At 60.4% G+C, this 224,403-nt stretch carries 220 protein-coding genes, 1 tRNA gene, 4 pseudogenes and 1 riboswitch (2 of these 226 only partly in view); of the genes and pseudogenes, 113 read left to right on the top strand and 112 right to left on the bottom strand.

Annotation, left to right across the window (positions count from 1 at the left end; all coding sequences use genetic code 11):
• The 3 genes in view from BLU46_RS03855 to BLU46_RS03845 are tightly spaced (at most 12 nt apart) and all read left to right on the top strand, a layout consistent with a single transcriptional unit that may run on beyond the window.
• Positions 1–414, top strand: the end of a protein-coding gene (locus BLU46_RS03855) for a DUF4123 domain-containing protein (protein ID WP_093198777.1). 429 nt of this gene lie to the left of the window's left edge; 414 of the gene's 843 nt are visible here — the last part of the coding sequence; its start codon lies beyond the left edge, outside the window; the stop codon is at positions 412–414.
• Positions 407–1,201: a hypothetical protein gene (locus tag BLU46_RS03850; protein ID WP_093198772.1), complete on the top strand. Its 795-nt coding sequence runs from the start codon at positions 407–409 to the stop codon at positions 1,199–1,201. The genes BLU46_RS03855 and BLU46_RS03850 overlap by 8 nt, the downstream gene beginning before the upstream one ends.
• A 12-nt stretch (positions 1,202–1,213) precedes the next feature.
• On the top strand, positions 1,214–3,367 hold the full coding sequence (locus tag BLU46_RS03845) for a lipase family protein (protein WP_093198767.1): 2,154 nt from the start codon (positions 1,214–1,216) through the stop codon (positions 3,365–3,367).
• Positions 3,368–3,369: 2 nt separating this feature from the next.
• On the opposite strand, the gene codA is transcribed toward BLU46_RS03845, so the two are convergent.
• From codA to BLU46_RS03810, 7 genes are all read right to left on the bottom strand, one after another.
• Positions 3,370–4,605 (bottom strand): cytosine deaminase, encoded by a 1,236-nt coding sequence (gene codA, locus BLU46_RS03840; protein WP_093198764.1) that lies wholly within the window; start codon positions 4,603–4,605, stop codon positions 3,370–3,372.
• 27 nt (positions 4,606–4,632) lie between these two features.
• Positions 4,633–5,850 carry a PucR family transcriptional regulator gene (locus BLU46_RS03835; RefSeq protein ID WP_093198756.1) on the bottom strand — a complete coding sequence of 406 codons (1,218 nt, stop codon included), beginning with the start codon at positions 5,848–5,850 and terminating at the stop codon, positions 4,633–4,635.
• Positions 5,847–7,115, bottom strand: coding sequence for a cytosine permease (gene codB / locus BLU46_RS03830; protein ID WP_063031447.1), 1,269 nt, complete (start codon positions 7,113–7,115; stop codon positions 5,847–5,849). Before codB ends, BLU46_RS03835 begins: the two co-directional genes overlap by 4 nt.
• Positions 7,116–7,317: 202 nt before the next feature.
• Positions 7,318–7,941, bottom strand: a complete 624-nt coding sequence (locus BLU46_RS03825) for an NUDIX hydrolase (protein ID WP_093198753.1) — start codon at positions 7,939–7,941, stop codon at positions 7,318–7,320.
• Positions 7,942–7,951: 10 nt separating this feature from the next.
• The gene (locus tag BLU46_RS03820; protein WP_093198748.1) at positions 7,952–8,404 is read right to left on the bottom strand and encodes a GNAT family N-acetyltransferase; all 453 of its coding nucleotides are present in this window, start codon (positions 8,402–8,404) and stop codon (positions 7,952–7,954) included.
• Between the two features lie 93 nt (positions 8,405–8,497).
• A complete protein-coding gene (gene queD, locus BLU46_RS03815; protein ID WP_003190259.1) occupies positions 8,498–8,854 on the bottom strand; it encodes a 6-carboxytetrahydropterin synthase QueD in 357 nt (118 codons plus the stop codon).
• Between the two features lie 180 nt (positions 8,855–9,034).
• Positions 9,035–10,114 (bottom strand): patatin-like phospholipase family protein, encoded by a 1,080-nt coding sequence (locus BLU46_RS03810; protein WP_093198743.1) that lies wholly within the window; start codon positions 10,112–10,114, stop codon positions 9,035–9,037.
• A gap of 159 nt (positions 10,115–10,273) precedes the next feature.
• On the opposite strand from BLU46_RS03810, the gene BLU46_RS03805 reads away from it, so the two are divergent.
• The 4 genes from BLU46_RS03805 to BLU46_RS03790 are packed head-to-tail and all read left to right on the top strand — an operon-like array spanning position 10,274 to position 12,886.
• Positions 10,274–10,582 carry a PepSY domain-containing protein gene (locus BLU46_RS03805; RefSeq protein ID WP_093198738.1) on the top strand — a complete coding sequence of 103 codons (309 nt, stop codon included), beginning with the start codon at positions 10,274–10,276 and terminating at the stop codon, positions 10,580–10,582.
• On the top strand, positions 10,582–10,905 hold the full coding sequence (locus BLU46_RS03800) for a PepSY domain-containing protein (RefSeq protein ID WP_063031437.1): 324 nt from the start codon (positions 10,582–10,584) through the stop codon (positions 10,903–10,905). Before BLU46_RS03805 ends, BLU46_RS03800 begins: the two co-directional genes overlap by 1 nt.
• The gene (locus BLU46_RS03795; protein WP_017476155.1) at positions 10,905–11,573 is read left to right on the top strand and encodes a response regulator transcription factor; all 669 of its coding nucleotides are present in this window, start codon (positions 10,905–10,907) and stop codon (positions 11,571–11,573) included. Before BLU46_RS03800 ends, BLU46_RS03795 begins: the two co-directional genes overlap by 1 nt.
• The gene (locus tag BLU46_RS03790; protein ID WP_093198734.1) at positions 11,570–12,886 is read left to right on the top strand and encodes a sensor histidine kinase; all 1,317 of its coding nucleotides are present in this window, start codon (positions 11,570–11,572) and stop codon (positions 12,884–12,886) included. The genes BLU46_RS03795 and BLU46_RS03790 overlap by 4 nt, the downstream gene beginning before the upstream one ends.
• A gap of 133 nt (positions 12,887–13,019) precedes the next feature.
• On the opposite strand, the gene BLU46_RS33675 is transcribed toward BLU46_RS03790, so the two are convergent.
• Positions 13,020–15,167 (bottom strand): methyl-accepting chemotaxis protein, encoded by a 2,148-nt coding sequence (locus tag BLU46_RS33675; protein WP_093198730.1) that lies wholly within the window; start codon positions 15,165–15,167, stop codon positions 13,020–13,022.
• A gap of 247 nt (positions 15,168–15,414) precedes the next feature.
• On the opposite strand from BLU46_RS33675, the gene BLU46_RS03780 reads away from it, so the two are divergent.
• The 3 genes and pseudogenes from BLU46_RS03780 to BLU46_RS33455 all read left to right on the top strand — a co-directional run bounded on the left by BLU46_RS03780 (position 15,415) and on the right by BLU46_RS33455 (position 18,484).
• Positions 15,415–16,734 (top strand): Na+/H+ antiporter family protein, encoded by a 1,320-nt coding sequence (locus BLU46_RS03780; RefSeq protein ID WP_172834575.1) that lies wholly within the window; start codon positions 15,415–15,417, stop codon positions 16,732–16,734.
• Between the two features lie 70 nt (positions 16,735–16,804).
• A pseudogene (locus BLU46_RS33460) lies at positions 16,805–17,626 on the top strand (cache domain-containing protein); the annotation flags it as partial.
• A 36-nt stretch (positions 17,627–17,662) separates the two neighbouring features.
• Positions 17,663–18,484 (top strand): methyl-accepting chemotaxis protein, encoded by an 822-nt coding sequence (locus BLU46_RS33455; RefSeq protein WP_408003274.1) that lies wholly within the window; start codon positions 17,663–17,665, stop codon positions 18,482–18,484.
• Positions 18,485–18,543: 59 nt separating this feature from the next.
• Here BLU46_RS33455 and BLU46_RS03770 read toward each other — a convergent pair whose 3' ends face one another.
• The 23 genes from BLU46_RS03770 to BLU46_RS03650 all read right to left on the bottom strand — a co-directional run bounded on the left by BLU46_RS03770 (position 18,544) and on the right by BLU46_RS03650 (position 46,086).
• Positions 18,544–18,858 carry a helix-turn-helix domain-containing protein gene (locus tag BLU46_RS03770; protein ID WP_017476150.1) on the bottom strand — a complete coding sequence of 105 codons (315 nt, stop codon included), beginning with the start codon at positions 18,856–18,858 and terminating at the stop codon, positions 18,544–18,546.
• A 263-nt stretch (positions 18,859–19,121) separates the two neighbouring features.
• Positions 19,122–20,585: an NADH-quinone oxidoreductase subunit NuoN gene (gene nuoN, locus BLU46_RS03765; protein WP_017476148.1), complete on the bottom strand. Its 1,464-nt coding sequence runs from the start codon at positions 20,583–20,585 to the stop codon at positions 19,122–19,124.
• Positions 20,586–20,592: 7 nt separating this feature from the next.
• A complete protein-coding gene (nuoM, locus tag BLU46_RS03760) occupies positions 20,593–22,125 on the bottom strand; it encodes an NADH-quinone oxidoreductase subunit M (RefSeq protein ID WP_017476147.1) in 1,533 nt (510 codons plus the stop codon).
• Positions 22,126–22,174: 49 nt separating this feature from the next.
• Positions 22,175–24,028 carry an NADH-quinone oxidoreductase subunit L gene (gene nuoL, locus BLU46_RS03755; protein ID WP_003219559.1) on the bottom strand — a complete coding sequence of 618 codons (1,854 nt, stop codon included), beginning with the start codon at positions 24,026–24,028 and terminating at the stop codon, positions 22,175–22,177.
• The gene (gene nuoK / locus BLU46_RS03750; protein ID WP_003219560.1) at positions 24,025–24,333 is read right to left on the bottom strand and encodes an NADH-quinone oxidoreductase subunit NuoK; all 309 of its coding nucleotides are present in this window, start codon (positions 24,331–24,333) and stop codon (positions 24,025–24,027) included. The genes nuoL and nuoK overlap by 4 nt, the downstream gene beginning before the upstream one ends.
• Positions 24,334–24,335: 2 nt before the next feature.
• Positions 24,336–24,839, bottom strand: coding sequence for an NADH-quinone oxidoreductase subunit J (gene nuoJ, locus BLU46_RS03745; RefSeq protein ID WP_017476146.1), 504 nt, complete (start codon positions 24,837–24,839; stop codon positions 24,336–24,338).
• 9 nt (positions 24,840–24,848) lie between these two features.
• On the bottom strand, positions 24,849–25,397 hold the full coding sequence (nuoI, locus tag BLU46_RS03740) for an NADH-quinone oxidoreductase subunit NuoI (protein ID WP_003174725.1): 549 nt from the start codon (positions 25,395–25,397) through the stop codon (positions 24,849–24,851).
• Between the two features lie 11 nt (positions 25,398–25,408).
• Entirely contained in the window at positions 25,409–26,416 is a 1,008-nt protein-coding gene (gene nuoH, locus BLU46_RS03735; RefSeq protein ID WP_003219563.1) for an NADH-quinone oxidoreductase subunit NuoH, read from the bottom strand.
• A complete protein-coding gene (nuoG, locus tag BLU46_RS03730) occupies positions 26,413–29,127 on the bottom strand; it encodes an NADH-quinone oxidoreductase subunit NuoG (protein WP_093198720.1) in 2,715 nt (904 codons plus the stop codon). The genes nuoH and nuoG overlap by 4 nt, the downstream gene beginning before the upstream one ends.
• A 135-nt stretch (positions 29,128–29,262) precedes the next feature.
• Positions 29,263–30,618 (bottom strand): NADH-quinone oxidoreductase subunit NuoF, encoded by a 1,356-nt coding sequence (gene nuoF, locus BLU46_RS03725; protein WP_093198717.1) that lies wholly within the window; start codon positions 30,616–30,618, stop codon positions 29,263–29,265.
• The gene (gene nuoE, locus BLU46_RS03720; RefSeq protein WP_003219568.1) at positions 30,615–31,112 is read right to left on the bottom strand and encodes an NADH-quinone oxidoreductase subunit NuoE; all 498 of its coding nucleotides are present in this window, start codon (positions 31,110–31,112) and stop codon (positions 30,615–30,617) included. Before nuoE ends, nuoF begins: the two co-directional genes overlap by 4 nt.
• A 2-nt stretch (positions 31,113–31,114) precedes the next feature.
• Positions 31,115–32,899 carry an NADH-quinone oxidoreductase subunit C/D gene (gene nuoC / locus BLU46_RS03715; protein WP_093198713.1) on the bottom strand — a complete coding sequence of 595 codons (1,785 nt, stop codon included), beginning with the start codon at positions 32,897–32,899 and terminating at the stop codon, positions 31,115–31,117.
• Between the two features lie 72 nt (positions 32,900–32,971).
• Positions 32,972–33,646: a NuoB/complex I 20 kDa subunit family protein gene (locus BLU46_RS03710; RefSeq protein WP_003219572.1), complete on the bottom strand. Its 675-nt coding sequence runs from the start codon at positions 33,644–33,646 to the stop codon at positions 32,972–32,974.
• A gap of 10 nt (positions 33,647–33,656) precedes the next feature.
• The gene (locus BLU46_RS03705) at positions 33,657–34,070 is read right to left on the bottom strand and encodes an NADH-quinone oxidoreductase subunit A (protein WP_003219575.1); all 414 of its coding nucleotides are present in this window, start codon (positions 34,068–34,070) and stop codon (positions 33,657–33,659) included.
• A gap of 1,355 nt (positions 34,071–35,425) precedes the next feature.
• On the bottom strand, positions 35,426–36,751 hold the full coding sequence (gene aceA, locus BLU46_RS03690; RefSeq protein ID WP_003219577.1) for an isocitrate lyase: 1,326 nt from the start codon (positions 36,749–36,751) through the stop codon (positions 35,426–35,428).
• 494 nt (positions 36,752–37,245) lie between these two features.
• Complete coding sequence (locus BLU46_RS03685; protein ID WP_093198705.1) at positions 37,246–37,983, bottom strand: secretin N-terminal domain-containing protein; 738 nt, start codon at positions 37,981–37,983, stop codon at positions 37,246–37,248.
• A gap of 237 nt (positions 37,984–38,220) precedes the next feature.
• Entirely contained in the window at positions 38,221–38,643 is a 423-nt protein-coding gene (locus tag BLU46_RS03680; RefSeq protein ID WP_017479509.1) for a GNAT family N-acetyltransferase, read from the bottom strand.
• Positions 38,636–39,802, bottom strand: coding sequence for a ribosomal protein uL16 3-hydroxylase (locus BLU46_RS03675; RefSeq protein WP_093198701.1), 1,167 nt, complete (start codon positions 39,800–39,802; stop codon positions 38,636–38,638). Before BLU46_RS03675 ends, BLU46_RS03680 begins: the two co-directional genes overlap by 8 nt.
• An 84-nt stretch (positions 39,803–39,886) precedes the next feature.
• Positions 39,887–41,257, bottom strand: coding sequence for an adenylosuccinate lyase (gene purB / locus BLU46_RS03670; protein ID WP_017479511.1), 1,371 nt, complete (start codon positions 41,255–41,257; stop codon positions 39,887–39,889).
• A 124-nt stretch (positions 41,258–41,381) separates the two neighbouring features.
• The gene (gene hflD, locus BLU46_RS03665; protein ID WP_010172715.1) at positions 41,382–42,005 is read right to left on the bottom strand and encodes a high frequency lysogenization protein HflD; all 624 of its coding nucleotides are present in this window, start codon (positions 42,003–42,005) and stop codon (positions 41,382–41,384) included.
• Positions 42,002–43,126 carry a tRNA 2-thiouridine(34) synthase MnmA gene (gene mnmA / locus BLU46_RS03660; protein ID WP_093198696.1) on the bottom strand — a complete coding sequence of 375 codons (1,125 nt, stop codon included), beginning with the start codon at positions 43,124–43,126 and terminating at the stop codon, positions 42,002–42,004. The genes hflD and mnmA overlap by 4 nt, the downstream gene beginning before the upstream one ends.
• Positions 43,127–43,185: 59 nt before the next feature.
• Entirely contained in the window at positions 43,186–43,632 is a 447-nt protein-coding gene (locus BLU46_RS03655) for an NUDIX hydrolase (RefSeq protein WP_093198691.1), read from the bottom strand.
• A gap of 228 nt (positions 43,633–43,860) precedes the next feature.
• Positions 43,861–46,086, bottom strand: coding sequence for an NADP-dependent isocitrate dehydrogenase (locus BLU46_RS03650; protein ID WP_093198685.1), 2,226 nt, complete (start codon positions 46,084–46,086; stop codon positions 43,861–43,863).
• A gap of 494 nt (positions 46,087–46,580) precedes the next feature.
• Between BLU46_RS03650 and icd the strand changes: the two genes are divergently transcribed.
• On the top strand, positions 46,581–47,837 hold the full coding sequence (gene icd / locus BLU46_RS03645) for an NADP-dependent isocitrate dehydrogenase (RefSeq protein ID WP_003219599.1): 1,257 nt from the start codon (positions 46,581–46,583) through the stop codon (positions 47,835–47,837).
• 71 nt (positions 47,838–47,908) lie between these two features.
• Here icd and cspD read toward each other — a convergent pair whose 3' ends face one another.
• On the bottom strand, positions 47,909–48,175 hold the full coding sequence (gene cspD, locus BLU46_RS03640; RefSeq protein ID WP_063031411.1) for a cold shock domain-containing protein CspD: 267 nt from the start codon (positions 48,173–48,175) through the stop codon (positions 47,909–47,911).
• A gap of 218 nt (positions 48,176–48,393) precedes the next feature.
• Here cspD and clpS point away from each other — a divergent pair, with 218 nt between their 5' ends.
• Positions 48,394–48,762 carry an ATP-dependent Clp protease adapter ClpS gene (clpS, locus tag BLU46_RS03635; protein WP_003219604.1) on the top strand — a complete coding sequence of 123 codons (369 nt, stop codon included), beginning with the start codon at positions 48,394–48,396 and terminating at the stop codon, positions 48,760–48,762.
• A gap of 29 nt (positions 48,763–48,791) precedes the next feature.
• Positions 48,792–51,062, top strand: coding sequence for an ATP-dependent Clp protease ATP-binding subunit ClpA (gene clpA / locus BLU46_RS03630; RefSeq protein WP_010172706.1), 2,271 nt, complete (start codon positions 48,792–48,794; stop codon positions 51,060–51,062).
• Positions 51,063–51,298: 236 nt separating this feature from the next.
• Here clpA and infA read toward each other — a convergent pair whose 3' ends face one another.
• From infA to aat, 3 genes are all read right to left on the bottom strand, one after another.
• The gene (infA, locus tag BLU46_RS03625; protein ID WP_002553999.1) at positions 51,299–51,517 is read right to left on the bottom strand and encodes a translation initiation factor IF-1; all 219 of its coding nucleotides are present in this window, start codon (positions 51,515–51,517) and stop codon (positions 51,299–51,301) included.
• A gap of 100 nt (positions 51,518–51,617) precedes the next feature.
• Positions 51,618–52,325: an arginyltransferase gene (locus tag BLU46_RS03620; RefSeq protein WP_017479517.1), complete on the bottom strand. Its 708-nt coding sequence runs from the start codon at positions 52,323–52,325 to the stop codon at positions 51,618–51,620.
• Between the two features lie 55 nt (positions 52,326–52,380).
• A complete protein-coding gene (gene aat, locus BLU46_RS03615) occupies positions 52,381–53,061 on the bottom strand; it encodes a leucyl/phenylalanyl-tRNA--protein transferase (RefSeq protein ID WP_076016782.1) in 681 nt (226 codons plus the stop codon).
• 487 nt (positions 53,062–53,548) lie between these two features.
• On the opposite strand from aat, the gene BLU46_RS03605 reads away from it, so the two are divergent.
• From BLU46_RS03605 to cysG, 6 genes are read left to right on the top strand one after another with little or no spacing between them, the layout of a single operon-like run.
• Positions 53,549–55,957 carry a DNA translocase FtsK gene (locus BLU46_RS03605; RefSeq protein ID WP_063031405.1) on the top strand — a complete coding sequence of 803 codons (2,409 nt, stop codon included), beginning with the start codon at positions 53,549–53,551 and terminating at the stop codon, positions 55,955–55,957.
• Positions 55,958–56,014: 57 nt separating this feature from the next.
• The gene (gene lolA / locus BLU46_RS03600; protein ID WP_093198677.1) at positions 56,015–56,638 is read left to right on the top strand and encodes an outer membrane lipoprotein chaperone LolA; all 624 of its coding nucleotides are present in this window, start codon (positions 56,015–56,017) and stop codon (positions 56,636–56,638) included.
• A gap of 27 nt (positions 56,639–56,665) precedes the next feature.
• Complete coding sequence (locus tag BLU46_RS03595) at positions 56,666–57,988, top strand: replication-associated recombination protein A (RefSeq protein ID WP_093198674.1); 1,323 nt, start codon at positions 56,666–56,668, stop codon at positions 57,986–57,988.
• Entirely contained in the window at positions 57,988–58,362 is a 375-nt protein-coding gene (gene crcB / locus BLU46_RS03590) for a fluoride efflux transporter CrcB (protein WP_010172479.1), read from the top strand. Before BLU46_RS03595 ends, crcB begins: the two co-directional genes overlap by 1 nt.
• Before the next feature lie 16 nt (positions 58,363–58,378).
• Positions 58,379–59,659 (top strand): serine--tRNA ligase, encoded by a 1,281-nt coding sequence (gene serS, locus BLU46_RS03585; RefSeq protein WP_010172477.1) that lies wholly within the window; start codon positions 58,379–58,381, stop codon positions 59,657–59,659.
• Entirely contained in the window at positions 59,660–61,054 is a 1,395-nt protein-coding gene (gene cysG, locus BLU46_RS03580; protein ID WP_093198669.1) for a siroheme synthase CysG, read from the top strand.
• 129 nt (positions 61,055–61,183) lie between these two features.
• Here cysG and BLU46_RS03575 read toward each other — a convergent pair whose 3' ends face one another.
• From BLU46_RS03575 to BLU46_RS03545, 7 genes are all read right to left on the bottom strand, one after another.
• Complete coding sequence (locus BLU46_RS03575) at positions 61,184–62,179, bottom strand: glutathione S-transferase family protein (RefSeq protein ID WP_063031397.1); 996 nt, start codon at positions 62,177–62,179, stop codon at positions 61,184–61,186.
• Positions 62,180–62,267: 88 nt separating this feature from the next.
• Positions 62,268–63,269, bottom strand: a complete 1,002-nt coding sequence (locus BLU46_RS03570) for a glycosyl transferase family protein (protein ID WP_063031395.1) — start codon at positions 63,267–63,269, stop codon at positions 62,268–62,270.
• A complete protein-coding gene (locus BLU46_RS03565; RefSeq protein WP_093198666.1) occupies positions 63,266–63,601 on the bottom strand; it encodes a TusE/DsrC/DsvC family sulfur relay protein in 336 nt (111 codons plus the stop codon). Before BLU46_RS03565 ends, BLU46_RS03570 begins: the two co-directional genes overlap by 4 nt.
• The gene (gene tusB / locus BLU46_RS03560; RefSeq protein WP_093198663.1) at positions 63,598–63,891 is read right to left on the bottom strand and encodes a sulfurtransferase complex subunit TusB; all 294 of its coding nucleotides are present in this window, start codon (positions 63,889–63,891) and stop codon (positions 63,598–63,600) included. The genes BLU46_RS03565 and tusB overlap by 4 nt, the downstream gene beginning before the upstream one ends.
• On the bottom strand, positions 63,891–64,241 hold the full coding sequence (gene tusC / locus BLU46_RS03555; protein ID WP_017479529.1) for a sulfurtransferase complex subunit TusC: 351 nt from the start codon (positions 64,239–64,241) through the stop codon (positions 63,891–63,893). Before tusC ends, tusB begins: the two co-directional genes overlap by 1 nt.
• 1 nt (position 64,242) lies before the next feature.
• Positions 64,243–64,635 (bottom strand): sulfurtransferase complex subunit TusD, encoded by a 393-nt coding sequence (tusD, locus tag BLU46_RS03550; RefSeq protein WP_017479530.1) that lies wholly within the window; start codon positions 64,633–64,635, stop codon positions 64,243–64,245.
• Positions 64,636–64,724: 89 nt separating this feature from the next.
• A complete protein-coding gene (locus tag BLU46_RS03545; protein WP_003219636.1) occupies positions 64,725–65,396 on the bottom strand; it encodes a Bax inhibitor-1/YccA family protein in 672 nt (223 codons plus the stop codon).
• Between the two features lie 152 nt (positions 65,397–65,548).
• On the opposite strand from BLU46_RS03545, the gene BLU46_RS03540 reads away from it, so the two are divergent.
• Positions 65,549–65,639, top strand: a tRNA-Ser gene (locus tag BLU46_RS03540).
• A gap of 249 nt (positions 65,640–65,888) precedes the next feature.
• Here BLU46_RS03540 and BLU46_RS03535 read toward each other — a convergent pair.
• Positions 65,889–66,800, bottom strand: a complete 912-nt coding sequence (locus BLU46_RS03535; RefSeq protein WP_093210101.1) for a bifunctional GNAT family N-acetyltransferase/nucleoside diphosphate kinase regulator — start codon at positions 66,798–66,800, stop codon at positions 65,889–65,891.
• 513 nt (positions 66,801–67,313) lie between these two features.
• On the opposite strand from BLU46_RS03535, the gene BLU46_RS03530 reads away from it, so the two are divergent.
• From BLU46_RS03530 to BLU46_RS03520, 3 genes are all read left to right on the top strand, one after another.
• Positions 67,314–67,772, top strand: a complete 459-nt coding sequence (locus BLU46_RS03530; RefSeq protein WP_093198659.1) for an Hsp20 family protein — start codon at positions 67,314–67,316, stop codon at positions 67,770–67,772.
• 146 nt (positions 67,773–67,918) lie between these two features.
• A complete protein-coding gene (locus tag BLU46_RS03525; protein ID WP_093198654.1) occupies positions 67,919–68,254 on the top strand; it encodes a hypothetical protein in 336 nt (111 codons plus the stop codon).
• Positions 68,251–68,625 (top strand): hypothetical protein, encoded by a 375-nt coding sequence (locus BLU46_RS03520; protein ID WP_093198650.1) that lies wholly within the window; start codon positions 68,251–68,253, stop codon positions 68,623–68,625. Before BLU46_RS03525 ends, BLU46_RS03520 begins: the two co-directional genes overlap by 4 nt.
• Before the next feature lie 367 nt (positions 68,626–68,992).
• Here BLU46_RS03520 and BLU46_RS03515 read toward each other — a convergent pair whose 3' ends face one another.
• The gene (locus tag BLU46_RS03515) at positions 68,993–69,406 is read right to left on the bottom strand and encodes a hypothetical protein (protein WP_063031383.1); all 414 of its coding nucleotides are present in this window, start codon (positions 69,404–69,406) and stop codon (positions 68,993–68,995) included.
• Between the two features lie 202 nt (positions 69,407–69,608).
• Between BLU46_RS03515 and BLU46_RS03510 the strand changes: the two genes are divergently transcribed.
• Complete coding sequence (locus tag BLU46_RS03510; protein ID WP_093198641.1) at positions 69,609–70,064, top strand: hypothetical protein; 456 nt, start codon at positions 69,609–69,611, stop codon at positions 70,062–70,064.
• Positions 70,065–70,376: 312 nt separating this feature from the next.
• On the opposite strand, the gene BLU46_RS03500 is transcribed toward BLU46_RS03510, so the two are convergent.
• The 5 genes from BLU46_RS03500 to BLU46_RS03480 all read right to left on the bottom strand — a co-directional run bounded on the left by BLU46_RS03500 (position 70,377) and on the right by BLU46_RS03480 (position 74,011).
• A complete protein-coding gene (locus BLU46_RS03500; RefSeq protein WP_063031379.1) occupies positions 70,377–71,705 on the bottom strand; it encodes an OprD family porin in 1,329 nt (442 codons plus the stop codon).
• A gap of 234 nt (positions 71,706–71,939) precedes the next feature.
• Positions 71,940–72,194, bottom strand: a complete 255-nt coding sequence (locus BLU46_RS03495; protein WP_017477095.1) for a hypothetical protein — start codon at positions 72,192–72,194, stop codon at positions 71,940–71,942.
• Positions 72,195–72,234: 40 nt separating this feature from the next.
• Positions 72,235–73,227, bottom strand: a complete 993-nt coding sequence (locus BLU46_RS03490; protein ID WP_093198637.1) for a zinc-dependent alcohol dehydrogenase family protein — start codon at positions 73,225–73,227, stop codon at positions 72,235–72,237.
• 61 nt (positions 73,228–73,288) lie between these two features.
• Positions 73,289–73,591: an ArsR/SmtB family transcription factor gene (locus BLU46_RS03485; RefSeq protein WP_017477097.1), complete on the bottom strand. Its 303-nt coding sequence runs from the start codon at positions 73,589–73,591 to the stop codon at positions 73,289–73,291.
• Between the two features lie 87 nt (positions 73,592–73,678).
• The gene (locus tag BLU46_RS03480) at positions 73,679–74,011 is read right to left on the bottom strand and encodes a hypothetical protein (RefSeq protein WP_093198633.1); all 333 of its coding nucleotides are present in this window, start codon (positions 74,009–74,011) and stop codon (positions 73,679–73,681) included.
• A gap of 203 nt (positions 74,012–74,214) precedes the next feature.
• Here BLU46_RS03480 and BLU46_RS33145 point away from each other — a divergent pair, with 203 nt between their 5' ends.
• Entirely contained in the window at positions 74,215–74,412 is a 198-nt protein-coding gene (locus tag BLU46_RS33145; RefSeq protein WP_063031373.1) for a hypothetical protein, read from the top strand.
• Between the two features lie 56 nt (positions 74,413–74,468).
• On the opposite strand, the gene BLU46_RS03470 is transcribed toward BLU46_RS33145, so the two are convergent.
• Positions 74,469–75,029 (bottom strand): fasciclin domain-containing protein, encoded by a 561-nt coding sequence (locus BLU46_RS03470; protein ID WP_093198628.1) that lies wholly within the window; start codon positions 75,027–75,029, stop codon positions 74,469–74,471.
• A 190-nt stretch (positions 75,030–75,219) separates the two neighbouring features.
• Here BLU46_RS03470 and BLU46_RS03465 point away from each other — a divergent pair, with 190 nt between their 5' ends.
• The gene (locus tag BLU46_RS03465) at positions 75,220–75,969 is read left to right on the top strand and encodes a hypothetical protein (RefSeq protein WP_093198624.1); all 750 of its coding nucleotides are present in this window, start codon (positions 75,220–75,222) and stop codon (positions 75,967–75,969) included.
• A 13-nt stretch (positions 75,970–75,982) separates the two neighbouring features.
• Here the strand turns inward: BLU46_RS03465 and BLU46_RS03460 are convergent, their stop codons facing one another.
• From BLU46_RS03460 to xylA, 4 genes are all read right to left on the bottom strand, one after another.
• Positions 75,983–77,119 (bottom strand): sugar ABC transporter permease, encoded by a 1,137-nt coding sequence (locus BLU46_RS03460; protein WP_063031366.1) that lies wholly within the window; start codon positions 77,117–77,119, stop codon positions 75,983–75,985.
• Entirely contained in the window at positions 77,120–78,679 is a 1,560-nt protein-coding gene (gene xylG, locus BLU46_RS03455; RefSeq protein WP_093198619.1) for a D-xylose ABC transporter ATP-binding protein, read from the bottom strand.
• A gap of 68 nt (positions 78,680–78,747) precedes the next feature.
• Complete coding sequence (gene xylF, locus BLU46_RS03450; protein ID WP_093198614.1) at positions 78,748–79,749, bottom strand: D-xylose ABC transporter substrate-binding protein; 1,002 nt, start codon at positions 79,747–79,749, stop codon at positions 78,748–78,750.
• A gap of 57 nt (positions 79,750–79,806) precedes the next feature.
• Positions 79,807–81,123, bottom strand: coding sequence for a xylose isomerase (xylA, locus tag BLU46_RS03445; protein WP_017477105.1), 1,317 nt, complete (start codon positions 81,121–81,123; stop codon positions 79,807–79,809).
• A 153-nt stretch (positions 81,124–81,276) separates the two neighbouring features.
• Here xylA and BLU46_RS03440 point away from each other — a divergent pair, with 153 nt between their 5' ends.
• The 3 genes from BLU46_RS03440 to BLU46_RS03430 all read left to right on the top strand — a co-directional run bounded on the left by BLU46_RS03440 (position 81,277) and on the right by BLU46_RS03430 (position 85,108).
• Entirely contained in the window at positions 81,277–82,488 is a 1,212-nt protein-coding gene (locus BLU46_RS03440; protein ID WP_093198609.1) for a XylR family transcriptional regulator, read from the top strand.
• A gap of 54 nt (positions 82,489–82,542) precedes the next feature.
• Positions 82,543–84,693 (top strand): phosphocholine-specific phospholipase C, encoded by a 2,151-nt coding sequence (locus BLU46_RS03435; RefSeq protein WP_093198604.1) that lies wholly within the window; start codon positions 82,543–82,545, stop codon positions 84,691–84,693.
• A 139-nt stretch (positions 84,694–84,832) separates the two neighbouring features.
• Positions 84,833–85,108, top strand: coding sequence for a hypothetical protein (locus BLU46_RS03430; protein WP_017477108.1), 276 nt, complete (start codon positions 84,833–84,835; stop codon positions 85,106–85,108).
• Here the strand turns inward: BLU46_RS03430 and BLU46_RS03425 are convergent.
• Positions 85,099–86,814, bottom strand: coding sequence for an amidase (locus tag BLU46_RS03425; RefSeq protein WP_172834513.1), 1,716 nt, complete (start codon positions 86,812–86,814; stop codon positions 85,099–85,101). The two genes, BLU46_RS03430 and BLU46_RS03425, sit on opposite strands and share 10 nt — an antisense overlap.
• Positions 86,815–86,967: 153 nt before the next feature.
• Between BLU46_RS03425 and BLU46_RS03420 the strand changes: the two genes are divergently transcribed.
• Together BLU46_RS03420 and BLU46_RS03415 are read left to right on the top strand one after the other, a co-directional pair.
• Positions 86,968–87,273, top strand: a complete 306-nt coding sequence (locus BLU46_RS03420; RefSeq protein ID WP_093198599.1) for a putative quinol monooxygenase — start codon at positions 86,968–86,970, stop codon at positions 87,271–87,273.
• A gap of 86 nt (positions 87,274–87,359) precedes the next feature.
• Positions 87,360–87,614 carry a hypothetical protein gene (locus tag BLU46_RS03415; RefSeq protein WP_093198594.1) on the top strand — a complete coding sequence of 85 codons (255 nt, stop codon included), beginning with the start codon at positions 87,360–87,362 and terminating at the stop codon, positions 87,612–87,614.
• 14 nt (positions 87,615–87,628) lie between these two features.
• Here BLU46_RS03415 and BLU46_RS03410 read toward each other — a convergent pair whose 3' ends face one another.
• Positions 87,629–88,429 (bottom strand): SDR family NAD(P)-dependent oxidoreductase, encoded by an 801-nt coding sequence (locus tag BLU46_RS03410; protein WP_093198589.1) that lies wholly within the window; start codon positions 88,427–88,429, stop codon positions 87,629–87,631.
• Between the two features lie 120 nt (positions 88,430–88,549).
• On the opposite strand from BLU46_RS03410, the gene BLU46_RS03405 reads away from it, so the two are divergent.
• Together BLU46_RS03405 and BLU46_RS03400 are read left to right on the top strand one after the other, a co-directional pair.
• Entirely contained in the window at positions 88,550–89,074 is a 525-nt protein-coding gene (locus BLU46_RS03405) for a MarR family winged helix-turn-helix transcriptional regulator (RefSeq protein WP_063031350.1), read from the top strand.
• A 74-nt stretch (positions 89,075–89,148) separates the two neighbouring features.
• Entirely contained in the window at positions 89,149–90,477 is a 1,329-nt protein-coding gene (locus tag BLU46_RS03400; RefSeq protein WP_093198585.1) for an LLM class flavin-dependent oxidoreductase, read from the top strand.
• Between the two features lie 262 nt (positions 90,478–90,739).
• On the opposite strand, the gene BLU46_RS33020 is transcribed toward BLU46_RS03400, so the two are convergent.
• Genes BLU46_RS33020 through BLU46_RS33015 form a run of 3 tightly spaced genes read right to left on the bottom strand, consistent with a single transcriptional unit; the run spans position 90,740 to position 92,123 of the window.
• Positions 90,740–91,261 (bottom strand): hypothetical protein, encoded by a 522-nt coding sequence (locus BLU46_RS33020; RefSeq protein WP_172834512.1) that lies wholly within the window; start codon positions 91,259–91,261, stop codon positions 90,740–90,742.
• A 60-nt stretch (positions 91,262–91,321) separates the two neighbouring features.
• The gene (locus BLU46_RS03390) at positions 91,322–91,960 is read right to left on the bottom strand and encodes a helix-turn-helix domain-containing protein (protein ID WP_017477116.1); all 639 of its coding nucleotides are present in this window, start codon (positions 91,958–91,960) and stop codon (positions 91,322–91,324) included.
• Between the two features lie 4 nt (positions 91,961–91,964).
• Positions 91,965–92,123, bottom strand: a complete 159-nt coding sequence (locus BLU46_RS33015; RefSeq protein ID WP_167410161.1) for a hypothetical protein — start codon at positions 92,121–92,123, stop codon at positions 91,965–91,967.
• 217 nt (positions 92,124–92,340) lie between these two features.
• Here BLU46_RS33015 and BLU46_RS03380 point away from each other — a divergent pair, with 217 nt between their 5' ends.
• From BLU46_RS03380 to BLU46_RS03360, 5 genes are all read left to right on the top strand, one after another.
• The gene (locus BLU46_RS03380; RefSeq protein WP_093198578.1) at positions 92,341–94,488 is read left to right on the top strand and encodes a TonB-dependent receptor family protein; all 2,148 of its coding nucleotides are present in this window, start codon (positions 92,341–92,343) and stop codon (positions 94,486–94,488) included.
• A 423-nt stretch (positions 94,489–94,911) separates the two neighbouring features.
• Positions 94,912–95,757, top strand: a complete 846-nt coding sequence (locus tag BLU46_RS03375; RefSeq protein WP_093198573.1) for a DNA/RNA non-specific endonuclease — start codon at positions 94,912–94,914, stop codon at positions 95,755–95,757.
• Between the two features lie 257 nt (positions 95,758–96,014).
• Positions 96,015–96,560, top strand: coding sequence for a sigma-70 family RNA polymerase sigma factor (locus tag BLU46_RS03370; protein WP_063031339.1), 546 nt, complete (start codon positions 96,015–96,017; stop codon positions 96,558–96,560).
• On the top strand, positions 96,557–97,501 hold the full coding sequence (locus tag BLU46_RS03365; RefSeq protein WP_093198569.1) for a FecR family protein: 945 nt from the start codon (positions 96,557–96,559) through the stop codon (positions 97,499–97,501). Before BLU46_RS03370 ends, BLU46_RS03365 begins: the two co-directional genes overlap by 4 nt.
• An 89-nt stretch (positions 97,502–97,590) precedes the next feature.
• On the top strand, positions 97,591–100,080 hold the full coding sequence (locus tag BLU46_RS03360) for a TonB-dependent siderophore receptor (protein WP_093198566.1): 2,490 nt from the start codon (positions 97,591–97,593) through the stop codon (positions 100,078–100,080).
• 55 nt (positions 100,081–100,135) lie between these two features.
• Here BLU46_RS03360 and BLU46_RS03355 read toward each other — a convergent pair whose 3' ends face one another.
• The 3 genes from BLU46_RS03355 to BLU46_RS03345 all read right to left on the bottom strand — a co-directional run bounded on the left by BLU46_RS03355 (position 100,136) and on the right by BLU46_RS03345 (position 102,845).
• Positions 100,136–100,729 (bottom strand): LOG family protein, encoded by a 594-nt coding sequence (locus tag BLU46_RS03355; RefSeq protein WP_093198563.1) that lies wholly within the window; start codon positions 100,727–100,729, stop codon positions 100,136–100,138.
• Positions 100,730–100,812: 83 nt separating this feature from the next.
• Positions 100,813–102,225, bottom strand: coding sequence for a MocR-like pyridoxine biosynthesis transcription factor PdxR (pdxR, locus tag BLU46_RS03350; protein WP_093198559.1), 1,413 nt, complete (start codon positions 102,223–102,225; stop codon positions 100,813–100,815).
• 17 nt (positions 102,226–102,242) lie between these two features.
• Positions 102,243–102,845 carry an FMN-dependent NADH-azoreductase gene (locus tag BLU46_RS03345; protein ID WP_063031329.1) on the bottom strand — a complete coding sequence of 201 codons (603 nt, stop codon included), beginning with the start codon at positions 102,843–102,845 and terminating at the stop codon, positions 102,243–102,245.
• Between the two features lie 195 nt (positions 102,846–103,040).
• On the opposite strand from BLU46_RS03345, the gene BLU46_RS03340 reads away from it, so the two are divergent.
• The 3 genes from BLU46_RS03340 (at position 103,041) to BLU46_RS03330 (ending at position 104,632) form a co-directional block, all read left to right on the top strand.
• On the top strand, positions 103,041–103,487 hold the full coding sequence (locus BLU46_RS03340; protein WP_093210093.1) for a carboxymuconolactone decarboxylase family protein: 447 nt from the start codon (positions 103,041–103,043) through the stop codon (positions 103,485–103,487).
• A 68-nt stretch (positions 103,488–103,555) separates the two neighbouring features.
• On the top strand, positions 103,556–103,876 hold the full coding sequence (locus BLU46_RS03335; RefSeq protein ID WP_063031327.1) for a DMT family transporter: 321 nt from the start codon (positions 103,556–103,558) through the stop codon (positions 103,874–103,876).
• A 117-nt stretch (positions 103,877–103,993) separates the two neighbouring features.
• The gene (locus BLU46_RS03330) at positions 103,994–104,632 is read left to right on the top strand and encodes a hypothetical protein (RefSeq protein ID WP_093198556.1); all 639 of its coding nucleotides are present in this window, start codon (positions 103,994–103,996) and stop codon (positions 104,630–104,632) included.
• A gap of 62 nt (positions 104,633–104,694) precedes the next feature.
• Here the strand turns inward: BLU46_RS03330 and BLU46_RS03325 are convergent, their stop codons facing one another.
• Complete coding sequence (locus tag BLU46_RS03325) at positions 104,695–105,240, bottom strand: hypothetical protein (protein ID WP_093198553.1); 546 nt, start codon at positions 105,238–105,240, stop codon at positions 104,695–104,697.
• 213 nt (positions 105,241–105,453) lie between these two features.
• Here BLU46_RS03325 and BLU46_RS03320 point away from each other — a divergent pair, with 213 nt between their 5' ends.
• From BLU46_RS03320 to BLU46_RS03300, 5 genes are all read left to right on the top strand, one after another.
• Complete coding sequence (locus BLU46_RS03320) at positions 105,454–105,783, top strand: hypothetical protein (protein ID WP_172834511.1); 330 nt, start codon at positions 105,454–105,456, stop codon at positions 105,781–105,783.
• A 95-nt stretch (positions 105,784–105,878) separates the two neighbouring features.
• The gene (locus BLU46_RS03315; RefSeq protein ID WP_093198548.1) at positions 105,879–106,574 is read left to right on the top strand and encodes a fumarylacetoacetate hydrolase family protein; all 696 of its coding nucleotides are present in this window, start codon (positions 105,879–105,881) and stop codon (positions 106,572–106,574) included.
• Between the two features lie 36 nt (positions 106,575–106,610).
• Positions 106,611–107,510 (top strand): helix-turn-helix transcriptional regulator, encoded by a 900-nt coding sequence (locus tag BLU46_RS03310; protein WP_063031321.1) that lies wholly within the window; start codon positions 106,611–106,613, stop codon positions 107,508–107,510.
• Positions 107,511–107,600: 90 nt separating this feature from the next.
• The gene (locus BLU46_RS03305; RefSeq protein WP_093198545.1) at positions 107,601–108,047 is read left to right on the top strand and encodes a GNAT family N-acetyltransferase; all 447 of its coding nucleotides are present in this window, start codon (positions 107,601–107,603) and stop codon (positions 108,045–108,047) included.
• A gap of 4 nt (positions 108,048–108,051) precedes the next feature.
• Positions 108,052–108,312 carry a hypothetical protein gene (locus BLU46_RS03300; RefSeq protein ID WP_017477129.1) on the top strand — a complete coding sequence of 87 codons (261 nt, stop codon included), beginning with the start codon at positions 108,052–108,054 and terminating at the stop codon, positions 108,310–108,312.
• Between the two features lie 287 nt (positions 108,313–108,599).
• Here BLU46_RS03300 and BLU46_RS03295 read toward each other — a convergent pair whose 3' ends face one another.
• Positions 108,600–109,544, bottom strand: coding sequence for a GGDEF domain-containing protein (locus tag BLU46_RS03295; protein ID WP_093198542.1), 945 nt, complete (start codon positions 109,542–109,544; stop codon positions 108,600–108,602).
• 243 nt (positions 109,545–109,787) lie between these two features.
• Between BLU46_RS03295 and BLU46_RS03290 the strand changes: the two are divergent.
• Positions 109,788–110,035, top strand: a pseudogene (locus BLU46_RS03290) (DUF1652 domain-containing protein).
• Positions 110,036–110,039: 4 nt separating this feature from the next.
• Here the strand turns inward: BLU46_RS03290 and BLU46_RS33010 are convergent.
• Positions 110,040–110,183, bottom strand: a complete 144-nt coding sequence (locus tag BLU46_RS33010; protein ID WP_167410160.1) for a hypothetical protein — start codon at positions 110,181–110,183, stop codon at positions 110,040–110,042.
• A gap of 270 nt (positions 110,184–110,453) precedes the next feature.
• Between BLU46_RS33010 and BLU46_RS03280 the strand changes: the two genes are divergently transcribed.
• From BLU46_RS03280 to BLU46_RS03260, 5 genes are all read left to right on the top strand, one after another.
• Positions 110,454–110,774 (top strand): YXWGXW repeat-containing protein, encoded by a 321-nt coding sequence (locus tag BLU46_RS03280; protein WP_063031313.1) that lies wholly within the window; start codon positions 110,454–110,456, stop codon positions 110,772–110,774.
• Between the two features lie 47 nt (positions 110,775–110,821).
• On the top strand, positions 110,822–111,403 hold the full coding sequence (locus BLU46_RS03275; RefSeq protein WP_063031311.1) for an RNA polymerase sigma factor: 582 nt from the start codon (positions 110,822–110,824) through the stop codon (positions 111,401–111,403).
• A complete protein-coding gene (locus BLU46_RS03270; protein ID WP_093198538.1) occupies positions 111,400–111,831 on the top strand; it encodes a hypothetical protein in 432 nt (143 codons plus the stop codon). The genes BLU46_RS03275 and BLU46_RS03270 overlap by 4 nt, the downstream gene beginning before the upstream one ends.
• Positions 111,828–112,304 (top strand): periplasmic heavy metal sensor, encoded by a 477-nt coding sequence (locus tag BLU46_RS03265; protein WP_093198533.1) that lies wholly within the window; start codon positions 111,828–111,830, stop codon positions 112,302–112,304. Before BLU46_RS03270 ends, BLU46_RS03265 begins: the two co-directional genes overlap by 4 nt.
• A gap of 236 nt (positions 112,305–112,540) precedes the next feature.
• Positions 112,541–112,750 carry a YXWGXW repeat-containing protein gene (locus tag BLU46_RS03260; protein ID WP_081253176.1) on the top strand — a complete coding sequence of 70 codons (210 nt, stop codon included), beginning with the start codon at positions 112,541–112,543 and terminating at the stop codon, positions 112,748–112,750.
• Positions 112,751–112,823: 73 nt separating this feature from the next.
• On the opposite strand, the gene BLU46_RS03255 is transcribed toward BLU46_RS03260, so the two are convergent.
• Positions 112,824–113,765: a LysR substrate-binding domain-containing protein gene (locus tag BLU46_RS03255; RefSeq protein WP_093198529.1), complete on the bottom strand. Its 942-nt coding sequence runs from the start codon at positions 113,763–113,765 to the stop codon at positions 112,824–112,826.
• A 118-nt stretch (positions 113,766–113,883) separates the two neighbouring features.
• Between BLU46_RS03255 and BLU46_RS03250 the strand changes: the two genes are divergently transcribed.
• Genes BLU46_RS03250 through BLU46_RS03240 form a run of 3 tightly spaced genes read left to right on the top strand, consistent with a single transcriptional unit; the run spans position 113,884 to position 116,147 of the window.
• On the top strand, positions 113,884–114,888 hold the full coding sequence (locus BLU46_RS03250; RefSeq protein ID WP_093198524.1) for an aldo/keto reductase: 1,005 nt from the start codon (positions 113,884–113,886) through the stop codon (positions 114,886–114,888).
• A 16-nt stretch (positions 114,889–114,904) separates the two neighbouring features.
• Positions 114,905–115,702 carry an SDR family NAD(P)-dependent oxidoreductase gene (locus BLU46_RS03245; RefSeq protein ID WP_093198519.1) on the top strand — a complete coding sequence of 266 codons (798 nt, stop codon included), beginning with the start codon at positions 114,905–114,907 and terminating at the stop codon, positions 115,700–115,702.
• Positions 115,703–115,730: 28 nt separating this feature from the next.
• Complete coding sequence (locus BLU46_RS03240; protein ID WP_093198514.1) at positions 115,731–116,147, top strand: SRPBCC family protein; 417 nt, start codon at positions 115,731–115,733, stop codon at positions 116,145–116,147.
• 132 nt (positions 116,148–116,279) lie between these two features.
• On the opposite strand, the gene BLU46_RS03235 is transcribed toward BLU46_RS03240, so the two are convergent.
• Both BLU46_RS03235 and BLU46_RS03230 read right to left on the bottom strand, forming a co-directional pair.
• Entirely contained in the window at positions 116,280–117,677 is a 1,398-nt protein-coding gene (locus BLU46_RS03235; RefSeq protein ID WP_017477141.1) for a sensor histidine kinase, read from the bottom strand.
• Entirely contained in the window at positions 117,655–118,338 is a 684-nt protein-coding gene (locus tag BLU46_RS03230; RefSeq protein ID WP_003219726.1) for a response regulator transcription factor, read from the bottom strand. Before BLU46_RS03230 ends, BLU46_RS03235 begins: the two co-directional genes overlap by 23 nt.
• Positions 118,339–118,706: 368 nt before the next feature.
• Here BLU46_RS03230 and BLU46_RS03225 point away from each other — a divergent pair, with 368 nt between their 5' ends.
• The 5 genes from BLU46_RS03225 to BLU46_RS03205 all read left to right on the top strand — a co-directional run bounded on the left by BLU46_RS03225 (position 118,707) and on the right by BLU46_RS03205 (position 125,966).
• Complete coding sequence (locus BLU46_RS03225; RefSeq protein ID WP_003219728.1) at positions 118,707–119,612, top strand: hypothetical protein; 906 nt, start codon at positions 118,707–118,709, stop codon at positions 119,610–119,612.
• Between the two features lie 297 nt (positions 119,613–119,909).
• Positions 119,910–120,257, top strand: coding sequence for a hypothetical protein (locus BLU46_RS03220; protein ID WP_063031299.1), 348 nt, complete (start codon positions 119,910–119,912; stop codon positions 120,255–120,257).
• 96 nt (positions 120,258–120,353) lie between these two features.
• Positions 120,354–121,592, top strand: a complete 1,239-nt coding sequence (locus tag BLU46_RS03215; RefSeq protein WP_093198512.1) for a TolC family protein — start codon at positions 120,354–120,356, stop codon at positions 121,590–121,592.
• Positions 121,585–122,856: an efflux RND transporter periplasmic adaptor subunit gene (locus tag BLU46_RS03210; protein ID WP_093198509.1), complete on the top strand. Its 1,272-nt coding sequence runs from the start codon at positions 121,585–121,587 to the stop codon at positions 122,854–122,856. Before BLU46_RS03215 ends, BLU46_RS03210 begins: the two co-directional genes overlap by 8 nt.
• Positions 122,853–125,966 carry an efflux RND transporter permease subunit gene (locus BLU46_RS03205; RefSeq protein ID WP_093198504.1) on the top strand — a complete coding sequence of 1,038 codons (3,114 nt, stop codon included), beginning with the start codon at positions 122,853–122,855 and terminating at the stop codon, positions 125,964–125,966. Before BLU46_RS03210 ends, BLU46_RS03205 begins: the two co-directional genes overlap by 4 nt.
• A 136-nt stretch (positions 125,967–126,102) precedes the next feature.
• Here BLU46_RS03205 and BLU46_RS03200 read toward each other — a convergent pair whose 3' ends face one another.
• Positions 126,103–127,218, bottom strand: a complete 1,116-nt coding sequence (locus tag BLU46_RS03200; RefSeq protein ID WP_093198501.1) for a Gfo/Idh/MocA family protein — start codon at positions 127,216–127,218, stop codon at positions 126,103–126,105.
• 342 nt (positions 127,219–127,560) lie between these two features.
• On the opposite strand from BLU46_RS03200, the gene BLU46_RS03195 reads away from it, so the two are divergent.
• From BLU46_RS03195 to BLU46_RS03175, 5 genes are all read left to right on the top strand, one after another.
• Positions 127,561–128,601, top strand: coding sequence for a WD40/YVTN/BNR-like repeat-containing protein (locus tag BLU46_RS03195; RefSeq protein WP_063031293.1), 1,041 nt, complete (start codon positions 127,561–127,563; stop codon positions 128,599–128,601).
• Between the two features lie 15 nt (positions 128,602–128,616).
• Entirely contained in the window at positions 128,617–130,992 is a 2,376-nt protein-coding gene (locus BLU46_RS03190) for an efflux RND transporter permease subunit (protein ID WP_063031291.1), read from the top strand.
• 118 nt (positions 130,993–131,110) lie between these two features.
• Positions 131,111–131,407 (top strand): DUF5629 family protein, encoded by a 297-nt coding sequence (locus BLU46_RS03185; protein ID WP_010172342.1) that lies wholly within the window; start codon positions 131,111–131,113, stop codon positions 131,405–131,407.
• Entirely contained in the window at positions 131,394–132,569 is a 1,176-nt protein-coding gene (locus tag BLU46_RS03180; protein WP_093198496.1) for a lactonase family protein, read from the top strand. Before BLU46_RS03185 ends, BLU46_RS03180 begins: the two co-directional genes overlap by 14 nt.
• Positions 132,570–132,725: 156 nt before the next feature.
• On the top strand, positions 132,726–132,905 hold the full coding sequence (locus BLU46_RS03175; protein WP_017475510.1) for a hypothetical protein: 180 nt from the start codon (positions 132,726–132,728) through the stop codon (positions 132,903–132,905).
• A 136-nt stretch (positions 132,906–133,041) separates the two neighbouring features.
• On the opposite strand, the gene BLU46_RS03170 is transcribed toward BLU46_RS03175, so the two are convergent.
• From BLU46_RS03170 to trhP, 4 genes are all read right to left on the bottom strand, one after another.
• Positions 133,042–133,635 (bottom strand): glutathione S-transferase, encoded by a 594-nt coding sequence (locus tag BLU46_RS03170; RefSeq protein ID WP_093198491.1) that lies wholly within the window; start codon positions 133,633–133,635, stop codon positions 133,042–133,044.
• The gene (locus BLU46_RS03165; RefSeq protein WP_093198486.1) at positions 133,632–137,270 is read right to left on the bottom strand and encodes an AAA family ATPase; all 3,639 of its coding nucleotides are present in this window, start codon (positions 137,268–137,270) and stop codon (positions 133,632–133,634) included. Before BLU46_RS03165 ends, BLU46_RS03170 begins: the two co-directional genes overlap by 4 nt.
• Positions 137,267–138,508 (bottom strand): exonuclease SbcCD subunit D C-terminal domain-containing protein, encoded by a 1,242-nt coding sequence (locus BLU46_RS03160; RefSeq protein ID WP_063031283.1) that lies wholly within the window; start codon positions 138,506–138,508, stop codon positions 137,267–137,269. The genes BLU46_RS03165 and BLU46_RS03160 overlap by 4 nt, the downstream gene beginning before the upstream one ends.
• An 80-nt stretch (positions 138,509–138,588) precedes the next feature.
• Positions 138,589–139,908: a prephenate-dependent tRNA uridine(34) hydroxylase TrhP gene (trhP, locus tag BLU46_RS03155; protein WP_093198481.1), complete on the bottom strand. Its 1,320-nt coding sequence runs from the start codon at positions 139,906–139,908 to the stop codon at positions 138,589–138,591.
• Positions 139,909–140,057: 149 nt separating this feature from the next.
• Here trhP and BLU46_RS03150 point away from each other — a divergent pair, with 149 nt between their 5' ends.
• Positions 140,058–141,119, top strand: coding sequence for an AI-2E family transporter (locus BLU46_RS03150; protein WP_063031278.1), 1,062 nt, complete (start codon positions 140,058–140,060; stop codon positions 141,117–141,119).
• Here the strand turns inward: BLU46_RS03150 and BLU46_RS03145 are convergent.
• From BLU46_RS03145 to BLU46_RS03135, 3 genes are all read right to left on the bottom strand, one after another.
• Complete coding sequence (locus tag BLU46_RS03145) at positions 141,116–141,295, bottom strand: hypothetical protein (protein WP_017475504.1); 180 nt, start codon at positions 141,293–141,295, stop codon at positions 141,116–141,118. The two genes, BLU46_RS03150 and BLU46_RS03145, sit on opposite strands and share 4 nt — an antisense overlap.
• 100 nt (positions 141,296–141,395) lie before the next feature.
• A complete protein-coding gene (locus tag BLU46_RS03140) occupies positions 141,396–141,590 on the bottom strand; it encodes a hypothetical protein (RefSeq protein WP_003211226.1) in 195 nt (64 codons plus the stop codon).
• Between the two features lie 232 nt (positions 141,591–141,822).
• A complete protein-coding gene (locus BLU46_RS03135; protein WP_093198476.1) occupies positions 141,823–142,176 on the bottom strand; it encodes a hypothetical protein in 354 nt (117 codons plus the stop codon).
• Positions 142,177–142,417: 241 nt separating this feature from the next.
• Here BLU46_RS03135 and BLU46_RS03130 point away from each other — a divergent pair, with 241 nt between their 5' ends.
• Entirely contained in the window at positions 142,418–143,236 is an 819-nt protein-coding gene (locus BLU46_RS03130; RefSeq protein WP_093198471.1) for a shikimate 5-dehydrogenase, read from the top strand.
• Positions 143,237–143,334: 98 nt separating this feature from the next.
• On the opposite strand, the gene BLU46_RS03125 is transcribed toward BLU46_RS03130, so the two are convergent.
• On the bottom strand, positions 143,335–143,982 hold the full coding sequence (locus BLU46_RS03125) for a YceH family protein (RefSeq protein WP_063031273.1): 648 nt from the start codon (positions 143,980–143,982) through the stop codon (positions 143,335–143,337).
• A 126-nt stretch (positions 143,983–144,108) separates the two neighbouring features.
• Between BLU46_RS03125 and BLU46_RS03120 the strand changes: the two genes are divergently transcribed.
• On the top strand, positions 144,109–144,618 hold the full coding sequence (locus BLU46_RS03120; RefSeq protein WP_088423220.1) for a DUF1993 domain-containing protein: 510 nt from the start codon (positions 144,109–144,111) through the stop codon (positions 144,616–144,618).
• 71 nt (positions 144,619–144,689) lie between these two features.
• Here BLU46_RS03120 and sstT read toward each other — a convergent pair whose 3' ends face one another.
• Positions 144,690–145,910, bottom strand: a complete 1,221-nt coding sequence (gene sstT / locus BLU46_RS03115) for a serine/threonine transporter SstT (RefSeq protein WP_093198466.1) — start codon at positions 145,908–145,910, stop codon at positions 144,690–144,692.
• A 214-nt stretch (positions 145,911–146,124) separates the two neighbouring features.
• On the opposite strand from sstT, the gene BLU46_RS03110 reads away from it, so the two are divergent.
• On the top strand, positions 146,125–147,279 hold the full coding sequence (locus BLU46_RS03110) for an MFS transporter (RefSeq protein ID WP_093198462.1): 1,155 nt from the start codon (positions 146,125–146,127) through the stop codon (positions 147,277–147,279).
• 4 nt (positions 147,280–147,283) lie between these two features.
• On the opposite strand, the gene nhaR is transcribed toward BLU46_RS03110, so the two are convergent.
• Positions 147,284–148,186 (bottom strand): transcriptional activator NhaR, encoded by a 903-nt coding sequence (nhaR, locus tag BLU46_RS03105; protein ID WP_063031267.1) that lies wholly within the window; start codon positions 148,184–148,186, stop codon positions 147,284–147,286.
• Between the two features lie 134 nt (positions 148,187–148,320).
• On the opposite strand from nhaR, the gene BLU46_RS03100 reads away from it, so the two are divergent.
• From BLU46_RS03100 to mnmH, 4 genes are all read left to right on the top strand, one after another.
• Positions 148,321–148,584 carry a hypothetical protein gene (locus BLU46_RS03100; RefSeq protein WP_093198457.1) on the top strand — a complete coding sequence of 88 codons (264 nt, stop codon included), beginning with the start codon at positions 148,321–148,323 and terminating at the stop codon, positions 148,582–148,584.
• A 28-nt stretch (positions 148,585–148,612) separates the two neighbouring features.
• On the top strand, positions 148,613–149,359 hold the full coding sequence (locus BLU46_RS03095) for a TerC family protein (protein ID WP_093198453.1): 747 nt from the start codon (positions 148,613–148,615) through the stop codon (positions 149,357–149,359).
• A 133-nt stretch (positions 149,360–149,492) separates the two neighbouring features.
• Positions 149,493–150,527, top strand: a complete 1,035-nt coding sequence (gene selD, locus BLU46_RS03090) for a selenide, water dikinase SelD (RefSeq protein WP_017475494.1) — start codon at positions 149,493–149,495, stop codon at positions 150,525–150,527.
• Positions 150,527–151,630: a tRNA 2-selenouridine(34) synthase MnmH gene (mnmH, locus tag BLU46_RS03085; protein WP_093198448.1), complete on the top strand. Its 1,104-nt coding sequence runs from the start codon at positions 150,527–150,529 to the stop codon at positions 151,628–151,630. The genes selD and mnmH overlap by 1 nt, the downstream gene beginning before the upstream one ends.
• Before the next feature lie 129 nt (positions 151,631–151,759).
• Here mnmH and BLU46_RS03080 read toward each other — a convergent pair whose 3' ends face one another.
• On the bottom strand, positions 151,760–152,815 hold the full coding sequence (locus tag BLU46_RS03080; RefSeq protein WP_063034003.1) for a permease: 1,056 nt from the start codon (positions 152,813–152,815) through the stop codon (positions 151,760–151,762).
• A gap of 50 nt (positions 152,816–152,865) precedes the next feature.
• Positions 152,866–153,567 (bottom strand): hypothetical protein, encoded by a 702-nt coding sequence (locus tag BLU46_RS03075; RefSeq protein WP_063031257.1) that lies wholly within the window; start codon positions 153,565–153,567, stop codon positions 152,866–152,868.
• A gap of 217 nt (positions 153,568–153,784) precedes the next feature.
• Here BLU46_RS03075 and BLU46_RS03070 point away from each other — a divergent pair, with 217 nt between their 5' ends.
• From BLU46_RS03070 to hemB, 3 genes are all read left to right on the top strand, one after another.
• Positions 153,785–154,483, top strand: coding sequence for a glutathione S-transferase N-terminal domain-containing protein (locus tag BLU46_RS03070; RefSeq protein ID WP_093198443.1), 699 nt, complete (start codon positions 153,785–153,787; stop codon positions 154,481–154,483).
• A gap of 8 nt (positions 154,484–154,491) precedes the next feature.
• On the top strand, positions 154,492–155,334 hold the full coding sequence (locus BLU46_RS03065; RefSeq protein WP_093198439.1) for a PhzF family phenazine biosynthesis protein: 843 nt from the start codon (positions 154,492–154,494) through the stop codon (positions 155,332–155,334).
• Positions 155,335–155,457: 123 nt separating this feature from the next.
• The gene (gene hemB / locus BLU46_RS03060; protein ID WP_017475488.1) at positions 155,458–156,432 is read left to right on the top strand and encodes a porphobilinogen synthase; all 975 of its coding nucleotides are present in this window, start codon (positions 155,458–155,460) and stop codon (positions 156,430–156,432) included.
• A 41-nt stretch (positions 156,433–156,473) separates the two neighbouring features.
• On the opposite strand, the gene BLU46_RS03055 is transcribed toward hemB, so the two are convergent.
• Positions 156,474–157,088, bottom strand: a complete 615-nt coding sequence (locus BLU46_RS03055) for a LysE family translocator (protein ID WP_093198434.1) — start codon at positions 157,086–157,088, stop codon at positions 156,474–156,476.
• Positions 157,089–157,234: 146 nt separating this feature from the next.
• Here BLU46_RS03055 and BLU46_RS03050 point away from each other — a divergent pair, with 146 nt between their 5' ends.
• Positions 157,235–158,320 carry a DUF1615 domain-containing protein gene (locus BLU46_RS03050; RefSeq protein WP_093198429.1) on the top strand — a complete coding sequence of 362 codons (1,086 nt, stop codon included), beginning with the start codon at positions 157,235–157,237 and terminating at the stop codon, positions 158,318–158,320.
• A 93-nt stretch (positions 158,321–158,413) separates the two neighbouring features.
• A complete protein-coding gene (locus BLU46_RS03045; protein WP_093198424.1) occupies positions 158,414–158,833 on the top strand; it encodes a PaaI family thioesterase in 420 nt (139 codons plus the stop codon).
• Positions 158,834–158,893: 60 nt separating this feature from the next.
• On the opposite strand, the gene BLU46_RS03040 is transcribed toward BLU46_RS03045, so the two are convergent.
• From BLU46_RS03040 to BLU46_RS03030, 3 genes are read right to left on the bottom strand one after another with little or no spacing between them, the layout of a single operon-like run.
• Positions 158,894–160,075, bottom strand: a complete 1,182-nt coding sequence (locus BLU46_RS03040) for an acetyl-CoA C-acetyltransferase (protein ID WP_093198419.1) — start codon at positions 160,073–160,075, stop codon at positions 158,894–158,896.
• Between the two features lie 11 nt (positions 160,076–160,086).
• Positions 160,087–160,746, bottom strand: a complete 660-nt coding sequence (locus BLU46_RS03035) for a CoA transferase subunit B (RefSeq protein ID WP_017475483.1) — start codon at positions 160,744–160,746, stop codon at positions 160,087–160,089.
• A 31-nt stretch (positions 160,747–160,777) separates the two neighbouring features.
• Positions 160,778–161,476, bottom strand: a complete 699-nt coding sequence (locus BLU46_RS03030; protein WP_063031241.1) for a CoA transferase subunit A — start codon at positions 161,474–161,476, stop codon at positions 160,778–160,780.
• A 133-nt stretch (positions 161,477–161,609) separates the two neighbouring features.
• On the opposite strand from BLU46_RS03030, the gene BLU46_RS03025 reads away from it, so the two are divergent.
• Entirely contained in the window at positions 161,610–162,518 is a 909-nt protein-coding gene (locus tag BLU46_RS03025) for a LysR family transcriptional regulator (protein WP_093198416.1), read from the top strand.
• Between the two features lie 63 nt (positions 162,519–162,581).
• Here the strand turns inward: BLU46_RS03025 and BLU46_RS03020 are convergent, their stop codons facing one another.
• From BLU46_RS03020 to BLU46_RS02995, 6 genes are all read right to left on the bottom strand, one after another.
• On the bottom strand, positions 162,582–162,911 hold the full coding sequence (locus BLU46_RS03020; protein ID WP_063031237.1) for a hypothetical protein: 330 nt from the start codon (positions 162,909–162,911) through the stop codon (positions 162,582–162,584).
• Positions 162,912–163,435: 524 nt separating this feature from the next.
• Entirely contained in the window at positions 163,436–164,284 is an 849-nt protein-coding gene (locus BLU46_RS03015) for an NAD-dependent protein deacetylase (RefSeq protein WP_063031235.1), read from the bottom strand.
• Between the two features lie 14 nt (positions 164,285–164,298).
• On the bottom strand, positions 164,299–164,739 hold the full coding sequence (locus BLU46_RS03010; RefSeq protein ID WP_063031233.1) for a CBS domain-containing protein: 441 nt from the start codon (positions 164,737–164,739) through the stop codon (positions 164,299–164,301).
• A 135-nt stretch (positions 164,740–164,874) separates the two neighbouring features.
• On the bottom strand, positions 164,875–166,824 hold the full coding sequence (locus BLU46_RS03005; protein WP_063031231.1) for a DNA topoisomerase III: 1,950 nt from the start codon (positions 166,822–166,824) through the stop codon (positions 164,875–164,877).
• A 233-nt stretch (positions 166,825–167,057) separates the two neighbouring features.
• Positions 167,058–168,680 (bottom strand): MFS transporter, encoded by a 1,623-nt coding sequence (locus BLU46_RS03000; protein ID WP_010172258.1) that lies wholly within the window; start codon positions 168,678–168,680, stop codon positions 167,058–167,060.
• Positions 168,681–168,744: 64 nt separating this feature from the next.
• Entirely contained in the window at positions 168,745–170,388 is a 1,644-nt protein-coding gene (locus tag BLU46_RS02995; protein ID WP_093198411.1) for a GMC family oxidoreductase, read from the bottom strand.
• A 130-nt stretch (positions 170,389–170,518) separates the two neighbouring features.
• On the opposite strand from BLU46_RS02995, the gene BLU46_RS02990 reads away from it, so the two are divergent.
• Positions 170,519–171,409, top strand: a complete 891-nt coding sequence (locus tag BLU46_RS02990; RefSeq protein WP_093198406.1) for a LysR family transcriptional regulator — start codon at positions 170,519–170,521, stop codon at positions 171,407–171,409.
• Here BLU46_RS02990 and BLU46_RS02985 read toward each other — a convergent pair.
• From BLU46_RS02985 to BLU46_RS02970, 4 genes are all read right to left on the bottom strand, one after another.
• Complete coding sequence (locus BLU46_RS02985) at positions 171,406–173,265, bottom strand: DUF3857 domain-containing transglutaminase family protein (protein WP_093198402.1); 1,860 nt, start codon at positions 173,263–173,265, stop codon at positions 171,406–171,408. The genes BLU46_RS02990 and BLU46_RS02985 overlap by 4 nt on opposite strands.
• A 150-nt stretch (positions 173,266–173,415) precedes the next feature.
• Positions 173,416–174,513, bottom strand: a complete 1,098-nt coding sequence (locus tag BLU46_RS02980; protein ID WP_093198397.1) for a DNA alkylation repair protein — start codon at positions 174,511–174,513, stop codon at positions 173,416–173,418.
• A 172-nt stretch (positions 174,514–174,685) separates the two neighbouring features.
• Positions 174,686–176,032, bottom strand: a complete 1,347-nt coding sequence (locus tag BLU46_RS02975) for a glutamine synthetase family protein (protein ID WP_093198392.1) — start codon at positions 176,030–176,032, stop codon at positions 174,686–174,688.
• A gap of 23 nt (positions 176,033–176,055) precedes the next feature.
• Entirely contained in the window at positions 176,056–176,613 is a 558-nt protein-coding gene (locus BLU46_RS02970; protein WP_063031219.1) for a helix-turn-helix domain-containing protein, read from the bottom strand.
• A gap of 57 nt (positions 176,614–176,670) precedes the next feature.
• Here BLU46_RS02970 and BLU46_RS02965 point away from each other — a divergent pair, with 57 nt between their 5' ends.
• Entirely contained in the window at positions 176,671–177,063 is a 393-nt protein-coding gene (locus BLU46_RS02965; RefSeq protein WP_231988866.1) for a nuclear transport factor 2 family protein, read from the top strand.
• A 12-nt stretch (positions 177,064–177,075) separates the two neighbouring features.
• On the opposite strand, the gene BLU46_RS02960 is transcribed toward BLU46_RS02965, so the two are convergent.
• Positions 177,076–177,426, bottom strand: a complete 351-nt coding sequence (locus BLU46_RS02960; RefSeq protein WP_093198387.1) for a LemA family protein — start codon at positions 177,424–177,426, stop codon at positions 177,076–177,078.
• A 160-nt stretch (positions 177,427–177,586) separates the two neighbouring features.
• Here BLU46_RS02960 and BLU46_RS02955 point away from each other — a divergent pair, with 160 nt between their 5' ends.
• On the top strand, positions 177,587–177,895 hold the full coding sequence (locus tag BLU46_RS02955; protein WP_017475469.1) for an RcnB family protein: 309 nt from the start codon (positions 177,587–177,589) through the stop codon (positions 177,893–177,895).
• Between the two features lie 154 nt (positions 177,896–178,049).
• Entirely contained in the window at positions 178,050–179,240 is a 1,191-nt protein-coding gene (locus BLU46_RS02950; protein ID WP_093198382.1) for an MFS transporter, read from the top strand.
• A gap of 10 nt (positions 179,241–179,250) precedes the next feature.
• Here the strand turns inward: BLU46_RS02950 and BLU46_RS02945 are convergent, their stop codons facing one another.
• The 3 genes from BLU46_RS02945 to BLU46_RS02935 all read right to left on the bottom strand — a co-directional run bounded on the left by BLU46_RS02945 (position 179,251) and on the right by BLU46_RS02935 (position 181,412).
• Positions 179,251–179,520 (bottom strand): DUF1652 domain-containing protein, encoded by a 270-nt coding sequence (locus BLU46_RS02945; protein ID WP_003211585.1) that lies wholly within the window; start codon positions 179,518–179,520, stop codon positions 179,251–179,253.
• A gap of 11 nt (positions 179,521–179,531) precedes the next feature.
• On the bottom strand, positions 179,532–179,783 hold the full coding sequence (locus tag BLU46_RS02940; RefSeq protein ID WP_003211583.1) for a CsbD family protein: 252 nt from the start codon (positions 179,781–179,783) through the stop codon (positions 179,532–179,534).
• 132 nt (positions 179,784–179,915) lie between these two features.
• Entirely contained in the window at positions 179,916–181,412 is a 1,497-nt protein-coding gene (locus BLU46_RS02935; protein WP_003211582.1) for a PAS domain S-box protein, read from the bottom strand.
• A gap of 175 nt (positions 181,413–181,587) precedes the next feature.
• On the opposite strand from BLU46_RS02935, the gene BLU46_RS02930 reads away from it, so the two are divergent.
• The 14 genes from BLU46_RS02930 to BLU46_RS02865 all read left to right on the top strand — a co-directional run bounded on the left by BLU46_RS02930 (position 181,588) and on the right by BLU46_RS02865 (position 195,796).
• Positions 181,588–182,556 (top strand): hypothetical protein, encoded by a 969-nt coding sequence (locus BLU46_RS02930; protein ID WP_093198378.1) that lies wholly within the window; start codon positions 181,588–181,590, stop codon positions 182,554–182,556.
• Positions 182,557–182,642: 86 nt separating this feature from the next.
• The gene (locus tag BLU46_RS02925) at positions 182,643–183,446 is read left to right on the top strand and encodes an AraC family transcriptional regulator (protein ID WP_093198375.1); all 804 of its coding nucleotides are present in this window, start codon (positions 182,643–182,645) and stop codon (positions 183,444–183,446) included.
• A 135-nt stretch (positions 183,447–183,581) separates the two neighbouring features.
• Positions 183,582–184,400: an ABC transporter ATP-binding protein gene (locus BLU46_RS02920; RefSeq protein WP_063031207.1), complete on the top strand. Its 819-nt coding sequence runs from the start codon at positions 183,582–183,584 to the stop codon at positions 184,398–184,400.
• Complete coding sequence (locus BLU46_RS02915) at positions 184,397–185,161, top strand: ABC transporter permease (RefSeq protein ID WP_093198371.1); 765 nt, start codon at positions 184,397–184,399, stop codon at positions 185,159–185,161. Before BLU46_RS02920 ends, BLU46_RS02915 begins: the two co-directional genes overlap by 4 nt.
• Positions 185,162–185,185: 24 nt before the next feature.
• Complete coding sequence (locus BLU46_RS02910) at positions 185,186–186,226, top strand: ABC transporter substrate-binding protein (RefSeq protein WP_093198366.1); 1,041 nt, start codon at positions 185,186–185,188, stop codon at positions 186,224–186,226.
• The gene (locus BLU46_RS02905; protein WP_093198361.1) at positions 186,223–187,107 is read left to right on the top strand and encodes a PhzF family phenazine biosynthesis protein; all 885 of its coding nucleotides are present in this window, start codon (positions 186,223–186,225) and stop codon (positions 187,105–187,107) included. The genes BLU46_RS02910 and BLU46_RS02905 overlap by 4 nt, the downstream gene beginning before the upstream one ends.
• Complete coding sequence (locus BLU46_RS02900; protein ID WP_093198356.1) at positions 187,104–187,562, top strand: RidA family protein; 459 nt, start codon at positions 187,104–187,106, stop codon at positions 187,560–187,562. Before BLU46_RS02905 ends, BLU46_RS02900 begins: the two co-directional genes overlap by 4 nt.
• A gap of 220 nt (positions 187,563–187,782) precedes the next feature.
• Entirely contained in the window at positions 187,783–188,403 is a 621-nt protein-coding gene (locus tag BLU46_RS02895) for a transglycosylase SLT domain-containing protein (RefSeq protein WP_063031196.1), read from the top strand.
• Between the two features lie 22 nt (positions 188,404–188,425).
• Positions 188,426–188,767 (top strand): FKBP-type peptidyl-prolyl cis-trans isomerase, encoded by a 342-nt coding sequence (locus BLU46_RS02890; protein ID WP_167410185.1) that lies wholly within the window; start codon positions 188,426–188,428, stop codon positions 188,765–188,767.
• Positions 188,768–188,779: 12 nt separating this feature from the next.
• A complete protein-coding gene (locus tag BLU46_RS02885; protein WP_063034002.1) occupies positions 188,780–189,382 on the top strand; it encodes a GNAT family N-acetyltransferase in 603 nt (200 codons plus the stop codon).
• A gap of 573 nt (positions 189,383–189,955) precedes the next feature.
• On the top strand, positions 189,956–190,672 hold the full coding sequence (locus BLU46_RS02880; protein WP_010172203.1) for an MgtC/SapB family protein: 717 nt from the start codon (positions 189,956–189,958) through the stop codon (positions 190,670–190,672).
• Positions 190,673–190,964: 292 nt separating this feature from the next.
• On the top strand, positions 190,965–191,591 hold the full coding sequence (locus BLU46_RS02875) for a response regulator transcription factor (RefSeq protein WP_063031192.1): 627 nt from the start codon (positions 190,965–190,967) through the stop codon (positions 191,589–191,591).
• 1 nt (position 191,592) lies between these two features.
• Complete coding sequence (locus BLU46_RS02870) at positions 191,593–195,228, top strand: transporter substrate-binding domain-containing protein (RefSeq protein WP_093198352.1); 3,636 nt, start codon at positions 191,593–191,595, stop codon at positions 195,226–195,228.
• Positions 195,229–195,364: 136 nt separating this feature from the next.
• On the top strand, positions 195,365–195,796 hold the full coding sequence (locus BLU46_RS02865) for a chemotaxis protein CheY (RefSeq protein ID WP_093198348.1): 432 nt from the start codon (positions 195,365–195,367) through the stop codon (positions 195,794–195,796).
• On the opposite strand, the gene dkgB is transcribed toward BLU46_RS02865, so the two are convergent.
• The 4 genes from dkgB to BLU46_RS02845 form a co-directional block, all read right to left on the bottom strand.
• Positions 195,793–196,596 carry a 2,5-didehydrogluconate reductase DkgB gene (dkgB, locus tag BLU46_RS02860; RefSeq protein WP_093198344.1) on the bottom strand — a complete coding sequence of 268 codons (804 nt, stop codon included), beginning with the start codon at positions 196,594–196,596 and terminating at the stop codon, positions 195,793–195,795. The genes BLU46_RS02865 and dkgB overlap by 4 nt on opposite strands.
• A gap of 157 nt (positions 196,597–196,753) precedes the next feature.
• On the bottom strand, positions 196,754–197,674 hold the full coding sequence (locus BLU46_RS02855) for an ABC transporter substrate-binding protein (RefSeq protein WP_093198339.1): 921 nt from the start codon (positions 197,672–197,674) through the stop codon (positions 196,754–196,756).
• Positions 197,671–198,003, bottom strand: coding sequence for a (2Fe-2S) ferredoxin domain-containing protein (locus BLU46_RS02850; RefSeq protein WP_172834510.1), 333 nt, complete (start codon positions 198,001–198,003; stop codon positions 197,671–197,673). The genes BLU46_RS02855 and BLU46_RS02850 overlap by 4 nt, the downstream gene beginning before the upstream one ends.
• 11 nt (positions 198,004–198,014) lie before the next feature.
• Complete coding sequence (locus BLU46_RS02845; protein ID WP_093198330.1) at positions 198,015–199,949, bottom strand: TonB-dependent receptor plug domain-containing protein; 1,935 nt, start codon at positions 199,947–199,949, stop codon at positions 198,015–198,017.
• A gap of 94 nt (positions 199,950–200,043) precedes the next feature.
• Positions 200,044–200,252: riboswitch (cobalamin riboswitch) on the bottom strand.
• Positions 200,253–200,353: 101 nt separating this feature from the next.
• Between BLU46_RS02845 and lexA the strand changes: the two genes are divergently transcribed.
• From lexA to BLU46_RS02805, 8 genes are all read left to right on the top strand, one after another.
• A complete protein-coding gene (gene lexA / locus BLU46_RS02840) occupies positions 200,354–200,971 on the top strand; it encodes a transcriptional repressor LexA (RefSeq protein WP_063031178.1) in 618 nt (205 codons plus the stop codon).
• Positions 200,971–201,582 (top strand): translesion DNA synthesis-associated protein ImuA, encoded by a 612-nt coding sequence (gene imuA / locus BLU46_RS02835; RefSeq protein ID WP_017475309.1) that lies wholly within the window; start codon positions 200,971–200,973, stop codon positions 201,580–201,582. Before lexA ends, imuA begins: the two co-directional genes overlap by 1 nt.
• Before the next feature lie 7 nt (positions 201,583–201,589).
• Positions 201,590–203,005: a Y-family DNA polymerase gene (locus BLU46_RS02830; protein WP_093198325.1), complete on the top strand. Its 1,416-nt coding sequence runs from the start codon at positions 201,590–201,592 to the stop codon at positions 203,003–203,005.
• Complete coding sequence (locus BLU46_RS02825; protein ID WP_197680873.1) at positions 202,981–206,070, top strand: error-prone DNA polymerase; 3,090 nt, start codon at positions 202,981–202,983, stop codon at positions 206,068–206,070. The genes BLU46_RS02830 and BLU46_RS02825 overlap by 25 nt, the downstream gene beginning before the upstream one ends.
• Positions 206,071–206,183: 113 nt before the next feature.
• Entirely contained in the window at positions 206,184–207,893 is a 1,710-nt protein-coding gene (locus BLU46_RS02820) for an ATP-binding protein (RefSeq protein WP_063031172.1), read from the top strand.
• Between the two features lie 165 nt (positions 207,894–208,058).
• On the top strand, positions 208,059–210,587 hold the full coding sequence (gene uvrA / locus BLU46_RS02815) for an excinuclease ABC subunit UvrA (RefSeq protein ID WP_093198315.1): 2,529 nt from the start codon (positions 208,059–208,061) through the stop codon (positions 210,585–210,587).
• A 109-nt stretch (positions 210,588–210,696) separates the two neighbouring features.
• Complete coding sequence (locus BLU46_RS02810; RefSeq protein WP_063031168.1) at positions 210,697–211,122, top strand: hypothetical protein; 426 nt, start codon at positions 210,697–210,699, stop codon at positions 211,120–211,122.
• Between the two features lie 142 nt (positions 211,123–211,264).
• On the top strand, positions 211,265–212,059 hold the full coding sequence (locus BLU46_RS02805; protein WP_093198311.1) for a nitrilase-related carbon-nitrogen hydrolase: 795 nt from the start codon (positions 211,265–211,267) through the stop codon (positions 212,057–212,059).
• A 100-nt stretch (positions 212,060–212,159) separates the two neighbouring features.
• Here the strand turns inward: BLU46_RS02805 and BLU46_RS02800 are convergent, their stop codons facing one another.
• Positions 212,160–212,630, bottom strand: coding sequence for a hypothetical protein (locus BLU46_RS02800; RefSeq protein WP_093198306.1), 471 nt, complete (start codon positions 212,628–212,630; stop codon positions 212,160–212,162).
• Between the two features lie 116 nt (positions 212,631–212,746).
• On the bottom strand, positions 212,747–213,493 hold the full coding sequence (locus tag BLU46_RS02795; protein WP_093198301.1) for a BPL-N domain-containing protein: 747 nt from the start codon (positions 213,491–213,493) through the stop codon (positions 212,747–212,749).
• Between the two features lie 310 nt (positions 213,494–213,803).
• Between BLU46_RS02795 and BLU46_RS33140 the strand changes: the two are divergent.
• Positions 213,804–213,983, top strand: a pseudogene (locus BLU46_RS33140) (site-specific integrase); the annotation flags it as partial.
• Here the strand turns inward: BLU46_RS33140 and BLU46_RS02785 are convergent.
• Genes BLU46_RS02785 through BLU46_RS02770 form a run of 4 tightly spaced genes read right to left on the bottom strand, consistent with a single transcriptional unit; the run spans position 213,958 to position 214,974 of the window.
• Positions 213,958–214,209: a hypothetical protein gene (locus tag BLU46_RS02785; protein ID WP_093198295.1), complete on the bottom strand. Its 252-nt coding sequence runs from the start codon at positions 214,207–214,209 to the stop codon at positions 213,958–213,960. The pseudogene BLU46_RS33140 and the gene BLU46_RS02785 sit on opposite strands and share 26 nt — an antisense overlap.
• On the bottom strand, positions 214,206–214,451 hold the full coding sequence (locus BLU46_RS02780; protein ID WP_093198290.1) for a hypothetical protein: 246 nt from the start codon (positions 214,449–214,451) through the stop codon (positions 214,206–214,208). Before BLU46_RS02780 ends, BLU46_RS02785 begins: the two co-directional genes overlap by 4 nt.
• Positions 214,448–214,693 carry a hypothetical protein gene (locus BLU46_RS02775; RefSeq protein WP_093198286.1) on the bottom strand — a complete coding sequence of 82 codons (246 nt, stop codon included), beginning with the start codon at positions 214,691–214,693 and terminating at the stop codon, positions 214,448–214,450. Before BLU46_RS02775 ends, BLU46_RS02780 begins: the two co-directional genes overlap by 4 nt.
• Positions 214,690–214,974, bottom strand: a complete 285-nt coding sequence (locus BLU46_RS02770) for a hypothetical protein (protein WP_093198283.1) — start codon at positions 214,972–214,974, stop codon at positions 214,690–214,692. The genes BLU46_RS02775 and BLU46_RS02770 overlap by 4 nt, the downstream gene beginning before the upstream one ends.
• A gap of 260 nt (positions 214,975–215,234) precedes the next feature.
• Here BLU46_RS02770 and BLU46_RS02765 point away from each other — a divergent pair, with 260 nt between their 5' ends.
• The 3 genes from BLU46_RS02765 (at position 215,235) to BLU46_RS02755 (ending at position 217,623) form a co-directional block, all read left to right on the top strand.
• Positions 215,235–215,819 carry a hypothetical protein gene (locus tag BLU46_RS02765; protein WP_093198278.1) on the top strand — a complete coding sequence of 195 codons (585 nt, stop codon included), beginning with the start codon at positions 215,235–215,237 and terminating at the stop codon, positions 215,817–215,819.
• Between the two features lie 585 nt (positions 215,820–216,404).
• Positions 216,405–216,704, top strand: coding sequence for a hypothetical protein (locus BLU46_RS02760; protein WP_087694689.1), 300 nt, complete (start codon positions 216,405–216,407; stop codon positions 216,702–216,704).
• A 136-nt stretch (positions 216,705–216,840) separates the two neighbouring features.
• Positions 216,841–217,623, top strand: coding sequence for a DUF4253 domain-containing protein (locus tag BLU46_RS02755; RefSeq protein WP_231988865.1), 783 nt, complete (start codon positions 216,841–216,843; stop codon positions 217,621–217,623).
• 356 nt (positions 217,624–217,979) lie between these two features.
• Here BLU46_RS02755 and BLU46_RS02745 read toward each other — a convergent pair whose 3' ends face one another.
• On the bottom strand, positions 217,980–218,399 hold the full coding sequence (locus BLU46_RS02745) for a DUF6691 family protein (RefSeq protein ID WP_093210085.1): 420 nt from the start codon (positions 218,397–218,399) through the stop codon (positions 217,980–217,982).
• Positions 218,400–218,404: 5 nt separating this feature from the next.
• A complete protein-coding gene (locus BLU46_RS02740) occupies positions 218,405–218,839 on the bottom strand; it encodes a YeeE/YedE family protein (protein WP_093198273.1) in 435 nt (144 codons plus the stop codon).
• A 304-nt stretch (positions 218,840–219,143) separates the two neighbouring features.
• Between BLU46_RS02740 and yiaY the strand changes: the two genes are divergently transcribed.
• The gene (gene yiaY / locus BLU46_RS02735; RefSeq protein ID WP_093198267.1) at positions 219,144–220,292 is read left to right on the top strand and encodes an L-threonine dehydrogenase; all 1,149 of its coding nucleotides are present in this window, start codon (positions 219,144–219,146) and stop codon (positions 220,290–220,292) included.
• Between the two features lie 121 nt (positions 220,293–220,413).
• On the opposite strand, the pseudogene BLU46_RS32755 reads toward yiaY, so the two are convergent.
• Positions 220,414–220,608: pseudogene (locus BLU46_RS32755) on the bottom strand (methyl-accepting chemotaxis protein); the annotation flags it as partial.
• Positions 220,609–220,899: 291 nt separating this feature from the next.
• Between BLU46_RS32755 and BLU46_RS02725 the strand changes: the two are divergent.
• From BLU46_RS02725 to BLU46_RS02715, 3 genes are all read left to right on the top strand, one after another.
• The gene (locus tag BLU46_RS02725; RefSeq protein WP_157721260.1) at positions 220,900–222,366 is read left to right on the top strand and encodes a GIY-YIG nuclease family protein; all 1,467 of its coding nucleotides are present in this window, start codon (positions 220,900–220,902) and stop codon (positions 222,364–222,366) included.
• Between the two features lies 1 nt (position 222,367).
• A complete protein-coding gene (locus BLU46_RS02720; RefSeq protein WP_093198251.1) occupies positions 222,368–223,339 on the top strand; it encodes a hypothetical protein in 972 nt (323 codons plus the stop codon).
• Positions 223,340–223,781: 442 nt separating this feature from the next.
• On the top strand, positions 223,782–224,403 hold the 5' portion of the coding sequence (locus BLU46_RS02715) for a DUF262 domain-containing protein (RefSeq protein ID WP_093198247.1). 458 nt of this gene lie beyond the right edge of the window; 622 of the gene's 1,080 nt are visible here — the first part of the coding sequence; it begins with the start codon at positions 223,782–223,784; the stop codon falls past the right edge of the window.

Here is a 224,403-nt window from a genome sequence, read left to right as displayed (position 1 = left end):
ATCAGCGTGTGTTATTGGCAGGGTGAGCGTTGGTGCTGTGTCGATAACCCGGCTCCTGGGGCGTATCCGGTACCCGATCCTGCGCCGTGGCTGGAGGTGCCGAACCCACAGGCGGGCGCGATTCTGCAGGCCAATATCCTGCGTTATCTGCTGGCTGAGTACAGCGAGGCGCTCAGTCAACTGGCTGAATTTCAGAACCCGAGAATCTGGTTGGAACAGGTGCTGGAGCAAGCGCGGGCTTGGCAATGGGAGAGACCGGAACAGCTGGAGTTTTTGGTCGTGCGGCGGTTGGTGGAAGCCACTGGGGACGTGCTTATTCGATGGCAGCCGATGCGGGGGGAAGTGGCTGAGGATCATTTTCAGCGGGTGGTTGGGGAGTGGCGTCGGGTGGAGCGGGAGCAGCAGGATGCGTAGAGGATTTATGTTGAACGTGTGGCGAGGGGTATTCGTTTGCAGCGTGCTGACGGCTTCCGGTTGTGCGATGAAACCAGTGGATAGTTTCACACTGGAAGTCGACCTGCCGGCGAATTTTCGCTTCAAGAGTGATGCGGCTTATCGACCGGCAACAGGTGAGATCTGCACCTTACCCAAGCGCCGGGGCAAGCAGCCGGAGGACAAGGTTTTTGACACCCTTGGGAAGCCGGTCGCCAATCGGGTGAGCTTTGAAGTACCGCTGACGGAGGTGGTGGATGGGTGCCCGTTGGTGTTGCGCAGTATTACGTTTGATATGTATGCGAAGTGGGGAGAGCGGTCGGCGGATGTTGGGGGAGATTTTGCGTTCGTGAATGTGTTGGATCGGTTGGAAGAAGGTAGGGGCGGGATGCCTGAGTCGGGTGTTCAGGAGTTGCGGGGGCGGTGTCAGTGGTTGTTCCGGACGGTAGGTCCGCTGCATGCAATAAGAAAAATCCTGAAGTGCAATTCATTGGACGGTGGAGGGCGGCTACTCAAAGCGCGTGCGGGTGGAGTTTTGCAGCGAGACCAGTTAAATGGAAAAAACGTCCGCATCGTATTGGAGTTAATGCGCGAAGAGAGACCTTACATGGGTGATAACTGGGTTCGGTTCCCCAACGGGTGGAAGCGTTGCTTTGGGAAAAGTCAGGAAGATCAATTTGCCTTTTGCCGGGGAAATACCGCTGATTTTAAACCTTTTAAAATGCCCGACGGCCGCGAATGCATGATCTACCCAACCTGCACTGAATAAGGATATTCAGCCATGGCACTTGATGAATGGAAACAGCCTTTTTTTAGTGAATATATGCCTGCATGTCAGCTTCGTGGATGCTGGCTGAGTTTTGCTCTCGTTGACGAAACGGGCGACGGAAAAGCGTATGGCGGGCTTGCCTTTACAACGTTCGACAGCGGAGGGCAACGATACAGGGGACGGTTAAATGGAGAAGGTTATACGAAGTTGGAGAATCATTACCGGGGCCCGGTTGTCCTGATTTTTGATACTACCTATGTGGCGGCTGGCGCTGACTATTATGACTCTTTGCAACATCGTGATAGCTACCCTCTACCTATTACTGAACTGCAGGTTCGCGCGGAGCAAACCCGCTTTCTACACCCCGACGGCCAACGTGTGGAACGAAAGGTTACGAAGAGTCAGACGGACCACTTCTATCAGATTGAAGTGCGTGATCTGGTTCGACATTCCGCTCACTTGCCACCCTTGGCGTCCCGTACTCATCGGCCCCCCCGACATGCACTAAAAATGATGGCCGACCTTGGATTCGGGCCACCCCAGCCGACGTTGGTTGGTGTCGTTTTATTTCCCAACCGGCATACAGTACTTGAGGTTCGCCCATTGCGAGCACTGCGCCCTATGCTGTCCACCGAGGATCAATTCTGTGCCTTGAACCTCTATCAATTGGCACTGATGTCCACGTTGAGCTATTGCGATTTTGGACAGGAGCCTCCAACAAAACCCATCGATCAAGTCAGCTTTCCAATGGACCCCAGCGTTGGTCAATTCTTTGCCGACAGGCTATCGGGGTATCAGGAACCCTGGAAAGTCGATGTTGAGCTAGTGCAACACTTTTACCCGGTTTATGAAGACGTACCGTATTCCCGGCGTTTCGAAATTTTGCCCTTCGACCCTGATTTGTATCAGCAAAATCGCACTGAGTTGGGGACAGAGCAGGAACATCCGGCACGCGTGCATTTTTTTGACGATAAAAAGCACGGCACTGACACTCAGGCATATATCTGCCATCACGATGAAGTGATCCTTGTTGCTATAAGGGGCACGGCCAGTGGCGCCGATAAACTGCGGGATGCAAATGCCCATCAAGTGTCGTTTGTCGATGGTGTAGGCAAGGCTCATGAAGGCTTTCATCAGGCTTATCAGGCCATGCGTGATTTTGTAAGGCGCTACCTTGACCAATTTTATACAGGGCAGCGCATCGTGATTTGCGGGCACAGCCTTGGTGGTGCTATTGCCTTGTTACTGGCTGAGGGATTACGTCGAACTGAACATGCCCACTACAACATCCTCCTATATACCTACGGAGCCCCCCGAGCTGCCGACTCCGAATTCACCGACGGTGCCTCCGCTCTGGTGCACCACCGCATCGTCAATCACAATGACCCTGTCCCGAGTGTGCCTGCGCCCTGGATGAACACCACTGCCAAACTCTGGATCCCTGGCGCCGTGTTGCTATTCAGCAACCCTGCGCCCGGCGGTCTGCTGTTTGCCTTGGGCTTGGTCCGGCTGACCGGCAATCCTTACCAACACCATGGCGCGCAGCAACACTTCATGCCGGTCCTGCTACCGGACGGTACAGAGTCCTCGATCTTGTGGACCCCTGGCTGTGAATCCATCGAGGACGCGGCTTGCAAACGCGCATTGCGGCTCAATGGCGACATGCCGGATCGCGCCAACTTGATCAAACAGCTTGTTCAGAGTGCCCATCACTCCATGATCGTCAGCTATATCCCCGCCGCCTGGGCCACGTTGCGCCGTTGGCAGCAAACCCTCGATACCCATGGCACCCTCGTGACCTCCCGTGAATTTGAACTGATCGACAAAGCCCTGTTCACCATGCAGCACCAGTTACGGGAACAACGAAAAAAACTGGACCTACACCGTCCAGCCAACCAGCGTGGCTACGAACACCACGAGCCGTTGAGTCAGGAAGTCGATCGGCTGAAAGACAGTCGCGATCGTTTGGAAACCCTCCGCTGGCGCCGCCTCCAGGCCCGCGACGTCTATGGCAGCCACGCTTCATCCCCAACCCTGCAATCCAGCCTGAAGCGCTGGTTCGCCCACCCGCAAAACCGTGAGTTCACCCAAGTGGCGAGCATCCCGCCACAACCGGATGACGGCTGGGGAAAGCCGCAAACCCTCGATATCGACTCAATCGTATGAGCCTACAAAAACTCCACCTGCGCCGGCTGGCGCTTCATCAGCACTTTGCCTGCGCGAATCGAATACAGCGGCAATCCCTGGCTGCGAATCACTTCATAGTCGCTGTCCGCAGACAGGATCAACAGGTTCGCTGGACGTCCCGGTTCCAGGCCATAACGATCCCCCAAGGCCATGGCCTTGGCGCTGTTGTCGGTCACCAGGTCCAGTGCGCTTTGCAGGTTGCGGTAGCCGAGCATGTGGCAGATATGCAGCCCGGCTTCCAGCACCCGCAAAATATTGCCGTTACCCAGTGGATACCAAGGGTCGACGATGGAGTCCTGGCCGAAGCAGACGTTCATGCCGGCCTCCAGCAGTTCGTTGACCCGGGTCACGCCGCGGCGTTTGGGGAAGGTGTCGAAGCGGCCCTGCAGGTGGATGCTTTCGGTGGGGCAGGAGACAAAGCTGATGCCCGAATGCCCCAGCAGGCGGAAGAGCTTGGCGCAGTAGGCATTGTCGTAAGAGCCCATGGCCGTGGTGTGGCTGGCGGTCACGCGAGCGCCCATGTCGCGGCTGCGGGCTTCTTCTGCCAGCACTTCGAGGAAGCGCGAGTGCGGGTCGTCTGTTTCGTCGCAGTGCACGTCTACCAGGCAACCGGTGCGCTCGGCCAGGTCCATCAGGAACTTCACCGAACTCACTCCCTGGTCGCGGGTGTATTCAAAGTGCGGGATGCCGCCGATCACGTCGGCACCCAGGCGAATGGCCTCTTCCATCAACTCGCGGCCATTGCGGTAGGACTCGATGCCCTCCTGGGGGAAGGCGACGATTTGCAGGTCGATCAGGTGGCCGGTTTCCTCGCGCACTTCGAGCATGGCCTTGAGCGCGGTGAGGTCCGGGTCGGTGACGTCGACATGGGTGCGCACATGCTGGATGCCATGGGCGGCCAGGGTCTGGATGGTTTTTTTTGCGCGGGTCTTTGTGTCTTCCAGGGTGATGGTGGCCTTGCGTTCGCCCCAGCACTCGATGCCTTCAAACAGTGTGCCGCTCATGTTCCAGCGCGGCTCGCCAGCGGTCAGGGTGGCGTCGAGGTGGATGTGCGGCTCGACAAAGGGAGGTACCACCAGGTTGCCGGCGGCGTCCAGATCGTCGGGGCCGGCTATGGGAGCAGCGCCTTGTTGGGTGATGCTGGCGATCCGGCCGTGTTCCAGGTGCAGATCATGCAGGCCTTCACGGTTGCGCAGGCGGGCGTTGATGATGTGCATGGGCAAGTTCCTCTTGGCAAAAAACAGTCAGGCAGACAGCCGCCAGATCATCAGCGCGATGCCGATGTCCAGTCGGTCATAAGCATTGTCCAGGCTCAGGCCGCACAGGGCTTCGATGCGCTGGACGCGGTGCGTCAGGGTGTTGCGGTGAACCGCCAGCCGCTGGGCGGCGGCCACAAGGTTACCATTCTCGTGGAACCAGGCTTCCAGGGTTGGCATCAGGCTTGGGCCGTGGTGCACGTCGTGCCGCAGCAGCGGCCCCAGGCGTTCGTTGAGAAACTGGTCGAGCAGGGCGCGATCACGCACGCCGCTGAGCAACTTGAGTACCCCCAACTCATCGTAGACGCACAGCCCGGCGCGCTCACTGAACCGTCGCGCGGCGGCCAACGCCTGGCGCGCCTCATCCAGGGCCTGGACCAGGCGCGCGGGTGGGTGAGCGGCAGCACTCAGGCCAATAAACAGTTTCAACGGCGTCAGGCGCAGGTTCAGTGCTTTCAACCAGCCTGCCAACAACTGGCGGTTGGCCAATGCCGCACCGGCGTCCATCGCCGGCAACAGCAACGTCCATTGTCCGGCACGCCCCAGCACGGGCAAACGCGAAGGGTGCTGCGCCGAAAACTGGCGCAAACGCCGGGTAATGGCATCGTGCTGACGGGCAAGCTGTGCCTCCACCACCGGCGCCTCACCCTGGGCGAACAGTGCTTCGCTGCCGTCCAGTTGCAGCTGGACGAGCTGCCAATGTCCGGCCAACGGCATGTCCAGCTGCGCGGCGCGGTGCAACAGCAAATCCAGGGATTGGTAATCACCGGCCAGCAGGCGCTCCAGCACATCATGTCGCGAGCGCCCCAGCTGTTGCGACTGGATCAACGCCGACCCGATGGCCTGGGTCACCAGCACCATCTTCAACGAGTACGGCTGTTCGATCAGCGGCATGCCCGCCTCTTGCGCCGCTTCCAGCAGACGCTGGGGAATCGCGTGGATATAGTCCGGCCCCGTGAGGATCACCAGGCCGGCGACCTGGCGCTGACAGGCTTCGTCCAGCAGCTCCAGCAGATTGGCCTCATCCCGTGGGTGGTTGATGCCGGTGACAAACACCAGTTCGCCCCCCAGCACCCATTCTGCGATGCCGCTGTTTTCCGCGACATAGGGCCAGCGCACCGTATTCTCCAGGCCGGCTTCCCCGGCCCGCAGGCACATCGACTCCAGCCCGGGCAAGGCCAGCACATCGGCTATCGTCAGGCTCATGCCCGCACGTCAGCCAAGGGCGCCCGCACCCGTAGCACACTGGTCAGCACGATATAGGTCAGCGACGCCGCCACAATCCCCACCAGTGGAGCAACCCACGGCGAATGAAAGGCCAGCACCGTGCCCACGGCATAGGCGATCAGTCCTGGCCAGTTGAAAGCCGGCAGGCGCGTATCGGCCAGGCGTGGATAGTGGCCACGGTAGCGATAGAAAAAGTCCGCCATGATCACGCCGCCAATCGGTGGAATCACCGTGCCCAGCAGGATCAGGTAGGGCACCAGCATGTCGTACATGCCCAGCAGTGCCAGCAGGGTGCCGATCACCGCGCCGGCCAGGGTCACCGTTTTGCGGCGCTTGGTGCGCAGCAGGTTGCAGCCGGCGACGGCGAAGTTGTAGATGGTGTTGTCCTGGGTGCTCCAGATATTCAGCAACAACATTGCCATGGCCGCCATGGCAAAGCCTTGCAGCAGCAACACCTCGACCACGTCGGGCTGCTGGTAGACGATGGCGCCGTAGGCACCGATCAACACCATCAAGCCATTGCCGATAAAGAAGCCGATCAGGCTGGCCAGCACCGCGACTTTGGCCGAGCGCGAGAACCGCGTCCAGTTGGTGGCCTGGGTCGCGCCGCTGACGAAGGTGCCGAACACCAGCGTGATGGCGGTGGACATATCCAGTTCACCGGTAGGTACCACGGCCAGCAGCCCGTCCAATCCGCCGACTTTTACCGTGGCGACCCACATCGACAGAAACAGCAAAATGCCCATGGCCGGCACGGCGATGTAGGACAGAATCTCCAACCCGCGATAGCCCACATAGGCCGTCGCGCAGAACACCATGCCAAACAGCACCATCAACCCCAGTACGCTGCCCTGGCTCAACTCGAAATACTTGCCCAGTACCACGGCAGCAGTGGCGGTGCCCCAGGCGTACCAGCCGATCTGGGTGAAACCGAGGATCAAGTCGCTCAACTTGCTGCCCACTTCACCGAAGCAGAAGCGCCCCATCAGCACCGAGTTCAAACCGCTCTTGAACGCGATGTAACCCAAGCCTGCGGCGTAGATACCCAACAGCAGGTTACCCAGGGCCACGACGCCGAGCATCTGGGTAAAGCTGAAGGCCACCCCCAGCTTGCCGCCGGCGAACATGGTCGCGGTAAAAAAGGTAAAGCCCAGCAGCACCATGGCGGTGGAAGCCAGGCCTTTGCGGGCATGCATGGGCACCTCGCTGAGAGGGTAGTCATTGCCCGGTTCGTTCTGCGTCATGTGCCGTTCTCCCTGAATGAGTGACGCAGGCCTATTGCACCCGTCGTGCCAAGTGCAAGGCAGTGACAGGCGCACGGTCAGTACTGTGCAGGTTGCACAGTATTTATAGCCAAACAGGGGGTGTGCGCAGGAGGGATTGGTCTTTCTGCCCAGTCAGGCGCGAAAGCGGTGCAGCGGTGATACAAATTGGATCACCGGTTATTCAATCGAACAGGGTGTGAGTGGTCTCGCCGCGATGAAATGCAAAGGCCGCTTCAAGGTCGCTTTCAATGGTGCGGCCACGGGACAACGGCGGCAGGTCGTCGAGGCTGAAGAACCCGACTTCCGTGGTTTCGAACCCCGCTGTTGGTGCCAGTTGATCAACCCGTTCGCACAGAAAATAGAGTTTGTAGAAGTCGCGGATATCCGGCCGGTACAAGCCTTTGGCCTTATGGGTGACGCTGTACAGCGCCCTCGCGGTGACGGTCAGTCCGGCCTCTTCGCGGATCTCCTTGATGATGTTTTCAGCAGCCGACAAACCAATATCCGCATAACCACCAGGCAACGCCCAGCAGCCATCCGTCAGCTCGCGCACCAACAGGATCCGGTCGCCCTCAATCACCGCGCCCCGCACATCAATCATGGGCGTGGAATAGCGCTTGGCAAAATCCGGCACCAGCCCGGTGATGCGCTCCAGCGGCACCTCGCCCAACTGCGCCAGCATGCTGTGGGCAATCTGGGCGATTTCCTCGAGGCGCTCGCGCTCGAAGTCATCGGTACAGAAGTGCAGCCCCGTGGAGGCCAACGCTTGCAAACGCTTGGCCTGGGCCAGCCAGGTGTTTTCCATGGGAACTCCTTCAGTGCGAGGCGGTGAGCTCTTTTTGCATGTAAACCCGACGCAGACCGTTTTCTTCGGCGCGATGGGTTTCCACATACCCTTTGCGGGCGTACAACGCGATATTTTCGGTCATCGCTTCATTGGTATAGAGGCGGATGGAACCCTGCCAGGCCTGGCGTTCGGTGAACTCCAGCAGCAGGCGCCCGTAACCTAAACCCTGGGCGCCGGGGTCGACGGCCAGGTTATCCAGCAGCAGGTACTCGTCGTGATGGATCAGTACGACAAATCCATGCACCCGGCCCGCGCGCTCAAGCACGTGCACCCCTCCGGCTGCAACTTGGTGGCCATAGTCATCCAGTATCGGCCCTGGCTTGCGCCCGATTCGTTCGATGTAAGGGGAGTAGGCGGCGTAGACAATGGCCTCGATGGCGGCGATATCGTCAACGGTAGCGGGGCGGATAAGGGGTGGCATCGCAGCGTGCGCCTTCTGTGCAAGAGGCCCTGACTGTAAGGGACTTACCGACATAAAAAAACCACCGCAAGGGTGGTTTTTTACAACGCGGGCTTACTCGCCGCGATAGATGCAGCCGCTGGTGCAGGTCTCATGGATGCGAATCGCGCTGAGTTCCGGCAACAACGGTTTCAACTCATTCCAGATCCACTTGGCCAGCACTTCGCTGGTGGGGTTTTCAAGGCCCGGAATGTCATTGAGGTAGTTGTGATCGAGGCGTTCGTAGAGCGGCTTGAAAATCGCCTTGATCTCCGAGAAGTCACGGATCCAGCCGGTATGCGGGTCGAGGTCGCCGCTGAGGTGGATCGCCACCTTGAACGAATGGCCATGCAGGCGCCCGCATTTGTGGCCTTCCGGAACGTGGGGCAGGCGGTGGGCGGACTCGAAGGTAAACTCTTTGAAGATTTCCACAGGGTTTTTCAGCTCGGTGAGGTGTCTGGCAGGCGGCGAGTTTAACAGTTTGTCGCGGCCGCGCGCATACCGCGTAGCAGCTGTCGAGCCTTGGCGAGGCTGCGTTGACGGTTTGTCTGGCAAACCGAGGTGCTGCCGACGCAGCCTCGCTTGGGCTCGACAGCTGCTACGGAGAGGGCGCTAGAGGGCCAGCAGGCGTTCGCCCAATTGGCCGTTGTCGGCCAGTTGCAGAAACTCGTCCCCCAGCCGCTGGCTTTCGCTCATCGCGGTTTGCCAATATTTGTTGCGGCCCGGGTCATCGCCCATGAAGCGCTTGAAGTCGCTGCGGTCTGGCAGTTTGCCGTGGGGCAGGCGGGCCAGGTATTCCTTCGACGGTGCCAGCAGTAATACATCCTGCAGTCCCTGTTGATTCGCGCGGCGCCACGGCAAGCCCTTGTCGAACCAGCCGGGAATGACCCGGTCGGTGAAGTGCGGGTACAGCACGATGTCATCGCCGTGGTAGGGCAGGTCGAGGTGATAGTCCAGCAGGCCGCCATCGCGGTAGGTGCCAGCACCGGCGCCCGGCAGGTCGCGCACGCCTTGCATCACCATGGGGATCGAGCCTGACGCCAGCAACGCTTGGCGCAGGTTGCCCAGATCCAGGTTCAGGAAACTCGACGGGAAATCCTCCAGCGCATGCAGTGGTGGCGCCTGGCGTGGGTCGTGGACGATCAGCCGTTCGAAGTGCCGGGACAACCGTGCGCGGCCCCGCAGGTTGTCGGCGATTACCGAGGACAGCCCCAAACCGAGGCGACCGCGATGATCGTCGGCGAGCAGGCCATGGCTCTTGACCACCATGATGTTCAGCCGGTAGTTCGGGTTGTCGAGCACGCGGGCATCGCGGCCGGCCAGCAGGTCATCGAGCATGCGCACGCAACTCTGGCTGACTTCAGCCATGGTCACGCCTTTGGCAAAACTCTGTTCGTTGTACAGCCGGCCCAGGTCGAGCAGGCCTTGCACCGGGTCGGGCAGGCACGCACTGGCAAACCGCCAGGAACCAATCGAGGCGCCGATCAGTGCACGTTCACGTGGCGCGCGGGGCAGCCAGTCGCCGAACAGCGCCAGGTCCAGACCCTGGATGCCGAGGGCCTTGGGGCCGCCGGCGGCGCCGGGAAGGATGCCGACGTCCGCAGGCGCAAGCCCCTGCTCACGAATGCGTGTGAAGGCGCGTTTACCGGCCTTGAGGGTCAGGGCGGGGAACTTCATGTGGATAGCAGTCATACCGGTCTCATCGACAGCGAGCGGGGCAGTATAGGAAATCTTGCGCGGTTGCAGGCAAAGGTATTACGCAGAATTGCCATGGTGGCAATTCAGTTTCAGTTAAGTTGGATCCAGTACCGTGAGCCCCGTAGGCAAAATATCCTGAAACGGAGACTCACCATGAAATCCCTCACAGCCTTGATCGCCAGCAGTATCATCGTCCTCACCGCAGGCGTCGCCCAGGCTCGCGACCTGGGGCCGGACGAAGCACTGAAGTTGCGCGACGCTGGTACCATTGTGTCTTTCGAGAAGCTCAACGCCATCGCACTGGCCAAACATCCCGGCGCCACCGTGCATGAAACCGAGCTTGAAGAGGAATACGGCAAGTACCTTTATCAGGTGGAACTGCGCGACGCCCAGGGCGTTGAGTGGGACCTGGAATTGGACGCTGTGACCGGGACCGTCCTCAAGGATCATCAGGATACGTAATGAAGGTAAATCTACGCACCAGCGTTCAAGTGGCGCTGGTGCTCCTGGCATTTTGCTCAGGCCTGGCCGCGCGGGACCTGGGCCAGGATGAAGCGCTGCGCCTGCGCCAGAAGGGCGTCATTGCGCCGCTTGAACACCTGCTGGGCCCGGCTTTCGAGCGCTACCCGGGCGCCAAGTTGCTGGACGCCGAGCTTGAAGAGCACAAGGATCGACCTGTGCGCTATATCTATGAAATCGAACTGTTGACGGTGGAAGGCGTGGTGCGCGAGATCGAACTTGATGCCAACACCGGTGAACTGCTCAAAGACAAGGAAGACGACTGATGCGCCTGCTCCTGGTGGAAGACCACGTCCCCCTGGCCGATGAGCTGATGGCTGGGCTAAACCGTCAGGGCTATGCCGTGGACTGGCTGGCGGATGGGCGTGATGCGGTGTATCAGGGGCGCAGCGAGCCCTACGACCTGATCATCCTTGACCTCGGCCTGCCGGGTTTGCCCGGGCTTGAAGTGTTGACGCAGTGGCGTGCCGCCGGCCTGGCCACGCCGGTGCTGATCCTCACTGCCCGCGACTCCTGGGCTGAGCGCATCGAAGGGCTCAAGGCGGGCGCCGACGATTACCTGAGCAAACCGTTCCATCCCGAAGAACTGCACCTGCGTATCCAGGCCTTACTGCGCCGTTCCCATGGCCAGGCTAATCAGCCGACCTTGCAGGCCGCCGGCTTGCATTTGGATGAGGGCCGCCAGTGCGTGATGCGTGACGGCGAGGAGATTCAACTGACCGCCGCCGAATTTCGGCTGTTGCGTTACTTCATGCTGCACCCCGAGCAAATCCTTTCAAAAAGCCACTTGGCTGAACACTTGTACGATGGTGAGACCGAACGTGATTCCAATGTGCTGGAGGTCCACGTCAATCACCTGCGCCGCAAGTTGGGCCGCAGCGTGATTGAGACCCGGCGCGGACAGGGTTACCGTTTCGGCGCCAGCCCTGCATGAAGTCGATCCAGCGGCGCCTGAGCCTGGGGCTGATCAGCGTCATGGTGATCGTCGGCCTGGTGCTGGCGCAAACCAGCCTGTGGCTGTTCGAAATGGGCCTGCAACGCTACTTGGAATCGGGCTTGCGCAACGACAGTGAAAACCTTCTGGTCGCATTGGTGCGCGGGCCGGCTGGGGTGCAACTGGATGAACAGCGGTTGTCTCCTGCGTACCAGCGTCCGTTTTCCGGGCACTATTTCCGTATTGATTTTGCCGACACCCATTGGCGTTCCCGCTCGCTATGGGACCAGGAATTGCCGCAACTGCCTCACGCCGGGCTCAAGGGCAACCTGCAGTTGGGGCCGGAAGGCCAGCAGTTGCTGGTACTGCGTTCGGACTACAAGCGCTTTGGCCAATCGATTTCCATCAGCGTGGCCCAGGACTACACCCCGGTCAGGGAAAGCTTTCGCCTGATGCGCCAGATCGGGCTGGTGCTGGGGCTGGCGGCGCTGTTGCTGATCCTGATTCTGCAACGGGTCACCGTGCGCCGGGCCTTGCGCCCGCTGGAGACCGCGCGCAACCAGATCGCGCAACTGCAACAAGGCCAGCGCTCGCAACTGGACACCCAGGTGCCGGTGGAACTGGAGCCGCTGGTGGCGCAGATCAACCATTTGCTGGCCCACACCGAAGACAGCCTCAAGCGCTCGCGCAATGCCCTGGGCAATCTCGGCCATGCCTTGAAGACCCCATTGGCAGTGTTGCTGAGTGTGGCATCCAGTGAGCAGCTCAAGGACCAACCACAACTGAGCAAGCTGCTGCGCGAACAGTTGGAGCAGGTGCAACAACGGCTTAATCGCGAACTCAATCGTGCGCGCCTGGCCGGCGAGACGCTGCCGGGTGCCTTGTTTGATTGCGATGGTGAATTGCCGGGGTTGCTGGCGACTCTGAACATGATCCATGGCGAACACCTGGATTTGAGTTACCGCGTACCGCCAGGTTTACAGTTGCCGTGGGACCGCGAGGATTTGCTGGAACTGTTGGGTAACCTGCTGGACAACGCCTGCAAATGGGCGGACGCGGAAATTGTGTTGAGCATCAGTGAAACCCCGGAAGGCTTTCGGCTGGTGGTGGAAGATGATGGGCCGGGGATCCCTGAGAATCAGCGCGACCAGGTGTTCAGCCGAGGCACTCGGTTGGATGAGCAGACTGACGGGCATGGTCTGGGGCTTGGGATCGTGCGGGATATTGTTGAGGTGTGGGGCGGGGTGCTTCTGTTGCAGGAGAGCGAGCTGGGCGGGTTAAAGGTCGTTATCGACCTGCCACGGCGCCATTGAAAACAAACGTAGCAGCTGTCGAGCCCCAGCGAGGCTGCGTTGGCGGTGTGTCAGGTATACCGCCAACGCAGCCTCGCCAAGGCTCGACAGCTGCGGGATACTCGGGCTTATTGCCGGAGTATCCCGCAGCTCATCAAACCCTGAACTGGTCCATCAGGCTCTGCTGCTGATTCGCCAAGCTGTTCAACGCCTGGCTGACCCGCGCCGACTCATTCGCTTGCTCGGACAACGACTCCGTCACATCTCGAATGGTTGCTACGTTGTTGTTGATCTCCTCGGCCACCGCGCTTTGCTCTTCGGCGGCGCTGGCGATCTGCAGGTTCATGTCGCTGATCACCGTCACCGCATCGCCGATCTGGCGCAAGGCGGTCACGGCCTGGCCCACCTGTTCGACGCTGCCCTGGGCCTGCCGATGGCTGTTGCTCATGGAACCGACCACTTCCTGGGTACCGCTTTGCAGTTGCTCGATCACCAGGCGGGTTTCTTCAACCGACTCCTGGGTACGTCGCGCCAGGTTGCGCACTTCATCGGCGACCACCGCAAAACCGCGACCGGCTTCACCCGCACGGGCTGCTTCGATGGCGGCGTTCAGTGCCAGCAGGTTGGTTTGCTCGGCGATTGCACGAATCACTTCCAATACCGAGCCGATCTTCTCGCTGTTGGCGGCCAGCCCTTCAACTTGGGTCATCGCGGTGCTCATGTCCGCCGCCAAGTGGCCGATGCTGGTGGTGGTGCGGTCGATCACGGTCAGGCCTTCACGGGTGGCCTGGTCGGCATCGCGGGCGGCCTGGGCGGCTTGCGCTGCGCTGCGGGCAACGTCCTGGGCGGTGGCGCTCATTTCGTGGGAGGCGGTGGCCACCTGGTCGACCTGACGGTATTGCTGCTCCATGCCGGCACTGGTTTCAGTGGCAATCGCCGCCGACTGGTCGGCGGTGCCACGGGCGTCCTGCACCGAGCGTTTGACCTGGGCAATGATCGGCTGCAGCTTGTCGAGGAAGCGGTTGAACCAGCCAGCCAACTCGCCGAGTTCATCGTGCTTGTCGTAGGCCAGGCGCCGGGTCAGATCGCCTTCGCCACTGGCAATGTCTTCCAGCATGCGCGCCACGCCGAGGATCGGCCGGGTTACGCTGCGGGCCATCAGCCACACCAGCAACAGGCCGACGATTGCTGCCAGCAGGCCCAGGCTCAGTTCCAGCAGGGTGCCTTTGGCGTTGTCGGCATCCAGTTTGGACTTGAGGGCCTCAGCCGGGGCGACCAGGACTTTTTCCGGTACATCCAGCAGAACGCCCCACGGTTTGCCATCGGGGATCGGCTGGAACGGCGCGAGCACCTTGAGTTGATGGTCGGTGCGCACGCTGCGGGTCTGGGTGCTGGTGGAAAGCGAACTGATCAGCTGCGCGCCGTTGGCCGTGTCGACGGCGTCCAGGCGCTGGGCGAGTTTGCCGGCGTCCGGGCTGTAGCCGGCCAGCAGGCCCACCGGGCTGATGATGCTGACGCTGGTCTGGCCGTCATAGAGTTTCTGGCTGGCGCCCTGGCTGACGGCTTGCAGGCTGTTGAGGTTGATGTCCACCGACAGCGAGGCGATGACTTTGCCGTTGACCATCAGCGGGAAGACGATGCTGGTCATCAGCACCTTTTGTCCGTCGATCACGTAGAAGTAGGGTTCGATCACGCACGGCTTGAGGGTGGTACGCGGGCACGTGAACCAGGCGTTGGCTTTTTCGCCGCTGGGTCCGACGCTGGTGTCGGACATGTCGCTTTCGGGCAGCGACATTGAAGTCAGTTTGCCCGCAGTCGGCTGGGACCAGTACAGCGCAAAACGGCCTTTGTCGTTGCTGCCCAGCTCTTGCTGGTTGGCGAACAACTCGTCCTTGCCATCCAGTGCGTTGGCCTCGAACACCAAGGACAGGCCCAGCAGTTCCGGATTGGCCTGCAGTGCGGCCTTGACCTGGCGGGTCAGGTCTTCGCGCAGGTCGAAGGCATCCAGGAAGCGTTTCTCGGCCTGTTCGCGCAGGAACAGCACCTGCCGGGAAAAACCGTGGCCGTATTGATAGGCGTCCATGAACTGCTGGCGAATGCCCAATGCCTGCACTTCACCCTGGGCTTCAATGCGGGCCTGGGCGGCTTCGTCGAGCATTTCCATACTGGAAGCCTTGACCAGTTCGGAGCTCTGCGCCATGCGGTACAGCGAGAGACCTACCAGCAAGGTCACGATGCCCAGCAGGCAAAGACCGGCCAGCAGGGTAATTTTCCATTGAATGGACAGCTGTCTGAGCGACATGGAGCCTTCCTTAACTTTCGATACGACAGAGACGATCTGCCTGTATCGGCCGCACAGGATTTTTCTTTATTCAAACGATCAATTTAAACTCGTTTGCGACGCCGTTCTTTGACATGCCCGCCCACCTGCTGCAAAGTGCGCGCCCTCTAATAAAACTCCTTTAAAACCTGGTTTGCGGCAGCCGTTCCCGACAGTAGCCCGGGCAGGTGCGTGCTTTTTTTAGTTTTTCTGTCTTGAGGTAACGATGATTAATGCAGTAATCGCCGCGGTCGGCACGATGCTGGTGCTCAGCCTGTCCCGCGTGCATGTGGTGATCGCGATCATTGTCGGCGCCTTGGTGGGTGGCCTGACCGGCGGCCTGGGCATCGATGCAACGCTCAAGGCGTTCAACAGCGGGCTGGGTGGCGGTGCGACGGTGGCGTTGTCCTACGCGTTGCTTGGCGCGTTCGCCGTGGCGATTGCCAAATCCGGCCTGGCCCATGCGCTGGCGGACAAGGCCCTGTTGCTGGTGGATCGCCAGGAAGCCACGGGTGGTAGCCACGTCAAATGGCTGTTGATCGGCCTGCTCTGGGTCGTGGCCATCGCCTCGCAGAACATCCTGCCGATCCACATCGCGTTTATCCCGCTGCTGGTACCGCCGCTTTTATACGTGCTGACCAAACTGCAGCTGGACCGTCGGCTGATCGCCTGCGTCATGACCTTCGGCCTGATCACGCCGTACATGTTTCTGCCAGTGGGCTTCGGCAATATCTTCCTGAATCAGATCCTGCTGGCCAACGTGGCCAAGAGCGGCGTCGACATCAGCCACGTCAACGTCACCCATGCCATGGGCCTCCCGGCGCTGGGCATGGTGGTCGGCCTGCTGGTGGCGGTGTTTATCAGCTACCGCAAAAAGCGTGTGTACGACCTGGAGAAAATCGAGCGGGTCGAGCAGGTGGCGGTGCAATACAACCCGCTGACCCTGCTGGTGGCCGGCCTGGCGATTGCGGCGGCGTTCATTATCCAACTGTGGCTGGACTCGATGATCATCGGCGCCCTGGCCGGGTTCCTGATCTTTTCGGTGTCGGGGATTGTGCGCTGGCGCGATACGGATGACCTGTTCACCGAAGGCATGAAGATGATGGCGATGATCGGCTTCATCATGATCGCCTCGTCCGGCTTTGCCGAAGTGCTCAAGGCCACCGGTGAAGTACAGACACTCGTGCAAGACTCCGCGGCTTTCATCGGCCATAGCCGTGGTGTGGGCGCGCTGCTGATGCTGCTGGTGGGGTTACTGGTGACCATGGGTATCGGCTCGTCGTTTTCCACGGTGCCGATCCTCGCGGCGATCTTTGTGCCGTTGTGCGTGCAGTTGGGCTTCAGCCCGCTGGCCATCGTGTGCATCGTCGGCACGGCCGGGGCATTGGGTGATGCCGGCTCACCGGCGTCGGACTCCACCCTGGGCCCGACTTCGGGTTTGAACATCGACGGCCAGCATCACCATATCTGGGACACCGTGGTGCCGACCTTCCTGCACTACAACATTCCGCTGCTGGCGTTTGGCTGGTTTGCCGCGATGACGCTCTGACGGGATTGTCCTACAGATTTATTGTAACTAGCCGTTAACCTCTTAAGTTGTCCCTTAAGAGAGAAGAGCCATGCGTCTGAGTCTAAAGGCCAAAGTACTGTCCCTTGCTGTCCTGCCCGTGTTGTTGTTTGCCGTGATCATCAGCCTGACCACGGTCTGGATCCTCCGGGAGCAGGCTCGTAACGAGGTTGAAGAAACCCGTCAGAACTTGCTCAACGACGCCAAGACCACCTTGCGCGGTTACGTCGAGGTGGCCATGACCACCATCAAGCCGCTGTACGACGCTGCCGCCCAGGGCGACACGGCGGCGCGGGCACAGGTGGTCAAGCTGCTGTCCAACACCAGCTACGGCAAGGACGGTTATTTCTTCGGCTACGACTCCGAGACCATTCGCCTGTTCAAGGGCAACAGCCCGGACGGCGTCGGCAAAAGCTTCAAGGACAACCGCGACCCGAATGGCGTCTACGTCAACCGTGACCTGGTGAAAGTCGGCAAGGACGGCACCCACTACCTGCAATACAGCTCGACACAGCCCGGCCAGACCGAGCTGGTGCCCAAGCTCGGCTACACCGAATACCTGCCCAAGTGGGACATGGTGATTGGTACGTCGGTGAACCTGGACGGTATTGACGCCCAGGTCGCCGAGGTTCAGGCCAAGGTCGAGAAGCGCATGGAAGGCGTGGTGCTGAGTATTATCGGGATTGCCGTGGTAGTGCTGTTGGTGATCGCCGCCGTGGGCATGCTGGTGGCCAATACCATCCTGCGACCGCTGCACTTGATGAAGATCAACCTCGACGACATCGCGGCCGGTGAGGGTGACCTGACCCGCCGCCTGGCCATCACCAGCCAGGACGAACTGGGGGAACTGGCCGGTTCGTTCAACCGCTTTGTCGACAAGATCCACGGCTTGGTGCGCCAGATCACTGAAATGACCTCCCAGCTTACCGGCCTGGTGAGCCAGGTCGCCGACCAAGCCAATCGCTCGGAAAAAGCCATGGAACGTCAGCGTCACGAGACGGACCAGGTGGCTACTGCGATCAACGAAATGTCCTCCGCGGCCCATGAAGTAGCCCGCAGTGCCCAAGGCGCGGCGGTTGCGGCGCAGCAGACTGACGCCGAAGGCCAGGCCGCGAAAAAAGTCGTGGATGGCAGCATCGCGCAGATTCACGCGCTGGTGAGCGACATCCGCACCAGCGGCGTATCTCTGGACAGCTTGCAGCAGGACGTTTCCTCGATTGTCAGTGTGCTGGGGGTGATCCGCTCGATTGCCGAGCAGACCAACTTGCTTGCCCTCAACGCCGCGATTGAAGCCGCGCGGGCAGGGGAGGCCGGCCGTGGGTTTGCCGTGGTCGCCGACGAAGTTCGGGCGCTGGCCAGCCGCACCCAGCAGAGCACCCAGGAAATCCAGGGCATGATCGACCGCCTGCAAAAAGGCACCGAAGCCGCCGTGGAATCCATGCGCCGCTCCAGCGACGCCGGCGACGGGACTTCGGCCAAGGCTAACGAAGCCGGTGCGTCCCTGGACACCATGTCGCAACTGATTGGCACCATCAACTCAATGAACGCGCAGATCGCCAGCGCGGCGGAAGAACAAACCGCCGTGGCCGAAGAGATCAACCGCAGCGTGCATCAGATCGCGGTGGCGGTGGACAGCGTGGCCGATGAAACCCAACAGGGTGCCCAGACCTCCCGCAGCCTGGCGGACCTGGGGCACCGGTTGGGGCAGTTGGTGGGGCAGTTCAGGATTTGATTGCAGGCTTGAGCCATCGGCAACGTCCTGTTGCCGATGGGGCCGGCTAGATTGATCGATCAGGTCAACAGCGCCAAACGTTCCACCGTCTCCGGAAACTTCGCCACCAGCCGAATTAAGGTCGCCGCTTGAGCATTGGGTGTGGCCCGGCCTTGCTCCCAATTTTCCAGGGTCCGGGTGTTGGTGCGCAGGTACATCGCAAACACCGAGCGCGACAGATTGAGTTGTTGACGCACAGCGACTACTTCGTCGGCAGTGAGCGGTGCCAGCTTGCTCAACTGCACCTTGTGGCTGCGCAGCGTTACCTTGCCTTCTCGTTCATCTGCCAGCGCGTCGAGGCCTTCGACCAGTTCGGAAAAGATGTCACGTTTCATGGGTATGCCTACGTAGATTGCGTATAGGCCGGCAACTCTACGGTGGCGCTTGAGAGGGCGATATCAGTAGAGATTGTGTGTGGGGTCAGACAACTCCGCCGTTTCTGTAGGAGCGAGCTTGCTCGCGAAAAACTGAAAAGCGCTGCGTTGTTTCAGATACCCCACGTCATCGTTAACGACCATCGCGAGCAAGCTTGCTCCTACAGTGGAAAGCAAAACGGCGCCCGAAGGCGCCGTTTTGTTTACTGCATCTAACTAAGCGATCAACCCGCCATCACCGCATGCTGCACCAGGGTGAGCAACGGTTGTGGGTACACACCCAGGAAGAACGCCAGCAGGGCGATTGCCAGCAGCATCACGCCGCCTGCTTTCTGCTCCCAGTGCAACTCGGCGTCCACACGGCGCAGGTTTGGCTCGATCAGGTACAAGGTCACCATCACGCGCAGGTAGTAGAAAACGCCGATGGCACTGCCCAGTACCAGGGAGGCCACCAACCACCATTCGTGGGCTTCAACACCGGTCGCCACGATGTAGAACTTGCCGATGAAGCCAGCGGTCAGCGGGATACCGGCCAGGGACAGCATCATCACGGTCAGTACGGCAGTCAGGTACGGACGGCGCCAGAACAGGCCGCGGTATTCGTACAGGGCGTCTGCGTCACGGCCTTTGTAAGGCGAGGACATCAGGGTGATCACACCGAAGGCACCGAGGCTGGTGATCACGTAGGTGACCAGGTACACGCCGATGGCTTCCATCGCCAGGCCCTTGCTCGCCACCAGGGCGATCAGCAGGTAACCGAAGTGCGCGATGGACGAATAACCCAGCAGACGCTTGAGGTTGTTCTGGGTCAGCGCCAGCAGGTTACCGAACAGGATCGAGGCGATGGCGATGATGGTCAGCACGTTGCTGAGTACACCGGTGTTGGCCGCAGGGGAGATCTGGAACAGACGCACCATCACCGCAAACACGGCGACTTTCGACGCAGTAGCCAGGAACGCAGCCACCGGCGCCGGGGCGCCTTCGTACACGTCCGGGGTCCACAGGTGGAATGGCACCAGCGACAGTTTGAACGCCAGGCCGATCAGCATCATGGCCAGGCCCAGTTGGGCGATGGGCGCAGGGCTGCCGGAGGCTGCCAGGGCGTGACCGATACCGCTGAAGCTCAGGCTGCCGGCTTCTGCGTAGAGCAGGGCCATACCGAACAACAGGAACGCGGAACCGGCGGCCGACAGCACCATGTACTTGATGCCGGCTTCCAGGGAGCGCTTGTTGAAGAAGGCATACGCCACCAGGCCGTAGACCGGGATCGACAGCAGTTCCAGGCCGATGAACAAGCCGGCCAGGTGCTGCGCGCTGACCAGCACGATACCGCCGGTCGCAGCCAGCAGGATCAGCAGGTACAGCTCTTCGCGGTTGCCCGGGTAACCCGTGCCGCCTTCGCCGAGGTAGGCGTGGGCGAGGGTGACGCAGGCCAGTGTGGCCACGAGGATCAACGCGATATACAGCAGCGCGAAGTCATCGACCATCAACAGCGGCGTGACCGCCAGCGGTGCGACCTTGAGTGCCGGGATAATCGACAGCAAGGCCAGGTTCAAACCTGCCACGGAAATCAGGAAGGTCTGTGAGTGGTTGCGGCGCCACGCGATCGCCAGCATCACCACCACAACGGTGAGGCTGGAAATCAGCAGCGGCGCAAGCGCGATAAAGTGTTGGATCGTGAATTCCATAGCGCTCTTACCGGGCCGAAGCGAGTTGAGTGAAGGCGGTGCTGAACCATTGCTGCACGCCATGCATCGTTGCGGCAGAGGTATCCAGGAACGGTTGCGGGTACACGCCGATGAACACCAGCAGTACCGCAAGGCCGAGCACCATGATCAGTTCGCGACCGTCCATGCCGTGCAGCACGGTGTCGGACTTGGCCGGGCCGAAGTACGCGCGGTGGATCATGATCAGCGAGTAGACCGAACCGAACACCAGGCCGGAGGTAGCGATTGCGCTGATCCAAGGTGTATGCACGAAGGCACCCATCAGGATCAGGAACTCGCCGATGAAGTTACCGGTACCCGGCAAGCCCAGGGACGCGGCGGCGAAGAACAGGCTGATGGCCGGCAGGTAGGCGATACGCGACCACACGCCACCCATCTCACGCATGTCACGGGTGTGCAGGCGCTCGTACAGTTGGCCACTGAGGATAAACAGTGCCGCTGCCGACACACCGTGCGCCAGCATCTGGATCACCGCACCTTGCAGCGCCAGTTGGCTGCCGGAGTAGATGCCGATCAGTACGAAGCCCATGTGGGAAACGGACGAGAAGGCAATCAGACGCTTGATGTCGGTTTGGGCGAAGGCCAGGAACGCACCGTAGAAGATCCCGATCAGACCGAGGGTCATGGCGATCGGCGCAAACTCGGCCGAGGCATTCGGGAACAGCGGCAGGGCGAAACGCAGCAGGCCGTAGGCCGCCGTCTTCAACAGGATACCGGCCAGGTCCACAGAACCTGCGGTCGGCGCCTGGGCGTGAGCATCAGGCAACCAGGAGTGGAACGGCACCACCGGCAGCTTCACCGCGAACGCGATGAAGAAGCCCAGCATCAGGATGTACTCGGTGGTCAGGGACATCTTGGTTTTCAACAGGTCGGCGTAGTTGAACGTGATCACGCCCGTGCTGTTGAAGTTGACCAGTACCAGACCCAGGATCGCCACCAACATGATCAGGCCGGAAGCCTGGGTGAAGATGAAGAACTTGGTCGCCGCGTAGATCCGGGTTTTCTTGCCGTCCGAAGAACTGTGACCCCAGAGCGCGATGAGGAAGTACATCGGCACCAGCATCATTTCCCAGAAGAAGAAGAACATGAACAGGTCGAGGGCGAGGAACACGCCGACAACACCGCCCAGGATCCACATCAGGTTCAGGTGGAAGAAGCCCACGTGACGCTGGATTTCTTTCCAGGAGCAGAGTACCGAGAGGATACCCAGCAGGCCGGTCAGCAGGATCATCAACAGCGACAGGCCGTCGAGGGCCAGGTGCACGTTGATGCCGAAGCGCTGGATCCACACGTGCTTGAATTCAAGCGCGAAGGTTGGATCGACACCCGGTGCCGGAGCAAATGAATAGTCACCGTGGGCCCACAGCCAGAGGCCGAGCGCGAGTTCCAGGGACATGGTCAGCAACGCAATCCAGCGGGGGAGGGTGGCGCCGAAGCGTTCACCCATCCAGCAGAGCAGGCCGCCGATAAAAGGGATCAGGATTAGCCAGGGCAGAATCATGACGGGCTCGTTTCCTTTCGCAAGTTCGCAAAGTTCGCAATGTGCATAGTCAGACCGCGACCACGATGATGGCGCCGATTACCAGGACGGCACCGGCCGCCATGGAAGCTGCATACCAGCGCAATTGGCCAGTCTCGCTGCGGCTCAGGGCGGTGTGACCGGCCTTGGCGGCGCGCGGGATCAAACCGATGGTCTGGTCGAGCGGGTCTTTGCGCAGCACGTGGCTGATCGCAAGGTACGGCTTGACGAACAGTTTGTCGTAGATCCAGTCGAAGCCCCAGGCAGCGAACCACCAGGCCGAAAGGAAGCGGCCAATGCCACTGTTGGCGATGGCGGTGACGAAGCGGCGCTTGCCGAGGAACAGCAGGGCGGCCAACAGGATGCCGGCGATGGCGATGGCACCCGAGGCGATTTCCAGGCTGTGCTTGGCCGCTCCACCGGCATGCCCGGCACTTTCCGGCAGAACACCGGCCAGTGGCGGGGTGATCATGGCACCGACGAAGGTCGACAGGATGATCAGCACCGACAGTGGCAACCAGTGGGAAATACCGTGGCCTGCATGGGCTTCAGTCTTGGCTTCACCGTGGAACGTGATGAAGATCAGGCGGAAGGTGTACAGCGAGGTCATGAACGCACCCACCAGGCCGGCATACAGCAGGCCGTGGTTACCGCTGGCAAAGGCTTCCCAGAGGATTTCGTCTTTGGAGTAGAAACCTGCGGTCACCAGTGGCAGGGCCGACAAGGCCGCGCCGCCGACGATGAAGCTGGCATAGGCCAACGGCAGTTTCTTCCAAAGGCCGCCCATCTTGAAGATGTTCTGCTCGTGGTGGCAGGCAACGATCACCGCACCGGAAGCAAGGAACAGCAGGGCCTTGAAGAAGGCGTGGGTCATCAGGTGGAAGATCGCGCCGTCCCAGGCACCGACGCCCAGGGCCAGGAACATGTAGCCGATCTGGCTCATGGTCGAGTAGGCGAGGATACGCTTGATGTCGGTCTGAACCAGGGCCGCGAAGCCGGCCAGTACCAGGGTGACGCCACCCACCAGGCCCACCAGATGCAGAATCTCTGGCGCCAGGGTGAACAGGCCGTGGGTACGGGCAATCAGGTAGACACCGGCGGTCACCATGGTGGCGGCGTGGATCAGTGCCGAAACCGGGGTAGGGCCGGCCATCGCATCCGCCAGCCAGGTTTGCAGCGGCAGTTGCGCGGATTTACCGACAGCGCCGCCCAGCAGCATCAGGGTCGCCAGGGTGATCCAGAAGTCGCCGACCTGGAATTTCTGCGGTGCCAGCACCAGCAGTTCCTGGATGTTCAGCGTGCCCACCTGTTGGAACAGGATGAACAGGCCGATGGCCATGAACACGTCGCCGATCCGGGTCACGATAAAGGCTTTGAGTGCGGCGTTACCGTTGTTGCGGTTGCTGTAGTAGAAACCGATCAACAGGTACGAGCACAGGCCCACGCCTTCCCAGCCGAAGTACAGGAACAACAGGTTATCGCCCAGCACCAGGAACAGCATGCTCGCGATAAACAGGTTGGTGTAGGCGAAGAAGCGCGAGTAACCGGCTTCACCGCGCATGTACCAGGACGCGAATAGGTGGATCAGGAAGCCCACACCCACCACCACGCCGAGCATGGTGATCGACAGGCCGTCGACGTAGAGGGCGAAGTTGGGCTTGAAGCCCTCCACCGACATCCACTGCCACAGCACCAGGGTGTAGTGACCGCCTTCAGGTGGCGCAACGTTGAATTGCCAGATGACGTAGGCGGCGACGATCGCCGACAGGCCAATGGAACCCACGCCCACCAGGGCCGAGAGGTTTTCCGACCAGCGTCCACGGGAGAACGACAGCAGCAGGAAACCAATCAGGGGAAATACGAAAGTCAGAAAGATCATGTTCATCCGCGCATCTCACTGGCAGCGTCGATATCAAGCGTGTGGAAGCGACGATACAGTTGCAGCAGGATCGCCAGGCCAATACTGGCCTCGGCGGCTGCCAGGCTGATCACCAGGATGAACATCACTTGTCCATCCGGCTGGCCCCAACGGCTACCGGCCACGATGAACGCGAGTGCCGCGGCGTTCATCATGATTTCCAGGCTCATCAACACGAACAGAATGTTGCGGCGGACCATCAGGCCGACCAGGCCAAGGCAGAACAGGATGCCGGCGACCGCCAGACCATGCTCCAAAGGGATAGCAGGCATCGTCATTGCTCCTTGGCTTCGTTGCGGCCCAAGTGGAAGGCGGTGATGGCCGCAGCGAGCAGCAGCATCGAAGCCAGTTCGACCACCAGCAGGTACGGGCCGAACAGGCTGATGCCCACGGCTTTCGCGTCTACGGTGGTGTGGCCGATGGCCTGGCCGCTCTGGTGAGCGAACAGCACATACAGCAGTTCAGCCAGCAGCAGGGCTGCCAGGATCACCGGGCCGAGCCAGATGCCGGGCTTGAGCCAGACGCGTTCCTGGGCGACCGAGGCCGGCCCCAGGTTGAGCATCATCACCACAAACACGAACAGCACCATGATGGCGCCGGCGTAGGCGATCACTTCCAGCACACCGGCGAACGGTGCGCCGAGGCTGAAGAAGGTCATGGCCACGGCGATCAGCGAAATGATCAGGTAGAGCAGGGCGTGCACGGGGTTAGTGTTAGTGATCACGCGAAGCGTGGACACCACTGCAATACCCGATGCGAAATAGAAAGCGAATTCCATCTTTCTTCCTTAAGGCAGCAAGCTCTTCACGTTGATCGGCTCGGCTTCGTTTTGTGCGGCGCCTTTCGGCTTACCGGCAACGGCCATACCTGCAACACGATAGAAGTTGTAATCAGGGTTTTTACCGGGACCAGAGATCAGCAGATCTTCTTTCTCGTACACCAGGTCCTGACGTTTGAACTCGGCCATCTCGAAATCCGGTGTCAGCTGGATCGCGGTGGTCGGGCAAGCTTCCTCGCAGAGGCCGCAGAAAATGCAGCGCGAGAAGTTGATGCGGAAGAAGTCCGGGTACCAGCGACCGTCTTCGGTTTCAGCTTTCTGCAGCGAGATGCAACCCACCGGGCATGCCACGGCGCACAGGTTACAGGCCACGCAGCGCTCTTCGCCGTCGGGGTCGCGGGTCAGGACAATGCGGCCGCGATAACGCGGCGGCAGGTACACCGCCTCTTCCGGGTATTGCAGGGTGTCGCGTTTGCGAAAGCCGTGACCGAACACCATCACCAGGCTTCGCAACTGGGTACCGGTACCCTTAACGATGTCGCCAATATATTTGAACATGGGTCAAATCCTCACTGAACCGCGCCCGCTGGCGTGTTCAACAACACAACGGCAGCAGTCACCAGCAAATTGATCAGGGTCAGCGGCAGGCAGAATCGCCAGCTGAAATCCATCACCTGGTCATACCGTGGACGCGGGATGGAAGCGCGCAGCAGGATGAACAACATGATGAAGAACGCGGTCTTCAGGAAGAACCAGAAGAACGCCAGCTGCGGCAGGATGCCGAACGGACCGTGCCAGCCACCGAAGAACAGCGTGACCAGCAGGGCCGAGATCAAGATGATGCCGATGTACTCACCTACGAAGAACATGCCCCATTTCATGCCGGCGTATTCAATGTGGTAACCGTCGGCCAGTTCCTGTTCCGCTTCCGGCTGGTCGAACGGGTGACGGTGAGTCACGGCGACGCCAGCGATGAAGAAGGTGCAGAAGCCAAAGAACTGCGGAATGATGAACCACAGGTTCTGCGCCTGGTACTCGACGATGTCGCGCATGTTGAACGAGCCCACCTGCACCACGATGCCCATCAGCGCGAGGCCCATGAACACTTCGTAGGAGACGGTCTGGGCCGAAGCCCGCAAGCTGCCCAGGAGGGCGAACTTGTTGTTGCTCGACCAACCGGCGAACAGCACCGCGTAGACCGACAAGCCGGCCATGGCGAAGAAGAACAGCAAGCCGATGTTCAGGTCCGCCACGCCCCAGGTCGGGGTGATCGGGATGATTGCGAAGGCAATCAGCAAGGCGCTCATGGCCACGACCGGTGCCAGGGTGAAGATCACCTTGTCGGCAAACGGCGGGGTCCAGTCTTCCTTGAAGAACATTTTCAGCATGTCGGCGGCGATCTGGAACATACCAAACGGGCCAACGCGGTTCGGACCGTAACGGTCCTGCCACCAGCCCAGCAGGCGACGTTCGACGAAGCTGAGCAAGGCGCCCGCCACGACCACGGCCAACAGGATCACGATGGCCTTGACCACCGCGATGATCACGTCGATCACTTCAGGGGTGAACCAGGTCATTGAGCTGCCTCCTGCAGACCGTCAACGGTGAGGCCGAAGATCGCTGGAGGAATTCCCGCGAGGCCTTTTGGCAATGCAACCAGGCCAGCACCCAACTCTTCGTTGATGCGCAGTGGCAGACGCAGGGTCTTGCCGGCGACGTTCAAGCTGAGCAGGGCACCGTCGTTGACGCCCAGGCGGTCGGCTTCGGACTTGGCAACAGACACGTAGGCTTGTGGGATGCGCTCTTGTACCGGCGCGGCTTTGGAAGAGGTTTCTTCGCTGCCGAACAGGTGGAAGAACGGCACAACCTGCCAGGTGCCCTGGGCCGGATTGAATGGACGCGGAACGCTGGCGAACCAGTTCAGCGAGTCACCGGTGCTTTCGATCAGGCGGGTGCCCGGGTCGCCAGCGCGGATGTGACCACCGACTTCGTCCTGGAACTTGTTCCAGGCTTGCGGCGAGTTCCAGCCCGGCGACCAGGCAAATGGCACCTGCTGACGTGGCTCGACCGACCCCGAGTAACCTTCCATGGAGAAGGCGAACGCGGTGTCGTTGTCTTGTGGCGTACGTGGCTCATGCACGCTGATGTCAGCACGCATGGCGGTACGGCCGGAGTAACGCAGCGGTTCACGGGCCAGTTTCATGCCCTTGATGCGGAACGAGGCAGACGGTGCCGCGTCGACGATGCGTGCCAGTTGCGGTGCGGCTGCGGCTGTGGCGGCAGTCACGTGGTCGAGCTGGGTCCAGTCGATCGGCTGGTTCAGCAGGGTAGCGCGCAGGGCATGCAGCCAGCGCCAGCCTTCGTGAACCAGGATGCTGGCGTCCATGTACTTCGGATCGAATACCTGGAAGAAGCGCTGGGCGCGGCCTTCCTGGCTGACCAGGGTACCGTCGCCTTCAGCAAAGCTGGCGGCGGGCAGTACCAGGTGGGCGCGGTCGCTGGTGGCGGTTTTCTGGTGGTCGGCAACGATCACCACTTTGGCCGCGTTCAGCGCTGCGTCGATCTTGGCCGAATCAGTACGGGTGTACAGGTCGTTTTCCAGTACCACGATCGCATCGGCGCTGCCGTCGGTCACGGCTTGCAGGGCGGCGTCCAGGGACTCGCCACCGAGCATGGCCAGGCCAAGGCTGTTAGCCTCTGGCACGATCAGGCTGATGGAACCGTTCTTCTCGCGCAGCTTCAAGGCTTTGGCAATGTTGGCAGCGGCTTCGATCAGCGCCTTGGAACCCAGCGAGGTACCGGCAATGATCAATGGACGCTTGGCGGCTAGCAGGGCGTCAGCAATACGCTTGGCCAGTTCAACGGCTTCAGCGTCCAGGCCTTCAACGGCCGGCGCGCTGGCGTCGAGGGCGTGGGCCACGGCGAAACCGATGCGGGCCAGGTCGTCAGGCGCGGCGTGTACGCATTCTTCAGCGATGTCGTCGAGCTTGGTTTCAGCCAGGCTGGCGATAAACAGCGGGTTCAGCGCGTGCTGGCCGATGTTTTTCACCGCAGCGTCGAGCCAAGGCTGGACGCGCATGGCGTCGGCCATGTCTTCGGCCTTGCCTTTTACCGACTGGCGCAGGGACAGGGCCACGCGTGCAGCGGTTTGGGTCAGGTCTTCACCGAGGACGAAGATCGCATCGTGGTCTTCGATGTCGCGCATGTTCGGAACCGGCAGCGGGCTGTCGTTCAGAACTTGCAGCACCAGGCGGATACGCTCCAGCTCACCGGCTTCGATACCCGAGTAGAAGTGTTCGGCGCCTACCAGCTCGCGCAACGCGTAGTTGCTTTCGAGGCTGGCGCGGGGCGAACCGATACCGACGATGTTGCGACCGCGCAGCAGGTCAGCAGCTTTATCCAGTGCTTCGTCGAGGCTCAGCTTGGCGCCACCGGCCAGCAGTGGCTGACGTGGGCGGTCTTCGCGGTTGACGTAGCCATAGCCGAAACGGCCACGGTCGCACAGGAAGTACTGGTTGACCGAACCGTTGAAGCGGTTTTCGATCCGACGCAGTTCGCCGTAGCGCTCGCCCGGGGAGATGTTGCAACCGCTGGAGCAGCCATGGCAGATGCTCGGCGAGAACTGCATGTCCCACTTACGGTTGTAGCGCTCGGAGTGAGTCTTGTCGGTGAACACGCCGGTCGGGCAGACCTCGGTGAGGTTGCCGGAGAACTCGCTTTCCAGGGTGCCGTCTTCAACGCGACCGAAGTACACGTTGTCGTGGGCGCCGAACACACCGAGGTCGGTACCGCCGGCGTAGTCCTTATAGAAGCGCACGCAGCGGTAGCAAGCGATGCAGCGGTTCATCTCGTGGGAAATGAACGGGCCCAGTTGCTGGTTCTGGTGGGTGCGCTTGGTGAAGCGATACCGGCGCTCGTTGTGGCCGGTCATCACGGTCATGTCTTGCAGGTGGCAGTGGCCGCCTTCTTCACACACAGGGCAGTCGTGCGGGTGGTTGGTCATCAGCCATTCGACGACGCTGGCGCGAAACACTTTCGCTTCTTCGTCTTCGATGGAGATCCAGCTGCCGTCGGTGGCAGGGGTCATGCAGGACATCACGATACGACCACGGGTGTCGTTCTCGTCGGTGTACTGCTTGACCGCGCACTGGCGGCAAGCGCCAACGCTGCCAAGGGCGGGGTGCCAGCAGAAATATGGAATGTCGAGGCCTAGCGACAGACACGCCTGTAACAGGTTGTCTGCCCCATCGACTTCGAGCTCTTTGCCGTCTACGTGGATAGTGGCCATGGTTCAAAGTTCTTCGTTGGCCCGGTGTCAGCGGGCGTGGCTAATGGAATCTTGTTATTCATGTGCATCAACACAGCCTTGAAGGCGTCAGCACATGAGGAGGCGAAGGGCACGGACCCTTCGCCTTTTTAAGCGTTACGCGCCGACTACAATCGGCCTTGCCAGAGGCGGGACGGCGGCGCTGGTAGGCGCGATGCCGGCTTCGAACTCCGAGCGGAAGTATTTGATCGCGCTGCCCAATGGCTCCACGGCGCCCGGTGCGTGAGCACAGAAGGTCTTGCCTGGGCCGAGGAAACCGACCAGACCCAGCAGGGTCTCGATGTCACCCTCGCGGCCTTCGCCGTTTTCCAGGGCCATCAGCAGCTTGACGCTCCATGGCAAACCGTCGCGGCACGGGGTGCAGAAGCCACAGGATTCACGGGAGAAGAACTGCTCCATGTTGCGCAGCAACGACACCATGTTCACGGTGTTGTCCACGGCCATGGCCAGGCCTGTACCCATACGGGTGCCCACCTTGCCGATGCCGCCGGCGTACATTTGTGCGTCCAGGTGCTCAGGCAACAGGAAGCCGGTACCGGCGCCGCCTGGCTGCCAGGCCTTGAGGGTGTAGCCGTCGCGCATGCCGCCGGCGTAGTCCTCGAACAGCTCCCGTGCGGTCACGCCGAAAGGCAGTTCCCACAGGCCCGGGTTCTTGACCTTGCCGGAGAAGCCCATGAGCTTGGTGCCCATGTCTTCGCTGCCTGCGCGGGCCAACGATTTGTACCACTCCACGCCGTCGCCGATGATTGCCGGCACGTTGCACAGGGTTTCAACGTTGTTCACGCAGGTCGGCTTGCCCCACACGCCCACGGCGGCAGGGAAGGGCGGCTTGGAGCGCGGGTTGGCGCGGCGGCCTTCGAGGGAGTTGATCAGTGCGGTTTCTTCACCGCAGATGTAACGCCCGGCGCCGGTGTGCACGAACAGTTCGAAGTCGAAGCCCGAACCGAGGATGTTTTTACCCAGCAGGCCGGCTGCCTTGGCTTCTTCCACGGCACGGGTGAGGTGCTTGGCGGCGGTGGTGTACTCGCCACGCAGGAAGATGTAGCCACGGTAGGTTTTCAGTGCGCGAGCACTGATCAGCATGCCTTCGATCAGCAGATGGGGCAGTTGCTCCATCAGCATGCGGTCTTTCCAGGTGTTCGGCTCCATTTCATCCGCGTTGCACAGCAGGTAGCGGATGTTGATGGATTCGTCTTTCGGCATCAGGCCCCACTTGACCCCGGTGGGGAAGCCTGCACCGCCGCGGCCCTTAAGGCCTGCGTCTTTCACTGTCTGGACGATGTCGTCCTGGGCCATGTCGGCAAAGGCTTTGCGCGCGGCCGCGTAACCGTTCTTGGCCTGGTACTCGTCGAGCCAAACGGCTTCGCCGTCGTCACGCAGGCGCCAGGTCAGCGGGTGAGTCTCAGCCGTGCGCTTGATGCGGTTGGCAGGACCGAAGGAAGTCAGGGTCATGGGTAGCCCTCGAGCAATTGGGTGACGCCAGCAGGCTGCACGTCACCGAATGTGTCGTCGTCGATCATCAACGCCGGCGCCTTGTCACAGTTGCCCAGGCAGCACACCGGCAGCAGCGTGAAGCGGCCGTCCGGAGTGGTTTGGCCCAGGCCGATGCCCAGCTTGCTCTGGATTTCGCTGACCACGGACTCGTGGCCACCGATGTAGCAGACCATGCTGTCGCACACGCGAATGATGTGGCGGCCAACCGGCTGGCGGAAGATCTGGCTGTAGAACGTCGCCACGCCTTCAACGTCGCTGGCGGGGATGCCGAGGATCTCGCCGATGGCGTAGAGGGCGCCGTCGGGCACCCAGCCACGTTCCTTCTGGACGATCTTCAAGGCTTCGATCGACGCCGCGCGCGGGTCTTCGTAGTGATGCAGCTCGTGCTCGATGGCCGAGCGCTCGGTTTCACTCAAGGTGAAACGGTCTGTCTGGATAAGCGTGCTATTCATGCTTAGCGGTCCACGTCGGCCATAACGAAATCGATACTACCCAGGTACGCAATCAAGTCCGCGACCATTTCACCTTTGATCACCGAAGGGATCTGCTGCAGGTGCGGGAAGCTTGGCGTACGAATCCGGGTGCGGTAGCTCATGGTGCCGCCATCGCTCGTCAGGTAATAACTGTTGATACCCTTGGTCGCTTCGATCATCTGGAAGGACTCGTTGGCCGGCATCACCGGGCCCCACGAAACTTGCAGGAAGTGCGTGATCAGGGTTTCGATGTGTTGCAGCGTGCGCTCTTTCGGCGGCGGCGTGGTCAGCGGGTGATCCGCCTTGTACGGGCCTTCCGGCATGTTGCGCATGCACTGTTCGATGATCTTCAGGCTCTGGCGCATTTCTTCGACGCGCACGATGCAGCGGTCGTAGGCATCGCCGTTGGCCGCCAGCGGGACTTCGAATTCGAAGTTCTGGTAGCCGGAGTACGGGCGCGCTTTACGCAGGTCGAAATCGCAACCGGTGGAACGCAGGCCAGCACCGGTGACGCCCCATTCCAGGGCCTCTTTGGTGTTGTACTGGGCGACGCCGATGGTCCGGCCCTTGAGGATGCTGTTGTCCAGGGCGGCTTTCTGGTACTCGTCCAGACGCTTGGGCATCCAGTCGATGAATTCCTTGACCAGGCGCTCCCAGCCACGCGGCAGATCGTGGGCAACACCGCCGATGCGGTACCAGGCCGGGTGCAGGCGGAAGCCGGTGATGGCTTCGATGACCTTGTAGGCGCGCTGACGGTCGGTGAAGGTGAAGAACACCGGGGTCATGGCGCCGACGTCCTGGATATAGGTACCCAGGAACAGCAGGTGGCTGGTGATCCGGAAGAACTCGGCCATCATGATGCGGATGGTGTCGACCTTGTCCGGCACCTTGATGCCGGCCAGCTTCTCGACCGAGAGCACGTACGGCAGGTTGTTCATCACGCCGCCGAGGTAGTCGATACGGTCGGTGTACGGGATGAAGCTGTGCCACGACTGACGCTCGGCCATCTTCTCGGCACCACGGTGGTGGTAGCCGATGTCCGGCACGCAGTCGACGATTTCTTCGCCGTCCAGTTGCAGGATGATGCGGAAGGCACCGTGAGCCGAAGGGTGGTTCGGGCCCAGGTTGAGGAACATGTAGTCCTCGTTGGTGCCGGAGCGCTTCATGCCCCAGTCTTCCGGACGGAAGCGTGCAGCCTCTTCTTCAAGCTGTTGCTTGGCGAGGGTCAGGCTGAAGGGATCGAATTCGGTGGCGCGGGCAGGGAAGTCCTTGCGCAGCGGGTGACCTTCCCAGGTCGGCGGCATCATGATGCGCGTCAGGTGCGGGTGACCCGGGAAGTCGATGCCGAACATGTCCCACACTTCACGCTCGTACCAGTTGGCGTTGGGCCAGATACCGGTCACGGTCGGAACGCTCAGGTCGCTCTCGGAGAGGGCCACCTTGATCATCACGTCGCTGTTACGTTCCAGAGACATCAGGTGGTAGAACACGGTGAAATCGGCGCCGCTCGGCAGTCCCTGGCGCTTGGTGCGCAGGCGCTCGTCCACGCCATGCAGGTCATAGAGCATGACGTATGGCTTGGGCAGGTTGCGCAGGAAGCTCAGGACTTCGACGAGCCTGGCACGCGCCACCCACAGCACCGGCATACCGGTGCGTGTGGCCTGGGCGGTGAAGGCGTCAGGGCCAAAACGGTTATTGAGTTCGACGACCACATCCTGGTCGTCTGCCTTATAAGGCGGGATGTACAGAGCACTGCCTGTAGTCATGGTTTTTTATCGCTTTCGGTCAACGTAAAGAATGAAGCCAGGTTTTCGTTCTATAAAAGAAGCGGTTCTGGATCAGACTTCGTCGGGGCTGCGCAGGTTGGTTACCTGAATACGCTGTTCGCGGCGCTGTTCCTTTTGTGACGGCATCTCGGCGCGGTATACGCCTTGATCTCCGACAACCCAGGAAAGTGGGCGACGCTCCTTGCCAATCGATTCCTGCAACAGCATCAAGCCTTGCAGAAATGCTTCAGGGCGGGGCGGGCAGCCAGGCACGTAGACGTCCACGGGCAGGAACTTGTCCACCCCCTGAACTACGGAGTAGATGTCGTACATGCCACCGGAGTTGGCGCACGAACCCATGGAGATAACCCACTTTGGCTCGAGCATTTGCTCGTAGAGACGCTGAATGATCGGCGCCATCTTGATAAAGCAGGTACCGGCGATAACCATGAAATCCGCCTGACGCGGCGATGCCCGGATAACTTCGGCGCCAAAGCGCGCGATGTCGTGGGGCGCCGTGAAGGCGGTGGTCATTTCCACGTAGCAGCAGGACAGACCGAAGTTGTACGGCCACAGGGAGTTCTTACGTCCCCAGTTGACCGCGCCACTCAGCACGTCTTCCAGCTTGCCCATGTAGATGTTTTTGTGGACTTGGTCTTCTAACGGATCGGAAACGGTTTCCCGTTCGCCGATGGGGTACTGCTCGTTAGGAGCATCCGGGTCGATCCTGGTGAGATTGTATTGCATCGCCAAAGCCTCATTGTTTCAGCTTCGCTTGCCGCTTACGACGAGCTTCCGGAGCCCAGTCAAGGGCGCCTACTCGGAATAGGTAGACAAGGCCTGCCAACAGAATTGCTATGAAAACGAGGGCTTCGACGAATCCGGTCCAGCCGCTTTCGCGGACGGACACAGACCAGGCAAAGAGAAAAAGGGCTTCGATATCGAAGATCACGAAGAGCATCGCGACCAGATAGAATTTGGCTGAGAGCCGCAAGCGGGCGCCACCTGTAGGCAGCATGCCGGACTCGAACGGTTCATTTTTGCTGCGGCCCCAGGCTTTTGACCCGAGGAGGCTGGAGACACCGAGCATGAAGGCGCAGAGGCCGACAACACCGAGGAGGAAAATGGCAAAGCCCCAGTTGTGGGCCATGAGTCCTGTCGCTTCGGTCATGCTGGAAATCCTTAACAGAGAGCAAAGGTCTCTGAGCTCGAAAAAGTAACGATGCAGTGACGATATGTCGCAGCGCAATCAATCGCGGTGATTTTATGGCTAAACACCGGGCAAGTAAAATTCCTATAGCGAAATTATTCGATGGAATAAGGACATAGTGCACCTTCTTGGGGCTGTAGCCCTTGTGGGGCGGGCATTAGCGGGCATTTCACCAATTATGTTTTGTTTAAGCTGTAAAGAAGTTTTCATGCTCTAAATGATAATGAATATTGTTTGCGTGGGTTTTAAACAGCTGTTCGGGGTTTAGCGGAGGAAGTTGCTGTTACTTGTGCGGGTGGTGTTAGTTGGTAAAGCGGATCTTTTAACTGACTTTGCGGACGCGGATACCGCTCTGGATCAATGTTTTGGTCGAAATTTGGTTGTGGGGGGGGCTGTGTACATATCCGTTGCTGCGGTAACGGCGGCTTATGGTTCCGCTCTTACAGCGGCTCACTTTGGAAAAGCCCCAAAGTAAGCAAAGGGCTCTGCCCCGCCTGTCGGCGCCTCGCTAGGGCTCGGCGTTCCCTCACTCCGGCATTGCTCCGCGGGCCGCCGCGACGGGCCATCCATGGCCCGGCGCGGCTAAACCGGCGTCCTGCCGGTTTACCCGCTCCGCAATACCTGCGTTCGGCCTCGGGCTTATTGGGGCAGTCAGATCAAGATCAAAAGCAAGAGCACAGCGGCCTACCGGCCGGCTTGAGTGTTAAAAGCAAAGGCTAGATCCAGAGCGAAAGCCAAATCTGAAGCTGATGCAGCTCTGCTTTTCTGTGGGAGCTGGCTTGCCTGCGATGCAGACAACTCGGTGCATCAGGTACACCCAGTTGATGCCATCGCAGGCAAGCCAGCTCCCACATTTGACCGTGCCCGCTTTAGCTTTTGATTTGGCTTTTGCTCTTCAACACTCAAGCCGGCCGGGAGGCCGCTGTGCTCTTGCTGTTGATCTTGATCTTAGGCGCCCCGTTAAACCACGCTGGCCGAACGCAGGCTTTGGAGCGTGGGTAACCCGGCAGGACGCCGGGTTAGCCGTCCTGGGCCAAGGATGGCCCATGACGGCGGCCCACGGTCCAAAGCCGGAGTGAGGGCACACCGAGCCTAGGCGAGGTGCCGAGTGGTGGGGCAAGAGCGTTTTGCTTACTTTTGCGCTGTTCAAAAGTGAGCCGCTGTAAGAGCGGAACCAATAGAGGTCATCACCCAAATAACGGATATACACCCATTTCAGAGCCGCAAAAAAAACGCCCCGAACCAGTCGGGGCGTCAGATCATGCGGCACTGCGGTTAGGTCTTCCTTGGGGCCGCAGTGGCCGTGTACTCAGTATTTAGTGGAACTGCTCTTCTTCAGTCGAACCAGTCAGCGCAGTCACGGACGAGGTGCCGCCCTGGATCACGGTGGTCATGTCGTCGAAATAGCCAGTGCCCACTTCCTGCTGGTGCGCCACAAAGGTGTAACCCTTGGCAGCATCAGCGAACTCCTGCTCCTGCAGCTTCACGTAGGCAGTCATGTCATTGCGGGCGTAGTCATGCGCCAGGTTGAACATGCTGTGCCACATGTTGTGAATGCCGGCCAGGGTGATGAATTGGTGCTTGTAGCCCATGGCAGACAGCTCACGCTGGAACTTGGCGATGGTCGCGTCGTCCAGGTTCTTCTTCCAGTTGAAAGAAGGCGAGCAGTTGTAGGACAGCAGTTGGTCCGGGTATTCCTTCTTGATGGCTTCGGCAAAGCGACGAGCTTCGTCCAGGTCCGGCTTGGCAGTTTCGCACCAGATCAGGTCGGCGTACGGCGCGTAGGCCAGGCCGCGAGCGATCGCCTGGTCGAGACCGGCGCGCACTTTATAGAAGCCTTCCTGGGTACGTTCGCCAGTCACGAACGGCTGGTCGTACGGGTCGCAATCCGAGGTCAGCAGGTCAGCCGCGTTGGCATCGGTACGGGCCAGGATAATGGTCGGAGTGCCAGCAACGTCAGCAGCCAGACGAGCAGCCGTCAGCTTTTGAACAGCTTCCTGGGTTGGAACCAGTACCTTGCCGCCCATGTGGCCGCATTTCTTCACTGATGCAAGCTGGTCTTCGAAGTGAACGCCGGCAGCGCCCGCCTCGATCATGCTCTTCATCAGCTCGTAAGCGTTCAGTACGCCGCCGAAACCGGCTTCAGCGTCTGCAACGATCGGTGCGAAGTAGTCGATGTAGCCTTCGTCGCCCGGGCCTTTACCGGCTTTCCACTGGATTTGGTCGGCGCGGCGGAACGAGTTGTTGATGCGCTTGACCACGGTTGGCACGGAGTCCACCGGGTACAGCGATTGGTCGGGGTACATGGATTCAGCGGAGTTGTTGTCCGCTGCCACTTGCCAGCCGGACAGGTAGATCGCCTGGATACCGGCTTTTACCTGTTGAACTGCTTGGCCGCCAGTAAGGGCGCCCATGCAGTTGACGAAATCTTTTTCGGGACGGAAGGACGGCTTGGCACCTTGGGTGACCAGCTTCCACAGCTTCTCGGCGCCGAGTTTTGCAAAGGTGTGCTCAGGTTGAACCGAGCCACGCAGGCGGACGACGTCAGCAGCGGAATAAGCGCGGGTCACGCCTTTCCAGCGTGGGTTTTCAGCCCAGTCTTTTTCAAGGGCTGCAATTTGCTGTTCGCGTGTCAGTGCCATGGGGGAAAACCTCGTCGCATAGGTCTAGGTGGAAAATTCCATTTGCCAGCCACGTAATCACTGCGTGGTTATGGCTGCTCGCTGACCAGAAGCTTAGGCGGTCAAGTCAGGCTTGGCGGGGAAGGCGACGGGATGAACGAGTGGCGAGAGGGGGAGTTGAGCAGGTAGGGGCGAACTGCGAACAGTCTTCGGGCGTCGTGGGCCTTTGTACGATCCATCAGTGTGTTGCCGGGTTACCTGGTTAGCTTCCGTCCCTCGGGACAACTTCGTTCCAGTCGCAACCTCGTCAAACACACCTTGTGGGCGGTACAGACACGAATCGGCTCAGGTGGGTAGCTTAGAGCGACGATCCGAAGGCCCTTGCCAGGGCCCCTGATTAGCGGGAGCGAGGCCATCATGCCCATGCTTTTTTGGATCGTCAAATGTTTTGTAGTGCTTTTTTTAAAGCACTACATCTTTAGTCTAATACGACTCACCAGTCAGTTTTTGGTGCTTCAGTTCAGGGTCTCGACTTTGACCCGCAATGTCAGATCATCGCGCCCTTGAGTAGAGTAGCTGCGGGTTGTAGTGCTTTTGTCGGCCTGGGTCTGGCGATTGATCCCAGCCAGGGTGATCCACTCGCCCAAGCGTCCGCTGACGGTTGTGTCGGTACTTTGCACGTTCACTACATCGGGACGTTCCTGGCTCATGCGGTCACGATTGGTACTGATGCTCAGGTGAACGGTCTCACCGGTGACGCTGGCGGTGACGTAGAAGCCCTGAGTCACGTTGCGATACTGCGTCTGGTTCTGCGGGCGGCCGTAGGCATCAGGCTGGGTGGTGGTGAGCGGCACGCTCTGGCCGACCTGGATCAACGCGGGCACGCCTTCGCTGGCCTGGATTTGCTGGACCCCACCGTCGCGGCTCTCGGTGCTGTAGGTGATGACCTGAGTTTGATTGTTGCCGTTGCTTTGCTGGTTGTTCTCGTTGGTGTCGACGGTGATCAGCAGGCGCTTGGAAGGTGTATCCAGTTGCGCAAGCAAGGCGCGCAGGCCCTGGATCTTGTCGGGTTCTGCATTCACGATCAGTTGGTTGCCGTAGGCGCTGACGGTGCCGTCCTTGCCGATAAAGTTCTGCGCGACGGGCAACAGGTCAGCGCTGGTGCGGTTGCTCAGGGGCACGACTTCGGTGGCGGCCATCACCGAGAAGCTGGTGGCCAGGAGCAAAGTAGTGAGCAGGGTGCGTAGGGACATGTCCGTTATCTCTGCGAGTCATTAGGCTTGATAGTGCCAGTTTGTCGGCCTGGCGGGGTGCAAGTTGAATCCTAGACGGCAAAAGGCCCTGGCATCGGTGGATGGCAGGGCCTTTTGAGGTATTGCTGATACCGCCTTCGCGAGCAAGCCCGCTCCCACATTTGACCGCATTCCAAGGATGTACTGGATCGAATGTGGGAGCGGGCTTGCTCGCGAAGGGTGCGACTCGGTCTCGGATCAGCCCTCGCGCACCATATCAACGTGAGGAATCCCGACTTCAAGGAATTCATCGCTGACAATCTTGAAGCCCAGGCGCTCATAAAACGGCGCCGCATGGACCTGTGCACTGAGGATCTGCCGGGTCTGGCCGCGTTTCTCGGCCTCGCCGATCACGGCTTCCATCAGCTTGTCGCCGACCTTCAGGCCGCGCCAGTCCTTGAGGACCGACACGCGCCCGATCTCGCCGGTAGGCAGCAGGCGGGCGGTGCCGATGGGGAAGTCGCCTTCGAATGCCAGGAAGTGCACGGCACCGGCATCGTCAGCATCCCATTCCAGCTCCGGTGGAACCGATTGTTCAGCGATAAATACCGCCTCACGAATGCGCCGTATCTCGGCGATATCCTTTTGCCAGTCCGCGACACTTACGTGAATCTTATTCATCGGCAAACCCCAGGCTTCCTTGCTTGACCAGTTCCCACAGCAGGGCGCAGGCATCTTCGTCCGCCAGCCATGGGCCGAGATTGTCGATGTGCAATGCGTCGGCGGCGCACACCAGCTTCAGCAGTTCCCGCAGCTTGCCCGGCAACAGGCGGCTCTGGCCGCTGGCGAACAGCAGCAGGTCGTCGTCCACTTCGGACCAGGCCAGGCGTGCGCTTGGGTTGCGGATCAGCACGGCGCCGTCTTGCAGGCTGCCCAGCAGGTCTTCTTCTTCCACTTCCGGGCCGGCGACCAGTTCCGGGTAGCGCGGCTCCGTCATGAACTGGCCGAACCAGGTCAGCAGCATGCGCTCGTCGCTCATGTGCTCGGCCAGCAGGCTTTTCAGGCGGTCGAGGGCGTCGGCCTGGATCTGGTGCGGGTCGCTGACCGGCTGGGCATCGGCGTCGGTGTAGCGCTCTTCGTCAGTCAGGTACTGGCTGAGGAAGTCGGTGAAGTGGGTCAGCACTTCAGCCGCGCTCGGGGCGCGGAAGCCTACGGAGTACGTCATGCAATCATCCACGGCCACACCGCAGTGGGCCAGGCGTGGCGGCAGGTAGAGCATGTCGCCCGGTTCCAGCACCCATTCGGCGGTTTCTTCGAATTCGGCGAGGATGCGCAGGTCGGCGTGCTGCAGCAGCGGGCTTTCGGAGTTGCACATCTGGCCGATCTTCCAGTTGCGCTTGCCGGAACCTTGCAGCAGGAACACGTCGTAGTTGTCGAAGTGCGGGCCCACGCTGCCACCCGGGGCGGCGTAGCTGATCATCACATCATCGATGCGCCAGCTCGGCAGGAAACGGAAGTTTTCCAGCAGTTCGGCCACTTCCGGCACGAACTGGTCGACGGCCTGCACCAGCAGGGTCCACTCGCGCTCGGGCAGGGTGCTGAAGGCATCTTCGGCGAACGGGCCGCGACGCAACTCCCACGGGCGTTCGCCGTGTTCGATGATCAGGCGCGACTCGACTTCTTCTTCCAGCGCCAGGCCGGCCAGTTCGTCGGCGTCGATCGGGCTTTCGAAATCAGGAATGGCCTGGCGGATCAGCAGCGGTTTTTTCTGCCAGTAGTCGCGCAGGAACTCGCGTGCCGTGATGCCGCCCAGAAGTTGAAGAGGAATATCAGGATTCATGTGTAACCTATTGAAAAAAAGCACTTTTCAGACGGGAATAAAAACGCCCGGCGCTGCCGGGCGTCTCAAAGGGTCAAGCAGCTATCAGATGCGTTTGGCTTGGGCCACAGCGTTGCCGATGTAGTTAGCCGGGGTGAGCAGTTTCAGCTCAGCCTTGGCGGCGGCTGGCATGTCCAGGCCGTCGATGAAAGTTTGCAACGCTTCAGAGGTGATGCCCTTGCCGCGGGTCAGCTCTTTGAGCTTCTCGTACGGGTTTTCGATGTTGTAGCGGCGCATCACGGTCTGGATCGGCTCGGCCAAAACTTCCCAGCAAGCGTCCAGGTCAGCGGCGATCTTCTGCGCGTTGAGCTCCAGTTTGCTGATGCCTTTGAGGCTGGCTTCGTACGCGATCACGCTGTGAGCAAAGCCCACGCCGAGGTTGCGCAGTACGGTGGAGTCGGTCAGGTCGCGCTGCCAGCGGGAGATCGGCAACTTGCTGGCCAGGTGCTGGAACAGGGCGTTGGCGATCCCGAGGTTGCCTTCGGAGTTTTCGAAGTCGATCGGGTTGACCTTGTGCGGCATGGTCGACGAACCGATTTCACCGGCGATGGTGCGCTGCTTGAAGTAGCCCAGGGAGATGTAGCCCCAGATATCGCGATCGAAGTCGATCAGGATGGTGTTGAAGCGTGCAATGGCGTCGAACAGCTCGGCGATGTAGTCGTGGGGTTCGATCTGCGTGGTGTACGGGTTGAAGCCAAGGCCCAGCTCGTCTTCGATGAAGGCGCGGGCGTTTTCTTCCCAGTCGATCTCAGGGTAGGCCGACAGGTGGGCGTTGTAGTTGCCTACGGCGCCGTTGATCTTGCCCAGCAGCGGCACGGCGGCCACTTGAGCGATCTGGCGCTCCAGGCGGTACACCACGTTGGCCAGTTCTTTGCCCAACGTGGTCGGCGAAGCCGGCTGGCCGTGGGTGCGCGACAGCATCGGTACGTCGGCGAAACGGATCGCCAGTTCGCGGATGGCATCGGCCGTCTGGCGCATCAGTGGCAGCATCACGTCATCACGGCCTTCGCGCAGCATCAGGGCGTGGGACAGGTTGTTGATGTCCTCGCTGGTGCAGGCAAAGTGGATGAACTCGCTGACCTTGGCCAGTTCCGGCAGCTTGGCCGCTTGCTCTTTGAGCAGGTACTCGATGGCTTTAACGTCGTGGTTGGTGGTGCGCTCGATCTCTTTGACACGCTCGGCGTGCTCCAGAGCGAAGTTTTCCGCCAGGGCGTTCAGCACAGCGTTGGCTTCGGCGGAGAACGCCGGCACTTCGCTGATGCCAGGGTGAGCGGCCAGGCGCTGGAGCCAGCGCACTTCAACCAGAACACGAGCACGGATCAAACCGTATTCGCTGAAAATAGGGCGCAGGGCCTGGGTTTTGCCGGCGTAGCGGCCGTCAACAGGGGAAACCGCAGTGAGCGAAGAAAGCTGCATGGGGTGTTCTCGGACAGTCGGGCAACGAAATGGGGCGCGTATCATACATGAAAAAATCCGCCGGTCCGTTGCCAACTGACCGGCGTATTACGCGTGGGGCTATAAAAAAATCGGTTGCTGCGACTTATTCGTTGCGCATCAACGGGTAAAGCTCTTTCAGCAATTTGCGACGGCTGATGACCAACTGCCAGCGATGACCGCCCAACTGGCGCCACAACCGCGCCGAACGAATACCGGCCAGCAGCAGGGCACGGATTTTCGAGGCGTTGTTCGGTTGTTGCAGGTTGCGCATGTCGCCGTGCACCTGGATCCGCTGGCGCAAGGTGCTCAGGGTGTCCTGGTACAGCGCGCCACAGGCAGCGATCACGTTTTCGTGGGCCGGGCCGAAGTGTTCGACTTGGGACTGAATCTGCGGCAGGCGCTTGCCGATGGTTTCCAGCAAATCATCACGCTTGGCCAATTGGCGCTCCAGGCCGAGCATCGACAGGGCGTAGCGCAGTGGCTCGCGCTGCAAAGTGCTCGGGTCGCGCTCGAGGGCGCCGACCAGTGCGCGATAACCTTCACGCAGGGCCAGGTCGTCGCCGCCGTACACTTCCAGGGTGTCCTTCGGGTCGCGGATCAGCAGGCTGCCGAGCATGCAGGTCAGGCCCGCCTCAGTGACCTGGCCGGTCTTGGCGATCTTGTCCACCAGCACCGCGGCGAGAAACACGCCGCCCAGTGCCGTCAATTGCTCCTGGGTCGGGCTCATGCCTGGCTGCTCCAGGGTTCGGCAACTTCGATCACGCCGCCCCCCAGGCAAATCTCTCCGTCGTAGAACACTACCGATTGGCCCGGCGTTACGGCGCGCTGGGGGTCGTCGAAGGTGGCGCGATAGCCGGTGGCGGTTTTTTCCAGAGTGCAGGGCTGGTCGCTCTGGCGATAGCGCACTTTGGCGGTCAGGCGGCGCGGGCTGCTGAGGTCCACCGGGTTGACCCAATAGATGTCCGAAGCGAGCAGGGCGCGGGAGAACAGCCATGGGTGGTCATTGCCCTGGCCCACGATCAGTTCGTTGTGCTCCAGGTCCTTGACCAGCACGTACCACGGCTCTTCGCCGGCGTCTTTCAAGCCGCCGATACCCAGGCCCTGGCGCTGGCCGATGGTGTGGTACATCAAGCCGTGGTGACGGCCGATGATTTCGCCTTCGGTGGTCTTGATCTCGCCCGGTTGCGCCGGCAGGTACTGCTTGAGGAAGTCGCTGAAACGGCGCTCGCCGATAAAGCAGATTCCGGTGGAATCCTTCTTCTTGGCGGTGGCCAGGCCGTGTTTCTCGGCAATGGCGCGTACTTCGGGCTTTTCCAGCTCACCCACCGGGAAGAGGGTCTTGGCGATCTGTTCGCCGCCGACGGCGTGCAGGAAGTAGCTCTGGTCCTTGTTGGCGTCCAGGCCCTTGAGCAGTTCGGTGTGGCCATCGATGTCGCGACGGCGCACGTAGTGGCCAGTGGCGATCAGGTCGGCGCCAAGGATCATCGCGTAGTCGAGGAACGCCTTGAACTTGATCTCGCGGTTACACAGGATGTCCGGGTTCGGCGTGCGACCGGCCTTGTATTCGGCCAGGAAGTGCTCGAACACGTTGTCCCAGTACTCGGCGGCGAAGTTGGCGGTGTGCAGCTTGATGCCGATTTTGTCACAGACGGCCTGGGCATCCGCCAGGTCGTCCATGGCGGTGCAATATTCCGTTCCATCGTCTTCTTCCCAGTTCTTCATGAACAGGCCTTCCACCTCATAACCCTGCTCCATGAGCAGAACGGCGGAAACGGAAGAATCCACGCCGCCGGACATGCCGACGATGACGCGCTTCTTTTGTGTGTCAGAAGGGGCTGGATCACGCATAGGATTTCAACGGGTGTCTTTAAAAAGGACGCGATTCTAGCAGGCTCGCGTCTGCAAGGCTAAAGAGAAGGGCGGATCAATTCGAGGCTGTGGCGTTGGCCGGCCAGATAATCGTCGATACAGCGGATAATCAGCTCGCTGCGCCAGTCTTCGCGCAGAGTTATCAATTCATCGCGAGTCAGCCAGCGAGCGCGCACGATACCGTCGTCCAGTGGGTAGTCCGGGTGATGTTTCAGGGCCTTGGCGGTGAAGCACACGCGCTGATAGGTCACGCTATTGCTGGGAGCGGTGTACAGGTAAATCCCGACAATCCCGGTGGCTTCGACGTCCCAGCCGGTTTCTTCGAGGGTTTCGCGCACGGCGGCCTCGGTCAGGGTTTCGTTCGGGTCGAGGTGGCCGGCGGGCTGGTTCAGCACGGCGCGGCCGCCCTTGAGCTCTTCGACCATCAGGAAGCGGCCGTTGTCTTCGACGATGGTGGCGACGGTGATGTGGGGGAGCCAGGTCATAAAGTGCCTCGATTCAAGGTGTAACGCTGTGTTCAGGTGCGATTGCATTCAGTGTGGGAGCGGGCTTGCTCGCGAATTGGGCGTGTCAGTTAAAGAGATATTGACTGACCCACCGCTTTCGCGAGCAAGCCCGCTCCCACATTTTGATTGGGTTTCTTCAATAAAAATGCCATGTTCAGAAACAGAAACCCCGGCACAGGGCCGGGGCTTCTTTGCATCCTTACAACCTTACACCAGCGCAGCGATGGCCGCGTTGAGGGTGTTGCTTGGGCGCATGGCCTTGCTGGTCAGCTCGGCGTTCGGTGCGTAGTAGCCACCGATGTCCACTGGCTTGCCCTGGACGGCGTTGAGCTCGGCAACGATGGTTGCTTCGTTCGCGCTCAGGGTCTTGGCCAGTTCGCCAAACTGCGCTTGCAGTGCAGTGTCTTCGGTCTGGGCGGCCAGGGCTTGAGCCCAGTACAGCGCCAGGTAGAAGTGGCTGCCGCGGTTGTCGATGTTGCCGACTTTGCGCGATGGCGACTTGTTGTTGTCGAGGAACTGGCCGGTGGCCTGGTCCAGGGTCTTGGACAGCACCAGGGCTTTCGGGTTGTTGTAGTTCACACCCAAATGCTCAAGGGACGCGGCCAGGGCCAGGAACTCGCCCAGGGAATCCCAGCGCAGGAAGTTTTCTTCAACCAGTTGCTGTACGTGCTTCGGAGCCGAACCGCCGGCGCCGGTTTCGAACAGGCCGCCACCGTTCATCAGTGGCACGATCGACAGCATCTTGGCGCTGGTGCCCAGTTCCATGATCGGGAACAGGTCAGTCAGGTAGTCGCGCAATACGTTGCCGGTCACCGAGATGGTGTCCAGGCCCTTGCGGGTGCGCTCCAGGGTGAACTTCATCGCGTCGATCGGCGACATGATGCGGATGTCCAGGCCTTCGGTGTTGTGGTCTTTCAGGTAAGCCTGAACTTTCTCGACCACGACGCCGTCGTGCGCGCGCTGTGGGTCCAGCCAGAAAATGGCCGGGGTGTTGCTGGCGCGGGCACGGTTGACGGCCAGTTTGACCCAATCCTGGATCGGCGCGTCTTTGGTCTGGCACATGCGGAAGATGTCGCCGGCTTCAACAGCCTGTTCCATCAGCAGGTTGCCCTTGCTGTCGGTGACGCGGACTACGCCGTCAGCCTTGATCTGGAAGGTCTTGTCGTGGGAGCCGTACTCTTCGGCTTTCTTCGCCATCAGACCAACGTTTGGCACGCTGCCCATGGTGGTTGGGTCGAAGGCGCCGTTAGCCTTGCAGTCTTCGATCACCGCCTGGTAGATAGTGGCGTAGCAGCGATCCGGGATCACAGCCTTGGTGTCGTGCAGCTGGCCGTCGGTGCCCCACATCTTGCCGGAGTCACGGATCATGGCAGGCATCGAGGCGTCGACGATGACGTCGCTCGGCACGTGCAGGTTGGTGATGCCTTTGTCGGAGTTGACCATCGCCAGGGAAGGGCGAGCGGCGTACACCGCCTGGATGTCAGCTTCGATCTGCGCTTGCTGATCGCCAGGCAGGGCCTTGATGCGAGCGTACAGGTCGCCGATGCCGTTGTTCAGGTTGAAGCCGATCTGCTCCAGCACCACAGCGTGCTTGGCCAGTGCGTCTTTATAGAACTCGGCAACGATCTGGCCGAACATGATCGGGTCGGAGACCTTCATCATGGTGGCTTTCAGGTGAACCGACAGCAGTACGCCTTGTTTCTTGGCGTCTTCGATTTCAGCGGCGATGAAGCTGCGCAGGGCTTTCTTGCTCAGCACGGCGGTGTCGATGATCTCGCCAGCTTGTACGCTGGTTTTTTCTTTCAGGACGGTAGCGGTACCGTCTTTGGCGATCAGTTCGATCTTGACGGCATCAGCGCCTTCGATCTGTACGGCTTTCTCGCTGCCGTAGAAGTCGCCGTTGCTCATGTGGGCAACGTGGGACTTGGAGTCGGCAGCCCAGGCGCCCATTTTGTGCGGATGCTTGCGCGCGTAGTTCTTGACCGACAGCGGTGCGCGGCGGTCGGAGTTGCCTTCGCGCAGTACCGGGTTCACGGCGCTGCCCTTGACCTTGTCGTAACGTGCACGGGTTTCTTTTTCCGCGTCGGTGGTTACGGTTTCCGGGTAGTCCGGCAGGTCGAAGCCCTGGGCTTGCAGTTCCTTGATGGCAGCCTGCAGCTGAGGGGTCGAGGCACTGATGTTCGGCAGCTTGATGATGTTGGCTTCAGGGGTGACGGCCAGGTCGCCCAGTTCGGCGAGATGGTCCGGCACGGCCTTGGCGCCCAGTTGCTCGGGGAAGCTTGCGAGGATGCGCGCGGCCAGGGAAATGTCGCGGGTTTCCACGGCAATATCAGCGGAAGCGGTGAAGGCCTCTACGATAGGCAGCAGTGAATAGGTGGCGAGGGCTGGTGCTTCGTCGGTGAAGGTGTAGATGATCTTCGAGCGGGTGGGCATATTCGGATTAACTCTCTTCTTTGCTGAAAGCATGCGCAGAAACTCGAGATGCGCCGGGTAAAGCGCGTTCGTTCAAAGTCATCCATGAGCGAAATGTCGAAGTTTCTTCGCGGTGATGTTGGGTTGCATCAGTCGAGCGTCAAGCGGGTGAGCTACTGTAGTAACTCGGCTTTTCTGGCGGAGGGCGTCTGTCTAGAGCGGTCGGCCGTCGTGACTCTTTGGTCAGCGGCGGCATTATACATAGGTCGCTATGCTTACGCCGAGCCTTCATACAAAAGGTGTGTCGTCCATTGGTCTAAAGGTCGCAGGCAGCGGGTTGCGCCTAAAGTCGCATGACGTGCTCAAGATTGGCGCTTTTCCCTTTGCTTTCAAGCTTGTAGGCCACTAAATGTGCTGTTTTCGACGCAAATGTGCAGGGCCTGAGGTTTCAGTCCTCATTTATCTGGAGTAGGCTCGAACGCAGCCAGATGTTCAATCCATAGATGGAGTTCAGCATGGGATACAAGAAGATTCAGGTTCCGGCAGTCGGCGACAAAATCACCGTCAATGCAGACCATTCTCTCAATGTTCCTGACAACCCGATCATTCCTTTTATTGAGGGTGACGGTATTGGCGTCGACATCAGCCCGGTGATGATCAAGGTTGTCGATGCAGCTGTTAACAAGGCTTATGGCGGCAAGCGCAAGATCTCCTGGATGGAGGTTTATGCCGGCGAAAAGGCCACTCAGGTTTACGACCAGGACACCTGGCTGCCCCAGGAAACCCTGGATGCGGTCAAGGACTACGTGGTTTCCATCAAGGGCCCGCTGACCACCCCGGTCGGTGGCGGCATCCGTTCGCTGAACGTGGCCCTGCGCCAACAGCTCGACCTTTATGTGTGTCTGCGCCCGGTGCGCTGGTTCGAAGGCGTGCCAAGCCCGGTCAAGAAGCCCGGCGATGTGGACATGACCATCTTCCGCGAGAACTCCGAGGACATTTACGCCGGTATCGAGTGGAAGGCCGGCTCCCCGGAAGCGATCAAGGTCATCAAGTTCCTGAAAGAAGAGATGGGCGTTACCAAGATCCGTTTCGACCAGAACTGCGGGATCGGCATCAAGCCGGTGTCCCTGGAAGGCACCAAGCGCCTGGCGCGCAAGGCCTTGCAGTATGTCGTGGATAACGATCGCGACTCGCTGACCATCGTGCACAAAGGCAACATCATGAAGTTCACCGAAGGTGCCTTCAAGGAATGGGCCTACGAAGTGGCGGCTGAAGAATTCGGCGCGACCCTGCTGGATGGCGGGCCGTGGATGCAATTCAAGAACCCGCGCACCGGCAAGAATGTGGTGGTCAAGGACGCCATTGCCGACGCCATGCTCCAGCAGATCCTGCTGCGCCCGGCGGAATATGATGTGATCGCTACGCTTAACCTTAACGGTGACTACCTGTCCGACGCCCTGGCGGCGGAAGTGGGCGGTATCGGTATTGCGCCGGGCGCCAACCTGTCCGATACCGTGGCCATGTTCGAAGCCACCCACGGTACCGCGCCGAAGTATGCCGGCAAGGACCAGGTCAACCCGGGTTCGCTGATCCTGTCGGCGGAAATGATGCTGCGTCACATGGGTTGGACCGAAGCGGCCGACCTGATCATCAAGGGCACCAATGGCGCAATTTCGGCCAAGACGGTGACCTATGACTTCCATCGCTTGATGGACGGCGCCAAGTTGCTGTCGTCATCAGCGTTCGGGGATGCGCTGATTTCGCATATGTAGGCCTATAAGCAGGCATAAAAAAACCGGCCTGTTGATGGCCGGTTTTTTTTGAGCGTTTGCTCAGCGGCTGATCAGGCCGGCTGTTTTTGTGATTTTTGAGCGACGTCTTCTATAGTTGTGCTGGCGCTGACTGGAGCGCCGATATTCACCGCATGCAAGCCTTTGGGTCCCTGAATGATATCGAAGGAAACCGATTGCCCTGCCTTCAGTGTCTTGTAGCCATCCATTTGGATAGCGGAGTAATGCGCAAATAGGTCGTCAGTCTTGCCGTCTTCGTTGATGAAGCCGTAACCCTTGGCATTGTTGAACCACTTGACCTTACCGCTCGCCATGCCCATATCCCTCTGCACCAGACTCCATCACTGGAGTATCATCCAGTTTATCCGTCCTAACCCGAATAAATAAGGTTGACTGCGCGGACCTTTTTTACCCACTGTGGGTTCTATTGGTTGTAACACTGATTTGCCGATAGTCAAGGCGACCAGTCGGTCAGAGTTGAAAATCTGACAGGTCGCCCCCACCACTGTATTTGAACCACTGACGAACCTTTCTTTCCATGCATGCAATCAGCCAGATTCGACTAACATTCAATCAGGATCGCCCGGATCATCAAGAAGACGACGACGGTTCTGCAGGCATTGCTGTTCAGGAGGCCAAGCCTGCTTTACAGGCGCCGCCGATGTACAAGGTGGTTTTGTTTAATGATGACTACACACCGATGGATTTCGTCGTCGAAGTGCTCGAGGTGTTTTTTAACCTGAACCGCGAGTTGGCGACCAAGGTAATGCTGGCCGTTCACACAGAAGGACGGGCAGTATGTGGAGTGTTTACCCGCGACATCGCCGAGACAAAGGCCATGCAGGTCAACCAGTACGCCAGGGAAAGCCAGCATCCGCTACTCTGTGAAATCGAGAAGGACGGTTAACTCCGACCACTTGGGTATGAGGTGAAGCTATGTTAAACCGCGAGCTCGAAGTCACCCTCAATCTTGCCTTCAAGGAGGCCCGTTCGAAGCGTCATGAATTCATGACCGTCGAGCACCTGCTGTTGGCACTTTTGGATAACGAAGCTGCCGCCACCGTACTGCGTGCGTGTGGTGCCAATCTCGACAAACTCAAGCATGACCTGCAGGAGTTTATCGACTCCACCACGCCGTTGATCCCCGTTCATGACGAGGACCGCGAGACCCAGCCAACCCTGGGCTTCCAGCGGGTACTGCAGCGTGCCGTTTTCCACGTACAGAGCTCCGGCAAGCGCGAAGTCACAGGGGCCAACGTGCTCGTGGCGATCTTCAGCGAGCAGGAAAGCCAGGCCGTATTCCTGCTCAAGCAGCAAAGCGTTGCCCGTATTGATGTCGTCAACTACATCGCCCATGGCATTTCCAAAGTGCCGGGGCATGGCGATCACTCAGAAGGTGAGCAGGATATGCAGGATGACGAGGGCGGTGAGTCTTCTTCTTCGAGCAACCCGCTGGATGCTTATGCCAGCAACCTCAACGAACTGGCGCGCCAGGGGCGGATCGATCCGCTGGTAGGGCGTGAGCTGGAAGTTGAGCGCGTGGCGCAGATCCTGGCGCGTCGTCGCAAAAACAACCCGCTGTTGGTGGGTGAGGCGGGCGTGGGTAAAACCGCGATTGCCGAAGGCCTGGCCAAGCGCATTGTTGATAACCAGGTGCCAGACCTGCTGGCCAACAGCGTCGTCTACTCCCTTGACCTGGGCGCGTTACTCGCCGGGACCAAGTACCGTGGCGACTTCGAGAAGCGCTTCAAGGCGTTGCTCGGCGAGCTGAAAAAACGCCCGCAGGCGATCCTGTTCATTGACGAAATCCATACCATCATCGGTGCCGGTGCAGCTTCCGGTGGCGTGATGGACGCTTCGAACCTGCTCAAGCCGCTGCTGTCTTCGGGCGATATCCGTTGCATCGGCTCGACCACGTTCCAGGAATTCCGCGGGATCTTCGAGAAAGATCGCGCCCTGGCGCGCCGCTTCCAGAAAGTCGACGTGTCCGAGCCTTCGGTTGAAGACACCATCGGCATCCTGCGCGGGCTCAAGGGGCGTTTCGAAGCACACCACGGTATCGAGTACACCGATGAAGCGCTGCGTGCAGCCGCCGAGTTGGCGTCGCGTTACATCAATGACCGGCACATGCCGGACAAAGCCATCGACGTGATCGACGAGGCGGGTGCCTACCAGCGCCTGCAGCCGGTGGAGAAGCGTGTGAAGCGCATCGACGTGCCTCAGGTCGAGGACATCGTGGCGAAGATCGCGCGGATTCCGCCAAAACACGTCAACACGTCCGACCGGGAGCTGCTGCGTAACCTGGAGCGCGACCTCAAGCTGACGGTGTTTGGTCAGGATGCGGCCATCGACTCGCTGTCCACCGCGATCAAGCTGTCCCGTGCGGGCCTCAAATCGCCGGACAAACCGGTCGGTTCGTTCCTGTTCGCCGGGCCTACCGGTGTCGGCAAGACCGAAGCGGCGCGGCAGTTGGCCAAGGCCATGGGTATTGAGCTGGTGCGTTTCGACATGTCCGAGTACATGGAGCGTCACACTGTGTCGCGCCTGATCGGTGCGCCTCCGGGCTATGTCGGCTTCGACCAAGGCGGCCTGTTGACCGAGGCGATCACCAAGCAGCCGCATTGCGTTCTGCTGCTCGATGAAATCGAGAAGGCGCACCCGGAAGTCTTCAACCTGCTGTTGCAGGTGATGGACCACGGCACCCTGACCGACAACAACGGGCGCAAGGCGGACTTCCGCAACGTGATCGTGATCATGACCACCAACGCCGGTGCCGAAACGGCCGCGCGGGCTTCCATTGGCTTTACTCATCAGGATCACTCTTCCGACGCCATGGAAGTGATCAAGAAGAGCTTCACGCCGGAATTCCGCAACCGCCTGGACACCATTATCCAGTTTGGTCGCCTCAGTCATGAGGTCATCAAAAGTGTGGTGGACAAGTTCCTCACCGAGCTTCAGGCGCAGTTGGAAGACAAGCGCGTGCAGTTGGAGGTTACGGACGCGGCGCGCAACTGGCTGGCGGAAGGTGGCTACGACGCGGCAATGGGCGCTCGGCCAATGGCTCGCCTGATCCAGGACAAGATCAAGCGCCCACTGGCGGAAGAGATCCTGTTCGGCGAACTGGCAGACCACGGTGGCGTGGTGCATATCGACCTGAAGGACGGCGAGCTGACCTTCGACTTCGAGACCACGGCTGAAATGGCCTGATAGCTGACGCAACAAAACAAAAAGGCGCCGAGAGGCGCCTTTTTGCTGTCTTGAAACCGATGGAGATCAAATGTGGGAGCGGGCTTGCTCGCGAATGCGGTGTGCCAGTCGACACAATCAGTCACTGACACGCCGCATTCGCGAGCAAGCCCGCTCCCACAAGGGATTTCTGGTTTCAGGTAAATCGCGCGCGCACAAAAACGCCCGGCATAACCGGGCGTCTTGTATTGACTTGATTAACGGGCGCGGTAAGTGATGCGCCCTTTGCTCAGGTCATAGGGCGTCAGTTCGACGCGCACTTTGTCACCGGTAAGAATACGGATGTAATTCTTGCGCATCTTGCCGGAGATATGCGCGGTTACGACGTGCCCATTTTCCAACTCCACACGAAACATGGTGTTGGGCAGGGTGTCGACGACAGTGCCTTCCATTTCGAAGCTGTCTTCTTTCGACATGCAGTAAAGCCCTCGGTATCCAGTGAATGGCCCGGTGCAACTGCGCCAGGCAAAAGCGGCGTGCATTGTGCCCGAAAAAGGGTGTTTAAGCCAAGAGGTTCTAGTTCAAGGTGACCCATCTTTGGTTAATTAACAGCTCAATGGGCCGATATTGGGTCTTGTAGTTCATCTTTTTGCAGTTTTTTATCCAGTATCCGAGGTACACCGCCTCCAATTCCATGCGCAAGGCTTCGCCGATTTGCCACAGGATCGCAAAGCGTCCCAGGCTGCGACGCTCTTCGGCGGGCTCATAAAAGGTGTAGACCGCCGACAGGCCATTGGGCAGCAGGTCGGTGACGGCTACGGCGACCAGGCGCCCTTCAAGGCGGAACTCGTAGAAACGCGAGAAGGGCAGGTCGCGCACCAGGAAGGTGGAAAACTGGTCGCGACTGGGTGGGAACATGTCGCCGTCGGCATGGCGCTGTTCGATGTAGCGTTGGTAGAGGTCGAAATATTCTTCACTGAAGCCCGGTTTGGCAGCGGTGACGGTCAGGTCGGCATTGCGCTTGAGGATGCGTTTCTGATTACGGTCCGGCAGGAACTGCGCCACCGGGATACGCGCCGGTACGCAGGCGTTGCAGTTCTGGCAGTGCGGCCGGTAGAGGTGGTCGCCGCTGCGCCGGAAGCCCATTTCCGACAAATCGGCATACACATGCACGTCCATCGGCTGGCTGGGGTCGAGGAACAGCGTGGTGGCCTGCTCATCGGGCAGATAGCTGCAAGAGTGGGGTTGAGTGGCATAAAACTTCAAACGCGCCAGCTCGGTCATGATCAACCCTCGGATAAGCTTTGAAATAAGTGTAAGCCAGGTGCGGGGAAGTCGCCTAGGAAACCCATGGCGCAGAGCTGGTTTGGTCCAAATGGTCGCGCAGGTAGTTGGCAAAGTCGCTGCGGGGAATGGCGCGGGCGCCGAGGCTGTGCAGGTGGTCGGTGGGCATCTGGCAGTCGATCAGCACAAAGCCCCATGCCTGCAATTGCCTGACCAGGGTCGCAAAGCCGAATTTCGAGGCGTTGTCGGCGCGACTGAACATGGACTCGCCGAAAAACAACTGGCCCATCGCCAGGCCGTACAGGCCGCCAACCAGTTCGCCTTCGTCCCAGACCTCCACCGAGTGCGCATAGCCGCGCTGGTGCAATTGCAGGTAGGCGCTCTGCATGGCTTCGGTGATCCAGGTGCCATCGGCATAGCTGCGTGGCGCTGCGCAAGCCTGGATGACGGCGGCGAAATCCTGATCGAAGGTCACCGTGTAACGCTGCTGGCGCAACAGTTTGCCGAGGCTGCGGGAAACATGCAGCTCGTCGGGGAACAGCACGGTGCGCGGGTCGGGCGACCACCACAGGATGGGCTGGCCCTCCGAGAACCACGGAAAGCAGCCGTGGCGATAGGCCTGGATCAAGCGGTCGGCCGACAGGTCGCCACCGGCGGCGAGCAGGCCATTGGGTTCGCGCATGGCCTTTGCCAGCGGTGGAAACGTCAGGGTGTTGCGTTGTAACCAGGTCAGCATGGCATCCAGGCTTACGGAAGGGGAGGGCGGTAACGGCGATGTTGCCCGTTGCAAGAGCTGTGATTATTGTCGACGAAGCGCTCTGGGGCTACCCCGAACATGGGATCGGTGCAGATAAGCATGAACGGGTGTTTCTGCAACTCTATGCCGGGGGCGTGGTCGTAATCGCGTACGTCGGTCGGCAAGCTAGCCTGGATTGGCAAAAACAGCTCATAAGCCTTTGTCAGCAAAGACAATGCATGCTCAAATTGAACGTTATGAAACCGAAGATTGGCTATGCTATGTAACGTAGGTCCAAGTGCGTGGCATAGCGCACACAAACCCGTACAATGCGGCCATTCAGGCGTTATCGCCGTTTCATGAATCAGTTGCAGAGTGTTAAAAGTAGCTTCACTGGCACTCGTTCATTTTTTACCTGCTCGGATTGAGCAGTATTTTGCAGTCATTCAACAGATGGACGCGCTAAAGGCGCAGGAATAGACCCGTTTTGAAGAAATCCGCCGCAACACCTAAAGCCGCAGTCGTGCCCGCCTGGCGCCAGCACCTGCACTATCGACTCAAGGAAGGTGCACTGATCGCCATCGGCGCCCTGTGCCTGTTCCTGATGATGGCCTTGCTCACCTATGGCAAGGACGATCCAGGCTGGAGCCACAACAGCAAGATCGAAGACGTGCAGAACTTCGGTGGTCCTGCCGGCTCCTACAGCGCCGATATCCTGTTCATGGTGCTGGGTTATTTTGCCTATATCTTCCCGTTGTTGCTGGCCATCAAGACCTGGCAGATCTTCCGCCAACGTCATGAACCTTGGCAGTGGAGCGGCTGGCTGTTCTCCTGGCGTCTGATCGGCCTGGTGTTCCTGGTGCTGTCGGGCGCGGCCCTGGCCCACATCCATTTCCACGCACCTACCGGCTTGCCGGCCGGTGCTGGCGGCGCACTGGGCGAAAGCCTCGGCGACCTGGCCCGCAGGACCCTGAACATCCAGGGCAGCACCCTGATGTTTATCGCGTTGTTCCTGTTCGGCCTCACCGTGTTTACCGACCTGTCGTGGTTCAAGGTCATGGACGTGACCGGCAAGATCACCCTCGACCTGCTCGAACTGTTCCAGGGCGCCGCCAATCGCTGGTGGTCGGCCCGGGTCGACCGCAAGCGCATGGTTGCGCAACTGCGTGAGGTCGATACCCGCGTCAATGAGGTGGTGGCCCCGAGCACGCCGGACCGGCGTGAGCAAGCCAAGGTCAAGGAGCGCCTGATCGAACGCGAGCAGGCGCTGACCAAACACATGTCGGACCGCGAGAAGCAGGTACCGCCGGTGATCGCGCCTGCGCCGCCGAAGGCGCCCGAGCCAAGCCATCGCGTGCAGAAAGAGAAACAGGCGCCGTTGTTTGTCGACAGCGCCGTGGAAGGCACCTTGCCGCCGATCTCGATTCTCGACCCGGCGGAAAAGAAACAGCTCAACTATTCCCCTGAATCCCTGGCGGCCGTCGGCCACCTGCTGGAAATCAAGCTCAAGGAATTCGGCGTCGAAGTCTCGGTGGATTCGATCCACCCGGGCCCGGTGATTACCCGCTACGAAATCCAGCCGGCTGCCGGCGTGAAGGTCAGCCGCATTTCCAACCTGGCCAAGGATCTGGCGCGTTCGCTGGCCGTGACCAGCGTGCGGGTGGTGGAAGTGATTCCGGGCAAGACCACCGTCGGTATCGAGATTCCCAACGAAGACCGGCAGATCGTGCGCTTCTCTGAAGTGCTGTCGACCCCGGAATACGACAACTTCAAATCGCCGGTGACATTGGCCCTGGGCCACGACATCGGCGGCAAGCCGGTGATCACCGACCTGGCTAAAATGCCGCACTTGCTGGTCGCCGGTACCACCGGTTCCGGTAAGTCGGTGGGTGTGAACGCGATGATCCTGTCGATCCTGTTCAAGTCTGGCCCGGAAGACGCCAAGCTGATCATGATCGACCCGAAAATGCTCGAGCTGTCGATCTACGAAGGCATTCCGCACCTGCTGTGCCCGGTAGTGACCGACATGAAGGACGCCGCCAACGCCCTGCGCTGGAGCGTCGCCGAGATGGAGCGCCGCTACAAGCTGATGGCGAAGATGGGCGTACGTAACCTGTCGGGCTTCAACGCCAAGGTCAAGGAAGCCCAGGACGCCGGCACGCCGCTGACCGACCCGCTGTACAAGCGCGAAAGCATTCACGACGAAGCGCCGCTGTTGACCAAGCTGCCGACCATCGTGGTGGTAGTCGACGAATTTGCCGACATGATGATGATCGTCGGCAAGAAGGTCGAAGAGCTGATCGCCCGTATCGCCCAGAAGGCGCGGGCCGCCGGTATCCACTTGATCCTGGCGACCCAGCGTCCGTCGGTGGACGTGATCACCGGCCTGATCAAGGCCAACATCCCGACCCGCATGGCGTTCCAGGTATCGAGCAAGATCGACTCCCGTACCATCATCGACCAGGGCGGCGCCGAGCAACTGCTGGGCCACGGTGACATGCTCTACATGCCACCGGGCACCAGTCTGCCGATCCGCGTTCACGGCGCCTTCGTCTCCGACGATGAAGTGCACCGTGTGGTGGAGGCCTGGAAGCTGCGCGGCGCCCCGGAATACAACGACGACATCCTTGCGGGCGTCGAAGAGGCCGGCAGCGGCTTCGACGGTGGCAGCAGCGGTGGCGACGATGATGCCGAGACCGATGCGCTCTACGACGAAGCGGTGCAGTTCGTCCTTGAAAGCCGCCGCGCCTCGATCTCCGCCGTACAGCGTAAGCTGAAGATTGGCTACAACCGCGCTGCCCGCATGATCGAAGCCATGGAAATGGCCGGCGTGGTCACCTCGATGAACACCAACGGCTCGCGCGAAGTGATTGCGCCAGCGCAGATGCGTGACTGATTACGTGCCGCGTGGCAACACGCGGCACGCCTTGCAAACGAATCTAAGAGGACTCCCATGCGTCTTATCCGCATGCTGTTGTTGCCTGCATTGGCCCTGACTGCTGTTTCGGCTCATGCTGACCCGGCTTCCGTCGCCAGCCTGAAGAACCTGTTGGACAAATCCCAGACCCTGACCGCGCGCTTCTCCCAGCTCACGCTGGATGCCGGTGGCACCCAATTGCAGGAAACCGCCGGCGAGATGGCTGTGCAGCGCCCAGGGCTGTTCTACTGGCACACGGAAGGCAAAGCCGAGCAGACCATCGTCTCGGACGGCCAAAAAGTCACCCTGTGGGACCCGGACCTGGAGCAGGCGACCATCAAGAAGCTCGACCCGCGCCTGAACCAGACGCCAGCGCTGTTGCTGTCGGGCGATGTGTCGAAAATCAACGACAGCTTCGACATTACCTCCAAGCAGACCAGTAACGTGATTGAGTTCACCCTTAGGCCGAAATCCAAGGACACGCTCTTTGACACGCTGTCCCTGTCGTTTGGCAACGGCGTGATCAACAACATGCGCCTGGTTGACAGCGTCGGCCAGCGCACCGATATCCTGTTCTCCGGGGTCAAGGCCAACCAGCCGGTACCGGCATCCAAGTTCAAGTTCGACATCCCGAAGGGTGCCGACGTGATCCAGGAATAAACTGCCCAGAGGTTTCAAACGCTGCCCATGGACCTGTTTCGAAGTGACCCGATTGCTCAGCCTCTGGCGGCGCGCCTGCGCTCGACCAACCTGGACGAGTACGTCGGGCAGGAACACCTGCTCGCTCGCGGCAAGCCTTTGCGCGAAGCCCTGGAGCAGGGTGCGCTGCACTCGATGATTTTCTGGGGGCCGCCGGGCGTGGGTAAGACCACCCTGGCGCGGCTCCTGGCAAAAGTCTCGGATGCTCACTTCGAGACGGTTTCGGCGGTGCTCGCCGGGGTCAAGGAAATCCGCCAGGCGGTGGAAGTCGCCAAGCAGCAGGCCGGGCAATACGGCAAGCGCACCATCCTGTTTGTCGACGAAGTGCATCGCTTCAACAAGTCGCAGCAGGATGCGTTCTTGCCGTATGTCGAAGACGGCACGCTGATTTTTATTGGCGCCACCACTGAAAACCCGTCTTTTGAACTGAACAACGCCTTGCTGTCCCGGGCGCGTGTCTATGTGCTCAAGAGCCTCGATGAAGCCGCGATGCAGAAGCTGTTGCAGCGCGCGCTGACTGAAGACAAGGGCCTGGGCAAGCGCCAACTGAGTGTCAGCGAGGAAGGCTTCAAGATTCTGCTGACTGCGGCTGACGGCGATGGTCGACGTTTTCTCAATCTGTTGGAGAACGCGTCCGACCTGGCCGAGGATGGCAGCGAAATCGGTGTCGACTTGCTGCAAAGCCTGCTGGGCGACACCCGCCGGCGTTTCGACAAAGGCGGCGAAGCGTTCTACGACCAGATTTCCGCGTTGCACAAGTCGGTGCGCGGCTCAAACCCCGACGGCGCGCTGTACTGGTTTGCGCGGATGATCGACGGCGGTTGCGACCCGCTGTACCTGGCCCGGCGCGTGGTGCGCATGGCCAGTGAAGACATCGGCAATGCCGACCCGCGCGCGCTGAGCCTGTGCCTGGCCGCCTGGGAAGTGCAGGAGCGCCTGGGCAGCCCGGAAGGCGAGTTGGCGGTGGCCCAGGCCATCACCTATCTGGCTTGCGCGCCGAAAAGCAACGCGGTGTACATGGGCTTCAAGTCCGCCCTGCGTGCCGCCGCTGAGCATGGTTCCCTGGAAGTGCCGCTGCACCTGCGCAATGCGCCGACCAAGCTGATGAAGCAGCTGGGTTATGGCGATGAATACCGTTACGCCCATGATGAGCCGGACGCCTATGCGGCTGGCGAAGATTACTTCCCGGATGACCTTGCGCCGCAGCCGTTCTACCAGCCGGTGCCCCGCGGCCTGGAACTGAAGATCGGCGAAAAGCTCAATCACCTTGCCCAACTTGACCGGCTTAGCCCGAAACAGCGGAGAAAGTAGTGCTCAGAACGATTCTTGCCGTGTCCGTGGCCGGCATCGCTGGTACATTATTGCGTTTCGCCACCAGCACCTGGGTCAGCGCCAATTGGCCGAAGCATTTTTATGCGGCGACCCTGGCGGTCAATCTGGTGGGCTGTTTGATCATCGGCTTGTTGTACGGGTGGTTTCTGATTCGTCCGGAAGTGCCGATTGAGATTCGGGCCGGCTTGATTGTCGGCTTTGTAGGCGGTCTGACGACCTTTTCATCCTTTTCACTGGACACGCTGCGCCTGCTGGAAAGCGGACAGGCACCGGTCGCCTTCGGGTACCTGGCCATCAGCGTGTTCGGCGGGCTGCTCGCCACCTGGGCTGGCCTGTCCTTGACCAAACTTTGATAAACGAGAGACCGACATGCTCGATTCCAAACTGTTACGTAGCAACCTTCAGGACGTAGCGGACCGCCTGGCATCCCGTGGCTTCAGCCTGGATGTTGCGCGCATCGAAGCGCTGGAAGAACAGCGCAAGACCGTCCAGACCCGCACCGAAGCACTGCAGGCTGAGCGTAATGCGCGTTCCAAATCCATCGGTCAGGCCAAGCAGCGCGGCGAAGACATCGCGCCGTTGATGGCGGACGTCGAGCGCATGGCTGGCGAGTTGGCTTCCGGCAAAGTCGAGCTGGACGCGATCCAGACCGAGCTGGACTCGATCCTGCTGGGTATCCCGAACCTGCCACACGAGTCCGTGCCGATTGGCGAAGACGAAGATGGCAACGTCGAAGTCCGTCGCTGGGGCACGCCAAAAGCTTTCGATTTCGAGATCAAGGACCACGTTGCCCTGGGCGAATTGACCGGTGGCCTGGACTTCGAGACAGCGGCCAAAATGTCCGGTGCGCGCTTTGCTTTGCTGCGCGGCCCGATCGCGCGCATGCACCGTGCTCTGGCGCAGTTCATGATCAACCTGCACACCGGCGAACACGGCTACGAAGAGGCTTACACCCCGTACCTGGTTCAGGCGCCGGCGTTGATGGGCACCAGTCAGTTGCCGAAGTTCGAGGAAGACCTGTTCAAGATCAGCCGCGATGGCGAAGCCGATCTGTACCTGATCCCGACCGCCGAAGTGTCGCTGACCAACATCGTGGCCGGGGAAATCCTCGACGCCAAGCAACTGCCGATCAAGTTTGTCGCCCACTCGCCGTGCTTTCGCAGTGAAGCCGGTGCATCGGGTCGCGACACCCGCGGCATGATCCGCCAGCACCAGTTCGACAAGGTCGAGATGGTGCAGGTGGTCGAGCCGTCGACCTCCATGGAAGCGCTGGAAGGCCTGACCGCCAACGCCGAACGCGTCCTGCAGCTGCTGGAGCTGCCGTACCGCGTTCTGGCCTTGTGCACCGGCGACATGGGTTTCAGTGCCGTGAAGACTTACGACCTGGAAGTGTGGGTGCCGAGCCAGGACAAATACCGCGAGATTTCGTCGTGCTCCAACTGCGGTGATTTCCAGGCCCGTCGCATGCAGGCGCGTTTCCGTAACCCGGAAACCGGCAAGCCTGAGCTGGTCCACACCCTCAACGGCTCGGGCCTGGCGGTAGGCCGTACCTTGGTGGCGGTGCTGGAAAACTACCAGCAGGCTGACGGTTCGATCCGTGTACCTGAGGTGCTCAAGCCTTACATGGCGGGCGTTGAGGTCATCGGCTAAATGGAATTTCTGCCGCTGTTTCATAACCTGCGCGGCGGTCGTGTGTTGGTCGTTGGTGGCGGGGAGATTGCCTTGCGCAAATCCCGGCTGCTGGCCGACGCCGGCGCGTTGTTGCGGGTGGTTGCTCCCCAGATTGAAGACCAGTTGCGTGAACTGGTGCAGGGCAGTGGCGGTGAACTGATTTTGCGCGGTTATCAGGAGGCCGACCTCGACGGCTGCACTCTGATCATCGCCGCGACCGACGACGAGCCGCTGAACGCGCAAGTGTCCAGCGATGCCCGGCGTCGTTGCGTACCGGTCAATGTGGTGGATGCGCCGGCCTTGTGCAGCGTGATCTTCCCGGCGATTGTCGACCGTTCACCTTTGGTGATCGCAGTGTCCAGCGGCGGCGATGCGCCGGTGCTGGCACGCTTGATCCGCGCCAAGCTGGAAACCTGGATTCCGTCGACTTACGGTCAATTGGCCGGGTTGGCAGCGCGGTTTCGTAGCCAGGTCAAAGGTTTGTTTCCGGATGTGCAGCAGCGTCGCGCGTTCTGGGAAGACGTGTTTCAAGGTCCGATTGCTGACCGGCAACTGGCCGGGCAGGGCGATGAAGCCGAGCGTTTGCTGGTGGAGAAAATCAACGGCGCGCCGCCTCACGCACCGGGCGAAGTCTACCTGGTGGGGGCAGGCCCGGGTGATCCGGACCTGCTGACCTTCCGCGCGTTGCGCTTGATGCAGCAGGCCGATGTGGTGCTGTACGACCGTTTGGTGGCGCCGGCGATTCTTGAGCTGTGCCGCCGAGATGCTGAGCGGGTGTACGTCGGCAAGCGACGCGCTGACCATGCGGTGCCGCAAGACCAGATCAACCAGCAGCTGGTGGACCTGGCCAAGCAAGGCAAGCGCGTGCTGCGGCTCAAGGGTGGCGACCCGTTCATCTTTGGTCGTGGCGGTGAAGAGATCGAAGAGCTGGCGGCCCATGGCATCCCGTTCCAGGTGGTGCCGGGCATTACGGCAGCCAGTGGTTGCGCGGCGTATGCCGGTATTCCGCTGACCCATCGCGACTATGCGCAGTCGGTTCGCTTCATTACCGGGCACTTGAAGGACGGGACTTCGGACCTGCCATGGAGTGACCTGGTAGGGCCGTCGCAAACCCTGGTCTTCTACATGGGGTTGATCGGGTTGCCGATCATCTGCGAACAACTGATCCAGCATGGCCGTTCAGCGGATACGCCGGCGGCGTTGATCCAGCAGGGCACCACGTCCAACCAGCGGGTGTTTACCGGCACACTGGCTGACCTGCCACGCATGGTGGCGGAGCATGAAGTTCATGCACCGACACTGGTGATTGTGGGAGAAGTGGTGCTGTTGCGTGAGAAGCTGAAGTGGTTTGAAGGCGCTCAGTCGCAAGTCTGACAAGCGCGACGCATTCCAACTGTAGGAGCGAGCTTGCTCGCGAAAAACTCAAGGTCACCGCGCTCATTCAGCATGAGCGCGTTATCGTTGACGGCCTTCGCGAGCAAGCTTGCTCCTACAGGGCTTGGATCAACTCCAAATCCCTTTCCCGCTCAACCGCTCCCGATCATGCTCCGCCTCAAACGTCTGCAACGGCCCCTTCGGCACAATCCCCGTCGGATTAATCGTGCGGTGACTGGCGTAGTAATGCCCCTTGATGTGGGCAAAATCCACCGTCTCGGCAATCCCCGGCCACTGATACAGCTCCCTTAGCCAGTTCGACAAGTTCGGATAATCCGCAATCCGTCGCAGGTTGCATTTGAAGTGGCTGTAGTACACCGCATCAAACCGAATCGCCGTGGTGAAAAGCCTTACATCGGCTTCAGTCAGGTACTCCCCCGCCAAGTAACGATGCTTACCCAAGTGCTGTTCAAGGTGATCCAGTTCGGCAAACACATCATCAAATGCCGCTTCATACGCTTTTTGCGACGTGGCAAAACCTGCGCGGTATACACCGTTGTTCACGGCGGGATAGATCCGGTCGTTCAGTGCATCGATGGTTGAACGCTGGGCCTCGGGATAGAAGTCCAGTTGATTGCCGGTCAGTTCATTAAACGCACTGTTGAACATGCGAATAATCTCCGCCGATTCATTGCTGACAATCCGCTTGAGCTTCCTGTCCCACAACACCGGGACGGTAACGCGCCCGGTGTAGTTGGCGGAGTCGGCGGTGTAGCGTTGGTGCATGTAGGTGAAGTCGTCGAGTCTGTCGCCGCTGGAGCCGTGGGCCTTGTCGAAGGTCCAGCCGTTCTCGAGCATTAGCCAGCTGACCACGGACACATCGATCAGGCTTTCCAGGCCTTTTAGCTTGCGCAGGATCAATGTGCGGTGTGCCCAGGGGCAGGCCAGGGAGACGTACAGATGATAGCGACCGGCTTCAGCCGCGAAACCGCCTTCACCGGTCGGGCCGGGCTCGCCATCGGCGGTCACCCAGTTACGGCGTTGCGCCTGCTCCCGTTGGAAGGCGCCGTCTGCGCTACTTTCGTACCACTGGTCATGCCAGCGTCCTTCGATCAGCAAACCCATGACTGACTCCTTGGCTAATAAGCGTAGGAGTGCAGTCTAAAGGTCTGAGTTCGAACAAAAAGCGCAAAGGCTGGGGGTTAATGATCGACTAAATCGATTTGTCCCGGGCGTTCCAGTATTGCTGGGCCAGTTCAAACGCTTGCTCCCGCGGGTGACCGAGGCCGCGCAAGGCCAGGGCCATGGTGGCGATCAATGCCAGTTGCGGGTAGCTGTCCTGCACGTCGCCGCGCCATAACGCCTTGAGGTGCTCGGGCTCCAGGGCGGCAGGTTTGACGTGGCGCTGAGCGGAGAGGGCAGGCCACTCTTCATCCCAGCTTTCGCCGCCGGTGGTGCCGTACAGGTGGCTGATGGTGTCCGGGTTGATCTCGATTTCGCCGCCGTCACCCTTGACCACGATGGTGTTGTCACCGAGCAAGCCACTGGCATCGCGGTGCACGCCCTGGTAGCCCGGGTGGAAGATGCTTTGCAGGCCGCAGCGGGCGCTCAACGGGTTGAGGATGCGCGCCAGGGAGTGGATCGGCGAACGCAGGCCCAATGTGTTGCGCAGGTCGATCATGCGCTGCAGCTGTGGCGCCCAGTCTCCCAGCGGAATAAACGCCAGGTTGCCCTGTTCCAGGGCCGCTTCCACCTGTTGCCAATTCCGGCACAGCGGAATCTGCAAGCCGTCCAGCAATTGCTCGGTGTAGAGCCGACCTGCGGTATGTGCGCCGCCGCCGTGCATCAAGATGCGCACGCCGTTCTGTGCCAGGCACTTGGCTGCCAGCAGGTACCACGGCAGGTGGCGTTTTTTACCGGCGTAGGTAGGCCAGTCGACATCCACATTGAGTGACGGTGCATTCAAGCGTTCGCGCACGGCTTCGGTGAAACCGGCGAGTTCTTCCGGGCTTTCTTCCTTGTGCCGCAACAGCATCAGGAAGGCGCCGAGTTGGGTGTCTTCGACCTTCTCGTCCAGCAGCATGCCCATGGCTTCCCGGGCTTCCTCGCGGGTGAGGTTGCGGGCGCCGCGCTTGCCTTTGCCGAGGATGCGCACGAACGGCGCGAACGGGTGCTCGGCAGGGGTTTCAGTGATCAACGGGGCAAAATCAGTCATAAGCAATTCGTCGGCCTGGGCAGGCCCGCCAGCTTGGCGGCGAGTTTGGCGGGAGTGCCTTTGAACAGTCGGTTGAGGTGCAGGCTGTTGCCCTTTTCCGGGCCCAGCTTCAAGGCGGTGTACTTGATCAGCGGCCGGGTGGCGGGCGATAGCTGGAATTCGCTGTAGAAGCCCCGCAGCAGTTCGAGGATTTCCCAGTGTTCCGGGGTCAGCGCCAAGTCTTCTGAGGTGGCGAGGGCGTTGGCCACGTCGCTGGACCACGCGTTCAAGTCGACGAGGTAGCCGTCCTTGTCCAGTTCGAGGGTGCGTTCGCCTACGGTCAGGGTGTTCATAGCCAGGTGTTGACCTTGTCGTAATCGATCGACAGCTGGACGAAGGCCGGGTAATCGACGCTGGCGACCCAGGCAGGCACGGCGAGACTGCGCGCCTGTCTGTCTTCGGCCAGTACAAACACCTTTACGCCCTTGGCTTGCAGGGCCTGGCAGGGTGCGCTGGCGGGTTGCAAGGCGTAGGCACCGTCGCCACACAGCAGGATTGCATCCTGTGCGCCACAGAGGCGCAGGCAGCTGTCCAGCCGGCTATCGGTAAACGGGGAGTGGGAGACCACATGCAAAGTCGACATCAGAGGGTAATCACCTGGTCGTAACGGTCAATCATCTGTGAGATCTGTTCGCTGCTCAGCGGCTGCGCGTTGCCGGATGCGGTCAGGCCACGCTCGGTGAGGCTATGGCTGCAGGCAAACACATCCTCAACCCCAAACAACTCCAGGGCCTGGAGGTTGGCGCTGAGGTCTTTCTGTTGCACGGCCTTGGCGTCCTGGCTTGCGGCCAGTTGAAACACGCCGTCGTCCAGAAACAACAGGCCAATCGGCAAATCAAACGCGCCGCCAGCCAACACGATATCCAGCGCTTCGCGGGCACTGGGGCCGGACCACGGCGCCTGTCGGCTGATCACCAGCAAGGATTTCGACATGTCACGGCCCTCCGAAGCAGATCAAACGGTCAGCGGCCTGGGCGGCGTCATGCAGTTGCCCAAGCCCGGATAACGCCCAAGGCGCCTCCAGGTTCACCGCGCTGCGTTGATAGCGGGTGGCCTCTTCGGCATTCAGCACCCCACGGCGCAGGGCCGCGGCGATGCACACCACGCCATCAAGCTGATGCTCGCTGACAAACTCGCGCCACTGACGGGCGATATCCTGCTCATCCTGCGGCGCAACAATGTTGGTGGATGCGCTGTAGACGCCATCCTGATAAAAAAACAGCCGTACAATTTCATGCCCGCCCGCCAGCGCTGCCTGGGCGAACAGCAAGGCACGGCGCGAGGAGGGCGCATGGGCGGCGGAAAAAAGCGCAATCGCGAACTTCATGGAACACTCTGAAGGCAAAACCTGTGGCAATGATAAAGCCGCAGACAACAAAAAGCCCGCCGAAGCGGGCTTTTTGCATGTGGCTGCGATCAGTCGTCGCGGCCCATGATGCCGAAGATCTGCAACAGGCTGATAAACAGGTTGTAGATCGATACATACAGGCTGATGGTGGCCATGATGTAGTTACGCTCGCCACCCTGGATGATCGCGCTGGTCTGGAACAGGATGCACGCCGAGGAGAACAGCACGAAACCGGCGCTGATCGCCAGTTGCAGGCCGCTGATCTGGAAGAACATGCCTGCCAGCACGGCAGCCAGCAACACGAAGAAACCGGCGGTGATGAAACCACCCAGGAAGCTCATGTCCTTGCGGGAGATCAGCACGTAAGCCGACAGGCCGCCAAATACCAGGGCAGTCATGGCAAATGCCGAGCTGACCACTTCCGCGCCGCCGGCCATGCCGAGGTAACGGTTAAGGATCGGGCCGAGGATAAAGCCCATGAAACCGGTCAAGGCAAACGCCGACACCAGGCCCCAGGCCGAGTCGCGCAGCTTGTTGGTCAGGAAGAACAGACCATAGAAGCCGATCAACACGACGAAGATATTCGGGTAGCCGACGCGCATTTGCTGGGCTACGAAGGCCATCACGCCGCTGAAAGCGAGGGTGAGAGCGAGCAAGCCGTATGTATTGCGCAGGACGCGGCTAACTTCTAGCTGCTCAGCCTGCGCGTTTCCATTCACTGCGTAATTTTGTTCGCGCATGTCGACACTCCTTCAGTTTTGAAACATTCAGTCGCAAGGATCATAACAGACGCTCTGTAACAAGCTATGGCGAGAGTTTGACAGTGTGTTTCATTCGGGTATTATGGCGCCCGCTGAGACAGGATGGGCTACGCTAATCCTGTGTTGCACAAGGGAAATTGGCAGAGTGGTTGAATGCACCGGTCTTGAAAACCGGCGAACGTTAATAGCGTTCCCAGGGTTCGAATCCCTGGTTTCCCGCCAAGATTTACTCAAGAGCCCCGCTATTGCGGGGCTTTTGCGTTTTTGGGGTTCAGGAATATTGGCAGTGAAACATCTAATCGTTTCCGCATCATTTCAGGCAGTTTCCGCAATTCTGCAAAAAGTGGGAGTCAACGGGTAGGTTTCACGATCTCACCCACGCGCCGATAAACCGTCTCGGTTATCAGTTCACGCTGGATAAGTCAGGCGCCCAAGCCGGCTGGCGTGATTCGTTACTGAGAAAAGGCGCAATTACAGGTGGAAGTCGCCCGCAGCCTCCGGCTGGTAAAGCACTTTCTTGATCTCAATCCGGCGGGTCCGATCCGAAATTCGCCAGTCGATGGCGTCTCCCTCCTTATAGCCAAGGATGGCGGCGCCTATGTCGGAATACACGGAATGCTTTCCTGCGTTGCTGTCCGCGTCTTCAGGGTAGACCAAGGCCACTTCGAACTCTTCGTCGTCCAGTTGCAGCAACGCCCTGGAGTTCATCGTGATGACATTACGCGCCACCTGCTGCGGCTTGACGACAATGGCTCGCTCGAGCTCATGTTCGAGTTCAACAACCGCCGGGCCTTGCTCGAACGCGATTAGTTCCTCGAGCCTGGCCTTGTCGATTTCAGTGATGTAGATCCTGGTGGAGTCGCCACCGGCGCCTTCGCGCAAGAACTGGAAATAGCGCGCCGCCGTCATGGAAAATGACTTCAATGTCGGCGTTTCGCTCTCAAGCATAAAGCCGCTGCGCAGAAAGGCTTTCAGCGAGCGCGAGTTGTCCGGGTGGATCTTGGCGATGAGCTTCTCGGCCCGCATGTCGAGGAAGGCCAGTTTCATGCCTTCGCGGATCGTGCGGGCGCCTAGGTTTCGGCCCCATTTGTCGCTGTCTCCGATGACCAGGACTATCTCGCAATTTGAACCTGTCTTAATGAGACGGACAAAGCCCACCGGGGCGTCATGCCGGTCATAGGCCATAAAGAATCTGCCGCCCCGGTTGAATAGATGAGTCAGGATCGGCAACTGAGTCCGATCAATGACTTGCTCAATGGAGCGGGAGACATGACGCGAATCGCTCAGATAGCAGGTGATGCGTTCATCCTCTAACCAATCCACCAACGTTAGCGCGTGCGCCCGAGTAATTTCAGGGCACAGCGAAATGAAAGGCTTGTTCATCTTAACCACACTTATTTGTAAAGGATTGAAGCCCTTCATGGATATGTCATGGCGGTTCTTCAGCAACCGGATATTTTAAGACATACCGCGAGTAATGGCGAACATGCCAGAGAGTTCCAAGAAGCCACCGCTTGCTGAACCCGACCCAGGCAAGCACTCAAGAGAAAGGTGGGCTGACTACGCATCGCAGCCTGAGGGCGGGCCAGAATCGGATTCATCACTGGCTTGTGCTTCGGGCCGAATTTTTTCGCATCTCGTCGCTGTGCGAGCCTCAAAATTCCTCGAACAGGAAGCCAGTATGATCCGCCGCTGTCATCCAGGCTGGCGGCTTTTCAACGGTTGCTGAGTCGCTTGATCCAGTGACAGGCCAGCAACCGTTCCCGGCTGGCACTCAAATGTAAAATTTTTTATCTGCCCTCTTGAAAATTTTTCCGGCGAACATAAGTTTTCATCACGCGACGCCGAATGCGGGTCGCGCACTTAATCACTTGGATTTAATCAGGAGATTTTGAGATGGCTACTACCCTTTCGTTGGCCCCTTTGTTCCGTCAATCCGTGGGCTTCGATCGCTTCAATGACCTGTTTGAGTCGGCGCTTCGCAGCGAGGCTCCGAATACTTATCCGCCTCACAATGTGGAAAAGCACGGTGATGACGAATATCGCATTGTCATTGCAGTCGCCGGGCTTACTGAAGCGGATCTGGATATTCAGGTCGAGAAGGACGTTTTGACAGTCGTGGGCGACAAGCGCGAAACCGAGAAAGCAGTCACTTATCTGCACCAGGGCATCGCGCAACGAGCATTTCGGTTGTCGTTCCGGCTGGCAGATCACATCGAGGTGCGCGGTGCTTCGATGAACAACGGGCTGTTAAGCATCGACTTGCTGCGCGTGGTTCCTGAGGAGGCCAAGCCCAAGCGCATCACGATTGGCAGCGTGAAAGAGCCCGAACTGCGTCAGGTTAGTTTGCAATAAGTCAGCGGTAGCAAAAAAGGCGCTCTTGGTAGCGCCTTTTTTGTATTTGTGGAATCAGAACGAAGACTTGGCCCCATTCCGGGCATTTCGGCGTTCTGGAGTGGTTTCATAATGCTACAGTCCCGCCAAACCAAAGAGGGAACGACATGCGGATTTTGATGGCAGGGATGACATTGGCTGTGCTGACACTGTCTACCAATGTGGCGTTGGCGGCGAAGCCATCCGATGAGACTCTCAGCTACTGTAAAACTCTTTCTGACATGGCCGGATCAATCATGAAGAGTCGTCAGGACGAAATGCCTATGGCCGAGATGATGAAGGTCATCTCAGGAGGAGAACCCGATCTTGCTTCGCTAGGGGCAGTGATTGTCAAGGATGCGTACAGCACATCGGCATTCCGTACTGAAGAAGACCGAAAAAGAGCGGTAAGCGAATTTAAAGAAAAGTGGTTTTCGTTATGCGTGAAGGTAAGAAGTAAATGACAGCTCTAATCGTATTACGAAAATTAAGCCTGATTGCGGTCTTTTACTCTTTGGTAGCTCTGCTGGCGGGGTGCGTGTCACCGAGTGACCTGCGTACCAACACACCAACCATCAGTGCTACAACGAAAAAAGATCCGAAGAAGTATGCCCTGTGCGTATTCCCTCAATGGCAGGACGCAAGGTCTGAGGCGACGATGTCGGAAACCGAGAACGGTTACCGCCTTGTGATCGGCGCGATGCAGCTGACGGACGAACTACTGGAAATCAAGAAAACACCAGCTGGAAGTGCCGTGGCTTTTTATCAGCGAGTCGCTTGGATGCCAGGCGTTGGGCGGACAGCAATTGAAGCGGCAGTGCGTAACTGCCTTTAAGGTGTTCAATGCGTAGGAACGAAATGAAACCGTTCATAGGGGCGCTGGCGTTGGTTGCGCTGGCGGGGTGTGCGACTTCGCCAATGTCTGCGTGAGATGCGAAACCAGTACCGAGTGACGAGCTCACGCATTTCAAAGCAAGACGGCGAATACGTCATCCCGCATCACCGTGGTCACCACAGGAAAACTCGGTCTTCATGCGCTAGGGGCGCAGATCATTAAAGATGCGTACAGCACATCTTTCCGTACTGAAGAAAACCCAAAAAGAGCAGTAAGCGAATTTGAAAAAAGGTGGTTTTCGTTATGCTTGAAGACAAGAGATAAATGACAACTCAGCTCCGCACCGGACGTTTGTAGACGACCTGGTTCAGCCACCTACATTGAAGCCTACTTTCTCGCACTTTAGCCGAGCAAATGCTTTTGGGTTGCCACCCACACGAGCGCTATTGGTCTCCATTACTTGGTCTCCGCGCAGCATGAAAAACCACAGCTCCTGCCCTGAATAGCCACCGTAAATATTCTTTGCATTCATGATGAGACATATCCCATACCCGAATCGAAGCCCAAAGATTCCGTTCCACATCGGAATAGGGTCACCCAGAAACTGATACTTTGTTGAGTCGGGATCCGGCTGAGTCCGCGCCATATACGCCTTGATCGTGCGTTCATATTCGAAGGGATACGGGCCGTAGTCCGGGTTTTCAAGCTGCTCTGGAGTGGGTTTGACGCACCCGGTGAGAAGAAGCGAGGCGGCGCAGGCCACAAGCAGTTTCTTAAGCATGAGGTTCCCTCTCTGGCTGATGCCGCACTTTACCATTCGTGGCGTACCGCCACCATTGGGGGCAGAGCGGCTCGGTAGGTCGCACAAAAAACCAGATTCCGTAAAGCTCTTTTTGCTGAAGATGTCCAAATGCCATCATTTCGCTACAATGCGCGCCGGCTGAGCGTCAGCCATGCCAATGAAGGCGCAACGGAGTGATGGTATGAAGATGGGGAAGGTGGCGGGCGCCACGCTGCTTACAGCAATAACAGTCTTGGGCGGCTGCGCAAGCATCGTGAGCGATAGCAAGCCAAAGGTTGGGCTGTACAGCCTGCCGACAAATGCCAACTATGTCATCAAGGACAGCAAGGGAAGCGTACTGCTGAAGGGCGTCACTCCAGGCACGGCGCTTTTGGAGACGAGCAGAGGCTACTTTAAAAGCCAGAGCTATACAGTGACCTTCCAGAAGGACGGATACACAGAGACGACTGTTCCTCTGAAATCTACCGTTAGCGGCTGGTACTGGGGAAATTTGTTGATTGGCGGTTTGATCGGCATGCTGATCGTAGATCCGCTGACAGGTGCCATGTATACGCTGCCTGAAGACGCTACAGGAAATCTGTCGGCTGTTGCATTACCTCAAGCCTCGTTAGAACCATCACCAAGCGCACCCCAGTAGTTAAGATGTCACAAAGAAGCCCGCGCTTGGCGGGCTCTACGATTGAAGAGGCCCGAGTTTCACCCAGGGGAGGTGGCCAGGTTTGGGTTGACCCCTGGCAAGCATATCCTTGGCGTTTCGAAATACACGATCTCTGGTACGTCAAGAATCATCGAGTCAGAAATTGATGTGAAACCGGGTAATCTGGTTCGCCGTAGAATTTCTCAACATGGCAGCAGCTTTTCTTTCATCCCGACGGCCTACTAAGAGCGTTCGGGACGCAGGCCGCGTACGGAGTGCCCGGTTGATTCATTCACCGGGCACGCCTGCCCGTTAGAAGATATTCAACGGATACTCGGTAATCAGCCGCGTCTGCACCAGATGCCCCCCGGTGGACGCATCACCATCGTGCCAAGCTTCCCGCAGGCGGAAGGACAGCTTCTTGGCCGGGCCACTCTGCACCACGTATTTCACTTCGGCGTCGGTTTCGTGTTCCTGGTCGTTGGCACCATAGAAACCGGTGTAGGCCGAATTGCCGGGGGTATGCGTACCGTCGATGCCAGCACCGCGAATATGACGGGCCATGAAGCTCAGGCCGGGGGCGCCAAAGGTGCTCATGTCCAGGTCATAGCGCATCTGCCAGGACCGCTCGCCCGGTCCGTTGAAGTCGGAGTATTGCACCGAGTCAGCCAGGTTGATCGAGTTGCCGTAGCGGCCGGCACCGACACCGGCATTGGTCTCCCCAAAGCCGACATAGTCGAACGGCTCGTCACCATGAACTTTCTGTCCGGCCAGGGTGAACGTCTGCGCGCCCAGGGTGTAGGCAGCCGCCAGCGAGGCTGCGGTGGTGTCGATGGTCCCGGCCTTGGCGCTGCCGTCGTCCAGTGTGCGATAGAGGTTGAAGTCCAGCGCGACGGATTGGTCATCGGTCAGTGGATGAACAAGGTTCAAGTTGACGTAGTACTGATTCCACACGTCTTCCAGGTGCGCCCCGTACAGCGACGCGGTGAATTCCTTGCTGAACTGGTATTTGCCCCCCGCGAAGCTGGCCGACGACGCAGCCACGCCTGCATAGCTGGCGAGAATGTCGCCGCTGCGCGAGGTGGTGGTGGTCCCGGTGCCGGAGGTGTAATGGCCGGCCTCCAGGTTCAGGCCGGAGATTTCATGACTGTCGATCTGGAAGCCTGTTGCGGTCTGGGGCATCAGGTAGTTATCGGCGGTGGCGAACACCGGCGATGTAGGCTGCAAGTCGCCGACCTTGAGCGTGGTATTGGAAATGCGGAACTTGACGTCACCACCAGCCTTCGCGAAGCCGTGATCCGGATTGCCATTGGCGTCGGACGGAATGTTCGGGCCACCGGCACGATCGGTGTCCCCGTCGATGCGCAACGCCAAGTCGGCAAACGCATCAATGCCGATGCCAACGGTGCCTTGAGTGAAGCCCGAGCTGTAGGTCGCCATCAGCGCCTGGCTCCAGTCACGGGTGTGGGCACCGTTGCCGTTCTGGTTCCAGAACAGGTTGCGGTTGAGGATATTCAAGCTGCTGTCGGCGACAAAGCCCTTGGAGTCGGACTGGTCGCTGGCATAGCTCATGGCCGGCAAGGCAAATGCCAGCGCCACGGCCAAGGTATTAAGCTGAAGTAACGGTTGACGTTTTTTCATTATTTTTTGCTCCTGTGCACGCGTTCGTGTTGGAGCATTAAGGCGACAGCCCAGGCCATCAACAAATGAAACTGGATGAAGGTTTTGATATCCCCTTTTACTGAATTCCAGGCAAAGAAAAGCCCGCGATGGGGAGTGCGGGCTTAAAGGTGTTCACTTAGGAGCTGGGGTAACCATAAGCGCTCAACTGTGAAAGGGATGTGAAAGAATGTTGGGGGCGTAGCGTATTGACCACTATTGATCCTCCCCACGCACAATCCTTCCCGCCTTCACCTCATCCGCGTACCCGCTGAGCTTTTCCTGCTGAGCAGCGAGCAGGGCGCCCATCTTCATCAGAGCGACAGCTTCGTCGGGTGATTTGGCGACCCCGGCGATACTGGCCAGCTCATTGACCGACCAGGCGATAACAGCCATCGCATCTTCGAGGTCGTAGAACAGCTCCTGCTGTGCGGTCCTTGGGCCGTCGAGCATTTCCATCAGTTCTGCCATTTACCCGTGCTCTCCAAAGAAGTGGTTCAGTGCGTTCAGCTCAAGCACCGTTGCGCCAATCCTCCTGTAACTCGGAAGACACGGCAATCGCGATTTTCCCTTGGGTGCCGTTGTTAGGGCTCTCCAGCCGGGAATGGGCGAGTGGGATGTCGGCAAGCGAATAGACCGCGCCAAGATGTGGGCGCAGTTTACCGTTGGCTATCAGTGCGCTCATTTCATCCAGTTTGCCGCGGTTCTGTCGTGTGAAAACGAAGTGATAACTCGCGTTCTTGCCCCAAGCCTGAACCAGGTTTTGCGGGTGTGCAATGTCCACAATCGAGACCACGCGCCCCAGCTGCGCAAGCGCGTCCGGGCTGCGCGACAACGTGTTGCCGCCGATGGTATCGAACACGACATCGACTCCACGACCAGCCGTTTCTCGCTGGATGACGTCGACATAATCCTCCTTTTCGTAGTCGATGATCACATCGGCGCCCATGCTTCGTGCGAACTCAGCGTTCGCTTCGCGCACCGTTGTGAACACCTTGGCGCCCATGGCTTTTGCCAGCTGGATCGCCACATGGCCGACGCCTCCTGCGCCGCCGTGCACCAGAATGCTTTCTCCCACTTTGAGCGCCCCACGCACCACCAGCGCTTCCCAGGCTGTGCCGCCGACCAGGCTCAGGCTTGCTGCTTCAAGATGACTCAGCGAAGAGGGCTTCTTCCCGATAATGCTTTCGTGCGCCACGTGGTACTCGGCATAACTGCCCGGGCCTTCGAAAATTTGCGGGGTATACCAGACTTCGTCGCCTGGCGCGAAGGTCGTAACCCCCGGCCCGACTTCTTCAACAACACCCGATACGTCATGCCCGGTAATGGCTGGTAACGGCACCAAGCCGGAATAGTCGCCACGCCGGACCTGATAATCCAGAGGGTTGATGGAGGTTGCGTGTACGCGCACCAGGACTTGTCCTGCGTGTGGCACTGGCTTGGGCACGTCGCACAGTTCGAACGATTCCGGGCCGCCAAATGAATTGAGTATCAACGCTTTCACTGTATTTCCTTATTTCGATAAAAAGGGATATCGCGAAATCTAGATATTGTGGGGCAAAAATTTACAGCTCTTTCCCCATAACCTCGGCAAGCATCCTGATGGTTGCTTCATTGCGCTTGTAGTAGGTCCACTGGCCGATACGCCGGACTTCCACCAGGCCCACTCGCTGCAGGGTTGCAAGGTAACCGGACACCGTCGATTGCGAGAGTCCGATACCTTCTTGGATGCTGCTGACACACACACCCACCGTGTGAACGTCACCTTCATCTTGAGGCGGGAAGTTCTTTTCGGGATCTTTCAAACCTTTCAGGATTTCGAGGCGTGTCTGGTTTGAGAGTGCTTTGAATATTTCGAGTAAGTCCATGGCGCGATCATATCGAGAATTACCGATATGTCAATGTGCGTCTCTGCCATTGCTACCATTTCGCCGTAAACCAATACCTGGCGAGCTTTACCTGGTTTCTGAGACTTGACTGACCTTTGAGACACAAATCCTCCGTTCCTCGGCGGACCTTGGAGGGTCTTTCTTCACGCTAGGCTTCAGGCCATCTTGATAGGTTGGGCCAAACTCCGCAGAGGACTCTGAAAGGAGTCGAATCGCTTTGGCGTAGTCGTCTTCAAGATCCTGGGGCAGGGTGCCGCAAGCTGTTTTAGTGCGCTGATAAACCTGTCCCCACATGAAGCCCGATTTGTCAGGGGTGTTGAGATCCGAATAGGTATCGGCGGCTACGGGAGCGCAGATAAAAATCAGCGCCATTGCAGCCATTGACGTTTGCGTGAGCATCGCGAGTCAGCCCTTCCTTGCTTGCTTGAGGCGCACATAAATACCGGCAACCCGTCACCCTTTCAAGTCCTGTACGAGCGAGCATTCGTCCCCTTTCAAGCAGAAATTACCCCCACCGTTCGTCTATCCCCCGGCACTCGCGACCACGCACCGTTTCTCATGTTCAAGCACGGACATCCCGCGCGCCAGAACGGAGAGCCAGCATGGAAATTGACGAGAAGGCCCCTGGAAACGTATCCCAACAGGGCGTAACCCGTGGTACAGACAATGAAACCGGGCATGACCCTCGGCGCGATCAACCTGAAGTGCCTCTACCACCGGACGATGACGCCCCTCTGGAGGAGGATATGTCGGACGTAGACGCCGCTGATTCTGTCGCGAGTGAACACCCCGACAACTGACGCATCCGAACAAGCCCGACGCGCAATGCGCCGGGCTTTTCGGTGTCGAGCGGCGATTACGGCATCAGCACCGAATCAACCACATGAATCACGCCGTTGGACTGCATCACATCCGCAATGCTGATGCTGGCCTTGCCACTCTTGGCATCCACCACCCACAGCTTGCCGTCGTGCAGCTTGATCGTCAGCGACTCACCCTGCACGGTTTTCAACATCACCATGCCGCCGTTCTTCTTGGCGTCGGCCATCAGTTGCGCAGAGGTATGGGTGCCAGGCACCACGTGATAGGTCAGGATTTTCGTCAGGTCGGCTTTGTGCTCAGGTTTCACCAGCGTATCCACGGTGCCTGCGGGGAGCTTGGCGAAGGCTTCGTTGGTCGGTGCGAATACGGTGAACGGGCCTTTGCTGTTAAGGGTATCAACCAGTCCGGCTGCCTTGACCGCCGCTACCAGAGTGGTGTGATCCTTTGAGTTGACGGCATTTTCGACGATGGTTTTCGTCGGATACATCGCCGCGCCGCCCACCATCACGGTGTCGGCGGCAACGCTGAGGGTGGTTGTGATGGAGAGGATCGTGAAGCAGGCGACGGCAGCAATTTTTTTGTAGATGGCGTGCATGATGTATCTCCTTGGTTCTTGTTCCCCCGGTTGAGGGTATTGAATCTACGTACCAAGGACCAAAGTGGATGCATGCCTCGAAAAATTATTCGTTTGCGGCCCGTGCCGCACTTTTTCCCATTCTTCCGATCTATCTCTGTCCCGACCACACTAATTTCCGGCGTGGACAGAAGACCCAGACCTGGTGCCGATGGATCGCACGTTACCTGTTTTTATCACCCGATGGATGCGTCAGCCGCTGTGGCTGGCTGCGGTTTTGATGCTTTGCGCCAGCGGTTGCAGCCAGCAGCAGGGGCGCGATATTGCCCAGCAGTTCAGCAACGGCAAGCCCGACGAGTTCTTCCAGACCAGCGTCGATCGCATGGCCACCCTGAGCATGCGCGACAACCTGCAAAGCCTGTATTTGCTGATGAGCAAGCTCTACCTGCGCAACCCTAACCAGTGGCGTCAATCGGGTTACGCAGACGCTGTAACCGCCGCCCGGCAAATCCGCCAGGCCATCGAACTTCGCCAACCGCTGCCCGCCCTGGGGGATCGTCGCGACCTGGCGGCGTTGAGCTACTCCCTGAGCCCGGAGTTCCGCGGCGACCGGGTGGGCGCCTTCATCTACGCGATCGGCAGCATGCTGGTGACGGCACACGGCGGGCGCACCGAGTTTTATATAACGGACTCGATCAACCCTCAGTTCGTCAGCAATGCCGCGCGCAATATCGAGAAGGCCACCTGGCTGCTCAGTCAGCGCCAGGATGCCAATGGCTCGCTGTTGCTGTTCTCCAATGAGATCTCGGAGGCGGGTAGCAACCTCAGTTTCGCCGTCGAATTCGGCAAGATCGTCGCGCGCCTCGACCTGTTGACCCAGATGCTCGACGAACGCTACCGACGCATCGGTCTCAACTATGCGCAAAGCCTGCTGCTGATGAATTTCCTGCCGGTGCAGTAACCGGCTGGCGCCCTCAGCGCCGTCCCGTCCGCGTACTCACGTCCACCCACACCGCCAGCACCAGGATGCTGCCCTTGACGATCATCTGCCAGTAGCTGTCCACATCCAGCATCGACATGCCGTTGTCCAGGCTGCTGATCACCAGCGCACCGAGCAGGGCGCCGTACACCGTGCCCGAACCGCCTCGCATCGAGGTGCCGCCAATAAAGCACGCCGCGATGGCATCCAGTTCGCCCATGTTGCCCGCCGAGGGTGAACCGGCCGCCAGGCGCGCGGTGTTGACCAGCCCGGCGAGGGCGCACATCACGCCCATGATCCCGAAGATCCACAGCTTGACCGCCTGCACGTTGATCCCCGACAGGCGCGTGGCTTCCATGTTGCTGCCCACCGAGTAGATGCGCCGGCCAAAAACGGTCTGGCTGGTGACGTAGCTGAACACCCCCAGCAGCACCAAAAGCAGCAGCACCGGCACGGGAATGCCGTCGTAGCTGTTGAGGGTGTAGACGAAGCCGGCCAGCACGAAGCCGATCAACACCACGCGCACGCTGTCCCGCAGCATCGACGGCAGTGCCAAGCCGTGCAGGGCGCGGTTGTGGCGTTGGCGCCAGGTCAGGAATACCGTCAGCCCGAACAGCAACACGCCGAGGATCACACCCACCACCGTCGGCAGGTAGCCCTGCCCGATGTACACCAGCTCCGCCGACACCGGCGCAATCGTGGTACCTCCGGTAATGCCCAGCAGCACCCCGCGAAACGCGAGCATGCCGCCCAGGCCGACGATGAAGGAGGGGATGCGCAGGTACGCGGTCATGTAGCCGTTGCCCAGGCCAATCAACAAGCCGCAGAGGGCGACAATGGCCAGGTTCAGCGGCAGCGGAATGTGATAAACCACATCCAGGATCGCCGCGACGCCGCCGAGCAAACCGAGCATCGAGCCCACCGACAGGTCGATCTCGCCGCTGATGATCACCAGCACCATGCCGCACGCCAGAATGCCGGTGATGGACATCTGCCGCAGCAGGTTCGACAGGTTGCGCGGGGTCAGGAAACCGCCTTCGGTCTGCCAGCTGAAAAACACCCAGATCAGCACCACGGCGATCAACAGGGCGAGCATTTTGTAGCGGGTGAAGAGCTGTTTGACCTGGTTCATTTACGCGGACTTCCGATCATTATTATTGTCATGCCCGTTCGGTTGGCTGAGGGCGGCGGCGAGTACCTGTTCCTGGGTCAGGCCCTGGTTGATGAAGTCCCCGCGCAGTTGGCCTTCGCCGATCACCAACACCCGGTCGGACACCCCCAGCACCTCGGCCAGCTCCGACGACACCATGATGATCGACACGCCTTCGGCCGCCAGTGCGCCCATCAATTTATAGATCTCATATTTGGCGCCCACGTCCACGCCACGGGTCGGTTCGTCGAGGATCAGCACCCGGGGTTTGGCCAGGAGCATCTTGGCCAGGACGGCTTTCTGCTGGTTGCCACCGGAAAGGCTGGTGATCGGCAGGAACGGGTTCGCTGTCTTCAGGTGCATGCGTTTGATTTCCTGCTCTACGCTGCCCAGTTCCGCCTCGGCATCGATGCGCGTCAGGTGCGAGAAACTGTCGAGCACCGCCAGGGTGATGTTTTGCCCAACGCCCAGGTCCGGCACGATGCCTTGGCGTTTGCGGTCTTCCGGAACCATGCACAGCCCGGCGCGTATCGACTTCAGCGGCGTGCGCGTATCGATGGGTTTGCCGTCCAGCCACACCTCGCCTTCGTAGCGCCCGGGGTAACTGCCGAACAGCGCCGACACCAGCTCCGTACGGCCCGCGCCCACCAGCCCGGCGATACCGAGGATTTCGCCACGGCGCAGGCTGAACGAGACATCGTCCACGCGTTTGCGGCTCGGGTTGTCGACGTCGTAGCAGGTGATGTGGCGCGCCTCGAACAGCACCTCGCCGACGGCGTGGGGTTCGGTGGGGTAGAGGTTGCTCATCTCACGGCCCACCATCTGCGTGATGATGCGCGACACGTCCATGTCGGCCATGGCCGTGGTCGCGATGTGCTTGCCGTCGCGGATCACCGCGATGGTGTCGCAGATGGCCGAGACCTCATCGAGCTTGTGGGAGATGTACACGCAGGCGACACCCTTGGCCTTGAGCCCACGGATGATGTCCAGCAGCACCTCGATTTCCGAGCGGGTCAGCGCCGAGGAGGGTTCGTCGAGGATCAGCAGGCGCGCCTGCTTGTTCAGGGCTTTGGCGATTTCCACCAGTTGCTGGTAGCCGCCGCCGTACTGAGAAACCGGCAGGGCGACGTTGATGTCCGGCACTTTCAGCTCGCGCATCAGGCCTTCGGCGCGGTGCATCATGGCGGGGTAGTTCATGCGCCCGCCAGGCAGTGTCAGCTCGTGGCCCATGAAGATGTTTTCGGCCACCGAGAGGTCGGGTACCAGGGTCAGTTCCTGGTGGATGATCACGATGCCGCAGGCTTCGGTTTCGGCGATGGAATGGGCGCGCAGCGGCTGGCCGTCCCAGATGATTTCACCGTCCCAGGTGCCATGGGGGTACACCGCCGACAACACCTTCATCAGGGTCGATTTGCCGGCGCCGTTCTCGCCGCACAACCCCACGCACTCCCCGGGCTTTACCTTGATGTCGATGCCATTCAGGGCTTTGACGCCACCGAAGGTTTTGACGATGTTGTTCATTTCCAGCAAGTAATCGGACATGGCGGGCACTCATTCCACAGCGAAAAGGCAGGAGCGGCCTCAAGCCACCCCTGCAGTGAGCCGTACGCTTACTGCCCGGCGATTTGCGCTTTGGTGTAGAACCCGTCTTCTTCCAGAACGTTGACGTTGTCTTTGGTCAATGCGGTCGGCTTGAGCAGGATGCTCGACACCTGTTTGCTGCCGTTGTCGTACTGCGAGTTGTAGGCCGGTTTCTCGTCGCGTACCAGTTGCACCGAGAGCTTTGCCGCCTCGGACGCCAGCAGCTTCAGGGGCTTGTAGACGGTCATGGTCTGGGTGCCGGCGATCACGCGCTTGATCGCGGCGAGGTCGGCGTCTTGCCCCGAGACCGGCACCTTGCCCGCGAGTTTTTGTGCCGCCAGGGCCTGGATCGCGCCGCCCGCGGTGGCGTCATTGGAGGCGACGATGCCGTCGATTTTATTGTTGTTGGCGGTCAGGGCGTTTTCGACAATGCTCAGGGCTTCGGTGGGGTTCCATTCCTTGACCCATTGCTGGCCGACAATCTTGATGTCGCCCTTGTCGATCGAGGGCTGCAGCACCTTCATCTGGCCCTGGCGCAGGATCTTCGCGTTGTTGTCGGTAGGCGCACCGCCCAGCAGGAAGTAATTGCCTTTAGGCTGCGCGTTCAACACGCCCTGGGCCTGCATCTCGCCGACCTTTTCGTTATCGAAGGAGATGTAGGCGTCGATATCGGCATTTAAAATCAGCCGGTCATAGGACAGCACTTTCACCCCGGCTTTCTTGGCTTCGGCCACCACGTTATTCAGCACCGTGGCGTTGAACGGCACGATCACAATCACGTCGACGCCTCGGGAGATCAGGTTTTCAATCTGCGAGATCTGCCGCTGTTCGTTGGCGTCCGCCGATTGCACATAGACCTTGGCGCCCAGTTGCTCGGCGGCGGCGGTGAAGTAATCACGGTCGCGGGCCCAGCGCTCAAGGCGCAGGTCGTCGATGGAAAAGCCGATTTTCGGATGGGCCGCGTCGGCCATGACCGAATTGGAAAGCAGTGCCAGAACGCTGGTGATCAAGACGGTTTTCAAGTGTTTCATGATGGTGAGTCCCTTTTATTGTTGTTTAGACGCACTTCTGGACCTGGAGCGTAGCGGTCATGGATAGATAAAGCGATTCACCACGCCTTCGAGCATCTCCTGGCGGCCGCTTACCGCTTGAGGGTTGAGTTGGTGGCTGAAGGCATGCTCGGCCAGCGATTCCAGGCTGAAGTCACCGCCGAGTACGGCGCGTCCGAAGGATTGATCCCAGCCGGCATAACGCTGGGCCTTGAACTGCTCGAGGGCATCGTTCTGCACCATGGCGGCTGCACGTTCCAGGGACAGCGCCAGCACGTCCATCGCGGCCACGTGGCCATGGAACAGGTCCACTTCATCGAGGCTTTGGCGACGCACCTTGGAGTCGAAGTTGTAGCCGCCACCTTTGAAACCACCGGCCTTGAGTACCTCGTAGGTGACCAGGGTCAGTTCCTCGACGCTGTTTGGGAACTGGTCGGTGTCCCAGCCGTTCTGGGGGTCGCCGCGGTTGGCGTCGATGCTGCCGAAAATTCCCAGGGATGCGGCGGTGGCGATTTCATGGTGGAAGCTGTGGCCGGCGAGGGTGGCGTGGTTGGCCTCGATGTTGACCTTGATCTCTTTCTCCAGGCCGAACTGATGCAGGAAGCCAAACACGGTGGCGCTGTCGTAGTCGTATTGGTGCTTGGTGGGCTCCTGTGGCTTGGGCTCGATAAACAGCTCGCCGGTGAAGCCGATCTTGTATTTGTGCTCGACCACCATGCGCATAAAGCGCCCGAGTTGCTCGCGCTCGCGCTTGAGGTCGGTATTGAGCAGGGTCTCGTAGCCTTCGCGGCCGCCCCACAGCACATAGCTGGAACCTTTGAGACGGTGGGTGGCGTTCATCGCGCTGAACACCTGGGCCGCCGCATAGGCAAACACCTCGGGGTTGGGATTGCTCGCGGCACCAGCGGCAAAGCGCGGGTTGCTGAAGCAGTTGGCCGTGCCCCACAGCAGCTGGATGCCGGTCTCTTCCTGATGGCGTTCGAGTTCGTCGACCATCTGCGCGAAGTGGTTGCGGTACTCCGCCAGGCTTGCGCCTTCGGGGGCGACGTCGGTGTCGTGGAAGCTGTAGTAGTCGATGCCCAGCTTGGAGAAAAACTCGAACGCTGCGTCGGCTTTGCCGCGTGCCACTTGCATGGCTTCTCCCGGTTGCTGCCAGGGCCGCTGGAAGGTGCCGGAACCGAACATGTCACTGCCCGGCCAGACGAAATTGTGCCAATAACACGCGGCCATCCGCAGGTGCTCACGCATCGGTTTGCCGAGGATCAGCTTGTTTGCATCGTAGTGCCGGAAGGCCAGGGGAGAGTCGCTTTGCGGGCCTTCGTAAAGGATTTTATCGACAGCGGGAAAGTAGGGCATCGCCAGATCCTTGTTGTTATGAGTGCACGTTAACCTTGCCTCGATACTAGCAACGGCCCTCGGCCAACCGATTATGAAAATCACCAGAGCCGGGTTCGATTTTGAGTAGGTTTGGGCGCATAGTTGATCGACACCTCCCATGGAGCCGTTCCTGTGAAAACCGTCCCGCCTGTGCACCGGATTGCCCTGCTGTTCAACGGCAACAAGATCTACGATCGCGGCATCATCACCGGGATCGGCAACTACTTGAGCAGCACGCGGGTATCGTGGGATTTGTTTCTGGAGGAGGACTTCGTCTGCCGGCTCAAGGGCATCGAGCGCTGGCATGGCGACGGGATCATTGCCGACTTCGACGACCCGGCGATGGGCCCCGCGTTGGCGGGTGTGCATGTGCCGGTGGTGGCGGTGGGCGGCTCCTACGAAGATGAGCGGGCTTACCCACGGCATATTCCGTACGTGGCCACCGACAATTTCGCCCTGATCAAGCTGGCGTATGAACACCTGATCGAAGCCGGGTTGACGCGTTTCGCCTGTTTCAGCTTGCCGGAGGCCGATATCAACCGCTGGGCCCAGGAGCGCGAAAAAGCCTTCCGCCGGTTGCTGGAGCGCGATGGCTTGCCCGTGGAGGTGTATCGCGGGCTGGGCACCAGCGCACCGCTGTGGGACTCGGCGGTGGAACAGCAGATCGCCTGGTTGCACAGCCTGCCCAAGCCCATCGGCATCATTGCAGTCAGCGACGCCCGTGCCCGGCAGTTGCTGCAAGCCTGCCTCACCGCCGGCATCCCGGTGCCGGAGCAAGTGGCACTGATCGGCATCGACAATGACCCGCTGACCCGCACCCTGACCCGCGTACCACTGAGCTCGGTGATCCAGGGCACCGAAAAAATGGGCCGCACTGCCGCGCGCTTGCTGCACCAGATGTTGCACGGCATGCCCTCGGCCGGCAGCCAGATCCTGGTGCCGCCGGAGGCAGTCAACGTGCAGACCTCAAGCCTGCATCAACCCCTCGGCCATCCCTACGTGATGCAGGCGCTGCACTTCATTCGCCAGTACGCCTGCCAGGGCATCAAGACCGCCCAGGTCGCCAACTACGTCGGTGTGTCGCGGTCGTCCCTGGAAGCGCATTTTCGCAGCGAACTGAACCGCAGCGTCCACGACGAAATCCTGCGCTTCAAACTCGCGGCGGCGGTGGCGAGCCTGGAAAATACCGGGGCGGGGATTGCTGATATTGCCTACGACTGCGGGTTCAAATCGGCGCAGTACCTGCACACGGTATTCAAGCGCGAGTTCGGGTGTACGCCGAGGGAGTATCAGGTGGGGCAGCTCGAACGCGATTCGAACGATGTCATTTCTTTGTCGCCTTGAGTCCCTATTTTGTCCTGAGCCTCGCTCCAGAACCTCAAGGGATTGAATCGTCTTATGCCGACTCTTACACGCAGAAAGCTGCTGCAGGCAGCTGCCATCGGATCCGCCTACACCCTGTTGCCCGACTCCATTCGCCAGGCCCTGGCGATCCCCGCCAACAACCGCACCGGCACCCTCATGGACGTCGAACATGTGGTGATCCTGATGCAGGAAAACCGCTCATTCGATCACTACTTCGGCACCTTGCCCGGCGTGCGCGGGTTCAGCGACCGCTTCACCATTCCGCTGCCGGGCGGGCACCGGGTGTGGGAGCAGCAGGGCGTTGGGCGGCGGATTTTGCCCTATCACCTGGACAGTTCCCGTGGCAACGCACAGCGGGTCAGCGGCACGCCCCATTCCTGGATCGATGAGCACGCCGCGTGGGCCAGTGGCCGGATGAATGCCTGGCCGACGTACAAGACGCCCACCTCGATGGGCTACTACCGCGAGCAGGAAGTGCCGTTCCAGTTTGCCCTGGCCAACACCTTTACCGTGTGCGATGCCTACCATTGTTCGGTGCACGCCGGCACCAATCCCAATCGGCTGTTCCACTGGACCGGCACCAACGGCCCCACCGGCGCGAATGTGGCGGCGGTGGTCAACGAATGGGACGGCCCCGGTGCCGTGAGCGTGGGCTACACCTGGAAAACCTATCCTGAGCGCCTGGAAGAAGCGGGCGTGAGCTGGAAGGTTTACCAGTACTTGCCGGATAACTTTGGCGACAACCCCTTGGCCGGGTTTCGTCAGTTTCGTGCGGCCAGCGTCGCGGCCGGCAACCCTGCAGTGCCACCGAAAGACTTTAAAGACTTCGTGCCCTACAGCGACCAACTGAATGCCCGGGTGCCGTTGTACAAAGGCAATGGCAACACCCTGCCGGCGGTCAGCGGCAGCGACCTTGAGGCGATCATCCAGGGCTTTCGTAAGGACGTGAACGACGGGCGTCTGCCCCAGGTCAGCTGGCTGGTGGCCCCGGCCGATTACTCCGAACACCCAGGGCCTTCCAGCCCGGTGCAGGGTGGCTGGTTCACCCAGGAAATCCTCAAGGCGTTGACCGCCAATCCGGACGTTTGGAGCAAGACGGTACTGCTGGTCAACTACGATGAAAACGATGGTTTCTTCGACCACGTGCCGTCGCCATCAGCCCCATCCAAGCGCCTGGACGGCAGCTTTGCCGGCAAGTCCACGGTAAAGTTCGACAGCGAGATCTTTACCCACCCGGCGCCCCCCGGTTCTAGCCAGCAACCCGCGCCCGACGGCGGCGTGTACGGGCCCGGCCCGCGGGTACCGATGCTGGTGCTGTCGCCGTGGAGCCGTGGTGGTTGGGTCAACTCCCAGGCGTTTGATCACACCTCCGTGCTGCAATTTCTGGAAAAGCGCTTCCACGTACGCGAACCCAATATCAGCGCCTGGCGCCGCGCCGTCTGCGGTGACCTCACCTCAGCCTTCAACTTCGTCAACCCCAACACCGAGACCCTGCCGCCGCTGCACACCATCAGTCGCCAGGCCGCAGACTCCCTGCGCCAACGCCAAGAGCAACTGCCCCAAGTCGCCCTGCCAACCGTGGGCCAGCAACAGGCACCGTTCCAGGCGCGAATGGCGCGGCCATCCCGGGCGCTGCCGTACCAGTTGAACGTCGAAAGCTCGGTTGATCGTCGCGCCAGCTCAGTGAGCCTGGACTTCTTCAACAATGGCGAACAAGGCGCGGTCTTCCACGTCTACGATCGCTTGCACCTGGACGAGGTACCGCGCCGCTACACGGTAGAAGCGGGCAAACACCTCAGTGACACCTGGCAAGTCGCGGGGGCCTACAAGCTCTGGCTGTTGGGGCCGAATGGGTTCCACCGGTCGTTCAAAGGGCACCTGCAGCGTCGCGAGCCGGAGTTATCCCTGGCGTGTCATGGCGACACCTTGCTGCTGACTCTGGCCAACCCTGGCAAGCGTGCTGCCTCGGTGACCATCGAGCGCTGCCCTTACACCAAACAGGGGCCTTGGCTGCTGGAGATTGCGGGCGGCAGTACCGTGCAACGGACGTTTTCCTGCCAGCCGAATGGGGGCTGGTATGACTTCAAACTACGTGATGAGCATGGTTGGGTACGGCGCGTGGCGGGGCGCATCGAGACGGGGGCGCACAGTATCAGTGATCCGTTGATGGGTAAGCGCGGGTAAAAGGCTGTTGATCGCTGGGGGGATTTCGTAAGCCCTTTCCCTGTTTTCCGTAGGAGCAGGGCTTTCTCCCCATGCAGTGCTTGAAACACCACCCCCCGCGGCCATAGCCTCACGTTTTTCCTGACACTGAGGCCCGGCATTGGGTAAGCGAAAAACGGTATGGCCCACGGAGCGGGAAGTTCGACTGCGCTTTATCCTGCTGGCAATCATTGAAACCGCCTCCAATCGAGGCGTTCCCATCGAGCGACTTTTGCTCTCGTACATTCTGCTGCGCAACAAGCCGACCCAGGCGCAGCTGTGGGAGGCCATCAGCGACTGCCTGCTCCTCGATGAGATGAACGGCTTTCGATTTGAACCCGGGTCGGAAGCCGATCGGTTGATGCGCAAAATCAGCAGCGAAACCGATCAGGCCTGACGAACCACCAACACCGGCGTACGCGGCGGTACCAGACGCTTGCTCCCTGTCGACTCATACGCCGACGCCAATCGCAGCAACGCCGAGTCGTCATAAGCCCGTCCGGCAAAGGTCAGCCCCACCGGCATGCCGATGTCCGCCATGATACCCATGGGCACCGTCACTGTCGGCACGCCCAAATGGCGGATGGCGAGGTTACCGTTGGCCACCCATACACCGTTGCTCCACGCGATATCCGCCGACGCGGGATTCACATCCGCATCCGCCGGGCCTACGTCGGCGACGGTCGGAAAAATCACCGCATCCAGCCCCAGCTTATCCATCCAGTCTTCAAGGTCGATGCGCCGAGTTTGTTCCAGGCCGCGTAGGCCATCGGGCACGGTGCTGATCTTGTCCCACGGCGTGATACCGCGCTCGGCCATGCGCACGTATTCGTCCATGCCGGCGGCCAGGTCGTCTTCGCGGTTGGGCAGGGTGCCGGGGTCGTGGGGGAAGATGTTCGGGCCGTCGACATCGGCCAGGCGGTTCAACGCAGGGTCGTTGTTGGCGCGCAGGAAATCATCGAACGCCCAGGCCGACAGTTCCCACAATTCGTCGTGGAGGAATTCTTTCGACACCAGGCCTCGGGTAAACACTTTCGGTGCGCCCGGGCGATCGCCTTCGCAATTGGAAACCAGCGGGAAATCCACCTCGACCACTTCTGCACCGGCCGCTTCGAGTGCCTTGCGCGCGGCTTCCCAGAGGTCAATCACCGAGGCGCGGGTTTTGATTTGCTGGCCAGTAGGGCCGCCGATTCCCGGCTCGTTGCTGGTGCCTGCCTCAGGGTCGGCGTTGATGTACATGCGTGGCACGCCGAAGCGTTTGCCGGCGAGTGCATCGCCGGTCGCGGCCAGGTCTGCGTAGGACTGCGGGCGTACCGAGGCGACGCTCGGGATCGGCACCCAGGGTTGCATCCGCCACAGGTCGCCGCGCGTGTCGGGGTCTTCTGCGACCACGACGTCGAGCACTTCAAGCAGGTCGGCCATGGTCCGGGCGTAAGGCACGACCACGTCCATGGTCGGAGTCAGCGGCCAGTTGCCGCGTACCGAGATCACGCCACGGGACGGGGTGTAGGCACACAGGCCATTGTTGGAGGCCGGGCCGCGCCCGCTGGACCAGGTCTCTTCCGCCAGGCCAAATGCCGCGAAGCTCGCCGCAGTGGCCGTGCCGGCGCCGTTGGAGGAGCCCGACGCGAACGGTGCGGTCAGGTAGTCGGCGTTATACGGGCTCTCGGCCCGGCCATATACACCGCGCTGCATACCACCATTGGCCATGGGCGGCATGTTGGTCTTGCCCAGGCAAATGGCGCCGGTGGCGCGTAGCCGCTCAATGGTGAACGCGTCGCGGTAGGCAATCAGGTTCGCGAAAGCCGGGCTGCCGGAGGCGGCGGTGAGGCCTTTGACCAGGTAGCTGTCTTTGGCTGTATAGGGAATGCCGTCGAGCGGGCCCAGGGTTTTGCCGCTGGCCCGACGTGCATCGCAAGCGCGCGCTTCCTCCAGTGCTTGAGGGTTGCGCACCACCACGGCGTTGAGGGCAGTGGCGGTGTTGGGCGCGTCGTAGGCGTCGATCCTGGCGAGGTAGGCCTCTACCAACTCAACTGCCGTGGTCTGGCCGGACTCGAGCGCAGCGCGCAGTTGGGCAATGGAAACTTCGGTTACTTCGATCACGTGGTTATCGCCGGGTGCAGAAAAGGGGGAGGGGGTTGAGTGCTGACTCAATCCATTCAGTGAAAGTAGCTTACTGATAGATTTTTCATAGCGCCAGAGAATGGCATCCCTTACTGTGGTCCCTCAATTTCCTTATCGATAACGGTGCGGTTTATGTCCGATGAAGTGCGGCTTGTCGTCATCATTAATACCCAGCCTGGGCGGGGGGCGGACCAGTTGGCCGCGTTTGCCAGACTGGCGCCGCTGGTGCGGGCTGAGGCGGGTTGCATCCAGTACGACCTGCATCCGGTTGAGGGCAACAGCGACAGTTTCGTGTTGATCGAGACGTGGGCTTCAAAGGCGGCGCTGAAGGATCACCATGCAGCTCCTCACATGCTGGAAGCCGCCAAGCACAACCCGACATTCCGTGCGGGCCCCTCCAACGTATTGGTGCTGGAACCGGCGGTCCAGGTACGCTGATTTCAACCCGGTGGCTCTAGGGTTTATCATTGGCCCTTCATTTTTTGCTGCCCGGAAAGATTTCGATGTTGTTTACAAGGACTGTCATGGCGAGCGCACTGCTCGCCGTTCTGGCCACCCCGGCCCACGCATTCAACCTGGACCTGACCTACGAGGCACCGATCCTCAGCGCTGTCCCCCTCACGCCGCAGGCTGAGCCGAAGCCGCGTTTCCCGGTCAAAAGCGTTGCGCCCGTGACCGTGGAAAACAGCTGCACCGGCCGCGAGTGCACCTACGAAGGCGACATCAGCCTGCCCCGCGAGGAGCAGACTGTGCGGCGTTTTTCCATCGGTATTCAATAAAACCAACGGGCGCCTCAGACAATCCCATACCGGGGCGCCGGCTTACCCGTCTGCGTTGCCGCAAACAACGCACCACGCGCCGCGTCATAGGTATCCCACAACGAACCATCGGCCACCGATGGCCAGGTGATCGTCTCGCCCTGATCCAGCCCGGCCAGTGCCGCGTCCACCAGGTTTTCTGTGGTCATGACCGACTCCTGTTGCAGTGCCGAAAGCGGAATGCCCGAGGCGTCCCAGATCTCGGTAGCGGTAGACCCCGGCAACACAATCTGCACCTTCACCCCGGTTTCCGCCAGTTCCGCTTGCAGGCCACGGCTGAATGCCAGGACATAGCTCTTGGTGCCGCTGTACACCGAGCTGACCGGCAGCGAGTGCACGCCCAACACCGACGCCACGTTGATGATCAAGCCTTCATTGCGCACGAGCATGCCCGGCAGCGCCGCGTGGGTCAGGCGGGTGAGGGCGGTGATGTTCAGGGCGATCTGGGTCGTGGAATCTTCGACCGAGGATTGAGCCAGCGGGTGCAGGCGGGCCAGGCCGGCGTTATTCACCAGCACGTGGATTGCCGGGTTGCTGGCGAGCAGGCTTTCGACACGGGCGAGGTCGGCGGGGTTAACCAGGTCGGCGCCGAGGGTCTTGACCTGGCGCCCGTGGGCTTGTGTGATCTTCGCCGCCAGGGCTTTGAGGCGGTCTTCACGACGGGCGACCAGGATCAAATCGTAGCCGCGAGCCGCCAATCGGTCGGCATACACAGCGCCAATACCGGAAGACGCGCCAGTGATGAGGGCAATTTTTGTGGAAGCGGGGGTCGACATGAACGGCTCCAATAGATGAGTACTCAACCAATATTGTTGAGGGCTCAAGTTATAGGCTTGGCGTTTGTCCTTGTCAATGGTTTAGTACTCAATCATTCTAGGGGCATGGAGGAGCTGAAAATGCCCATTGAGAAGACTGACAAGCCTGATGCTCGCGCCGACCTTTTGAGTCTGCTCGGCGATGTGGCGTGCACCAACAACGCACTGCGCCGTGCCGCCAGGCGACTGGGCCAACTGTATGACGAAGCACTGGCACCGATTGGCCTGAAGGCCACACAGGTCGGCTTGCTGGGTGAAATCACCCGGCTGTCTGCGGTTGACGAGCAGGCGGGGCCGACGTTGCAGGAGCTGGCCGGACGCCTGGCGATCCTGATGTCGGCGCTGACCCACGCCATGAAGCCGCTGGTGCGCGACGGGATCGTCGAGCTACGTCCGGACGCCCTGGACAAGCGCACCAAACGCTGTGTGCTCACGCCCAAGGGCGAAGCGCTGTTCAATGAGGCGCTGGTGTTCTGGGCGTCTGCCAACAACCGGGTGGAGGAGGTGCTGGGGCATGATTCGGCCGCGCAGTTGCGCGGCATGGCAGACCATATCGCCTCCGACGCGTTTTTGGCGGACTACAACAGCCAGTCCGCGCAGGCATAAGCCAGATCCTTTCGTTATTAGACAGACGCCGTTCGCGCATCCGATGCTGAGCCCCTCTCGATCAGGGGCTTTCCATGACCACTCCACGCCAACTGAAACTGGGCGCGTTCATGCGCCCGGTCAGCATCCACACCGGCGCCTGGCGCTATCCCGGCGCTTACCGTGACGCCAATTTCAATTTCACGCACCTCAAGGCTTTTGCCCAAACCCTGGAGAAGGCACGTTTCGATGCCTTCTTCATGGCCGACCACCTGGCCTTGCTCAACATGCCCATCGACGCGTTGAAGCGCAGCCACACCGCCACGTCATTCGAACCGTTCACCTTGTTGTCGGCCCTCAGCCAGGCCACCGAGCACATCGGCCTGGTGGCCACGGCCTCGACCACCTACGACGAACCGTTCCACATTGCCCGTCGCTTTGCGTCCCTGGATCACTTGAGCAATGGTCGCGCGGGTTGGAATATCGTCACCACCGCCAACCCGGATGCCGCGCAGAATTTCGGCCTGGAACAGGCCTACGCTCACGACGAGCGTTACGCCCGTGCGCGGGAGTTCTACGATGTGGTGACCGGGCTCTGGGACAGTTGGGCCGATGATGCCTTCATCCGCGATGCCGACAGCGGCGTGTACTTCGACCCGGACAAACTGCACACCCTCAACCATCACGGTCGCTACCTCAACGTGCGCGGCCCGCTGCACATTGCGCGGCCAGTGCAGGGCTGGCCGGTGATCGTGCAGGCCGGTGCCTCGGAGCCAGGCCGGCAATTGGCGGCGGAAACCGCCGAGGTGATTTTTGTCGCGCCGGGCACCCTGGAAGAAGGGCGCAAGTTCTATGGGGATATCAAGCGCCGGATGCTGGCGGTGGGGCGGCATCCCGACCACCTGAAGATTCTGCCCGGGGCGTTTGTGGTGGTCGGCGATACGCGGGAAGACGCGCGGCGGATTCGTGCGCACCTCGACAGCCTGGTGCATTACGAAAGCGCGATTGCCTCGCTGTCGATAGCGCTGGGTACCGACGCGACCAAGTTTGATCCCGACCAATACCTCCCGGCGATTCCCCAAACCAACGCCAGCCAAAGCTCCCGCGAACGAGTACTGGCGCTGGCTGACCGCGAGCAGTTGACGGTGCGCCAATTGGCCCAACGCCTTGGCGGGTATGCGGGCTTGTCGTTTGTCGGCACGGCCCGCAGCATTGCCGATGAGATGCAGCAGTGGCTGGAAGAAGAGGGCAGCGATGGCTTCAACATCATGTTCCCGTGGCTGCCCGGCGGGCTTGATGATTTTGTCGCCAAGGTGGTGCCCGAGTTACAGGGACGCGGGATTTTCCGGCGGGAGTACGAAGGCTCTACCCTGCGGGAAAACCTCGGACTGCCGCGTCCGGCGAACCGCTTCTTCGCCGAATGAGCGGGTATTTTCAGCGTGGTTAGATCGTTTATTTCCTTCTGATTGGAGCCCATTCCCCAATCGCATATCCATCACGCCGGTTCGGCCCTGATAACAGAGCGGGTCGGCGTGATCGCTTCATTAACGCTGTCATCACGGAATTATCGGCTGTCTCGCTCCGATAAACCCCCATGCAGCGTCTATTTCTGCTGCTGGGCCAAAGCCTTGCGCCGTTGCGTCGCATCTCTAGAATCGGCCCCAGAACTTACTCATTTCCTGTCGATTACGGAGTTTCGAACATGATGAACGCCATGCAGATGCCAATGAACAACGCGATGCCAATGATGCCGATGATGGGTATGCCGATGATGATGGCCACCATGACCTGCACGATGACCGACGAGGCCATGATGTGCACCATGAAGCCGGCCGCCGGTATGGACATGGCGATGTTCAAGAACAACGCCGAAATGATGGCGATGATGATGAACTGCGGCATGCCGATGATGATGCAGTGCGCCAACATGTCGATGATGTGCATGTCGCAGGACGGCATGGCGATGATGAACAGCATGTCCACCCTGAACATGCCGATGATGATGCCGATGGGCATGCCTATGCCGATGATGAAGTGCGTCATGGAATGCAAGATGGAAGCCGACTGCATGACCTGCACCATGATGCCGATGCCAGGCATGAGCATGGACATGATGAACAACTGCTGCATGCTGATGATGAAGATGATGAGCGACTGCGCCATGCCGATGATGATGAGCTGCAACGGCATGCCGATGATGTGCTGCACCTGCTGATTCGTTTGGCGTGAAACCAGAAAGCCCCGGCGAGTGCCGGGGCTTTTTGCGTTTCAGTCCAGGCGTTCCGGGTAGGTGATTACCAGGAACGCCACCGCCTCACTGTCCGCCGGGTTTCGATAGCGGTGGGGCTGGTCGGCGTAGAACAGGATCGAATCACCGGTGGACAGCAGGTAGCGTTCGTCGTTGACGCTGACTTCCAGCACGCCCTGGGCCACAACCAGATTTTCTTGAATCCCCGGCCCGTGACCTTCAGAAACTTCTTCGCCGAGTGCCTTCAGGCGTATCTCGTAGAACTCCGACTGGCGTGCCATATCGTAGGGAAACAGCGCACGGCTGATGAAACTGCCGTCGGCACTCACCAAGCGTTTGCTCTGTTGTGCCGGCAGCAGTTCAACCCCTTCGAACGCACGGTTTTCCAGGAAGGCGGCCACCGAGACTTTCAAGCCTTTGGCAATCTTGCACAGCACTTTGATCGACGGCACGCTGCGCCCGGATTCAATCTGCGCCAGCATCGCCCGGCTCACGCCGCAATTGCGCGCCAGGGCGTCCAGCGACAGGTAGCGTTTACTGCGCAGGCGTTGCAGGTTCTGCGCGACGCACTGGCCGATGGCGTCATCGTCGCCGCTGTTGCAGTCTTTGGGTTTGGAGGGGAGGTCGGGCACTTCGGGAAGCGCGTGCAGGAAATTCATTGCCTCACGCCCGGCGGGTATCGCTGGAGGTGGTGACGTGTGCGGTAAACACCGCGACCCCGGCCCGTGCCGCGTACATCGCCCACATCAGTTCAGCCGCTGCGCGAGCCTGGCGGCGTTTGCGGTGGAGGGTGAAATCGATGACGGTGGCGGATGTTTGCATGACGTAAATCTCTGGGGACTCAATGGCCCTACAGTAATCCGTGGCGCTTATTTCCATAAATACTGAGTTTGCATTTGGTAATTCGATTTCGGACTTAACGCCGATTGGGGCCTGTACGTCCATCAGTGGTGACCCGCCGGGCTTCACAGGCTTCCCACCACAGACCTTGTGCCGGACCGAGCCCGTCGCAAAAACGAATTCCAAGGATTTACCCCCCATGCCCCCCGCGTTTCCGTTCCCCGCACGAAAAGCCTGGCCCTTGCTGGGCTTTGGCGCCGCCCTGAGCTTCAGCCCTGTCACCCAGGCCGACGACACGCTGCAACTGGCTCCCGTCGAAGTCAGCAGCGCTGAACTCAGCGCCGATGAACTGGCCCAGGTCCAGCTCAAGAGCGTTCCCGGCGCCACCAACTACATCGACATGGGCAGCGTCGACCAGGGGCGGGTGAGCACCAACGAGGACGTGTTCAAGTACCAGGCAGGCGTGTACGCCAAGGCCGCGAACAACGAAGGGGTGAAGCTTTCCATTCGTGGTTCGGGCATCAACCGGGGCCCCGGCGCCCACGCGTCCGGCCTGTACGAAACCTTCGACGGCCTGCCGCTGACCGGCCCGGGCGGCACGCCCTACGAACTCAAGGACCCGTTGTGGCTCAGCCGCGTTGAAGTGCTGCGCGGCGCCAATGGTTTTGACCAGGGCGCATTGGCCCTGGGCGGTGCGGTCAACTACGTCACCCACACCGGCTACGACGCCCCCAAGCTGCAAGTGCGCTACGAAGCCGGCAGCCATGGCTACGCCCAACGGGAAATCAGTTCGGGGCAGGTGCTGGGGGATGCCGACTACTACATCAGCCTCACCGATTCGCACTACGACGGTTTCCAGAACCACAGCGCCGGCAGCGGCAAGGGCATGGCGGCCAACTTTGGCTACCGCTTCAACCCCGACCTGGAAACCCGCTTCTACTTCCGCTACCGCGAAACCGACAACGACTCCCCCGGCAAGCTGACCCGCGACCAGATCAGCCACGACCCACGCGCCGCCGCCGCCCTCAACGTGACGCGCGACTCCAAGCGCCTGCAACCGGGCTCGACCTGGATCGCCAACAAAACCACCCTGCGCCTGGACGACAGCGCCCGGGTCGAGGTCGGGCTGGCGTATCACGACTATCCGATGGACCTGCGTGAAGGCACCAACCGTCTCAAGGTCGCCTACACCGACGTCAGCGGCACTCTGAACTACATCCGCCAGGACACGTTGTTCGGGCGCGACAGCAAGACCACTATCGGTTTGCGCACGACTCAGGCGATGCCTAACAACGGCGGCTCGGAATTCGTGCGGATCCCGACCGGCAATACCGCCATTTATGCACCCGGCACCAAGACCCGCGATTACAGCTACCTGGGTTCCGACACCGTGCTGCATATCGGCAACGACCTGGAGTTGGTGCCGGACCTTTGGCTGACCACCGGGTTGGCGGCGATCTACACCCGCCGTGAAACCGAAGTCAGCTATCCGGAAACCCACACACCGGTCAGCCAGCACGATTGGGATTACGCGCCACGGGTTGGCTTGCGTTATGACTTCAGCCCGCAACTGCAGGTGTATGGCAACCTGAGCCGCTCGGTTGAGCCGCCCCATGCATGGTCGATGATCTGGGGTTCCAACAAGTATTTCCCGGCCAACAGCGGCCCGGCGAGTGGGTTGCAACGCGAAGGCGTCAAGCTGAAAAACCAGACTGCAACCACCCTGGAAATCGGCGGCCGCGGTGAAGAATGGTTCGGCCAATGGGACCTGGCGCTGTACCGTTCCGAGGTGCGCCACGAACTGCTCAGCGTCGAAACCCAAGCCGCGACCTCCACCACCTCTGCAATCATCGCCGAATCCAACGCCAGCCCCACGGTGCACCAAGGCGTGGAACTGAGCCTGATCAGCCCGCTGTGGGACGGCGGCCGCACCGGCCAGTTAGCCCTGCGCCAGGCCTACACCTACAGCGACTTCCACTACCGCAACGACGACCGCTTCGGCGACAACACCTTGCCCGGCATCCCCAAGCACTACTACCAGGCGCAATTGCGCTACAGCCATCCCAGCGGTTTCTACACCAGCCTCAACGGCGAGCATTCGTCGCGGGTGGCGGTGGACTACGCCAATTCCTACTACGCGGCGGCCTACACGCTGCTCGGCGCGACGGTCGGGTATGACGCGCCGATGCACGACTGGCAAGCCTGGGTCGACCTGCGCAACCTGACCAACCAGCGCTACGCCAATACGGTCACGCCGGGTTATGACGACAAGGGGCTGGACGTAGCGCGGTCCACGCCGGGAGATGGCATGGGCGTGTACACCGGGGTTTCCTGGAGCTGGCGTTAATCAGCCAAGCAAAGATCAACTGTGGGAGCTGGCTTGCCTGCGATAGCATCACCTCGGTGTAACTGAAACACCGAGTCGCGTGCATCGCGGGCAAGCCCGGCTCTCACATTGGATCGGGTTTACGGGCTGATTTTTTTGATTTTAACGCTGGTTTTTTTGTAACAATTACGTGTATAAGATAAAGCCTGCTCAACCGAAAGATGATTTTTCATGAGCAGTTAGTTGCTTGCGCCACTGGCGTGGGTAATTAAGTGTGTACGCACATGGAATGTCGCGTTACGCGCAAATACAGTTATCCAACTGTCAGCAATCAACTTGATAGCGTAGTCATCTCATCACGAAGTGGCTTTTGCGCTGTCGGGACCCGTTGCGCCTGTTTTATCGCCTTAAACTTAATTAATCTGCTGTAAATGGAGTATTACCATGCAAAGGAAAGCATTGTTCAAATACGTCGCGTTGTTGTGGGTGCCGCTGATGGCGGGCTGTATCAGCACCCCGCCTTCACAGGCACCGGAGCGCGCCGTCCAGGCGCCGCTCGAACAGGCCGTCACCGTCGATAATTGTTCCCAGGGCTGCCCTTCGGGCGGTGGGCCGCTGACGTTGAATCGCCAGGCCTACAGCCTCAATAACAATGCGTCGACCAAGTTCGCCAACTGGGTGGCTTACCGGATCACCAAGTCCACACCGGCCAGCGGGCGCCCGCGTAACTGGCAGACGGACCCGGCGATTCCGGCGGGTGAAACCCTTGACCCTGTTGACTATAACGGTGCCAACGTGGCGCTCAAGGTCGACCGTGGACACCAGGCGAACCTGGCGTCGATGGCGGGCGTCTCCGATTGGCAGACCCTCAATTACCTGTCCAACATCACCCCGCAAAAGTCCGATTTGAACCAGGGCCCTTGGGCACGCCTGGAGGATCAGGAGCGCAACCTGAGCCAGGACGCGGCGGTGGATGAGGTGTATGTGATGACTGGCCCGCTGTATGAGAAATTTATCGGCACCTTGCCGGGGACCAACAAGGTCCACACGATTCCCAGCGGCTACTGGAAGATTGTTTCCGTGGGCAAGTCGCCGCAAGACGGTCTTTATGCCTCGTTCATCATGAATCAGGAAACTCCTAAGGGTGCGAACTTCTGTGATTACCGCGCGACGGTCGAACAGATTGAACAGCGTTCCGGGCTGACATTCTGGAATGAGTTGCCCCAAGCGGTACAAACTGCACTTAAGTCGAAGCAAGGGCAACTTCCGCAGAGGATTGGCTGCAAGTAACCGTCGCACTTTAGACGTTCGTCATTAATTGTCATGCGTCCATTAAGTTGGCAGGTACGCAAGTGCCTGTCGACTTTTGCTGTTTCTAACTAAGTGCAGTGTTAATACTTCAGTTAAAAGGTAGTTGCCCTCTACCTGCATCCCGTTAACCACCCATCACCGTGACGGCTTCGATCGGCGAGCCCCTTGCTCCCCCTCCGTTTTACTGTCATCGTTTGCGCAATTGGTAATCTTTCTTGTTTGAGAAATTTTTGCGCATGCATGACTTTCCTGTAGCCAAGGCTGATACAGCCCGTCGCCAGCAGACCCTCACCGCCCTCTACAGCGACCACCATTCCTGGTTGCACGGTTGGCTGCGCAAGAAACTCGGCTGCTCACAACATGCCGCCGACCTGGCCCACGACGCGTTTATCCGCATCCTGCTGCTGGCCGAACCCCACACCATCAAGGAACCCCGGGCTTTCCTGGCAACGACGGCGGGGCGCTTGATGATTGATGGCGCGCGTCGGCGGCGGATCGAGAAGGCCTACATGGAAGCCCTGGCGATTCAGAGCGAGGACGCCGGTATGCCGGATCCGGCGGCAATTCATGTGGCACTCCAGGCCCTGGAACGAATCGCCGACATGCTCACCGGCTTGCCCGCCAAGGCCCGCGAAGCCTTTCTGCTCAGCCGCCTCGACGGGCTGACCTACAGCGAAATCGCCGCACAACTTCAGGTGTCACCCAGCACCGTGAAGAACTACATCTCCAGCGCGCTGGTGCACTGCTATCACACCCTGCACGGGGCGGACCCGCTGTCGTGAGTTCCGAGCAGATCATCAGTGAAGCCGCCCGTTGGCTGACGTTGTTGCACGACGATCACGTGACTGAAGCCGACCGTGCCGCATTCGATGCTTGGTGCCAGGCCGACCCACGGCATGCTGTCGCAATCGAACGGATGCGCAGCCTATGGGGCAGCCTCGACGCATTGCCCGCCGCTCCGGCGCGCCTTGCCCTGAACCGCGCGTTTGCCCCGCAAAAACCAAGGTTTGCCGCCCGTGGTACCCAGGCCGTTGCGCTGTTGGGTGTATTGCTGTGCGGTTGGGCCGGGATTGAGCGGCTGCCGGTATGGATGGCCGACCAACGCACCAGCGTTGGCGAACGGCGTCAGGTGGCACTGACCGACGGCAGCCAGGTGCAGCTCAACAGCAACTCTGCCCTGGACGTGAAGTTCGACGGCCACCAACGGGTGATCGAACTGTTGCAGGGCGAGATGTGGGTCGAGGTGGCCAAGGACGCGCAACGGCCGTTCGTGGTGCATACCGACCAGGGCACGGCCACGGCGTTGGGCACGCGGTTCCTGGTGCGCAAGGCCGAGAACGGCTCGACCGTAGTCACCGTGATCGAGTCCACCGTGGCCGTCAAAGGCAACAGTGCAGGCGACGTGAAAGTGCCGGCAGGGCAGAAGTCCACACTCAAGGACGGACACGCCAGCGACCCGCAACCCATCGGCAATGCCGACCCGGACGCCTGGACCCGTGGCCTGCTCAAGGTCGACGACCAACCCCTGAGCGAGGTGCTGCAAACCCTCGCTGGTTACCGCCACGGGCTGGTGCGCTTTGATCCGCAGGCACTGCAAGGGATGCGCGTGTCGGGAGTATTCAAGCTCGACGACACCCGCGCGGCCCTGGCTTCACTGGCGGATAACCTGCCGATCAAGGTGGAGTACTTCACCGATTTGGTGGTGGTGATCAAGCCTCGGTAAAAAGTCTGAATAAAAACTGCTCTCATTCATACCCGATTTTCCGACATGGCCGTCATGACTAATAGAACCCCCATTTCCCAGGACTTCTCATGTCGCGCCTTGCTCGTCCCTTACAGCCACTGGCCCTTTCAGTGGCGATGGCTTTTGCCGCCGTACCCCTGCTGACCGTTCAAGCGTCCTTCGCGGCTGAAAGCGCCGCGTTTTACATTCCGGCCGGTGACCTGAGCCAGGCCCTCAACAGCCTCGCCGAACAGGCGGGCCTGGTATTGGCCTTTGATCCGAGCCTGACTCGGGGCAAACGCAGCAATGGCCTGAACGGGCAGCACAGCACCGACGCCGCCCTGGCCCAATTGTTGGCTGGCAGCGGCTTGCAAGCCCTGAAGATTGCCGACGACCGCTACCGCCTCGAAGCCATCCCGCACACCGACGGCGCCATGGAGTTGCAGGCCACCACCATCAGCGGTGCGTATCAGTCGGAAAACCCCACCGGCCCGGTGTCGGGTTACGTGGCCACCCGCAGCCTGTCGGGCACCAAGACCGACACCGCGCTGATCGAAACCCCACAGTCGATCTCCGTGGTCACCAAAGACCAGATGCGCGCGCAGAACGCCGAGAGCCTTAACCAGATCCTGCGCTACAGCGCCGCCGTGATCCCGGAAACCCGAGGCTCCACCGCGTCACGCCTCGACCAGTTGACCATCCGTGGCTTCGCCCCGGCGACCTACCTCGATGGCCTGCGCATGCCCTCGAGCCGGGATGCCTTGCCGCAAAAAGACGCCTTCGACCTGGAGCGCGTCGAAGTGCTGCGTGGGCCGGCGTCGGTGCTGTACGGGCAGGGCACCCCCAGCGGCGTGATCAACATGGTCAGCAAGCGCCCGCTGGATACGCCGTTCCATGAAGTCGGCGTCGAGTACGGCACCTTCAACAAGAAGCGCACCACCTTTGACTTGAGCGGCCCGCTGGACGATCAAGGCGTGTATTCCTACCGTGTCGCCGGCCTTTTTGACGATGCCGACGGCCAGATCGACCACACTGAAACCCGTCGCCAATCCCTGTCCACCGCCTTCACCTGGCGCCCGGACGACAACACGTCGCTGACCTTGCTTGGGCATTTCCAGAAGGATCCCAAAGGCGCGTCCTACGGTTCAATGCCGGCTTGGGGCTCGGTGATGCACAGCCCAACCGGGCGCAAGATCGACGTGGATTTCTACGACGGCGAGAAAAGCTTCGAGAAGAGTGACCGCGAGTATTACTCCATCGGCTACGCCTTCGAGCATCACTTCAACGATGTCTGGACCGTGCGTCAGAATGCCCGCTATCTGCGCAGCGAAGGGCAATACCGCAGCCTCTACAGCAACTACCTGGAGAGCGATTACCGCACCATCCGCCGCTCGACCATCGCCAGCGACGTGAACATCGACGCCTATGCCCTCGACAACCAGTTGCAGGCCAAATTCGACACCGGCCCGCTGCAGCACACCGTGCTGATGGGCGCCGACTACCAGAACACCAGCACCGATACCAAGTCGGGCAGTGGCGTGTACACGGCAGGGCCTACGCTGGATATTTTCGACCCGGTCTACGGCGCGGCCGTGCCGGTACCGGCCTACACCAGCGACGCCACCTCGCGCAGCGAGCAAACCGGCGTGTACTTGCAAGAGCAGATGAAGTGGGACAAATGGGTGCTGTTGATGGGCGGGCGTTATGACTGGGCCAGCACCGACAACAGCACCCTGGCCATGACGACCCAGAAGAAGACCAAATCCAGCCAGGACAGCAAAGCCTTCACCGGCCGCCTGGGCCTGGTCTATCTGTTCGATAATGGCTTGGCGCCGTATGTCAGCTACTCGGAATCCTTCCAGCCGCAATCCGGCACGGGCTATGGCGGCTCAACGTTCCAACCGACTGAAGGCAAGCAGACCGAAATCGGCATCAAGTACCAGCCGCCGGGCAGCAACAGCTTCATCACGGCGGCCATCTTCGACCTGCGCCAGACCAACGTGCCGACACTGGACCCGGACGCTTCCCACCTGTGCAACGGCTCGCGCTGCCAGATCCAGGACGGTGAAGTGCAATCCCGAGGGTTTGAACTCGAAGGCAAGGCCAGCCTGAACGACAACCTGGATATCACGGCGGCCTATGCCTACCTGGATAACCGCATCAGCAAGTCCAACAACACCGTGCGCTATGCGCCCATCAGTGACATCGGCGTCGGCCCGGCCGTGGCTGCCGAGGGCACTACCACCTATGCCGTACCGCGTCATACCGCATCGGCCTGGGCGGATTACACCCTGCACGACGGCACGCTGAAGGGCTTCGGCGTGGGGGCTGGTGCGCGGTATGTCGGTTCGTCATGGGGCGATACCGCCAACACCTTGAAGGTACCGGGCTACACCTTGTTCGATGCAGCGGTGCACTACGACATCCCGCACATCAATCGCCAGGGTGACAACCTGCGCCTGGCGGTGAACGCCACCAATCTGGCGAATAAAGAGTACGTCGCGTCCTGCTATTCCTACTCGTGGTGCTGGTATGGCTCACAGCGCACCGTGCAGGCCAGCGCGACGTATCAGTGGTAAATAAAAAAGCCTTGGCGAAAGGATTCGGGAGCAGCATCGCCAAGGCCAAAAACAGTTAGTTCGCCATCGGCCCAATCAGTTTGGAAACCACCGGCGCCTGCCACTGCTCCAGGGCATCAATCAGGGCGCCGGGGTCTTCGTTGAAGATCAGCATCTGGCTGTGCTCGACCTTCATGAAGCCTTCCTTCACGGTGTGATCCAACAGGGCGCGCACCGGGTTGAAGAACCCCTCCGTATTCAGGCACGCCACGCCCTTTTGGTGTTCGCCTACCTGGGTCAGCGTGGCTGCTTCAAACAATTCTTCCAGTGTTCCCAGCCCGCCGGGCAAGGCAATGAACGCGTCGGCGCAGTCGCTCATACGTGTCTTGCGGCTGCGCATGTCGTGGGTCACTTCATGATGGGTGAGCCCGGCGTGGGAGTGGCCGCGCTCATGCAGCAGCCGGGTGATGATGCCGACGACCTCGCCACCTTCCGCCAACACCGCATCCGCCATCACGCCCATCAAGCCTTTGTGGGTGCCGCCGTAGACCAGGCGAATGCCGCGCCGGGCGATTTCCCGGCCCAGGGCCTGGGCGCCTTCCGCGTACTGCGGGTTGAAGCCGAAATTGGTACCGCAGAAAACCGCAAGGCTGCGCAGGGGAGTGGGCATGGAGATTCCAGGCTGGTGAGTACAAGCCGTCCAGCATGGCGGCCCCGTCTTGAGGGCGAAAGAGCCAAGAACCGGCTTGCGGATCAGGCCATGAGTGCATCCAGGATGCGTTTTCCAAGGACCTCGGCGACGGTCTCCGATTCGATATTGGCAAAGCCCAGCAGCAGGCCGGGGCCGGTCTGGCCCTGAATATTCCAGTCGCTCAAGGCTTCGGCATAAATGCCGGCCTGTGCCAGTCGCTCCACGCACAGGCGGTCGGACTGGTGCGCGTTGAGTCGCAGGATCAAATGCATCCCGCCCGGTTGGGCATCAATCGAAATACGCTCGCCCAGCGCTTTGCGCAGGCCCCTGGCCGTGGCTTCCCGACGCTCGCCGTAGAGTTTGCGCATGCGTTGGATATGCCGCGCAAAATGCCCTTCGGCCATAAACGTCGCGACGATCGCCGGGGTCAGTTCCGGGCAACCACCGAGGAAGGTCTGGCTGACGTGTTCGAAGCGTGCCACTTGAGCCGCAGGCACCACCAGATATGCGAGGCGGATGCCGGGAAACAACACTTTGCTGAAAGTCCCGGCATAGAGCACCCGGCCGACGCGGTCCAGACTCTTGAGGGCCGGCAGTGGGCGGCTGACGTAACGGTATTCGCCGTCATAGTCGTCCTCGACGATCCAGGCCTGCTGGCGGCTCGCCCAATCCAGCAGTTCCAGGCGCCTGGGCAAGGACAGCGAGACACACAGCGGGCTTTGATGGGCCGGCGTGACCACCACGGCGCGGGCGCCTTTGCCCTGTTGCACGGCTCGGGACACCTGCATGCCGTCCTGATCCACGGGTACCGGTATGGCCTTGATATTCAGGTAATCCAGCAATGGCCGGGTGAACAGGTAGCCCGGGTCCTCCACCAGCACCCGATCGCCCGGTTCCAGCAGTGCGTGGGCGATCAGCCCCAGCGTGTTGCGGTAGCCCGAGGTGACGAAGACTTGTGCCGGCGAGCAGTGAATACCCCGGGCAACCTGCAAGTAGCTGGCAATCGCCGTGCGCAGCGAGTGCAGGCCGAACACGCAGGGGTTGGCCATGTCGGCGACCTGGGTGGCCCGCACGCAACGGGCGGCGATTTTCGACCAGATCTTGCGCGGGAACGCATCCAGCGCCGGCAGGCCCATTTGAAACGGCAACACGGCGGCCTTGTGCCGGACGGCATTGTGGTCGCTGGCCGTCATGGGGCGTTCCGGCAGGCTGGACTTGATCCCTTCCGCCACCACGGTGCCGGCCTGGCCACGGGCCTGGATATAACCTTCGGCCGCCAGCAGCGAGTACGTTGTGTCGATGGTGCCTCTGGCCAGCCCAAGTTCCTTGGCCAGGGCCCGGGCTGCGGGTATGCGTTCCCCCGGTTTGAGCAAACCTTCGGCAATCGCGCTGCGGAAGCGCCAGTAAAGTTGCCGGTAAATCGGCTCGGCAGCGCCGGCGTCCAGCGGTGAAAAGGCCTTGATCGAGGTGCTCATCCGGCGGCGGGTCCTGTTCAGGTGGCGAAATAGTCGTGCAGCGCCTGGTCGGTCTGGCGGCGCGTCTGGGCCAGTGCCTCCGGGCGTGAAGCGGTGCCTTCAACGGTGAAGAAGGTCACGTCATGCAGGCCGATCATGCCGAGTAGGGTTTTCAGGTACGGCGTCAGGAAATCCGGCTGATGCGCACGCTCCCCGGAAAACCGTCCGCCCGAGGCGATGGCGACAAACACCGGGCGGTCCTGCAACAGGCCGATCTTGCCCTGGGCCGAGATATCGAAGGTGCGGCGTACCCGCGCAATATGATCAAGCCATAGCTTGAGGGCTGCGGGTACCGAGTAGTTATGCATGGGGGTGGCGATCACCACAATGTCGGCCATCTCCAATTCCCGCACAAGCCGCTCGGACTGGGCCATCGAACCTTCGGACGAGACATCCATGAGGGACTGCTGGGACGTCGCATAAGGCTCGTCCAACGGTGCCAGGGCGTTCCCGGCGATGCCGCGCTGGATCACCTCGGCGGCCGGGTTCCGCTGGCGCAGGCATTCAATGATCTTGAGGGAGAGGGCGTTGCTTTCTGACGCTGGCCCGCGAGGGCTGGCACTGACATGGAGGATATTCATGGTGCGCTGCTTCCTGGATGGATGGCCTTCAGTCTACGAACCTCATGACCCAGGCCAAAGAGCCAAGAATCAAGATTCAGAGTAGGCCATGTCCGCGCATTCATGGTCTGGTGTTCAAGCCAGATCATGGATCTTTTGGGGTAGGCCATGGCGTCGCAAGATGGCGGCTTCATCCAACCGCTACAGGACTTCACCATGACAACGCGTCTCGACTACTCCAAAGCTTCCCCTGAAGGTTACAAGGCGTTCGGCGGGGTTTACGTCTACCTGCAGAACAGCGGCCTGTCCAAGGAACTGATCGACCTGGTCTACCTGCGGGTTTCGCAAATCAACGGCTGCGCCTTTTGCATCGATATGCACTCGCGGGACTTGCTCAAGCAAGGCCTGGCCGTGGGCAAGCTGGTGCTGGTGCCCGTATGGCATGACGCTGGCGCGGTCTTCACCCAGCGTGAGCGCGTGGCACTGGCCTTTGCTGAAGCAGTGACCGCCAGTGATGTTTCGGACGCTGACTACGCGGCAGCGACCGGCGAGTTCAGTGACAAGGAACTGGCCGATCTCACCTACGGCATCGCACTGATGAATGCCTTCAACCGCCTGGGCATCACCTTCCGCACCACGCCGGCGGCGGCCGCCAAGGCATAAGCCAACGCGGATTCGTTGTGGCGGGTTCCCTCGCCACACACTCACTGTATTTCCTGAGGGTTCACCCCATGGCATGGCTACTGCTCGGCTTGGCCGGCATTCTTGAAATCGCTTTCGCGTTCGCGATGAAGGCTTCGGATGGCTTCACCCGATTCACCCCCGGATTGCTCACCGTCGTGACCGGCGTCTCCAGCGTCATCCTGCTGTCGACGGCGTTGCGCACGCTGCCGGTGGGCAGCGCCTACGCAGTGTGGACCGGAATCGGCGCAGCGGGCACCGCGATCCTCGGCATGGTGTTGCTGGGCGATTCCACCGCACCGTTACGAGTGCTGTGCATCGTACTGATCCTGGCCGGCGTGATCGGCCTGAAACTGGTCTCCGCCAACTAGTGCTGCCTGCGAGCGGGTATTTCTCGGAGATGGCCTTTTAACATTGTTGCTCACTCTTTATCATCCGCCCCCAGCAACTCCGGCCATGGAGACGCTCCATTCACTAAGGAAGTCGTAATGCACATTGGAAAAATGCTGGGGTTGGCCCTGATCACGTTGTCGATGGGCGGCTGCGCCAGCTTCACGAAGGACGAAGTCGCACCTGTCACGCTGCCATCGAAGGCCAGCTACGCCAACAAACCGAACGTCTACGTAGACTTCAAGTTCTACCAGGGCGAGCCGACAAACGCCGCCGCTACGGAATTCCCACAAGCGCGGGACATGCTCAAGCCACAGCTGCAGAAAGTCCTGACCGACTCCGGCCTGTTTGGTCGTGTGACCCTGGATGAGTTCCAGAAACAGCCCGGCGATTACAGCCTGCGCCTGAAGGTCTACAACCATCCACCGGGTGGCGGCCAACTGGCAATGGCCTTTATCAGCGGCTTTACCTTCACCATCATCCCGGCGCTGGGGACTGATCAATACACCATGAAGCTGGAGTCGGTGGACCCGCAAGGCCAGGCGCTGAGCACCGGCACCAACCACGACTCGATCAATACCTGGATGGGCATCTGGTTTATCCCGTTGATGGCCAACACGCCGAAAGAGGCGGTGACCGATACCTTCACCCGCCAGGTCAATGCCTTGCTCAAGCAAATGGTCGACGGCAACAACCTGAAGTACTCGGCACTGGATGCCGGCGTGCTACGGGCGTGACACGTAACTGAAGGTTTGAAACAGCTGCGAGGGTAGGGCGACCCGCCCTCGCAGCCTGGGCCTTACTTAAGCGCCTTGATGAACAGCGGGTCGCTGTACAACGACTTGAGCAAATCCCGCACCATCGGGTTGTAGGCGTTGGCGGCATTCGGGATCGCAATGAACCCGAAGAACGAACTGGACCAGGTGTGATTCACTTCCTTGGTCGCGTCGTACACCACGTCATTGCCCTTGAGCAGGGTAAACCGCGCGGCCAGCGTGCCGTTGCCGGAGCCCATGCCTGCCGACAGCGAATTCTTCACCACCAGCACTTGCAGATGACGTTCCGCTTGCGGGTTCAGCAGGCCTGCGAGTTGCAGTTCTTGGGTGATCGCAGCCTGGATATGCGCCGGGATGCTGCCACTGGGCGAGCGGATCGGGTTGGCACGTACGGACAACGAGCCTTCGCCCGACGCAGCCGTCACCTGGGCATTGCTGACGGGTTGCAGCGGCGCTGCGCGCTTGAGGACCTGGACGTTGTCGAAGTTCGGCTCGTATTGCGTCATGGTGACGCCGCAGCCTTGCAACAGCAGCGCGAGCAATGGGGTCAACAGTAGAAGCTTTTTCACGGCGTTTCCTTGCGTGAGTGTGGGAGAGCGCGGCGATTATCGTCAGACGCTGGCAGGTCGGCAACAAATAGTGGCAAAAGGCCTTAAGGGATGCGTAGCTTTTTGCCTCTGGTACCTGTCGGAAAAATCATCAAGAAGGCAATTTGCTGGCCCCTTTGTAACAAAATTCTCGCCAAAATCACTTTTATTTTCAGGTGGTTAGGCGGGATGCAAATGCGCAATGTTGGAATCATGCTGATGGCCTGCGCAATGGCGGGTGGGGCGGTTTCGGTTGAGGCACGGGAGCTGCGGGACAACGACAAGTACATGTGCAGTTGGGGGGCTGGCACCGCCGCCCGGGCCCAGGAATTGAAGCTGTCGGGCGTCTCGCTGTACGCCGCGCGTCAGAAGCTCAAGACCTACCAGTTCAAGAAACCCTGGATGCACATGATGGCCATGGGCATCACCGAGCAGACCTACGACAGCCGCTCGCGGGTCAAGCCCGAGGTGATTCGCCAGAGTTTTTATCAGGACTGTTTGCGCTACAAGCTGGCGCGTAAATGATTGCACCGCCCAGTACAAAATCTGCGTAAGCCTGTCCAACTTCGCCCCGGAGCCCGTCCGCATACTGGCCCCAGGTAATCGAAGAGGCACATGCCATGACCCGCTACGTCATCACCCCCAACGAAACCCCGTCCCTTGCCATCCACGGCGACGACGCTCGCTTCCCGCTGCGTCGGGTGTTCTGTGTCGGGCGCAACTACAGCGAACATGCCCGCGAAATGGGCCACGACCCTGACCGCGAGCCGCCGTTCTTTTTCATGAAGCCGGCCGATGCCGTGGTGCCTGCCGAGGGCGTGATCGCCTATCCGCCATTGACCGCCGACCTGCACCATGAAGTCGAGTTGGTGGTGGCCATCGGCAAGGGCGGCGTGGACATCGCCCCGGAAGACGCGTTTGCGCATATCTGGGGTTACGGTTTGGGCATCGACCTGACCCGCCGCGACCTCCAGGCCCAGGCGAAAAAGCTGTCGCGGCCGTGGGAATGGGCCAAGGCCTTCGATGAGTCGGCACCTTGCACTCCGCTGCGGCCGGTGAGTGCCGTTGGCCATCCGGGCAGCGGGCGTATCTGGCTCAAGGTCAATGGCGAGCAACGCCAAGTGGGCGACCTGGCGGACCAGATCTGGTCGGTCAGCGAAGTGATCAGCCATGCCTCCAAATCGGTGGCATTGAAGGCCGGCGACCTGATCTTCACCGGCACCCCGGCAGGTGTCGGCGCCTTGCAGCCGGGCGATGTGGTGACCGCCGGAATCGACGGCCTGGCGGAGCTGAGCTTCACCCTCGGCCAGGGTTGACGCTACAGTGGTGCCCAGGCCCTCCGAGAAGTACGTATGCCCGGCACCCGCATCACCACCTATGGCATGGAACAACGCAGCGACCGCTCCGACTTCTACATCCGCGACAAGCGGGGCAGGGCGGCGCTGACCAGTCCCCATCGCCACGAATACTTCCAGATTCAGATCAACCTGGGCGGCGACACCGTGCAGCACATCGGCGGTGCGGTGCGCCCGTTTCCGAAAAAGGCCCTGGCCTTTATCCTGCCCCATCGCCTGCACGTGATTCCCCATCCCGAAGACGGCGACTTCATGCTGATCAATTTCAGCCAGGGCTTTTTCCTGCCGCAACTGACCTGCGACCCGCTGGACCTGGAAGACATCCCCATCGGCCAGGCCCCGGAGCTGTCGCCGTTCCGCTTCCAGGAGCAGCTGGATTTCATCCTCGACGACGCGGCCTTCGAAGAAGTCAAAACCTGGCTGGAACACATGCGCAGCCTGGACGCCCACCGTAGCTTCGGGGCCCGGGAGCGGCTCAAGGGTTACCTGTTCCAACTGATTGGGCTGGTGTGCCAGCAGTACGCCGAACCGCTCCAGGCCTTCGCCGCCAACAACGCCACCCGCCGTGGCCGCAAGGACGCCCTGGCTCGGGTGCAAGGCTACATCCGTGAGCATTTGCACGAGCCGTCGTTGAACCTGACCGATGCGGCGGCGGCAGCCTTTCTGTCACCCAACTACCTGACCCACCTGTTGCGCAAGGAAACCGGCAAACCCTTCTCGCAACTGGTGCTCGACCGGCGCATGCAACTGGCGCGCACGCTGCTGCTCAACAGCCCGCAGATGATCGGCGCAATTGCGCACCGCTGCGGGTTTACCGACGAGGCCTATTTTTCCCGGTGTTTTCGCAAGGCCCACGGGCTCGCGCCGGGGCAGTTCAGGCGGCGTGAGCAGAATTAACGCGCAATCCGGTGAGTGTTTTACAAATCCAACACAACCGATGTGTTTCAATTTACATACAATTGAGCGTCTCACCGGGAGGCGGTGCACATGGGTACGGTTATACGGTTGGCAACGCCGGGCGATATCAATGCTATTTTCGATATTCGCACCGCGGTGGTGCAAAACCATCTAAGCCGCGAGCAGATGGCTGAGCTGGGGATTACCCCGCAGGTCGTCGCTGACTGCATGGGTGAAGCGCCCTGTGTGTGGCTGGCCGAAGTGGACGGTGCGCCTGTGGGGTTTTCAATGGTCGATCTTGCCGAAGGCGAGGTGTTCGCGCTGTTTGTGTTGCCGTCCCACGAAAACCTCGGGTTGGGCCGCCAACTGATGGCGGTGGCGGAGGCGGCGCTGTTCGAACGCCACGACACACTCTGCCTGACCACTGACGGGCGGGAACAGATCCGGGCCAATGGCTTTTACCAACGGCTTGGCTGGTCGGTGGTCGGCACGGCTGAGGGCGACGACGTTCGCTATCAGAAACACAAGGTGCAATGAGTGTATGAGTGAGCTGGAACCCCCTCAATCCAACGCCTTCCGCTATTTTGTCGTCGGGGTTCTGTGTGTCGCAGTGTTGTTGGGGGCCTATTTCGTTCGGCTCAATGCCCAGGTAGACCGGCAGCGGGAAGAGGCGGCGGAGCGCCTGGCGTTATGCCGCCAGGCAGCCAGCGTTTCGCGCGGCACGGCTCAGAACGAACTTGTGCTGGTGGATCCCTGCAAACACCTGTTTGAGCATTATTTGAAGAAGCCCACGCACTTCTAATCAATAACCTTATTTTTATCGCGGAATTAAACCGAGCAAGTGTGTTTAATGCAGGGCGTTATTGCACCAAAAAGTGGCACTTTCAATAATCGGATCCATTAAAAATGTGTGGTTATTGAATGACTTAGCGCTGTTTTAATCCGACGAAAGGTTGAAAATTATCTTGTTACAAGTTTTGCCGCTCGGTAATATAGCCGGGCGTTCACCTCCCACGGTTTATGCATTTTTAAATCCCAAGTTTCCATCAGCTACTTGGGATTTTTTTTGCCCGCGATTTGAGGGATGTATCAATCCTCTACGTCGGCAAACTCTGCGCGCATCCGGCCATTGCGCTTGGCCTGGTACAGCAACTTGTCGACGGCTTCGACAAAGGCCAGCGCCGCGCTGCCCGGCTTTACCGTGCAAGTCCCCACCCCCAGGCTCAATGTCAGCAGGTTCGACACCGCCGAATGCCCGTGCTCGATCTGCTGCTGGCGGATCAGGTGCAGGCAGCGTTCGGCCACTCGGCGGGCGGATTCGGCATCGGTTTCCGGCAGCAACCACACAAACTCCTCACCGCCGATACGCGCGATGAAGTCCCGTGGCCGGTTGGCCGCCCGGGAGAGCGTATGCGCCACTTGCCGCAGGCATTCATCACCCTTGATATGCCCGTAGAGGTCGTTGTACTGCTTGAAATAGTCGATATCCAACAGGATCAACGACAGCGGCAACTGGCTGCGCTGGGCACTGGTCCATTCCCGCGCCAGCACGGTGTCGAACATGCGCCGGTTGGCGATACCGGTGAGGCCGTCCTGGAACGAATATTCCTCTAACTGTTTTTGCAGGCGGATCAGGTGTTCCTCGGTCTTCTTGCGCTCGCTGATATCGAACATGAAGCCGATCAGCGCCTGCACCTCGCCGTCCTTGCGCTCCACGTGCACCACGTCGCGAATCCACACGTACTCGCCGCTGGCGGTCAGCGCCCGGTAATCGGCTTCGTGGTCGACCCCGGCCCGGGACTGGGAGACGCAGAAGTTGACCACATACTCGCGGTCGTCCGGGTGCATGCGTTCCACCCAGTCATCGACGGTGGCCCAGCTCTGCGGCGTCCAGCCCAGCAGCGCCTCGATCTGCGGGCCGATGTAGCTGAAAGTCATGGTTACCCAGTCGATACGCCAGGGAATGGCCTTGGTCGATTCCAGCAACGTCTTGTACACAGCACTGTCGGGTTCGATCAAAGGTTCGATGCTCATGCGGAGTGCTCTCGGTGTCGGAAAAAACCAGAGCATCTGGCCATCATCACCAGGAAGCAAGCCCTTCGCGCGGCATCGGATAAGAGGGTGTCGGTGTGGTTTTTTTGGCGTCAGCCGGCCAGCGGTTTTAGCCGAAATGCGCACCAAGTATCACTTTTGCATTAATTCCCGGGCAGTTTGAAAAAGCTCATCTACCCTAGACGGATCACGTCCTCCGAGCCCCGTACAGGGAAGGGTGCCCGCATGGTTTCGATCGCCGAGTTTCGCCACATCATGGAGTCCGGCTTCCTGCCGCTCGCCTGCGACTGCTCGCTGAACAGCGATGGTTCGCTGCGCATCAACATCTTCGACCCGGCGTGCGGGCGCGTCGACCTGCTGCTGACCCGCGTGTCCCCCAAGGTCTGGACAGCATCCGTTCCATCTCAAACCTGATTGGCGAACTGCGCACCGAGATCAAGGCCGGGCGCAGAGGGTTTGCGGCGGTCAGCTAGAGGCTCAGGAAATGGCCTGTGCTGTCGGGGTCGTTACCACCCCGTAACCGCGCCAGCAGCAGTGATCACGGTGGCCCGGCAGGAACACGCAACCGCCAAGGTTCATGAGCAGGACTGCGGCAACCAGCAGTGAAATTCGACGAGTCATGGTGATTTCCTCAAGGTAGTGAACGTTGCCAATCGACAAAAAGTGCTTGCCGATTGCCAACGGTTAACCCTTGAACGCGACCGCCTGGCCAAATCCGTCGCAGCTTTTTGCATATTTCATCAATCCCCCGCAAACCCTGGGCAATACTGGCCCTGTCTGCTGTCCTGAACGGTCGCGAAAAAAGTTGATGTCGACGCGACGGATTATTCGGACACCCGCCGTTCAACCCTACAGCTGCGATCACTGGCGATCGCCGATGAAGGAGTTGTCATGAGACTTGCACGACCGCTGGCCAAATTACGTTATGCCCTGTTGATCCCGCTGGCACTGGCCGCCCTGGTCAGCACGCCGACCTTTGCCCAGACCGAAGTCATCATCCGCGAAGCGCCACCGCCGATGCGCGTCGAGGCCGTTCCCGTCGAACGCCCTGGCTATGTGTGGGACCGCGGGCACTGGCGCTACGAAGGGCGCGGTTATGCCTGGGTGCCGGGCCACTGGCAGCCGGTGATGCGCAACGCCCGTTGGGAACCTGGCCACTGGGAGTCGCGCGGCCCCAACTGGTACTGGATCGAAGGGCACTGGGTCCGCTGACCATCCCGTCAACCTGACCCTTAGCCACCGGACCGAGACTTGCCCTATTGAAAGACACTGATCCGGACGTTGAGCTGTTGGCCCGCATCGGAAACAACGAACCGGCGGCCATCAACGAAATGGTGACGCGCAAACTGCCGCGTTTGCTCGCGCTCGCCAGTCGGATTCTCGGGGATGCCGACGAGGCCAGGGACGTGGCCCAGGAAAGCTTCCTGCGTATCTGGCGCCAGGCTGCGAGCTGGCGCAGCGGCGAAGCGCGTTTCGACACCTGGTTGCACCGCGTGGTGCTCAACCTGTGCCATGACCATTTGCGTCGGCGCAAGGAGCGCCCGTTGAACGATGAGGAGGCCATGAGCGAAGTGGTCGACACGGCGCCTGCGCCCGATGAACAACTGGAAGCCGCCGCCCGCAGTGAGCATATGGCGGCGGCGCTGGCGTCGCTGCCCGAACGCCAGCGCGAGGCGATTGTGTTGCAGTATTACCAAGAGCTGTCGAATATCGACGCTGCGGCGCTGATGAACATCAGCGTCGAGGCACTGGAGAGCTTGCTGTCACGGGCCCGGCGCAACCTGCGCAGTTACCTTGACGACACACCCGGGCCCGCCCGCCCAGGAAGGGGAAAACCATGACGCCTGAACGATTTGCCCAACTGGCCGAGGCTTACGGCGGCCACCTGCACCGTTGGCCCCGTGCCGAACAGGCGCAGGCCCAGGCACTGCTGGACGCAGGCGAGGCCGGCGTACGTGAGGTGCTGCACCAGGCGCGATGGCTCGATGGCCAGTTGGACGCCTATCAACTGGCGCCCGTCGACCCGGCGCTGGCGCGGCAGATTCGCCAGTCGTTCCCCCAGCGCCAGTCCTTTTGGGCACGCTACGCCGGCTGGCTATCGCCCGCCGGCTTCGTCGGCGTGGGCATCGCCGGGATTGCCGCCGGCATCCTGGTAGCGTCCTTGAGCGTCCCGCTGCCCACGCTCGGTCCTGAAGTACTGCCCAGTGTCTTCGACCAGGGCGACGCCGAAGTCGTCTTCACCGTCAACGCCGAGGAAAGCGAGCAATGACCCCGTCACCCAAGTACCTGAAGCCGCTGCTGGTTGTGTCGGTGTTGTTCAACGTGTTTTTGATCGGTGGTGTCGGCGGTGGCCTGTACCACTGGCTGGCGAATACCAAGCCCGCCGAAGCGGTGGTGAACCAACATGGCCTGCGCCAGGCGATGGTCAAGCTGCCGCCGGAACGGCGCAAGGAACTGCGCCAGTTGCTGCGCCAGAACCGCGCCGACAGCCAGCCGCTGGTGCTTGCCGGGCGTGAGGCGCGGCTGGATGTGATCAAGCAACTGGAAGCGCCGACCCTGGATCGTGCGGCGCTGGTGACGGATCTGGGCAAGGCCCGGGAGGCGGACATGGCGCTCCGGGCACTGGTGGACAACACCCTGGCGCAATTCGCCAACACCTTGCCCCGGGATGAACGCCAGCGGTTGGTGGAAGCGTTGTATATGAAGGGGCAGACGAAGGGCAAGGCCGCCAAGAGCCACTGATGATCGTTCCCACGCTCTGCGTGGGAAAGCCGCCTCGGACGCTCTGCGTCCAGTTGGCGATGCAAGGTTCAAGTCTTGCGCAGTGGTGACGCAGAGCGTCACGGGATGCGTGCCCACGCAGAGCGTGGGAACGAGCATTAATAACCGAGACGGGCGACGGATTTCCCGGTTGGCCGCGTTTAACCCGGGTAGGCCCGCCACTCAGGCGAAGGCCAGTCTCATTGGGGAACCGTGCCATGTCCCGCATATTCAAGGCCACGCTGGCCGCCATGTTGATGGCGGCGGCGTTATCCGGTTGTATTGTCGAACCTGTTCATCCGCGGCGCCCGCCGCCGTTGGTTGAGGTAGTGCCGGTGGCGCCGGCGCCGGGGTATCAGTGGGTGCGGGGGCACTATCGCTGGGGGAACGGGCAGTGGTTATGGGTGCCGGGGCATTGGCGGTATTGAACCCTCCACATTTTCGACTGAGACACTGAAACCCTGTGGGAGCTGGCTTGCCTGCGATGGCATCACCGCGGTTTTACTGACAGACCGAGCTGCCTGCATCGCGGGCAAGCCCGGCTCCCACATGTGATAGGGGCTCTGTCAGGACTTTCCTGAACGTCTCCACCAACGGCCGCAAATTGATCCGATGCCACGCCGCCCACAGCGGCGTGGTGTAGGTCAGCCACGGCAGTTCCCGCAGCACCACGCCCGGTGGTGCATTGCGGCTCAAACCCTTTTGCACCATCGCCACACCCAACCCCGACGCCACCAATCCCAACGCGGTAAACGGCTCGCTGGCTTCCATCGGAATCTGCGGGGTAAACCCTGCCCGAATGCACGCAGCAACAAAGTCATCCGCCGGGTTCGCCCCGGGTTTGCGTTGCACGCCAATCCATTGCTGCTCGGCCAGATGTTCGGGCAGTAATTCGCTGACGCTGGCCAGCGGATGATGTTCGGGCAGCGCCAGCAGCATCGGGTCGTCCAGCACTTGCAGGGCGATCAGGTCCGGGTCATCCGCCGCCGGTGGCTCACCCACCAGAGCGATGTCCAGGCTGCGTTGGCGCAAGCCTTCCAGTTGCTCAGCGGAGGGCAGGTTGTACAGCGCGATATGCACGTTGGGCCGCGCATCGCGCAAGACTTTCAAGGCATTCGGCAACACGCCCGCGTGCATGGCGTTTTCGATGTAGCCGATGCACAGCCCACCTTCTTCGCCTTTGCCCAATCGCCGGCCCAGGGATTCCAGGCGGTTGGCGTGGGTCAGCAGCGCCTTGGTTTCGGCGAGGAACGTCTGGCCGTCGCGGGTCAGGCGGATACGTTGTTGGCTGCGTTCGAACAGGGTCAGGCCCAGGCGTTCTTCCAGTTGCGCGATCTGCCGACTCAGGGGCGATTGGGAGATGTGCAACCGTTCGGCAGCACGCCCCACGTGTTCTTCTTCAGCGACTACAACGAAGTAGCGCAATTGGCGGAAATCGATCATGTCAGACCTTCAGGGACTCAAGTTGGTCGCAGTATGTCTTGGACGGTCCGATCTCTGCAATCTACGATCTGCTCAACGGTCAACACAGCGACCTTGAACAATCTTGAGGATTCACCCCATGAGCTTGAAAGACAAACTGCCCGGCGTGCTGGGTTTTGGCACCGCCCCATTGGGCAACATGTTCCGCGCGATTCCGGAAGAAGAGGCGCAAGCCACCGTTGAAGCAGCCTGGAACCAGGGCGTGCGCTACTTCGACACCGCACCGTTCTACGGTTCGGGCCTCTCGGAAATTCGCCTGGGCCAGGCCCTGTCGAAATACAACCGTGATGACTATGTACTGAGCACCAAAGTCGGCCGCCTGATTCTCGATGAAGTGGAAGAAAGCGCCCGCGACCTCGGCGAGAAGAGCGGTGTGTTCGAACACGGCCGGCCGAACAAGATGGTCAACGACTACAGCGCCGACGCCACCCTGCGTTCCATCGAAGACAGCCTCAACCGCCTGCAAACGGATCGCCTCGACATCGTATGGATTCATGACATCGCCCAGGACTTCTACGGGGACCAATGGCTGGACTACTTCAATCAGGCGCGCACTGGGGCTTTCAAAGTGCTCACCCGCCTGCGTGAAGAAGGTGTGATCAAGGCCTGGGGCCTGGGCGTCAACCGTGTCGAGCCGTGCGAGTTGACCCTGGACCTGACCGAAGCCCAGCCCGACGGTTTCCTGCTCGCCGGTCGCTACACCTTGCTCGACCACGAACGTGCCTTGCAGCGCCTGATGGACGCGGCCCTGGCGCAGAACGTCGAGATCGTGGTCGGCGGCCCGTACAGCTCCGGCATCCTGGCGGGCGGTGCGCATTTTGAGTACCAGAAAGCCAGCCCGGCGATCATCAGCAAGGTCGAGCAGATCAAGGCGATTGCCGCTGCTCATGGCGTCAGTGTGAAAGCCGCTGCACTGCAATTCTCCCTGGCCCATCCGGCAGTGGCGGCAGTGATTCCGGGTGCCAGTCGTCCGGGGCGAATTGCTGAAGACGTCGCGGCGTTGTCAGAGAAGATTCCCGCAGCCTTTTGGCAGGCCCTGCGCGACGCCCGATTGATTTCGGCCCGTGTACCGCTGCCGCTCTAACCACAGGAACGCGAACATGAAAATTGATATCAGTGGCAAAGTCGCAATCGTCAGTGGCAGCACCGCCGGCATCGGCCTGGGCATCAGCCAGGCCCTGGCGCAATCCGGCGCCACGGTGGTAGTGATCGGGCGTGAATCGGGCAAGGTCGACGAGGCGCTGGCGACGATTCGCCAGGCAGTCCCCGGCGCCGAGCTACGTGGATTGGTGGCAGACCTGGGCACGGCCGAGGGTGCGGAAAAGCTGTTCGCCGCCGAGCCGCGGGCCGACATCCTGGTGAACAACCTCGGGATCTTCAACGACGTCGATTTCTTCGACGCCCCCGACAGCGAGTGGACGCGCTTCTACGAGGTCAACGTGATCTCCGGCGTGCGTTTGTCGCGGCACTACACGCCGGGCATGGTCGAGAAGGGCTGGGGGCGAGTGATCTTTGTATCGTCGGAATCGGGTGTGGCAACGCCCGCCGACATGATCAACTACGGCGTCACCAAAAGCGCCAACCTGGCGGTGTCCCATGGCTTGGCCAAACGCCTGGCGGGCACCGGGGTGACGGTCAATGCGATTCTGCCGGGGCCGACCTTCACCGATGGCCTGGAGCACATGCTCAAGGACGCCGTGGCCAAGTCCGGGCGCAGTGCGCGGAACGAGGCGGATGTGTTTGTGCGCAATGCGCGACCGACGTCGATCATCCAGCGCGCAGCGAATGTGGATGAAGTGGCGAATCTGGTGGCGTACATTGCTTCACCGCTGTCCTCTGCAACCACCGGTGCCGCGTTGCGGGTCGACGGCGGTGTTGTCGACAGCATGGCGATCTGATTTTCTTGAATGGTTTGGAGTGTTAATCGTGGCAAAAGCATCTGCTGTTATTGAAATCCCGGTTTCGGCCGAACAGGTTTGGCAATTGGTCGGCGGCTTCAACTCGCTGCCGGACTGGCTGCCCTTTATCGCCAAGAGCGAGCCGAGTGAAGGCGGGCGTGTGCGCCATCTGCAAACGGCGGATGGTGGTGTTGTGGTGGAGCGGCTGCAACGCTTTGATAACGCGGCACGTACTTACAGCTACTCCATCAGCGAGTCGCCGTTTCCGGTGAGTGAGTATCTGGCAACGTTGAAGGTTGAGGCGTTGACGGACAGCACCGCCAAGGTCACCTGGTCGGGCGTGTTTACTCCGGTGGCCGGTGTGACGGATGCGGCGGTGGAGGAGCTGTTTACCGGTGTCTACAGCGGCGGGCTGGAAGCGTTGCGCGGCAATTTCCCAGGCTGAAGTATTGGCTTGGGGTCAATGAGGTCAAATGTGGGAGCTGGCTTGCCTGCGATAGCATCAACTCGGTGTAACTGATAAACCGAGGTGCCTGCATCGCAGGCAAGCCAGCTCCCACATTTACAGCGGTGTTCTTCAGGCTTCAGGCATCAACTGCTGGCGGCATTCGAGGATCAGCTTCGCGCCGCCTCGTTCGCTGCTGCCGACTTCCAGTTTGAACCCGTGCAGGTTGATGATCGCGGCCACAATCGACAGTCCCAAGCCAAACCCGCCTTGCTGTTGATTGCCTTCGTCCACCCGATAGAAACGCTGGAACACTGCGGCCCGTTCCGCTGCCGGAATCCCGGGGCCGGAGTCGAGCACTTCGATGCGGGTGCTACCGGCATCGTTCACGCCTCGCAGGATCACTTCGCCGCCCGGCGGGGTGAATTTGATCGAGTTGCTCAGTAGGTTAGCCAAGGCTTCGAACAGCAGCGCGCGGTCGCCGGTGATCCAGGGCAACGAGTCCGGCACTTGCAGCAGCAGTTCCATCTGGCCTTCTTCCGCCAGGGGCAGGTAGAAGTCGTGGAGTTCCTGCAGCAAGGGCAGGGGATCAAGCACCAGGAAGCCTGAACGGCGCTGATGGTCTTCCAGTTCGGAAATCCGCAGCAGGCCGCGAAAGCGCGCCATCAAGGTGTCGGTTTCGGCGATGGCCGCGTCCAGTTGCAGGGCGTGGGGTGCGTCTTCGTCGGCCTGCTGCTGGATCCGGTACAGCTGCGCCCGCAGACGGGTCAGCGGGGTGCGCAGGTCGTGGGCGATGTTGTCGCACACGCCCTTGACCTCGTTCATCAGCTTCTCGATGCGGTCGAGCATCGCGTTGACGATGGCCGCCAGCATGTCCAGTTCGTCGCGCCGATCAGACAACGGTAAACGGTGGGTCAGGTCGCCGGCCACGATGGCTTCGGCACTCGCCTGGATCCCGCGAATCCGCCGCAACGGGCGCCGGCGCAGCAGGTGCCAACCCGCGGCCCCGGGAATGATCGTCAGGGTGATCCCCCACAGCAAGGCGTGCAGGATGATCCGGGTCACGCCAAACAGCGAGCCGTTGGCGCGCACCAGGATCAGCCAGCGGCCGTCTTCGGTGTGGGTGGCTACGGCGTCGCAGCTGTCGCGGGGCAGTTTCGGATCATCGGAGTCGATGCAATTGGCCAGGGCGTGGATGTGCCCGTCCATTGGCAGGTCCGGCGGTATCACGCGGATCGGGCCGCTGATGGGGTTGAACTGGTCGTCGAACAGGCCGTAGGCGTCAACGCCCTTCATGTCGAAGGTCATGCTGGTGGTCAGGGCTTCTACCAGCTCTTCGCCGTCAAAGCGCTGGAACAGGTGCTGGCGCTGCATCAGGGAGTGGCGCGAGAGGTCTCCCAGGTAACCGGAGACCTCGTAGTAGAGCACACCCATGAGGATGCAGCTCCAGGCCACGAACAACGAACTGTAGAGCGCCAGCAGCCGGCTGCTGGAGGAGCGCCAGCCTTTAGAGGGGTTCAGCAATGACATACCCGGAACCTCGTACCGTGCGGATCAGCGGCGTGAGGCCCGGCGGGTCGATTTTTTTACGCAGGCGACCGATGTGCACGTCGATCAGGTTGGTGCCCGGGTCGAAGTGATAACCCCAGACTTCCTCGAAGATCATCATCCGCGAGAGGATTTGCCCGGTGTTGCGCATCAGGAATTCCAGCAGCTTGTATTCCGTCGGCAACAGGCTCAGGGGTTGTTCGGCACGGCTGGCCTCACGGCTGATCAGGTTCAGTTCCAGATCCGCTACGCGCAGGGCGGTTTCGAACTCCTTGACTGTGCTTTTGCGCCGCAGCAGCACTTCGACGCGGGCGGCCATTTCGTCGGAGGCGAACGGTTTGGTCAGGTAGTCATCACCGCCGGCGCGCAGGCCGCGTACCCGTTCATCTACGTCGGAGAGGGCGCTGATCATCAGGATCGGTGTGGATACGCCGATGGTGCGCAGGGTGGTGACGATGGCCAGGCCATCCAGTTCCGGGAGCATGCGGTCGAGGGTGATCAAGTCGTAATCACCGCTGACGGCACGGACCAGGCCTTCGCGGCCATTGTCTACCCAGTCTACGTCCAATCCATGGCTACTCAGCTCTGCAACGATCTCGCGGGCCGTTACGGCGTCGTCCTCGATGGTCAAAATGCGGGTCATAAGGATTACCTGGTGAGCGATTCACACTGAAGTGCGGGCATTTTGCCAAGAAATGATAGCGCGCTTCCTAAATAAAAATTTATGTAGGTACAAACGACACAATTCACCTTACCCCGCTGAATCTGAACGAACGCTGTGCATGTAGGATTTTTTGCACACCACCGCTTGCTCAAGGATTGTTTCCTACAAGGAATGCATTACGCCCGCCGCTTCAGGGCATTTCTTGCAAGTTGCATGGTTCAAATTAGTTCAAATTACTTAACTTATTGAAATATATGAGTTTTTAATTTTATGGCTTCTGGCACGTCGCCTGCACTGTCCCTTTTGAGACTTGTAACACTATTTTTCATGCCTGGAGCAAAACAACAATGATCACATCCTCATCCACGCTGCAAGAGTCGAGCACGCTCTCCGGGGTTTCCTGGGGCGCGATCTTTGCCGGGGCTGCTGCCGCGGCTGCGCTGTCCTTGATCCTGGTTCTGCTGGGCTTCGGCCTGGGCTTTTCGGCGGTTTCGCCGTGGGCCGACAGTGGTATCAGCGCCAAAGGGCTTGGCATTTCCACCATTGTCTGGCTGGCGGTTACGCAAATCATCGCGTCGGGGATGGGCGGTTACATCGCCGGTCGCCTGCGGGTGAAATGGGCCAATATGCACGGCGATGAGGTGTACTTTCGCGACACCGCCCATGGCTTCCTGGCCTGGGCCGTGGCGACACTGGTGACGGCGGTGCTGATCGTCGGTTCGGTCAGCAGTGTGGTCAGCGGTGGTGTGAAGGCCGGTGCCAGTGTGGCATCGGGTGCCGTCAGTGGCATGAGCCAGGTGGCTGGCGCTGCCTCCAAGGGCGAAGACTTCGGCTACTACGTCGACAGCCTGTTCCGTGATGACCGCCCGGCAGCCGTCAGCGATGACGCCGTGCACGGTGTGGTCGCCCGCATCTTCGCTCGCACCGTGAGCAACAACGGCCAGTTGGCACCTGAAGACCGTGCGTACCTTGCACAGTTGATCAGCCAGCGTACAAACCTCAGCCAGGCCGATGCCGAGGCGCGTGTTGACCAGGTCTACGGCCAAGCTCAAAAAGCGCTGGATGATGCCAAGTTGAAAGCCAAGCAGGCTGCCGACACGGCTGCAAAAGTGGCTGCCTACACCTCGCTGTGGACCTTCGTGGCGCTGTTGATCGGTGCGTTTTTCGCCAGCCTCGCTGCAACCTTTGGCGGTCGCCGCCGGGATGCCGTGGTGTACCTGGAAACCACTCCCCACACCACTTCCGTTCGTTAATTCAAGGAGAACCTCATGCGCTCATTACTGCTGTTTTTCCTCGGTGTGCCTATCCCGGTCATCATCCTGATCGCGATCTTCATGCACTGATCCTCAGGCTTGCTCGGTCCCCATGTGGGAGCGGGCTTGCTCGCGAAAGCGGTGTATCAGTCACATATGGATTGGCTGATACACCGCTTTCGCGAGCAAGCCCGCTCCCACATTTTGTTTTGTGTCGTTGCTGCATTCCGGGCGAAGGCGAAATCTCCGGATTTTGTTAATTGTTGCTTAACCTCCTTTTGGCTAAGCTCCCGTCCCATGAGCCGCTATCTGCGTTTTTTCCTGGTCCTGCTGTTGAGTCTTGCGCTTCCCCTGACCGGGATGGCGGGTGTGCCGTCGAGCACCGAGCCGTGCCCGATGCAGATGTCCGGCATGCAGATGATGAGCGATATGTCCCCTGACTGTTGCCAGGACGGCGCCACGCCCGCTGACCACGGCAAAAGCTGCAAACCCGGCCAGGAGTGCAAGACTGGCGGCATGCTGCAATTGTCGATACCGGTGCTCAAGGCACCGGTGACTGTTTCCAGTGCGCAGCTGGTCAGCGTCTCTTCTGACTTCATCCCCGACCGCACGCCGTCCGGCGTCTGGCGTCCGCCCCGCACCTGATTCCTGTTGCACCTGAAGACTCGTCCCTGACCCGGGACGGCCTTGCTGTGGGCCGCGTAAAGCGGTGCGCAGCGCAACAGAACAGGACACTTCAAGATGAATTTCCTATGCGTGTGTGCCCTGGTGATGGGCGTGCTGGCGTGGCCGACGCTGGCGTCCGCGCTGACCCTGGATGAAGCCTTGCGCCTGGCGCAAAACAACGCGCCGTCGCTGACGGCTGAATCCTCCAAATTGCAGGCTGCCAGCCAGGCAGCGATTCCGGCCGGCGAACTGCCGGACCCGAAACTGGTAGTCGGTCTGCAGAATTTCCCCATTGGCGGGCCCAATCGCGGCACGCTGTATGGCGATGACATGACCGAGCAAATGATCGGTATCCAGCAACAGGTGCCCAGCCGCGACAAGCGCAAGGCGCGGGTTGAGTTGGCGTCGGCCACCGTGGACACGGCAGCCGCCGAAGGCCGGATCGAACGTTTGAACGTGCGGCAGGCCACCGCCCAGGCGTGGATTCGCGCCTATGCGGTGGAACGCAAAGAGGCACTGTTCAAGGACTTCTATCAGCAGAATCGCCTGCTGCAAGACACTGTGCGTGCGCAATTGGCCGGTGGTCGCGGGCAGCCTTCCGACGCTGTGATCCCGAAGCAGGAAGCGGCTGACCTGGCCGAGCGCGAGGATGAGCTGACCCAGCAACGCGCCCAGGCTCGGGCCGCCCTCAAGCGCTGGATTGGCCCGGCCGCCAGCGAAGCCCCCAGCGGGCAATTGCCGAACTGGAAAATCGACACCACCGGCTTCACCCACAACCTGCACCAGCACCCGGTTCTGCAAGCCTTTGCACCGCGCACCCGCGAGGCCGAAGCCCGGCTGAACGAGGCCAAGGCGCAAAAAACGTCGGACTGGAGTTGGGAAGTGGACTACCAGCACCGAGGCCGTGAGTACGGCGACATGGTCAGCCTGCAATTTACCTTCGATTTGCCAATCTTCCCCGGTCGCCGGCAAAACCCCGGTATCGCCGCCAAGCAGGCCGAACTCGACCAACTGGAGGCCGAACGCGAAGCCAAGACCCGTGAACACACCCAGGCACTCGAAGACGACCTGGCCAACTACCAGCGCCTGGACCGTGCCGTGCAGCGCGGCCAGGACAGTCTGGTGCCGCTGGCCGAGGAGAAAGTGTCCCTGAGCCTGGCGGGGTATCGCGCGGGCAAGGGCGACCTGATGAACGTGGTCAACGCCCGCCGCGAGTGGGTCGAGGCGCGCTTCAGACAGATTGATGCCATTGAGCAGCGCGCCCTGATCGGCGCCCAGCTGTATTTCGCTTACGGGGAACCCTCCAATGAATAACCGAATCGTGAACGTGGCCCTGCTGGGCGGCGTGCTGCTGTTGGGCCTGGGCGGCGGCTACTGGCTGGCGCAGATGCGCGAGGCACAGCCGGACATGGCCGGGACGATGCAGGCGCCGGACGATAAAAAGGCGCTGTACTGGTACGACCCGATGTACCCGCAGCAGAAATTCGACAAGCCGGGCAAATCGCCCTTCATGGACATGCAACTGGTGCCGCGCTACGCCGGTGGCGCCGAGGAGAGTGCGGCAATTCATATCGACTCGAGCCTGACCCAGAACATCGGTGTGCGCCTGGCGAGCGTCAGCCGTGGGGTGCTGGCGTCGAGTCTTGAGCTGTCGGGAATCCTGGCCTTCAACGACCGCGATGTGGCGGTGGTGCAGTCGCGGGCTGCGGGGTTTGTGGAGCGGGTTTACGCCCGTGCGCCGGGGGATGTGCTCAAGGCTCAGGCGCCCCTGGCTGACATTCTGGTGCCCGAATGGGCCGCCGCTCAGGAAGAGTTCCTTGCGCTGCGACATAGCGATCCAGGTTTGTTGGCTGCCGCCCGCCAGCGCCTGCGCTTGAGCGGAATGCCTGCCGGGTTGATCACGCAAATGGAGCGCAGCGGCCGGGTGCAATCGGTGATGACCATTACCACCCCGTTAGGCGGCGCGTTGCAAACCCTGGATGTGCGCGAGGGCATGACCGTTGCGACCGGACAAACCCTCGCGCGGGTCAACGGCCTGGGCACCGTATGGCTGCAAGTCGCGGTGCCTGAAGCCCAGGGCGCCGCGTTGGCCGTTGGGCAAACCGTCGAGAGCCGTTTTGTCGGGCTGCCGGGCCAGGTATTCAAAGGCACCGTCGCCGCAATCCTGCCCGCTACCGCCATGGATAGCCGCACCGTGCAGGTGCGAGTCGAACTGCCCAACCCTGACGGCGCGTTGCGTCCCGGCATGACTGCCCAAGTACGTTTGGCCCAATCGACTGGGCAATCGGTGCTGTTGCTGCCGAGCGAGGCGTTGATTCGTACCGGCAAACGCGTGCTGGTGATGGTGGCTGAAGAGGGCGGACGTTATCGACCGGCGGAAGTCCAGGTCGGCGCAGAGAACCAAGACCAGACCGTCATTGTTTCTGGCCTGCAGGAAGGCCAGCAGGTAGTCGCCTCGGGTCAATTCCTGCTGGACTCTGAAGCAAGTTTGAAGGGAATTACCACTCAGGCGTCCGACGGTTTTTCAAGTGAAGACTCCATGGGCGGCATGAGCATGCAACCGGGAGCTCGGCCATGATCGCCCTGTTGATCCGCTGGTCGGTGGCCAACCGCTTTTTGGTGTTGTTGGCGACTTTGTTCGTGACCGCCTGGGGCCTGTGGTCGATCCAGAACACCCCGGTGGACGCCTTGCCGGACCTGTCGGATGTGCAGGTGATCATCCGCACGCCATACCCGGGCCAGGCGCCGCAAATTGTCGAGAACCAGGTCACTTACCCGATGACCACCACCATGCTCTCGGTGCCGGGTGCGAAGACCGTGCGCGGCTTTTCGTTCTTCGGCGACAGCTACGTCTATGTGTTGTTTGACGAAGGCACCGACCTGTATTGGGCGCGCTCGCGGGTGCTGGAATACCTGAGCCAGTTGCAGGCGCGCTTGCCGGCGTCGGCCAAGCCGGCGCTGGGCCCGGATGCCACCGGTGTTGGCTGGATCTATCAGTACGCGCTGGTGGACCGCACCGGCAAACATGACCTGGCGCAGTTGCGCTCGTTGCAGGACTGGTTCCTCAAGTTCGAGCTCAAGACCCTGCCCAATGTCGCCGAAGTGGCGACCATCGGCGGCCAGGTCAAGCAGTACCAGGTGCAGATCGACCCGCTGGCCCTGGCCAGTCGCGGCATCACCCAGGCCCAGGTGGTGGAAGCCATCGGCAAGGCCAACCAGGAAACCGGCGGTTCGGTGCTGAACATGGGTGAGTCGGAATACATGGTGCGTGCGTCCGGCTACCTGAAAACCCTGGAGGACTTTCGCGGCATTCCCCTGCGGCTCGACACCCACAACGTGCCGGTTACCCTTGGGGATGTGGCGACGATCCAGCTGGGCCCGGACATGCGCCGAGGCATCAGCGAGCTGGATGGCGAAGGCGAGGCGGTGGGCGGCGTGGTCATCCTGCGCAGCGGCAAGAACGCACGCGAGGCCATCGCGGCGGTCAAGACCAAACTGGAGCAACTGAAAACCAGCCTGCCCCCCGGTGTGGAAATCGTCACCACCTACGATCGCAGCAAACTCATCGATCGCGCCGTGGACAACCTCAGCCACAAGCTGCTCGAAGAGTTTCTGGTGGTGGCGCTGGTGTGCGGGATCTTCCTGTGGCACCTGCGCTCGTCTCTGGTGGCGATCATCTCGTTGCCGGTGGGGGTGTTGATTGCCTTTATCGTCATGCGTTTCCAGGGCATCAACGCCAACATCATGTCCCTGGGCGGGATTGCGATTGCCATCGGCGCGATGGTCGATGGCGCGGTGGTGATGATCGAGAACGCCCACAAGAAAATCGAGGCCTGGCACCACGCGCATCCGAACCAGGCATTGAAGGGTGAAGAACACTGGAGGGTCATCACCGATGCGGCGGTGGAGGTGGGGCCGGCGCTGTTTTTCTGCCTGCTGATCATCACCTTGTCGTTTATCCCGGTGTTCACCCTGCAAGCCCAGGAAGGCCGCTTGTTCGGGCCGCTGGCCTACACCAAGACCTACGCCATGGCCGCTGCGGCGGGGTTGTCGGTGACCTTGATCCCGGTGCTGATGGGCTACTGGATTCGCGGGCGTATTCCGGATGAGCAACGCAACCCGCTGAACCGCGGCCTGATCAAGCTCTATCAACCGGCCCTCGAAGCGGTGCTGCGCTGGCCACGCATGACCTTGCTGGTGGCGCTGCTGATGGTCGCCAGTGCACTGTGGCCGGTGTCGCATCTGGGCGGTGAATTCTTGCCGCCGCTGGATGAAGGCGACTTGCTGTACATGCCTTCGGCGCTGCCGGGGTTGTCGACGCAAACCGCAGGCGCGTTGCTGCAGCGCACCGACCGCTTGATCAAGAGCGTGCCGGAAGTCGCCCATGTGTTCGGCAAGGCCGGCCGTGCAGAAACGGCCACTGACCCGGCACCGCTGGAAATGTTCGAAACCACCATCGAGTTCAAGCCACGAGATCAATGGCGCCCCGGCATGACCCCGGAAAAACTGGTGAAGGAACTCGACCGGGTGGTGCAGGTGCCGGGGCTGACCAACATCTGGATTCCGCCGATCCGCAACCGCATCGACATGCTCGCCACCGGGGTAAAAAGCCCGATCGGCGTCAAGGTTGCGGGCACCCGCCTGATGGATATCGACGCGGTGACCCAGGCCGTGGAAAAGGTCGCCAAGCAGGTGCCTGGCGTCAGTTCGGCACTGGCGGAACGCCTGACGGGCGGGCGCTACATTGACGTGGATATCGACCGCCCGGCCGCCGCGCGTTATGGCCTGAACATCACAGATGTACAGTCCATCGTCTCCGGGGCCATTGGCGGTGAAAACATCGGCGAGACGGTCGAAGGGCTGGCGCGTTTCCCCATCAACCTGCGCTACCCGAAGGAGTGGCGCGATTCGGTGAGTGCCTTGAGCAACCTGCCGATCTATACGCCGTCGGGCAGCCAGATCACCTTGGGCACCGTGGCCAGCATCAAGGTTACCGAAGGCCCGCCGATGCTCAAAAGCGAAAACGCCCGACCTTCCGGCTGGGTGTACATCGACGTGCGGGACCGTGATTTGGCGTCGGTGGTGAAGGATTTGCGCGAGGCGATCAACCAGCAGGTGCAGTTGCAACCGGGCATGAGTCTCAGCTACTCGGGGCAGTTCGAGTTCCTGGAGCGGGCCAATGAACGCCTGAAGCTGGTAGTGCCAGCGACCTTGCTGATCATCTTCGTGCTGCTGTACCTGACGTTCCGGCGGGTGGATGAGGCGCTGCTGATCCTCGCCACGTTGCCGTTCGCACTGACGGGTGGGGTGTGGTTGCTGTACTGGCTGGGCTTCAACCTGTCGGTGGCTACGGGTGTTGGATTTATCGCGTTGGCGGGGGTGTCGGCGGAGTTCGGCGTGATCATGCTGCTGTATTTGAAAAATGCCTGGGCCGAACGCCAGGGAGGAGGGGACCAGGCCTTGCTGGAAGCCATCACCGAAGGTGCCGTATTACGCGTGCGGCCCAAGGCGATGACCGTGGCCGTGATCATCGCAGGCTTGTTACCGATCCTTTTAGGTGGAGGCACCGGCAGCGAAGTCATGAGCCGGATTGCCGCGCCCATGATTGGCGGCATGCTCACAGCACCCTTGCTCTCCCTCTTCGTCATCCCGGCGGCCTACCGCCTCATGCGCAAAACTCAAAGCTGACAAAAATCAAATGTGGGAGCTGGCTTCTGTGGGAGCTGGCTTGCCTGCGATAGCGGTGTATCAGTCACCGAATATGCTGACTGACACACCGCTATCGCGGGCAAGCCCGGCTCCCACATTTGACCTCCTCTATCCTTCAAACCTCATTCAGCTTGACCCACCGCTCTTCCCGAGCCGCCACCCGAATCGCCGTCGCCAACCGCTCAACCTCCCAAGCCGCCGCAAAATCCGTCCCGTCGCTGCCCTTGCCAGCCAACGCCATCACCAACTCATGCACCTCCAGCGTCTTCAACTCGTTGTACCCCAACTGATGCCCCGGTGCCGGGCTGAACGCCGCATACCCGGGCAGCGAAGGCCCCGCCAGCAGCCGCTGAAACCCCTCCTGCCCAACCCGAAACAGCTGCAATTCATTCAACCGCTCCTGATCAAACAACAACGTGCCCCGGGTGCCACTGATTTCAAAGCTCAGGTGATTCTTATACCCATGCTTCAGCCAACTGCTGCTCACCGTCCCCCGCGCACCATTGGCAAACCGCAATAACGCATGCACCTGATCATCCACCGCAATGTCCCGCAGTGCTTCACTCCCCGCCGTAGCAGGCCGCTGCCCATGCACCGTCTGCGTATCGGCGCACACACTCAGCACATCCCCCACCAAATACCGCGCCATGGACAGCAAGTGACTGCCCAAGTCCGCCAAGGCACCGCCGGCATGCCCCACCTCACAGCGCCACGACCACGGCGACGATGCATCCGCCATGAAATCCTCGCTGAATTCCCCCTGAAAACTGATGATCTCTCCCAACTCACCACTGGCGATCAACTGCCGGGCCAAACCAATCATCGGGTTGTGCTGATAGTTATAACCCACCCGCGTCACCACCCCGGCCTTGCTCGCCGCGTCACGCATGGCGGCCGCCTGCTCCAGGCTCACCGCCAGCGGCTTCTCGCAATACACCGCCTTGCCCGCCGCCAGCGCAGCCATGGCCATCGGGAAGTGCAAATGGTTAGGGGTCGTGATGGCGACGACATCGACCTTGGGATCGTCGATCAACTGCTGCCAGTCGCCATGGGCCTGGGCAAACCCCCAGTCCGCGGCGCAGCGTGTCGCGCGTTCGGTATCGGCATCGGCCAGGGCGGCCAGTGTGAGCTTCACCGGCAGTTCAAACACCGCCCGTGCGTTATTGAATGCCAGAGCGTGGGCACGCCCCATAAAGCCTGTGCCAATCAGGCCAATTCCGAGTTCGCGCATAGCCGGGTTCCTTCGAATTATTGTTTTGAGAGGGCTATTTATGGAATAAATATTCCCAAAACTCAACACATAGAATAAAAATTCATTTCAGGGCTCCCCATTCACCCTGTGGCGAGGGAGCCCCCCTCTACGATCACCGCTGCTGATAGCGCTACATTCAGCACTGGCTCAAACCCCCTCCAGTTAACAAAACATAACGTAGCGCCGATTGTCAGACGATTCCAAAGCCCGCTAGGATGGCCCAGCTTGCTCAAGGCGCTCTAGATTGCAGGTTTCAGGGCTCCCCACGGCAAGACGACCTAACAATAATAAATGGGAGAAAGGTCTATGAGTGAGCCTGTCATGGGTGTGGTGTTTTTCCGCCCGAAGGCCACGCGCAGGGTCGCATTGTTGGCCACAGCGCTCTCGTTGCTGGGGGTTGTCGCGTTGTCGACACCGGCCCACGCCGCCACTGAAACCACCGCCGCAGCGGTGTTTGCCATTGAATCCCCCAAGGCGGCCAAAAGCCTGATGATCGACGTGGTGCACGCAGGCAAACGCCTGGTCGCGGTCGGTGATCGCGGGCACATCCTCTATTCCGACGACCAGGGCACCACCTGGACTCAGGCCAAAGTCCCCACCCGGCAACTGCTGACCGCCGTATTTTTCGCCGACGACCAACACGGCTGGGCGGTGGGCCATGACGCACAGATCCTCGCCACTACCGATGGCGGCGTGACCTGGACGCAACAATTCCAGGACTTGAAGCGCGAAGCGCCGCTGCTCGACGTCTGGTTCAAGGACGCCAGCAACGGCTTTGCCGTGGGCGCCTACGGTGCACTGATCGAAACCACCGACGGCGGCAAGACCTGGGATGACGTCAGCGACCGCCTCGACAACGAAGACCAATTCCACCTCAACGCCATCGCCCAGGTGAAAGACGCCGGGCTGTTTATCGTCGGCGAGCAGGGCAGCATGTTCCGCTCCCATGACGAGGGGCAAACCTGGGAAAAACTCGAAGGCCCCTACGAGGGCTCGCTGTTCGGCGTGATCGGCACCGCCCAGGCGCAGACCCTGTTGGCCTACGGCCTGCGCGGCAACCTGTTTCGCTCCACGGATTTTGGCAGCACCTGGGAACCGGTGGAGCTGAATGCCACCCGTGGCGCGCTGGAGTTCGGCTTGTCGGGGGCGACCCTGCTGGACGACGGCTCCATCGTGGTGGTGGGCAACGGCGGCAGCGTGGTAGTCAGCCACGACGACGGCCTGACCTTCAGCGTATTCAATCGCCCGGACCGCATTTCTCTGTCGGCGGTCACGGCGGCGGGCAACGGCAACTTGATTCTGGCGGGGCAGGGCGGCGTTCGCGTGGCCAGTCCAACTGGCGCCGAGCCGACAAAACAATAAGAAGGCGGGGACACCATGAGCAGTCATCACAACGACAAGGCCACGTTTCTCGAGCGCCTGATTTTCAATAACCGCCCGGCAGTGATCACGATCTGCCTGCTGGTGAGTATTTTCCTGTTCTGGCAGGCGACGTTGATTCGCCCGTCCACCAGCTTCGAAAAAATGATCCCCCTCAAGCACCCCTTCATCGAGAAGATGATGGAGCACCGCAATGACCTGGCGAACCTGGGCAACACGGTGCGCATCTCGGTGGAGGCCAAGGACGGTGACATCTTCACGAAGGAGTACATGGAGACCCTGCGCCAGATCAACGACGAGGTGTTCTACATCTCCGGCGTCGACCGCTCAGGGCTCAAGTCCCTGTGGAGCCCCAGCGTGCGCTGGACCGAAGTCACCGAAGAGGGCTTTGCCGGCGGTGAAGTGATCCCCCAGAGCTACAACGGCTCGCCGGAAAGCCTCGACCAGTTGCGCAACAACGTGCTCAAGTCCGGGCAGGTCGGGCGGCTGGTGGCCAACGATTTCAAATCGAGCATCGTCGACATCCCGCTGCTGGAGTCCTACCCGGACCCGCAAGACCAGGGCAAGCTGCTGGCCTTGGACTATCGCAAGTTCTCCCATGAACTCGAAGACAAGATCCGCGACAAGTTCGAAGCCCAGAACCCCAACGTCAAGATCCACATCGTCGGGTTTGCCAAGAAGGTCGGCGACCTGATCGACGGCCTGGTGATGGTGGTGATGTTCTTCGGTATCGCCTTCGTCATCACCCTGGTGCTGCTGCTGTGGTTTACCAACTGCCTGCGCAGTACCGTCGCGGTGTTGAGCACCACGCTGGTGGCGGTTATCTGGCAGCTTGGGTTGATGCATGCCCTGGGTTTCGGGCTCGATCCCTACTCGATGCTGGTGCCGTTCCTGATCTTCGCCATCGGTATTTCCCACGGTGTACAGAAGATCAATGGGATCGCCCTGCAATCCAGTGATGCCGACAACGCCCTGACCGCCGCCCGGCGTACGTTCCGCCAGTTGTTCCTGCCGGGAATGATCGCGATCCTTGCCGATGCGGTCGGCTTTATCACCCTGCTGATCATCGACATCGGCGTGATCCGTGAACTGGCCATCGGCGCCTCGGTCGGTGTGGCGGTCATTGTATTCACCAACCTGATCCTGCTGCCGGTGGCGATCTCCTACGTGGGCATCAGCAAACGCGCCATCGAGCGCAGCAAGAAAGATGCACACCGCGAACACCCGTTCTGGCGCCTGCTGTCGAAATTCGCCAGCCCCAAAGTCGCGCCGGTGTCGATTGCGTTGGCACTGGTCGCCTTCGGTGGCGGCCTCTGGTACAGCCAGAATCTGAAGATCGGCGACCTCGACCAGGGCGCACCGGAGCTGCGCCCGGACTCGCGCTACAACAAGGACAACAACTTCATCATCAACAACTACTCCACCAGCTCCGACGTGCTGGTGGTGATGGTCAAGACGCCGCCGGAAGGCTGCTCGCGTTATGAAGCCATGGCGCCCATCGACCAGTTGATGTGGAAGATGCAGAACACTGAGGGCGTACAGTCGGCCATCTCGCTGGTGACCGTGTCCAAGCAGATGATCAAGGGCATGAACGAGGGCAACCTGAAATGGGAAACCCTGTCCCGTAACCCTGACGTGCTGAACAACTCCATCGCCCGTGCCGATGGCCTGTACAACAACAATTGCTCCCTGGCGCCGGTACTGGTGTTCCTCAACGACCACAAGGCCGAAACCCTCGACCGCGCGGTGCATGCGGTGCAGGACTTCGCCAAGGAGAACAACAAGGACGGCCTGGAATTCATTCTCGCCGCCGGTAACGCCGGGATCGAAGCCGCCACCAACGAGGTGATCAAGGAGTCCGAGCTGACCATCCTGATCCTGGTGTACCTGTGCGTGGCCACCATGTGCATGATCACCTTCCGCTCCTGGGCGGCGACCCTGTGCATCGTGTTGCCGCTGGTGCTGACCTCAGTGCTGGGCAACGCACTGATGGCGTTCATGGGCATCGGCGTCAAGGTTGCGACCTTGCCGGTGGTGGCCCTGGGCGTGGGGATTGGCGTGGACTACGGCATCTACATTTACAGCCGCCTGGAGAGTTTCCTGCGGGCCGGCCTGCCGTTGCAGGAAGCCTATTACCAGACCCTCAAGTCCACCGGTAAAGCCGTGCTGTTCACCGGCCTGTGCCTGGCCATCGGTGTGGCCACGTGGATCTTCTCGGCCATCAAGTTCCAGGCCGACATGGGCTTGATGCTGACCTTCATGCTGCTGTGGAACATGTTCGGCGCGCTGTGGCTGCTGCCGGCGCTGGCACGCTTCCTGATCAAACCCGAGAAGCTGGCGGGGCAGAAGGGCAATTCGCTGTTCGCTCACTGATCCAACGCTGTTCGTCAAAACGCCGTGGCCTGTGCCACGGCGTTTTGCTTTGCGCGGGCTTAGGCCGATGCAACGATTTGACCTATCATGAGGTCTTTCCCCTTGATGATTGATGGTTATGACTGCCGACACCGCTACCTTGCTCAACGCTTTTGAAGACTGCCAGATGGTCGAAATCGATGGCCTGCACACTTTCGATTTCAGCCTGGATGACCAGAAGTTACTGATCATCTGCATGGACGGTCGTGCCGAGAAGCGCTGGAGTTTCAGCCTGGAGCAAGTCAAGGCGGCGACCTTTGATCAAACCCTGCAAAGCTGGACCCTTACCGGTGACTCGGGCGAACACCGCCTGGTCTGCATGAGCGGCGTCACCGGCAACAATAATGACGAGGATGAAGCGGATGATGATGCGTAAATTCTGGCCCCTGCTGATGGCCGGCAGCGTAGGCGCAATGTCGGTCCAGGCCGCGCCGGTGGACACCTATGAGTTACTGGTGGGCAGCTACACCGCCGGCACCAGTGAAGGTATCTACCGCTTGCAGTTCGACAGCCGTACCGGGCAGTTCAACGGCCAGCCAGTGCTCGCTGCCAAGGCGGCCAACCCGTCGTGGCTGACCCTGTCCAAAGACCAGAAGCACCTGTTTGTGGTCAATGAAAACGGCCCAGGCCAAAAAGACCCGGTGGGGCGCGTCAGCAGCTACAGTATCGACCCGAAAAACCATCAGCTGACCCTGATCAACCAGGTGCAGAGCCTGGGCAACGAGCCGACCCATTCCAGCCTGGCCAGTGATGGGCGCTACCTGTTCGTGGCCAACTATTCCGTACTGGAAGACCCGGGCGGCAGCCTCGCGGTGTTGCCGGTAGACGCCGAAGGCAAGCTGTCGCCGCCGGTGCAGTTGAGTGGGCATCCGGCCAGCCGGGTCAACCCGGAGCGTCAGGCGTCCAATCACGTGCATTCGGTGGTGTCTTCGCCAGACGGCAAGTACGTGTTTGTCCAGGACCTGGGGGCGGACAAGATCTTTGCCTACCACTACGATCCCAAGGCCAACCATGAATTGCCGCTGACCCCGGCCGATCCTGCGTTTGTGCAATTGCCACCGGGCAGTGGCCCACGGCACTTGCTGTTCACCGCAGACGGCAAGCACGCCTGGCTGACCACTGAGATGAGCGCGCAAGTGGCAGTGTTCGACTACAACGATGGCAAGCTGACCCAGAAGCAACTGGTCAACTTTGCGGACGGCCAGCCGGTGTCCGACAAGGCCGGCGCCGCGCTGCATGTCTCAAGCGACGGCAAGTTCCTCTACGTCAGCAACCGTGGCACCGCCAACCAGATGCTGGTGTTTGCCATCGACCCGGGAACTGCGCAGTTGAAAGAGATCCAGCGCCGCTCGGTGGAAGGTGACCATCCCCGGGAGTTTGCCCTGGACCCCAGCGGCAAGTTTCTGCTGATCGCCAACCAGAAGAGCAACGAGATTGTGGTCGTCGAGCGCGACCCCAAGACCGGTCTTTTGGGCAAAACCGTGCGGAAATTGGCGATTGATGCTCCCAGCGACCTCAAGTTCTTGCCGCGACAATAAGCCACAGGCCCCGCATTGCGGGGCCTGACTGGTTGTATTAATCGTATTAATAGCGGCTAGTGTTTCAATGAATTTCTAAGGCTAACCCCTCGGGCGTAAGTTTGGTTCCAAGGCCAACACAGGCCACTCAGCCAACCGAACACAAGGGTTACCGACATGAACTTCAATCTCTTCTCGATCATCGCCGCTTCCGCTGTTTCCGCCACCGTTGCATTGCCAGCTGCGGCCAGCGTTGAAATCAGCAGCAAAAAAACCAGCACCAGCGCCTACACCCAGAAGTACCTGCAACAAAGCGCCAACTTCTACGCAGCGCTGGACCACAAAATCCAGAACTGAGCGTTAGTTTCATCAAACGCTGAAGATCAAATGTGGGAGCTGGCTTGCCTGCGATAGGGGTTTATCAGTAACAGATTTGTCGACTGATGCACCGCTATCGCAGGCAAGTCAGCTCCCACATTAATAGTGTTGAGTCTCAGGGTTTTGCCATTATGGCGATGAATAACGGCGACTCCAGAAACCGCTGCAACCAAGCCTGCAACCGCGGATAGGGAGCCCGTCCAAACCACTCCCGATCCACATGCGCAAACTGCCGCACAAACGGTGCCAGTGCCACATCCGCCAGGCTCAAGTGCCCGGCCAGCAAATACTCCCGCTGCGCCAGCAACCCCTCCAGCTTCGACAAAAACACCTCACCCTCGGCCCGATAATGCTCCATCGGCTGCTCCGGATAGCGCTCGGCATACTTGTATCGATCCAATTGATATTTGAAGCCCTGATCATTCTCTTCAATCAGCGCCTGCGTCGCTCCATCATCCTCAAGCAACCAACCCTCAGGGTCGTTCTGCGCCAGGGCCCAGCGCATGATCGCCAGGCTTTCATCGACCACCCGGCCATCCACGCTCAGCACCGGCACCGTGCCTTTGGGTGACAACGCCAGCATCTCAGCCGGCTTGGCCTTGAGGCTGACCTCGATGATCTGCACCGCCGCCCCCGAATACCGCAGGGCCATCCGCGCCCGCATCGCATACGGGCAGCGGCGGAACGAATACAACACCCCCTCGCTCACTTGACCTCCAGGGTGCTCAAGCCATTGCCTTGGCGCTTGACCTGAATCTGCACCGGAATCCGCTCGTGCATTTCCTGCACATGGGAAATCACCGCCACCTTGCGGCCCTGGGCCTGCAAGCCGTCGAGGGCATCCATCGCCAGTTGCAGCGACTCGGGATCGAGGCTGCCAAAGCCCTCGTCGATAAACAGCGACTCGATCTTCAGCGTACTCGACGCCATCGACGCCAGGCCCAAGGCCAGGGCCAGCGAGACGAGGAATGTCTCGCCCCCCGACAACGAATGCACCGAGCGCAGTTCGTCGCCCATCTCCGTGTCGAGCACCAGCAGGCCGAGCATACTGCCGCCGCGTTTGAGGCGGTAGCGGCGCACCAGTTGGCGCAGTTGCACGTTGGCGTGGTGCACCAGCAGGTCGAGGTTGTAGGCCTGGGCGATCTTGCGGAAGGTATCGCCAGTGGCCGAACCGATCAGCGCATTCAGGCGTGCCCAGCGCTGCCATTCCTCGTAAGCCTTGGCGATCTCCGCCGCCAAGGCCTGGTTGGCATCCTGGCGGCGCTGGTCGTCGGCCTGTTGGGCGCGCAGTTCGGCGCAGTGTTTTTCGCCAATGACCAGCGCGGCATTGAGTTCGGCCAGGGCGCTGTCCAGTTGCTCAGCTTCAAGGTTGCCATTGTGCAACGCCTGGTGATCCTTGAGCCGCTGTTCGCGTTCTTGCAGCAACACCTTGGCTTGTTCGACGGCTTTTTCGCCGTGTTGCAGCTGCTGGCGTAACTCAACCACCTGCGGCTCATCGAAGGCCACCAAGCGGGCCAGGCCTTCGTCATCGAGTTCCGGGTGCAAGGCGCGCCAGTCGCTGAGGCGCGTAGTGAGGGCCGCGTGTTCGGTTTCCAGAGACTGTTGGCGCTCTTGCAGCGACTTGAGGTCGGCTGCCACTTGGATCAACTGGTTGCGGGTGTCCTGCAACTGCTGGTTGGCCTCGGACTCATGCTGGCGCGCCTGGTCGACGGCCTTGTCCAGTTGCTGCTGCCAGTGCTCGGCGCTGGGGTTTTCGCCCAGCAGGCCGGCGAGTTTCTCCTCGGCGGCGTGTTGCAGGGCGCTTTGCTCGGCGAGCTGTTTTTGCAAGGTCTCCAACTGCTGCTGGCGATGTTGCTGGCGGTCCTGTTCTTTCTCGATGGCTTGCTGACGCTGCAGCTGCTCGGCCAATTCTTCCTTTTGGTTATCGAGCTGTTCCAGGCGTTGGCTGACCTGCTGGTCGAGCAGCATGAAGGTCGCCGCCGGCTCGCTGCGCAGGCCGTCGAGGGTCTCGCTCGGCAACAGGCTGGCGAAGGCGTTGAGTTCTTCGTCCAGGCGTTCGCGGTCGTTGGACAGTTCCCGTTGCTGGTCAATCAGTAACTGGCGCGCCTGTTGGCTGGCGTCCTGAGCGGCTTGCAGTTGTTGCTGCATACGCCCGGCGTTTTGTTGCAGGTTGAGCAGGGCGCCTTGGCGTTGTTCATCCTGGGTGAGGCTCTGGCTCAGTTGGCTCAGTTGCTGGGCGAGCCAGGCATCACGCTTGGCCACGTCCTGGTTGAACAGCGAGGCGGACAGAGGATGGGCTTCAAGGCTTGGCAGCAAGGCCTGCAACTGGCCGGCGAGTTGCTCCTGTTGTTGCAGGAATTCCTTTTGCTGGGCGATCAGGCCGCCCACTTCGCCGCGTAGCTCGGTGAGTTTCTCCTTGAGCACATCCACGGCTTGCTGCGCGTTGGCTTCTTCGCTTTCGTCGTGGCGAGTCAGGCTTTGCAGCATTGCTTCGGGCTGGTGATACGGGTGCTCGACGCTGCCGCAGACCGGGCATGGTTGATCATCCTGAAGCTGGCCGCGCAATTCCTCGACACTGGCACTGCGGGCCAAACGCTGGCGCTCCAGCAGTTGCTTGGTGACGGTCAGGGTCTGCTCGGCGACGGCCAGCTCGGCCTTGGCTTGCAGGCCGCTCTGGTTCAACAGTTCGCGTTGTTGCTGGGCGAGGGTTTGCTTTTGCGTCAGGGCCTGGCTCTGGCTATCCAGTTGCTGATGGCTGTCCCACAGCCGCGCCAGGTCTTCAAACGCGCGATGTTGCTTGCGGTTGTCCTGGAGCAGGCTGCCCAGCAACTGGATCTGCTCGGCCACCGCATGGGGTTCGGCGCCGGCTTCGTGGTACAGCAAGTCCAGGGCTGCGCGTTGCTCGGTCCACTTTTCACCGAGGCGGGTGGCGCGCTCTTCCAACTGCGGCAGTTCAGCCTGGCCTTTATTGAGGCGATTGCCGATCAGCATCAGCTGTTGCAAGCGGTCACGGTAGGCGTTCCATGCATCGCTCAAGGGGGCAAGTGCGGCACTGCGCTCAAGTTCTGCGGCCAGCCGGTGCAGGCGCTCGGCGACGAGTTTTTGCTTGTCGAGCAAGCCGGTCAACGCCGCCTGGCCTTCCACGCAGGCGGCTTCGCCCAGCTGTTTTTCTTCGCTGCGCCTGGCCAGTTCACGGGTCAAGTGGGCGAGGGTGGTTTGTTCCTCGAAAGCCTGACGCAGCAGGGGCACCGCATCGGCTTGTTGTTTCAGGGCCTGAGCGAGAGCGGTTTGCACCTCAGCCTGCTGCTGTTGCAGTTGGGTCTGGCGGGTGTGCAGCACGGTTTGTTGCTCAAGGTGCTGCTGGATCTGCGCGGCGAGGGGCTGCAACTGCGTGGTCAGTTCAGCCTGACGCGTGAAGTGATGACGTTGCGGTGCCAGTTGCTCCAGGCGGCTGAGGTCCAGGCGTTGTGGGCCCAGGCTTTCCCAGTGTTGCTGGGCCTGCTGCAGTTGCTCGACCGCGCCTTGTTGGCGCTCCTGCCATTCCCGCAGTTCCTTGAGCCAGGTGTGCTGCAGCTCAAGCTGCTTGAGCTGCGCCTGCTGGGTCTTGAGCTGCTGCTGGGCGGCAGTCAGTTGTTCGTCCAGCTCGGCGCGGGCTTCAGGGGCCAGCGGGGTGACGCCGGTGGCCTGGTCTTGCAGGTGTTTGTGGGCGTCCCGTGCATCCTTGGCCTTGTCGAAGGCGCGGCGACCGAGTTGGGTGTAGAGCGCAGTGTCGGTGAGCTTTTCCAGCAGTTCGCTGCGCTCATTGTCGTTGGCTTTGAGGAAGGCGCTGAATTCACTTTGCGCGAGCAATACCGCGCGGGTGAACTGCTCGAAGTTCAGGCCCAGGGCCAGTTCCAGCTGGGTCTTGTATTCGGTTTTCTGGCTGGCCAGCAGTTGCTCGCTGTCCAGGTCGATCAAGCTTTGCCGGCTGGCTTGCAGCTTGCCGCTGGCCTTGTCCCGGGCGCGGTTGGCTTCCCAGCGGGCGCGGTAGCGACGGCCGCTGACGCCGACAAAATCCACTTCGGCATAACCGCCGCCAGTGCCCCGGCGAATCAGGGTGCGTGGGTCACCGATGGAAATATCGGTGTCGGCATCCGGCATTTTTGCCTGGCCGGTATCCCCCAGGCGTGGCACGGCGCCAAACAGCGCCAGGCACAGTGCATCAAGCAAGGTACTTTTACCGGCACCCGTGGGCCCGGTAATCGCGAACAGCCCGGCACTGGCCAAGGGCTCGGCGGTAAAGTCGATTTCAAACGGCCCGGCCAGGGAGGCAAGGTTTTTCAGGCGAATGGCGAGGATCTTCATGGCTGTTCGCCCTCCTGTTGCACTTCCTGGAGCAGCACGGCGAAGTCCTTCAGGGTCTGTTCGTCCACTTCACTGCCGTAACTTTCCTGCCAGGCGCGGCTGAACAATTCCTGGGGCGTGAGCTGGTCGAGTTCGATCAGGCGGTCTTCCTGGCTGTCTTCACGGCCTCCGCTGCCTGCGTATTCAGCGGCGATGCGCACCAGGCGCACGGCCTTGCCTTGCAGGGCGTTTTCCACTTGCTGGCGCAGGTCGGGTTGCGGTTCGTCGAGGCGCACCCGCACTTCCAGCCACGGTTGGCGCTGGGTTTCGGCCAGCAGGTCAATGTCGGGCAGCTCGGCCAGTTGCTTGAGGATGTCGGCCAGGGGGGCGGCTTCCAGACGTTGCAAGTTGACCGAGCGCGGGATCAGGCGGGATTCGACGCTGACCAGGGTTTCGCCGTCCAGTTGCACATCGAGGATCTGGTGCTGGTAGCCGATTTCCGAAAACGACAGTGGAATCGGCGAGCCGCAGTAGCGAATACGCTCCTCGCCATTCACCCGCTGGGGTTTGTGCAAATGGCCGAGGGCCACGTAGCTGACGCTGGCATCAAACAGGCTGGCGGGCAGCGCTTCGGCATTGCCGATGATCAGGCTGCGCTCGGAATCTTCCGACACCGAACCGCCGGCCATGTGCGCATGGCTGATGGCAACCAGTGCCTGGCCCGGTTGGCGCTTGGCGTTGGCAGCGGCGATGAGCCATTCATGAACCTGGCCGATGCCCCGCAGGTAATCGTCCCCCAATTGCGCGCCGGTCACTTCGGCCGGGCGCAGGAAGGGCAGGGCCAGGCACCAGCCGGCGATTTCACCGTCGGCACTGGGCAACGGAATCAGCAGGCGTTCGACATCCAATTGCCCGTCATCCAGCCACAGCACCCGGCCCAGGGCGTGGGTACGCAGGCGGCGCATCAACGGCGCCGGCAGTTCGATGCGCGAGCCGGAGTCGTGGTTGCCGGCGATCATCACGATGGTCAGTGCGGGGTTTTGCTCGTGGGCGCTGATGATGAAGTCATACAGCCGCTCCTGGGCCTTGAGCGGCGGGTTGACCGTGTCGAAAATATCGCCGGCGATCAGCAGCACATCCGGGCGATGCAGGCCCAACTGGCCCAGCAGCCAGTCGAGGAAGCAGGCGTGTTCGAAGTCGCGTTCCTGGCCGTGCAGGTTTTGCCCAAGGTGCCAGTCGGAGGTGTGAAACAGACGCAAGGCGATCTCCGTAAAAAAGAGGGTGACCGCTCAAGACAGGGTGGCGGTACGCATAACCGCCAATTCTACTGTGCTAATGCTTAAACATCCCGCATCAAAAGCCCGAATCTCAGGTCCATTTCCGCCGGGATCGGCAGATACACCGTATGGCCGTCGCCCGGCGCCACCTCGATAGCCTCGCCCTTGGCGTTGTGCAGCGTGGCCAGGTCAAAGTGGAAATTCCCCGTTGGGGTCATCAGTTCCAGGTGATTGCCCACGGCAAACCGGTTCTTCACCTTGACCTCGGCCAGCTCACCGCGCCGTTCACCGGTCAGCTCGCCGACGAACTGCTGACGTTCAGACACCGAGCTGCCGTTTTGGTAGTTCTGGTATTCATCATGCACGTGTCGGCGCAGGAAACCTTCGGTGTAGCCGCGCTGGGCCAGGGATTCGAGGTTGGTCATCAAACCCCGGTCAAAGTCGCGCCCGGCCACTGCGTCGTCGATGGCCTGGCGATACACCTGGGTGGTGCGGGCGCAGTAGAAGTGGGATTTGGTGCGGCCTTCGATCTTCAGCGAATGCACGCCCATGCGCGTCAGCCGCTCGACGTGCTGCACCGCTCGCAGGTCCTTGGCGTTCATGATGTAGGTGCCGTGCTCGTCTTCGAAGGCGGGCATCTGCTCGTCAGGGCGGTTGGCCTCCTGCAACAGGAACACCTGGTCAGTGGGCGCGCCGAGGCCCAGGGTCGGCTCGGGCGCGTACTGCTGAACGATGTCGCCAACGGCGTTTTCCACCGCAGGTGTGGCCTGGTATTTCCAGCGGCAGGCGTTGGTGCAGGTGCCTTGGTTGGCGTCGCGTTTGTTCATGTAGCCCGACAGCAGGCAGCGCCCGGAATAGGCCATGCACAGCGCGCCGTGCACAAACACTTCCAGCTCCATGGCGGGGACGTGCTGGCGGATTTCCTCGATCTCCTCCAGCGACAGCTCCCGGGACAGGATGATCCGGCAGATGCCTTGGGCCTGCCAGAACTCGACGCTGGCCCAGTTCACCGTATTGGCCTGTACCGACAGGTGGATCGGCATGTGCGGGAAGTGCCGGCGTACCAGCATGATCAGGCCCGGGTCGGACATGATCAGCGCGTCCGGGCCCATGGCGATCACCGGGGCGAGGTCCTTGAGGAAGGTTTTCAGCTTGGCGTTGTGGGGCGCGATATTGACCACCACGTAGAACCGCTTGCCCTGGGCCTGGGCTTCCTGGATGCCGAGGGCGAGGTTGGCGTGGTCGAACTCGTTATTGCGCACCCGTAGGCTGTAGCGCGGTTGCCCGGCGTAGACGGCATCGGCGCCGTAGGCAAAGGCGTAACGCATGTTTTTCAGGGTGCCGGCGGGGGCGAGCAGTTCGGGGGCGATAACGGGAGGCATGGGTTCGGGTCGCAAAAGGGCGGCAGGGTAGCCGGGGCGAGCACGGGGTTTATTGATCCAGGTCTAATAAGTAGGGCACTCGCGGGATTTGCAGCGGACTAAACATCAAGGCGCACATGAGCGTCTGGTGTTTTAGACATGGATCGGACATGAACCAAACCAACTTGCAATTCAAAACCCTGCTGTTACTGCTCGCCCTGGTGACCATCGCGTTTATCTGGATTTTGCTGCCGTTCTACGGCGCGGTGTTCTGGGCGGTGATCCTGGGGATCATCTTTGCGCCCATGCAACGGCGCTTCCAGCAACGTTTTGGCTGGAACCGCAACTTCACCTCCCTGGCAACCCTGACGGTGTGCCTGGTGATCGCGATTTTGCCGGTGATCATCACCAGTGCCTTGCTGGTGCAGGAGGGCGCGACGCTTTACAAGAACGTCGAGAGCGGCAAGCTCGACGTTGCCGGTTACATCGAGCAGTTCAAGAATTTCCTGCCACCGTATTTCCAGCATCTGCTGGACCGCTTCGGCATGGGTAACCTGGAAGGCCTGCGGGAGAAGATCGTCAAGAGCGCGATGCAGGGCAGCCAGTTTTTTGCGACCCAGGCGTTCAGCTTCGGCCAGGGCACGTTTGATTTCCTGGTGAGCTTTTTCATCATGCTGTACTTGCTGTACTTCCTGCTGCGCGACGGTCCGGAGCTGGTACGCAAGGTGCGCACCGCAGTGCCGCTGGCCGAACCGCAGAAGCGTCGCCTGCAATTGAAGTTCAACCGGGTGGTGCGGGCCACGGTGAAAGGCAACGTGCTGGTGGCGGTCACGCAAGGGGCGTTGGGTGGTTTGATCTTCTGGTTTCTGGACATTCCCAGCGCGTTGCTCTGGGCGGTATTGATGGCGTTTCTGTCGCTGCTGCCGGCGGTGGGCGCGGGGATTGTGTGGGGGCCGGTGGCGGCGTATTTCCTGCTCAGCGGGTCGACCTGGCAAGGCGTGGTGCTGGCGCTGTTCGGGGTGTTTGTGATCGGGCTGGTGGACAATGTGTTGAGGCCCATCCTGGTGGGCAAGGACACCCGTATGCCGGATTACCTGATCCTTATCTCAACCTTGGGCGGCCTGTCGATCTTTGGCCTGAACGGGTTTGTCATCGGCCCGTTGATTGCTGCGTTGTTCATGTCCAGCTGGGCGCTGTTTGTCGAAACCAAACCGCGGGTTCAATTGCCTTAGGCATGAAAACAATGGGCCATCCTGACCGACAGGGCCTGGGCGGCTGGCAACGAGGTGAGTGGGCCGCTGATGGGTTCGCCATCGCGTACCAGGTACCAGCAGGCGAGCAAACCCAGCTCCCGGAGAGGGGCGGGAACGGCACTGCCGATAACGGACATGATTTGAATAGTGGGCATGATGACCTCCAAGACGCTATGGAGGTGACATTACGGTGTGCAGGCCTTAAGTGAAAATTAACCCGCTCGATAGTCGACATCACTGTTATCGAGCGATCAATCAGTCGACAACCTGGTCGAGCATGTGCACCACTTCCTGTTCACTGAGCAGACCCTTGCGCACCAGGTTTTCCGTCAGCAAGGACAGGAACTTGGCGTTGCGATGGCCTTCCAGGGCCTTGAGTTCGGTCAGTACGCTATAGACCTTGCTTGAGGTGCAGAGGCCGGCGGTGCGATGGGGGTTTTGCGTGGGCATGGTCAATCGTCCTTGTTGTTATTGACTGGACAGTGTTGATAGTGGAGGCCTTTTAAGACACAAACATGACAGCGCAGACCCGGTTCGGGCAAGCGTCAATTGAGATCAATGATGTGGGATTTGGCCACAGCCATTGTCCTTATTACGACCTTGGCGAGATTTATTCAGACCAACAGGCCAAAAAAAGGCCCCGCTTTTAGGGCGGAGCCTGTTCAGGTGTGTCAGTTCATGCTTACCAACCGCGACCATAATAGCCGTGTGGATGGCCGTAGTAGCCCCGCGGTGGGCCGTAATAGACCGGTGCCGGGCGGTAATAAACCCGTTGCTGCACATACACCGGCGGTGGCGGAGCGTAATAGACCGGCGGCGGAGCGGCATACACCGGCTGCGGCTGGACATACACCGGCTGTTGCACGTAGACCGGTTGCTGCTGGCTGGCAACGATCGAGCCGCCTACCACTGCACCGACAACGGCACCCAGTGCAAGCGGAGCACCCCAACCACCACCGTGGGCGGAGGCTTGTCCTGCTATAGCGAGTGCGCCGATAAGCAAGGCGATCTTGGGGAGTTTACGAATCATGGTCATTCCTCGGTTAGCCCCAGCGCTCATGGTCTGCAATCAATAGACTCAAGGATTGTCGCGGGGATACTTTTAAGACAGCGTATTTCTAAAAAACAGCACGGCCTATAGGTAAAGGTTGTGTAAGGTCTGTATCGGTTGGCTTACACAAGCGGCCGGGCACAGTGCGTATGATCCACGACAACCCGCCGGCGCGGGTATTCCGTCTATCCGAAACCGCCTCTGGAAGGGCTTCAAGGAGTTACCGATGCAGATGAACCCCAACAAGGACACCCAACTGTGCATGTCACTGTCGGCGCGCCCCGGGAACTTTGGCCTGCGTTTTCATAACCACCTGTACGAGCAGTTGGGGCTGAATTTCTACTACAAGGCCTTCAGCAGCCAGGACCTGCCAGGCGCCGTCGGTGGCATTCGTGCGTTGGGCATTCGTGGGTGTGGCGTGTCGATGCCGTTCAAGGAGGCGTGCATTGCCCTGGTGGACGAGCTGGATGATTCGGCGCGGGCCATTGCGTCGATCAATACCATCGTCAACACCAATGGGCATTTGAAGGCCTACAACACCGACTACATCGCCATCGAGCAACTGCTGCGCAAGCACGAAGTGCCCAAGGACTCGACTTTCGCCCTGCGCGGCAGCGGTGGTATGGCCAAGGCGGTGGCCAGTGCGTTGCGCGATGGCGGTTATGCCAAGGGCGTGATTGTGGCGCGTAATGAAGTGGCGGGCCGGGCGCTGGCCCAGAGCCTGGGGTATGAGTGGCAGGCGCAGTTGGGTGTCTTGCGCCCGCAGATGCTGGTCAACGTGACGCCGATTGGCATGACCGGAGGGGCGGAAGCAGATCAGTTGGCGTTTGAGGCTGATGCCATTGATGCGGCCGAGACCGTATTCGATGTGGTGGCGATTCCCTCGGAAACGCCGCTGATCCTGCGCGGCCGCGACCAGGGCAAACGCGTGATCACCGGTTTGGAAGTGATCGCCATCCAGGCCTTGGAGCAGTTTGTGCTGTACACCGGCGTACGGCCGACGGATGCGCAGTTTCAGGCGGCGGTGGCGTTTGCGCGAAGCTGAGCATCACCGCTGACTGTGTGGCGAGGGAGCTTGCTGTGGATAGGGAGCTTTTGTGGCGAGGGAGCTCCCTCCCTACCAAAGCTCACTCACCACAAACATTACTCTAGCCGCGAAAGGCGCTCTTCCAGCGCCACAATCCGCGCTTCCAGCTCTTCGATACGCTCCAGGGAAACCCCACTTCCCGCACCACGCTCCACCGGATTCCCACGTGCCGCCAGGATCGCTTCAATGTCCGCCGGGTCGCCCAAGGCGTGCATGTACCGATCTTCCCGCTGCCCCGACTGGCGCGGCACCAACAACGCCAGCCCACGGGCAATCAGGCGTTCCAGTTGATGCACCACTTGCTCGGTGTCTTCAAATTCGTGCATGCGCCCGCTGCGGGTCAGCAGTTCGTTGACCGTCTGCGGCCCCCGCAGGAACAACAGCCCACTGAGAATCACCTGGGCCGGCACCAGTTCCAGGGCCTTGTCCACCCGATGCTCCCAGCGGTCGGCGCGGCTGCCCATCACCAGCCGGGTAAACCCGCGACCTTCCAGGGCCCGCAGGCTCTGGCCGACCTGGCCCTGGCTGAGGTTCATCACCGGTTCACGGCTGGTTTTCTGGTTGCAGGCGATCACCAGCGCGTTGAGGGTCAACGGGTAGGTTTCAGGGCTGGTGGCCTGTTTTTCGATCAGGCAGCCCAGGATGCGGATTTCCGTGCTGTTCAGGCGCGGCTCTTCGGAAGTGGTGTCGTGCTCGGTGGTCATCGCGCTTTCCCTAATGCAGTGAGCCCACTAGCCTAATCCTGAAAAAATAAAAGACAAGCGGCGCTGGCGGCCGGCATGTCTATAATCGCCGCTGTTTCAAACCCTGCCACAACTGTCGAGACTGTCATGACTATTTCCCTGTACGCCGCTTCCCTCCCGGTCTTCAAGCAAATGCTCAACGCCCTGAGCGATGTGCTGAACAAGGCCGAAGCCCACGCCACCGCCAAGAACATCGACCCGAACGCCTTCCTGCAAGCACGCCTGTACCCGGACATGTTCCCGCTGGTGCGTCAGGTGCAGATCGCTGTCGACTTCGCCAAAGGCGTTTCTGCCCGCCTGGCTGAAATCGAAGTTCCGAAATACGACGATACAGAAGTGACCTTCGCCGACCTGCAAGCGCTGATCGCCAAGGTCCTGGCGTTTATCGACACCATCACCCCGGCTCAGGTCGACGGCAAAGAAGGCATCGAAATCGTCACTCGCCCTGGCACGCCGAAAGAGAAGCGCTTCAGCGGCCAGTCGTACCTGCTGAGCTACGGCCTGCCGCAGTTCTTCTTCCACGTCACCACCGCTTACGCCTTGCTGCGTCACAACGGTGTGGAAGTGGGCAAGCGCGACTACATGGGCGCGTTCTAAGCCTTAAGGCGTAAAAAAGCCCGGGGCAGTTCATTCACGAACCGCCCCGGGCTTTTTTGTGCGCGTAAGGTTTACGCGGTCTGTTCTTCTTTGCCCAGGCACGCGGCAGCGGTGAACAGCACGTCGGTGGACGAGTTCAGCGCGGTTTCCGCCGAGTCCTGCAAGACACCGATGATGAAGCCCACGGCTACCACCTGCATCGCGATTTCGCTGGGAATGCCGAACAGGCTGCATGCCAGAGGAATCAACAGCAGCGAGCCCCCGGCAACCCCCGACGCGCCGCAGGCGCACACTGCAGCGACTACGCTGAGCAATATGGCGGTGGGGATGTCCACGGCAATGCTCAGGGTGTGCACGGCGGCCAGGGTCAGTACGGTGATGGTGATGGCCGCGCCGGCCATATTGATGGTGGCACCGAGGGGGATCGACACCGAGTACGTATCTTCATGCAGGCCCAGGCGCTTGCTCAGCGCCAGGTTGACCGGGATGTTGGCTGCCGAACTGCGAGTGAAGAAGGCGGTGATACCACTTTCCCGCAAGCACATCAGCACCAGCGGGTAAGGGTTGCGGCGCAGTTTCCAGAACACGATGGCCGGGTTGATCACCAGCGCGACGAACAGCATGCAGCCGATCAACACCAGCAGCAGGTGCGCGTAGCCCAGCAGGGCGCCGAAGCCGGACGTGGCGAGGGTCGAGGCCACCAGGCCGAAGATCCCCAGGGGCGCGAAGCGGATCACCATGCGCACGATCAGCGTGACGCCGTTGGACAGGTCTCCCAGCACGGTGCGGGTGGTGTCGCTGGCATGGCGAATGGCGATGCCCATGCCGATGGCCCACGCCAGGATACCGATGAAGTTGGCATTCATCAGCGCGCTTACCGGGTTGTCCACCACGCTGAGCAACAGGCTTTGCAACACGTCACCGATGCCGCCGGGAGGACTGATGGCCACATCGTGAGTGGCCAGTACCAGCGAGGAGGGGAACAGCGTGCTGGCGATCACCGCGACCACGGCGGCAGAAAAGGTGCCCAGCAGGTACAGGAACAGGATCGGCCGGATATGGGTTTCCTGGCCATGCTTGTGGTTGGCAATTGAAGCCATCACCAACACAAACACCAGGATGGGCGCGACGGCCTTGAGCGCCGAGACAAAGACCTTGCCGATAAATCCGGTGGCTTGTGCCACGTCGGGTAACAGCAGGGCCAGCAGGATACCGGCGATCAGGCCGATGACGATTTGGGTGACCAGGCTGATAGACATCAGGCGTTGAAAGAGGGAAGGGGCAGCAGTCATAAAAGGGTTGTCTCTAGTTTTTTTAATAGATGCAGCTAGGCAGCATGAATCTGGCAGGGGCGAAGTCTAACATCTGTAGGAAACGTCTAATCCGGGTGCGGCGTTCCGTCGCCACGCTGCTACACATTCTGTTAACATTGCCCATCCTCTTATTTCCTCTCTATCAGCGGGCCCTCCGGGCTGTCGTTGATGTCGCTGTTTTCTGGAGTTTTTGATGTTGTTTCCGATTCTGCTGCTGTCGGCGGCCGGTTTTACCGTGCTGACCACAGAGTTCATCATTGTGGGCCTGTTGCCTTCCATCGCCCGGGACCTCGACGTGAGCGTGTCCCAGGCCGGGTTGCTGGTGACGTTGTTCGCCTTTACCGTGGCGGCGTTTGGCCCGTTCCTGACCGCGTATTTCGCGCGGTTCGAGCGCAAGCGGCTGTTTATCACGATCCTGATCATGTTCGGCCTGGCCAACACCCTTGCAGCAGTGGCCTCGAATATCTGGGTCATGTCCTTGGCCCGGTTGATCCCGGCGCTGGGATTGCCGGTGTTCTGGGCCCTGGCCAGCGAGACGGCGGTGGACATTGTCGGGCCGGATTTCGCCGGCCGCGCGATTGAAAAAATCGGCTTCGGCATTGTGTGCGCCACGGTTTTCGGCATCCCGGTGGGCACGCTGATTTCCGATATGTTCGGCTGGCGCACTGCCTTCGGCATTCTTGCGGTGGTGGCGTTCGCCAAGGCGTTGCTGCTGTTTATCTACCTGCCGAAGACCCGGGCGAAGAACGACCAGGTCAGCTTGCGCTCCCAGTTCAAGATCTTGCGCAGCCCGCTGATGCAGGGCCATATCCTGCTGTCGATCCTGGTGTTCAGCGGGATGTTCACCGCCTATACCTATCTAGCCGACATCCTCGAACGCCTGGCGGGTTTTGACGGAACCCTGGTGGGCTGGTGCCTGATGGGCTTTGGCGCGGTCGGCCTGATCGGCAACTCCTTGGGCGGGCGTATGGTCGACCGGCATCCGCTGATCGCGTCGATGGTGTTCTGCGGCTTCATGATCGCGGGCATGGTGGCGCTGGTGCCCGCCATTCATTCCACCATCGGATTGGCGGCGGCGATGGCCGTATGGGGCGTGACCCAGGCGGCGCTGTTTCTGGTCAGCCATGTGCGGCTGATGAAGGCCGCACCCCATGCGCCGGCGTTTGCCGCCTCGCTGAACATCGCCGGGGCCAACCTGGGGATTGGCCTGGGGGCGTTGGTGGGCGGTCACGTGATCGACACCCTGGGCCTTGGCAGCCTCGGGTTTGCTGCGGCTGGCTTTATCCTGCTGTCGATCCTGCTGGCGCTGTGGCTGATGACCGCCAAGACCCGCGCCGTCTGCGCCTGATTCCTCAGGGCAGGGCCGTAAACAGCTCCCGTCTCGCACCTTCGGTAATCGCCACGATGCCGGGGTGCTTGACCTTGCGCTCTACCGAGATCGCATAAAACGACTCGGTCACCGCATCCGTCTGGCCGATCAGCACCACGCCATATTGGCGTTCCACCTCATCGGCAATCACGCTGGGTGCGATAAAAATCCCGCTGCCGGATTGGCCAAAGGCCTGCATCAAAGCGCTGTCGTCAAACTCCCCGACAATCCGTGGCTGGATCTGCTGCTCGGCAAACCAGCGCAGCAAACGGCTGCGCACCACCGTCTCCGCGCCCGGAATCAAGAGCGGCGCGCCCTGCAGGCACTGTGGGAAATCGCCGTGATGCTGGTCAGCCAATGCCTGGGTCGCGAAAAAACTGATCCCGCATTCCCCCAGCTTCTGGCTGTAGCCCTTGATGTCCAGGTGCGGCGGCATCGGGCTGTCGGAGATCACCAGATCCAAGCGCTGGATCGCCAGGTCCGCCAGCAAGCGCTCGAGTTTGTCTTCACGGCAGGTGATGCGGATCGGCTCGCTCAATTCCATGGTCGGCGCAATCAGCCGGTAGACGATGGACTTGGGCACCACATCCGCCACGCCGACCCGGAACAGGATCTGCTGCTCATTGGGCTGGGTGCGCAACATGGCTTCAAGCTCATTGCCCAGCTGGAACATCTGCTCGGCATAGGGCAGCGCCTGGCGCCCGGCTTCGGTCAGCTCCAGTTGGCGCCCAACCTTCTGAAACAAGGCCACGCCGAAGGTCTGCTCCAGCAGGCTGATCTGCCCGCTGATGGTCTGCGGCGTGAGGTTCAGTTGCTCACAGGCGCGCACGATGCTGCCGGTCTTGGCGACGACCCAGAAGTAGTGCAGTTGTCGGTAATTGAGCATGGCAGTCAATACTTCGTGAAAACCGAAGTATAAACGAAAAAAATACGAATTTTACTGAAGTGTTCGCCTGCATAGAATGCGTCGCTATCGAGGGGCCACTACTTGGACCCGACGGTTCTAACGAGGAACGCATCATGAAACTCAATTCCCTGGGCGCAACGGCGTTACTTGGGCTTTCATTAGTCATGCTCAGTGGCTGTGACCAAGCGGAAAAAAGCGCGCAACAACTGCTGGGTAAAGCCACCGAGTCGGCCAAGCAAGTGATTGACGACACCCACCAGGCCGCCGAACAGGCGTTGAGTGACGCGACCAAGGGCTTGATCGCTCCGCCGCAAGGCAAGCAGGACAAGCAGGCACAGGAAGGCAACAAGCCTGAATCCACCTCCCAAGAAACCTGATACCCGCACATCACACCAGGACTGACCTATGGAATACCTTTTACAACTGGCCGCCAGCCCGACCGCGTGGATCGCACTGGCCACCTTGATCGTCATGGAGATTGTGCTGGGGATCGATAACCTGATCTTTATCTCGATTCTCACCAACAAGTTGCCGTTGCAACACCGGGCCAAGGCCCGTCGCATCGGCATCAGCATGGCATTGATCCTGCGTCTGGGCCTGTTGAGCACCATCGCCTTTATCGTGCAGCTGACCGCGCCGGTCATCGACATCCTGGGGCAGTCGTTCTCCTGGAAAGACATGATCCTGATCGCCGGTGGCCTGTTCCTGGTCTGGAAGGCGACCACCGAGATCCATCACAGCATGGACCCCGAAAAGGAGCACGTGGACACCGGTGCGCCGAGCGTGACCCTGGGCTTCGCTTCGGCCATTGGCCAGATCCTGCTGCTGGACATGGTGTTTTCCATCGACAGCATCATCACCGCCGTGGGCATGACCGAGCACTTGCCGATCATGATCATTGCCGTAGTGGTCTCGGTAATCGTGATGTTGGTGGCGGCTGAGCCGTTGGCCAAGTTCATCAACGATAACCCGACGATTGTGATGTTGGCTTTGGGCTTCCTGATCATGATCGGTATGACGCTGATCGCCGAAGGTTTCGGCGCCCATGTTCCAAAAGGCTATGTGTATGCGGCCATGGCGTTCTCGGCGGCTATCGAGTGCCTGAACATGATGCGACGCAACCGGCATAAACGCCTCGCTGCCAAACAGTAAACGCTGTCAAGAAAGGCCGGCTGCGCTCATCAGAGCCCAGCCGGCCTTTTTGCTGCCTGGTTCCCGCTGAATCGTCCATGTATGTAGGAGTCGTCTGTTAAGATTCTTCGCCTTGACGTTTTGAGGTGCCTTCATGAACGAGCCAATTCGCCTGACCCAATACAGCCACGGTGCTGGTTGCGGTTGCAAGATTTCACCTCAGGTGCTGGAAGTGATCCTTGCCGGCAGCGGTGCGCAAAACCTTGACCCCAAGCTGTGGGTAGGCAACGCCTCCCGTGATGACGCTGCTGTATATGCCATCGACGACGAGCGCGGCGTGGTGTCTACCACCGATTTTTTCATGCCGATTGTCGATGATCCCTTCGACTTCGGCCGTATTGCCGCCACCAACGCCATCAGCGATATCTACGCCATGGGCGGCGATCCGTTGATGGCCATCGCGATTCTCGGCTGGCCGGTCAACGTGCTGGCCCCGGAAATTGCCCGGGAAGTGATTCGCGGCGGTCGTTCCGTGTGTGACGCTGCCGGGATTCCCCTGGCCGGTGGCCACTCCATCGACGCCCCCGAGCCGATCTTCGGTCTGGCCGTCACCGGGCTGGTAGAAAAACGCCACATGAAGCGCAATGACACCGCCACCGCCGGTTGTCAGCTGTACCTGACCAAACCCTTGGGCATCGGTATCCTCACCACCGCCGAAAAGAAGGGCAAGCTGCGCGAAGCCGATGTGGGCCTGGCCCGTGACTGGATGTGCACCCTCAACAAGCCCGGCAGCCGTTTCGGCAAACTGGCCGGTGTGACGGCCATGACCGACGTCACCGGTTTCGGCCTGTTGGGCCATCTGGTGGAAATGGCCGACGGCAGCAATGTGACTGCCCGCATCGAATACGAAAAAGTCCCACGCCTGCCCGGGGTTGAGTACTACCTGGAGCAGGGCTGCGTGCCTGGCGGCACCTTGCGCAACTTCGACAGCTACGCCAGCAAGCTGGGGCGCCTGAACGAACTGCACAAACGCGTGCTGTGCGACCCGCAAACCAGCGGCGGCCTGCTGGTGGCGGTCACGCCCGAAGGCAATGCCGAATTCCTTGCCGTGGCGGCGGAACTGGGCCTGAACCTTGAACCCATCGGCGAACTGGTTGAGCGACAGACCAACGCGGTAGAGGTGTTCTGATGCCCATCGACATCACCGATTACCGCGATATCTTTCTCAACGACCGGCCGATGATGGATACCCGCGCGCCGATCGAGTTCACCAAGGGCGCGTTCCCCGGGGTGATCAACCTGCCGTTGATGACCGACGACGAGCGCGAACGGGTGGGCACCTGTTACAAGCAGCAAGGCCAGCAGGCGGCCATTGTCCTCGGTCACGAACTGGTGTCCGGGGCAATCAAGGCCGAACGTATCGAACACTGGGCGCGTTTTGCCCAGGCCCATCCGGACGGTCTGCTGTACTGCTTTCGCGGCGGGATGCGTTCGCAGATTGCCCAGCAATGGTTGAAAACCGAGGCGGGTATCGACTATCCGCGAGTGGGCGGTGGCTACAAGGCCATGCGCACCTTCCTGCTTGACACCGTTGAAAGCGCGACCGCGCAATGCGACTTCGTATTGCTGGGCGGCATGACCGGCACCGGCAAGACCGAAGTGCTCGGCCAGTTGAACAACGCCCTGGACCTGGAAGGCCACGCCAACCATCGCGGTTCCAGCTTCGGCAAGCGCGCCACGGCGCAACCCTCCAACATCGACTTCGAAAACCGCCTGGCGGTGGACCTGCTGAAAAAGCGTGCCGCCGGTATCGAGCAGTTCGTGGTCGAGGATGAGAGCCGCATGATCGGCAGCTGCGCCCTGCCATTACCCTTGCACAAGGGCATGCAGGGCTTTCCGATGGTCTGGCTGGAAGACAGCGTTGAAGGCCGCGTGGAGCGCATCCTGAAGGATTACGTGGTGGACCTTTGCGCTGAGTTTGTCACGGTGTTTGGCGAGACCGGCCAGGAACTGTTTGCCGAACGCCTGACCCAGAGCCTGGGCAATATCCACAAGCGCCTGGGCGGCGAGCGGTTTGCGCGGTTGCACGCGATCATGCAGGGCGCATTGGCAGAGCAAGCCCGCAGCGGCGCGGTGGATTTGCACCGCGGCTGGATCGAAGGGCTGTTGCGTGAGTACTACGACCCGATGTATGCGTTCCAGCGGGAAAGCAAAGGCGCACGCATCGAGTTTGCGGGAGAGCAAGCGGCGGTGGTGGAGTATTTCCGGGACAGGCTCGCTCGGCGTAAGTAATTGATTGAGTTGGCCGGCCCTTTCGCGAGCAAGCCCGCTCCCACATTCGACCGCATTTATCCTGTAGGAATGCAGTCAACATGTGGGAGCGGGCTTGCTCGCGAAGAGGCCCTCGAATTCACCCAATCACTACAGGATAAACGCCCCGATCAGCCCACACACCACCCCCATCAGCATCGTCAGCCCGGCCACGGTCACCAGCACCCGCGCATCGAAGTCCTTACGCAGCATCAGCAGCGATGGCAGGCTCACGCTCGGCAGGGTCATCAGCAAGGCCACGGCCGGGCCGGTGCCCATGCCGAGGGTCATCATGGTCTGCACGATGGGGATTTCGGCGGCGGTCGGAATCACGAACAACGTGCCGACAATCGCCAGCGGCACCAGCCACACCAGGCTGTTGGCCATGGCGCCGTCAACGTGGGGAAACAGCCAGACCCGCGCCGCGCCGAGGATCAGCACCGCCAGGATGTACACCGGAATCGTGCTCCAGAACAGCTGCCACAGGGTGCGCAGCCAGCGGGTCAGGAACGGTTCGGTTTCGGTGAGGCTGGCCTGGGCCACGGCGTCGAGCGCGGCTTCCGGTACCTGCTCTGGCCGCGCGATGCGCTGCGCCACCAGCGACACACCGACCACCAGCACGATCCCGGCCACCAACCGCAGCGCGGTAAAGCCCCAGCCCAGCACAAAGCCCATGAACACCAGCGTCGCCGGGTTCAGCACCGGGTTGGCAATCCAGAACGCCAACGCCGCGCCCACCGAGACCTTCTGCCGACGCATACCGGCCGCCACCGGAGCGGCGCAGCAACTGCACATCATCCCCGGCAAGGCGAATAGCCCGCCACGCAGGGTGGAACCCAGGCCGGCGCGACCAAACAGGCGCAACAGCCAGTCTCGGGGGATCAGCACCTGCAGCAATGAGCCGAGAATGACCGCCAGCACCGCAGCCTTCCAGATCGCCAGGAAATACACCTGGGCATAGGCCAACGCGGCGGCCAGTGGCGCGCTTTGCTGGTCGTTGAGAATTGAGGCGCCGATGCTGTGGTTGTCCGCCGCGATAAACGCTTTGGCGTAGTAGGGCGACCACTTCACGTAGTAGAGGCCGATGCAAGCCACCAGCAGGAACAGCGCTGGTTTCCACCAGAAGGACCAGCCCCGGGCGGGCTGGGTGGAGGAGAGGTTGGACATGTCGATGATCCGCAGATGAGTCAATAGCGCAGCATCATACGCTGTGGGACCTAAATATCGGCACTCACCTGTGTGGCTTCCGGGCAAGTCTGCTGACCGTTATCCAGCCCTTGCTTGTAATTGCGGCTCAGCATCGTGGCCTTGCCGTTGTGCCAGGTCAGGGTCAACACATACAAGGTATCGAAATCACTGCCGGACCAATCGTCGGTAATCACGTGTTTTTCACCCACCGCTTCACTCGCCACCTTGTTGATCAGGTCCGGCAGGTAGCCGTGGGACCAGGCGGTATAGATGATGGCGTTGTGGTACTTGTCTTCCACCAGTTCGTCAGCAAGAGCGCTGGTGTCATTGGCCGAAAACTTGATGTTCACCGGCAACCCGAGCTTGATGGCGCTGGGGCTGATGGTCATCAATGGGCGGATGTAGCTGTAGGAGTTGTCTTTCTCTCCTTCCTCGACATTGCGGGTCGGGTTGGGCGCGAACACGAAGTTGGCCTTGCCGAATTTTTCCGGCAGGACGGTGGCCAGGTTCATGGCACGGTTCAGTCCCTGGCAATTGAGTTGGCCAAGGCCGCCGGCCGGTTTTTCGCCGTGGCGCAGGAACACCAGGGTTTGCACACCGTCGACTTGCTGGGCGCGGCTGATCCGGGATTCCAGGGTAAGGCCGACTGCGGTGCTCACCAGTAATACCGGCAGCAGGATGTAGGAGTAGCGTTTGAAGCGTTTCGCAAGGCACAGAGGCTTGATGGTCATGAAAGTTCTAAGTCTCGGTGCAGGGATTCAGGGCAAGCAAGCCCAGCCATCGGGCGCTCTCTAAGAGTCTCCCCAGGCAGTTTGGTTCGTTTCGTGGGGGAGATGGGGCGGCATCCTTGCCGTGTGCAGGAGATTAACCAGTAGATGTTGCTGAATTAAGACGGATGCACGAGAGACGCCGAACCACTACTCTCCTACTTTTACCAGGAGTCGCGCGATGAACTCACTTTCAGACTTCCCCATCACCGCCAAATGGCCAGCCCGGCATCCCGAGCGCCTGCAGCTCTACTCTTTGCCGACGCCCAACGGGGTGAAGGTGTCGATCATGCTGGAGGAACTCGGGCTGCCTTACGAGGCGCACAAGGTCAGCTTCGAGACCCAGGACCAGCTCTCCGCCGAATTCCTGTCGCTGAACCCCAACAACAAGATTCCGGCGATCATCGACCCCCATGGCCCCGGCGGACAGGCGCTTGGGTTGTTCGAGTCGGGCGCGATCCTCATTTACCTTGCCGAGAAGAGCGGCGAATTGCTGCCCGAAGACCCGGCAATGCGTTACGAGACGATCCAGTGGCTCATGTTCCAGATGGCCGGTATCGGGCCGATGTTCGGCCAGGTGGGGTTCTTCAACAAATTCGCCGGCGCGGCCTATGAGGATAAACGCCCGCGTGACCGCTATGTCGCCGAGTCTCGCCGCCTGCTGGAGGTGCTGGAGAAACGCCTGCTGGGCCGCACCTGGATCATGGGTGACGAGTACAGCATCGCCGACATCGCCACCTTCCCGTGGGTGCGCAACCTGATTGGCTTCTACGAGTCCGGCGACCTGGTGGGCATTACCGACTTCCCGAACGTACTGCGGGCCCTGGACGGGTTCGTCGCCCGGCCAGCGGTGATCCGTGGCTTGAGCATTCCAGCATAAGGACCGGCATGGCCTCTTTCGATTTCAAACAACTGGACGTTTTCAGCGGCGTGGCCCTCAAGGGCAACCCGCTGGCCGTGGTGCTGGGCGCCGACAGCCTGAGCGACCAGCAAATGGCGGATTTCGCCAACTGGACCAACCTCAGTGAAACCACATTCTTGCTCAAGCCCCGTGATCCACGGGCAGACTACCGAGTAAGAATTTTTACCACCCTGCAGGAATTGCCATTTGCCGGCCATCCGACCCTCGGCAGTTGCCATGCCTGGCTGCAGGCCGGTGGCCAACCCGCTGGCGAGGAGATCATCCAGGAGTGTGAAATCGGCCTGGTGCGCATCCGTCGCCAGGGAGGTGAACTGGCATTTATCGCGCCACCGCTGCTGCGCGCCGGCCCGCTGGAGAGTGAGTTGATTGAGCGCGTGCGGCGGGGGTTGGGCCTTGAACCCGGGGCGATTTTGCGTAGCCAGTGGGTGGATAACGGTGCGGGTTGGCTGGCGGTCATGCTGGAGGACCGGGAACAGGTACTGGCGCTGCGTCCGGATTACTCGCAGTTGCAAGGGCTGGCCGTGGGCGTGATCGCCCCGTGGAGCCCCAGGCGGGACGGTGACGAGGCGCAATTTGAAGTGCGGGCCTTTATTGCCGGCGATGGAGCCCCGGAAGACCCGGCCACCGGCAGCCTGAACGCCGGTGTTGCCCAGTGGCTGCTGGGGGAAGGCCTGGCGCCCAGCCGCTATGTGGTCAGCCAGGGCACCGCCATGGGCCGCGCCGGGCGCATCCGCGTCGAACAGCATGGCGAGGAAATCTGGGTCGGCGGTGCGGTTGCCGTTTGCATTGACGGACGTCTACAGCTCTAGATCAATGCAATTGTTACCGGGTCTGCAATAAACTGTTCTGCACTTGGCGTTTGTGCTCTGCGGTGCACGAGGCATAAGCTTTCGCCCCTATGTTTTTTCGGCCTGCCTTTTTCAGGAGCATCAATGTCCAGCCAGTTCCCCGAAGCCCGTCCACGCCGCCTGCGCCGCTCTGCGGAGTTGCGTGGCCTGTTCCAGGAAACCGAATTCACCCTTAATGACCTGGTGCTGCCAATCTTCGTTGAAGAAGAAATCGACGACTTCGTACCGATCACCAGCATGCCCGGGGTGCAGCGCATTCCCGAGTCGAAGCTGGCCGGCGAGATCGAGCGCTATGCGAAAGCCGGGATCAAGTCGGTGATGACCTTCGGTGTGTCCCACCACCTGGACGCCTCCGGCAGCGACACCTGGCAAGAACGTGGCCTGGTGTCGCGCATGTCCTCGATCATCAAGGACGCGGTGCCGGAAATGATCGTGATGTCCGACACCTGTTTCTGCGAGTACACCGACCACGGCCATTGCGGCGTGATGCACGGCGCCGAAGTCGATAACGACCGCACCCTGGTCAACCTCGGCAAGCAAGCTGTGGCCGCCGCCCGTGCCGGTGCTGACGTGATCGCGCCGTCTGCCGCGATGGATGGGCAGGTGCAGGCCATTCGCCGGGCCCTGGATGAAGCAGGCTTCAGCCATATCCCGATCATGGCCTATTCCACCAAATTCGCCTCGGCCCTTTACGGCCCGTTCCGCGAAGCCGGCGGCAGCGCGCTCAAGGGCGACCGCAAAAGCTATCAGATGAACCCGATGAACCGCCGCGAAGCGGTGCGTGAGTCGTTGCTGGATGAGCAGGAGGGCGCAGATGCGCTGATGGTCAAACCGGCCGGCGCGTACCTGGACATCATCCGCGACATCCGCGAAGCCTCGCGCTTGCCGGTGGCGGCATACCAGGTCAGCGGCGAGTACGCGATGATCAAGTTCGGTGCCCAGGCGGGCGCGATCGATGAAGCCCGCGTAGTGCGGGAAACCCTGGGGTCGATCAAGCGCGCTGGGGCAGACTTGATCTTCACCTACTTTGCGATGGACCTGGCGCTCGCCGGGATCTAAGTAACCTGTGGCGAGGGAGCCTGTTCGCGGCTGCTTGCAACTTAGCGCTGGGCAAACGCCAGGTTCAGCCCCAACCCCGCAAACGCCGCGGCAAAACTGCGGCGCAGCCAGTTCTGCACGCGTGGCGATTCGATCACCGCGCGGCGGAACACATTGGCCAGCAGGCCATAAATAACAAACACCGCAAACGTCATCGCCATGAACACACTGCTCAGCAACAGCATTTGCAGGGCGGGTGCGCTCGTGCCCGGGGTGACGAATTGCGGCAGGAACGCCAGGAAGAAAATCGTCAGCTTGGGGTTCAGGATATTCAGCAACAGGCCCCGCACGATCAGGCTACGGGCGCTGGAAATCGTCGGTGCGTCGTTCATGGCAAAGGCCGAGCGGTCCCGCCAGGTGGCGTAGGCGAGGTACAGCAAGTAGGCGGCGCCGGCATACTTCAGGGCTTCGAACGCCAGGGCACTGGTGTGCAGCAGGGCGGACAGGCCAAGTACCGAGGCCAACAAGTGCGGGACGATCCCGGCGGTGCAGCCCAGGGCGGCGAACACACTGGCGCGCTTGCCGGCGGTCAGTCCGGTGGACACGGTGAAGATGACGCCGGTGCCGGGAATCAGCACGACGATCAGGCAGGTGATCAGAAAGTTCAGGCTAAGCATGGCATCCAAACTCCTTGTAGGAACGACGGGTGTCTGATCCTTTCACGTCCTGGTTTTTTTGGCGAGAGCAGCAGGTCGGCGAACCCCGGTTAGACTTACCGGTCGATATCTGCCAAGACTGGCCCATCGTCACCCAAGGAAGCCCCATGCATTCGTCCCGCCTGATCCTGTGCCTGACCACCTTGCTGGTGCTGGCCGGCTGCTCCAGCCAGCGCACCCAGCAATTGCCCGAGCGCAGCGAAGCCGAGGTAAAGGCGCAGATCGTGCGGCTGATGCCGGCCAGCGTGCCGGATCGTGGCGGCTGGGCCCAGGACATCTACACCGCCTTCAATACGCAGAAAATCTACCCCAGCACGGAAAACATCTGCGCGGTATTGGCCGTGACCGAGCAGGAGTCCACCTATCAGGTTGACCCGCCGGTGCCGAACATGGGCAAGATCGCCCAGGACGAAATCCTGCGCCGCGCCGCTAAAGTCCACGTGCCGGCGGTGCTGGTGCGCACGGCGCTGCAACTGCGCTCGCCTACGGGCAAGTCCTACGCGGAGCGCTTGAGTGCTGCGCGTACCGAGCGGGATTTGAGTGGGATCTTTGACGACTTCATCAGCGTCGTGCCCTTGGGCAATACCCTGTTTGGCGGCTTCAACCCGGTGCATACCGCAGGCCCGATGCAGGTCAGCATCGACTTCGCACAAAAGCAGGCCCGGGATTATCCCTACACCGTGGATGGCAGCATTCGTCGGGAAGTGTTTACCCGTCGAGGCGGCATGTACTTTGGCATCACCCATTTGCTGGGCTACCCGGTGCATTACGACCAGATGCTGTTCCGCTTCGCCGACTTCAATGCCGGTTGGTACGCCAGCCGCAATGCGGCATTCCAGGCGGCGGTCAGTCGGGTCTCGGGTACCACGCTGGCGCTGGACGGCGACTTGATCAACTACGGCTCGTTCCTGCCAGGCACCACCGAGTTGGCGGTGCGTTCCCTTGGCAAGGCGCTGGACATGCGCAACCCGAGCATCCGCAGCCAGCTGGAGCAGGGTGAGCGCCTGGATTTTGAAGATACCACCCTGTACCAGCGTGTGTTCGCCCTAGCCGACAAGGCCGCCGGCAAACCGGTGCCGCGAGCCATCTTGCCGGGCATCGTGCTGAAAAGCCCGAAGATCACCCGCAACCTCACCACCGCCTGGTTCGCCAAGCGCGTGGACGAGCGTTATCAGCGTTGCATGAAGCGTTAGGCTTATTACCGGGGATTTACCGGGCTGATGTTGATGGTCCGGATGGCTGCGGTGGGATACACCTCCAGCCTTGTCCCCAAGGAAGAACCTGACATGACTGCCCATGCCATCCCCGAAGGCTTTGCTCCGCTGCGTCGCAGTAGCCCACTCCTGGACCTGCTTGGCCCGGTGTACAGTCGTGGCGAAGGGGTGCAGCTGGAAATCGGCCTGCGCGCCGACAACCGCCACGCAAACGGACGCGGTACCGTGCACGGTGGCGTGCTGGCCACCCTGGCGGATGTGGGCATGGGCTACGCCATGGCGTTTTCCAGTGAGCCACCGCTACCGTTGATTACCGCGAGCATGACCCTCGACTACCTGGGAGCAGTGCAAGTGGGGGAGTGGATCGAGGTGCGGTTGGAGCACCACAAGCGTGGACGGCAGATAGCGTTTGCCACGGTCAGCGTGCAGGTCGGGGAGAAGGTGGTCGTGCGGGCAAATGCGGTGTTTGCGGTGCCCCAGGTGCGGGACTGACCGATAAAGAAAAGGCCCGGTTTTCGTGGAACCGGGCCTTCTCCATGTTGCTCTTGGAAATCAGCTGCGCTCGAGCGCCAGTGCGACGCCCTGACCTCCACCGATGCACAGTGTGGCCAGGCCTTTCTTGGCGTCGCGCTTGATCATTTCATGCAGCAGGGTCACCAGCACACGGCAGCCTGATGCGCCAATCGGGTGGCCGATGGCAATCGCGCCGCCGTTGACATTGACCTTCGCCGCGTCCCATTCCAGCTCTTTGCCCACTGCCAGTGACTGTGCGGCGAAGGCTTCGTTGGCTTCGATCAGGTCCAGGTCGCCCAGGTTCCAGCCGGCCTTGTCCAGGCAGCGGCGGGTGGCCGAAACCGGGCCAATGCCCATGATCGCAGGATCGACGCCGGCGTTGGCGTAGCTGGCGATGCGTGCCAGTACCGGCAGGCCCAGGGCCTTGGCTTTGTCTGCGCTCATCAGCAGCACGGCAGCCGCGCCGTCGTTGAGGCTGGAGGCATTGCCGGCGGTGACGGTGCCGTCTTTCTTGAAGGCCGGCTTGAGCTTGGCCAGGGATTCAGCGGTGGTGCCCGCGCGTGGCTGTTCGTCCACGGCGAAGGCCACCGGGTCGCCCTTGCGCTGGGGAATCAGGATCGGCGTGATCTCATCGCTGAAACGCCCGGCTTCAATCGCCGCCGTGGCTTTTTGCTGCGAGGCGGCGGCGAAGGCGTCCTGGGCTTCACGGCTGATACCGTACTTGTCCACCAGGTTCTCGGCGGTGATGCCCATGTGGTAGTCGTTGAACGCATCCCACAGGCCGTCGGTGATCATGCTGTCGATCATTTTCGCATGGCCCATGCGCAGGCCGGTGCGAGCGGCCGGCAATACGTACGGGGCCAGGCTCATGTTCTCCATGCCGCCGGCGATGATCACCTCGGCGTCACCGCAACGGATCGCTTGCGCGCCGAGGTGCAGGGCCTTGAGGCCCGAACCGCAGACCTTGTTCAGGGTCAGGGCCGGTACGGCGTGGGGCAGGCCGGCGAGGATCGAGGCCTGGCGGGCCGGGTTCTGGCCGCTGCCGGCGGTGAGCACCTGGCCAAGGATCACTTCATCCACCAGCGCGGGGTCGATGCCGGTTTGCTCCAGCAGGCGACGGATCACCGCAGCCCCCAGCTCCGGGGCCGGGATGCTTGCCAGCGAACCTTGGAAGCTGCCCACGGCGGTGCGGGTGGCAGCAACAATCACGACGTCTTGCATGGAATCTGTCCTCACTGGAAGTGCATTTCTGGAACATGGTCCGGGACGATCAGTTTACCGGCTGTCTTGCTGACGATCTCTTCAACACTGACGCCAGGTGCGCGTTCCTTGAGGACAAAAGCGCCATTTTCGATTTCCAGGTAGGCCAGGTCTGTCAGCACGCGCTTGATGCAGTTGGCGCCGGTCAGCGGCAGGCTGCAGCGGCTCAATAACTTGGACTCACCGTCCTTGGACGCGTGGGTCATGATCACGATGATGTTCTCGGCACCGGCCACCAGGTCCATCGCGCCACCCATGCCCTTGACCAGCTTGCCGGGGATCATCCACGAGGCGATGTTGCCCTGTACGTCGACTTCAAAGGCGCCAAGCACGGTCAGGTCGACGTGGCCGCCGCGAATCATCGCGAAGGACTCGGCCGAGGAGAAGATCGACGCGCCAATACGTGCGGTGACGGTCTGTTTGCCGGCATTGATCATGTCGGCATCGATGGTTTCTTCAGTCGGAAACGGACCCATGCCCAGCAGGCCGTTTTCCGACTGCAGCATCACTTCCATGCCCTCGGGGATGTAGTTGGCCACCAGGGTCGGGATGCCGATGCCGAGGTTGACGTAGAAACCGTCCTGCATTTCGCGGGCGACGCGTTGAGCCATTTGTTCGCGGGTAAGAGCCATTGTTTGTCTCCTTATTGTTTGGACTGGTGGATTATTTGCGGAGGGTGCGCTGTTCGATGCGCTTCTCGAAGGTGCCGCAAATGATCCGGTCGACGTAGATCCCTGGGGTATGGATATGCGCCGGGTCCAGCTCGCCCGGTTCGACGATTTCTTCGACTTCGACCACTGTGATCTTGCCGGCAGTGGCGGCCAACGGGTTGAAGTTCTGGGCAGTGTGGCGGTAGATCACGTTGCCGAAGTGGTCGGCTTTCCAGCCTTTGACGATGGCGAAGTCGCCGGTGATGGATTCTTCCATCAGGTACGGGCGACCGTTGAATTCGCGGGTTTCCTTGCCTTCAGCGACTGGCGTGCCGACGCCGGTGGCGGTGAAGAAGGCCGGGATGCCGGCACCGCCTGCGCGCAGTTTTTCGGCGAGGGTGCCTTGGGGCGTCAGGACCACTTCGATTTCGCCGCTGAGCAGTTGCTTCTCGAACAGGGCGTTTTCACCGACGTAGGACGCGAAGACCTTGCTGATCTGCTTGCCTTCCAGCAGCAGGCCCAGGCCGAAGCCGTCGACGCCGCAGTTGTTGGAGACCACGGTCAGGTTGCGGGTGCCTTTGCGCTTGATTTCGGCAATGAGGTTTTCCGGGATGCCGCACAGGCCAAAACCACCCGCCAGCACCGTCATGCCATCTTCCAGGCCTGCCAGCGCCTCTTCATAGGACGCTACGCGTTTATCAAAACCTGCCATATGCACCTCTTTTATTGTTTGTGGGCCAGCCATATGAACCGAGTGTTGCGCTGACGGATTGATTTGTTAAGTTGTTTTTTAAGGTTGATTGATTTAAAAAACAGCATAGTCGTCAGCCATCGGGAGAAGCTTCATGACAGTTAAACAGATGCGCGCCTTTCTTGCCGTGGCCCAGACCCTCAGCTTTGCGGCAGCCTGTGAGCGTTTGCATCTTTCCCAGTCGGCCTTGAGCTTGACCATCAAAGGTCTGGAGGAAGGCCTGGGCGGACGCTTGTTCAGCCGCAATACCCGCAATGTCGCGCTGACCCCCGAAGGTGAATCCCTGCTGCCCTTGGCCCGGCGCCTGATCGCCGACTGGGACAATGCCGAGGATGAGTTGCGTCAGCGCTTCACCTTGCAGCGCGGGCGGGTGACGGTGGCAGCGATGCCGTCGTTTGCCGGGAACCTGCTGCCGCCGATCCTGAAGATTTTTCGGGCGCGCTATCCCCAGGTCAACGTAACGGTGAATGACGTGATCAACGAGCAGGTGCTGGAAATGGTCCGCGATCGCCAGGTGGAACTGGGCGTGGCGTTTGAGCCTACGGAAAGCTCGTCGCTGGTGTTTACCCCGTTGTATGTGGATCGCTTTGTCGCGGTAGTGCCCGGTGACTCGGCGTTGGCGCGCCGGTCCGATATCGACTGGCACACCCTGCTGGAACAACCCTTCATCACCTTGCAGCGACCGTCCACGGTGCGGGTGATGCTGGAAGAACACCTGAAGGCGCTGGACATGAAGCTGCCGGTGGCCCTGGAGAGCCATCAACTGGCGACGGTGGGCAAGATGGTTGCCAGTGGTTTGGGCGTCAGCGCAGTGCCGGCGTTGTGTGCGCGACAAATGCAGGAGGCAGGCGCCCATTGCATCACCTTGAGCGATCCGGTGATTGAACGGCCGATTGGTGTATTGACCAAGCCGGGGCACGAACTTTCGGCAGCGGCCCAAGCCATGTTTGATATTTTTTGCGATGAAGCGGGGAAGGGGCGTTTTCCGGCGTTGTTGCAATAACCGTCGGCCATAAAAAAGCCTGCTCGTTTAAGCGAGCAGGCTTAAGTAATCAGTGCGTAGTTATCAGCAGTATCTGTCGATCACTTTAACGTGCGAATGGCCTTTAAGGTTCTGCCACTCGGTATTAAGTGTATGAAAGACCTGCTCGATAAAGTTGCGATCAGCGGCGGCTTTCTTGCCGACATAACCCTGGCCGCGGCGGTACATCTTCAGGCGCGCTGCCAGTTCACGGTTATTCCTGTCGAACTCTTCTTCCACGGTATGGGGCGCCAGGCAGTCAATATGGACCTGGCCCGATTTACCAATCCAGAGGATATGGTCGTCGAGCGTGTCTTTCTGCGCTGCGAACATCTCAGCCAATTCTTCGATAGTTGGTTGGTTGTTCAGATTCATGTGTAAGCCCCTTGACCAGTTGGCGATCTTTAGTTGATCCATTAAAACTACTAAGTTGTCTCCGGCTCAGAAAACCGGGCGTCAGCGACTGTCTGCCGAATACGGGCAGGGTCTTGAACCGATGCATGTAGTCTTGCTGATGAACTGCTACGCAATGGTTTCATAACGAAGACAAGCAGCGTTTGAGCTCCTTGTACCGATCCTTTCGGGCCGGTCAGCTTCATCAATCTGCCTTGTGGGCAGTGCACATCCGGAAAAAACAGCTCGGCGGTCAGACGAGCTTGTTCAAAACACGTGTTACCAACGCTCCCGATCCGGGAGACGCTTGAATCATGCAATTACAAAATGGTTACGTCAACGATTATGTAGTGATTATTTTTGAGCACTACATAAATCCCCGTGGGACGGGGATGAGAGCGGAAAGCGTGACTTGAGCGTCATTTTTTGTGCGGGTGAGTCTAGGGTTTGGCAACGCTTTTGTGGCGAGGGAGCAAGCTCCCTCGCCACAGAAAAGCAGGATTGGGCTATCCCAGGCGTTCTGTCAGCAACGGCAACAAAAGCTCGCAGGACGCTTCGATCTTGAGTTGCAGCAGCTCATCGCCCCGTGTCTTGCCCAGATTGATGGCAATCACAGGCTTGCCCTGCTCAACCATCGCCTTGCACAAGCGAAACGCTGAATACGCCATCAACGATGAACCCACCACCAGCAGTCCTTCTGCGTCGTCCACCGCCGCCATCGCCTTGGCGGCCGTGCCCTGGGCGACGTTCTCGCCGAAAAACACTACATCCGGCTTCAGCCGTTGCCCGCCGCAATGGGGGCAGCGGGGCACCTGGAAGCGTCCTTCAAAGGCCGGGTCCAGCAGGGTGTCACCGTCTGGTGCCTGAACCGCGTCCACACCCGCCAGGTACGGATTCTCCGCTTCCATCTGGCGCTGGATCAGGTCCCGTTCGCTGGTCTGCTGGCAATCCAGGCACAGCACCCGGTGCAGGCTGCCGTGGAGTTCGATCACATCATGGCTGCCGGCCTGGTCGTGCAGGGTGTCGACGTTCTGGGTGATCAGCCCGGTAATGCGCTGGCGCTGCTGCAAGGTGGCCAACGCGATATGCGCCGCGTTCGGCTGTGCGACACACACCCTCGGCCAGCCGAGCATCGCCCTGGCCCAGTAGCGGCGGCGTGCCTCCGGGGTTGCGAGGAACTCCTGGTACATCATCGGCGCCTTGCCCCGGCGCACGCCTTCGCTGTCGCGATAATCGGGAATCCCCGAAGAGGTGCTGATACCCGCACCGGTCAGCACCAGGAAGCGCCGTTCGGCCATGGCCCGGTGCAGGCTGTCGAGCTGGTTATCGACTTGATGTTGCAGGGTATCGAGCATGGGGTCCCCAATGATTATTCGCCGCGAATGTACTGCTCCAGCTGTTTGATCAAGTCGGCCTGTTCGGCAATCGCTTCCTTGACCAGGTCGCCGATGGATAGCAGACCAAGGAGCTCGCCGTTCTCTACCACAGGCAGGTGGCGCAGATGTCGGTCGGTCATGATAGTCATGCAGGTCTCGACAGTCTGGTGAGTGTCGACGGTGATCACCGGTGAATTCATGATCTCGTGGGCTTTGGTCGTCACCGAAGACAATCCATGGAGGATGACCTTACGGGCATAGTCTCGTTCACTGATGATGCCCACCACCTTCCCGTCCTGGAGCACTGGCAAGGCCCCGACGTTTTTCGACGCCATCACGATCAAGGCCTCAAATACCGTATGGTCGTGGGGGATAGTGTGGACTTGCTGGTTTTGCTGGTCTTTGGACTTCAGCACTTGGGCAACGGTTTTCATGGAGGCCACTCCGGTGTTGTTATTGTTGGGAGGTTAGCAGGCCCTACAGAATCCTGGATGGCCCGCGGCAGGGCAAGGTCCAAAGCGGCATACATCCCGTCGAAAAACGTCATTGTCGCGACTTTTTAGTGCCTCTCAGCCTTTGTTTGCCGGTTTCGCCGCCCGCTTCGGGCTGGTGGCTGTCTTGCGCTTGGCCGGTTTGCGTTTGTTTTTCCAAGGCGTAGCGCCACGTCCTGCCGGGCTGGCCGGGCCGCTGATGGTCAGGCGCATGCCGGTGCAGCGGGTGACTTGCTTGCTCATCCACGCCGCCTGCTTGGCCACGAACTCCTCCAGGCTCATCTCACCGCTCTGCACCATGTCCAACGCCTGTTCCCAGATGGCCGTGGTGCCGGGGTCGGCGATTGCCCGTGGCACCGCATCGATCAGGCTGAACGCGGCAGGCGTTGCCGACAGCGCCTTGCCGTTTTTCACCAGGTAACCGCGATCCAGCAGGCCCTGGATAATCCCGGCGCGGGTGGCTTCGGTGCCGATCCCGGTGGTGTCCTTGAGCTTTTGCTTGAGCAGCGGATCTTCCACCAGCTTGGCGACGTTTTTCATCGCCTTGATCAGGTCGCCTTCGGTGAAGGGCTTGGGCGGCTGGGTCCACAGGTCCTTGAGGTTGACCTTGGCCACGGTGTAGTCCTGGCCTTGAACCAGTTTCGGCAAGGACTGCGGCGCAGGTGCTTCACGGCCCTTGGCCGGCGCCAATGCTTCCGGCAATGCGCGTTTCCAGCCAGGTTCCACGATGACTTTGCCAACTGCCCGCAAGGCTTCACCGGCGCAGTCGAAATCGGCCTGGGTGCGGTCGTATTCATGGTTGGGAAGGAACTGCGCGAGGTAGCGGGCGCGAATCAGGGTGTACACAGCGCGATGCTTGCCGGTCAGTTGCCCGACATCCTTGCCGGCGCCGGTGGGAATGATGCCGTGGTGCGCACTGACCTTGGCGTCGTTCCAGGCCCGTGAGCGACGTTGTGGGTCCATGTGCGGCATCAACGCGTTCACTGCCGGATCGGCCCGGCCCAGCGCCGCGAGAATTTTCAACGCGTCGCCGTGCTGGCTAAGGGGCAGGTAGCCGCAATCGCTGCGCGGGTAAGTAATCACTTTGTGGGTTTCGTAGAGCGACTGCGCAACATCCAGGGTTTCCTGAGCGCCGAGGCCGAGTTTTTTCGAGCAGATTTCCTGCAAGGTGCCGAGGTCGAAGGGCAGGGGCGCCACGTCGCGCATCCGCTCGGTACGCAGTTTGACCAGTCGCGCACTGGCGGCGTTGCTCATGGCGTTGGCCGCGTCCCGGGCAAGCTCCGGATTGAGGCAACGGCCCTGATCATCACAGGCGTCTTCGGTCGCGCGCCATTGCGCAGTGAAGGTGATGTTGTCGTGGAGCAGGTCCACATCGATGGCCCAATAGGCGACGGGTACAAAGTCGGCAATGCTGCGGTCCCGGTCTACTACCAACCGCAGGGTCGGGGTTTGCACACGCCCAACCGGCAACACACCCTGATAACCGGACTGTTGGCCCAGCAGGGTAAACAGGCGGCTCATGTTCATCCCGATCAGCCAGTCGGCGCGGGAGCGGCCAAGTGCCGAATGGTAGAGGCTGAAGGTTTCTGCACCGGGCTTCAACGAGGCCAGGGCCTTGCGGATGGATGCGTCGTCGAGGGCCGAGAGCCACAGTCGCTGGATGGGGCCGCGATAACGGCAGTGCTCCACCAGTTCCCGGGCGATCATCTCGCCTTCGCGGTCGGCATCGGTGGCGATCACCAATTCCTGGGCTTCCCCCAGCAGACGCTTGACCGCCTTGAACTGGCTGGCGGTCTTGGGCTTGACCAGCATCTTCCACTTCTCGGGGATGATCGGCAGGTCGGCCAGCACCCAGCGCTTGTACTTGGCGTCGTAGCTGTCGGGCGGGGCGGTTTCCAGCAGGTGGCCGATGCACCAGGTCACCGTCACGCCTGAACCCAGCCAACAACCGTCGCCACGCCGGGTCGCGCCGAGCACGGCGGCGATATCCTTGGCCTGGGACGGTTTTTCACAGAGGAACAGCCGCATGGTCACCACATTCGTTACGAAATTGAATGGGGAGCAGGATGAGCAATAAATCAGAATTGGGCAACTTTTATCTGGATGGATATACAGCAATTTGTGTGTCTGGTGCTAAACCCAATGTGTGCGGGCTTGCTCGCGAAAGCGGTGTATCAGTCAACCTATCCGGCGACTGACACTCCGCATTCGCGAGCAAGCCCGCTCCCACACTGAATCTCCAGCGTCAGCCGGATCGAAGTTTAGTTATTGTCGATATCCACGTTCTTGGTCTCTTTCAGGCAAATCAGCCCCACGATCAGGCTCACCCCGGTAATCACCACCGGGTACCACAGGCCGTAGAAGATATCGCCGGTGTACACCACCAGCGCAAACGACACCGTTGGCAGGAACCCACCAAACCAGCCGTTACCAATGTGGTAAGGCAGCGACAACGAGGTGTAGCGGATGCGTGTCGGGAACAGCTCCACCATCAGCGCTGCCAGCGGGCCGTAGCACATGGCAGCGATCAGGATCAGTGCCACGATCAGCACCACCACCATGGTTTTGTTGACTTGCGCCACGTCTGCCGACTGCGGATAACCCGCCAGCGTCACCGCGCCTTTCAGGGCAGCTTCGTCGTAACCATCGATACGCACATCACCCACGCTCACCTGCACTGCGCTGCCCGCCGGGGCGGCCGCGCTTTCATACGGCAGGCCCTGTTTCACCAGGAAGGTCTTGACCTTGTCGCACGGGCTGTCAAACCGCGCCTTGCCCACCGGGTCGAACTGGAAGGTGCAGGTGGCTGGATCCGCCAACACCGTGATCGGTGACTGGCGGCTCGCATGGTCCATCGCCGGGTTGGTGTAGTGGGCCAGGCCCTTGAAGATCGGGAAGTACAACGCGGTGGCCAGCAGCAGGCCGACCATCAACACCGGCTTGCGCCCCAGTTTGTCCGAGAGCCAGCCGAAGAAGATGAAGAACGGCGCACCAATCACCACGCTGATGATCAGCAGCATGTTGGCCAGTGCCGGGTCCATCTTCAGAAACTGCGTGAGGAAGAACAGCACATAAAACTGTGCGGCATAAAACGTCACGGCTTGCCCAGCGTTAATGCTGAACAGCGCAATCAGCACGATCTTGAGGTTTTCCCATTTGCCGAACGACTCGCGGATCGGCGCCTTGCTGGCCTTGCCTTCCTCTTTCATTTTCAGGAACGCCGGCGACTCGTGCAGGCTCAGGCGGATCCAGGTGGAGATGCCCAGCAGCACGATCGACAGCAGGAACGGCAGGCGCCAGCCCCACACTTCGAATTGGTCACCGGTGAAGTAACGGCACGCCAGCACCACCAGCAGCGACAGCAACAGGCCGAGGGTCGCGGTGGATTGAATCCAGCTGGTGTGGAAGCCGCGTTTGCCCGCCGGTGCATGCTCGGCCACGTAAGTGGCCGCACCGCCGTACTCGCCGCCCAGCGCCAGGCCCTGGAGCATGCGCAGTGCCACGAGGATGATCGGTGCGGCGATGCCGATGCTTGAATAGGTGGGCAGCAGGCCCACGCAGAAGGTCGCCAGGCCCATCAGGATGATGGTGGCGAGGAAGGTGTACTTGCGGCCGATCATGTCCCCCAGCCGACCAAACACCAGGGCGCCGAACGGGCGCACCACAAAGCCGGCCGCGAAGGCCATCAGGGCGAAGATAAACGCCGTGGTGTCGTTGACCCCGGCAAAGAACTGCTTGCTGATCACCGCCGCGAGGGCGCCGTAGAGGAAGAAGTCATACCACTCGAACACCGTCCCGAGGGAGGAGGCGAAGATGACTTTCTGCGTGTCGTTGCTCGAGCGTGCGCCGAGCGCCGGGTCCAGGGGTTGAGCGTGTTCTGACATTGGGTAGCCCTCACAGTGATTATTTATTGTTGTTCCACTGTCGGCGCCGAATCGGCGCCGCTGTTCAGATTGCGGTGACCAGTTCTTTCTCCGGGGCGAGGCTCCTTGTGTTCGGCGAAAGGATAAGCTGCGCGGCTTTTTCCGCGATCATCAGCGTGGGTGAGCAGGTGTTGCCTGAAGTAATGCGTGGCATGACTGACGCGTCGGCGATGCGCAGGCCCGGAATGCCGTGCACCCGCAGTTGCGCGTCGACCACGGCGTCCTTGTCGCTGCCCATGCGGCAGGTGCCCACCGGATGGAAAATCGTGGTGCCGATGCGGGCAGCGGCTTCTTGCAGTTGTTCGTCGGTTTGCAGTGCTTCGCCGGGCAGGTATTCCACCGGGTTGAACTGTTTCAGGGCCGGTGCCGAGACGATGCGACGGGTCAGGCGAATGGCGTCGGCGGCCACTCGCAGGTCTTCCGGATGGCTGAGGTAGTTGGGCCGGATCAGTGGCGCGTCTGCCGGGTTGGCCGAGCGTATGTCGATGCGGCCACGGCTTTGCGGGCGCAGGTCACACACCGAGGCGGTGAAGGCCGGAAAGGCGTGCAGCGGTTCGCCGAAGCGCTCCAGGGACAGCGGCTGTACGTGGTATTCGAGGTTGGCCGACGTCTGCTCCGGTCCGGAGCGGGCGAACGCGCCAAGCTGGCTGGGCGCCATGGACAGTGGGCCGCTGCGGTCGTACAGGTAGCGCAGGCCCATGCCCATCTTGCCCCACACGGTGCCCGCGATCTGGTTAAGGGTGCGGGCGTTTTCCAGCTTGTAGATCAGGCGCAGTTGCAGGTGATCCTGCAGGTTGCCACCGACGCCGGGCAACTCGTGCAGCACGTCGATACCCAAGGGCTTGAGCACGCTGGAAGGGCCGATGCCGGAGCGTTGCAGGATGCCGGGCGAACCGACGGAGCCCGCGCACAGGATGATTTCCTTGCGCGCCCGCCATGTGACTTGCTGGCCCTGCTGGCGAGCAATCACCGCGGCAGCGCGGCCGTTCTCCAGCAGTACGCGGTCGACTTCAACTTCAGTCATCACCGTCAGGTTGGGCCGCTGGCGGATCGGCTTGAGAAACGCCTTGGCCGCATTCCAGCGCACTCCGGATTTCTGGTTGACCTGGAAGTAGCCGCAGCCTTCGTTGTCGCCCTGGTTGAAGTCGCTGATGCTCTCGATACCACTCTGCTGCGCGGCATCGCGAAACGCGTCGAGGATCGGCCAGTGCAGGCGCTGTTGTTCAACCCGCCACTCACCGCCGTCACTGTGGAACTCCGAGGCGCCGGCAAAATGGTTTTCGCTTTGCTTGAACAGTGGCAGCACGTCCTTCCAGGCCCAGCCGGGATTGTCCTCCGCCCAGCCGTCATAATCCCGGGCCTGGCCGCGCATATAGATCATGCCGTTGATCGACGAACAGCCGCCCAGCACCTTGCCCCGTGGATAGCTCAGCGCACGGCCTTGCAGGCCTTCCTGGGCTTCGGTCTTGAAGCACCAGTCGGTGCGCGGGTTGCCGATGCAGAACAGATAGCCGACGGGAATATGGATCCAGGGATAGTTATCGCGACCGCCGGCTTCAAGCAACAACACGCGATGGGCAGGGTTGGCAGACAGTCGATTGGCGAGCAGGCAGCCTGCGGGGCCGGCGCCTACCACCACGTAATCGTATTCAGCAGCTGCAGAATGCATCTGTGACCTCGCTTGTTTTTCTTATTGGCTCCATCCTAGTTGTTAGTTTTCGTCTTAAAAATGTTAGTTTTTACCCAGCTGCTGTGCGTTTTTAGACAGCGATGCTTTCAAGGTGGAGAGCGGAGGCGATATGTTCGACTGGAATGATCTGCGGTTCTTTCTTGAGTTACAGCGTAGCGGACGCCTGCTCACCGCGGCGCAGCGTTTGAAAACCACCCACGCCACCGTGGCCCGGCACATCGAGGCCATCGAGAAGAGCCTGGGCACCGCACTGTTCGTGCAGCACGCACAGGGCTACGAACTCACGCCTTCCGGCGAAGCCCTGCTCAAACACGCCGAAGCCATGGAAAACGTGGCACTGCTGGCCGAAGAAGAACTGACCCATTCCGCCGCGCCCCTGGGCAAGATTCGCCTGGGCGTGGCTGAAGGTCTGGGGGTGATGTTTCTCGCCAGTCGCATGGGCGGCCTGTTCGAACGCTACCCCGGCCTGGAAGTGGAACTGCTGGCGGTGCCGCGCTTCGTCAGCATCCTCAACCGCGAAGCGGAAATCAGCATCCACCTGGAACGCCCCAGCGTCGACCAATTGGTAACCCGCAAACTCACCGACTACCGCCTGGCCCTCTACGCCAGCCGCAGCTATCTGGACCGCACGGCACCGATTGAAAAGCGCGAGGATTTGGCGGTGCATGCCTGGATCGATTACGTCGACGATTTGCTGTTCAGCCAGGAACTGAAATTCCTCAGCAGCTTCTGCCGCAACCCCAAAGTGGTGTTCCACAGCACCAGCGTGATCGCCCAGCACCAGGCCGCGCGTTCGGGGTTGGGGATTGCCGTGTTGCCATGCTTCATGGCCGCGAGCGACCCGGAACTGGTGCCGCTGTTGCCGGGGGAGAGTATCCAGCGCAGCTACTGGATCAGCTCCCGGCGCGAGTTGCACAAGTCGGTAAGGTTGCGGGTGTTGTGGGATTACCTGGTGGAACTGTGCGCGCGGGAGCAAGGGGTTTTGTTGGGGGAGGGTTAGAGCTTCACCACCTGATGCACCTGCTCCCCACAGGCACGGATCTCATTGATCATCTTTTCAAACGGCGCGCTGACAATTTCATCGTGGGTCAGCCAGCGTATCTTCTGCACCAGAAGGTAGTGATAACGCCATTCGCCCTTGACGCGTTCACCCGTCAAGTCCAGGTCGTACCACGGCGAGTGCACCTGGCAGGCCTTGATGTCCTTGTCGATCTGCCCACCCGACAGTGCGATGGTGTAATCCAGCGTCTCGGGGTTGCCTACATACAAGTCCGCCAGTTGCCCGTTGCGGCGATAGTTGAGCAACCCGTCCCATTTCTCCTGCAGCAAGGCATCGTTGTAGACGTGGTCATTGCCTAAGGGCTCCAGGGGCCGCATGTCCGTCAGGTTGGCGCTGACCTTGTAGCTGGCCGGGATCAAGAAGGCCGTGGCGGGGCGCTCGACCTGGCAGTCGGTGATCTGTTTGCCGAAGTTGTCGCAGATGTTCTGGTCGCTGGCGGTAGCGCCTTGCTGGCGGTCGGCGAGGCTCAGTTGCATCAGCGGCATACCGCGAAAATCAACGGTGGCCGAGACGCGGGCGGTGCCCTGGGCGTCGAAGCGTTCTTGCTTGTCGAGGATCAACGTGATGGCGGCAGGTTGCAGCGGAATGTGTTCTTCACGTACCTGGCCCTCGGCGTTGGTCACCAGCACCCAGCGGTCCTGGATGTCGGGCAGGGTCTGGCCTGGGGCGAAGACCGGGTTGGTCGGGTCCAGCCACCACACTTGGCCATCGACTTCGGCGCGGACAATGGCGTGGTTCGGTGCGCCGGTGCCGGGAATCAGCAGCGGGTTGACCACATCACCTCGGCTGACCCAGGCGGGTTCGGCCTTGATTCCGCTGGCCTTGAGCATGGCCGCCAGCAATGTCGAAAGGTCTTTGCAGTCGCCGTAGCCGTGCTGTTCGATCTCGGCCAGGCTGAAGGGCACGTAGCCGCGATCCGAGGCGCGCCAATCGCCCAGGTAACGATAGTGGTCGTTGATGTGCTGCATCAGGCCGGCCACTTGCTGCGCCGGCGGCAGGCCGCGAACGGAGGCCACGGCGGCGGCACCCTGGGGCGGCAGCTTGGCGCTGAGGATCTGGTTGTAGCGTTCGGCAAAATTGCCGAAGTACTGCTGGCGATCCAGGGAGCTGCCGACTTCGATGCGCGGGGTGTGGCGAATGTAGGCGTTGGCGGATTCGTTGATGTAGCTGAGGTACGTCGGAGCCTTTTGCACCACGTCCAGGGTCTTGCGATTGGCCGATGGGGTAATGCTGAAACCCTCCATCAGTTCGCTGCGCCACTCGATGGGCCGCTCGGCGGTGAAGCGTGCCTTGAAGTGGTCGCGCCGTGCGGCGCTGGGGCCGAACTGCAAGGCGTAGTAGAACTCGGTCATCAGCGGTTTGGCGGGATAGTGTTCGCGCACCGTGTAGCGGATTTGCGTGCCGACCCGCAGGTTGGGGAATGCCAGCGAGGTCTGTTTTTCCCGGGAGAATCCCTGGTCAGGATTGGGGGCGGTGCGGGTGTCGATTTGTGCCTGGTCCAGGGGCACCGGTTTGCCGCCGGGCTGGGTGGACTCTGCCTTGAGCAGTTCAAAGCCGTCCTCTTCCTGATAGCTGAAGTCGATCCGCGAGAGCATTTCCCGGCCGCTTGGCTTGAGGATGGTGTAGTGGTAGCGCGTGGTGCAGTCGACGCTGGCGTCGCGGTTGAAGTGGCAATGCAGCTCGGTGTCACTGGCCAGCGGGGCTTCGGCCATTGGTTGCAGGGCGGCAAACGCGCTGTGGCTGGCAAGCCCCCAGCTGATGCAGATCAGGGGACGGTAAAACGAAAAACGGTGCATGGGCGCCTCAGGTGGAACATTGACACAAGTACCCTACGGGTACCGAGAAGGCGCCGGATGATAATGGATCGCAACACGAATGCCTAGCATTGTCGGACAATTAATTTCGCTGAAAGGCCCGAGATAGAGCCTTCGTTAATGTTTTAAGGATTATTTTGCGAGCTCAAACTCGACACTTCCCAGTCGTTCGCCGTTCACCAACACGTGCACTGCGTGCTTGCCTGGATAGTGTTTGCGCGTGGTCAATTCACGAATGTGTTGGCCGCGGCTGATGGCGTGATGCTCCCCGGCACCCAGGGTAAATGCCTTGAGCTTGAACACCTTGGACGCGCTGTGACCGGCGCTTTTCACATAGTCGATGGCGTAGTCGACCACCAGCTTTTGTGGGGTGTCGGCGATGGATTCCAGGCTGAAAGAGAGGTTGATCCGGTCGCCCAGGTTAATCACCGCCGGCTCAACCTTGAGCTGATGGAGCTTCACCTCGGCCTTGGCCCCCGCACCCATGATCGTCAGCGCCCGGGTGTTGCCTTGCTTGATGAGGCTGCGCAAGGCGTGGCGGGCGATCCAGGCGGTGTGGGGGTTGGCCAGGGACCAGCCTTCGATCAAGGTCAGCACCCAGTCGGGATGGTCCTTGGTGATGTCGTTGAGGTGGTTGGCCACTGACTTGCGCACGTAGAGGCTGCTGTCGGCCTTGAGGTTATCGAGGATCGAGGCACACAGGTTAGGGTCGGCTTGCACCTCGGCCAGGCGAAACGACCACGGCAGGCGTGGCCGTGAACCTTCGCTGGCGAGGCGTCGTACGTGTTCGTTGTCATCCAGCGACCATTGCTGCATCACCGCCAGGGTGCGCTTGAAATCCTTCAGCAGAAAATACCGCACGGCAAACTCGGCGGAGCCGAAGGTGGTGAAGTACTTGAGGGCGGCCATGGAACGCTTGAAGTCTTCGCCGCCGTAGCTCGCGACGTAGTGGGGCAGGAACAGGCTGACAAAGGCACTGTTCAGCCGGGGCGCCAGGGCATACAGCAACTTCAGCGTTTGGGGGTAATCCAGCGGGATCACGGCGTGCAGGCTTTCGCTGACCCGCGCCATGCGCTGCATCACCGACAGGTCCGCGAGCCCGGCCTTGGCGTGTTTGAGAAAACCCTTGGCGTCGAACGCCGGGTACACCGCAGTCATTTCGGTGGCGATGTGTTGCAGGCGTTCGGCGTTGAAGATTTCCTTCAGGGCCGGGGCGCTTTGGTCGGTCATGGGCAAGTCCGCAGATGAAGTTGGCCATCAGATTACATGCAATACCCGATAGCGCACGCCCCACGTCGTAGCAGCTGTCGAGCCTGGGCGAGGCTGCGTTGGCGGTGTGTCTGATACACCGCTGACGCAGCCTCGCCAAGGCTCGACAGCTGCTACGGGGAGAGGTTGAGGGTTAGAGGTACCAGCGATATTCCCGCGCATGAATTTCCTGCTGGAATGCCAGGTGGTCCTGGCGTTTGTTTTCGCAATACACGTCGACAAACTCGGCGCCCAGGCCTTCGCGCAATGCCGGCTGATGTTGCATGGCGCGCACTGCTTCGAGCATCTCCAGGGGGAAATCCGTGCCGCTGTTGCGGTCTTCGTTCAGCGGGGCGATGGGTTCTTTGGCCGCCTCAAGACCGTGTTCAAGCCCTACCAGAATCGCCGCCAGCACCAGGTACGGATTGGCATCGGCACTCGCCAGGCGATGTTCGATGCGCAAGTTGCGCGGGTCGGATTCAGGGATTCGCACACACGCGTCGCGGTCTTCATAACCCCAGCACGCGCGGGTGGCCGCGTTGACCGTGCCGCCGAGCCGGCGGAAGGCGTTGTGGTTGGGCGAAAAGATTGGCATGCAATGGGGCAGCAGTTGCAGACAGCCGGCCACCGCGTGGCGCAACGGTTGCTGTTGATGGGCCGCCAGCAGGTTATTGCCCGCAGCATCGTACAGGCTGACGTGTACGTGCATGCCACTGCCAGGATGTTGCAGGTAGGGCTTGGCCATGAAGCTGGCGCGATAGCCATGCTTGAGGGCCACGCCACGGGTGCTGCGGCAGAACAGGGCGGCCCAGTCGGCGGCGCGCAGGCCGTCTTCCAGGTGGCCGAAATTGATCTCGAACTGGCCGGGGCCAAGTTCGGCGGTGATCACCGTGATGTCGATGCCCTGGGCCTTGGCGGTCTCGACCATGTCGTCCAGTACCGGGGCGAAACGCGACAGGCGCTCGATGTGTAGATTGGGCTGGTCGTCGGCGTCATCACTCAACGGGTCGCGGGCGAATTGCGGCAGGCCATCGCTGAGCTTTTTATCGAACAGGTAGAACTCCAGCTCAAACGCGACTACCGGGTGAATGCCCTTGCGGTGCAGGCGCTCCAGCACTTTGGCCAGCACTTCCCGGGGTTCGAATTCGATGGGCGCTTCGGTGCCATCGGAGGTGATCAGCATCTGCCCCAGGGGCTGCGCTTCCCAGCTCACCGGCTTTAGGGTACCGGGCACCAGGCGGCGATTGGCGTCCGGGTCACCGTCGTGAAAGCAATAGTCGCCAATCTTGAACAGGCCGCCCTGGGCACCCAGCAGTACCGCGTTCTGCGGCAGCTTCAAAGGGCTGCCGGCGGCGACCTTTTCCAGCATGTCCACCGGGTAGCGCTTGCCGTAGAAATGCCCGGGAATGTCCAGGGCAATCAGGTCGACATAACGCACATCGGGATGGTTCTGGCGAAAGGTCCGGACTTCGGCCAGCAGCGTGGAGGAATGGCTTTTCACGGGTGACGCTCCTTGGTGTGCCTTCAGTTGTAGACCCACAGCACACGGGCTGGCAGGTCAGTCAGGTTGCCGTAGCGGCAGTGGGCGAAACTGGCCAGGTGGAAGCTGTCACCCGGGCGCAAGGTGACCGAGTCGGCCTCGCCCTCAACCCACAGTGTCAACTCGCCTTCCAGTACATAACCGGCCTGTTCGGCACGGTCGCTCATGGTCTGTTCGCCACTGTTGGCGCCGGGGGCCAATAGGCTGTCGAGCATCGAGAACGCGCCGTGCATGCTCGGCGACACCAGGATGTCGGTGATGCCATTGGCGTAATACACCGTGCGCCGTTCGTTGGGGCGGGTCACCCAGTCCACCGCCTTGGGTTTGGACAGGCTGTAGAAATAGGTGGTGGGCACCCCGAGGGCGTGGCTGATGGCCGTGAGGTCGGCGACGGTAGGGCGCGACAGGCCGCGTTCAACCTGGGACAGGAAACCTACGGAACGCTCGATCTTTTGCGCGAGTTGCGCCAGGGTGAGCTTCTTGTGCTTGCGCAGGTCGTGAATCAGGATCGCCAGGGCGTCGAGTTCTTCTTGCTTGTCCATGGGCGCTTCGTGAAATTCTTATCAAGAAATTTCATGAAAAATTACAGGATTAATTTCATGGAGGCAATGGGTATGGAGTTGGCGGAGCATTTACGCAGCCTGGAACAGGAGCTGCACCAATGCACCACCCGTGCAGATGCGACGCGGTTGTCGGTGCTGCTGGCGGATGATTTCGTCGAGTTTGGTGCCAGTGGCAACGTGTGGGGCAGTAAGGACGAGGTGATCGACGGTTTGCAGGACGAGGTGTTCTCTGCCCGAAGCATCAGTGACTTTGCATTGAAGCTGCTGGCCGAGGGCGTGGCGTTGGTGACGTATCGCTGCCAACGGGCGGCGACTGAGGCCAATGCGGCGGGGGAGTCGTTGCGCAGTTCGGTGTGGCGCGAGACCGGCGGGCGGTGGCAGATGGTGTTTCATCAGGGCACGCCGACGCGTCAGCGTGCACCTGTGTAAGTGTCGGCAGGTTCAGGCCGTGTGCTTGACCTCAAACCCCAACAGGCTTACATCATCACGATGCCCCAGCAGCTCGGCCACCACCGACGTTGGCGACTTGTGCTTGTAGGTGTTGTAGTTGTTAACCGAGTCCTGGAACAGCTGACGGGTGAACCCGACGCGGCTTTCCAGGCTGGCAATGTCCGCGGCGGGTGACGAGGCGTTTTGCGCCGCCGCCAGTTGTTGCTCGGCCTCTTTGAATTGACCGAAGGCTTTTTTGCAACGATCGAGCAGCGCCACCAGTTCCCGGTAGGTGCCGAACACGTAAAGCGCGAGCAAGGTGACAATAGTCACGAAAATGATGATGACGTGGGTACCAGTCATTGGACTTCCTGGGCAGCTGGAAAAAAGAACCAATCTTATCTGATTAATCGTCGCCTCGGTCGTTGGCCATCCATCCATCCGCCGCTTCAATCACTGCGCTGAATGATTCTTCGCGGCTGCGGTCGGAATCTTTACGCGTCATTCATTGAAGGAAGTGCCCATGAAGTCCAGATCCCTTGTTGCCTGCCTGCTGGTTGCCGCGAGCCTGTCCGCCGCCAGTCTTACCGTCCAGGCCGCTGATACTCCGCAAAAAACCGTGCAGCCTTCAAACATCAATACCCGTGACCTCAAGACCGGCGACCGCGCGCCAGACATTCTGATGCGTAAGGAGTCGGCCATTGCCGACTGGAAGAAACATGGCCTGAAGCAGCCGGAAGAAGACAGCCAGTGGGCCCGGGTAAACGACAAGTACGTGTTGCTCAAAACCACCAACGGCACGATTCTCGACATCACGCCGGTTAAAAAATAAGGCGTCAGCGGGATGAGCGACCGCGTCCTCATCCCGCTGCATTTGATTTTTGCATAAATGCATAAATCAGCATTTATTTCGTCTCATCTTGCGTTAAGGTACATCCGCTTGCGGGTCGCAATGGCCTCGTTACCTTGACCAGAATGAGAGCAGGATGCTTGCCACAATAAGAAACTACCCACGTACCGTGAACCTGCTGCTGTCGGCCACGCTGATCCTCACGCTGGCCAAAGCCATCACGTTTCCGTACCTGGTGATCTACCTCACCAACCACTTTGCCCTCGACATCAGCCAGGTCGGCCTGGTCATCGGCAGCTCATTGATCGTCGGTTCGCTGCTGAGTGTGTATGGCGGTTTCCTGGTAGACCGCATCAGCAGTTACCGGCTGTTGCTCAGCTTGAGCGTGGTGTTTGCCCTGGGGTTTATCGGCACGGTGCTGGCTCGGGAAATCTGGTCGTTCTACAGCTGCCTGATCCTGATCAACCTGGCGTACGCGGTGATCGACATTGCGATCAAGTCCGGGTTTGCCAGCCTGTTGCCGGAGGATGAGCGCAGCGAAGCGTTTTCCATCAAGTACACCCTGACCAATATCGGTTACGCCGTAGGGCCGTTTTTTGGCGCGATGATAGCCAAGCTCGATATCAGCTTGCCGTTTATCCTGTCGGCCGTTCTGGGCCTCGGATTTTTCCTGCTGTATTGGCGTTGGGGCGACCGCACCTTGGCCACCGTCGACACCACGCAAAAGCCGGTGTCATTCCTCGCCGTGGGCCGCGTACTGCTGCGGGATCATCGGCTGGTGTGCTTTACCATCGGCGGCCTGCTCAGTGCCGTGGTGTTCGGCCAGTTCACCGCGTACCTCTCGCAATACCTGGTGACTACCACCACCGCTGAATACACCTACACCATCATCAGCGCGGTACTCACCACCAACGCCGTGTTGGTGATTGCCCTGCAATACGCGATTGGCCGGAGGATTTCCCACCGTTACCTGAGCCAGTGGCTGATCTTCGGCCTGGGCATGTTCATGCTGGGAGTGATCGGTTTTGCCCTGGCGAGCAACGTGTGGTGGTGGATAGTCGCGATGGCGATTTTCACCGTGGGTGAAATCGTGGTGTTCCCGGCCGAGTACATGTTTATCGACCGCATCGCCCCGGACCATCTGCGGGGCATGTATTACGGCGCGCAAAACCTCTCCAACCTCGGCGCTGCCCTGGGGCCGGTGCTGTGCGGGCTGGTACTGGCCAGCCTGCCGGCCCACTACATGTTCTACATGTTGGCAGCGTTTATCGTCGGGGGCGGGGTGTTCTATTTTATCGGGGCGTCGTTGAAGGCACGCTCACTGTAGGCGCGAGGTCCTACAGTGGGCGTAGCGGCAGGTCATCCAGCCTGAGTTTGCCGACGGTGTTGCTCTGCAATTCGTAACGCAACTCGTCGACCATCTTTTCCACTTCCTGCGGGGTCTGCAGCTTGTTGACGCTGATCCCGGTGACCACCAGGTCCACCCGGCCGCTTTCGGCATCGAAGACTTTGAGGGTCAACGAGGCGTCACGGCACAGGGTGAACTCGCAGGTCAGGGGCGACAGGGCCTCTTCGATGCAGTTGCGCAGTTGGGAGAGCGTAAACATTAGGGCTCTCCTCAGCGACGACGCAGCAACAGGCCCAGCAGCAGGCCGACACCGGCGACAATCGCCACTGTAGCCAAGGGTTTTTGCTTGGCAAAGTCGCCAACGGTGTCCAGCGCATCACCGTAGGTTTGCTGCAATTGGCCAGCAGCCTGGCGGGCCACACCTTCGGCCTGGAGACGTTCGTCACCGGTCAGATCACCCAGAAAACCTTGAGCCTTGCCGGCCACTTTCTCGACGGCGCCTTTGACTTGTTCGCTTTTCATGATGGATTCCTTAAAGGGCATGACATCTCGACAGCACAGGACCCAAAGCCCTGTGCCCACTCTTCAAGGTTAAGCAGTGCATCCCCGCGCAATAAGGCGAATTTGCACCGGTCGCACTAGTGCATTTGCACTCTATTTCGGCTTTTTAACCCGCAATTCACCGGCAAACAGCCCGCGCTCACGGGCCCAGACGATGGCTGCACTACGGCTATGTACCCCCAGTTTGGAGTACACCGTGGCCACATGGTTACGCACGGTGTTGGGCGCCAGTTTCAGGCGCGAGGCGATTTCCTTGTCGGCCAGGCCTTCGCAAATCAAGCCCAGTACATCGCGCTCTCGGGCGGTCAGGTCGGTAAAGGAAATGTTCGGTACATTGGGGCTGTTGACGCTCTTGGCGTTGGCCAGCTTTTCAATCAGCGTCTGGCTGAACCATGAGGCGTCCTGCATCACTTCCTCGATAGCGGCCACCAGTTCCAGCTCGGAGCGCTTGCGTTCGGTGATGTTCATCAGCACCAGCAAATAGCAGGGCACGTCCTGGATGCTGACGGTGTCGGCAGACAGCACGCAGTCGATCAGCTCATTGCCTTTCTTGCGAATCTTCAGGTCGAGGCCGTCGAGGTTGCCGGCTTTTTCCAGGGTGGTGAACAGTTGCGTGCAGGCCTGGGGGCTGTCGATAAAGTCGATGTCTTCGATGGATTTGCCGATCAGTTCTTCACTGGTATAGCCGGTGATGGTCATAAAGGCTTCGTTGATATCCACCACCTGGCGGTTGGCGGCGTTGCACACCAGGGTCGGCACCGGCGTCAGGCGGAACGACTTGGCGAAACGTTCCTCGCTCTGGCGCAGGGCGGTTTCGGCTTTACGGCGGGGCTCCAGGTCAGTGAAGGAAAACAGCATGCAGTCTTCCTCATTCATGTCCAGCGGTTGGCCGGCCACGATCACCAGTTTGCTGCCGCCTTCGGGCAGTTTCAGTTCGGCTTGCATCTGCGGAATGGTCGCGCCTTCGCCCAGGCGCTTGACAGCGAGGTCCTTGTTTTCGGCCTGTTCCAGCACGTCCAGCTCATACACCGAGTGGCCGATCACCTGGTCGCGGTTATAGCCGGTCATCTCCAGAAAGCCCTGGTTGACCTTGATATAGCGCAGGTCGCTCAAGCGGCAAATCACCGCCGGTGCCGGGTTGGCATTGAAGGTTTTTTCGAAGCGCTGTTCGGCGCTGGCCCATTCGGTGGCGTCGCTCAGGATCAACACCAGCAACTCCGGTTCGCCCGACGCGTCGTCGAGCACCAGGCTGCGCAGGCGATGCACCCAGACTTTTTCCTCGTCGCCGGTGGGGGTGACTTCCACCACCACATCGCTGAACTCTTCACCGTCTGCCACCCGGCTCAGGGGGTAATTCTCCAGCACCAGCGGGTGGTTGTTGCGATACCGCAAGGCAAAGCGCGCGGCGTATTCCTTGGTGTTGGCACCCAGGTCTTCGACTTTATCCACGCCATGCATCAGCAGCGCGGCTTCATTCGCCCAGAGGATGGTCTGGTCGGCCTCGGCGAGGATCACCCCATCGGACAAGCCGGAGATGATCTGCTGCAGTTGGCGGCGGTTGGTTTCTTTGGCGAGGACGGCCTGGCTCATGGTTTCTCCTGGGGTAAGTCGCATGGGAAGTACGACACCTGAGGCTCAGGATAGTGCAGAGAAAGTGCCCGGCGCGGGGTGCGAATGCACCAGTGCGCCTAGTGCAATTGTGCCGAGACCGCAGGGTAGGTGCCTCGCCAAACTGGTCACCTACCCACTGTTCAAAGGATTTAACATGACCACTGTCTATGAAACCAACCGTTCGCTGTTTCGCGTCTCCTGGGGCTCGGTATTGGCCGGTAGTGCAATTGCCCTGGTGACCTACCTGGTGTTGAGCGTACTCGGTACCGCGATTGGTGCCAGTGCAGTCAACCCGATGGCAGCCGGTAACCCGCTGAGCGGTTTTGGTACAGGTGCCGGGATCTGGTTGTTTGTCTCGACGCTGTTGGCCATCGGTGCCGGTGCATTCGTGGCCGGGCGTACCGCACCGGATCGCGGCGGCCTGCATGGCGTGCTGAGCTGGACCATCACCACTTTGCTGACCACCTGGCTGCTCGCCGCGCTGGCCACCAGCGTTGTCGGTGCCGCGGGTAACGTCGTCGGTAAAGGGTTGTCGGCGGCCGGTAGCGGTATCGCCGCCGTGGCGCCGGGCATCAGCGACAGCGTCAAGCAGCAACTGAATGAGCAGGGCATCAAGCTGGATTGGAACAGCCTGCAAGGCCAACTCGACACATTGCTCAAGCAGAGCGGCAAGCCTGAACTGGACCCTGCCAACGTCGAGCAAAAAGCCGATCAGGCAGCTGCGGATGGCAAGCAATCGGCCAACGATGCGGCGACCAACCCAGCCCAGGCCGGTGATGAATTGAAGCAGTGGTTCGAGCGGGTCAAGGCTTCCGGTGAGCCCGCGTTGAATGCAGCAGACAAGCAGGCGTTGGTTAACATCGTCGCCGCCCGTACCGGCAAGAGCCAGGCTGAAGCGACCCAGATCGTCGACAACTATGCCCAGGCCTACCAGCAGGCCGTGCAGAAGGTTGACGAGCTGAAGCAACAGGCTGAGCAGAAAGCCCGCGAAGCCGGTGAAGTGGCGGCCAAGCAACTGTCCCGCGCAGCGTGGAGCACCTTGTTGATGTTGCTGCTGGGTGCGGCGTTGAGCTTTGGTGTAGGTCGCCTGGCGATTTCCACCCGTCGTGTGCCTTTGGCATAACCCTTTTTAGCGGCAGGGATGCCGCTTTCCCTTGGCACCAAACATGCTAGTGTCAGCACTCCAACACCCACTGGCAGTGCCTGGCGATGCGCGACATCTACAGCGTCTTCAACTCCAACGGCGCCTATGAAACCGGGGCCCACGCCCATGATGAGTTCATGCTGATGGTGCCCGAGCACGGTCTGTTGCGTTTCAAGGATGAAGAAAGTGGGCGCGCCACCTCGGTGATCGACCGCCAGTTCGTACTGGTGCCGCCGCAATCCAGCCATTCCTCTTCGTCACTCACCGCCAGCCAGGGCCACGTGGCGTTCTACGTCGACCCCGACTACATGCACTACGCCTTGCGGGATCTCTCCGGTGACGCCAACCGCTTGCTGCGCGTGCCCACCCTGGGCATCTGGCAAACCTCCGCGCCGTTGCACCATCTGCTACTCGCAAAAAAAGCCTTCAGCCAACCCGACCTGTACATCGACCGCCGCCGCCAGGTAGCCCAGGCCGATCATTTGCTGCTGCTCGAATGCCTGGCGATTTCCCTCAGCCAGCCGAGCCTGCAACGCTCATCCACCGAGCGCCATGGGGCCATGCTGGTGCGCGACGTGAAGGCTTACGTGGAGGGCAATCTCGAACGTGCGCCGGGGCTGGATGAGATCGCCGAGACGTTTCACATGTCCCGCCGTCACCTGACCCGGCTGTTCGCGTTGCACACCGGCGAGACGGTGCTGGTTTATGTCCAGCGCCTGCGCCTGGAACGGGCGCAGACCTTGTTGCGGCACACGCGCATGTCGGTGCTGGAGATCGCCAATAACGTCGGCTATGAATCACCTTCACACCTGGCCCATGTGTTTCGTCGGGTGCTGGGTGTGTCGCCGGATGAGTGGCGCCGCGGCTGATACCGCTTCAACCTTTTTTTGATGTCCCAATCCCGCGCATGATCCGGCCCGATCCCGTGCGCCGCAAATCTGTCATCCGTTCATCCTCACCCCGTCAACAACAAACAAGTCCGGCCTACCGGACGAGGAGGGGCGGTGAGTGCAAAACCCTTTATCAGCTTCGCAGGGGTGCAAAAAAGCTTCAAAGTCGAGGGCCGCCAGTTTGTGGCCGTGCGCAACGTAACGCTTGAGGTCCAGCGGGGCGAAATCATCACGCTGGTGGGCCCTTCGGGTTGCGGCAAGTCCACCTTGCTCAACATGACCGCCGGGCTGTTCGGCCCTACCGAAGGCCAGGTGCATTACGACGGTGCCGAGGTTAAAGGCGTCAACACTCGGGTCGGTTACATGACACAGGCCGACCACTTGTTACCGTGGCGCACCGTGGCGGGTAACATCGCCGTGCCGCTGCAAATCCGCCGTATGCCCAAGGCCCGGATCGATGCCCGTGTCGAGGAACTGATGGCGTTGGTAGGCCTCACCGGTTTTGGCGAAAGCTATCCCAATCAGCTTTCCGGCGGTATGCGCAAACGCGCGGCTATGGCGCGCTTGATGGCCAGCGACCCGGAAACCCTGTTGATGGACGAACCCTTCGGCGCCCTTGATGCGCAGATGCGCCTGACCCTGCAAACCGAACTCTTGCGGCTGTGCCGCCAGCTCAACAAGACCGTGCTGTTTGTCACCCACGACGTCGACGAAGCCATCGCGCTGGCGGACCGCTGCGTGGTGTTCGCCGGTCGCCCAGGCACCATCGACCATGTGCTCGACATTCCCCTGAGCGGCGAACGCAACCTCGTGCAATTGCGCTCCGATCCGCGCTACGTCGAACTCTGCGCTGCGCTCTGGAAACGCCTCGCGCCCGACATGGCCGGTGCTGCTGATCCCGCTTCATTGGCTCACTCGCTGGAGGTCGTATGATCCAGATCTATCGCTTGTTGTTCCTGGTCTTCCTGCTGCTGTTCTGGGAATGTGTATCCCGCTGGTTCGGCGTCGAATTCTTCATTAGCCGCCCCTCGGCGGTGGCGCAGAGTTTGTGGAAGATCCTCATGAACGGGGTGTTCTTCTACCACGCCGGCATCACCACCCTGGAAGCCGTGCTGGGGTTCTTCTTCGGTTCCCTCGCAGGCTTGATCGCGGGCTTGGTACTGGGCCGCGCCAAGCTACTGGCGGATATCCTCGACCCGTTCCTGACCGCGTTCTACAGCCTGCCAAAAGTCGCATTGGCACCGCTGTTCATTCTCTGGTTCGGTATCGGTTTGCCGATGAAAGTCATCCTGACGGCGGCGGTGGTGTTCTTCCTGGTGTTCCTCAATACCTACAGCGGCGTGCGCAACGTGTCCCGCGAGCAACTGACCATCCTGCGGCTGATGGGCGCAAAGGAGCGCGACCTGTTGACCATGGTGGTCATCCCGTCCGCTTTCACCTGGGTATTCACCGGCCTGCGCCTGTCGGTGCCCTATGCGCTGATCGGCGCGCTGGTGGGCGAGATCATCGCCGCCAACCGTGGCCTGGGTTACCTGCTTTCGGATGCGGCCTCGCAGTTCGACACCGCCGGCGTATTTGCCGCGCTGGTGGGGATCATCATCCTGGCGCTGATTCTGAACACAGCGGTGAAGCTGGCCGAGCGCAAGTTGATGCCTTGGAAGGCCAACGAAGCGGAACGTGAAGTTGCGGTTTAATCCCAATTCTTGTGGAGCTTGATCATGTTCAAAACACTGTTCATCGCCAGCGTTTTACTCGCTTCATGCCTGCCCGCCGCGCAGGCCCGGGACCTGACCAAAGTCACCCTGGCGTTCCCCAGCGAAGGCTTCCTCTATGTGCCGATCTACGTCGCGCAGAAGCAAGGCTACTTCGCCGATGAAGGCCTGAATGTGGACGTCATCGTATTCCAGAAAGGCGGCTCGGCAGCACTCACCGCGGTGCTGGGGCGAGATGCGGATGCGTACGTCGGCCTGCCCGCCGTCGCGGTGCGCGCCCGCACCAAAGGCCAAAATGTCCAGGCATTCGCCGCCGTGCAAACCCAGTTCGGCAGCACCGTGGTGATTGACGGTGCCTCGGCGCAAAAGGCCGGCGTGTCGGCCACCTCGTCCCTGGCCGCCCGCGCTCAGGCCCTTAAAGGTTTGAAGATCGGCGTCACCGGCCCCGGCAGCACCACTGACATGCTGGTGCGCTACCTGGCCAAGGACGCGGGGCTCAACCCGGACAAAGACTTCACTATCATGCCCATCGGCGGCGCGCCGAACATGCTCGCGGCGTTTTCCCAGGGCAGCATCAACGGCTTCTCGCTGTCGCCACCCACCATCACCACCGCCGAGAAGCAGGGCGGCTTTGTGTTGATGGACCTGGCCAAGGGCGAATACAAACCCCTGGACGGCTTCCTCTTCACTGCGATGATTGCCCGTGAAGACTGGCTGGCCAACAACAAGGTCACCGCCGAAAAAATGGTCCGCGCCCTGTGGCGTGCCGAGCACCTGATCGCCAGCGACCCGGACAAGGCCCGCGAATCGGTGCGCCCGTATTTCGCCAACACCGACGCCGCCATCTTCAACGCCGCCTGGGCCGCCTCACTGCCGTCCTACCCGGCCACCCCACGGATCGAGAAGGACGGCGTGGAGAAGAACATCCGCTTCATGAACGCTGTGGAGAGCGACCCGGTCGAACTCGACCCGCAGCAGGTCTACACCAACTCCATCGTCGACGCCGTGGCGCCGACTGTTTCCACCCTTCAGGGAGAGGCGAAATGACGCCCGAGGTTCATCTGGTCAATGTTTTCCCCGCCACCGCGCGTGGCGGCAACCCGGCACCCACCGTGGCCGTGGCCGATGGCATGAGCGATGCCGACATGCAGCAAGTGGCCCGCGACTACGGCCATGAATGTGGCTTTGTGTTCGCCGCGCCGGTTGGCAGTGAGTTCGATTTTGCCTTGCGGTTCTGGGTGCCCAACCACGAGATGGAAATGTGCGGGCACGCCACCGTAGGCGCAGTTTGGTTGCTGGATCGGCTGGGCATGCTGCACAAGGATCGCCTGGCTTTGTGGACCTTGAGCGGCCGGGTTGAAGCGCAAGTGACCGCCGCCGGCACGTCGGATATCCAGGTGGAAATCAGCCAGCCCAAAGGCCAGGTCGAGGCGTTGAACGATGCCGAAGTCGAGGCCGAGATACTGTCGGTGCTCGGCATCACCTCCAACGAACTGGCGCCGCTGCCGATCCAGAACGCGTGCACCAGCCGGGTGAAAACCCTCATCGCGCTGAAAAGCGTGGCGGTACTGGACAGCCTGAAACCGGATTACCGGCGGATGCAGCAACTGTGCGAGCGAATCGGCTCCACCGGTTTGTACCCCTATGCGCCATCGGATCTGGAAGGCCGACAGTTTGATGCGCGGCAGTTTCCCAAGTCCTCGGGTTACCCGGAAGACGCCGCCACCGGCATCGCCGCTGCCGCGTTGGCGTTTGGCTTGTTGGAGAATGGCCTGGTGACGGCAGATGATCGCCCGGTGCACATCCGCCAGGGCCGGGCCATGGGCCGACCTTCGCAAATCTCCCTGCGGTTTCGCCGGGATGAAGCGGGGCAGGTGCAAGGTTGCTGGCTGGGTGGGCATGTGGAATTTGTCGAGGAGCCGGCATGAACGTGCGTGAAAAGCTCAAATCACTGGGGCTGGAGTTACCCGAGGCGCCGAGCCCCAAGGGGGACTACGTGCCAGTGACGATTCATGGAGGCGTGGCGTATGTCAGCGGGCAGGTTTGTCGGCAGGGTGACAGCGTGATTACCGGGCCGGTGACGGACCAGACCTCTACGGAGTTGGTCAACGAAGCAGGGCAGACATGTGTGCTGCGGGCCTTGAGCGTGCTGGACCAGGTTGTAGGGCTGGAGAATGTCGAGCGCATCCTGTTCGTTCGCGGGTTTGTGTTTGGTGGGGAAGGTTTCCAGGGCTTCTCCAAGGTTGTCGACGGCGCGTCGCAACTGTTGATTGAGCTGTTTGGCGAGCACGGCCGGCATGCGCGTTCGGCGGTGGGAGTGGCGGGATTACCCAGCAACGGCCTGCTGGAACTGGAACTGACGGCGGTCGTCACCCAAACCTGACCTGCCTGAACCACCCACCAAAATGTGGCGAGGGAGCTTGCTCCCGCTGGGCTGCGCAGCAGCCCCAAAACCGATGATCGCAGTGCCTCGGGCATAGCGCGTCAACCGGTCCGGGAGCAAGCTCCCTCGCCACAGGATTCGTGTTGCTTTCACCTCTGCAGGAACCCCGGCGAACGAGTAAACTGCCCGCCTTTTATTCTCACGACGAGACGGTGAGCTTTTGAACGCAGGAAAAACCGCAGGGCTGTTGCTGCTCACCGCCTTATTGGCGGGATGCGGCACCTCGCCACCCCGCACCCCCAACGACATCTGCGGCATCTTCCGCGAAAAGGACGACTGGTACGACGCGGCCAAAGTCACCCAGGCACGCTGGGGCGTACCGATCCAAGTGCCGTTCGCGATCATGTATCAAGAGTCCGGCTTCCGCCAGGACGCCAAGACCCCGCGCAAATACCTGTTATGGATCATCCCCTGGGGCCGCGTGTCCACCGCCTCCGGCTACGCCCAGGCCAAGGATGAAGTGTGGAGCGACTACCAGAAAAGCACCGGCCGTACGGGCGCCAGTCGCGAGGACTTTGACGACGCCATCGATTTTGTCGGCTGGTACATGGACAAGACCTACACCATCAACGGCGTGTACAAATACGATGCCTACGGCCAATACCTGAACTACCACGAAGGCTGGGGCGGGTATCGTCAGCGCACCTATGCGAGCAAAGCCTGGCTGATGCCGGTGGCGGGCAAGGTGCAGGCGCGTTCGCAGATGTATGCGGCGCAATATGCGGGCTGCAAAAATGATCTGGGGCGGGGGTTCTGGAGTCGGTTTTGGCATTGGCTGTGATGTTGGATAACGAGAGAGCATGATGAACAACGAACTGGAAATCACCGACATCCGCCTCGGTGACGGCAAAACCGTGGTCAAAGGCGCCCTGATCACCACGCAATACACCGGCACCCTCGAAGACGGCACGGTGTTCGATTCTTCATGGGAGCGGGGCAAGCCGTTTCAATGCGTGATCGGTACCGGTCGCGTGATCAAAGGCTGGGACCAGGGGCTGATGGGCATGAAAGTCGGCGGCATTCGCACGTTGTTTGTGCCGGCGCACCTGGCCTACGGCGAGCGCTCGATGGGCGCGCATATCACGCCCAACAGTAATCTGCGCTTTGAAATTGAGTTGTTGGAAGTACTGACACGCGACGATTGAGAAGGGATGAACATGGATGTTGTTGACACGATGGCCCTGCCGCGCAGTTCGATAGCGGGCATCCGGGTGGTTGAACTGACGGTTGAGGATGAGGCCGAGCTGCAGCGCTTTTTCGAAGCAGCCCCGGAATATTTTCTCGCGGTCAACGGTGAGCCAGCCACACCCACGGAGGCTCGGGATGAGTTGACCCTTCAACTGCCCGACACCTGGAGCTACACGCGGATGTATTGGATTGGCTATCGCAATGCCAAAGGGCAGTTGGTTGCGGTGGTGAATGTGGCGTCTGACCTGCTGGCGGTTGGGGTGTGGCATATCGGGTTGCTGTTGGTGGCCACGCCGTTGCATGGCACCGGGTTTGCGCGGCAGTTGCATGCTGATTTCCAGGATTGGGTAGTCGGCCTGGGCGCACGCTGGTTGCGGCTGACGGTGGTGGTTGGGAACGTCAAGGCCGAGCGGTTCTGGCCCCGGCTTGGGTATGTTCAGGTGCGGACTCGGGATGGCATCGAGATGGGGCGGCAGGTGAATCGGGTTTCCATTCAGGTGAAGGCGTTGGCGGGTGGGGCGATCAATGAGTATTTGGCGCTGGTGGAGCGTGATCGACCGTCCTTTGCGTAGCAGCTGTCGAGCCTGGGCGAGGCTGCGTTCGGCGCGACTCGGTGCAGTGCCTGGCTCGATGACCGCAGCGCGGCCGACGCAGCCTCGCCCAGGTTCGACAGCTGCTACGGGGGTGGAGGCGCTTACCTGAACCCTCCCTGAAGAATATTCCTAACTCCATCGGGTAAGATTTCCTACGGTTTACTCTCCTTAAATCGGAGCGTAAGCTTTGCGCGTTTTCATCAATAGCGGAGACCCTCAGTGGGTACTTGTTCGAGTGACAGTCGTCGGCCGGTCTCGATAACCGGCACATACTTGGCAAGGTAACGCGCATTTTTCCGATGCCGTTGTCTCGCCCAGAAGCGAGAAGCGGCATCCCGGTAGCGGCCAGTCCTGGCCCGATCCCGATTTCCCTCTCATCGACGCTGACCCGTACGTGATGCCTTGCATCGCGGTACTACGGACGCGCCTGTCGTTTGCGACGGGCGGGCCTGTCCTGTCGTGCCCGTGACCCAATCACGGCCCAGGATGGTCGTACCTGCCCGAAGGTTTCCTCGCCTAAGTTTGGCTGGCAATAAACAGGGAAGACTGACTATGCAAGCAATCAACAACATCAACCTCAACTCGCTGGTCGACACACTGGTCAGCCTCACCGCGGCCTTTATCCTTGGAGGGCTGATCGGCTTCGAACGTCAGTACCGCCAGCGCACGGCGGGGTTGCGTACCAACGTCTTGGTGGCGGTGGGCGCGGCGATTTTCGTCGACATGGCCAACCGTCTGGGCGGCGCCGAAGGGGCGGTGCGGGTCGTGGCCTATGTGGTCTCGGGCATCGGTTTTCTCGGTGCTGGCGTGATCATGCGTGAAGAGGGCAACGTGCGCGGGTTGAATACCGCAGCCACCCTTTGGGCATCGGCGGCGGTGGGCGCTTGTGCCGGTGCCGACCTGATCCTCGAAGCGTTGCTGGGTACGCTGTTTGTGCTGGCGGCCAACACGTTGCTGCGGCCGATCGTCAATAACATCAACCGCCAGCCATTGGACGTGGTGTCGGCCGAGGTGACCAACATTCTCTATGTGGTGGCCCGTCGTACCCAGCAAAAAGCAGTACTGGCCTTGCTCGAAGCCGAACTTGCACGCTGCAACTACCCGGCCAGCGATGTGGACGTGCGCCCCTTTGGTCCTGAAGAGGTGGAAATCGAGGCGACGCTGGCCGTGACCTCGGTGGACGGTGACGAACTGGACGCCCTGGTGGCGCGCATTTCCACCTCGACCCTGGTGGTACAGGCGTTCTGGAGCCCGAGTACCACCGACTAGACGACCTCGGCTCCCCGGAACCCCACTGTTTACTATGCTTCTAGCGAGGAAAAGTCCTACATGCGACTGGGACTATCCCTTCAGGTGACGCGTCATTCCATTGGTAAGGTTGCGCGCTTGCGACTAGCCAGGCACGCAGGTGCGGCCACCCATGGCTATGCGCTGTTCAAATGGAGGGACCCGACTGCTTCTTGTAGGAATGTTCAGAGCCGCTCGTCGGAACTGTCATTTCTCACAGGTAGATAGGTCCCGTGTGATGTGCAACGGTACTGAATCCTCCCAGGGGAGCCTTATGAGCAAAGCTTTAATAGTGGATGACCACCCATTTATCCGCGCAACCGTCCGGTATCTGTTGAAGCAGGAAGGCTTCGACACGATCTTCGAGGCCGGTAACGGTGCCGATGCGATGCAGATCGCCCGGGAAGAACGCCCCGAACTGATCATCCTCGACCTGGCGATGCCGAAGTTGGGTGGCCTGGAGGTGATCAGCCGGATCAAGGCACTGGGCTTGCCTTGCAAGATCCTGGTGCTGACGTCCTATCTGGCGGTGTTCTTTTCTACCCGCTGCATGCGCGCCGGCGCGATGGGTTTTGTTGCCAAGACCGGCGAGTTGGATGAACTGCAAAAAGCCATCAAGGCGGTGATGTCCAACTACAGCTGCTTTCCCAGCCTGCCTACCAGCTCGGTGCGCCGGGACGATTTGCAGTCCACCGAACAGGACCTCGTGGCAGAGCTTTCCGACCGTGAGTTGACCGTGCTGCAGAAGTTGGCGCTGGGGCTTGGCAACAAGGACATAGCCGAGGACATGTTGCTCAGCCACAAGACCATCAGTACCTACAAAACCCGTCTGAAGGAGAAGCTGCGCATGTCATCGGTGGTGCATTTGTCCAAATTCGCCCAGCGCAATCATCTGATCTGAAATGACCAGGTCCCGGGCCTTGTGGCTCAGTGCGTGGGTGCTGCTGGGCGCGCTCTACACGCAAGCCCCGGCCCTGGGTGAGGCGCGCACCCTGTACCTGCTGGGGCACTCCATCCTCGAAACTCCGGCGGTGGGGTTGCACGAGGCGGACTGGCGCTGGCTGCGGGAGCGCCGCCGTTTGTGGATGGGGATCTCCAGCCCCGATTACGCACCGTTCGAGTTGAGCAGCAACGATGAGCTCGAGGGGATTACGGCAGATTACGCCGCACTGATAGCCGACGCGCTGAACATCACGGTTGAAGTCCGTCGTTACGACAACCGGGATGAGGTCATCACCGCACTCAAGCGTGGCGAGGTGGACTTTGTGGGATCAGCCAACGGCTACGAGGCGGCAGACCCACAACTGGTGCTGTCGCGCTCCTATGCCATGGATCAACCGGCCCTGGTCACCCGCACAGGCGAGAGCCAGACCCTGAGTGCCGACCTGGCCGGCAAGCGGGTGGCCATGTTCTATCATTACATGCAGCCTGATGCGGTACAGGCGTTCTACCCTCATGCCCGGCTACAGCTTTTCCCTTCGACCTTCGAGGCCATCGGCGCTGTTGCATTCGGCCAGGCGGATGTTTACCTCGGCGATGCAATCAGCGCCAACTACCTGATCAACAGGAACCACCTGAACAACGTTCGAATGGCCGATTTCTCTTCACTTGAAGTCAATCCGTTTGCGTTTGCATTTTCTCGCAACAACACGCGCTTGCTGCCGATCATCAATGCGGCGCTGGCCGCAATTCCGGTCAGTGAGCAGATGGAAATACTGCGGCGCTGGAGTGCCGGAAATCTTGGGTTCCTGGGGGCGGACCGGTTGCGCTTGAGTGCCAGTGAGCAGCGTTGGCTGGAGAAGAACCCCAGGGTAAAGGTCGCGATACTCGACAGGTTCCTGCCGGTTTCATTTATCGACAAGCAGGGCGCGTTCGAAGGGTTGAGCGCCGAGGTGTTGGCCCGTATCAGCTTGCGCACCGGGTTGAAATTTGACGTCGTCCCGGGCACCTCGATGCCCCAGCAGATTGACAAGGTCAGCACCGGCGGTGCGGACCTGATCGCGGTGGTCACGCCCAGCGTTGAACGCACGGACAAGGTGCGTATTACCCGGCCTTACCTGACCAATCCGTTTGTACTGGTCAGTCGCATGGATGACCGCAGCCCCCTCACCCTGGAAGACATGGCCGGCAAGCGCCTGGCGCTGATCGGCGGCAACAGCCTGCAAGAGGGGATTGCCCAGGCCTATCCCACTATCAAGTTTGTGGGCGTCGACAACCCTGAACACGCCATGGCGCTGGTGGCCAGCGGCGGCGCCGATGCGGCCGTCAATACATTGATCAGTGCGCGCTACATGATTGCCCGCGAGTACCGTGACCGCTTGCGGGTCACCAGCACGGTCGGGTCCGAGCCGGCCCGCATAGCCTTTGGGATCAACCGCAGCCAGTTGGAGTTGTATTCGATCCTCGACAAGGCATTGCTGAGTATCACGCCCCAGGAAATGGATGAATTGGCCGGCCACTGGCGTAGCGAGGTATTGGTTGAAGACAGTTACTGGGCGCGGCACCGCACCGTCATCATTCAAGGTTTCAGCCTGGCGGCGCTGCTGTTGCTGATCACGCTAGGCTGGGCGATTTACCTGCGCGGCCTGATACGCAAACGGGTGCAGGCCGAGCGTGCCCTGAGTGACCAGATGCGGTTTATGGGCGTGCTGATCGACGGCACGCCTCATCCGATTTATGTGCGTGATCGCCTGGGCCGGCTGATGGCGTGCAACAGTGCTTACCTCGATGTGTTCGATTACAAGCTGGAGGACGTGACCGGTAAAACCGTGGTCGAGACCGACACCGGCAATCGCCCCCAGGCCGAGTCCTTTCACCAGGACTACCTGCGCTTGATGGAGCAGGGGGAGCCACAGATACAGGATCGCGTGCTCAAGGTGCCGGACGGGACGGTCCTGACGATCTATCACTGGATGCTGCCGTACCGCGACGGTGATGAGCGGGTGGTGGGCATGATCGCCGGCTGGGTGGACGTCAGTGAAAGGCAGCACCTGCTCGGCCAGCTGCGGGAGGCCAAGGAGGATGCCGACGCCGCCAATCGCGCCAAGACCACCTTCCTCGCGACCATGAGCCATGAGATACGCACGCCCATGAACGCCGTGATTGGCATGATCGAATTGGCCTTGAAGGCCGCCGAACAGGGCCGGGCCGACCGCGATGCGCTGGAGGTGGCCGCCGATGCGTCGCGGGGCATGCTGGAGTTGATCGGCGATATCCTGGACATCGCACGCATTGAGTCGGGCCACCTGTCCCTGGCGTTGCAGCCGTCAAACCTGCATGCGTTGCTGGCGTCGGTGGCGCGGGTCTTCGATGGGCTGGCGCGGGCCAAGGGCCTGGTATTGAAGGTGGAACTCGACCCGCTGATTGATCGATGGGTGCTGGTGGACCCGATGCGTTTCAAGCAAGTGGTGTCGAACCTGCTGAGCAATGCGATCAAGTTCACCACCCGTGGCCAGGTACGGCTTGGCGCGTCCGGTTCGTCGGCGATTGCCAACGGGTACCTGAGCCTCAGGCTGTGGGTGGAAGACACCGGCATCGGCATCAGTGTTGAAGACCAGAAACGTCTGTTCAACCCGTTTATCCAGGGCACGAACACCGCGCAATCGGCGCGCAGCGGTTCCGGCCTGGGCCTGGTCATCAGCCGCAACCTCTGCGAGATGATGGGCGGGCAACTGCAATTGAGCAGCTTGTTGGGGCAGGGCACCCGGGTGGACGTCACCCTGGCGTTGGCCGTCGCCGACGCAACCCGGGTGCCGGCCGTCTCCGTTGCCCTGGAAACTTCGCCGGCCCACGCATTGAGCATCCTGGTGGTGGATGACTACCCGGCCAATCGGCTGCTGCTGGCCCGGCAATTGAGCTTTCTGGGGCATCGAATCACCACCGCCGAAGATGGCGTCCAGGGGCTTGAACTGTGGTTGTCCGGACGCTTTGATGGGGTGATTACCGACTGCAATATGCCATTCAAGGACGGTTACGAGCTGGCGCGGGATATCCGCACCCTGGAGCGTGAGCGCGGCCTGGCGCCTTGCCTGTTGCTGGGGTTCACCGCCAACGCCCAGCCCGAGGAAGCCGAACGTTGCCGACAGGCGGGAATGGATGGCTGCCTGTTCAAGCCCACCGGGCTTGAGGACCTGCATGCGGCCCTGATGTCGCGCACAGCCACGCCCTCGGTGGCCCCGGTCAGCGTGGATGAGTTGTCGCCAGACTTTGATTTGCGCGACCTGGAGAAGCTGACCGGAGGGAATGTCGACGCAGTAAAAGAGCTGCTGGTGCCATTGCTCGACAGCCTTGAAGCTGACCATGGGCAACTGGTGGTCCTGCAACACAAGGCCGACTTCGCCGGTCTGCACGACCTGGCCCATCGAACCAAAGGCGGCGCGCGCATGGTCAAGGCTCAGGCATTGATGGAGTGCTGCGAAGTGCTGGAAAACGTCTGTGAACGGCAAGCGCGTAACGAGTTGGCCAGTGCCATCGATGGCATGGATGAAGCGCTCGCTCACCTGCATCACGGGTTGTCGGTTTATTGCAATCAGACTTGACTGGCGAGGGCTGTCATTCGAGCTGTTTGGGACAACTCCTACATGAAGGTGGAACAAGCCTTATTTAGTCTTCGGAATATGTCTGGAAAATAGGCCGCCCAGTCCCTCACGAGCGCTCCTTGCTCAGGTGTTCGCCATGCCAAACAAAGCACTGACCCTCCTGATCGCCGATGAACAGCACCTGCAACGGCTGTACATCGAAAAAATGCTCAACCAATTGGGCTACTACCGCATCGTCCCGGTGCAAACCTTCGACGAAGTGCTGATCCTCACGGCCATCCCGACCGAGCCGTTCGACGTGTTGATCATCAATGCCGGGTTGGCGGCCAGCGAGGGCGGGGTACTGGCCTACCAGGAGCAGCACCCACAGATTCGCCATGTGCTGGTCTACGATATCCGGGACCTGGGCACGCCGGCCGCCACAGCGACACTGCTGGTGCGCCTGCCGGGTGCGCCGGACAGCGTCAACCTCGAACACTTCATGGACATCATCGACCCACCACCAGTCACCAGCGGGCTGCGGGTGTTGCCGTGGCTGCGGGAATTATCCCGCAGCCCTGTGGCTTAGTCCCAGTTCGGCGCGATGCCCTTGGGGCTGGTCAGCCGATGGCCACGCTCCAGGCCGGCGATCTGCGCCATGTCGTCATCGCTCAAGGTCAGGTCCAGGGCCTTGAGGTTGCTGGCCAGGTTGGCGCGCTTGGTCGACGACGGGATCACCGCGTAGCCCAGTTGCATGGCCCAGGCCAGGGTCACTTGCGCCGGGGTTGCCTGATGCCGTTCGGCGATCTGCTGGATCACCGGGTCCTTCAGCACTTCACCGTAGGCCAGGGTCATGTAGGAGGTGATCTGGATACCATGGGCCTTGGCAAAATCCACCACGGTGCGGTTTTGCAGGTACGGGTGCAGCTCGACCTGGTTGGTCGCGATGTGCTCGGCACCGACGGCGGCAATTGCCTGTTTCATCAGGTCGACGGTGAAGTTGGAAATACCGATCTGGCGGGTCAGGCCCTGGCGCTTGGCTTCCAGCAACTGGCCCATGAATTCGGCGACCGGCACCTGGTCTTCCGGCGATGGCCAGTGGATCAGGGTCAGGTCCAGGTAATCGGTCTGGAGCTTGCGCAGACTCTCCTTGAGGCTGGGAATCAACTGGCCTTCGGCGAAATTGGCGATCCAGATCTTGCTGGTGATAAACAGCTCGTTCCGTGGGATGCCGCTGTCGGCAATGGCCTGGCCGACATCGGCTTCGTTCTCGTAGATTTGCGCGGTGTCGATGACGCGGTAGCCCAGTTCCAGGCCGGTGCTGACGGAGTCGATGACGACCTGGCCTTGCAGGCGGAACGTACCGAGGCCGAATGCGGGAATAGACATGAGTGACTCCTGAAGTGATGTGAACAATGGAGTCGAGTATCGGCTCCTCGTTCCTTCAGAAAAACCGCTGAATCCGAAAAGGACTCTTTACCAAAAGTCATGAGTGGTGAAGAGCAAAAGCCATCGCAGGCAAGCCAGCTCCCACAGAAGACTGTGTTTATTCAGCCAGTTTTTTGAGTTGCCGCGCCAGGTCCAGGGCCACCCGCCCGCTGCTTGCCGTGGGCACCAGGTGGGTAAACGGAATATCGATCATCCGGTTCTCCCGCACCGCCCGCAAACGCGAGAGCACCGGGTCACTGATCAGCAACTGGCGCTTGCGGCTGGCCGGTGACCACACTGCATCCGCCAGCAAAATCACATCCGGGTCACTCATCAGCAGGGTTTCGCTGCTCACGGTGACGCGGTATTGGTTGATCCCGGCGAATAAATTGCGCGCCCCGGCAGCCGCCACCAATGTAGTGACAAAACCCCGCCGGCCTTCGCTGTCCAGCCCGTTGACTTCACTGTCGAGGTAAAACACCGACAGCGGTTTACCCTTGCCAGTCAGTGCCTGGGCACTGGCCAGGTCGGCGTCCATGGCATCGCTCAACGCCCGCGCCCGTTGCTGTTTGTGCACCAGGGCGCCGAGGGTAAACAGGTCGTTGCGGATATGCCCGAAGTAATCCAGCGAATGCCCGTCACACGCCGACTCCAGCAAATATGACCCAACCCCGTTGCCGGCCAATCCTGTGCGGGAAGTGACGCCAGTGCCAAAGGCAGTGGCGAACCCACCGACCACCAGATCCGGTTTCTGCGCATAGAGCACTTCGCTGGACGGGTACTTGGGCGCAATCACCGGCACGCCGAAATACTCGCCGTGTCGGTGGGCCACACCGTTGTCATCCAGATACGCCACGCCCACCAATGCCGAACCGACATCCAGCGCCAATAACAGGTCGGCCGCATGCTGGTTGAGGGCCACGATGCGCGAGGGCGGTGAGTGGGTGGCCGTCCAGTCCTGGTTGCAGTTGCGATAACGGTCCGCCAGGGCCAACGATGGGCAGAGCAGGGCGCCCAACAGCAACCACGACGCTTTCATGGGCGCTCCTTGATCAGCAAATCCTCGACGACTTCGCCGCCCACCAGGTGCACTTCCACCAGCCGTTGCACGTCTGCGTTGCTGTGCACGCCGTACCAGCACGTGTCCGGGTACACCGTCACAATCGGGCCCAGGTTGCACGGGAACTGGCAGTGGGTGCGGGTCAACAGCACGCCGCCAGGCTTTTCGATGCGGTCGTGTGCCAGCAGGTGGCGGCGCAGGGTTTTCCATAATTGCAGCGCGCCACGCTGGGTGCAGCGCGGGCCGGTGCACAGGAACACGTGACGGGTGTGGTCAGGCACATGGGACCAGTCCGGATGAGTTTCCACGGGCGTACTCATCAGAAGCGATACGTGTAGCGTACTTCGGAGGTGAACGGCCGCCCGAGGTTGTCGACGTTGCTGGCGCGGCTGGTGACGTAGTCGCGATCGAACAGGTTCTCTACCAGCAGGCTGACGCGATGTTGGTGGGCGTTATCGAGGTAGCGATAGGCGTCGGCGTCGACCACGGTGTAGTTGCCGTACTCGACCTTTTTCGAGCTGACAATATCGCCGATGTAACGCACCGCAGTACCGACGCCCCACAGGCGGTCCACCGATTCATAGCCGACCCGCGAGCGGGCGAAGAAGCCAGGAATATCATTGAGGGTGACACCCGCGCGGGACTCGGTGAGGTTGCGGGTCATGTCGGCCTGCACGCTCCATTGCTCGTTAAGTTGCAGCTTGGCGTCGGCCTCGAAACCGCGCATCTGGATCTGCCCCTGGCCGTTGATCCACTGGATATCGTCCTGGGTGATCAGGTCGGTGATCTTGCGCTTGAACAGCGTCACGCTGGCGCTGAAGTCCCGCGCCAGCAGGCTGCCCTTGTAGTCGATGCCCAGCTCGGCGTTGCGGCTCTTCTCCGGCTTGAGGTTGCGGTTGCCTTTCTCATCGTCTTCGTTGACGAACAGTTGCTCGGCATTCGGCAGTTTGTAGGCGGTGCCGTATTGGCCGCGCAGGGCCCAGTTGTCGTTGAGGTCATAAAGCGAAGTGAGCATGCCGACGGTGGCGCTGTCACCGCCGCTCATGGCTTCGTGGCGTACGCCGATGCTCGGGTGCCAGTTCGGCAGGGCTTCGATATTCGGGCGCAGTTGGGTGTACAGCGCGTGGGCCTGGGCCTTGTTGTCGTCGATGATCAATACATCATCCTGGCCCTTGAACCACTGGTTATCGGAACCGAATACCAGCACATGCTCGCCGGGCAACACGGCCTTGCCTTCGGCCTGCACGCCCCAGTCGGTGAAGCCCCAGTAGTCGTTGTGGTTGATGACCTTGGTGCCGCCGCCTTCGACATTGTTGAGGCGGGTGTAGCGCGTGTCCCAATCGTTGATATGCCCTTTGACGAAGTAGCTCAGGCGCTCGTTGATGCTTTGCTCGAAGGTCGCCGTGGCGATTTGCTGCACGCGGTCGTTGGTGGTCTTGTGGTTGTCCACCGGGCGGGCGAAATCCAGGTTGGCGTCGGCGTATTGGTAAAACAGTTCCAGGCGCGTGTCATCGCCAAACGACTGGATCGCCTTGGTGCCGAAGGTGGTGACTTCGTAGGAGCGCTTCTTGTCGGTGACGTTTTTCATGTCGCGGTTGCGAAACGGTTGGTAGCCCTCGGAGACGTTGCGGCTGACGTAGGCCAGCAAGCCGAGGTCGCCAAACCCGTTATTGAAAATCTTCTCGACCCGGGCATCGCCGGTGGTGCCGCCGAAGGTGTCGGCACCCAGGTTCACCTCGCCGGACGCCTCGCGGGTTTGCGGGCTGCGGGTGACGATGTTGATCACCCCCGACACCGCCTGGGTGCCGAACAGCAGGCTCTGGCCACCCTTGAGCACTTCGATGCGCTCGATGGCGTTGGCGGGCAGGGTGTCCAGATACAGGCCGCCGTACAGGCGGTTGTTCAGGCGCACGCCGTCCAGCAGGATCAGCGTGTCGTCGTTGCGCCCGCCCAGCAGTGAATAAGTGCCGTAGTCGAACGGGCCATTCTTGGGTGCCACGTACAGGCCGGGGATGAACATCTGCATCACGCGCGACACATCGGCGGCGGGGCCGGCGCGTTCAATCTGTTCGCGGGTGACGATCTCAACCTTGCTGCCGTACTGGGCCATCTCGGCCACGGTGGTGGATTCCACCGACGGTGCGGAAACGTTAAGTTGCTTGAGTTCCAGGGTGTTGTCGTCGGCCAGCAGCAGGGGGCTGAACAGGCAGCCGAACAACAGGCCGGGCACAGGAGTCTTGAAAGGTCGAATCATAGTCTTCTCGGAAAAGTATCTTTCGCGAAAAGCACGCACGAGTAGGCACCGAGCACACGCCAATACCGGCCCATGCCCGCCCACCGCAGGATTTTGCCAAACAGAATTCCAGGCCGGTCTCCGGGCTCACGCGTATGGACACCTTCACCTTCCCATGGCGCGCTGGCCACAGTGGTGTGTCGAAGGGGTCACGCGTCTACCGTTGCGGGGGCAGCACCGGACTGGCTCAAAAAAAGAGCGGCACCGGTTTCCCGTTTCACCCCAAGCACGGCGGCAGGGGGCACCTGAAACAGGCCGGCATCTGAACATTCGAAAGACCGTTCGTCAACTTGGCGGGGACTTTTCCGGTGGCTGCATGGGAAGCGACTGACGGATATTGCCAGAAAATTCCCACAGGAGTACAAATGTACTCCATGACGAATCTAACGCCCCGCCGTACCGCCATCCTGACCTTTATCCGCGACCGAATCGCGCAGCAAGGCCAGTCTCCCAGCCTCGCCGAGATCGCCGAGGCGTTCGGCTTTGCCTCCCGCAGCGTGGCGCGCAAGCATGTGCTGGCGCTGACCGAGGGCGGCTTTATCGAGGTCAACCCCAACCAGGCGCGCGGCATTCGCCTGCTCAATCAGCCGGCGCGGCCGGAGCTGCTGGACATCCCGGTACTCGGCCGGGTGGCCGCCGGCTTGCCCATTGGCGCCGACGCTGAAGTGCATAACCGTCTGCTGCTTGATCCCTCCATGTTCGCGAAAACCCCGGACTACCTGCTGCGGGTACAGGGCGATTCGATGATCGAAGACGGCATCCTCGATGGCGACCTGGTGGGCGTACGCCGCAGTGCCGAGGCCTTGAACGGGCAGATTGTGGTGGCGCGCCTGGACGGTGAGGTCACCATCAAGCGTTTCGAACACGTCGGCGAGCGCGTGCGCTTGCTGCCGCGCAACCCCGCTTATCAACCCATCGTGGTGCGGCCCGATCAGGACCTGGCCATCGAAGGGGTGTTCTGCGGTTTGGTGAGGCAAGGCTGATGGGCGCCGTCGTTGCACTGGACTCGCTGTTCAATGGCGGCCGGGTCTGGAAAGGCCGGCCTGCCGCGCCGCCCGCCAGCGTCCATCCCACCGGGCTTGCGGCTCTGGATGCAGTGCTGCCCAGCGGTGGCTGGCCGGAAGCGGCGTTGAGTGAAATCCTGATGGCGAAGGAGGGCGTGGGCGAGTTGCAACTGGTGTGGCCGACCCTGGCGCGGTTGTCGGCGGCCGGCGAGCGCATCGTGCTGGTGGCGCCGCCTTACACGCCGTACCCCCACGCCTGGCAAAACGCCGGGGTGGATGTGCGCCAGCTTTCCGTGATCCAGGCCGATGAACGCGATGCCTTGTGGGCCGTGGAGCAATGCCTGCGTTCCGGCAGTTGTGGCGCGGTGCTGTGCTGGCCGCGAAAGGCCGATGACCGGGCCTTGCGCCGCTTGCAGGTGGCGGCGGAAACCGGCCAGACCCTGGCCTTTGCCTGGCGCTCCTTGAACGAGGCCATCAACCCGTCACCGGCCGCCTTGCGCCTCGCGGTAGAGGCGAGCCCGGCGCAAGTGCGTGTGCTCAAGTGCCGGGGCGGCCTGGCCCATCCCGCGCCCATTGCGCTTGGGCACTGAGGTTGGCATGCGCTGGGTGTGTATTGTCTTCCCGCAATTGGCGCTGGACGGGGTGCTGCGTCTGCGCCCCGAACCGGATCAGCCATTGGCCCTGTTGGCCGGCACGCCGCAACGACGGGTGCTGCAAACCGTCAATGAGGCCGCGCGCAAGCTCGGCCTGCGCCCCGGCCAATCCCTGACGGCGGCCCATGCCTTGACCAAGGCTTTTGCCTGCGCCGAATACGACCCGGCACAGATCGAATACTGGCAGCAATTTCTTGCGGCCTGGGCCTACCGTTTCAGCTCCCAGGTCAGCGTGTATTACCCACGGGCGTTGTTGTTCGAGATCGAGTCGAGCCTGGGCCTGTTCGGGCCCTGGCCGTTGCTCGAAGCGCGCTTGCGCAAGGAACTGACTGACCTGGGGTTTCGTCATCGCATCGTCGCCGCGCCGAACCCGGCGGCGGCGCGGATTCTGGCGAATGCCTACGACGGCCTGGCCGTGGCCGATGAGCAAGGCCTGCAACAAGCCCTGGCGCCGATCCCCATCGACCGCGCCGGCCTCGACCCACACGCCGCCACCGCGTTGTCGCGTATGGGCTTGCGCACCCTGGCCCAGGTGCAGGCATTGCCCCGGCATACCCTGGCCCGGCGTTTCGACGCGGCGCTACTCAAGCACCTCGATGCACTGTGCGGGCAACGGCCCCTGGCCCTGGCGTTCTACCAACCGCCGGACCAGTTCGATGTGCGCATCGAGCTGAATTTTGATGTGCTGTCCCACCAGGCTTTGCTGTTTCCCTTGCGCCGTTTGACCGGCGATTTATCGGCGTTCCTGTGTGGCCGCGACAGTGGCGTGCAGCGTTTTGACCTGCACCTGGAGCACGCCGCAGAACCCGACAGCGTGATCAAGGTCGGCCTGCTCAGCGCCGAGCGTGACGCAGCAATGCTGTTCGAACTGGCCCGTGGCCGCCTGGAGCAAGTGCAAGTCACCTCGCCGGTGCGTGGCTTTCGCCTGGTGGCCCAGGACCTGCCGGTGTTTGTGCCCCAGCGCCAGGACCTGTTCGACGAGCGCCCGCAACAAACCCTGCCGTGGGAGCAACTGCGCGAACGCCTGCGGGCGCGGTTGGGGGACGAAGCGGTGCAAGGCCTGCGCTTTCACGCCGACCACCGCCCGGAATGTGCCTGGCAAACCGGTGCTGACAGTCGCCCGTGCACACCCTCAAATAGAGTGCAGCGCCCGGGTTGGTTGCTGCATGAACCGACGCCCCTGGCCGAGCAAGGTCTACACATCCTGATGGGCCCGGAGCGCATCGAATCCGGCTGGTGGGATGGTGCCGATGTGCGCCGCGATTACTACCTGGTGCGCACCCGCGCCGGCCAACAGGGCTGGGCTTATCGCACCGTGGGCGAAAGCGGCACACTGTGGCTGCAAGGCTGGTTCGCATGAAGTACGCAGAGCTGCATTGCCTGTCCAACTTCAGTTTCCAGCGTGGCGCCTCCAGTGCCCGTGAACTGTTCGAGCGGGCCAAACAGCAGGGTTACGAGGCGCTGGCGATCACCGATGAATGCACCTTGTCGGGTATCGTCCGTGCCTGGCAGGTGGCCAAGGAAGTCGAGTTACCGCTGATTATCGGCAGCGAGATGCGCCTGGAAAACGGCCCGAAGCTGGTGCTGCTGGTGGAGAACCTGGAGGGCTATCAGCACCTGTGCCGGCTGATCACCATCGCCCGCCGCCGTGCAGAAAAAGGTCACTACCGCCTGCTGCAGGAAGACTTCACATCCGTGCGAGGTTTGCTGGCGTTATGGATGGTCGAAGACACCGACACCCAGGCCCATATCCAATGGCTGTGCAGCACCTTTACCGATCGCCTGTGGCTGGCCGTGGAGCTGCATTGCGGCCAGAACGATGCCCGCCACCTTGAACAACGCTTGAACCTGGCCGCCAGCCTGCACCTGCCGGCGGTGGCCTGCGGCGATGTGCATATGCATGTGCGTGGCCGCCGTGCCTTGCAAGACACCATGACCGCGATCCGTCACCACGTACCGGTGGCCGAAGCCGGTGCGCGCCTGCATCCCAATGGCGAACGGCACTTGCGCAGCCTCGACGCATTGGCCGCGCTGTACCCGGCACACTTGCTGGAAGAGTCCCTGAACATTGCCCGGCGTTGCACCTTCGACCTCAGCCAACTGCGCTATCAATACCCGAGGGAACTGGTGCCCGAAGGGCAAACGCCTGAGAGCTGGTTGCGCACCTTGACCGAAGAGGGCATTGCCCAGCGTTGGCCGCACGGCGTGGACGCCAAGACCCTTGGGCAGATCAACGATGAGCTGAAGCTGATCACCGAGCTGGGCTACGAAAGCTACTTCCTCACCGTACACGACATTGTGCGCTTCGCCCGTAGCCGTTCGATCCTGTGCCAGGGCCGCGGCTCGGCGGCCAACTCGGCGGTGTGTTTTGCCCTGGGCATCACCGAGATCGACCCGAGCCTGATGAATATGTTGTTCGAGCGCTTCCTGTCCCGGGAACGCAACGAGCCGCCGGACATCGACGTGGACTTCGAACACGAACGCCGCGAAGAAGTGCTGCAATACGTCTTCCAACGCTACGGCCGCACCCGCGCCGCATTGACGGCGGTGGTCAGCAGTTACCACGGCGCCGGCGCGGTGCGGGACGTGGCCAAGGCCCTCGGGCTGCCGCCGGATCAGGTCAACGCCCTGGCCGACTGCTGCGGGCGTTGGAGCGATGAGGCACCACCCCTGGAGCGCCTGCGCGAAGGTGGTTTCGACCCCGACAGCCCGGTGCTGCGCCGGGTGCTGACCTTGACCCAACAACTGATCGGCTTCCCCCGGCATCTGTCCCAGCACCCCGGCGGCTTCGTGATTTCCGAACACCCGCTGGACACTCTGGTGCCGGTAGAAAATGCCGCCATGGCCGAGCGCACCATTATCCAGTGGGACAAGGACGACCTCGACGCCGTGGGCCTGCTCAAGGTGGATATCCTCGCGCTGGGCATGCTCAGTGCGATTCGCCGCTGCTTCGACCTGCTGCGCCGCCATCGCAATCAGGACCTCAGCCTGGCTTCGGTGCCCAAGGAAGACGCGGCGACCTACGCAATGATCAGCAAGGCCGACACCATTGGCGTGTTCCAGATTGAGTCGCGGGCACAGATGTCGATGTTGCCCCGCCTGCGGCCGAAAGCGTTCTACGACCTGGTGATCGAGGTCGCCATCGTGCGGCCCGGGCCGATTCAGGGCGGTATGGTGCATCCGTACTTGCGGCGACGTAACAAAGAAGAACCCGAAACCTACCCGTCGCCGGAACTGGAAAGCGTGCTCAAACGCACCCTGGGCATCCCGCTGTTCCAGGAGCAGGTCATGCAGATCGCCATGGTCGCCGCCGATTACACACCCGGCGAAGCCGACCAACTGCGCCGCTCCATGGCCGCCTGGAAACGCCACGGCGGCCTCGAACCCCACCAGCAACGCTTGCGCACCGGCATGCTGAAAAATGGCTACACCGAAGCCTTCGCCGCGCAGATCTTCGAGCAGATCAAGGGCTTTGGCAGCTACGGTTTTCCCGAGTCCCACGCCGCCAGTTTCGCCTTGCTGACCTACGCCAGTTGCTGGCTCAAATGCCATGAACCGGCGGCGTTTGCCTGCGCCCTGATCAACAGCTGGCCCATGGGTTTCTACAGCCCGGACCAGATCCTGCAGGACGCCCGCCGCCATCATTTGCAGATCCGCCCGGTGGATGTGCAAGCCAGCGACTGGGACTGCAGCCTGGAACCGATCGAAGGCCAGCAACCGGCGATCCGCATGGGCTTGCGGATGATCTCCGGGTTTCGCGAAGAAGATGGCCGACGTATCGAAAATGCGCGTCAGGCACGGGCGTTTTTTGACATTGCCGACCTGGGCGAGCGCGCCCGATTGGACACCCGTGCCCAGGAACTGCTGGCGGATGCCGGTGCCTTGCGCGGCCTGGCCGGGCATCGGCACCGGGCGCGCTGGGAGGTGGCCGGGTTGCAGAAGCAACTGGGCCTGTTTGCCGGTGTGGTCAGCCCCGAAGAAGCGGTGGTGGAACTGCCGCAACCGACAGTGGGCGAAGACCTGTATGCCGACTACGCCAGCGTCGGTACTACCCTGGGTCCACATCCCCTGGCATTGTTGCGCGATGAATTGCGCGCACGACGCTGCCGCAGTTCCAAGGAATTGCTGCTGGTTGAGCATGGGCGCAACGTCAGCGTCGCCGGCCTGGTCACCGGACGACAGCGCCCGGGCACGGCCAGCGGCGTTACCTTCGTCACCCTGGAAGATGAGTTCGGCAATATCAACGTGGTGGTCTGGCGCGATCTGGCCGAGCGGCAGCGCCAGGCGTTGGTGGGTTCGCGGTTGCTTAAAGTGGATGGGCGCTGGGAGGCAGTGGGGGAGGTTCGGCACCTGATCGCCGGGCGCCTGACCGACCTGACCCCGTTGCTGTCGGGCATCAGTGTGCGCAGCCGGGATTTTCGCTGAGCCGGCTCTTGCTCCTTCATACCGGCATAAGCAATATGCGATGAAACCAACCGCCGCTGTCGGGCTCAAAGTGTTCATCGCCGCCCACCTTTATCTTTTTGCCGAGCCGACTGATGCAGTTTTTATCCGATACCCATGGCTGTGATGGCTGGGCTGGGGAAATGGCCCAGAGGATTCGCGCATTCGACTGGTCCACTACCGACCTCGGCCCCATTGGCGCCTGGCCCTCCAGCCTGACCAGTGCCGTGCAACTGATGCTGGCATCGCCCATTCCTATGGTCATGCTGTGGGGACGGGCGGGTTACATGATCTACAACGACAGCTATTCGGTGTTTGCCGGCGGTCGCCACCCGTATCTGTTGGGGGCGCCGGTAGAACTGGGCTGGCCGGAAGTCGCCGACTTCAACCGCAATGTGGTCGACACCTGCCTGGCCGGCGGCACCTTGTCCTATCGCAACTTGCCCCTGGAGCTGTTGCGCGACGGCCGTCCGGAACAAGTGTGGATGGACCTGTATTACAGCCCCGTGGCCGGTGACGATCAGCAACCGGCCGGGGTCCTGGCGATTGTGGTGGAGACCACTGAACACATGATCTCCGAGCGCCTGCGCCAGGAACTCACCCACAACCTCGAGCAGCGTGTCGCCGCCGAAGTGCAGGCCCGTTCCGCCGCCGAAGAACAGCTGCGTCAATCACAGAAGCTGGAAGCCATTGGCGGCCTGACCGGCGGCGTGGCCCACGACTTCAATAACCTGCTGCAAGTGGTCTCCGGCAATCTGCACCTGCTGGCCCGGCATGAACCGGACAACCTCCAGGTGCAGCGCCGCGTCAGCGCCGCCATCGCGGCAGTGGAGCGCGGGGCCAAACTGACCTCGCAGCTGTTGGCGTTCGCCCGTCGCCAGCCGCTGTCGCCGGCGGTGTACAACCCATTGCGCATCTACGAAGGCCTGGGTGAATTGCTGCAGCGGGCGTTGGGAGAAACCATCCACATTGATGTGCAACTGCCCCAGAATCCGTGGTGCATTAACGTCGACCGCAACCAACTGGAAAACGCACTGCTCAACCTGGCGATCAACGCCCGGGATGCCATGAAAGGCGAGGGCGTGATTCGGATCACCGGCGAAAACATCATCCTCAATCCCCCGGACTGCGCCGGCAAAAGCATCAACCCCGGTGAATACGTGCGCCTGGCCGTCGCCGACAGCGGCGCCGGTATGTCACCGACGATCCTGGCACGGGCCTTTGAACCGTTTTTCACCACCAAGCCGAATGGGCACGGTACCGGCCTGGGCCTGAGCATGGTGTTCGGGTTCGTGCGCCAAAGTGGCGGGCATGTGGAGGTCGAAAGCGTGGAGGGCAGCGGCACCGTGGTGCAGATGTATTTCCCGCGCAACCTCGGAGAGCCGGAAAGCCACGATACGCCCGTCCAGCTCACACAACACAGCGGCGGCCAGGAGACCATCCTGGTGGTGGAGGACAACGAAGGCGTACGCGCGGCCGCGGTGGAATTGCTCGAACAATCCGGCTACACCGTGCTCACCGCCGAAGACGGCGACCGGGCCATGCTGATGCTCCAGGCCGGCCTGCAACCGGACCTGATTTTTACCGACGTCGTGATGCCGGGCCGGGTCAAAAGCACCGACCTGGCCGAATGGGCGCGGGAGCAAGTGCCGGCGATAGCGGTGCTGTTCACGTCCGGGCATACCCGCGACATTCTTTCCAGCAACCACCTGCTGGGCACCGACATTCACCTGCTGAGCAAACCCTATGGCCCGGATGAATTGGCGCAACGGGTGCGCTCGGTGCTGACCTCCCGAATGATGTGACGAATGAAGATCCAGCCAGCAACACCAAGCCACTGTGGGAGCCGGGCTTGCCCGCGATGGCGGAGTGTCAGGCACCCCATCCGGTAACTGGTACACCGTCATCGCGGGCAAGCCCGGCTCCCACAGTTGATCTTCACTGCCTTGAACACACCGATAAGGTTACCCATGACTTCCCAGCGCAATCTTCCCCCAGACACCTCACTCACCACCCAACGCCCAGGCTTCGTGCGGGTGCGGGGTGCCCGGGAACACAACCTGCGCAATGTCGACGTGGACATCCCCCGTGATGCCCTGGTGGTGTTCACCGGCGTGTCAGGCTCCGGCAAGTCCTCGCTGGCATTCTCCACCGTCTACGCCGAAGCCCAGCGCCGCTACTTCGAATCCGTCGCGCCCTATGCCCGTCGCCTGATCGACCAGGTTGGTGTGCCCGACGTCGACTCCATCGAAGGCCTGCCACCTGCCGTGGCCCTGCAACAGCAGCGCGGCACACCCAGCACACGGTCCTCAGTGGGCAGCGTCACCACCTTGTCCAGCCTGATCCGCATGCTCTACTCCCGCGCCGGCAGCTACCCGGCGGGGCAACCGATGCTGTACGCCGAGGACTTTTCCCCCAACCTGCCCCAAGGCGCGTGCCCGCAATGCCACGGCCTGGGCCGGGTGTACGAAGTGACCGAAGCCCTGATGGTGCCCGATCCTTCCCTCACCATCCGCCAGCGCGCCGTAGCGTCCTGGCCGCTGGCGTGGCAAGGCCAGAACCAGCGCGACATCCTTGTCACCTTGGGCTACGACGTCGACATCCCATGGAGAGATCTGCCGAAAAAGCAGCGCGACTGGATCCTCTTCACCGAAGAAACCCCCACCGTCCCGGTATATGCCGGCTTCACGCCCGCGCAAACCCGCGACGCCCTCAAACGCAAACTCGAACCCAGCTACCAAGGCACCTTCACCGGTGCTCGACGCTACATCCTGCACACCTTCACCCATTCCCAAAGCGCCCTGATGAAAAAGCGCGTGTCGCAATTCATGCAAGGCAGCCCATGCCCGCTGTGCGAAGGCAAACGCCTGAACAAGGCCGCGCTGTCGGTGAAATTTGCCGGCGTGGACATTGGCGAGCTGTCGCAAATGTCCCTGCTGCAACTCGCCGAGCTCCTGCGCCCGGTGGCTGAAGGGCAGGGCGATAAAAAACTCTCCGTGGAAAAACGCCTGGCCGCCCAACGCATCGCCCAGGACCTGCTCGAACGCGTCAGCACCCTGACCGACCTCGGCCTCGGCTACCTGGCCCTGGAGCGCAGCACCCCGACCTTGTCATCCGGCGAACTGCAACGCCTGCGCCTGGCCACCCAACTGGGCTCGCAACTGTTCGGCGTGATCTACGTACTCGACGAACCTTCCGCCGGCCTGCACCCTGCCGATGGCGAAGCCCTGTTCGCCGCCCTCGACCGCCTGAAGGCCGCCGGCAACTCGCTGTTCGTGGTGGAACACGACCTGGAAACCATGCGCCGCGCCGACTGGCTGATCGACGTCGGTCCCGCTGCGGGCGAACACGGCGGCCAAGTCCTCTACAGCGGCCCACCCGCCGGCCTCGCGCAGATTGAAGCCTCGCAAACCCGCGAATACCTGTTCGCCGAAAAGCGCCCGGTCAGCCAACCACCGCGCCAACCCACCGGCTGGCTGAGCCTGGAAGGCGTCACGCGCAATAACCTCAACGACCTCAGCGTGGACTTCCCCCTGGGCTGCTTCACCGCTGTCACCGGCATCTCCGGCTCGGGCAAATCCAGCCTCGTCAGCCAGGCGCTATTGGAACTGGTAGGCGCAGGCCTGGGCCGCGTGGTGGAAACCGAAGACGAACCCAGCCTCGAAGACGACGCCCCACAAACCAGCGGTGGCCGCATCAGTGGCGGGCTGGAACACATCCGCCGCCTGGTGCAAGTGGACCAGAAACCCATCGGCCGCACCCCACGTTCCAACCTCGCGACCTACACCGGGCTGTTCGACAACGTGCGCAAACTGTTCGCCGCCACACCTGCGGCTAAAAAGCGTCATTTCGACGCCGGGCAGTTCTCCTTCAACGTCGCCAAAGGGCGCTGCCCGAACTGCGAAGGCGAGGGTTTTGTCAGCGTTGAATTGCTGTTCATGCCCAGCGTGTACGCGCCATGCCCGACGTGCCACGGGGCGCGGTACAACCCGGAGACGTTAGCGATCAAGTGGGAAGGCCTGACCATCGCCCAAGTGCTGGGGCTGACGGTTGAACAGGCGGTGGAGGTATTTGCCGAAGAGCCGGGTGTGCTGCGCTCGCTGCAAGTGCTGCGGGATATTGGCTTGGGGTATTTGCGCCTTGGGCAGCCGGCGACCGAGTTGTCGGGCGGGGAGGCGCAGCGGATCAAGCTGGCGACCGAGCTGCAACGTAATGCGCGGGGCGCGACGTTGTATGTGCTGGATGAGCCGACGACCGGGCTGCATCCGCGGGATGTGGATCGGTTGTTGAGCCAGTTGAATCATCTGGTGGAGGCGGGGCATACGGTGATTGTGGTGGAGCATGAAATGCGTGTCGTGGCGCAGAGTGATTGGGTGATTGATATCGGGCCGGGGGCCGGGGATCGAGGCGGGAAGGTGGTGGTGAGTGGCACGCCGCAGAAGGTGGCGAAGAGCAAGAGCAGCCGGACTGCGCCGTTTTTGGGGCGCGAGTTGGGCTGAGTTTTGCTCGACGTGCGCCATGTTCGCCGGCAGCTTCGTGATTGCCCGAGCGTTCGGTAGACTGCAGCGGTTGGCTGGATGATCCGGCCTGTCGCTGGATCTGGAACTTATGGACACAAGTACATCTCAGGTAAGAAACCCCTCGCGCCCGGCGATGGTCACATTTTCGGTGGCTTATTGCTTGATTCTCACAATAAAAATTGCCTACTGGGTGGTCAGCGACGGCTGGGGTATGGCCAGGACGGGTGATATCTCGATCATCATGCTGCTCCCCGCTGCGCTGACCTGCATTCTGTTGGCCGTGGGTAGCCTGTTGCTGTGGTTGCGCAGTGCAAAATCTTCGTGGTTTCTATTGGGCTCGTTACTTTTCGGGCTGATGCTAATCCCGCTCATGCTTCCGGAAGTTTTCCTGGTATCGGCCAGCCAATATGTGCAGGTTGCCTGGTTCGTACTGCCGGCCGCCCTACAAGCAGCCTTGCTGATTGCCGTTTGGGTCTACAGCCTGCGGATACGCCGCACAGGCTATTTCAAGTAGCCTGTCCAAAATTGCAAAGTCGGGGGTAGGACCACATTTAAAACAAGGGTGGTCTGACCCGATTTGTTGTCGTTCGACTTGACGCCGCCCATCGGAAGATAAGCCCGGGCCCGGAAAACCTCTTTAATGGCTGGACGACTTTATGCTCACGGCGTTTTTGCAATACCCTGTTTCGTTTGGCAATCCTGCAGCAAACTTCAGGAAGATTCGCGATCTCGTAGATTCGGCGCAATTTGATCTCTTGGTGATGCCTGAGCTTTGCACCATCGGTTATTTTCACGACTCACGTGAGGCACTGTCCAGGCACGCCGAGTTGGCGCTTGATGGGCCCACCGCGCAGTTCTTGCTACAACTGTCGGCAGACAAGGATGCAACGCTCATTGCGGGTATTGCTGAGCGAGATGGCGATCAGATCTACAACACAGCGATTGTCGTATCGCGAGGGCGATGGTTGGGGAAACAACGCAAGTGCCATCTGTCACGCATAGAAAAGCCGCTCTTCACACCTGGCGATTCATTCACCTGTTTCGATGATGGAACCTGCCGATTTGGCGTTCTGACTTGTTTTGACCTCTGGATGCCAGAAGCCGCCCGCCTGCTGGTGCGCCAGGGTGCACAGCTACTGTGTTGTCCAGCCAACTATGGCGGACCTTGGACGACCCAGCTTGCGCGTATTCGCGCAATGGAAAACGCCACTCCGCTAATCTGTGCCAATCGTACCGGTGTGGAAATGTATGCAGGCTCAGAGGCGACATTCAGAGGTGAAAGCCAGATTGTCGGGCCTATGGGAGAAGTTTGGGCATCTGCCACAGAAGAGACGTCCCTTGGCTTGTCGATAATCGACCCGGCTGCGTACCTGCTCAAAGCCAATCCTATGTGCGATGACTTGATGGAAGAGGCAAGTCGCTATGTGTTATCCGGTCCACGCTCAAAATGAACACACCCTGTCTGACAAAAGAAGCAGCGCAAAATGGGGTCAGACCACATTTAAACCTGTGGTGGTCTGACCTCGATTTTTCATAACTCCGATTTTTCAATCAGCGGACGGTGACCCCGCCATTTACACAGTCGTGAATGACGCCTTCAAGCTTGCGACACAACAGCATCAGCACATCCGAAATGTCCGGATCGCAAGGGTCTATCGCCGAACCCAGTGTAGAGACAGTAATCGACGAACCGTCATTAATCACCTGGTCTGGCGTGGTCGACTGGATGGCCAGCCTCGCGTCACATTCAGCTATTTTTTGCGCGATCTCGGCGTTCGGGTCGAGGTTTTCCCATTCAATAATTTCCTGAATCTCCCCAGGTACCCAGTCTGGGTCGTCCTCTATTTGAATCAGAAATGGCGTGGGGGTATGGACCAGCAATTGCGGGATAACCATCCCATAGCCGCGCCACTCCGTTACCGAGACGTGCCACGAGGAATTTTCTCGCAGATGTCTGGCAACGTCTGACAACGTCAAACCCACCTGTTTTGAGTTGAAGCAAATGTGTGCAGAGCTCGTCATAGCGGTGCGCCTGTCGACCATTGGTTATTTGCACGCGATGCTAAAGCGCTTGTGGGTTACAGACAATTTCAAATGACCGTTCTGGCTCGATCTTCGCTGACGGGTGGTCTGCCCCCCTACCTGCGCTCTTCAATGCTGCGCACTAACGCCCCAAAAAGCTCACTCCGCGGCATCTCGCTCGAAGGAATATTCGCCTTCTCGAACCACTCCCAATCCGCCTCAGGATGCGGGCCACTCAGCACCACTACCCCCTTTTCATAGGTGTAACGCGCTGCCGCCACATCACCATTCCGGTAGGTCGCAATGGTTGAAGAAGGCGAGGTCGCGTCAGGCTTGGGAAAGTAAGGCCCATCCTGATAAAAGACGCTATCGGCTTTCCCATCCCACACAACCTGCACTGCCGCGTCCGCAATGCCCGCGACCTCAAACCCAGGCCTGCCCGCCTCTGAATCAAGGTCGTAGGGTATCAGGCCAAAATTGCTGTCATCGGCCAGATAAGCGCCCATACACAGCCCCAGGTAGCGCCCACCCTGGACGACAAAGTCACGAATGGCTTGCACCCGCGCATCCCCCAAACTATCAAGCGCCGCAGGGATGTCCTGGCCCCCGCCGGGTTGAACGTAGAGGTCATAACGAGCGAGGCTTTGCCGCGTGATGTCGATCGATTCATCAGCACCTACAAAGTCAATCTGCGCATTCGGGCGGACGCGCAGCAGGGCTGTTTTAACCTTCTCTGAGCATTCATCGCAGCCCGCGGGGCCTCGGTAGATCGCGACATGGGTGATGGGGGTTGCGGCTTGCACCGAGTAAGGAAGCAGCGTGAAAAACGCAAAAAGCGTCGCGGCGATGGCGTGCAGATTCATGGTTGTAGAGTCATCTTGAAACTGATGGGGGCGATTCGGACTTTGTGAGTCAAAGCCTAAAGCTAATGGCCACGTGAAGGCGTTAACATTTGTAAATCGGCTAGTGTTGCTTGGCGCAGCATTTTCCAGGCTGGCCCAATACATCGGCTACGGATGCGTTTGGAGAAGGGCTATACAAGGTGCAGTAACGTTGGATGGGTTGGCGTTGTTCGCTGCTTTTGTCCGATTGCTGCCATTGGTGACTGGCTGCAATCGGCCAAAAGCGGACCTTCGCGAGGACTTCTCCAATGCTGGCACCTAAGCCGGTTAGTTGCTGACCAAACGCATTGCCTCAACCGATTGGATCGCCGAACAGATGGGGCATACCAACGGCAACATGATTCGCCAGCATTACGGGACGTGGATTAACGAAGATGGGCCAGACGTGGTGGGCATGCTGCAGCTGGCGCTAAAGCTGTCACCGGTCACAGCTCTACACGAAACTCGGTAATACCCACCGCATCGGCAAAACGGCCTACGGCCGTCAGGCTCGCCCAGGTGCGCAGCGGCTCCCGCCGGGAGCGCACCGGCACCAGGCGCGCCGTGGGACCACCGAGGCGAATCGAGAGCGTCCACTTAGCATCGTCGCCAGCAACGCGGCCCACCACCGCCTCACGGATCGCGTGCTGGCTGACCAGGGCCTTTAGCGTGTCCGACTGGATGGCCTCCCCGATCATGCTTTCAGCGCCTCCAGGCGAGCCAGTGCGACGTTGTCGACGTGGATATACAACGCTTCAATCGTCGTGTCGTTGAACGCGCCGGAGGCCTCTAGGCCCTCGATCAGGCTCTGCGCACGGTCGACCCACATGCGCACGGCGCGGTCGTTTTCTGCGCGCTCGATGCCGGCCAGGTGCTGTTCCACGCAATTGCGCGGCTTGGGCGGCAGCACAATCCCGCCCAGCGGATCGAATCCGTTCATGTCGGCACCGCCGCCAGGTCGGCCAGCAGGTCGCGCAGTTCAACCCACGGGTGTTTGGCGAAGTCGGTGGCCATGGCGCAGCCGTCGACGTGCAGGAAGGGTTCTCGGGCGTCGTCGGCCATCTGCTGCGCGTAACAGCCCGGGCAGGACACATACAGGCCGTCCAATACCCACCGTTCCTGCCAGAACTCCAGGGCCTGATGCAGCCGGTACCGGGCCGCATCACGGTCACGGGCGCTCATGGTTGAGCAACCTGGGGCTGCTGGCCCCAGTCCTTGCCCAGCAACGGCGTCGTACTCAATTCCTCATAGGTGGCCAGGTTGATCAGACCGGCCCGCAGCCAGCCCGTCGCCATGCCCATCGCGTAGCCCAAGGCGAAGGTATGAGCCATGTTGTTTTCGGCACCCTGGAACTTGCGCAGGGCTTCGTCCCAAGGCCGTCGCAGCGTCGAGGGCAGGCCCGGGGGGGGCGGATCAAACCCGGGGATTTCAAATTCCTGGCCGCCGGGAATGCTTTTATCCACGGGTCTGACTCCTTTTCGAGTGAGGGGCTATCAGTGCGTAAAACCACTGTAGGGGCGGGTGGTGTACCAGTCTAGGGGGTATTGGTTTCCGCCGGCACAAAAAAAGGCCCCCACACCTGTCGTACGTGTGGGGGACTTTTTGACATAAGCGGCGTTATTAGAAACGCAAAATGAAACGAGTTTTGCTCGACGGTAGGTTTCAGCCGTGGAAAAAAGAATATTCTCGCTTTGGAAACTCGAGTCCAGATCAAGGAGAACACATGAACTTTCTAAGTGCATATGGCAAAGAAATTGTATCGCTAGCGGTTCCGCTACTAACTTGGATACTGAATTCGGGGCTCAAGGCTAAAGCAAAGCTGGTATGGGCAAGCCCCCATTTCTTCCATTTTTTAGTCCAGGAGCCTATCAACGATCCTGAAGGCAACGTTGTGAGCCCGACTCAACGTGTATGCACAGCTTCAATCAAGGTGATCAACACTGGACGAGAGACGGCAACAAAGATCGAATTAGTTTTCAACTGGAAACCGCAATACATACATCTCTGGCCCGTTCGTCATTACGAACATAAAACTGATCAGGACGGTCGCCATATTTTGATATTCGATAACCTATCCCCAAAAGAGGAAATCGGGATTGAAATAATGTGCATCAACAGAGATCTGCCAGAGCTTCTTTTAGTTCGAAGCGCGGAATGCATCGCGAAAAACGTGAGGCTTTCATGGGTGGGCTACTCATCTCCTCTAAAAATCAATATTGCACGTGCCTTGCTTCTGTTAGGTGCTAGTACCTTCATCTATTTGGTGATTGTCCTCGTGCAATTTTTGGTGCTCCGAACGCCAGCCTGACAGGGCATCTGAAGCGCCGTGTGAAATGGATGCGACAGGACCCGCGAAGCCACTTTCACGACTCAAAAAACTCGCAGATGACGGGCGAACAATTTCGCACCAAAACAGCGCGCCAGTCCCATGGTGGTCCCATGGGGCTGTTTTTGAGACGCCAAAAACCACAAACCCCCGACTTTCTCTAGGAAAATCAGGGGTTTGCGTTTTCATAATTTGGCGGTGAAGGAGAGATTCGAACCCGCATCACTTGGCACTCCCCTCGCGTCCATTAAGGATCCCGCGATGACTGCTTTTGGCCGATAGCAGCCGGTCGTTCCGTAAGCTGCACGCCATCTGTTGAGCTGGCAGTATCAGCCAGAGAAGGGGAGATCAAGGTTGATCCAGGCGTGGCCATTTGCATGTGAAACAGCAGGATCAGCCATGTGACTGCCCTTGTCGGCTCGTTCTATCCGCCTTCAATCGTCAATTGGCCTGGTTCTAACCGGGACGTGCTTAACCACCATTAGCCCGGTTGAACTGCCAACGTGGGGAACGACCCGCTATGCCGGTAAGTCTACCTGTATCTACTCATGGGTAAGGTACAGCGCAATGGATAAGACAATCACCGTCGATCAACTAGCGACCACCGACCTTGGATCAATCAACGAAATATGGCTTGGCGGGACGCATACCCAGCTATGCCTATGGCGTGGCGAACAGGTCTTCACCCACGAGATGATGAGCGAGGGCACCCACGATCAGAATGTCCAACGCCTGTGCTTGCAGTTGGTCAACCCTGACGATCAAACCGCCGTAGCCAGCGTTGAGGTAATTGTGCGCGAACGGCTGAAAAAAATGGGGAAGGAGGGCGAGTTTTATCCCGCAGAGGAGGCTGATACTCATCAATAAGAAAAGGAGTATCGGCTATTTATGGGGAGTCAATCCAAGGCCTGTTGTCGCTTGGAAGCGTATCTTCCGATGATGATCCTGGATCGCTTAGGGTGACTCACTCAATTCAGTAACACCATGGAGCAGCCAACAGGTTATGGATATCGAATTTCGCGGTAATGGCATGCGTGATAACCCGTCTGTAGGTACATGCGATGAGTACGGTGTGAGCGGGATTACCCACTTTGACGATCTAGCCGAAGCTCGTCGTAAGATTGCTGAGTCGCACCCTGGATTTAAACCTCTGTTCTCGCTCGATGATCTGCACCAAGCCCGCTACACCTCGGGACATGTGCGCAACAATTCAGGGATGGACGATGCATCGGAGCAGGACATAGCGGGCTTACCTGCAGAGTGCTTCGAGAATGGCGAATACATAGGCTATCCGACTACGAAAGCGGAGTTCGCAATCTGTCTTCGCAATTTCATGAACCTGGTTGCAGCCACGTCTTTCGAAGACGCCTGCGCTCATGGTTTGACGCTGGATGAGCAGGCCCTGCAGGAGTGGATCGGTTATCAGAACAACCCTGTCTCTCTTCTAGATCAGCCCCTTTCCGCTGTCCTGGTGCCCGTTCAACAGTCTTGCCAGGCACTCGCGGCTTTTCCGAATGGCTATTTCACTTCCGACCTGGATCCTGCAAAAAACTTTGCGGTTGCGCGTCACTTTTCAGAAGCACATGGCTATGAATTGATGGGCGTAGGTGCTTCTTACATCGGCTTCATTCGTGCCGAACCGCCTGATGCATCCCTGGCTAACGTCGTAGCCAGAGACTTCTGTGCGCTCTACAACACTAGCGATGAAGACCTACAAGCACGGGTTTGCGCAGTCGCACAGGCGATCTCCGGTCGGGCGCATTTGTGGCTTCGTTACGTGGAATGAGCTCCGTGCGTTTCTGTCGCCATCCAGGTCAAAAAATGATGGAGCTGAGTCGTAAATTTCTTTGGCTTGGCATCCGGGTTCCTTGCCTGGGACAAGAAAAAAGAGATCTGCATTCTCATGCTCGGGTAATGCTGAACAAACTGCTCGACAAGCTCTTCCAGTGTTTGCGGCCACATCAGGTCCTGTCCGACCGCGGAGCGTCATACAAACGTCCATCAGCAAAGCCTGAAACTGTGGCTGCATCTCGACGTTGGACACGGTGAGGATATAACCGTCCGCATCAGTGCCACGAGGTTGGAGTCGTTCCATGAAGCCGTCCGTGAGTGGTGTTCAGTAAAAATCGGGGTCAAACCCCATCAAAACGTGCGCCGGCCTTCCAGGCTGGAAAACACATACATACCCGCCAGCATCGCCACTACGAAGATGAGAATTTGCCAGTGCCCGGTAAACAGAAGGACGACCGCAGGCCCAGGGCAGATACCGGCAATTCCCCAACCAATACCGAACACCACGCTGCCTCCTATCAAGCGCACGTCCAACGCCCTGCTCACAGGCAACTGCATGGGGGCCGTGAGCAAGGATTGTTTGTGCTTGCGCGCCCAATTCATAGGGATAACTGCCACGGCGATGGCCCCGACCATCACCAAGGCGAGTGACGGGTCCCAGGTTCCGGCCACGTCAAGAAACGCCAACACCTTGGCGGGGTTGGCCATGCCGGCCAAGAGCAGGCCCAGGCCAAAGATCAGCCCGGCGAGAAATGCGCTCAACTTGGTCATCAGCTTCAAACCCCCAGCACATGGCGGATGAGGTACACCGTTGCAAAGCCCGCGGTCATAAAGCACATGGTCGCCACCAGGGAGCGGGGTGACAATCGAGAGATCCCACACACGCCGTGACCACTGGTACAGCCGGAGCCGTACCGGGTTCCCAAGCCAACGAGCAACCCCGCCATCACCAAGGCCGGCCACTGTGCCGTGATCTCGATCTGTGGCAAGACGCTAAACAGCCCCCACAGCAATGGCGCAATCACCAGGCCAAGCAGAAACAACGCTTTCTCGCCCCAGCCCTCACTGCCAAACCGCATCACGCTACCCAGCAAGCCGCTGATACCTGCGACTCGGCCATTCGCGAGAACAAACACGCTGACGGCCAGCCCGATCAAGGCGCCTCCGCCTAATGAAGCCCAAGGCGTGAAGTTGATCCAATCAATGCTCATTTTGCAGTTCCTGCACAGGAGAGTGGGTGAGGGCTGTTGATCAGCGAACCATCATAACCATCCGGGCGGGTCTGGGTCTGTGCAAGTCAGATTTTGCTGCCGCCCCCATGGAATGGGCGAAGCCCTGCTTCCAGTACTAAAGGAGGTGTCAATGCCCGCTAAAGGACCATTTCGGTCTGGCGCCATAGGTTTAGGCTCAGCCTTGTGATCGTCAACGATGACAACAAGACGCGCCGCATCACCTGCGAGATGAGTAGAAAACCTCACTGACTCCCGTGTCTCCATAATAAAAAGAGGATTTATCATGAGTAGCACCTTCTTCATTCCCTCCGTGAACATGATGGGCATTGGCAGCCTCGACGAGGCGATGCTCGCAATCCGCAAGTACGGATTCCGCAAAGCCTTGATCGTCACCGATGCCGGCCTGGCCAAAGCCGGCGTGGCGGCCAAGGTCGCTGGCCTGTTGGCCCAGCAAGACATCGACTCCACCCTGTTTGACGGCGCCAAACCGAATCCGACCGTCAGCAACGTGGAGAAGGGCCTTGAACTGCTGGCCCGCAGCGACTGTGATTTCATTATTTCCCTGGGCGGCGGCTCACCCCATGACTGCGCCAAGGGCATTGCCCTGTGCGCCGCCAACGGCGGGCACATCAGCGACTACGAAGGCGTGGACCAATCCGCCAAACCACAAATGCCACTGATCGCCATCAACACCACCGCCGGCACGGCGAGTGAAATGACCCGTTTCTGCATCATCACCGACGAAGTCCGCCACGTGAAAATGGCCATCGTCGACCGCAACGTCACGCCCCTGTTATCCGTCAACGACCCTTCGCTGATGGCCGCCATGCCCAAAGGCCTGACCGCCGCCACCGGCATGGACGCACTGACCCACGCCGTCGAAGCCTACGTGTCGACGGCGGCCACGCCGATCACCGATGCCTGCGCACTCAAGGCCATCGAACTGATCTCGGCCAACCTGCGCACCGCCGTTGCCCAGGGTGACAACATGACCGCCCGGGAAAACATGGCCTACGCGCAATTTCTTGCCGGCATGGCCTTCAACAATGCTTCGCTGGGTTATGTACACGCCATGGCGCACCAACTGGGCGGTTTCTACGACCTGCCTCACGGCGTGTGCAATGCGATCCTGCTGCCCCATGTGTCGAGCTTCAACGCCAGCGTATGCCCGGCCCGGTTTAAGGATATCGCTCATGCGATGGGGGTTGAGACTCAGCAACTGGATGCGGAGAAGGGCGCTGCGGCGGCCATCGCGGCGATCCGTAAACTGTCTACGGATGTTGGGATTCCGAGCGGCCTCGTTGAGCTGGGTGTGAAGGCTGACGATATTCCGACACTGGCAACCAATGCTATGAAAGATGCCTGCGGTTTTACCAATCCGCGTCCTGCTAATCAGGATGAGATTGAGCAGATTTTTCATACGGCGATGTGATTGATGTGAAGTGATGCTGGAGAGAACGCCCCGCCTTTGGTTGAAGTGCGGGGTGTTTTGGTTTGGGGGTTAATAGGGGGCAAGCTGCGTTTTTAATCGTGGTCTGTCCCTGGATGTCTTTCAACCGCGTGCTGCCGAGGACGCAATAGGCCAGGGTAAGCACCACGCTGGTGCCGCCATCCACGAAGAGCGCTTGAAGCTGCGTGTCGTGCCAGAACGCCAGGCCCAAGGAGAACAGCGTCATTAGCGAGATCAGGGCGAGCATGATGCGGTCCGTTTTGCGGTAGTGCTCGGTGAAACGGGCTTGCGCAGGCATTCACTCGAACTCCATGTGGACTGCCTGGGGTCGGCAAGTATGCGACGTGTCATACGGGCATGCAGGGAGCGAATCAGGTGTAGGGCGGCGGGGATTGATTGGTGGTGGGAGGTTATCGGTGTTGTTGGGTGGGGCTTCAGGCCGGTACCTGAGGGTAAGGGCCTTGTTGAAAGCGCCCTAGACACATCTTTTTCAAATACGTCATTTTCAGGTAGAACCATTGGTAGCACTTTGATAGCTTCCGTGTCCGTAGTTCGCCCCTCAAACAGGATAGTTTTTCGAGAAGGCATCATGGACCCACAATACGAACAGCAGTCGCTCTCTCCATTGGCGAACCTTATCGTTGATCGAGCGATCGAGAACACCAATCGAAAACTGATCGCCGGCTTTCGCAACAAGAAGAACTCCCGCCCGAACGCCAAGACAGCCGACCCGATGCAGGCCGGCAAGGACACGCTTGCCGCCACGTCGGCGAAAAGTGCGATGGATGTTGCCAATCGGGGGGGAGCGTGGAAGGAGATTCTGCTGAAAAGCTTGTCAGCGGGAATCGGTTCACTTGCTACTTTGCAGTTCGATGGAGAGATCGATCTCAGCGCTGCGGATACCTCCAGCACCAACCAACTGCCCGAAAAGCCTGGCGTGTATGTGGTGTATGACGCGGGTGGCAAGCTGGTCTACATCGGCGATAGCACCAACGTGCGGCAGCGTTGGCAGAACGGGCACCTGAACGACCACCGTAACGGCAACAAGAAAGGCGAACCGTATAAGCTTTCCGAGCAACTCGAAGCGGGATGCAAGGTGAAATTCATGACCATGGACTCGGCCGAAACAGCTGCTGCCCTGGAGGCACACCTTATCAGAACCGAAAAGCCGCCAATCAATAAGCGTCAGGAACTGCAGCAGGAACAAGGCATTCGCAGCAATATCGAAGCCAAGAAGCTCAAAGACTCCCTTGGCAATGCCGCTGATGTCGCGCTGGGTGCTGGCAAAGAAGCGCTGAAAAACTCAGGCTGGCAATTGCTGGAACAACTGACTACAGCCGCAGTCATGGCCGTAAAAGATGAACTGGTCGACGTGTTCATGGGGGGCGCTACTCGTCTGAAACAGCGCGTGGAGCGATTCCTCAAAAAGATCTGGGTGGTGATCGAGAAAATCATTGAGGCGCCCCTGAAGCTGCTCAACGGCATCGTCGAATTCATCGTCAATGCCTTGTCCAAGGCTATCCGCCAAGTCTATAACCTCGCCCGCAACCTTTTCGACCTCGCTCACGGCACCTGGCAACTGTACAGCGGCGCGCAGTCGATGAGCCGGGAAGAGCTGATTCAGAAGGTCGTCGAGACCGTAGTCGTCAGCGGCACGTTGGTACTCTGGGACGGCCTGGAACCGGTGATAGAGTCGCAACTGGTTCCGCTGACCGGGGTAGCAGCCCCCTATATATCCTGTGTGCTGTCAGCCATCGGTTTCGGGCTGTGCAGCTATCACTTGCAGAACCTCGTGCCTTCTATCGTTGCCTACCTGGTGGATTTCAAGACTGGGTGGAGCGAGTCGCTGGAAGCCAAGCGAGAGGCGGCGCTGCAGCTTATTAAGGTGCAGGAAAACGAATGGCTGCTAGCCGAAGGGCTTATCGAATATGCACATTCGGTAGATGCGCTGGCGAGGGAAGTAATAGACCACCGCGAACGGCTGGCAAGGCACACCAGCGTGCGTGCAATCGATTTTTCGGCACTCTTGCCAAACCGTATTTCTCAGGAGCCCTGACATGTTCAATTTTCTGGGTGGCAGAGTTGTACTTACTAGGTCGCTCGCCGATGACTTAGTCCTTCAACCGGTGCAGCAGTTGTTGCCGACGCCACGTTCTGAAGAGAACCAACTGAAAGACTTCCATGAGGGCCTGAAGAAGCTCAACGCCGCGATACAACGTGGTTCAAAGACCAGAGAGCAATTGAACGACTTTCAGAATCAGGGCAGTTGGGACTCGTTCTGGGGTGGCTTGTCGGGTAGGAATGACAAAGACCTGGCCAAATTGCTGACCGAATTTGGCGCGAGCCTTGAGGTGACGCAGAGCGTAGTGCAACTGGTGACCCAGGTGCATACCGTGAACAACAGCGTACTGCGCGGTTTCAATGATGCCCTAGTGTACGAGATCGAACGCCTGCAAAAGGATACCGAGACCCTGGAAGGTAATCAGGGCGGGGCGCTGGTGGTGCTCTACGAGTTCAAGCATCAAATCGATGAACTGTTGGCATTGGCAGATGGCTATGAGTACTGCAGGCATGCAGTGAACCAACTGGCCGCCGCGCAGAACGGCCATGAGACGGATTTGCATGCATTGAGTCTGGCCTTCTCGAGCGGCTCGCGAATGCAGGAACAACTCAATGCATCGTGCTCGCGTCAGTTAGCCGAGCAGGGGGAGGCTCAGGGGATCCAGCAGAAGCAGATCGAGCGAGTGACCAAGCTGCTCGGCAGTGAATTCCAGGCGAGAGAAAACCTCTCGACCTTGATGACTGTGTCGTTGAAAGGGATGAGTGATGCAAACGAGGCGCTAGACAAGCGTTTGAAACGCGTTGAGTCGAAGATGACAGAATTACTGGAGAATCAGCAACAAACTCAAGCTCGGATTGAGCAGTTAGAAGCGAAGTTGCTGGCCAAGCCCGGCTGGCTGCGGCAGCAGGCCGTGGCTCTTGTCGCGGTGGTGCTTTCAGGAACGGCGCTAGCCTCTATATTTGCCTAATGAGGTAAGCGCGTGGAGAGTATCGATGTGAATGATTCTCAGCATCTAAATCCCTAGTTTCGTCGATACCTTCAAATGGTCGTTATTGGCGGTTGGTGAACGGCCGTTTCGGATCGATTACAGCCCTTGCCGATCGATCGCAATCTGCCAAAAGCGGACTGTCTGCGAGTGATATCGCCAAAATAAGGTTGCACATGCCCAAAGCATCACATGATGCTAGGACAATAGCCTGATTAAACGGCTAGTATGTACAGATAAACAGTACAAATCTAAACAACCGCGTAGTAGCGTTTCCTCTCCATTAGCATAGGTTGAGCAGCATGTACTGAGGCGGAGGGAAGGAATTTTTTGAGCATTGGCCACCAGTTGATTAGTGTAATATGGTCGTAAGGGTTGAGCGTTGACAGATAAAAGCCTATATATGCAAACGGAAGTGAAATTTATGTTAAAAGAGCAGTTGGAAGCCATTCAGCAAAAAGCCAAAGAGCGGACTGTTAAAACACAGACGGTAGAGTATGACTTAGAAACACTAGTCAAAAAAATAAAAAGGGAGGTGATTAGACTTAACCCTGATTATCAACGAAATCACCGATGGCCTGACTCTTTTTCGTCAAAGCTTATTGAAAGTTTGATATTGAATATACCAATTCCGATAGTTTACATATCAATGGATATCGACGTTGATGATGAGGCTGAAGATGAATTAGCAAGGTATTCAGTCATAGACGGGCAGCAACGTTTGACTGCGATATATAATTTTTTTAGTGGTGCGTACGCTCTTCAGTCGTTAGAGGTCTTGTCTGAACTTAATGGATCCTTCTATAAAGATTTGCCACCATTTCTGATAAGAAGGTTGGAGGAAAGAACAATACGCTGTTTGCGAATTGACTCCACTGTAGATACTCAAGTTAAATTTGATATCTTTGAGAGGTTGAATAGCGGATCGGTAAAGCTTGAGGCGCAAGAGTTAAGGAACGCGACATGCAGAGGTCCATTTAAAGATCTTATTAAGGAGCTTGCGAAGAATCCAATTTTTGCCGAGGTGGCAAATCTAGATCCGGACT

This window comes from Pseudomonas yamanorum (assembly GCF_900105735.1).
In the GTDB taxonomy this organism is placed as follows: domain Bacteria; phylum Pseudomonadota; class Gammaproteobacteria; order Pseudomonadales; family Pseudomonadaceae; genus Aquipseudomonas; species Aquipseudomonas yamanorum.
The sequence above is the reverse complement of the archived record's forward strand: the minus strand, read 5'-3'. Positions and strand labels throughout refer to the sequence as shown.

What these genes read in the sequence shown, in the direction of transcription:
- BLU46_RS03000 (WP_010172258.1), bottom strand. Translation starts at nt 168,680, where the DNA reads ATGTCAGAACACGCTCAACCCCTGGACCCGGCGCTCGGCGCACGCTCG.
- BLU46_RS02980 (WP_093198397.1), bottom strand. Translation starts at nt 174,513, where the DNA reads ATGACCGACCAAAGCGCCCCGGCCCTGAAGGAAATCTTCAACGCCGAA.
- xylF (WP_093198614.1), bottom strand. Translation starts at nt 79,749, where the DNA reads ATGAAACACTTGAAAACCGTCTTGATCACCAGCGTTCTGGCACTGCTT.
- xylA (WP_017477105.1), bottom strand. Translation starts at nt 81,123, where the DNA reads ATGCCCTACTTTCCCGCTGTCGATAAAATCCTTTACGAAGGCCCGCAA.
- BLU46_RS03045 (WP_093198424.1), top strand. Translation starts at nt 158,414, where the DNA reads ATGACTGCCCATGCCATCCCCGAAGGCTTTGCTCCGCTGCGTCGCAGT.
- BLU46_RS03340 (WP_093210093.1), top strand. Translation starts at nt 103,041, where the DNA reads ATGACAACGCGTCTCGACTACTCCAAAGCTTCCCCTGAAGGTTACAAG.
- BLU46_RS03110 (WP_093198462.1), top strand. Translation starts at nt 146,125, where the DNA reads ATGTTGTTTCCGATTCTGCTGCTGTCGGCGGCCGGTTTTACCGTGCTG.
- BLU46_RS03535 (WP_093210101.1), bottom strand. Translation starts at nt 66,800, where the DNA reads ATGAACAAGCCTTTCATTTCGCTGTGCCCTGAAATTACTCGGGCGCAC.
- BLU46_RS03655 (WP_093198691.1), bottom strand. Translation starts at nt 43,632, where the DNA reads ATGACCTGGCTCCCCCACATCACCGTCGCCACCATCGTCGAAGACAAC.
- BLU46_RS03370 (WP_063031339.1), top strand. Translation starts at nt 96,015, where the DNA reads ATGCATGACTTTCCTGTAGCCAAGGCTGATACAGCCCGTCGCCAGCAG.
- BLU46_RS03410 (WP_093198589.1), bottom strand. Translation starts at nt 88,429, where the DNA reads ATGTCGACCCCCGCTTCCACAAAAATTGCCCTCATCACTGGCGCGTCT.
- BLU46_RS03800 (WP_063031437.1), top strand. Translation starts at nt 10,582, where the DNA reads ATGAAGGTAAATCTACGCACCAGCGTTCAAGTGGCGCTGGTGCTCCTG.
- BLU46_RS03620 (WP_017479517.1), bottom strand. Translation starts at nt 52,325, where the DNA reads ATGACCGAGCTGGCGCGTTTGAAGTTTTATGCCACTCAACCCCACTCT.
- BLU46_RS02795 (WP_093198301.1), bottom strand. Translation starts at nt 213,493, where the DNA reads ATGAATCTGCACGCCATCGCCGCGACGCTTTTTGCGTTTTTCACGCTG.
- BLU46_RS03015 (WP_063031235.1), bottom strand. Translation starts at nt 164,284, where the DNA reads ATGCTCGATACCCTGCAACATCAAGTCGATAACCAGCTCGACAGCCTG.
- BLU46_RS03825 (WP_093198753.1), bottom strand. Translation starts at nt 7,941, where the DNA reads ATGGAAAACACCTGGCTGGCCCAGGCCAAGCGTTTGCAAGCGTTGGCC.
- BLU46_RS03405 (WP_063031350.1), top strand. Translation starts at nt 88,550, where the DNA reads ATGCCCATTGAGAAGACTGACAAGCCTGATGCTCGCGCCGACCTTTTG.
- BLU46_RS03520 (WP_093198650.1), top strand. Translation starts at nt 68,251, where the DNA reads ATGACAGCTCTAATCGTATTACGAAAATTAAGCCTGATTGCGGTCTTT.
- purB (WP_017479511.1), bottom strand. Translation starts at nt 41,257, where the DNA reads ATGCAGCTTTCTTCGCTCACTGCGGTTTCCCCTGTTGACGGCCGCTAC.
- BLU46_RS02765 (WP_093198278.1), top strand. Translation starts at nt 215,235, where the DNA reads ATGAACTTTCTAAGTGCATATGGCAAAGAAATTGTATCGCTAGCGGTT.
- tusD (WP_017479530.1), bottom strand. Translation starts at nt 64,635, where the DNA reads ATGAAGTTCGCGATTGCGCTTTTTTCCGCCGCCCATGCGCCCTCCTCG.
- hemB (WP_017475488.1), top strand. Translation starts at nt 155,458, where the DNA reads ATGTCCAGCCAGTTCCCCGAAGCCCGTCCACGCCGCCTGCGCCGCTCT.
- BLU46_RS02880 (WP_010172203.1), top strand. Translation starts at nt 189,956, where the DNA reads ATGCAAGCAATCAACAACATCAACCTCAACTCGCTGGTCGACACACTG.
- nuoM (WP_017476147.1), bottom strand. Translation starts at nt 22,125, where the DNA reads ATGATTCTGCCCTGGCTAATCCTGATCCCTTTTATCGGCGGCCTGCTC.
- BLU46_RS03510 (WP_093198641.1), top strand. Translation starts at nt 69,609, where the DNA reads ATGAAGATGGGGAAGGTGGCGGGCGCCACGCTGCTTACAGCAATAACA.
- BLU46_RS03250 (WP_093198524.1), top strand. Translation starts at nt 113,884, where the DNA reads ATGAGCTTGAAAGACAAACTGCCCGGCGTGCTGGGTTTTGGCACCGCC.
- uvrA (WP_093198315.1), top strand. Translation starts at nt 208,059, where the DNA reads ATGACTTCCCAGCGCAATCTTCCCCCAGACACCTCACTCACCACCCAA.
- BLU46_RS03145 (WP_017475504.1), bottom strand. Translation starts at nt 141,295, where the DNA reads ATGCCCACTATTCAAATCATGTCCGTTATCGGCAGTGCCGTTCCCGCC.
- nuoF (WP_093198717.1), bottom strand. Translation starts at nt 30,618, where the DNA reads ATGACCCTGACTTCCTTCGGTCCTGCCAACCGCATCAAGCGCACGGCT.
- BLU46_RS03500 (WP_063031379.1), bottom strand. Translation starts at nt 71,705, where the DNA reads ATGAAAAAACGTCAACCGTTACTTCAGCTTAATACCTTGGCCGTGGCG.
- BLU46_RS02760 (WP_087694689.1), top strand. Translation starts at nt 216,405, where the DNA reads ATGGATAAGACAATCACCGTCGATCAACTAGCGACCACCGACCTTGGA.
- hflD (WP_010172715.1), bottom strand. Translation starts at nt 42,005, where the DNA reads ATGAGCCCGACCCAGGAGCAATTGACGGCACTGGGCGGCGTGTTTCTC.
- BLU46_RS03080 (WP_063034003.1), bottom strand. Translation starts at nt 152,815, where the DNA reads ATGTCCAACCTCTCCTCCACCCAGCCCGCCCGGGGCTGGTCCTTCTGG.
- BLU46_RS03265 (WP_093198533.1), top strand. Translation starts at nt 111,828, where the DNA reads ATGACCCCGTCACCCAAGTACCTGAAGCCGCTGCTGGTTGTGTCGGTG.
- BLU46_RS03190 (WP_063031291.1), top strand. Translation starts at nt 128,617, where the DNA reads ATGAGCAGTCATCACAACGACAAGGCCACGTTTCTCGAGCGCCTGATT.
- nhaR (WP_063031267.1), bottom strand. Translation starts at nt 148,186, where the DNA reads ATGCTCAATTACCGACAACTGCACTACTTCTGGGTCGTCGCCAAGACC.
- BLU46_RS03075 (WP_063031257.1), bottom strand. Translation starts at nt 153,567, where the DNA reads ATGACCATCAAGCCTCTGTGCCTTGCGAAACGCTTCAAACGCTACTCC.
- BLU46_RS02965 (WP_231988866.1), top strand. Translation starts at nt 176,671, where the DNA reads ATGGAGGCAATGGGTATGGAGTTGGCGGAGCATTTACGCAGCCTGGAA.
- BLU46_RS02845 (WP_093198330.1), bottom strand. Translation starts at nt 199,949, where the DNA reads ATGATTCGACCTTTCAAGACTCCTGTGCCCGGCCTGTTGTTCGGCTGC.
- BLU46_RS02970 (WP_063031219.1), bottom strand. Translation starts at nt 176,613, where the DNA reads ATGGACAAGCAAGAAGAACTCGACGCCCTGGCGATCCTGATTCACGAC.
- BLU46_RS02945 (WP_003211585.1), bottom strand. Translation starts at nt 179,520, where the DNA reads ATGTTTACGCTCTCCCAACTGCGCAACTGCATCGAAGAGGCCCTGTCG.
- serS (WP_010172477.1), top strand. Translation starts at nt 58,379, where the DNA reads ATGCTCGATTCCAAACTGTTACGTAGCAACCTTCAGGACGTAGCGGAC.
- BLU46_RS03315 (WP_093198548.1), top strand. Translation starts at nt 105,879, where the DNA reads ATGACCCGCTACGTCATCACCCCCAACGAAACCCCGTCCCTTGCCATC.
- BLU46_RS02960 (WP_093198387.1), bottom strand. Translation starts at nt 177,426, where the DNA reads ATGACTGGTACCCACGTCATCATCATTTTCGTGACTATTGTCACCTTG.
- BLU46_RS03270 (WP_093198538.1), top strand. Translation starts at nt 111,400, where the DNA reads ATGACGCCTGAACGATTTGCCCAACTGGCCGAGGCTTACGGCGGCCAC.
- BLU46_RS03390 (WP_017477116.1), bottom strand. Translation starts at nt 91,960, where the DNA reads ATGAATTTCCTGCACGCGCTTCCCGAAGTGCCCGACCTCCCCTCCAAA.
- BLU46_RS02820 (WP_063031172.1), top strand. Translation starts at nt 206,184, where the DNA reads ATGCAGTTTTTATCCGATACCCATGGCTGTGATGGCTGGGCTGGGGAA.
- BLU46_RS03820 (WP_093198748.1), bottom strand. Translation starts at nt 8,404, where the DNA reads ATGCCACCCCTTATCCGCCCCGCTACCGTTGACGATATCGCCGCCATC.
- BLU46_RS03055 (WP_093198434.1), bottom strand. Translation starts at nt 157,088, where the DNA reads ATGCTTAGCCTGAACTTTCTGATCACCTGCCTGATCGTCGTGCTGATT.
- BLU46_RS02915 (WP_093198371.1), top strand. Translation starts at nt 184,397, where the DNA reads ATGATCCAGATCTATCGCTTGTTGTTCCTGGTCTTCCTGCTGCTGTTC.
- BLU46_RS02810 (WP_063031168.1), top strand. Translation starts at nt 210,697, where the DNA reads ATGGACACAAGTACATCTCAGGTAAGAAACCCCTCGCGCCCGGCGATG.
- nuoJ (WP_017476146.1), bottom strand. Translation starts at nt 24,839, where the DNA reads ATGGAATTCGCTTTCTATTTCGCATCGGGTATTGCAGTGGTGTCCACG.
- BLU46_RS02865 (WP_093198348.1), top strand. Translation starts at nt 195,365, where the DNA reads ATGCCAAACAAAGCACTGACCCTCCTGATCGCCGATGAACAGCACCTG.
- BLU46_RS03125 (WP_063031273.1), bottom strand. Translation starts at nt 143,982, where the DNA reads ATGACCACCGAGCACGACACCACTTCCGAAGAGCCGCGCCTGAACAGC.
- BLU46_RS03100 (WP_093198457.1), top strand. Translation starts at nt 148,321, where the DNA reads ATGAAACTCAATTCCCTGGGCGCAACGGCGTTACTTGGGCTTTCATTA.
- sstT (WP_093198466.1), bottom strand. Translation starts at nt 145,910, where the DNA reads ATGACTGCTGCCCCTTCCCTCTTTCAACGCCTGATGTCTATCAGCCTG.
- tusC (WP_017479529.1), bottom strand. Translation starts at nt 64,241, where the DNA reads ATGTCGAAATCCTTGCTGGTGATCAGCCGACAGGCGCCGTGGTCCGGC.
- BLU46_RS02890 (WP_167410185.1), top strand. Translation starts at nt 188,426, where the DNA reads ATGAACAACGAACTGGAAATCACCGACATCCGCCTCGGTGACGGCAAA.
- BLU46_RS02740 (WP_093198273.1), bottom strand. Translation starts at nt 218,839, where the DNA reads ATGAGCATTGATTGGATCAACTTCACGCCTTGGGCTTCATTAGGCGGA.
- aceA (WP_003219577.1), bottom strand. Translation starts at nt 36,751, where the DNA reads ATGGCACTGACACGCGAACAGCAAATTGCAGCCCTTGAAAAAGACTGG.
- cspD (WP_063031411.1), bottom strand. Translation starts at nt 48,175, where the DNA reads ATGGGCATGGCGAGCGGTAAGGTCAAGTGGTTCAACAATGCCAAGGGT.
- BLU46_RS03175 (WP_017475510.1), top strand. Translation starts at nt 132,726, where the DNA reads ATGAACTTCAATCTCTTCTCGATCATCGCCGCTTCCGCTGTTTCCGCC.
- yiaY (WP_093198267.1), top strand. Translation starts at nt 219,144, where the DNA reads ATGAGTAGCACCTTCTTCATTCCCTCCGTGAACATGATGGGCATTGGC.
- BLU46_RS03010 (WP_063031233.1), bottom strand. Translation starts at nt 164,739, where the DNA reads ATGAAAACCGTTGCCCAAGTGCTGAAGTCCAAAGACCAGCAAAACCAG.
- BLU46_RS03470 (WP_093198628.1), bottom strand. Translation starts at nt 75,029, where the DNA reads ATGCACGCCATCTACAAAAAAATTGCTGCCGTCGCCTGCTTCACGATC.
- BLU46_RS03795 (WP_017476155.1), top strand. Translation starts at nt 10,905, where the DNA reads ATGCGCCTGCTCCTGGTGGAAGACCACGTCCCCCTGGCCGATGAGCTG.
- nuoI (WP_003174725.1), bottom strand. Translation starts at nt 25,397, where the DNA reads ATGTTCAAATATATTGGCGACATCGTTAAGGGTACCGGTACCCAGTTG.
- BLU46_RS03260 (WP_081253176.1), top strand. Translation starts at nt 112,541, where the DNA reads ATGTCCCGCATATTCAAGGCCACGCTGGCCGCCATGTTGATGGCGGCG.
- BLU46_RS33455 (WP_408003274.1), top strand. Translation starts at nt 17,663, where the DNA reads ATGACCTCCCAGCTTACCGGCCTGGTGAGCCAGGTCGCCGACCAAGCC.
- BLU46_RS03495 (WP_017477095.1), bottom strand. Translation starts at nt 72,194, where the DNA reads ATGGCAGAACTGATGGAAATGCTCGACGGCCCAAGGACCGCACAGCAG.
- BLU46_RS03400 (WP_093198585.1), top strand. Translation starts at nt 89,149, where the DNA reads ATGACCACTCCACGCCAACTGAAACTGGGCGCGTTCATGCGCCCGGTC.
- BLU46_RS02780 (WP_093198290.1), bottom strand. Translation starts at nt 214,451, where the DNA reads ATGAACGGATTCGATCCGCTGGGCGGGATTGTGCTGCCGCCCAAGCCG.
- lolA (WP_093198677.1), top strand. Translation starts at nt 56,015, where the DNA reads ATGCGTCTTATCCGCATGCTGTTGTTGCCTGCATTGGCCCTGACTGCT.
- nuoE (WP_003219568.1), bottom strand. Translation starts at nt 31,112, where the DNA reads ATGAATAGCACGCTTATCCAGACAGACCGTTTCACCTTGAGTGAAACC.
- icd (WP_003219599.1), top strand. Translation starts at nt 46,581, where the DNA reads ATGGGATACAAGAAGATTCAGGTTCCGGCAGTCGGCGACAAAATCACC.
- mnmA (WP_093198696.1), bottom strand. Translation starts at nt 43,126, where the DNA reads ATGCGTGATCCAGCCCCTTCTGACACACAAAAGAAGCGCGTCATCGTC.
- xylG (WP_093198619.1), bottom strand. Translation starts at nt 78,679, where the DNA reads ATGTCCGATTACTTGCTGGAAATGAACAACATCGTCAAAACCTTCGGT.
- BLU46_RS03835 (WP_093198756.1), bottom strand. Translation starts at nt 5,850, where the DNA reads ATGAGCCTGACGATAGCCGATGTGCTGGCCTTGCCCGGGCTGGAGTCG.
- BLU46_RS33675 (WP_093198730.1), bottom strand. Translation starts at nt 15,167, where the DNA reads ATGTCGCTCAGACAGCTGTCCATTCAATGGAAAATTACCCTGCTGGCC.
- BLU46_RS03030 (WP_063031241.1), bottom strand. Translation starts at nt 161,476, where the DNA reads ATGGCAGGTTTTGATAAACGCGTAGCGTCCTATGAAGAGGCGCTGGCA.
- tusB (WP_093198663.1), bottom strand. Translation starts at nt 63,891, where the DNA reads ATGTCGACTTTGCATGTGGTCTCCCACTCCCCGTTTACCGATAGCCGG.
- BLU46_RS03005 (WP_063031231.1), bottom strand. Translation starts at nt 166,824, where the DNA reads ATGCGGCTGTTCCTCTGTGAAAAACCGTCCCAGGCCAAGGATATCGCC.
- BLU46_RS02755 (WP_231988865.1), top strand. Translation starts at nt 216,841, where the DNA reads ATGGATATCGAATTTCGCGGTAATGGCATGCGTGATAACCCGTCTGTA.
- BLU46_RS03650 (WP_093198685.1), bottom strand. Translation starts at nt 46,086, where the DNA reads ATGCCCACCCGCTCGAAGATCATCTACACCTTCACCGACGAAGCACCA.
- lexA (WP_063031178.1), top strand. Translation starts at nt 200,354, where the DNA reads ATGTACTCCATGACGAATCTAACGCCCCGCCGTACCGCCATCCTGACC.
- BLU46_RS03525 (WP_093198654.1), top strand. Translation starts at nt 67,919, where the DNA reads ATGCGGATTTTGATGGCAGGGATGACATTGGCTGTGCTGACACTGTCT.
- trhP (WP_093198481.1), bottom strand. Translation starts at nt 139,908, where the DNA reads ATGCCTCCCGTTATCGCCCCCGAACTGCTCGCCCCCGCCGGCACCCTG.
- BLU46_RS03235 (WP_017477141.1), bottom strand. Translation starts at nt 117,677, where the DNA reads ATGTCATTGCTGAACCCCTCTAAAGGCTGGCGCTCCTCCAGCAGCCGG.
- BLU46_RS02725 (WP_157721260.1), top strand. Translation starts at nt 220,900, where the DNA reads ATGGACCCACAATACGAACAGCAGTCGCTCTCTCCATTGGCGAACCTT.
- BLU46_RS03295 (WP_093198542.1), bottom strand. Translation starts at nt 109,544, where the DNA reads ATGAGCATCGAACCTTTGATCGAACCCGACAGTGCTGTGTACAAGACG.
- BLU46_RS02785 (WP_093198295.1), bottom strand. Translation starts at nt 214,209, where the DNA reads ATGATCGGGGAGGCCATCCAGTCGGACACGCTAAAGGCCCTGGTCAGC.
- BLU46_RS03770 (WP_017476150.1), bottom strand. Translation starts at nt 18,858, where the DNA reads ATGAAACGTGACATCTTTTCCGAACTGGTCGAAGGCCTCGACGCGCTG.
- BLU46_RS03135 (WP_093198476.1), bottom strand. Translation starts at nt 142,176, where the DNA reads ATGACCATGATTCGTAAACTCCCCAAGATCGCCTTGCTTATCGGCGCA.
- BLU46_RS03845 (WP_093198767.1), top strand. Translation starts at nt 1,214, where the DNA reads ATGGCACTTGATGAATGGAAACAGCCTTTTTTTAGTGAATATATGCCT.
- BLU46_RS02855 (WP_093198339.1), bottom strand. Translation starts at nt 197,674, where the DNA reads ATGAAAGCGTCGTGGTTGCTGTTGGGCGCCCTGCTCTGCCCATCGTTG.
- BLU46_RS02800 (WP_093198306.1), bottom strand. Translation starts at nt 212,630, where the DNA reads ATGACGAGCTCTGCACACATTTGCTTCAACTCAAAACAGGTGGGTTTG.
- BLU46_RS03225 (WP_003219728.1), top strand. Translation starts at nt 118,707, where the DNA reads ATGATCACATCCTCATCCACGCTGCAAGAGTCGAGCACGCTCTCCGGG.
- nuoG (WP_093198720.1), bottom strand. Translation starts at nt 29,127, where the DNA reads ATGGCCACTATCCACGTAGACGGCAAAGAGCTCGAAGTCGATGGGGCA.
- BLU46_RS03360 (WP_093198566.1), top strand. Translation starts at nt 97,591, where the DNA reads ATGTCGCGCCTTGCTCGTCCCTTACAGCCACTGGCCCTTTCAGTGGCG.
- nuoN (WP_017476148.1), bottom strand. Translation starts at nt 20,585, where the DNA reads ATGGAATTCACGATCCAACACTTTATCGCGCTTGCGCCGCTGCTGATT.
- BLU46_RS03565 (WP_093198666.1), bottom strand. Translation starts at nt 63,601, where the DNA reads ATGAACACCCTGACCGTAGGCGAACGCACCCTCGAACTGGACAAGGAC.
- BLU46_RS03210 (WP_093198509.1), top strand. Translation starts at nt 121,585, where the DNA reads ATGAATAACCGAATCGTGAACGTGGCCCTGCTGGGCGGCGTGCTGCTG.
- aat (WP_076016782.1), bottom strand. Translation starts at nt 53,061, where the DNA reads ATGCTGACCTGGTTACAACGCAACACCCTGACGTTTCCACCGCTGGCA.
- BLU46_RS03020 (WP_063031237.1), bottom strand. Translation starts at nt 162,911, where the DNA reads ATGAATCTGAACAACCAACCAACTATCGAAGAATTGGCTGAGATGTTC.
- BLU46_RS03300 (WP_017477129.1), top strand. Translation starts at nt 108,052, where the DNA reads ATGAGTGAGCTGGAACCCCCTCAATCCAACGCCTTCCGCTATTTTGTC.
- BLU46_RS02935 (WP_003211582.1), bottom strand. Translation starts at nt 181,412, where the DNA reads ATGAGCCAGGCCGTCCTCGCCAAAGAAACCAACCGCCGCCAACTGCAG.
- BLU46_RS02875 (WP_063031192.1), top strand. Translation starts at nt 190,965, where the DNA reads ATGAGCAAAGCTTTAATAGTGGATGACCACCCATTTATCCGCGCAACC.
- BLU46_RS03215 (WP_093198512.1), top strand. Translation starts at nt 120,354, where the DNA reads ATGAATTTCCTATGCGTGTGTGCCCTGGTGATGGGCGTGCTGGCGTGG.
- BLU46_RS03035 (WP_017475483.1), bottom strand. Translation starts at nt 160,746, where the DNA reads ATGGCTCTTACCCGCGAACAAATGGCTCAACGCGTCGCCCGCGAAATG.
- BLU46_RS03680 (WP_017479509.1), bottom strand. Translation starts at nt 38,643, where the DNA reads ATGAATAAGATTCACGTAAGTGTCGCGGACTGGCAAAAGGATATCGCC.
- BLU46_RS02900 (WP_093198356.1), top strand. Translation starts at nt 187,104, where the DNA reads ATGAACGTGCGTGAAAAGCTCAAATCACTGGGGCTGGAGTTACCCGAG.
- BLU46_RS03025 (WP_093198416.1), top strand. Translation starts at nt 161,610, where the DNA reads ATGACAGTTAAACAGATGCGCGCCTTTCTTGCCGTGGCCCAGACCCTC.
- BLU46_RS03140 (WP_003211226.1), bottom strand. Translation starts at nt 141,590, where the DNA reads ATGCCCACGCAAAACCCCCATCGCACCGCCGGCCTCTGCACCTCAAGC.
- BLU46_RS02910 (WP_093198366.1), top strand. Translation starts at nt 185,186, where the DNA reads ATGTTCAAAACACTGTTCATCGCCAGCGTTTTACTCGCTTCATGCCTG.
- BLU46_RS02955 (WP_017475469.1), top strand. Translation starts at nt 177,587, where the DNA reads ATGAAGTCCAGATCCCTTGTTGCCTGCCTGCTGGTTGCCGCGAGCCTG.
- BLU46_RS03305 (WP_093198545.1), top strand. Translation starts at nt 107,601, where the DNA reads ATGGGTACGGTTATACGGTTGGCAACGCCGGGCGATATCAATGCTATT.
- BLU46_RS03150 (WP_063031278.1), top strand. Translation starts at nt 140,058, where the DNA reads ATGAACCAAACCAACTTGCAATTCAAAACCCTGCTGTTACTGCTCGCC.
- BLU46_RS03205 (WP_093198504.1), top strand. Translation starts at nt 122,853, where the DNA reads ATGATCGCCCTGTTGATCCGCTGGTCGGTGGCCAACCGCTTTTTGGTG.
- BLU46_RS03200 (WP_093198501.1), bottom strand. Translation starts at nt 127,218, where the DNA reads ATGCGCGAACTCGGAATTGGCCTGATTGGCACAGGCTTTATGGGGCGT.
- BLU46_RS03850 (WP_093198772.1), top strand. Translation starts at nt 407, where the DNA reads ATGCGTAGAGGATTTATGTTGAACGTGTGGCGAGGGGTATTCGTTTGC.
- BLU46_RS03415 (WP_093198594.1), top strand. Translation starts at nt 87,360, where the DNA reads ATGGCGAGCGCACTGCTCGCCGTTCTGGCCACCCCGGCCCACGCATTC.
- nuoL (WP_003219559.1), bottom strand. Translation starts at nt 24,028, where the DNA reads ATGAACATGATCTTTCTGACTTTCGTATTTCCCCTGATTGGTTTCCTG.
- BLU46_RS02720 (WP_093198251.1), top strand. Translation starts at nt 222,368, where the DNA reads ATGTTCAATTTTCTGGGTGGCAGAGTTGTACTTACTAGGTCGCTCGCC.
- BLU46_RS03230 (WP_003219726.1), bottom strand. Translation starts at nt 118,338, where the DNA reads ATGACCCGCATTTTGACCATCGAGGACGACGCCGTAACGGCCCGCGAG.
- nuoH (WP_003219563.1), bottom strand. Translation starts at nt 26,416, where the DNA reads ATGACCTGGTTCACCCCTGAAGTGATCGACGTGATCATCGCGGTGGTC.
- BLU46_RS03570 (WP_063031395.1), bottom strand. Translation starts at nt 63,269, where the DNA reads ATGACTGATTTTGCCCCGTTGATCACTGAAACCCCTGCCGAGCACCCG.
- cysG (WP_093198669.1), top strand. Translation starts at nt 59,660, where the DNA reads ATGGAATTTCTGCCGCTGTTTCATAACCTGCGCGGCGGTCGTGTGTTG.
- BLU46_RS03705 (WP_003219575.1), bottom strand. Translation starts at nt 34,070, where the DNA reads ATGACCGAAGCGACAGGACTCATGGCCCACAACTGGGGCTTTGCCATT.
- BLU46_RS03040 (WP_093198419.1), bottom strand. Translation starts at nt 160,075, where the DNA reads ATGCAAGACGTCGTGATTGTTGCTGCCACCCGCACCGCCGTGGGCAGC.
- BLU46_RS03805 (WP_093198738.1), top strand. Translation starts at nt 10,274, where the DNA reads ATGAAATCCCTCACAGCCTTGATCGCCAGCAGTATCATCGTCCTCACC.
- infA (WP_002553999.1), bottom strand. Translation starts at nt 51,517, where the DNA reads ATGTCGAAAGAAGACAGCTTCGAAATGGAAGGCACTGTCGTCGACACC.
- pdxR (WP_093198559.1), bottom strand. Translation starts at nt 102,225, where the DNA reads ATGAGCACCTCGATCAAGGCCTTTTCACCGCTGGACGCCGGCGCTGCC.
- BLU46_RS03460 (WP_063031366.1), bottom strand. Translation starts at nt 77,119, where the DNA reads ATGAACCAGGTCAAACAGCTCTTCACCCGCTACAAAATGCTCGCCCTG.
- imuA (WP_017475309.1), top strand. Translation starts at nt 200,971, where the DNA reads ATGGGCGCCGTCGTTGCACTGGACTCGCTGTTCAATGGCGGCCGGGTC.
- BLU46_RS03420 (WP_093198599.1), top strand. Translation starts at nt 86,968, where the DNA reads ATGTCCGATGAAGTGCGGCTTGTCGTCATCATTAATACCCAGCCTGGG.
- BLU46_RS03345 (WP_063031329.1), bottom strand. Translation starts at nt 102,845, where the DNA reads ATGAATATCCTCCATGTCAGTGCCAGCCCTCGCGGGCCAGCGTCAGAA.
- BLU46_RS03070 (WP_093198443.1), top strand. Translation starts at nt 153,785, where the DNA reads ATGAACTCACTTTCAGACTTCCCCATCACCGCCAAATGGCCAGCCCGG.
- BLU46_RS03465 (WP_093198624.1), top strand. Translation starts at nt 75,220, where the DNA reads ATGGATCGCACGTTACCTGTTTTTATCACCCGATGGATGCGTCAGCCG.
- BLU46_RS02950 (WP_093198382.1), top strand. Translation starts at nt 178,050, where the DNA reads ATGCTTGCCACAATAAGAAACTACCCACGTACCGTGAACCTGCTGCTG.
- BLU46_RS03095 (WP_093198453.1), top strand. Translation starts at nt 148,613, where the DNA reads ATGGAATACCTTTTACAACTGGCCGCCAGCCCGACCGCGTGGATCGCA.
- BLU46_RS03180 (WP_093198496.1), top strand. Translation starts at nt 131,394, where the DNA reads ATGATGATGCGTAAATTCTGGCCCCTGCTGATGGCCGGCAGCGTAGGC.
- BLU46_RS03675 (WP_093198701.1), bottom strand. Translation starts at nt 39,802, where the DNA reads ATGAATCCTGATATTCCTCTTCAACTTCTGGGCGGCATCACGGCACGC.
- BLU46_RS33015 (WP_167410161.1), bottom strand. Translation starts at nt 92,123, where the DNA reads ATGCAAACATCCGCCACCGTCATCGATTTCACCCTCCACCGCAAACGC.
- BLU46_RS03310 (WP_063031321.1), top strand. Translation starts at nt 106,611, where the DNA reads ATGCCCGGCACCCGCATCACCACCTATGGCATGGAACAACGCAGCGAC.
- BLU46_RS03595 (WP_093198674.1), top strand. Translation starts at nt 56,666, where the DNA reads ATGGACCTGTTTCGAAGTGACCCGATTGCTCAGCCTCTGGCGGCGCGC.
- BLU46_RS03245 (WP_093198519.1), top strand. Translation starts at nt 114,905, where the DNA reads ATGAAAATTGATATCAGTGGCAAAGTCGCAATCGTCAGTGGCAGCACC.
- BLU46_RS03710 (WP_003219572.1), bottom strand. Translation starts at nt 33,646, where the DNA reads ATGCAATACAATCTCACCAGGATCGACCCGGATGCTCCTAACGAGCAG.
- BLU46_RS02925 (WP_093198375.1), top strand. Translation starts at nt 182,643, where the DNA reads ATGCGCGACATCTACAGCGTCTTCAACTCCAACGGCGCCTATGAAACC.
- BLU46_RS03355 (WP_093198563.1), bottom strand. Translation starts at nt 100,729, where the DNA reads ATGCCCACTCCCCTGCGCAGCCTTGCGGTTTTCTGCGGTACCAATTTC.
- BLU46_RS03330 (WP_093198556.1), top strand. Translation starts at nt 103,994, where the DNA reads ATGCACATTGGAAAAATGCTGGGGTTGGCCCTGATCACGTTGTCGATG.
- codB (WP_063031447.1), bottom strand. Translation starts at nt 7,115, where the DNA reads ATGACGCAGAACGAACCGGGCAATGACTACCCTCTCAGCGAGGTGCCC.
- BLU46_RS02985 (WP_093198402.1), bottom strand. Translation starts at nt 173,265, where the DNA reads ATGCACCGTTTTTCGTTTTACCGTCCCCTGATCTGCATCAGCTGGGGG.
- BLU46_RS03435 (WP_093198604.1), top strand. Translation starts at nt 82,543, where the DNA reads ATGCCGACTCTTACACGCAGAAAGCTGCTGCAGGCAGCTGCCATCGGA.
- BLU46_RS02745 (WP_093210085.1), bottom strand. Translation starts at nt 218,399, where the DNA reads ATGACCAAGTTGAGCGCATTTCTCGCCGGGCTGATCTTTGGCCTGGGC.
- BLU46_RS03220 (WP_063031299.1), top strand. Translation starts at nt 119,910, where the DNA reads ATGAGCCGCTATCTGCGTTTTTTCCTGGTCCTGCTGTTGAGTCTTGCG.
- BLU46_RS03165 (WP_093198486.1), bottom strand. Translation starts at nt 137,270, where the DNA reads ATGAAGATCCTCGCCATTCGCCTGAAAAACCTTGCCTCCCTGGCCGGG.
- BLU46_RS02940 (WP_003211583.1), bottom strand. Translation starts at nt 179,783, where the DNA reads ATGAAAAGCGAACAAGTCAAAGGCGCCGTCGAGAAAGTGGCCGGCAAG.
- codA (WP_093198764.1), bottom strand. Translation starts at nt 4,605, where the DNA reads ATGCACATCATCAACGCCCGCCTGCGCAACCGTGAAGGCCTGCATGAT.
- BLU46_RS03545 (WP_003219636.1), bottom strand. Translation starts at nt 65,396, where the DNA reads ATGCGCGAACAAAATTACGCAGTGAATGGAAACGCGCAGGCTGAGCAG.
- BLU46_RS02885 (WP_063034002.1), top strand. Translation starts at nt 188,780, where the DNA reads ATGGATGTTGTTGACACGATGGCCCTGCCGCGCAGTTCGATAGCGGGC.
- BLU46_RS03530 (WP_093198659.1), top strand. Translation starts at nt 67,314, where the DNA reads ATGGCTACTACCCTTTCGTTGGCCCCTTTGTTCCGTCAATCCGTGGGC.
- BLU46_RS02775 (WP_093198286.1), bottom strand. Translation starts at nt 214,693, where the DNA reads ATGAGCGCCCGTGACCGTGATGCGGCCCGGTACCGGCTGCATCAGGCC.
- nuoC (WP_093198713.1), bottom strand. Translation starts at nt 32,899, where the DNA reads ATGACTACAGGCAGTGCTCTGTACATCCCGCCTTATAAGGCAGACGAC.
- BLU46_RS03320 (WP_172834511.1), top strand. Translation starts at nt 105,454, where the DNA reads ATGCGCAATGTTGGAATCATGCTGATGGCCTGCGCAATGGCGGGTGGG.
- BLU46_RS03380 (WP_093198578.1), top strand. Translation starts at nt 92,341, where the DNA reads ATGCCCCCCGCGTTTCCGTTCCCCGCACGAAAAGCCTGGCCCTTGCTG.
- BLU46_RS02870 (WP_093198352.1), top strand. Translation starts at nt 191,593, where the DNA reads ATGACCAGGTCCCGGGCCTTGTGGCTCAGTGCGTGGGTGCTGCTGGGC.
- BLU46_RS03485 (WP_017477097.1), bottom strand. Translation starts at nt 73,591, where the DNA reads ATGGACTTACTCGAAATATTCAAAGCACTCTCAAACCAGACACGCCTC.
- BLU46_RS03810 (WP_093198743.1), bottom strand. Translation starts at nt 10,114, where the DNA reads ATGACTGCTATCCACATGAAGTTCCCCGCCCTGACCCTCAAGGCCGGT.
- BLU46_RS03050 (WP_093198429.1), top strand. Translation starts at nt 157,235, where the DNA reads ATGCATTCGTCCCGCCTGATCCTGTGCCTGACCACCTTGCTGGTGCTG.
- BLU46_RS03480 (WP_093198633.1), bottom strand. Translation starts at nt 74,011, where the DNA reads ATGCTCACGCAAACGTCAATGGCTGCAATGGCGCTGATTTTTATCTGC.
- BLU46_RS03575 (WP_063031397.1), bottom strand. Translation starts at nt 62,179, where the DNA reads ATGGGTTTGCTGATCGAAGGACGCTGGCATGACCAGTGGTACGAAAGT.
- clpA (WP_010172706.1), top strand. Translation starts at nt 48,792, where the DNA reads ATGTTAAACCGCGAGCTCGAAGTCACCCTCAATCTTGCCTTCAAGGAG.
- BLU46_RS03375 (WP_093198573.1), top strand. Translation starts at nt 94,912, where the DNA reads ATGCAAAGGAAAGCATTGTTCAAATACGTCGCGTTGTTGTGGGTGCCG.
- BLU46_RS02930 (WP_093198378.1), top strand. Translation starts at nt 181,588, where the DNA reads ATGACCACTGTCTATGAAACCAACCGTTCGCTGTTTCGCGTCTCCTGG.
- dkgB (WP_093198344.1), bottom strand. Translation starts at nt 196,596, where the DNA reads ATGTCTATTCCCGCATTCGGCCTCGGTACGTTCCGCCTGCAAGGCCAG.
- BLU46_RS03195 (WP_063031293.1), top strand. Translation starts at nt 127,561, where the DNA reads ATGGGTGTGGTGTTTTTCCGCCCGAAGGCCACGCGCAGGGTCGCATTG.
- BLU46_RS03130 (WP_093198471.1), top strand. Translation starts at nt 142,418, where the DNA reads ATGCAGATGAACCCCAACAAGGACACCCAACTGTGCATGTCACTGTCG.
- selD (WP_017475494.1), top strand. Translation starts at nt 149,493, where the DNA reads ATGAACGAGCCAATTCGCCTGACCCAATACAGCCACGGTGCTGGTTGC.
- BLU46_RS03120 (WP_088423220.1), top strand. Translation starts at nt 144,109, where the DNA reads ATGACTATTTCCCTGTACGCCGCTTCCCTCCCGGTCTTCAAGCAAATG.
- clpS (WP_003219604.1), top strand. Translation starts at nt 48,394, where the DNA reads ATGCATGCAATCAGCCAGATTCGACTAACATTCAATCAGGATCGCCCG.
- BLU46_RS33010 (WP_167410160.1), bottom strand. Translation starts at nt 110,183, where the DNA reads ATGACTCGTCGAATTTCACTGCTGGTTGCCGCAGTCCTGCTCATGAAC.
- BLU46_RS02995 (WP_093198411.1), bottom strand. Translation starts at nt 170,388, where the DNA reads ATGCATTCTGCAGCTGCTGAATACGATTACGTGGTGGTAGGCGCCGGC.
- BLU46_RS03065 (WP_093198439.1), top strand. Translation starts at nt 154,492, where the DNA reads ATGGCCTCTTTCGATTTCAAACAACTGGACGTTTTCAGCGGCGTGGCC.
- mnmH (WP_093198448.1), top strand. Translation starts at nt 150,527, where the DNA reads ATGCCCATCGACATCACCGATTACCGCGATATCTTTCTCAACGACCGG.
- BLU46_RS03185 (WP_010172342.1), top strand. Translation starts at nt 131,111, where the DNA reads ATGACTGCCGACACCGCTACCTTGCTCAACGCTTTTGAAGACTGCCAG.
- BLU46_RS03685 (WP_093198705.1), bottom strand. Translation starts at nt 37,983, where the DNA reads ATGTCCCTACGCACCCTGCTCACTACTTTGCTCCTGGCCACCAGCTTC.
- BLU46_RS03790 (WP_093198734.1), top strand. Translation starts at nt 11,570, where the DNA reads ATGAAGTCGATCCAGCGGCGCCTGAGCCTGGGGCTGATCAGCGTCATG.
- BLU46_RS03255 (WP_093198529.1), bottom strand. Translation starts at nt 113,765, where the DNA reads ATGATCGATTTCCGCCAATTGCGCTACTTCGTTGTAGTCGCTGAAGAA.
- BLU46_RS02905 (WP_093198361.1), top strand. Translation starts at nt 186,223, where the DNA reads ATGACGCCCGAGGTTCATCTGGTCAATGTTTTCCCCGCCACCGCGCGT.
- BLU46_RS02805 (WP_093198311.1), top strand. Translation starts at nt 211,265, where the DNA reads ATGCTCACGGCGTTTTTGCAATACCCTGTTTCGTTTGGCAATCCTGCA.
- BLU46_RS02990 (WP_093198406.1), top strand. Translation starts at nt 170,519, where the DNA reads ATGTTCGACTGGAATGATCTGCGGTTCTTTCTTGAGTTACAGCGTAGC.
- BLU46_RS03515 (WP_063031383.1), bottom strand. Translation starts at nt 69,406, where the DNA reads ATGCTTAAGAAACTGCTTGTGGCCTGCGCCGCCTCGCTTCTTCTCACC.
- BLU46_RS03335 (WP_063031327.1), top strand. Translation starts at nt 103,556, where the DNA reads ATGGCATGGCTACTGCTCGGCTTGGCCGGCATTCTTGAAATCGCTTTC.
- nuoK (WP_003219560.1), bottom strand. Translation starts at nt 24,333, where the DNA reads ATGCCTGCTATCCCTTTGGAGCATGGTCTGGCGGTCGCCGGCATCCTG.
- BLU46_RS33145 (WP_063031373.1), top strand. Translation starts at nt 74,215, where the DNA reads ATGGAAATTGACGAGAAGGCCCCTGGAAACGTATCCCAACAGGGCGTA.
- BLU46_RS03280 (WP_063031313.1), top strand. Translation starts at nt 110,454, where the DNA reads ATGAGACTTGCACGACCGCTGGCCAAATTACGTTATGCCCTGTTGATC.
- BLU46_RS02830 (WP_093198325.1), top strand. Translation starts at nt 201,590, where the DNA reads ATGCGCTGGGTGTGTATTGTCTTCCCGCAATTGGCGCTGGACGGGGTG.